Source organism: Leptolyngbya sp. NK1-12 (genome assembly GCF_032598965.1).
In the GTDB taxonomy this organism is placed as follows: domain Bacteria; phylum Cyanobacteriota; class Cyanobacteriia; order Elainellales; family Elainellaceae; genus Elainella.
Map to the genome: position 1 here is coordinate 2,465,001 of NZ_CP053586.1, position 227,947 is coordinate 2,692,947.

At 51.6% G+C, this 227,947-nt stretch carries 212 protein-coding genes, 3 tRNA genes, 2 rRNA genes, 1 riboswitch and 1 other annotated feature (1 of these 219 running past the window's edge); of the genes, 128 read left to right on the top strand and 89 right to left on the bottom strand.

The genetic code is table 11. The features are described 5' to 3' along the window. Positions 1-1,973, top strand: a 23S ribosomal RNA gene (locus tag HJG54_RS10245); it begins 909 nt to the left of the window's first position. Between the two features lie 101 nt (positions 1,974-2,074). Beyond that, positions 2,075-2,191 (top strand): 5S ribosomal RNA (rrf, locus tag HJG54_RS10250). 139 nt (positions 2,192-2,330) lie between these two features. Here rrf and HJG54_RS10255 read toward each other — a convergent pair. Next, positions 2,331-2,783 (bottom strand): hypothetical protein, encoded by a 453-nt coding sequence (locus HJG54_RS10255; RefSeq protein WP_316434795.1) that lies wholly within the window; start codon positions 2,781-2,783, stop codon positions 2,331-2,333. Between the two features lie 241 nt (positions 2,784-3,024). Between HJG54_RS10255 and HJG54_RS10260 the strand changes: the two genes are divergently transcribed. The 3 genes from HJG54_RS10260 to HJG54_RS10270 all read left to right on the top strand — a co-directional run bounded on the left by HJG54_RS10260 (position 3,025) and on the right by HJG54_RS10270 (position 8,222). Next, on the top strand, positions 3,025-6,639 hold the full coding sequence (locus HJG54_RS10260; RefSeq protein ID WP_316435629.1) for a DUF4912 domain-containing protein: 3,615 nt from the start codon (positions 3,025-3,027) through the stop codon (positions 6,637-6,639). A 158-nt stretch (positions 6,640-6,797) separates the two neighbouring features. Next, positions 6,798-7,571 (top strand): hypothetical protein, encoded by a 774-nt coding sequence (locus tag HJG54_RS10265; protein ID WP_316434796.1) that lies wholly within the window; start codon positions 6,798-6,800, stop codon positions 7,569-7,571. 90 nt (positions 7,572-7,661) lie between these two features. After that, a complete protein-coding gene (locus tag HJG54_RS10270; RefSeq protein WP_225931184.1) occupies positions 7,662-8,222 on the top strand; it encodes a hypothetical protein in 561 nt (186 codons plus the stop codon). Positions 8,223-8,226: 4 nt separating this feature from the next. Here HJG54_RS10270 and HJG54_RS10275 read toward each other — a convergent pair whose 3' ends face one another. Then, positions 8,227-8,370: a hypothetical protein gene (locus tag HJG54_RS10275; RefSeq protein WP_316434797.1), complete on the bottom strand. Its 144-nt coding sequence runs from the start codon at positions 8,368-8,370 to the stop codon at positions 8,227-8,229. Between HJG54_RS10275 and HJG54_RS10280 the strand changes: the two genes are divergently transcribed. Both HJG54_RS10280 and HJG54_RS10285 read left to right on the top strand, forming a co-directional pair. Beyond that, positions 8,369-8,860 carry a CU044_2847 family protein gene (locus HJG54_RS10280; RefSeq protein WP_316434798.1) on the top strand — a complete coding sequence of 164 codons (492 nt, stop codon included), beginning with the start codon at positions 8,369-8,371 and terminating at the stop codon, positions 8,858-8,860. The genes HJG54_RS10275 and HJG54_RS10280 overlap by 2 nt on opposite strands. 90 nt (positions 8,861-8,950) lie before the next feature. Then, positions 8,951-10,360 carry an amidase gene (locus HJG54_RS10285; RefSeq protein WP_316434800.1) on the top strand — a complete coding sequence of 470 codons (1,410 nt, stop codon included), beginning with the start codon at positions 8,951-8,953 and terminating at the stop codon, positions 10,358-10,360. A gap of 14 nt (positions 10,361-10,374) precedes the next feature. Here HJG54_RS10285 and HJG54_RS10290 read toward each other — a convergent pair whose 3' ends face one another. Then, positions 10,375-11,376 carry an aspartate carbamoyltransferase catalytic subunit gene (locus HJG54_RS10290; RefSeq protein WP_316434802.1) on the bottom strand — a complete coding sequence of 334 codons (1,002 nt, stop codon included), beginning with the start codon at positions 11,374-11,376 and terminating at the stop codon, positions 10,375-10,377. Positions 11,377-11,382: 6 nt separating this feature from the next. After that, positions 11,383-12,282: a J domain-containing protein gene (locus HJG54_RS10295; RefSeq protein WP_316434803.1), complete on the bottom strand. Its 900-nt coding sequence runs from the start codon at positions 12,280-12,282 to the stop codon at positions 11,383-11,385. 383 nt (positions 12,283-12,665) lie between these two features. Here HJG54_RS10295 and HJG54_RS10300 point away from each other — a divergent pair, with 383 nt between their 5' ends. Further along, positions 12,666-13,088, top strand: a complete 423-nt coding sequence (locus tag HJG54_RS10300; RefSeq protein ID WP_316434804.1) for an NINE protein — start codon at positions 12,666-12,668, stop codon at positions 13,086-13,088. Between the two features lie 222 nt (positions 13,089-13,310). Then, positions 13,311-13,811 carry a ComEA family DNA-binding protein gene (locus tag HJG54_RS10305; protein WP_316434805.1) on the top strand — a complete coding sequence of 167 codons (501 nt, stop codon included), beginning with the start codon at positions 13,311-13,313 and terminating at the stop codon, positions 13,809-13,811. Here the strand turns inward: HJG54_RS10305 and lepB are convergent. Beyond that, positions 13,777-14,493, bottom strand: coding sequence for a signal peptidase I (gene lepB / locus HJG54_RS10310; RefSeq protein ID WP_316434806.1), 717 nt, complete (start codon positions 14,491-14,493; stop codon positions 13,777-13,779). The genes HJG54_RS10305 and lepB overlap by 35 nt on opposite strands. 98 nt (positions 14,494-14,591) lie before the next feature. Between lepB and HJG54_RS10315 the strand changes: the two genes are divergently transcribed. After that, complete coding sequence (locus HJG54_RS10315) at positions 14,592-14,804, top strand: hypothetical protein (protein WP_036004377.1); 213 nt, start codon at positions 14,592-14,594, stop codon at positions 14,802-14,804. 167 nt (positions 14,805-14,971) lie between these two features. Here HJG54_RS10315 and ctpC read toward each other — a convergent pair whose 3' ends face one another. From ctpC to HJG54_RS10335, 4 genes are all read right to left on the bottom strand, one after another. After that, positions 14,972-16,267: a carboxyl-terminal processing protease CtpC gene (gene ctpC / locus HJG54_RS10320; protein ID WP_316434808.1), complete on the bottom strand. Its 1,296-nt coding sequence runs from the start codon at positions 16,265-16,267 to the stop codon at positions 14,972-14,974. A 218-nt stretch (positions 16,268-16,485) separates the two neighbouring features. Then, entirely contained in the window at positions 16,486-17,727 is a 1,242-nt protein-coding gene (gene ispG, locus HJG54_RS10325) for a (E)-4-hydroxy-3-methylbut-2-enyl-diphosphate synthase (protein WP_316434809.1), read from the bottom strand. Between the two features lie 158 nt (positions 17,728-17,885). After that, positions 17,886-18,623: a Uma2 family endonuclease gene (locus HJG54_RS10330; protein ID WP_316434810.1), complete on the bottom strand. Its 738-nt coding sequence runs from the start codon at positions 18,621-18,623 to the stop codon at positions 17,886-17,888. Positions 18,624-18,949: 326 nt separating this feature from the next. Then, positions 18,950-19,144 (bottom strand): hypothetical protein, encoded by a 195-nt coding sequence (locus HJG54_RS10335; RefSeq protein WP_316434811.1) that lies wholly within the window; start codon positions 19,142-19,144, stop codon positions 18,950-18,952. 413 nt (positions 19,145-19,557) lie between these two features. Here HJG54_RS10335 and HJG54_RS10340 point away from each other — a divergent pair, with 413 nt between their 5' ends. Together HJG54_RS10340 and HJG54_RS10345 are read left to right on the top strand one after the other, a co-directional pair. Next, a complete protein-coding gene (locus HJG54_RS10340) occupies positions 19,558-19,884 on the top strand; it encodes an NACHT C-terminal helical domain 2-containing protein (protein WP_420717360.1) in 327 nt (108 codons plus the stop codon). A gap of 101 nt (positions 19,885-19,985) precedes the next feature. Then, the gene (locus HJG54_RS10345) at positions 19,986-22,016 is read left to right on the top strand and encodes an FAD-dependent oxidoreductase (RefSeq protein ID WP_316434814.1); all 2,031 of its coding nucleotides are present in this window, start codon (positions 19,986-19,988) and stop codon (positions 22,014-22,016) included. 2 nt (positions 22,017-22,018) lie between these two features. Here the strand turns inward: HJG54_RS10345 and HJG54_RS10350 are convergent, their stop codons facing one another. Then, a complete protein-coding gene (locus HJG54_RS10350) occupies positions 22,019-23,803 on the bottom strand; it encodes a hypothetical protein (protein ID WP_316434815.1) in 1,785 nt (594 codons plus the stop codon). Positions 23,804-25,087: 1,284 nt separating this feature from the next. On the opposite strand from HJG54_RS10350, the gene psaA reads away from it, so the two are divergent. Together psaA and psaB are read left to right on the top strand one after the other, a co-directional pair. Continuing rightward, on the top strand, positions 25,088-27,355 hold the full coding sequence (psaA, locus tag HJG54_RS10355) for a photosystem I core protein PsaA (protein WP_036004398.1): 2,268 nt from the start codon (positions 25,088-25,090) through the stop codon (positions 27,353-27,355). 185 nt (positions 27,356-27,540) lie between these two features. Then, positions 27,541-29,769: a photosystem I core protein PsaB gene (gene psaB / locus HJG54_RS10360; protein ID WP_316434816.1), complete on the top strand. Its 2,229-nt coding sequence runs from the start codon at positions 27,541-27,543 to the stop codon at positions 29,767-29,769. Between the two features lie 89 nt (positions 29,770-29,858). Here the strand turns inward: psaB and HJG54_RS10365 are convergent, their stop codons facing one another. Beyond that, on the bottom strand, positions 29,859-31,841 hold the full coding sequence (locus HJG54_RS10365) for a serine/threonine-protein kinase (protein WP_316434817.1): 1,983 nt from the start codon (positions 31,839-31,841) through the stop codon (positions 29,859-29,861). 266 nt (positions 31,842-32,107) lie between these two features. Then, positions 32,108-32,356 carry a Ycf34 family protein gene (locus HJG54_RS10370; RefSeq protein WP_036004406.1) on the bottom strand — a complete coding sequence of 83 codons (249 nt, stop codon included), beginning with the start codon at positions 32,354-32,356 and terminating at the stop codon, positions 32,108-32,110. Positions 32,357-32,952: 596 nt separating this feature from the next. Here HJG54_RS10370 and HJG54_RS10375 point away from each other — a divergent pair. Both HJG54_RS10375 and HJG54_RS10380 read left to right on the top strand, forming a co-directional pair. Continuing rightward, positions 32,953-34,287, top strand: coding sequence for a CCA tRNA nucleotidyltransferase (locus HJG54_RS10375; RefSeq protein ID WP_316434818.1), 1,335 nt, complete (start codon positions 32,953-32,955; stop codon positions 34,285-34,287). Positions 34,288-34,456: 169 nt separating this feature from the next. Continuing rightward, positions 34,457-34,645: a hypothetical protein gene (locus HJG54_RS10380; RefSeq protein ID WP_036004409.1), complete on the top strand. Its 189-nt coding sequence runs from the start codon at positions 34,457-34,459 to the stop codon at positions 34,643-34,645. A gap of 94 nt (positions 34,646-34,739) precedes the next feature. Here HJG54_RS10380 and HJG54_RS10385 read toward each other — a convergent pair whose 3' ends face one another. Beyond that, complete coding sequence (locus HJG54_RS10385; protein ID WP_316434820.1) at positions 34,740-35,924, bottom strand: FAD-dependent oxidoreductase; 1,185 nt, start codon at positions 35,922-35,924, stop codon at positions 34,740-34,742. Between the two features lie 141 nt (positions 35,925-36,065). Between HJG54_RS10385 and HJG54_RS10390 the strand changes: the two genes are divergently transcribed. Then, a complete protein-coding gene (locus HJG54_RS10390; RefSeq protein WP_316434821.1) occupies positions 36,066-36,905 on the top strand; it encodes a YaaW family protein in 840 nt (279 codons plus the stop codon). 19 nt (positions 36,906-36,924) lie between these two features. Then, the gene (locus tag HJG54_RS10395; RefSeq protein ID WP_316434822.1) at positions 36,925-37,398 is read left to right on the top strand and encodes a J domain-containing protein; all 474 of its coding nucleotides are present in this window, start codon (positions 36,925-36,927) and stop codon (positions 37,396-37,398) included. Positions 37,399-37,436: 38 nt separating this feature from the next. On the opposite strand, the gene HJG54_RS10400 is transcribed toward HJG54_RS10395, so the two are convergent. Continuing rightward, complete coding sequence (locus HJG54_RS10400; RefSeq protein WP_316434824.1) at positions 37,437-38,540, bottom strand: N-acetylmuramoyl-L-alanine amidase; 1,104 nt, start codon at positions 38,538-38,540, stop codon at positions 37,437-37,439. A 252-nt stretch (positions 38,541-38,792) separates the two neighbouring features. Here HJG54_RS10400 and HJG54_RS10405 point away from each other — a divergent pair, with 252 nt between their 5' ends. The 3 genes from HJG54_RS10405 (at position 38,793) to HJG54_RS10415 (ending at position 42,113) form a co-directional block, all read left to right on the top strand. Continuing rightward, complete coding sequence (locus tag HJG54_RS10405) at positions 38,793-39,776, top strand: alpha-ketoacid dehydrogenase subunit beta (RefSeq protein ID WP_316434826.1); 984 nt, start codon at positions 38,793-38,795, stop codon at positions 39,774-39,776. Positions 39,777-39,784: 8 nt separating this feature from the next. Beyond that, positions 39,785-40,645: a Tab2/Atab2 family RNA-binding protein gene (locus HJG54_RS10410; RefSeq protein ID WP_316434827.1), complete on the top strand. Its 861-nt coding sequence runs from the start codon at positions 39,785-39,787 to the stop codon at positions 40,643-40,645. Positions 40,646-40,802: 157 nt separating this feature from the next. Continuing rightward, complete coding sequence (locus tag HJG54_RS10415; RefSeq protein WP_316434828.1) at positions 40,803-42,113, top strand: TldD/PmbA family protein; 1,311 nt, start codon at positions 40,803-40,805, stop codon at positions 42,111-42,113. Between the two features lie 406 nt (positions 42,114-42,519). Here the strand turns inward: HJG54_RS10415 and HJG54_RS10420 are convergent, their stop codons facing one another. Continuing rightward, positions 42,520-42,705 carry a hypothetical protein gene (locus tag HJG54_RS10420; protein WP_316434829.1) on the bottom strand — a complete coding sequence of 62 codons (186 nt, stop codon included), beginning with the start codon at positions 42,703-42,705 and terminating at the stop codon, positions 42,520-42,522. Between the two features lie 592 nt (positions 42,706-43,297). Between HJG54_RS10420 and groES the strand changes: the two genes are divergently transcribed. From groES to HJG54_RS10440, 4 genes are all read left to right on the top strand, one after another. Next, a complete protein-coding gene (gene groES / locus HJG54_RS10425; protein ID WP_211627027.1) occupies positions 43,298-43,609 on the top strand; it encodes a co-chaperone GroES in 312 nt (103 codons plus the stop codon). A 146-nt stretch (positions 43,610-43,755) separates the two neighbouring features. Continuing rightward, entirely contained in the window at positions 43,756-45,393 is a 1,638-nt protein-coding gene (gene groL, locus HJG54_RS10430; protein WP_316434830.1) for a chaperonin GroEL, read from the top strand. A gap of 252 nt (positions 45,394-45,645) precedes the next feature. After that, positions 45,646-46,164 carry a helix-turn-helix domain-containing protein gene (locus tag HJG54_RS10435; protein ID WP_316431598.1) on the top strand — a complete coding sequence of 173 codons (519 nt, stop codon included), beginning with the start codon at positions 45,646-45,648 and terminating at the stop codon, positions 46,162-46,164. After that, positions 46,161-46,706 carry an IS630 family transposase gene (locus HJG54_RS10440; RefSeq protein ID WP_316431599.1) on the top strand — a complete coding sequence of 182 codons (546 nt, stop codon included), beginning with the start codon at positions 46,161-46,163 and terminating at the stop codon, positions 46,704-46,706. The genes HJG54_RS10435 and HJG54_RS10440 overlap by 4 nt, the downstream gene beginning before the upstream one ends. Positions 46,707-46,892: 186 nt before the next feature. On the opposite strand, the gene HJG54_RS10445 is transcribed toward HJG54_RS10440, so the two are convergent. The 4 genes from HJG54_RS10445 to HJG54_RS10460 all read right to left on the bottom strand — a co-directional run bounded on the left by HJG54_RS10445 (position 46,893) and on the right by HJG54_RS10460 (position 49,991). Continuing rightward, complete coding sequence (locus tag HJG54_RS10445; protein WP_316434831.1) at positions 46,893-47,048, bottom strand: hypothetical protein; 156 nt, start codon at positions 47,046-47,048, stop codon at positions 46,893-46,895. 122 nt (positions 47,049-47,170) lie between these two features. Then, on the bottom strand, positions 47,171-47,362 hold the full coding sequence (locus tag HJG54_RS10450; protein WP_316434832.1) for a chlorophyll a/b-binding protein: 192 nt from the start codon (positions 47,360-47,362) through the stop codon (positions 47,171-47,173). Positions 47,363-47,417: 55 nt separating this feature from the next. Beyond that, positions 47,418-49,049 (bottom strand): ArnT family glycosyltransferase, encoded by a 1,632-nt coding sequence (locus tag HJG54_RS10455; RefSeq protein WP_316434834.1) that lies wholly within the window; start codon positions 49,047-49,049, stop codon positions 47,418-47,420. 60 nt (positions 49,050-49,109) lie between these two features. Continuing rightward, positions 49,110-49,991 (bottom strand): carbohydrate ABC transporter permease, encoded by an 882-nt coding sequence (locus HJG54_RS10460; protein ID WP_316434836.1) that lies wholly within the window; start codon positions 49,989-49,991, stop codon positions 49,110-49,112. 188 nt (positions 49,992-50,179) lie between these two features. Between HJG54_RS10460 and purN the strand changes: the two genes are divergently transcribed. Next, positions 50,180-50,854: a phosphoribosylglycinamide formyltransferase gene (purN, locus tag HJG54_RS10465; RefSeq protein WP_316434837.1), complete on the top strand. Its 675-nt coding sequence runs from the start codon at positions 50,180-50,182 to the stop codon at positions 50,852-50,854. Here the strand turns inward: purN and map (HJG54_RS10470) are convergent. From map (HJG54_RS10470) to HJG54_RS10490, 5 genes are all read right to left on the bottom strand, one after another. Next, positions 50,851-51,675, bottom strand: a complete 825-nt coding sequence (map, locus tag HJG54_RS10470) for a type I methionyl aminopeptidase (RefSeq protein ID WP_316434838.1) — start codon at positions 51,673-51,675, stop codon at positions 50,851-50,853. The two genes, purN and map (HJG54_RS10470), sit on opposite strands and share 4 nt — an antisense overlap. Positions 51,676-51,754: 79 nt before the next feature. Further along, the gene (locus tag HJG54_RS10475) at positions 51,755-52,555 is read right to left on the bottom strand and encodes an energy-coupling factor ABC transporter ATP-binding protein (RefSeq protein ID WP_316434839.1); all 801 of its coding nucleotides are present in this window, start codon (positions 52,553-52,555) and stop codon (positions 51,755-51,757) included. Between the two features lie 31 nt (positions 52,556-52,586). After that, the gene (gene cbiQ / locus HJG54_RS10480; protein WP_316434840.1) at positions 52,587-53,363 is read right to left on the bottom strand and encodes a cobalt ECF transporter T component CbiQ; all 777 of its coding nucleotides are present in this window, start codon (positions 53,361-53,363) and stop codon (positions 52,587-52,589) included. Positions 53,364-53,585: 222 nt separating this feature from the next. Next, positions 53,586-53,957, bottom strand: a complete 372-nt coding sequence (locus tag HJG54_RS10485; protein ID WP_316434841.1) for a PDGLE domain-containing protein — start codon at positions 53,955-53,957, stop codon at positions 53,586-53,588. 54 nt (positions 53,958-54,011) lie between these two features. Then, positions 54,012-54,770, bottom strand: a complete 759-nt coding sequence (locus tag HJG54_RS10490) for an energy-coupling factor ABC transporter permease (protein WP_316434842.1) — start codon at positions 54,768-54,770, stop codon at positions 54,012-54,014. Positions 54,771-55,049: 279 nt separating this feature from the next. On the opposite strand from HJG54_RS10490, the gene rplS reads away from it, so the two are divergent. From rplS to rplL, 8 genes are all read left to right on the top strand, one after another. Next, the gene (gene rplS, locus HJG54_RS10495; RefSeq protein ID WP_316434843.1) at positions 55,050-55,412 is read left to right on the top strand and encodes a 50S ribosomal protein L19; all 363 of its coding nucleotides are present in this window, start codon (positions 55,050-55,052) and stop codon (positions 55,410-55,412) included. Positions 55,413-55,542: 130 nt separating this feature from the next. Further along, positions 55,543-55,615: transfer RNA gene (locus HJG54_RS10500), tRNA-Trp, on the top strand. A gap of 81 nt (positions 55,616-55,696) precedes the next feature. Further along, positions 55,697-55,972 carry a preprotein translocase subunit SecE gene (gene secE / locus HJG54_RS10505; protein ID WP_051925561.1) on the top strand — a complete coding sequence of 92 codons (276 nt, stop codon included), beginning with the start codon at positions 55,697-55,699 and terminating at the stop codon, positions 55,970-55,972. Beyond that, a complete protein-coding gene (nusG, locus tag HJG54_RS10510; RefSeq protein ID WP_316434844.1) occupies positions 55,972-56,598 on the top strand; it encodes a transcription termination/antitermination protein NusG in 627 nt (208 codons plus the stop codon). The genes secE and nusG overlap by 1 nt, the downstream gene beginning before the upstream one ends. Positions 56,599-56,605: 7 nt before the next feature. Then, positions 56,606-57,031: a 50S ribosomal protein L11 gene (gene rplK / locus HJG54_RS10515; protein ID WP_036004471.1), complete on the top strand. Its 426-nt coding sequence runs from the start codon at positions 56,606-56,608 to the stop codon at positions 57,029-57,031. Positions 57,032-57,180: 149 nt separating this feature from the next. Continuing rightward, positions 57,181-57,897 carry a 50S ribosomal protein L1 gene (gene rplA / locus HJG54_RS10520; protein WP_316434845.1) on the top strand — a complete coding sequence of 239 codons (717 nt, stop codon included), beginning with the start codon at positions 57,181-57,183 and terminating at the stop codon, positions 57,895-57,897. Between the two features lie 50 nt (positions 57,898-57,947). Further along, positions 57,948-58,106, top strand: a sequence feature (ribosomal protein L10 leader region). Between the two features lie 65 nt (positions 58,107-58,171). Continuing rightward, positions 58,172-58,711, top strand: coding sequence for a 50S ribosomal protein L10 (gene rplJ, locus HJG54_RS10525; protein WP_211620078.1), 540 nt, complete (start codon positions 58,172-58,174; stop codon positions 58,709-58,711). 52 nt (positions 58,712-58,763) lie between these two features. Then, complete coding sequence (rplL, locus tag HJG54_RS10530; protein ID WP_316434847.1) at positions 58,764-59,162, top strand: 50S ribosomal protein L7/L12; 399 nt, start codon at positions 58,764-58,766, stop codon at positions 59,160-59,162. 202 nt (positions 59,163-59,364) lie between these two features. Here the strand turns inward: rplL and HJG54_RS10535 are convergent, their stop codons facing one another. After that, positions 59,365-59,901 (bottom strand): GIY-YIG nuclease family protein, encoded by a 537-nt coding sequence (locus HJG54_RS10535; protein ID WP_316434848.1) that lies wholly within the window; start codon positions 59,899-59,901, stop codon positions 59,365-59,367. Positions 59,902-59,957: 56 nt separating this feature from the next. Between HJG54_RS10535 and HJG54_RS10540 the strand changes: the two genes are divergently transcribed. Next, complete coding sequence (locus tag HJG54_RS10540; RefSeq protein ID WP_316434849.1) at positions 59,958-61,457, top strand: methyltransferase domain-containing protein; 1,500 nt, start codon at positions 59,958-59,960, stop codon at positions 61,455-61,457. A gap of 6 nt (positions 61,458-61,463) precedes the next feature. On the opposite strand, the gene menA is transcribed toward HJG54_RS10540, so the two are convergent. Next, positions 61,464-62,429 carry a 2-carboxy-1,4-naphthoquinone phytyltransferase gene (gene menA, locus HJG54_RS10545; protein WP_316434850.1) on the bottom strand — a complete coding sequence of 322 codons (966 nt, stop codon included), beginning with the start codon at positions 62,427-62,429 and terminating at the stop codon, positions 61,464-61,466. 312 nt (positions 62,430-62,741) lie between these two features. Between menA and HJG54_RS10550 the strand changes: the two genes are divergently transcribed. Together HJG54_RS10550 and HJG54_RS10555 are read left to right on the top strand one after the other, a co-directional pair. Then, positions 62,742-64,178, top strand: a complete 1,437-nt coding sequence (locus HJG54_RS10550; protein ID WP_316434851.1) for a cytochrome P450 — start codon at positions 62,742-62,744, stop codon at positions 64,176-64,178. A 350-nt stretch (positions 64,179-64,528) separates the two neighbouring features. Further along, the gene (locus tag HJG54_RS10555) at positions 64,529-65,830 is read left to right on the top strand and encodes an isochorismate synthase (RefSeq protein WP_316434853.1); all 1,302 of its coding nucleotides are present in this window, start codon (positions 64,529-64,531) and stop codon (positions 65,828-65,830) included. Positions 65,831-65,849: 19 nt separating this feature from the next. On the opposite strand, the gene HJG54_RS10560 is transcribed toward HJG54_RS10555, so the two are convergent. Next, positions 65,850-66,782, bottom strand: a complete 933-nt coding sequence (locus tag HJG54_RS10560; protein WP_316434854.1) for a 2OG-Fe(II) oxygenase — start codon at positions 66,780-66,782, stop codon at positions 65,850-65,852. A gap of 54 nt (positions 66,783-66,836) precedes the next feature. Continuing rightward, positions 66,837-68,390 carry a bifunctional phosphoribosylaminoimidazolecarboxamide formyltransferase/IMP cyclohydrolase gene (gene purH, locus HJG54_RS10565; protein WP_316434856.1) on the bottom strand — a complete coding sequence of 518 codons (1,554 nt, stop codon included), beginning with the start codon at positions 68,388-68,390 and terminating at the stop codon, positions 66,837-66,839. A 148-nt stretch (positions 68,391-68,538) separates the two neighbouring features. Between purH and HJG54_RS10570 the strand changes: the two genes are divergently transcribed. The 3 genes from HJG54_RS10570 (at position 68,539) to coaBC (ending at position 71,043) form a co-directional block, all read left to right on the top strand. Beyond that, complete coding sequence (locus HJG54_RS10570) at positions 68,539-69,216, top strand: alpha/beta hydrolase (protein WP_316434857.1); 678 nt, start codon at positions 68,539-68,541, stop codon at positions 69,214-69,216. A gap of 134 nt (positions 69,217-69,350) precedes the next feature. After that, positions 69,351-69,563 (top strand): DUF2555 domain-containing protein, encoded by a 213-nt coding sequence (locus tag HJG54_RS10575; RefSeq protein WP_036004498.1) that lies wholly within the window; start codon positions 69,351-69,353, stop codon positions 69,561-69,563. 220 nt (positions 69,564-69,783) lie between these two features. Beyond that, positions 69,784-71,043, top strand: a complete 1,260-nt coding sequence (gene coaBC, locus HJG54_RS10580; protein WP_316434858.1) for a bifunctional phosphopantothenoylcysteine decarboxylase/phosphopantothenate--cysteine ligase CoaBC — start codon at positions 69,784-69,786, stop codon at positions 71,041-71,043. A gap of 55 nt (positions 71,044-71,098) precedes the next feature. Here the strand turns inward: coaBC and HJG54_RS10585 are convergent, their stop codons facing one another. From HJG54_RS10585 to HJG54_RS10600, 4 genes are all read right to left on the bottom strand, one after another. Beyond that, entirely contained in the window at positions 71,099-71,569 is a 471-nt protein-coding gene (locus HJG54_RS10585; RefSeq protein ID WP_316434859.1) for a tetratricopeptide repeat protein, read from the bottom strand. An 85-nt stretch (positions 71,570-71,654) separates the two neighbouring features. Continuing rightward, positions 71,655-72,077, bottom strand: coding sequence for a DUF1499 domain-containing protein (locus HJG54_RS10590; RefSeq protein WP_316434860.1), 423 nt, complete (start codon positions 72,075-72,077; stop codon positions 71,655-71,657). A gap of 7 nt (positions 72,078-72,084) precedes the next feature. Next, positions 72,085-72,219 (bottom strand): hypothetical protein, encoded by a 135-nt coding sequence (locus HJG54_RS10595; RefSeq protein WP_316434861.1) that lies wholly within the window; start codon positions 72,217-72,219, stop codon positions 72,085-72,087. 197 nt (positions 72,220-72,416) lie between these two features. After that, the gene (locus HJG54_RS10600) at positions 72,417-72,782 is read right to left on the bottom strand and encodes a glyoxalase (protein WP_316434862.1); all 366 of its coding nucleotides are present in this window, start codon (positions 72,780-72,782) and stop codon (positions 72,417-72,419) included. A 111-nt stretch (positions 72,783-72,893) separates the two neighbouring features. On the opposite strand from HJG54_RS10600, the gene HJG54_RS10605 reads away from it, so the two are divergent. After that, a complete protein-coding gene (locus tag HJG54_RS10605; RefSeq protein WP_316434863.1) occupies positions 72,894-74,060 on the top strand; it encodes a pyridoxal phosphate-dependent aminotransferase in 1,167 nt (388 codons plus the stop codon). 275 nt (positions 74,061-74,335) lie between these two features. Here the strand turns inward: HJG54_RS10605 and HJG54_RS10610 are convergent, their stop codons facing one another. Further along, positions 74,336-75,355 carry a tetratricopeptide repeat protein gene (locus tag HJG54_RS10610; protein ID WP_316434864.1) on the bottom strand — a complete coding sequence of 340 codons (1,020 nt, stop codon included), beginning with the start codon at positions 75,353-75,355 and terminating at the stop codon, positions 74,336-74,338. 653 nt (positions 75,356-76,008) lie between these two features. On the opposite strand from HJG54_RS10610, the gene HJG54_RS10615 reads away from it, so the two are divergent. After that, positions 76,009-77,640: a B12-binding domain-containing radical SAM protein gene (locus HJG54_RS10615; RefSeq protein ID WP_316434866.1), complete on the top strand. Its 1,632-nt coding sequence runs from the start codon at positions 76,009-76,011 to the stop codon at positions 77,638-77,640. A gap of 247 nt (positions 77,641-77,887) precedes the next feature. On the opposite strand, the gene HJG54_RS10620 is transcribed toward HJG54_RS10615, so the two are convergent. After that, positions 77,888-78,622 (bottom strand): hypothetical protein, encoded by a 735-nt coding sequence (locus HJG54_RS10620; protein ID WP_316434867.1) that lies wholly within the window; start codon positions 78,620-78,622, stop codon positions 77,888-77,890. A gap of 299 nt (positions 78,623-78,921) precedes the next feature. Between HJG54_RS10620 and HJG54_RS10625 the strand changes: the two genes are divergently transcribed. From HJG54_RS10625 to yidD, 3 genes are read left to right on the top strand one after another with little or no spacing between them, the layout of a single operon-like run. Continuing rightward, positions 78,922-79,047: a hypothetical protein gene (locus tag HJG54_RS10625; protein ID WP_316434868.1), complete on the top strand. Its 126-nt coding sequence runs from the start codon at positions 78,922-78,924 to the stop codon at positions 79,045-79,047. After that, entirely contained in the window at positions 79,028-79,972 is a 945-nt protein-coding gene (locus HJG54_RS10630; protein ID WP_316434869.1) for a carbohydrate ABC transporter permease, read from the top strand. The genes HJG54_RS10625 and HJG54_RS10630 overlap by 20 nt, the downstream gene beginning before the upstream one ends. A gap of 36 nt (positions 79,973-80,008) precedes the next feature. Continuing rightward, complete coding sequence (yidD, locus tag HJG54_RS10635) at positions 80,009-80,281, top strand: membrane protein insertion efficiency factor YidD (protein WP_316434870.1); 273 nt, start codon at positions 80,009-80,011, stop codon at positions 80,279-80,281. A 14-nt stretch (positions 80,282-80,295) separates the two neighbouring features. Here the strand turns inward: yidD and HJG54_RS10640 are convergent, their stop codons facing one another. The 3 genes from HJG54_RS10640 to HJG54_RS10650 form a co-directional block, all read right to left on the bottom strand. Beyond that, the gene (locus HJG54_RS10640) at positions 80,296-80,736 is read right to left on the bottom strand and encodes an FHA domain-containing protein (RefSeq protein ID WP_036004522.1); all 441 of its coding nucleotides are present in this window, start codon (positions 80,734-80,736) and stop codon (positions 80,296-80,298) included. A 328-nt stretch (positions 80,737-81,064) separates the two neighbouring features. Further along, on the bottom strand, positions 81,065-81,526 hold the full coding sequence (locus HJG54_RS10645; protein WP_036004525.1) for an FHA domain-containing protein: 462 nt from the start codon (positions 81,524-81,526) through the stop codon (positions 81,065-81,067). Positions 81,527-81,991: 465 nt separating this feature from the next. Next, positions 81,992-82,064 (bottom strand) — tRNA-Ile (locus HJG54_RS10650). 64 nt (positions 82,065-82,128) lie between these two features. On the opposite strand from HJG54_RS10650, the gene HJG54_RS10655 reads away from it, so the two are divergent. From HJG54_RS10655 to argB, 4 genes are all read left to right on the top strand, one after another. Then, on the top strand, positions 82,129-82,422 hold the full coding sequence (locus HJG54_RS10655; protein WP_316434872.1) for a hypothetical protein: 294 nt from the start codon (positions 82,129-82,131) through the stop codon (positions 82,420-82,422). Positions 82,423-82,436: 14 nt separating this feature from the next. Then, positions 82,437-83,996 (top strand): hemolysin family protein, encoded by a 1,560-nt coding sequence (locus tag HJG54_RS10660; protein ID WP_316434873.1) that lies wholly within the window; start codon positions 82,437-82,439, stop codon positions 83,994-83,996. A gap of 67 nt (positions 83,997-84,063) precedes the next feature. Continuing rightward, complete coding sequence (locus tag HJG54_RS10665; RefSeq protein WP_036004528.1) at positions 84,064-84,615, top strand: shikimate kinase; 552 nt, start codon at positions 84,064-84,066, stop codon at positions 84,613-84,615. 154 nt (positions 84,616-84,769) lie between these two features. Further along, positions 84,770-85,663 (top strand): acetylglutamate kinase, encoded by an 894-nt coding sequence (gene argB / locus HJG54_RS10670; RefSeq protein WP_036004531.1) that lies wholly within the window; start codon positions 84,770-84,772, stop codon positions 85,661-85,663. A 23-nt stretch (positions 85,664-85,686) separates the two neighbouring features. On the opposite strand, the gene HJG54_RS10675 is transcribed toward argB, so the two are convergent. Next, complete coding sequence (locus tag HJG54_RS10675) at positions 85,687-86,073, bottom strand: hypothetical protein (protein ID WP_316434874.1); 387 nt, start codon at positions 86,071-86,073, stop codon at positions 85,687-85,689. A 316-nt stretch (positions 86,074-86,389) separates the two neighbouring features. On the opposite strand from HJG54_RS10675, the gene HJG54_RS10680 reads away from it, so the two are divergent. The 5 genes from HJG54_RS10680 (at position 86,390) to HJG54_RS10700 (ending at position 90,382) form a co-directional block, all read left to right on the top strand. Beyond that, positions 86,390-86,914 (top strand): hypothetical protein, encoded by a 525-nt coding sequence (locus HJG54_RS10680; protein WP_316434876.1) that lies wholly within the window; start codon positions 86,390-86,392, stop codon positions 86,912-86,914. A gap of 97 nt (positions 86,915-87,011) precedes the next feature. Further along, a complete protein-coding gene (locus HJG54_RS10685) occupies positions 87,012-88,343 on the top strand; it encodes a TldD/PmbA family protein (RefSeq protein ID WP_316434878.1) in 1,332 nt (443 codons plus the stop codon). A 73-nt stretch (positions 88,344-88,416) separates the two neighbouring features. Beyond that, the gene (locus tag HJG54_RS10690) at positions 88,417-89,271 is read left to right on the top strand and encodes a DUF3153 domain-containing protein (protein WP_316434880.1); all 855 of its coding nucleotides are present in this window, start codon (positions 88,417-88,419) and stop codon (positions 89,269-89,271) included. Further along, entirely contained in the window at positions 89,255-89,611 is a 357-nt protein-coding gene (locus tag HJG54_RS10695) for a nuclear transport factor 2 family protein (protein WP_316434881.1), read from the top strand. The genes HJG54_RS10690 and HJG54_RS10695 overlap by 17 nt, the downstream gene beginning before the upstream one ends. Positions 89,612-89,860: 249 nt before the next feature. Further along, the gene (locus tag HJG54_RS10700; RefSeq protein ID WP_316434882.1) at positions 89,861-90,382 is read left to right on the top strand and encodes an OsmC family protein; all 522 of its coding nucleotides are present in this window, start codon (positions 89,861-89,863) and stop codon (positions 90,380-90,382) included. Here the strand turns inward: HJG54_RS10700 and HJG54_RS10705 are convergent. Continuing rightward, entirely contained in the window at positions 90,324-91,775 is a 1,452-nt protein-coding gene (locus HJG54_RS10705) for a 2-succinylbenzoate--CoA ligase (protein WP_316434884.1), read from the bottom strand. The two genes, HJG54_RS10700 and HJG54_RS10705, sit on opposite strands and share 59 nt — an antisense overlap. A 7-nt stretch (positions 91,776-91,782) precedes the next feature. Beyond that, entirely contained in the window at positions 91,783-92,871 is a 1,089-nt protein-coding gene (locus HJG54_RS10710) for an acyltransferase (protein ID WP_316434886.1), read from the bottom strand. 752 nt (positions 92,872-93,623) lie between these two features. Between HJG54_RS10710 and gvpA the strand changes: the two genes are divergently transcribed. From gvpA to HJG54_RS10750, 8 genes are all read left to right on the top strand, one after another. Continuing rightward, positions 93,624-93,842 (top strand): gas vesicle structural protein GvpA, encoded by a 219-nt coding sequence (gene gvpA, locus HJG54_RS10715; RefSeq protein ID WP_036004549.1) that lies wholly within the window; start codon positions 93,624-93,626, stop codon positions 93,840-93,842. A gap of 98 nt (positions 93,843-93,940) precedes the next feature. After that, positions 93,941-95,104, top strand: coding sequence for a hypothetical protein (locus HJG54_RS10720; RefSeq protein ID WP_316434888.1), 1,164 nt, complete (start codon positions 93,941-93,943; stop codon positions 95,102-95,104). Then, positions 95,101-96,366, top strand: coding sequence for a gas vesicle protein GvpN (gvpN, locus tag HJG54_RS10725; protein ID WP_316434889.1), 1,266 nt, complete (start codon positions 95,101-95,103; stop codon positions 96,364-96,366). The genes HJG54_RS10720 and gvpN overlap by 4 nt, the downstream gene beginning before the upstream one ends. Next, positions 96,363-96,722, top strand: a complete 360-nt coding sequence (locus HJG54_RS10730; protein ID WP_316434890.1) for a gas vesicle protein — start codon at positions 96,363-96,365, stop codon at positions 96,720-96,722. The genes gvpN and HJG54_RS10730 overlap by 4 nt, the downstream gene beginning before the upstream one ends. 17 nt (positions 96,723-96,739) lie before the next feature. Further along, a complete protein-coding gene (gvpJ, locus tag HJG54_RS10735) occupies positions 96,740-97,225 on the top strand; it encodes a gas vesicle protein GvpJ (protein ID WP_316434891.1) in 486 nt (161 codons plus the stop codon). Between the two features lie 83 nt (positions 97,226-97,308). Next, positions 97,309-98,037, top strand: coding sequence for a GvpL/GvpF family gas vesicle protein (locus tag HJG54_RS10740; RefSeq protein ID WP_316434893.1), 729 nt, complete (start codon positions 97,309-97,311; stop codon positions 98,035-98,037). Positions 98,038-98,050: 13 nt separating this feature from the next. Next, positions 98,051-98,308: a gas vesicle protein GvpG gene (locus HJG54_RS10745; RefSeq protein ID WP_316434894.1), complete on the top strand. Its 258-nt coding sequence runs from the start codon at positions 98,051-98,053 to the stop codon at positions 98,306-98,308. A gap of 64 nt (positions 98,309-98,372) precedes the next feature. Further along, positions 98,373-98,470, top strand: a riboswitch (Glutamine riboswitch). A gap of 35 nt (positions 98,471-98,505) precedes the next feature. Continuing rightward, entirely contained in the window at positions 98,506-98,952 is a 447-nt protein-coding gene (locus HJG54_RS10750) for a DUF4278 domain-containing protein (protein WP_316434895.1), read from the top strand. A 145-nt stretch (positions 98,953-99,097) separates the two neighbouring features. On the opposite strand, the gene HJG54_RS10755 is transcribed toward HJG54_RS10750, so the two are convergent. Beyond that, positions 99,098-99,949 (bottom strand): M56 family metallopeptidase, encoded by an 852-nt coding sequence (locus HJG54_RS10755; protein ID WP_316434896.1) that lies wholly within the window; start codon positions 99,947-99,949, stop codon positions 99,098-99,100. Further along, complete coding sequence (locus HJG54_RS10760) at positions 99,950-100,366, bottom strand: BlaI/MecI/CopY family transcriptional regulator (RefSeq protein WP_316434897.1); 417 nt, start codon at positions 100,364-100,366, stop codon at positions 99,950-99,952. 214 nt (positions 100,367-100,580) lie between these two features. Between HJG54_RS10760 and petJ the strand changes: the two genes are divergently transcribed. From petJ to HJG54_RS10780, 4 genes are all read left to right on the top strand, one after another. Further along, the gene (petJ, locus tag HJG54_RS10765; protein ID WP_316434898.1) at positions 100,581-100,922 is read left to right on the top strand and encodes a cytochrome c6 PetJ; all 342 of its coding nucleotides are present in this window, start codon (positions 100,581-100,583) and stop codon (positions 100,920-100,922) included. Between the two features lie 311 nt (positions 100,923-101,233). Next, positions 101,234-102,169 carry a tetratricopeptide repeat protein gene (locus HJG54_RS10770; RefSeq protein WP_316435630.1) on the top strand — a complete coding sequence of 312 codons (936 nt, stop codon included), beginning with the start codon at positions 101,234-101,236 and terminating at the stop codon, positions 102,167-102,169. Positions 102,170-102,182: 13 nt separating this feature from the next. Then, on the top strand, positions 102,183-102,716 hold the full coding sequence (locus HJG54_RS10775) for a hypothetical protein (protein WP_316434899.1): 534 nt from the start codon (positions 102,183-102,185) through the stop codon (positions 102,714-102,716). A 47-nt stretch (positions 102,717-102,763) separates the two neighbouring features. Continuing rightward, positions 102,764-103,999 (top strand): sulfite exporter TauE/SafE family protein, encoded by a 1,236-nt coding sequence (locus tag HJG54_RS10780; RefSeq protein ID WP_316435631.1) that lies wholly within the window; start codon positions 102,764-102,766, stop codon positions 103,997-103,999. A gap of 122 nt (positions 104,000-104,121) precedes the next feature. Here HJG54_RS10780 and HJG54_RS10785 read toward each other — a convergent pair whose 3' ends face one another. Both HJG54_RS10785 and HJG54_RS10790 read right to left on the bottom strand, forming a co-directional pair. Further along, a complete protein-coding gene (locus HJG54_RS10785) occupies positions 104,122-104,598 on the bottom strand; it encodes a cell division protein SepF (protein ID WP_316434900.1) in 477 nt (158 codons plus the stop codon). A gap of 195 nt (positions 104,599-104,793) precedes the next feature. Further along, positions 104,794-105,912: a metal ABC transporter solute-binding protein, Zn/Mn family gene (locus HJG54_RS10790; RefSeq protein WP_316434901.1), complete on the bottom strand. Its 1,119-nt coding sequence runs from the start codon at positions 105,910-105,912 to the stop codon at positions 104,794-104,796. A 134-nt stretch (positions 105,913-106,046) separates the two neighbouring features. On the opposite strand from HJG54_RS10790, the gene HJG54_RS10795 reads away from it, so the two are divergent. The 3 genes from HJG54_RS10795 (at position 106,047) to HJG54_RS10805 (ending at position 109,121) form a co-directional block, all read left to right on the top strand. Then, positions 106,047-106,787 (top strand): metal ABC transporter ATP-binding protein, encoded by a 741-nt coding sequence (locus HJG54_RS10795; protein WP_316434903.1) that lies wholly within the window; start codon positions 106,047-106,049, stop codon positions 106,785-106,787. 213 nt (positions 106,788-107,000) lie between these two features. Beyond that, a complete protein-coding gene (locus HJG54_RS10800) occupies positions 107,001-107,873 on the top strand; it encodes a metal ABC transporter permease (protein WP_316434904.1) in 873 nt (290 codons plus the stop codon). 342 nt (positions 107,874-108,215) lie between these two features. Next, positions 108,216-109,121, top strand: coding sequence for an alpha/beta fold hydrolase (locus tag HJG54_RS10805; RefSeq protein ID WP_316434905.1), 906 nt, complete (start codon positions 108,216-108,218; stop codon positions 109,119-109,121). 604 nt (positions 109,122-109,725) lie between these two features. Here the strand turns inward: HJG54_RS10805 and HJG54_RS10810 are convergent. Then, positions 109,726-110,793, bottom strand: a complete 1,068-nt coding sequence (locus tag HJG54_RS10810; protein ID WP_036004590.1) for a 3-deoxy-7-phosphoheptulonate synthase — start codon at positions 110,791-110,793, stop codon at positions 109,726-109,728. A gap of 355 nt (positions 110,794-111,148) precedes the next feature. On the opposite strand from HJG54_RS10810, the gene HJG54_RS10815 reads away from it, so the two are divergent. Together HJG54_RS10815 and HJG54_RS10820 are read left to right on the top strand one after the other, a co-directional pair. Continuing rightward, on the top strand, positions 111,149-112,132 hold the full coding sequence (locus tag HJG54_RS10815; RefSeq protein ID WP_316434906.1) for a S1C family serine protease: 984 nt from the start codon (positions 111,149-111,151) through the stop codon (positions 112,130-112,132). A gap of 24 nt (positions 112,133-112,156) precedes the next feature. Next, the gene (locus HJG54_RS10820; protein WP_316434907.1) at positions 112,157-112,774 is read left to right on the top strand and encodes a response regulator transcription factor; all 618 of its coding nucleotides are present in this window, start codon (positions 112,157-112,159) and stop codon (positions 112,772-112,774) included. Between the two features lie 103 nt (positions 112,775-112,877). On the opposite strand, the gene HJG54_RS10825 is transcribed toward HJG54_RS10820, so the two are convergent. Next, positions 112,878-114,182 (bottom strand): glycosyltransferase, encoded by a 1,305-nt coding sequence (locus HJG54_RS10825; protein ID WP_316434908.1) that lies wholly within the window; start codon positions 114,180-114,182, stop codon positions 112,878-112,880. 147 nt (positions 114,183-114,329) lie between these two features. On the opposite strand from HJG54_RS10825, the gene HJG54_RS10830 reads away from it, so the two are divergent. Beyond that, positions 114,330-115,580 (top strand): UvrD-helicase domain-containing protein, encoded by a 1,251-nt coding sequence (locus HJG54_RS10830; protein WP_316434910.1) that lies wholly within the window; start codon positions 114,330-114,332, stop codon positions 115,578-115,580. Positions 115,581-115,799: 219 nt separating this feature from the next. Continuing rightward, the gene (locus HJG54_RS10835) at positions 115,800-116,279 is read left to right on the top strand and encodes a hypothetical protein (protein ID WP_316434911.1); all 480 of its coding nucleotides are present in this window, start codon (positions 115,800-115,802) and stop codon (positions 116,277-116,279) included. 228 nt (positions 116,280-116,507) lie between these two features. Here HJG54_RS10835 and fumC read toward each other — a convergent pair whose 3' ends face one another. The 3 genes from fumC to HJG54_RS10850 all read right to left on the bottom strand — a co-directional run bounded on the left by fumC (position 116,508) and on the right by HJG54_RS10850 (position 119,232). Next, positions 116,508-117,908 (bottom strand): class II fumarate hydratase, encoded by a 1,401-nt coding sequence (gene fumC, locus HJG54_RS10840; RefSeq protein ID WP_316434914.1) that lies wholly within the window; start codon positions 117,906-117,908, stop codon positions 116,508-116,510. A 98-nt stretch (positions 117,909-118,006) separates the two neighbouring features. After that, positions 118,007-118,510: a methyltransferase family protein gene (locus HJG54_RS10845; RefSeq protein ID WP_316434915.1), complete on the bottom strand. Its 504-nt coding sequence runs from the start codon at positions 118,508-118,510 to the stop codon at positions 118,007-118,009. A gap of 122 nt (positions 118,511-118,632) precedes the next feature. Next, positions 118,633-119,232, bottom strand: coding sequence for a Uma2 family endonuclease (locus tag HJG54_RS10850; protein ID WP_316434916.1), 600 nt, complete (start codon positions 119,230-119,232; stop codon positions 118,633-118,635). A 189-nt stretch (positions 119,233-119,421) separates the two neighbouring features. Here HJG54_RS10850 and HJG54_RS10855 point away from each other — a divergent pair, with 189 nt between their 5' ends. The 5 genes from HJG54_RS10855 (at position 119,422) to HJG54_RS10875 (ending at position 125,128) form a co-directional block, all read left to right on the top strand. Further along, complete coding sequence (locus HJG54_RS10855) at positions 119,422-120,633, top strand: AI-2E family transporter (protein ID WP_316434919.1); 1,212 nt, start codon at positions 119,422-119,424, stop codon at positions 120,631-120,633. Positions 120,634-120,772: 139 nt separating this feature from the next. Beyond that, positions 120,773-121,939 carry an HlyD family efflux transporter periplasmic adaptor subunit gene (locus HJG54_RS10860; protein ID WP_316434920.1) on the top strand — a complete coding sequence of 389 codons (1,167 nt, stop codon included), beginning with the start codon at positions 120,773-120,775 and terminating at the stop codon, positions 121,937-121,939. Positions 121,940-122,010: 71 nt separating this feature from the next. Continuing rightward, a complete protein-coding gene (devC, locus tag HJG54_RS10865; protein WP_316434921.1) occupies positions 122,011-123,153 on the top strand; it encodes an ABC transporter permease DevC in 1,143 nt (380 codons plus the stop codon). After that, positions 123,153-124,319: an ABC transporter permease DevC gene (gene devC, locus HJG54_RS10870; protein ID WP_316434922.1), complete on the top strand. Its 1,167-nt coding sequence runs from the start codon at positions 123,153-123,155 to the stop codon at positions 124,317-124,319. Before devC (HJG54_RS10865) ends, devC (HJG54_RS10870) begins: the two co-directional genes overlap by 1 nt. Before the next feature lie 23 nt (positions 124,320-124,342). Continuing rightward, positions 124,343-125,128 carry an ATP-binding cassette domain-containing protein gene (locus HJG54_RS10875; protein ID WP_316435632.1) on the top strand — a complete coding sequence of 262 codons (786 nt, stop codon included), beginning with the start codon at positions 124,343-124,345 and terminating at the stop codon, positions 125,126-125,128. Here HJG54_RS10875 and HJG54_RS10880 read toward each other — a convergent pair. Together HJG54_RS10880 and HJG54_RS10885 are read right to left on the bottom strand one after the other, a co-directional pair. Next, complete coding sequence (locus tag HJG54_RS10880) at positions 125,118-126,089, bottom strand: WD40 repeat domain-containing protein (RefSeq protein WP_316435633.1); 972 nt, start codon at positions 126,087-126,089, stop codon at positions 125,118-125,120. The two genes, HJG54_RS10875 and HJG54_RS10880, sit on opposite strands and share 11 nt — an antisense overlap. Then, complete coding sequence (locus HJG54_RS10885) at positions 126,053-126,913, bottom strand: NB-ARC domain-containing protein (protein WP_316434923.1); 861 nt, start codon at positions 126,911-126,913, stop codon at positions 126,053-126,055. The genes HJG54_RS10880 and HJG54_RS10885 overlap by 37 nt, the downstream gene beginning before the upstream one ends. Positions 126,914-127,258: 345 nt before the next feature. On the opposite strand from HJG54_RS10885, the gene HJG54_RS10890 reads away from it, so the two are divergent. The 11 genes from HJG54_RS10890 (at position 127,259) to HJG54_RS10935 (ending at position 135,451) form a co-directional block, all read left to right on the top strand. After that, positions 127,259-127,984 carry a hypothetical protein gene (locus HJG54_RS10890; RefSeq protein WP_316434924.1) on the top strand — a complete coding sequence of 242 codons (726 nt, stop codon included), beginning with the start codon at positions 127,259-127,261 and terminating at the stop codon, positions 127,982-127,984. Positions 127,985-128,185: 201 nt separating this feature from the next. Continuing rightward, positions 128,186-128,887, top strand: coding sequence for a PTPA-CTERM sorting domain-containing protein (locus HJG54_RS10895; protein WP_316434925.1), 702 nt, complete (start codon positions 128,186-128,188; stop codon positions 128,885-128,887). A gap of 227 nt (positions 128,888-129,114) precedes the next feature. Further along, positions 129,115-129,630 (top strand): DUF4257 domain-containing protein, encoded by a 516-nt coding sequence (locus HJG54_RS10900; protein ID WP_316434926.1) that lies wholly within the window; start codon positions 129,115-129,117, stop codon positions 129,628-129,630. 52 nt (positions 129,631-129,682) lie between these two features. Further along, the gene (locus tag HJG54_RS35450) at positions 129,683-130,075 is read left to right on the top strand and encodes a DUF1304 domain-containing protein (RefSeq protein WP_420717362.1); all 393 of its coding nucleotides are present in this window, start codon (positions 129,683-129,685) and stop codon (positions 130,073-130,075) included. Between the two features lie 28 nt (positions 130,076-130,103). Further along, complete coding sequence (locus tag HJG54_RS10905; RefSeq protein ID WP_316434928.1) at positions 130,104-131,180, top strand: catalase family protein; 1,077 nt, start codon at positions 130,104-130,106, stop codon at positions 131,178-131,180. Next, positions 131,131-131,898 carry a PTPA-CTERM sorting domain-containing protein gene (locus HJG54_RS10910; protein ID WP_316434929.1) on the top strand — a complete coding sequence of 256 codons (768 nt, stop codon included), beginning with the start codon at positions 131,131-131,133 and terminating at the stop codon, positions 131,896-131,898. The genes HJG54_RS10905 and HJG54_RS10910 overlap by 50 nt, the downstream gene beginning before the upstream one ends. A gap of 141 nt (positions 131,899-132,039) precedes the next feature. Further along, on the top strand, positions 132,040-132,462 hold the full coding sequence (locus HJG54_RS10915; protein ID WP_316434930.1) for a putative toxin-antitoxin system toxin component, PIN family: 423 nt from the start codon (positions 132,040-132,042) through the stop codon (positions 132,460-132,462). A 3-nt stretch (positions 132,463-132,465) separates the two neighbouring features. After that, complete coding sequence (locus HJG54_RS10920; RefSeq protein ID WP_316434931.1) at positions 132,466-132,705, top strand: toxin-antitoxin system HicB family antitoxin; 240 nt, start codon at positions 132,466-132,468, stop codon at positions 132,703-132,705. Then, complete coding sequence (locus HJG54_RS10925) at positions 132,692-132,901, top strand: type II toxin-antitoxin system HicB family antitoxin (RefSeq protein ID WP_316434933.1); 210 nt, start codon at positions 132,692-132,694, stop codon at positions 132,899-132,901. Before HJG54_RS10920 ends, HJG54_RS10925 begins: the two co-directional genes overlap by 14 nt. Beyond that, positions 132,894-133,121, top strand: coding sequence for a type II toxin-antitoxin system HicA family toxin (locus HJG54_RS10930; protein ID WP_316434934.1), 228 nt, complete (start codon positions 132,894-132,896; stop codon positions 133,119-133,121). Before HJG54_RS10925 ends, HJG54_RS10930 begins: the two co-directional genes overlap by 8 nt. A 401-nt stretch (positions 133,122-133,522) precedes the next feature. Continuing rightward, positions 133,523-135,451, top strand: a complete 1,929-nt coding sequence (locus HJG54_RS10935) for an FG-GAP-like repeat-containing protein (protein ID WP_316434935.1) — start codon at positions 133,523-133,525, stop codon at positions 135,449-135,451. Between the two features lie 4 nt (positions 135,452-135,455). Here HJG54_RS10935 and treY read toward each other — a convergent pair whose 3' ends face one another. Both treY and treZ read right to left on the bottom strand, forming a co-directional pair. Then, complete coding sequence (gene treY, locus HJG54_RS10940) at positions 135,456-138,290, bottom strand: malto-oligosyltrehalose synthase (protein WP_316434936.1); 2,835 nt, start codon at positions 138,288-138,290, stop codon at positions 135,456-135,458. Between the two features lie 332 nt (positions 138,291-138,622). Then, the gene (gene treZ, locus HJG54_RS10945; protein WP_316434938.1) at positions 138,623-140,464 is read right to left on the bottom strand and encodes a malto-oligosyltrehalose trehalohydrolase; all 1,842 of its coding nucleotides are present in this window, start codon (positions 140,462-140,464) and stop codon (positions 138,623-138,625) included. 304 nt (positions 140,465-140,768) lie between these two features. Between treZ and HJG54_RS10950 the strand changes: the two genes are divergently transcribed. Then, positions 140,769-141,284 carry an ATP-binding protein gene (locus HJG54_RS10950; RefSeq protein ID WP_316434939.1) on the top strand — a complete coding sequence of 172 codons (516 nt, stop codon included), beginning with the start codon at positions 140,769-140,771 and terminating at the stop codon, positions 141,282-141,284. Next, on the top strand, positions 141,281-142,315 hold the full coding sequence (locus tag HJG54_RS10955; protein ID WP_316434940.1) for a ParA family protein: 1,035 nt from the start codon (positions 141,281-141,283) through the stop codon (positions 142,313-142,315). Before HJG54_RS10950 ends, HJG54_RS10955 begins: the two co-directional genes overlap by 4 nt. A gap of 56 nt (positions 142,316-142,371) precedes the next feature. Here the strand turns inward: HJG54_RS10955 and HJG54_RS10960 are convergent, their stop codons facing one another. Both HJG54_RS10960 and glgX read right to left on the bottom strand, forming a co-directional pair. Further along, positions 142,372-142,998, bottom strand: a complete 627-nt coding sequence (locus tag HJG54_RS10960) for a DUF4058 family protein (protein WP_316434941.1) — start codon at positions 142,996-142,998, stop codon at positions 142,372-142,374. A gap of 83 nt (positions 142,999-143,081) precedes the next feature. Then, on the bottom strand, positions 143,082-145,208 hold the full coding sequence (gene glgX, locus HJG54_RS10965) for a glycogen debranching protein GlgX (protein ID WP_316434942.1): 2,127 nt from the start codon (positions 145,206-145,208) through the stop codon (positions 143,082-143,084). Between the two features lie 222 nt (positions 145,209-145,430). Here glgX and HJG54_RS10970 point away from each other — a divergent pair, with 222 nt between their 5' ends. From HJG54_RS10970 to HJG54_RS10985, 4 genes are all read left to right on the top strand, one after another. Next, on the top strand, positions 145,431-147,803 hold the full coding sequence (locus HJG54_RS10970) for a M48 family metalloprotease (protein ID WP_316434943.1): 2,373 nt from the start codon (positions 145,431-145,433) through the stop codon (positions 147,801-147,803). Between the two features lie 18 nt (positions 147,804-147,821). Further along, positions 147,822-149,027, top strand: a complete 1,206-nt coding sequence (locus tag HJG54_RS10975; protein WP_316434944.1) for an anion transporter — start codon at positions 147,822-147,824, stop codon at positions 149,025-149,027. Positions 149,028-149,115: 88 nt separating this feature from the next. Further along, entirely contained in the window at positions 149,116-150,180 is a 1,065-nt protein-coding gene (locus tag HJG54_RS10980) for a ParA family protein (RefSeq protein ID WP_316434946.1), read from the top strand. After that, positions 150,164-150,913: a HEPN domain-containing protein gene (locus HJG54_RS10985; protein WP_316434947.1), complete on the top strand. Its 750-nt coding sequence runs from the start codon at positions 150,164-150,166 to the stop codon at positions 150,911-150,913. The genes HJG54_RS10980 and HJG54_RS10985 overlap by 17 nt, the downstream gene beginning before the upstream one ends. Before the next feature lie 76 nt (positions 150,914-150,989). Here HJG54_RS10985 and HJG54_RS10990 read toward each other — a convergent pair whose 3' ends face one another. After that, entirely contained in the window at positions 150,990-152,048 is a 1,059-nt protein-coding gene (locus HJG54_RS10990) for an adenosine deaminase (protein WP_316434948.1), read from the bottom strand. A 625-nt stretch (positions 152,049-152,673) separates the two neighbouring features. Between HJG54_RS10990 and HJG54_RS10995 the strand changes: the two genes are divergently transcribed. Continuing rightward, positions 152,674-153,828, top strand: a complete 1,155-nt coding sequence (locus tag HJG54_RS10995) for an AI-2E family transporter (RefSeq protein WP_316434950.1) — start codon at positions 152,674-152,676, stop codon at positions 153,826-153,828. Here HJG54_RS10995 and HJG54_RS11000 read toward each other — a convergent pair. Next, positions 153,825-155,726: a caspase family protein gene (locus HJG54_RS11000; RefSeq protein ID WP_316434952.1), complete on the bottom strand. Its 1,902-nt coding sequence runs from the start codon at positions 155,724-155,726 to the stop codon at positions 153,825-153,827. The genes HJG54_RS10995 and HJG54_RS11000 overlap by 4 nt on opposite strands. Positions 155,727-156,300: 574 nt before the next feature. Between HJG54_RS11000 and HJG54_RS11005 the strand changes: the two genes are divergently transcribed. The 6 genes from HJG54_RS11005 (at position 156,301) to HJG54_RS11030 (ending at position 160,719) form a co-directional block, all read left to right on the top strand. Continuing rightward, on the top strand, positions 156,301-157,074 hold the full coding sequence (locus tag HJG54_RS11005) for a hypothetical protein (protein ID WP_316434954.1): 774 nt from the start codon (positions 156,301-156,303) through the stop codon (positions 157,072-157,074). Positions 157,075-157,173: 99 nt separating this feature from the next. Beyond that, a complete protein-coding gene (gene rpmF / locus HJG54_RS11010; protein WP_316434955.1) occupies positions 157,174-157,347 on the top strand; it encodes a 50S ribosomal protein L32 in 174 nt (57 codons plus the stop codon). Positions 157,348-157,585: 238 nt separating this feature from the next. Then, positions 157,586-158,188 carry a sulfite oxidase-like oxidoreductase gene (locus HJG54_RS11015; protein WP_316434957.1) on the top strand — a complete coding sequence of 201 codons (603 nt, stop codon included), beginning with the start codon at positions 157,586-157,588 and terminating at the stop codon, positions 158,186-158,188. A 147-nt stretch (positions 158,189-158,335) separates the two neighbouring features. Continuing rightward, positions 158,336-159,253: an N-acetylmuramic acid 6-phosphate etherase gene (gene murQ / locus HJG54_RS11020; protein WP_316434958.1), complete on the top strand. Its 918-nt coding sequence runs from the start codon at positions 158,336-158,338 to the stop codon at positions 159,251-159,253. A 444-nt stretch (positions 159,254-159,697) separates the two neighbouring features. Beyond that, complete coding sequence (locus tag HJG54_RS11025; protein ID WP_316434959.1) at positions 159,698-159,955, top strand: Asr1405/Asl0597 family protein; 258 nt, start codon at positions 159,698-159,700, stop codon at positions 159,953-159,955. A 95-nt stretch (positions 159,956-160,050) separates the two neighbouring features. Further along, complete coding sequence (locus HJG54_RS11030; protein WP_316434960.1) at positions 160,051-160,719, top strand: (2Fe-2S) ferredoxin domain-containing protein; 669 nt, start codon at positions 160,051-160,053, stop codon at positions 160,717-160,719. A 233-nt stretch (positions 160,720-160,952) separates the two neighbouring features. Here HJG54_RS11030 and HJG54_RS11035 read toward each other — a convergent pair whose 3' ends face one another. From HJG54_RS11035 to purC, 7 genes are all read right to left on the bottom strand, one after another. Further along, on the bottom strand, positions 160,953-161,375 hold the full coding sequence (locus tag HJG54_RS11035; protein ID WP_036004664.1) for a CAAD domain-containing protein: 423 nt from the start codon (positions 161,373-161,375) through the stop codon (positions 160,953-160,955). A gap of 181 nt (positions 161,376-161,556) precedes the next feature. Further along, positions 161,557-162,795 carry a lipid-A-disaccharide synthase gene (lpxB, locus tag HJG54_RS11040; protein WP_316434961.1) on the bottom strand — a complete coding sequence of 413 codons (1,239 nt, stop codon included), beginning with the start codon at positions 162,793-162,795 and terminating at the stop codon, positions 161,557-161,559. Beyond that, entirely contained in the window at positions 162,788-163,615 is an 828-nt protein-coding gene (gene lpxA, locus HJG54_RS11045) for an acyl-ACP--UDP-N-acetylglucosamine O-acyltransferase (RefSeq protein ID WP_036004667.1), read from the bottom strand. Before lpxA ends, lpxB begins: the two co-directional genes overlap by 8 nt. 126 nt (positions 163,616-163,741) lie before the next feature. Beyond that, positions 163,742-164,266 (bottom strand): 3-hydroxyacyl-ACP dehydratase FabZ, encoded by a 525-nt coding sequence (gene fabZ / locus HJG54_RS11050; RefSeq protein ID WP_036004670.1) that lies wholly within the window; start codon positions 164,264-164,266, stop codon positions 163,742-163,744. Between the two features lie 55 nt (positions 164,267-164,321). Then, entirely contained in the window at positions 164,322-165,269 is a 948-nt protein-coding gene (gene lpxC, locus HJG54_RS11055) for a UDP-3-O-acyl-N-acetylglucosamine deacetylase (protein ID WP_316434964.1), read from the bottom strand. A 59-nt stretch (positions 165,270-165,328) separates the two neighbouring features. Continuing rightward, positions 165,329-167,743, bottom strand: coding sequence for a BamA/TamA family outer membrane protein (locus tag HJG54_RS11060; RefSeq protein WP_316434966.1), 2,415 nt, complete (start codon positions 167,741-167,743; stop codon positions 165,329-165,331). 135 nt (positions 167,744-167,878) lie between these two features. After that, entirely contained in the window at positions 167,879-168,613 is a 735-nt protein-coding gene (purC, locus tag HJG54_RS11065) for a phosphoribosylaminoimidazolesuccinocarboxamide synthase (protein ID WP_316434967.1), read from the bottom strand. A gap of 391 nt (positions 168,614-169,004) precedes the next feature. On the opposite strand from purC, the gene HJG54_RS11070 reads away from it, so the two are divergent. Beyond that, positions 169,005-169,247 carry a DUF7219 family protein gene (locus HJG54_RS11070; protein WP_036004682.1) on the top strand — a complete coding sequence of 81 codons (243 nt, stop codon included), beginning with the start codon at positions 169,005-169,007 and terminating at the stop codon, positions 169,245-169,247. Positions 169,248-169,301: 54 nt separating this feature from the next. On the opposite strand, the gene HJG54_RS11075 is transcribed toward HJG54_RS11070, so the two are convergent. The 4 genes from HJG54_RS11075 to HJG54_RS11090 all read right to left on the bottom strand — a co-directional run bounded on the left by HJG54_RS11075 (position 169,302) and on the right by HJG54_RS11090 (position 175,340). Continuing rightward, positions 169,302-172,121 carry a GAF domain-containing protein gene (locus HJG54_RS11075; protein ID WP_316434968.1) on the bottom strand — a complete coding sequence of 940 codons (2,820 nt, stop codon included), beginning with the start codon at positions 172,119-172,121 and terminating at the stop codon, positions 169,302-169,304. A 605-nt stretch (positions 172,122-172,726) separates the two neighbouring features. Beyond that, positions 172,727-173,857 (bottom strand): glycosyltransferase, encoded by a 1,131-nt coding sequence (locus HJG54_RS11080; RefSeq protein ID WP_316434970.1) that lies wholly within the window; start codon positions 173,855-173,857, stop codon positions 172,727-172,729. Between the two features lie 9 nt (positions 173,858-173,866). Beyond that, positions 173,867-174,184 carry a hypothetical protein gene (locus HJG54_RS11085; protein ID WP_316434971.1) on the bottom strand — a complete coding sequence of 106 codons (318 nt, stop codon included), beginning with the start codon at positions 174,182-174,184 and terminating at the stop codon, positions 173,867-173,869. Positions 174,185-174,188: 4 nt separating this feature from the next. Then, positions 174,189-175,340: an NAD-dependent epimerase/dehydratase family protein gene (locus tag HJG54_RS11090; RefSeq protein ID WP_316434972.1), complete on the bottom strand. Its 1,152-nt coding sequence runs from the start codon at positions 175,338-175,340 to the stop codon at positions 174,189-174,191. A gap of 161 nt (positions 175,341-175,501) precedes the next feature. Between HJG54_RS11090 and map (HJG54_RS11095) the strand changes: the two genes are divergently transcribed. Further along, the gene (gene map / locus HJG54_RS11095; protein ID WP_316434974.1) at positions 175,502-176,308 is read left to right on the top strand and encodes a type I methionyl aminopeptidase; all 807 of its coding nucleotides are present in this window, start codon (positions 175,502-175,504) and stop codon (positions 176,306-176,308) included. Positions 176,309-176,445: 137 nt separating this feature from the next. Here map (HJG54_RS11095) and pheS read toward each other — a convergent pair whose 3' ends face one another. Continuing rightward, a complete protein-coding gene (gene pheS / locus HJG54_RS11100) occupies positions 176,446-177,435 on the bottom strand; it encodes a phenylalanine--tRNA ligase subunit alpha (protein ID WP_316434976.1) in 990 nt (329 codons plus the stop codon). Between the two features lie 301 nt (positions 177,436-177,736). On the opposite strand from pheS, the gene surE reads away from it, so the two are divergent. The 4 genes from surE to HJG54_RS11120 all read left to right on the top strand — a co-directional run bounded on the left by surE (position 177,737) and on the right by HJG54_RS11120 (position 182,527). Further along, entirely contained in the window at positions 177,737-178,585 is an 849-nt protein-coding gene (surE, locus tag HJG54_RS11105) for a 5'/3'-nucleotidase SurE (RefSeq protein WP_316434977.1), read from the top strand. Positions 178,586-179,311: 726 nt separating this feature from the next. Continuing rightward, positions 179,312-180,247: an MBL fold metallo-hydrolase gene (locus HJG54_RS11110; protein ID WP_316434978.1), complete on the top strand. Its 936-nt coding sequence runs from the start codon at positions 179,312-179,314 to the stop codon at positions 180,245-180,247. A gap of 180 nt (positions 180,248-180,427) precedes the next feature. Beyond that, a complete protein-coding gene (locus HJG54_RS11115; protein WP_316434980.1) occupies positions 180,428-181,420 on the top strand; it encodes a bifunctional riboflavin kinase/FAD synthetase in 993 nt (330 codons plus the stop codon). 198 nt (positions 181,421-181,618) lie between these two features. Beyond that, a complete protein-coding gene (locus HJG54_RS11120) occupies positions 181,619-182,527 on the top strand; it encodes an AAA family ATPase (RefSeq protein WP_316434981.1) in 909 nt (302 codons plus the stop codon). Between the two features lie 244 nt (positions 182,528-182,771). Here HJG54_RS11120 and HJG54_RS11125 read toward each other — a convergent pair whose 3' ends face one another. Next, positions 182,772-183,992 carry a WG repeat-containing protein gene (locus HJG54_RS11125; RefSeq protein WP_316434983.1) on the bottom strand — a complete coding sequence of 407 codons (1,221 nt, stop codon included), beginning with the start codon at positions 183,990-183,992 and terminating at the stop codon, positions 182,772-182,774. Between the two features lie 74 nt (positions 183,993-184,066). Here HJG54_RS11125 and tsaB point away from each other — a divergent pair, with 74 nt between their 5' ends. Beyond that, a complete protein-coding gene (tsaB, locus tag HJG54_RS11130; protein ID WP_316434985.1) occupies positions 184,067-184,711 on the top strand; it encodes a tRNA (adenosine(37)-N6)-threonylcarbamoyltransferase complex dimerization subunit type 1 TsaB in 645 nt (214 codons plus the stop codon). Positions 184,712-184,715: 4 nt separating this feature from the next. Here the strand turns inward: tsaB and HJG54_RS11135 are convergent, their stop codons facing one another. Both HJG54_RS11135 and psaK read right to left on the bottom strand, forming a co-directional pair. Beyond that, the gene (locus HJG54_RS11135; RefSeq protein WP_316434987.1) at positions 184,716-185,852 is read right to left on the bottom strand and encodes an ABC transporter permease; all 1,137 of its coding nucleotides are present in this window, start codon (positions 185,850-185,852) and stop codon (positions 184,716-184,718) included. A gap of 234 nt (positions 185,853-186,086) precedes the next feature. Then, positions 186,087-186,347 (bottom strand): photosystem I reaction center subunit PsaK, encoded by a 261-nt coding sequence (gene psaK, locus HJG54_RS11140; protein WP_036008992.1) that lies wholly within the window; start codon positions 186,345-186,347, stop codon positions 186,087-186,089. Positions 186,348-186,608: 261 nt separating this feature from the next. On the opposite strand from psaK, the gene HJG54_RS11145 reads away from it, so the two are divergent. From HJG54_RS11145 to purE, 3 genes are all read left to right on the top strand, one after another. Continuing rightward, the gene (locus HJG54_RS11145; protein ID WP_316434990.1) at positions 186,609-187,826 is read left to right on the top strand and encodes an acetate/propionate family kinase; all 1,218 of its coding nucleotides are present in this window, start codon (positions 186,609-186,611) and stop codon (positions 187,824-187,826) included. 170 nt (positions 187,827-187,996) lie between these two features. Next, on the top strand, positions 187,997-188,251 hold the full coding sequence (locus HJG54_RS11150; RefSeq protein ID WP_211620882.1) for a hypothetical protein: 255 nt from the start codon (positions 187,997-187,999) through the stop codon (positions 188,249-188,251). A 198-nt stretch (positions 188,252-188,449) separates the two neighbouring features. Continuing rightward, a complete protein-coding gene (gene purE, locus HJG54_RS11155; protein ID WP_316434992.1) occupies positions 188,450-188,971 on the top strand; it encodes a 5-(carboxyamino)imidazole ribonucleotide mutase in 522 nt (173 codons plus the stop codon). A gap of 5 nt (positions 188,972-188,976) precedes the next feature. Here purE and HJG54_RS11160 read toward each other — a convergent pair whose 3' ends face one another. The 4 genes from HJG54_RS11160 to HJG54_RS11175 form a co-directional block, all read right to left on the bottom strand. Next, positions 188,977-189,315, bottom strand: coding sequence for a hypothetical protein (locus HJG54_RS11160; protein WP_316434994.1), 339 nt, complete (start codon positions 189,313-189,315; stop codon positions 188,977-188,979). A gap of 28 nt (positions 189,316-189,343) precedes the next feature. Next, complete coding sequence (locus HJG54_RS11165; protein WP_316434995.1) at positions 189,344-190,942, bottom strand: AAA family ATPase; 1,599 nt, start codon at positions 190,940-190,942, stop codon at positions 189,344-189,346. Between the two features lie 108 nt (positions 190,943-191,050). Continuing rightward, positions 191,051-191,641, bottom strand: coding sequence for a 50S ribosomal protein L25/general stress protein Ctc (locus tag HJG54_RS11170; RefSeq protein ID WP_316434996.1), 591 nt, complete (start codon positions 191,639-191,641; stop codon positions 191,051-191,053). Positions 191,642-191,733: 92 nt separating this feature from the next. After that, complete coding sequence (locus HJG54_RS11175; protein ID WP_316434997.1) at positions 191,734-193,098, bottom strand: adenylosuccinate synthase; 1,365 nt, start codon at positions 193,096-193,098, stop codon at positions 191,734-191,736. 278 nt (positions 193,099-193,376) lie between these two features. On the opposite strand from HJG54_RS11175, the gene HJG54_RS11180 reads away from it, so the two are divergent. Beyond that, positions 193,377-193,565 carry a hypothetical protein gene (locus HJG54_RS11180; RefSeq protein WP_211620112.1) on the top strand — a complete coding sequence of 63 codons (189 nt, stop codon included), beginning with the start codon at positions 193,377-193,379 and terminating at the stop codon, positions 193,563-193,565. A 35-nt stretch (positions 193,566-193,600) separates the two neighbouring features. Here the strand turns inward: HJG54_RS11180 and HJG54_RS11185 are convergent, their stop codons facing one another. Continuing rightward, complete coding sequence (locus HJG54_RS11185) at positions 193,601-194,008, bottom strand: response regulator (protein WP_316434998.1); 408 nt, start codon at positions 194,006-194,008, stop codon at positions 193,601-193,603. Between the two features lie 613 nt (positions 194,009-194,621). On the opposite strand from HJG54_RS11185, the gene cobW reads away from it, so the two are divergent. Continuing rightward, on the top strand, positions 194,622-195,683 hold the full coding sequence (gene cobW, locus HJG54_RS11190; RefSeq protein ID WP_316435000.1) for a cobalamin biosynthesis protein CobW: 1,062 nt from the start codon (positions 194,622-194,624) through the stop codon (positions 195,681-195,683). Positions 195,684-195,725: 42 nt separating this feature from the next. On the opposite strand, the gene HJG54_RS11195 is transcribed toward cobW, so the two are convergent. Together HJG54_RS11195 and psb34 are read right to left on the bottom strand one after the other, a co-directional pair. Next, positions 195,726-198,191, bottom strand: coding sequence for a tetratricopeptide repeat protein (locus tag HJG54_RS11195; RefSeq protein WP_316435002.1), 2,466 nt, complete (start codon positions 198,189-198,191; stop codon positions 195,726-195,728). 640 nt (positions 198,192-198,831) lie between these two features. Further along, on the bottom strand, positions 198,832-199,002 hold the full coding sequence (gene psb34 / locus HJG54_RS11200; protein WP_106406771.1) for a photosystem II assembly protein Psb34: 171 nt from the start codon (positions 199,000-199,002) through the stop codon (positions 198,832-198,834). Between the two features lie 659 nt (positions 199,003-199,661). On the opposite strand from psb34, the gene HJG54_RS11205 reads away from it, so the two are divergent. Then, positions 199,662-202,160: a CHAT domain-containing protein gene (locus tag HJG54_RS11205; protein ID WP_316435004.1), complete on the top strand. Its 2,499-nt coding sequence runs from the start codon at positions 199,662-199,664 to the stop codon at positions 202,158-202,160. A gap of 43 nt (positions 202,161-202,203) precedes the next feature. Here the strand turns inward: HJG54_RS11205 and HJG54_RS11210 are convergent, their stop codons facing one another. After that, a complete protein-coding gene (locus HJG54_RS11210; RefSeq protein WP_316435005.1) occupies positions 202,204-203,583 on the bottom strand; it encodes a (Fe-S)-binding protein in 1,380 nt (459 codons plus the stop codon). Between the two features lie 13 nt (positions 203,584-203,596). Continuing rightward, positions 203,597-204,898, bottom strand: coding sequence for an FAD-binding oxidoreductase (locus HJG54_RS11215; protein ID WP_316435008.1), 1,302 nt, complete (start codon positions 204,896-204,898; stop codon positions 203,597-203,599). A 244-nt stretch (positions 204,899-205,142) separates the two neighbouring features. Between HJG54_RS11215 and HJG54_RS11220 the strand changes: the two genes are divergently transcribed. Further along, positions 205,143-206,024 carry an LPS biosynthesis glycosyltransferase gene (locus tag HJG54_RS11220; protein WP_316435009.1) on the top strand — a complete coding sequence of 294 codons (882 nt, stop codon included), beginning with the start codon at positions 205,143-205,145 and terminating at the stop codon, positions 206,022-206,024. Here HJG54_RS11220 and HJG54_RS11225 read toward each other — a convergent pair. Beyond that, a complete protein-coding gene (locus tag HJG54_RS11225; protein WP_036004748.1) occupies positions 206,009-206,647 on the bottom strand; it encodes a chorismate lyase in 639 nt (212 codons plus the stop codon). The two genes, HJG54_RS11220 and HJG54_RS11225, sit on opposite strands and share 16 nt — an antisense overlap. Before the next feature lie 198 nt (positions 206,648-206,845). Next, a tRNA-Leu gene (locus HJG54_RS11230) sits at positions 206,846-206,926 on the bottom strand. 215 nt (positions 206,927-207,141) lie between these two features. Between HJG54_RS11230 and HJG54_RS11235 the strand changes: the two genes are divergently transcribed. Beyond that, a complete protein-coding gene (locus HJG54_RS11235; RefSeq protein WP_316435010.1) occupies positions 207,142-207,798 on the top strand; it encodes a prepilin-type N-terminal cleavage/methylation domain-containing protein in 657 nt (218 codons plus the stop codon). Positions 207,799-207,818: 20 nt separating this feature from the next. On the opposite strand, the gene HJG54_RS11240 is transcribed toward HJG54_RS11235, so the two are convergent. Both HJG54_RS11240 and HJG54_RS11245 read right to left on the bottom strand, forming a co-directional pair. Continuing rightward, positions 207,819-208,898, bottom strand: a complete 1,080-nt coding sequence (locus HJG54_RS11240) for an ATP-dependent 6-phosphofructokinase (protein WP_316435012.1) — start codon at positions 208,896-208,898, stop codon at positions 207,819-207,821. 147 nt (positions 208,899-209,045) lie between these two features. Next, positions 209,046-209,315: a hypothetical protein gene (locus tag HJG54_RS11245; RefSeq protein WP_316435014.1), complete on the bottom strand. Its 270-nt coding sequence runs from the start codon at positions 209,313-209,315 to the stop codon at positions 209,046-209,048. 315 nt (positions 209,316-209,630) lie between these two features. Between HJG54_RS11245 and fbp the strand changes: the two genes are divergently transcribed. The 4 genes from fbp (at position 209,631) to opcA (ending at position 215,279) form a co-directional block, all read left to right on the top strand. After that, complete coding sequence (gene fbp / locus HJG54_RS11250) at positions 209,631-210,704, top strand: class 1 fructose-bisphosphatase (protein ID WP_316435015.1); 1,074 nt, start codon at positions 209,631-209,633, stop codon at positions 210,702-210,704. Positions 210,705-210,785: 81 nt separating this feature from the next. Then, positions 210,786-211,931 (top strand): transaldolase, encoded by a 1,146-nt coding sequence (gene tal, locus HJG54_RS11255; protein WP_316435016.1) that lies wholly within the window; start codon positions 210,786-210,788, stop codon positions 211,929-211,931. A gap of 196 nt (positions 211,932-212,127) precedes the next feature. Further along, entirely contained in the window at positions 212,128-213,657 is a 1,530-nt protein-coding gene (zwf, locus tag HJG54_RS11260) for a glucose-6-phosphate dehydrogenase (protein ID WP_316435017.1), read from the top strand. Positions 213,658-213,947: 290 nt separating this feature from the next. Beyond that, positions 213,948-215,279: a glucose-6-phosphate dehydrogenase assembly protein OpcA gene (gene opcA, locus HJG54_RS11265; protein ID WP_316435018.1), complete on the top strand. Its 1,332-nt coding sequence runs from the start codon at positions 213,948-213,950 to the stop codon at positions 215,277-215,279. Between the two features lie 10 nt (positions 215,280-215,289). Here the strand turns inward: opcA and lpxD (HJG54_RS11270) are convergent, their stop codons facing one another. Together lpxD (HJG54_RS11270) and lpxD (HJG54_RS11275) are read right to left on the bottom strand one after the other, a co-directional pair. Continuing rightward, positions 215,290-216,327: a UDP-3-O-(3-hydroxymyristoyl)glucosamine N-acyltransferase gene (lpxD, locus tag HJG54_RS11270; protein ID WP_316435020.1), complete on the bottom strand. Its 1,038-nt coding sequence runs from the start codon at positions 216,325-216,327 to the stop codon at positions 215,290-215,292. Then, positions 216,317-217,411, bottom strand: a complete 1,095-nt coding sequence (gene lpxD / locus HJG54_RS11275) for a UDP-3-O-(3-hydroxymyristoyl)glucosamine N-acyltransferase (protein WP_316435021.1) — start codon at positions 217,409-217,411, stop codon at positions 216,317-216,319. Before lpxD (HJG54_RS11275) ends, lpxD (HJG54_RS11270) begins: the two co-directional genes overlap by 11 nt. 168 nt (positions 217,412-217,579) lie before the next feature. Between lpxD (HJG54_RS11275) and HJG54_RS11280 the strand changes: the two genes are divergently transcribed. From HJG54_RS11280 to HJG54_RS11305, 6 genes are all read left to right on the top strand, one after another. Then, entirely contained in the window at positions 217,580-217,879 is a 300-nt protein-coding gene (locus HJG54_RS11280) for a hypothetical protein (protein ID WP_316435023.1), read from the top strand. A gap of 167 nt (positions 217,880-218,046) precedes the next feature. Beyond that, on the top strand, positions 218,047-218,433 hold the full coding sequence (locus tag HJG54_RS11285; RefSeq protein WP_316435025.1) for a hypothetical protein: 387 nt from the start codon (positions 218,047-218,049) through the stop codon (positions 218,431-218,433). A 180-nt stretch (positions 218,434-218,613) separates the two neighbouring features. Next, a complete protein-coding gene (gene glmM / locus HJG54_RS11290; RefSeq protein ID WP_316435026.1) occupies positions 218,614-220,059 on the top strand; it encodes a phosphoglucosamine mutase in 1,446 nt (481 codons plus the stop codon). A 182-nt stretch (positions 220,060-220,241) separates the two neighbouring features. Further along, positions 220,242-221,291: a permease gene (locus HJG54_RS11295; protein WP_316435027.1), complete on the top strand. Its 1,050-nt coding sequence runs from the start codon at positions 220,242-220,244 to the stop codon at positions 221,289-221,291. 32 nt (positions 221,292-221,323) lie between these two features. Continuing rightward, the gene (locus HJG54_RS11300; RefSeq protein ID WP_316435028.1) at positions 221,324-222,142 is read left to right on the top strand and encodes a TIGR03943 family putative permease subunit; all 819 of its coding nucleotides are present in this window, start codon (positions 221,324-221,326) and stop codon (positions 222,140-222,142) included. 52 nt (positions 222,143-222,194) lie between these two features. Further along, positions 222,195-223,775, top strand: a complete 1,581-nt coding sequence (locus HJG54_RS11305) for an ATP-binding protein (RefSeq protein ID WP_316435030.1) — start codon at positions 222,195-222,197, stop codon at positions 223,773-223,775. Positions 223,776-223,848: 73 nt separating this feature from the next. Here the strand turns inward: HJG54_RS11305 and rpoD are convergent, their stop codons facing one another. Next, on the bottom strand, positions 223,849-224,994 hold the full coding sequence (gene rpoD / locus HJG54_RS11310; protein ID WP_036004785.1) for an RNA polymerase sigma factor RpoD: 1,146 nt from the start codon (positions 224,992-224,994) through the stop codon (positions 223,849-223,851). Positions 224,995-225,578: 584 nt separating this feature from the next. On the opposite strand from rpoD, the gene HJG54_RS11315 reads away from it, so the two are divergent. After that, on the top strand, positions 225,579-225,845 hold the full coding sequence (locus HJG54_RS11315; protein WP_316435031.1) for a TIGR02450 family Trp-rich protein: 267 nt from the start codon (positions 225,579-225,581) through the stop codon (positions 225,843-225,845). 150 nt (positions 225,846-225,995) lie between these two features. Here the strand turns inward: HJG54_RS11315 and HJG54_RS11320 are convergent, their stop codons facing one another. Continuing rightward, complete coding sequence (locus HJG54_RS11320; RefSeq protein ID WP_316435032.1) at positions 225,996-227,468, bottom strand: aminobutyraldehyde dehydrogenase; 1,473 nt, start codon at positions 227,466-227,468, stop codon at positions 225,996-225,998. Positions 227,469-227,947: the final 479 nt, after the last annotated feature.

A 227,947-nucleotide genomic window follows, 5' to 3' on the forward strand; every position in this document is an offset into this window, starting at 1 on the left:
AGCGGTACCAAATCGAGTCAAACTCTGAATACCAGATGAACACATGGCTAGTGAGACGGTGGGGGATAAGCTTCATCGTCAAGAGGGAAACAGCCCAGACCACCAGCTAAGGTCCCCAAATCACAGTTCAGTGATAAAGGAGGTGGGAGTGCATAGACAACCAGGAGGTTTGCCTAGAAGCAGCCATCCTTAAAAGAGTGCGTAATAGCTCACTGGTCAAGCGCTCCTGCGCCGAAAATGAACGGGGCTAAACTGTGTACCGAAGCTGTGGGATATATCTATCGATGTATCGGTAGGGGAGCGTTCCGTGGTAGTTAGAAGCATTAGCGAGAGCAGGTGTGGACGAAACGGAAGTGAGAATGTCGGCTTGAGTAGCGCAAACATTGGTGAGAATCCAATGCCCCGAAATCCTAAGGGTTCCTCCGGAAGGCTCGTCCGCGGAGGGTTAGTCGGGACCTAAGGCGAGGCCGAATGGCGTAGTCGATGGACAACCGGTCAACATTCCGGTACCGATTTTGGATTGTGCAGAGGGACGGAGAAGGCTAGCACAGCCGCATGTTGGTTAGCGGTTTAAGCATCCGAGGCGATGAGAGACGGCGAAAACGTCTTGAGCGAAGGTGTGAGTACGAGAGTCTACGGACTCGAAGTGTGTGATGTCAAGCTTCCAAGAAAAGCTCTAACCACGTTAATCCAAAATTGCCCGTACTCGAAACCGACACAGGTGGGATGGTTGAGAATACTCAGGGGCGCGAGATAACTCTCTCTAAGGAACTCGGCAAAATGGCCCCGTAACTTCGGAAGAAGGGGTGCCAGCGAGAGCTGGTCGCAGTGAAGAGGCCCAGGCGACTGTTTACCAAAAACACAGGTCTCCGCGAAGTCGAAAGACGATGTATGGGGGCTGACGCCTGCCCAGTGCCGGAAGGTTAAGGAAGTCGGTTAGGGAAACCAAAGCTGGCGACCGAAGCCCCGGTGAACGGCGGCCGTAACTATAACGGTCCTAAGGTAGCGAAATTCCTTGTCGGGTAAGTTCCGACCCGCACGAAAGGCGTAACGATCTGGGCGCTGTCTCGGAGAGAGGCTCGGCGAAATAGGATTGTCTGTGAAGATACGGACTACCTGCACCTGGACAGAAAGACCCTATGAAGCTTTACTGTAGCCTGGAATTGGGTTCGGGCTTTGACTGCGCAGGATAGGTGGGAGACTATGAGACATCCCTTGTGGGGGATGGGGAGTCATCAGTGAGATACCACTCTGTCAAGGCTAGAATTCTAACTCATTGCCGTGATCCGGCATGGGAACAGTTTCAGGTGGGCAGTTTGACTGGGGCGGTCGCCTCCTAAACGATAACGGAGGCGCACAAAGGTTCCCTCAGGCTGGTTGGAAATCAGCCGAAGAGTGTAAAGGCACAAGGGAGCTTGACTGTGAGACTGACAAGTCGAGCAGGGTGGAAACACGGTCTTAGTGATCCGACGGCACTGAGTGGAAGGGCCGTCGCTCAACGGATAAAAGTTACTCTAGGGATAACAGGCTGATCTCCCCCAAGAGTTCACATCGACGGGGAGGTTTGGCACCTCGATGTCGGCTCATCGCAACCTGGGGCGGTAGTACGTCCCAAGGGTTGGGCTGTTCGCCCATTAAAGCGGTACGTGAGCTGGGTTCAGAACGTCGTGAGACAGTTCGGTCCATATCCGGTGCAGGCGTAGGAGCATTGAGAGGAGCCTTCCTTAGTACGAGAGGACCGGGAAGGACGCACCGCTGGTGTACCTGTTATCGTGCCAACGGTAAACGCAGGGTAGCCAAGTGCGGAGCGGATAACCGCTGAAAGCATCTAAGTGGGAAGCCCACCTCAAGATGAGTGCTCCCATGGCAACAAGCCAGTAAGGTCACGGGAAGACGACCCGTTGATAGGCACTAAGTGGAAGTGCAGTAATGTACGAAGCTGAGGTGTACTAACAGACCGAGGGCTTGACCTCCTTACATTGGTAAATTACGTTCACTATGCAGCCTTCTGGGTTCAATCCAACTGATGCAATCAATTGATGCAATCAATCACTAGTTGAACTCAATCGCTTTTCCTGGTGCCTATGGCGGTGTGGACCCACGCTCATCCATCCCGAACTGAGTGGTGAAACGCACCCGCGGCGAAGATAGTTGGAGGGCTGCCTCCCGCAAAAATAGCTCGGTGCCAGGTGATCTATAACAAGGAGCCTCGTGTTGAAATAGACACGAGGCTCCTTGTTATAGATGGTGTGCTTACAGCGCTTAATCCAAGATGGGTTATGAGGATGGAACTCTGAACGGTAGAATTCCAAACATCTGAGTTAATTGGTTCAGTCAATCGGATAGTTGATTGAGCAATGCTCTGCCTCGCTGATGTTGCCGCAAACTCTTTTCCAAAGTGGATGGGATTTTCCTTGCTGACGAATCTTTAGAACCTGTCTTTCTAAACGGCGTAGGTAGTGGGGCGAAATTCCGAATAGGATGTTGTGGCTTTGCCAAAGTAGGGTGGTTAAGGTCAGAGCAACACACAGGGTTAGGCCAATGGTTGCAAGTGGATTGTAGATAAGGCTATAGCGAACTGCAGTCCAAGTGAAGTAGTCTAACCAGAGCGAAACTTCGTGTCTTAAGCTCCATAAACATAGGGGAGCTATGGTGAGCCACAGACAGGCAATCAAAACCCACCGACTGTGGAGTATGTGTCGATAGAGTTGCCATACTTGCTGCTGAAGGGTCGGATCGAATGAGTTGTCGGTTGTGCTCGATTCAAAATTAAAGTTTGTCATAGCTCGCCTGCGGAAGCTCTGTAGACCAGTTTACAAAGTCACTCGGCTTATTTATGGCGACTTAATTGATTAAACCAGTTTAACTGAGTAGAACTAAACGATAAGGCATGGAAATTATCTCTTGAGAAGTAGTGGAAAAGTCTATCAAGTGGCAAAGTCTATTTAGGAGAGGGGTATATAATTAGCTCGTCTTTTGCAAAAATTAACCTTACTTGGAGTTGATTTACCCATTCTTTAGATGATGTTGCAAAGAAAAAGCTTTTCTGTACTCTCCCTGGCGCTAACCTTAGCTCTTGCTGCGGCCCCCAAACCTCTAGCAGGCTTCTTGCTGGCTGATTCAGCCCATGCTCAAAACGCAACTCCAAGCTCCTTTCCATTACCATCATCAGTTCCTGATGGAACCACAATCCGGGTTGATGGTTCTGAAAGCATGGCAGCTATCAATCAAGCTCTTAAACAGCGCTTTGAAGCTCAATATGCGGGTACAACCGTTGATCTAGCTACTCAAGGAACCGATGCGGCATTGCAGGCAGTTCTGGATAGAACAATTGATTTGGCCGCGATTGGTCGTCCTTTGACTGATGCAGAGCGCAGTCAAGGGTTGGTTGAAGTTCCGATTAGCCGGGAAAAGATTGCAATCATCACTAGCGCCAACAATCCATTTCAAGGCGAACTGACATTCGAACAGTTTGCTCAGATGTTTCGCGGAGAAATTAGAGACTGGGCAGAAGTAGGAGGCCCTCCAGGGCCAATTCAGTTTGTTGACCATCCGGAATCTAGCGATACTCGCAAAGCACTCAGCAACTACAGTGTTTTCAGGGCAGCTCCTTTTACTCCAGGTCCGGATACAGTTCAAGCCACAGAAGATAGCACCGCCACGGTTGTTTCCCAACTTGGGGAGAACGGTATTAGTTATGCCATTGCTAGTCAGGTCTTAGAACGGAATGATGTCCGAATTGTGCCAATGCATGGCACGTTGCCAGACGATCCTCGCTATCCCTACTCTCAACCGCGTAGTTACGTCTACCGGGAAGCAGCTAGCCCGGCAGTGCAGGCTTTTTTAGGGTACGCTACATCACCAGCAGGACAACAGGCTGTTACAGAAGCTCAGGCCGCAGCAGTAGCGGCAGCTCCCCTTCCTGCAGCTTCTCCTAGTCCGGCTGCATCACCTAATTCAGCTGCATCCCCGGAAGCAACTTCGCCTGCGGTACCGCCAGCCTCACCTCAACCAACGCTAGCTCAAGACCCAAATGCAACTGCTACAGGCACGGGCGAGACGCGAGCAAACTGGTTGCCCTGGTTACTGTTGCCGCTGTTGGGCGTAATAGGGCTGCTGCTATGGGGACTGCGAGGACGAAGCTCAGGCTCAGCACTAGACGAACCAGATCTTGATTCCCCATCGGTAGAACCACCGGCAGACTCGCCTACTCTAGCAGCACGGACGGGTTCAGTGGTAGCGGCAGATCGGTCCACCTTACCTGGGCGCGCAACTCCAGCAGCCAATCCAGCAGTTGAAGCGGTAGCTACACCGGAACCAGAAGTTTCATCAGCAGAGATTACGTCGCCAGAAATTGTCTCATCAGGAACTGCATCGCCTAATCTGACTGGTCAGGTTGTGGCGGCTGGAGCCGGAGCCGCAGCGTTAGCTGGATTGGCTGGATTGGCGGCAGGAGGTCGGAATCGCCGCAGCCGGATTGTGCTAACGCCTCGCACATCTGATCAAGGCTATGTCTATTGGGAGACCCCAGAGGAAGAGAAAGCGGTACTGCGTCAACAGGGAGGCGAACAGCTCAAGCTGCGAATTGCTGATGTTACCGGGCTGGATTTGGAGCGGCCATTGCCCCAGTTTCAAGAATATACCTGCACTGAAACAGAGCAGGATCGGTTTGTTGCCCTGCCCCAAGTTGATCGAGACTATTTGGCGGAGCTTGGCTATGTTACGGCTGATGGGCGTTGGCTGATGTTGGCCCGTTCTGCCCCTGTGCGGCTGTCAGCTGCTTTCGCGGCAGCGACTCCGCCTACACCAATTCCTTCAAATGCCTTGGCAGAAGCGACTCCGGCTATACCAGCTCCAGAGGCACCTCCAGCTGCATGGAATGTGGAATCTGACCTATCGTTGACTGCTGAGGAACGAACGACTGAAGAACCAGCAGAAGATGAAGAACTAACTGCGAGTCAGCCCCCATTCATTGATGCTGATACAACTGCAACAGGTGCTGTGACTGGAGCAATTGCAGCTGGAACTGCCTCGCTGCTGCAAAACGTTGGGAATGTTGAGGGTGAAACGAGTCAAGTCTATGAGCCAGAAGACTCTGCGCAAGTTGATATCGAGGCCACCAAATTTGATGTGGGGCAAGCTGATCTCTCAAGTGAAGTGTTGGCAGCGGTGGATGAGTCCTTACCCGATTTGCCAGATGGTTATGGGGAGAGCTGGATTACATTGCTGCCTCGCGATCCGCAATGGGCTTATGCATATTGGGATGTGCCTGATCATCATCGGCAGACTTTACGACAGCAGGGCGGTCAGCGGCTAGCCCTCCGCTTCTACGATGTGACGGATGTGGATTTGAGTTATCAAAATCCGCACAGCTTGCAGCAGTATGAGTGTGACGAACTGGCGCGGGATTGGTATATTCCGGTTCCAATTAGCGATCGGGATTACATCGTTGAGATTGGCTATGTGGCAGAAGATGGCCGTTGGCTGATGCTGGCGCGCTCTAATGCAGTCCGGATCCCCCCAATTTATCCGGTGGATTGGTATGAAGAGCAGTTCATCACGGTTGATTGGAACGATGAGTTGCAGGGGCAAACGTTCTTAGAGCTGGCTCCACCGGGTCAAAAGGGCGGGTTTGATCGATCCATTTACGACCGCATGTTTGACTTGGCTGAATCGGCTGAAGCTCAACGCATGGCTGGCTCGCTGTACGGCTCGATGCAGCAAGTTCCCCAAGAGACGGTCAGTTCGTTTGCGCTGGCTGCTGGTTCGGGAGCAGGAGTTCCGACAGCGTCGGGTGTGGGCATGTTGGGCATGGGTATGTCGGGTGTGGGCATGTCAGTTCCCACAACATCTGGGATTGGCATGTCGGGAATTGGGCTGTATGGCCTTTCAGGTGTGGGCATGGCGGTTCCTACGATGTCCGGTATGGGCATGTATAGCTTATCCGGCGTGGGCATGGCGGCTCGCACTGAATCGGGAATTGGCATGATGTCTGGCGTAGGGATGTACACGACCTCTGGTATGGGTATGTACACGACTTCCGGTGTGGGCCTGTACAGCATGTCCGGTGTAGGGATGTACACGGCTTCTGGTATGGGCATGGCGGTTCCTACGATGTCGGGCGTAGGGATGTATAGCCTATCAGGTGCAGGCATGATGTCGGGTGTGGGCATGATGTCGGGAATTGGCATGATGAGCGTGGCGGTACCAACTGAATCGGGGATCGGCATGATGTCTGGTATTGGCATGTACAGTATGTCCGGTGTGGGCCTGTACAGTATGTCCGGCGCAGGTTTATACAGTATGTCGGGGATCGGCATGATGTCGGGGGTTGGGTTTTCTGCCTCGATGCCGCCTCTACGTTCGCGCCGGTTCTGGTTAATTGCCGATGCAGAACTGATTGTCTACGGTGCTACTGAACCCGATGCTACGGTGACGATCGCAGGTCGGCCTGTTCAGCTCAATCCAGATGGTACGTTCCGCTTCCAGATGTCGTTCCAGGATGGGCTAATTGATTTTCCAATCATGGCGGTGGCGGCAGATGGCGAACAAACCCGCTCAGTGCATCTCAGATTCGTGCGCGAAACGCCTTCACGCCACACTAATACAAGAGAAGAAGCCGAAGATCAGCCGTTCTAGGTCTGCCAGATGCTCAACTAGCAAAATTGACTCCCCGGAGATGGAACAATTACCAGCGCGTATCAAAGAAACTGCTGAAATTGATGCTCCATTTTCGGCCCTAATTATTATTATCTGATTAGGGATTATTTTTCTATAGTTGTTCCGGGAGCATAACAATGCCTAGAAGCTGGTGGTTGATTAGTATCGCAGGGATTCTCTTAGCTTCGGGTTGCGCTAGCAAAACTGCCTCCAAACCGCCTGCAAACTCTCAGCCAAGCGCTAGTGCGACTGCTCCAGCTATCCCCTCAACAGATGCTGCTCAATCTAACGAGGCTCCAGGTCAAGCGTTGACGGCTAAAGATTTCTTCCCCGATCCGCTCGTGGCTGGTTCAACCTCAGTTCAGCCGCTGCCTATACCCAATTTAATTCCTCCCACCGCTTCTCTAGAACGGATTCCTCAGGTGGATAGTGGACGGCCCGATCCGTTTGCTTCTCTGGATTATGCCCCGGCTGTTACTGTAGTGCGGTCAAAATCCAGTCCTGCTCCGGTTCCAACCGCTTCTGTAATTCCAACTGCTCCTGTGGTAACGACTGCCCCTGTGCCCCAAGCTCCGCCGATTGTGCCGCTACCGCCGTTAGTTCCGACTCCTACTAGTTTGTCGCCACTACCATCGGTGAATGTGCCTAGCCCAGTTGCACCCCGAGAAAGCACAGCAGAAACGATTGAGATTAGCGGTGTGATCGAAGTGGGTGGCAAAACCAACGTGATTGTAAAAGTGCCAGAGGAACACACGAGCCGCTATGTGACGGTGGGGGATCGGCTAGTCAATGGTAAGGTTTTAGTTAAGCGAGTGGAGATGGGATTGGAACCTGTTGTTATCCTAGAGCAAGGAGGTCGGGAAATTGTGCGGTCGGTTGGTTCAAGCAGTGCTTTGATTGGAGCGCTGTAGACTAACATTTAGGCTGACATTTGCAGATGAGCTGCTAGCCGATCTCTCCTACACGCTACCTCTGTCCACTTTGTTTAATGATCGGCCTGTATGACACAGCCATCTCCAGATTGGAATTCATCTCCACCCTCAAATAAACTCTCTTCTGCAAGAGTCAGTGCAACTGCTAAACGCGGTTCTGAGTCGCGCAGTCTAAGTTTGCAGGATAGCTATATTTGTCCGGTTTGTCGTCATGGGCAGATCTCGGCCTTAACGCTGATGGATGCCTTTGCCTGCAACTTTTGCCGCCATATTTTTACGGCTAATCTACAGAACCAAACCGTGCAGGTTGTAGACAGTTCCCAACCTCTGACCTGGCGCTGGACTGGGCGCAATTGGCAATCTACCTATCGCGATGATCCGAGCTTAACCGCCGTGGTTTGGTTTGCGAGTATTGTGCTTGTGTTGCTGCCAGCTTCGATCGTGTGGTTGATGGCGTTTTTATTTCCGCCTTTGCCGGGTAGTGTGTTGTCTTGGTTTCCTAGCGTTTGGTTGGGCTGCACCTTTGGCATTCACCTGCTGATGGTGGGTTGGTTACTGGCAGAACATTATCAGCTCCCGATCTATATTGCCAGTCGGGTAAGGCTGCGGGAATGGCTAGGGCGTCGGTGAAGCTCTAAATGGCTGCAAATGCTCTGCTCCAGGAGTGGGATAGGGGGTAAGACTCCGTTTCAGCTTCGGCTTTGGCTCGCCTATCTTCGAGAAATGTGACAAAGTTTTGCCCACATTTGAACAGATTATCGAGGGGTGTTTTTGGCATGAGTAAGCTGCAAGCGATTCAAATCGACGAAGATACGATCATTTATGTGGAAGCTACCGATGATGTAGTTGCGCCTGAGGTGGTTGAACCAGACGCGGAAGTGCAGCGAGGTGGGGCCAAGGGCAGTTTTGGCCGATCGCCAGAGGCCCAAATTGCTCAAAGTTTCAAAGCCATTGAGAGCACGATTAGAACCTACACAAAGTACACGCTGAATGCCTTTAAGGACGCGGCCTTGGCAGAGGTGGAGAAGGTGACGCTAGAGTTTGGCATGAATGTCAGTGGCTCTGGCGGGGTGCCCTATATCGCGGCTGGAACGATGGGATGCAACATCAAAATTACGGTGGAATGCGCTTTTCCTAAGCGTCAACCTATAGCCAATCCAGCTCAGCAGATGGCCCAATCGCGTGTTCAACCTTCTGTGCCTCCGCTACCTCAACGGTCTCAGCCAGCTATGCCTGTCAACCCTCAGGCCAATGGGGCCAATTCTTAAGCCAATTCTTAATCTGACCAGAAGTTTGGCAAAGATGGAGAGCCTCTCTGTTACAGTCAGCATCAGTAACTTGCAAGGCAATGGACCGGCATGAACACGACTGATTTAGCGTTCGCCTCTGCTTTAACCCAGGCGCAGCTGATTCGCAGCCGAGAGATTTCTCCACTCGATTTGGTGTCTCTCTATCTGGATCGGATTCAGCAGTTGGATTCGCAGTTGGGTAGTTACGTTACAGTGATTGCTGACCAAGCCCTAGCAGATGCCAAGGCCAAAACCGAGCAGCTGGCCGGAGCGCCGTCAGATCTGCCTGCTTTTTTTGGAGTACCGATTGCCATCAAAGATCTGACTGCTGTGCAGGGGGTTCGCTGTACTTATGGCAGTCCGGCTCTGCTCGATAATGTCAGTGCCTATGACGATGCGGTAGTGGCTCGGATCAAGCAAGCTGGTTTCGTGATCTTAGGCAAAACCTCGGTATCGGAGCTAGGGTCGCTGCCCTATACGGAACCCGTCGGTTTGCCTGTGGTCCGTAATCCCTGGAATCTAGATCACACGGCGGGCGGATCGAGCGGTGGAGCAGCAGCGGCAGTGGCGGCAGGACTATGTCCGATTGCGCAAGGTTCGGATGGGGGTGGTTCGGTACGGGGACCAGCTTTTTGCTGTGGACTAGTGGGTTTGAAGCCAGCGCGGGGTCGGGTTTCGTTTGCCCCAGTTGGCGATCACCAGAGCGGAATTGGCGTGAATGGGGTGCTGGCGCGGACCGTGGCGGATGCAGCGGCGTTGTTGGATGTGATGGCGGGCTATGTGGTTGGCGATCCCTATTGGCTACCGGACCCAGAGCGTCCCTTTTTGCAAAACGCCCAACCAAACGCAACCAGCGGCAGAACCTATCGAATTGCCTACACCACGGAAGTCCCGCCGATTGGTAAGGCCGATCCGGACTGTCAGCAGGCGGTGTTAGATACGGCGCGTCATTTAGAGCAATTGGGGCATCAGCTAGAAGCCAACTGTCCGGATTTCTCAGGTTTAGAGGAACCGTTTGTGGTGATCTGGCGGGCGGGGGTGGCAACGGCAGGCTTACCGGCAGAGGTGCTGAGTCCCTTTAATCGCTGGTTGTTGTCGCAGCAGGATTCGAGTGGTACCTATCTGAAAGCAGTTTGGGCCATGCAAATGGTAGCTCGGCGACTGGTAAGCTTTTTTGAGCAGTATGATGCGCTGCTGTTGCCGGTGTATCTCCATCCAGCGATTCAGGTGAATGAGTGGGGAGAATTGCCGCCGGAGGAAACCCTACAGCGGATCATCCACTGGATTGCGCCTTGTCCACCGGCAAATGCAACTGGCCAGCCGGCGATTGCGATTCCGACCGGACTTTCATCCACCGGATTGCCCGTTGGTGTGCAGTTGATTGGGCGTCCGGCAGATGAGGCGACAATTCTGGCTTTGGCAGCTCAGATTGAAGCAACCTATGGATGGCGACAGCGGCCTGATTTTGCTGAGGTTTAGTAAAGGTTGGGCATTTAAGTTTTGCCGCTACCAATGCCCATCAGGTAGAGCAAGGCCATTCGCACCGCTACACCGCTCGTCACCTGCTGTGAGATCAAACTAAACGCTGGGTCGTCCATCAACTCGGAGCTGATTTCCACACCGCGATTCACCGGGCCGGGATGCAGCACTTTCACACCGGGTTGACAGAGCTGGAGCCGCTCGTGGGTAAGGCCAAACTGCTGATGATATTCCCGCAGGCTGGGTAACAAATGCTGGGTCATGCGCTCGCGCTGAAGTCGCAGGGTCATAACGAAATCGGCCTGTTCTAAGGCGGGTTCTAGCGACCAGTGCAGAAACAATTTGCGAGGCAGCGGCGAATCTTCTACAAAATCAGCAAACAGCTTGGGCAGCAGGGTGGGCGGTCCGGCCAGATGCACTTCGGCTCCACTCGCGGTCAAACTCCAGATATTGGAGCGGGCTACCCGCGAGTGCAAAATGTCTCCGACAATGGCGATTTTTTTGCCCTCCAACAATGAGAGCCGGGGTTTTTCGGCTTCTAGCAATGTGCAGATGGTAAACAGATCCAGCAAGGCTTGGGAGGGATGTTCATGCTGACCGTCACCGGCATTGAATACCCCCACTCGCGACTGGAGCCGATCCATCTCATTGGCGATTGCTAGCGGCACGCCAGCTTCTTTATGGCGAATCACCATAATGTCAGTGCCCATGGCCAGATAGGTTTTTGCCGTATCCAGAATGGTTTCGCCTTTGGTCAGAGACGAGGTGCCGGGTGCAAAGTTTAAAGTATCGGCAGACAATCGCTTGGCGGCTAGCTCAAAACTGCTGCGGGTGCGGGTCGAGGGTTCAAAGAACAGATTGGCGATGACTTGTCCTTGCAGCGTGGGTACCTTCTTGGTGCGGCGAGAAAGCACCTCCTGAAAGCTGGCTGCCGTTTGCAGCACGGTGTCATATTCGGCTGGTTGAAAATCCGCTAAGGAAATAATGTGGCGACGGGACCAGGATGGATTCGCCATGAGGCTCTACCGCTTTCTAGTAAACAAGCTAAATAACCCACTGCTGGCTCTGGCGGTGGCTTTGGGACCTGGGTCAGTCAAGTCCAGCCGTTTGGCATACTGCAACGCGAGTGGATCATTTGGGTTAAATTTTAGCGCCTGCCGGAAGTGGACTTTAGCCATGCCGACTAAATTCTGCATCAAATACGCCTTGGCTAAGAGAGAGTGGTACTCACTGCGGTTCGACTCTAAGCGGATGGCATCTCGCAATTCAGCCACCACTTGTGTCCAGTTGGATTTTTTGGCGTATTCTTGCGCTCGGTAATAGTGGCGCTGGGCATAGTTAATCGCGACTTGTGGAGTCTCAGTCTGACTGGGGGCAAACTGCGTTGGTTTAGTCTGAGGTGCAGCGACAATTCCAGTCCGCTTTTCCCGAATCACCGGATCGCCGATTTTCAACGATAGGTACGTCAAATTCAACTCTGCAAGCTGGCGGGTGGTGGCTTCAAACTTGGCGAGCTGGCGATATTGCACCTCTCCCAGTTGCACGACCGATTGCTCGTAAAATACATCGGCTTCTTGTAGAGGTAGCCTTAAGAGCTGACGCGCCATTGCTCCTTGTGGCAGTAGCGATTCATCCTGGTTCATCTGCCGGACTCGCAAACGCAACAGCGCAATCGTTTCGGCTCGTTCTTTTTCTTGTTTGAGTCGCTGATAGGCTGGGTTCACCAGCTTTGCCAAAATGTGACCCGCGAGGGTTTGAATCGCAGGGTCGGCTGCAATCAATGTATCAGGGTGAAGTAGCTTAGCAATTGTGTGATAACGCTTCAAGACTCGTCGTTCATCTGCTGCCACAGACAGGCCCAACACCGCGTAGGGATCAGAGAGTTGACTCAGCCATTCTGAAGAGAAAGAGATCTGTGACATTTCAGGGAGGCAGTTGTGCTGTAGATATCAGTATACAGAAGTCTCAATAGCAGGGAATTGACAGCGCTTTCTTCCCGGTAGAAGTCGATGAATTCAGTTAAGCAGTTTCCTTTGGAGAAAATCAACTAAGGCTGCGATTTTGCTCTCTACTGCCATGGATTTTCATCTGAGATGGTAAAGCCCCCTATGTTGGTAGCTTACTTTACCCTAGTACAATCCCGCTGGAATTGAGACGAAAGTTATGACGGAAAGTTCACTGGTTCTATTTGGTCTGCCCTCGATACAATGAAGCGATTGCAAGCGATTGGGGTAGTACTATCTGTGCCGAGTTGCGTCTAATAGGCGGCTGGTAACTGTTTTTTCCCTGGTGGCTATTTAAGCAAATGGTCTCGATTGGCGACATGCTGAGTAAAGCGAAGGATCGAAAAATTGCAGCCCTATTGGCGTGTGCCGGTATTTTCCTACCGGGGCTGCATAAGTTCTACCTGGGTCAGCCCAAATGGGGGGTGATCTACCTTTTGTTGAGTTGGACCCCAATCCCTAAAATCGCCAGCATTGTCGAAGCCATTTGGTACTTATTTCAGGACCGTGATGAGTTTGATAGCAGATTTAATCCCCTTTTGTTTAATCCCCCTTCCGGTCAAGCCTTGTCCAAGCAAGGGCCGTTTGCTCCTGCTCAAGTAGAGCTGCAGGTAGAACGAGTAGCAGAAGCGCTGCGGCAAATTGAACAGCTCCGACAAGAAGGGTTGATCTCAGAGTACGAATTTGAACAAAAGCGCCGTCAGTTGCTTGATCGCATTAGCTAAGTCTTTATCTAGGTTTTCTGATGGAATTTTGCCTTCTGGTCAAATGACCAATAACTCCTGGCTCCGGTTCGGCTGAGCGTTCGACTGATTTTTCTGGCCCCATAGGGGCAGTGCTTACGCCGAAGTCTCACCGTCGCTCGCGGAGCGCGTTCCACGAACGAAGTCTGCCGCCTGCCGCCTGCCCTCTCACCCACTGCTACACCTCCTGAGATCTGCTTACCAATGTCACTCCGCCATCGTCTCTTTCAAGATCCCTACTACCGCTTTCAGTCTGTGGCCGAACTGCGAGCCGCTGCTGCCTTGGGAATTAAACTCGATGTGAATCGGGCCTGTGTGGATGACTGGCTGCGGTTGCCGGGTTTGTCGATCCATCAGGCGCGAACTTTAGTCGCCCTGAGCCAATCTGGCGTGCAGTTTCATTGCCTAGAGGATGTGGCGGCAGCCTTAGGGCAACCTGTGCAGCGATTGCAGCCGCTAGCGCCGATTTTGCAGTTCTGCTACTACGATGACGATAGTTTGGATGTGATTCAGCCAATCAATCCTAATCGAGCTTCCCAACAGCAATTGATGCAGATTCCCGGAATGAATGCTGGGCTGGTCCAAAACCTGCTTTGGGAGCGACAGCAGCGCGGTGCCTATCGCAATTTGGTGGATTTGCAGCAGCGGCTTCGACTGCCGGGGGCACTCATTACTGAGTTGATGCACTATCTACGATTTGATTGATGGCTTGATTGATGCTATCGGATTGGCTAGCAACAACTGGTGTTATGGATTCTAGGCCACCAATGCGCTCCCACGGAAAAAAGCGAAACACAGCGCGACCGATAATATTTTGCTCTGGTAAAAAGCCCCAGACATGGGAATCATTGCTGTTGTTGCGGTTATCGCCCATCACAAATACATGGTCGGGGGGCACCTGTACGGGGCGCATTTGATAAGCCGGTGGTTCGGCGATGTAGGGTTCTACTAAAGGCTGATCGTTGCGGTACACTCGACCATGTTTCACCTCAATCACGTCACCAGCTGTCGCAATCACCCGCTTGATAAAGGCTTTGTCGGGCAAGAAGCCAAACTGCTGTTCAAACTGCTGTGGTGGCTCGAATACTACGATGTCTCCAGGCTGGGGTTCGTGCAGCCGATAGCTGACCTTCTCAACTACAAGCCGATCGCCAACCAGCAACGTGGGTTCCATGGAGTCAGACGGGATATAGCGCGGCTCAGCCACAAACAGACGAATCACAATCGCCAGCACCAGGGCAATCGCTAAGATTTGCACGTTTTCTCGCTGGGATTGGCGCAGGCGTGACCACCAGTTGCCTGTTGAACGTTCGGTTGTATTTGCAGAAGCCGTAGTAGAAGTGGCTCCAGTTTCTGGCGTGGGCTGAGTGTCGGGTTGGGTTGGCATAGGTTTTTTGAGATCAGGATTAAGCCTGGAGGTAGGCCAATTTTTATCCTAAAGTTTTTATACTCCTACTCAGCACCGATTTGGATGGAGAAATTGTGATGGCAGAGACTGAACACAAAACTTGGTACATTTTGAAGCACGCGGATGGTCAGTGCGAAATCACCCAAATTGGCGCTGGGGAGGGCAGTGCTCCGGGTGAAGAAGAGGAAGACAAAGCTCCTCTAGAGCAGTGGGGGCCATTTGCCACCGAGGATGAGGCAATTGCGCGACGAGTGGGCCTGATTCGGTCTGGAAAGTGCTTGCCGGCCTAGATTTTAGCTGAAGCAGATTCGAAATGCTGGCTGTGCTATTAAATCATCTAGAGTCCCCAGTTGCTCAGCCAGTTTTGCGGCATCACAAACAGTAAGTAGGGACTAGGGGAATGTCCTAATCCCTACAGGTAAATAGTTTGCCAAAATTTGCATAAATAGTTCACCGACTATGGAGTGGCCTCTGCCTTGGGACTCTGCCGTGCGGCGGCAATTTGCTGATTCAAGATTTCCAGGGCCTTGACATATTGCAGGTCACCATCGGTGCCGATCTTGTTGCTGACTCCAAACAGCTCTTGGCGCTGCTCATCGGTGAGTTCGATCTTGATGTCGGGTTCAATGCCGGCTTGGTTAATGTCTCGTCCACTGGGAGTGAGGTACTTAGCTACCGTTACAGCTAGACCAGACCCATCGCCCAATCCGCGTACTGACTGCACCAGTCCTTTACCAAAGGTCTTGCTGCCGATCAGCACGGCTCGTTTGTCGTCCTGCAATGCACCAGACAGAATTTCGCTGGCACTCGCTGAACCCCCATCCACCAGGACCACTAGGGGCTTATCGGTCAGGGCGGTACCGTTGGCGCTTTCCTGTTCCGAAATTCCCTGTCGATCAACAGTTGAAACAATCAACCCCTCATCGATCCACATGCGGGCAATATCGATGCTGGCGTAGAGTAAGCCACCTGGATTGATCCGCAGATCGAGCACGTAGCCATCAACTTGCTTAGATTCTAGATCCTCAATCGCGTTACGCATCTCGTCGGCAGCGTTAGCACTGAACTGGGTGAGACGGATATAGCCTACCTTTTCACCTCTAGAACCCTGCTGAATGCTATAGCGAACTGGGTGCAGTTCAATCCGAGCGCGACGTAGATCAAACTCCATCTCCTGCTCGCCTCGACGGATGGTTAGCTTCACCGTAGAGCCTTCCGGACCACGAATCAGGTTGACTGCGGCGTTGGTATCCATGCCTTGAGTGCTTTGCCCATCAATTTCGACGATCACGTCCCGTGCCATAATCCCGGCTTCAAAGGCAGGTGTATCTTCAATCGGCGAGACCACAATCAGCTCTTTGGTTTCTTCGTCCTGCGCTAGCTGAATGCCAACCCCAGTCAGTTCACCTGAGGTGTCGATCTGCATGTTTTTAAATTCTTGCGGATCCATAAAGCGCGTGTAGGGATCGTCTAGCTTGCCTAGCATTTCCCGAATCGCTTCGTAAGCCTCTTCTTTGTTGCTGTAGGCTCGGCCTAAATATTCTTGACGCACAGCTCGCCAGTCTACCTGGTTGAAGGTGGCGTCTACGTAATTGCGGTCAATTAGTTGCCACACTTCGTCAATCAACTCTTTCGGGCTTTCCTGAAAGAAGGCTTGACCCTGGGAGAGGTGCAGCCCTGCTCCCGTAACGGTGACAGCCGTAACAGCCGCCGCTGTGGCACTAAGAACGAGTCCGCGTTTTGTGATCGCCATAACTGTATATCTAGAGGAATAGACTGCAAGGCAAGTACGCCCAATCTAACACAGGCTGACCGAGACAGTGGTAACGAAAATGTCTCAATCTTTTGCAATGGTTTTTGCCATTAGGATAGACCCATTAGTCCTGTTTTGACCGTGTAGGAGTCAGGAGTTAGGAGCCAGGGTTAACTATCATTAGGGAACACTCGTGGGTTATGGGTCAGCTCCTACTTCTAGGCTGGATCCACCCATTTGCCGTCGGATTTAATCAGGTTGATGAGTTCCGCGACTCCCTGATCTTCGGGGACTTTCTTGATTTCTTCCCTCCCCCGATAGAGGGAAATATAGCCCGCCTGTTTGCCAACATAGCCGTAGTCTGCGTCCGCCATTTCGCCCGGACCATTGACAATACAGCCCATTACCGCGATGTTTAGCCCGGTCAAATGACTGGTGGCCTCTCGCACCTTTTGCAGCACTTCTTGCAAATTAAACAACGTGCGGCCACAGGAAGGGCAGGCCACATACTCCACCATCGTCCGTCGCAGCCCCAACGCTTGTAGAATGCCGTAGCAGACCGGAATTTCCTTTTCTGGATCTTCGGTCAGCGAAACGCGGATTGTATCTCCAATCCCTTCGGCCAATAGAGTGCCAATGCCTGCGGTGGACTTGATCCGTCCATATTCGCCGTCTCCAGCTTCAGTCACGCCCAAATGCAGTGGGTAATCCATGCCCAGTTCATCCATCCGCTGCACCATCAGGCGATTGGCGGCAATCATCACTGGCACTTTCGAAGCTTTGAGAGAAATTTCCAGATTATAAAAGTCCAGCTCTTCGCACATCCGGATGAACTCCAACGCCGATTCCACCATGCCTTCAGGAGTATCGCCGTAGGTAAACAGCATGCGTTCGGCCAGCGAGCCGTGATTTACCCCGATGCGCATTGATTTGTTCTGGTCGCGCAAAGAAACTACCAGCGGTTTCAAGGTTTCGCGAATTTTTTCGCCAATTTCGTCAAATTCGGCTTGAGTGTACTCGGTCCGACCGGCGTTGGGCTTCTCGAATACGTACAACCCCGGATTGATCCGCACGTTGTCAACATAATTGGCAACCTCTAGGGCGATTTTCATGCCGTTATGATGCACATCGGCCACGAGCGGAACCGGCTGATAGGTGGTGTAAAGCTGACGACGAATTTCTTCCATTGCTTTGGCGTGGGCCATGCTGGGCACTGTGACGCGGACAATCTCACAGCCGATCTCATGCAGCCGCCGAATCGCCGCCACCGACCCCTCGATATCGAGCGTATCTTCGTTAATCATCGACTGGACGGCGACTGGATGCCCACCGCCAATGGTGATGCTACCCACCGGAACGGGACGGGTTTTGCGGCGATGGATCGTGCCGTCGGTGGCGAGACAAATCGAGGAATTTGTGGAGGCAGATGGAGCTACGACTGGATTGGGAAGAGTTTGCATACCCCGTTCCTTTCAGGTTTGGTTACTAATGGGTTACTAAATTGGCTAAAGCAAGGCTCGATACTAAATATCTTTATTGAGTCCCATATTCCAGAGTGCCATAAGTGGGATCGGTTGGGGAGTGTGCAGGATACAAGGGGATGGGGAGGTGGAGTGATTCACAGGTTTAGGTCTTCGAGGTTGATGCCGCGCTCTTGCAGTCGTTGTAGAAGGGCTTCGCGCTGTTGGCGTTCTTGAGCTAACTGTTGTTCAGCAGATTCGGCTCGCTGTTCAGCAGATTCGGCTCGCTGTTCGGCAGCCTGACGGGCTGTGCTTTCTTGCCGTAGGGCTTGGGCGAGTTCGTCGGGAAGTAGCAGTTTCTCGCCGGTATCGAGACGGTAAAACCCAAGCAGCTTGCCCTCGACCTGGAGCCGCAGGTTTAGAGCTTGACTGCACTGATCTGCAATTCGCAGGTAGCGTCCTTCTTGTAGGCGATACCCCAGCAACTGTCCGTCAATCCAGTCGCCTTTGGGATCGAACAGCCAATATTCTTCGACTTCGAGCTGCTCATAGAGAACCTGTTTGTGGCCGGTGTCTTCCTGCCGAGTGCTGGCCGAGGTAATTTCAAAAATGACTTTAGGAACCTGCCCTTCTTCCCAGATTTTGTAGTTGTCGCGTCCGCCCGGCTCTACATCAAAAATCACCATCACATCGGGCGCAACCCGCAGCTTGGGGAAGCCCTGAGCATAATAAAGAAATTGATTCGCTAATACAGTGGCACGCTGGTCTTGCAAATACTGCCGCAGCACTTCCAGAATCGTCAGAATGGCATAGAGGTGATCGAAGGTTTCAGCCACGGGTTCTCTATCGGAGCTGGGATAAACTAGCGTATCCGCAGAAGAGGTGATTGCAGTCATGGCGTTGGTCCCGGTGTAGGGATTCCGGTGATGAAGCCGACAATTTTGAGAATAGCACAGGTGTTCTAGCTGGATTGAACGCCCTACAGCAATTTTGGGCACCTCTAAAATTTGCGTATCCATTCCAGTGAAGGTTTGCGCTGTGCTCTAACGCAGTCTTGTAGATAAAGGTTGATCAGGCTTTGCTAAGAAATGCCCGTTGCGGTTGCCAGGTTCTTGAAGTATTCGATCACTCCTGCTTCTAATCGAATCGTTACTTGCTGCTTTAGTTTTTTGACATAGGGATTTTTGACAGATTGGGAGAAATCGTAGGGGTCGTGTCTTTACTATTCCTTAGTCTTAAATAGTTCGAGCAGTTTGCTGTCGAGCAGGCGAAAGATCGCTTCGGTGCCTTTGTTCCAAGTGGCGTTGCAGGTGTCAAAGATGCGGGTTTGCTCTGGAGTAAGCGTTGCTTTGTTGGCCAGCCAGAGGCAGGTGCTACCGGAAAGCAGGATGTAGCCGTTGGTCGTGAGGAAGATCATCAGGAAGCTGTGAAAGAGAGTGCGAAAGGAGAGCCAGATCTACTAACGTATTGCGATTGGTTGGTGGGGGCAAAGCATTCGGGCGACAATCCTTTGATCAATTTTAGATATCTCTGATCCGAATGCTTTGCCCTTACGGGGGGCGTGCAAGCACGAGGTTGCCGATTTTGATGATGAGCAGATTCGGACGTTTGCTCAAAAGTGGTTTGGTGGGAAAGGGGATGCAGACCGAGCCAAGCTGTTTGTTGAGAAGCTATAAGAAAACGAACGCATTAAGGAGCTGGCAACCAGCCCGCTGCTGACACTGCTATGTTTGATGTTTGAGGATACGACTAATTTTCCGGCGAATCGCCCTGAACTCTACAAGGAAGGCTTGGATGTACTACTGAAGAAATGGGACGGTAAACGCAAAATTGAACCGCCAGCCACAGGATTTGAGAAATCAATCCCCTGATATGTCTTGGGAGAAGCGAGATGAATTTAAGCAATGGTGGACAACGAACGGCTCGGTTTGGAGAGAACAACTGCGAGCTGTAACGATTGAACATCGCAACATTGGTCACGACTGGCCGTTCAATCAGGAGCAAAAAGAATTGCTGAACCAGTATTATGATGCGAACCTGCTGTTGGTTGATTGCCTGAACAGTGACTGCTATGTTAGTCGAGAAGTTAGAGAGAAAATTGAAGCGACGTTGTTGTTGCCGTTGCCCCCTAAATCTCCCAGTCCTGGGGGACTTTGAAGAGATAAGCTGGTGATTAAAATTGAGAAATGATTTCGATAAAAGCAGCCTGACAACTGCCATCAACGCTATGATATTCTGGGCGTGTTTTAGCTGAGAAGATGACGTTCAAACTTGCGTTCAAATTCAAGCTGGTGTTGGCGGTGCTGCTGGCTTCGGGACTGGCTTCGGTGGCTGCTCCAGTTCAGGCGAATCCAACCATTGATGAAGCCGTGGAATGCGATTTGCTGGTTGCTGGAGGCGGTCTGGCTGGAGCTGCGACGGCCTATGAGAGCCTGCTGGCGGGCCGCACCGTTTGCCTGACCGAAATTACCGATTGGGTGGGGGGGCAGATTTCCTCCCAGGGCACTTCTGCCCTAGACGAGCGCACTACCCAACGCGAGCAAGACTTCTTTCCCAGAGGGTACAAAGAATTTACCCAGCGCCTGCGGCAAGCCTACCAGCAAGAGGATCCGGGCGACTGCTGGGTGAGCGTGTTTTGCTTTTTGCCTAGCGATGGGCATGCGATTTTGTTTGACATGCTGCAAGATGCGGAAAAGCGAGGCAACGGTAAGCTGCACTGGTTCCCGAACACCGTGGTGAAGGACCTGGATCTAGATGAATCTGGGACGCAAATTCAGAGCGCAATCGCGATTCAGCATCAGCCTGCACCCGGTACACCGCCGCTCAACACCGAACCCTTGTCCGCCACGATCGAAGATGCCTATCGGTTTGAGGATAGCGCTCGCTTCAGCAAGACCGTGATTCAGTTCATGCCAAACGGACGGGAAAAAACCGCAGCCTCAGCAACGCTGACCTTGCCTTGGTATGTGATTGACGCCACCGAAACCGGCGAATTGGTGGCTTTGGCGGATGTGCCCTATCGAGTCGGGATTGATCCGCTGACGCATTATGATCCGTCTTCTGCAAGTGAGTCAGGCGACCCCTACTGTACCCAGGGCTACACCTACACGTTTGCGATGGAAGCTACAGCGGATCCCCAACCGCAGGTTAAGCCAGAATTCTATGAGCAGTACGCGCCCTACTACAGCTACGAGCGGCAAAACCTGGCCAGTTTCAATATTTTGTTCACCTATCGCCGCATTTTCAGCCCAGAACCGCGCCCAGCTCAGCAGGTGTTTGGTGTCTCGCTGCCCCATCCCGGCGATATTTCGATGCAGAACTGGACTTGGGGCAACGATTATCGACCCGGTACGGCAGCAGATAACCTGATTCTGACCCATGACCAACTGGAAGCTGCTGGGCAACTGGCAGCGGGCGGTTGGCTAGGCGGACTGCGGGTGGAAAGTTTGCGGCGGGCAGAGGAAGCGGCGCTAGGCTTTTATTACTGGCTAGTGGCGGGCACTACCGATTCGCAGCTCGGCGATGGCGTCAAGCAACCCCAGCCCAACAATCGGCTATTGACCGGCTTAGATTCGCCGATGGGAACGGTGCATGGCCTGTCGAAGTATCCCTACATGCGGGAAGTCCGGCGGATTATTGGTCGTCCCAGTCCGGGCTATGCAAGTGGCTTCACGATTGGCGAAACCGATGTCAGCCGCAATGACTACACCGATCCGCATTATCAAACTCTGGCACCTGAGATGTATCGCAATTTGGGAATTTCGCTGAGTGGGCTAGAGGCGATTGCTCGGATCCGCAGTCGCGAAACCCCGGATCCAGTCAGGCTGCGAGCGCGCTCGCGGATTTACCCCGATTCGGTGGGGGTTGGGCATTACAACATCGATTTCCATCCCTGCATGGCGCTGAGTCCGCCGGAACGACCCGGCAATTACGAATATCCAGGCGTGCGGCAAGGGCAAGGCGAAACCTATCCGTTCCAAATTCCGCTCAGGGCGATGATTCCCCAACGCATCGATAATTTTCTGATTGCGGGTAAGAGCATTGCTACGAGCTATATCGCTGCTGCTGCCTACCGAGTCCATTCGTTTGAGTGGTCGGCTGGAGCGGCGGCTGGAGTCTTGGTAGACTTTGCTCTTGATCAGGGAATTGCCCCCTACGAGCTAGTGGATGAGTTGCCTCGCCGGGAGCCAGATTTGGAAGCGCTACAGCAACGCCTGCTCGTCACCCGCAATCCCTTTGCCTTTCCCGGTACGTCGATTTTTAATCTGGACTGGGAAGAGTGGCAGTAATCTTACTGTGGATCACTCAACCCATCTTCGGTTGGCACGAGAGGACGGGCTTCACTATCGCTATTCGGCAGCTCTAGATCCTCAGACAGGGGCGATAGAAGGGGGAGTTTGGTGCTGCTAGGCTGTTTGCGCAGCCCTTCAAAAAAGCCTTTGACGCGATCCAATGCGCTGAATAGATCGGGGACAACCGGAGCTTGAGTTTGTCCAGGGTCGATCTCTGCCGCTGGAACAACCGGAGCCATAATTGGCTCTGACAGAATTAGAGGATCCAAACTAGTTTCAAGTTGAGGTTCCGCCAGTGGTGCGGGTACAGATTGGACTGGACTTGGCTTGACTTTAATAGCCGGTGTGGGCATTTCGAGCTGGGTTGGCAAGGGCTGCACACTTGAGTTCGTCAACTCCTCGACTTTTTCTTCCACAGCTTCTAACCGTTCTTGCAGGCTATCTGGAGTAGCTGACTCGTGCTCCAATGCAGGAGACGGTTCTGGCTCGGCTGGTGTTTGAATTGGTATCTTAGCGGGTCTTCTAGCCGGTGTTCTGAAGGAAGGGCGTTCGAGGGCTTCTGTGCCATCTGCTCCACTTGAAGGAACAGGTTGCGGCACAAGCTTCAGCGATGGCGGCATAAAGTTGGGATTGGCCGCAGGCTCCGGCACCACCTTCAACGGTGGAAGAGCTGGGCTAGAAGATTCAGGAGCCTCAGTTGGTTGGGGTATTAGTTCCAGGGAAGGCACCGTCACAGATTCGGGCAGAGATTCGGGCAGAGATTCGGACGCTGCTGGTGCTTCTATGTCTGATTCAGGTTCTGGCTGGATGGGAGATTCCTTCGCGGTTTCAGCTTCCGGCTCGGTTGGTTCAATCGGTGCAGTTGGTTCAGTCGCGGATTCTGGTGCGAGCAACTCAGGTGGCATCGATTCTGGTTCCGGCTCGGTTAGATCGGTCTCTACGTCTGGTTCCAGGATAATTTCTGGTTCGGGTGGCGGTGGCACATAGTTGGGGTTGACAATCTTGCGAGCGGCATCAGCAGTCAATTCGCCGCGAGTCAATTGGGCTAGGGTGTCAGAGCCACCGGGTTCGTAGGTGACCACCTGCACCGTGTTGTTGAACACATTGGAAATCGGATTGCCATTTTCGTCGAGGAGTTCCAGCTGCACCCAGTTTTTGCCTGGTTTCAAGCCTTTCAGGTAGATTGGCTCCCAGCGATCAAACGTGAAACTTTCGCCGTTAATAGTGCAGCGGATTTCCCAATCGGGAATGGCATCCTGGGTATCTTCACGCGCGACCAGATGCAGCGGTGCATTGGTTAAGTAAAAGTCGAGCAGCACTGGCTCGGCACCGTAGGTGTCCTGCGGGTAGTTATAGGTCAGGAGCGGTTTTTTCGGATCCGGGTTATTTTCGGGCGTCTGGGTAAAGACGTGAAATGTAGTTAGGGCAAAGGCTCCCTCGTTTTTGAAGCTTTCGTGCCAGGGACGCACGGCAAAGACGCGCAGCGTGTGAGTACCTGGAGTCAGATTTTCAAGCTTTAGCGGTTCGCTGGTATCAAACACCTGGGTGTAGGGCTGATTGTCGAGCAGCACCTGCAAATACGGACCCAGCTCCAGCGCTTCGTCTTTGAACAGAGTCAAATCGTTGACCTGCAATCGCACTTCAACCTCGGTGTCTTCCAGCACCTGGTTAGGGCGCGGACTCAAAATTTTCACCTGCGGCTGGTAGATCTCCAGATCCTGCTTCAGATTTTGAATGGCGAAGGGCGGCGATACTTCAGTTAACCGAGTCCGTGTAGGTTTCAAGCCAGCCTTTGCGCCGCTTCTCTCCGAGGGTGGGCTACAGCTTGTTACACCCCACGCCAAGACAGCTATTAACAAAACAGCCAGTATCCTTTGTAATGGCCTTTCTTGTAACCACTTTTGCCAGTTCATCCCCAACACGTCGCACACTCCTGAGCCTGCTGGCTGCTCAAACGTCGAAAGATCTGTTCCTAGGGAACTATATCAGGATCAGAAACCGGATCGTAGATGCTTTGAACGCCATCAACGCCATGATTCATCTAACTTAATTCTGCAATCTCAGAAACGCTTTGTACCTTGCATCACCTGACTAATCCGGTAAACTCACAAGTGAGCATTGCTGGAGTTGAACTTAGTCCTCTGAAATCTAAGTGCTAAACGAAGGGGATAACATGCTGAATGATTCCTCTCCTAATTCATCTTTAGAAATGGTCATTCACCCGAACTGAACAGATGGGTTACCGCATCAGTGCCGTACTGATGGGGGCACTGACCTGCTGGTTGATTGCGGCCGTTTCTGGAGGACTGTTTAGATGGTCTGCGGATGTGTTACGTGCATGATTGATTTTGGGAGTACCGTTAGGACTATTTGTCGGAATCTTTATTCACCGTTTGCTGCTGGAACGTTTGCTGCTGGAACATTTTGCTCACGGTATTCACGAGTCGTGTATTTGCGAAAGTTAATAATAATTCTAATGTGAACTCTAGTGAAGAAGATCTTGAGAAACGTACTCTTCTATGCTTGTTGAAAATCGATTTATCTCTATCAAAGACCTGGAGTATCTCTAGGTCAATTGCTAATTTTGCTCTAAAGACTAAAATTCGCTTAAATTTCAAAACCAATCTGGACAATGCATCGAACAGGTGCATTGTCCAGATATTTTCTATGATTGCAATCAATAATTTCGATTTGTAAATTATCGTCAATCGTTAGGATATTTTTTGCTGATGATCTGCTTGAAAGGCCGATGAATCAAGCGTTTCTCACTTTAATTATTGTTAACCTGCGCAAAGAGGGCCGAAATACAGTTCTATAATGCTCGCAGTACCTCACCAAGCCATTCTGATTGCTCGGTTTAAGCAAATCTCAGACTAGGCAATCGTTTTGGTGAGTTCCCTCCAGCGAGATTGGGCAAAGTCTAGATTGTTCAGACGCTCCCATCTGGTCTGATTCCGCCTCGTTCTATTAAGTCATCTGCATATCTTGCTGATGCGCCGGTAGGGAACGATTCAAGTGAGCTTGGGTGGGACTACTCGTTTCCTTGTCTAGAGAGAGGAGAGTCTCTAATGACAACTACTTCGCGGGAGCGAGAGGCAGCAACACCAAAGGCCAGAGTCGTCGTTGATAAGGATCCCGTGCCAACTTCTTTTGAGAAGTGGGCGCAACCGGGTCACTTTGACCGTACCTTAGCTAAAGGTCCGAAAACGACAACCTGGATTTGGAACCTGCATGCTGACGCTCACGATTTCGATAGTCATACCAGTGACCTAGAAGATATATCCCGTAAGATCTTCAGCGCTCACTTCGGTCACTTAGCCGTTGTTTTTGTCTGGCTAAGCGGCATGTACTTCCACGGCGCTAAGTTTTCAAACTATGAAGCTTGGCTGGCTGACCCCCTGCACATCAAACCGAGTGCCCAGGTGGTTTGGCCCATTGTTGGTCAAGAAATTTTGAATGGAGATGTTGGCGGTGGCTTCCACGGCATCCAGGTAACCTCTGGATTCTTCCAATTGTGGCGGGCTGCCGGTATCACAAACGAATTTCAGCTCTACTGCACAGCAATCGGCGGTCTCGTTATGGCTGGTTTGATGCTGTTCGCAGGCTGGTTCCATTACCATAAGCGTGCTCCAAAGCTGGAATGGTTCCAAAATGTGGAGTCCATGTTGAACCATCACTTGGCAGGGCTGCTGGGTCTGGGTTCCCTGTCTTGGGCAGGCCACCAGATTCATGTCTCGCTGCCAATCAACAAAATGTTGGATGCAGGCGTGGCTGTTAAGGATATTCCCTTACCCCACGAATTCATCCTCAACAAGTCGTTGATGGTTGATCTCTACCCCAGCTTTGCTCAGGGTTTGACCCCATTCTTTACCCTCAACTGGGGCGCATACGCTGATTTCCTTACCTTTAAGGGTGGCCTCAACCCGGTGACGGGCGGCCTCTGGCTATCGGATACAGCCCATCACCATTTGGCGATTGCGGTGCTGTTCTTGATTGCTGGTCACATGTATCGCACCAACTGGGGCATTGGCCACAGCATCAAGGAAATTCTGGAGAACCACAAGGGTCCCTTCACTGGTGAGGGTCACAAAGGTCTCTACGAGATCCTCACGACTTCTTGGCACGCGCAGTTGGCCATCAACTTGGCTCTGCTGGGTTCCTTGACCATCATCGTGGCCCAGCACATGTACTCGATGCCTCCCTACCCCTATCTGGCAACGGATTATCCGACTCAGTTGTCCATCTTCACGCACCACATGTGGATTGGTGGCTTCCTGATCGTTGGGGCAGGTGCGCATGGTGCCATCTTCATGGTGCGGGATTACGATCCGGCCAAGAACGTGAATAACCTGTTGGATCGGGTGATTCGTCATCGCGATGCCATCATCTCTCACCTCAACTGGGTGTGCATTTTCCTAGGCTTCCACAGCTTTGGTCTGTACATCCACAATGACACGATGCGGGCGTTGGGCCGTCCTCAAGACATGTTCTCGGATACGGCGATCCAGCTCCAGCCGGTGTTTGCTCAGTGGATTCAAAACATCCATACCCTAGCCCCTGGCAACACTGCTCCGAATGCTTTGGCTCCTGCTAGCTTTGCCTTCGGTGGTGATGTAGTTGCAGTCGGTGGCAAGGTCGCCATGATGCCGATCGCGCTAGGTACGGCAGACTTCATGGTGCACCACATCCATGCCTTCACGATCCATGTGACGGTGTTGATTCTGCTCAAGGGCGTGCTGTTTGCCCGTAGCTCGCGTCTGATTCCAGACAAGGCAAATCTGGGCTTCCGCTTCCCCTGCGATGGTCCGGGACGGGGTGGCACCTGCCAGGTTTCTGGTTGGGACCATGTCTTCCTGGGACTGTTCTGGATGTACAACTCCCTTTCGGTGGCAATTTTCCACTTCAGTTGGAAGATGCAATCGGATGTGTGGGGTACGGTGAACGCAGACGGTACGATCTCTCACATCACGGGCGGTAACTTCGCTCAAAGCGCTATTACCATCAACGGCTGGTTGCGCGACTTCTTGTGGGCACAAGCAGCTCAAGTGATTGGCTCCTATGGTTCAGCTCTGTCTGCCTATGGCATTCTGTTCCTGGGTGCGCACTTCGTCTGGGCCTTTAGCTTGATGTTCCTGTTCAGCGGTCGCGGCTACTGGCAAGAGCTGATCGAATCGATCGTTTGGGCACACAATAAACTGAGAGTGGCTCCTGCGATTCAACCTCGCGCTCTGAGCATTGTTCAGGGCCGTGCGGTGGGTGTCGCTCACTACCTCCTGGGAGGAATTGTTACGACCTGGTCGTTCTTCCTAGCCCGGATCATTGCAGTAGGCGGCTAGTTGCTTTGCTTCTTCTCTCTAGATGCTGGACGGTGGATTCTAGGCCATAGCCGACGATAAGATTTTCCACTGAAAATCAAAAGCAAATCGATAGGATGTGGTCTAGGTCCATCCTTTCCAGTCCGGTAGACTAGAGGCTGAACTCTGAAACGCTACTAGCTAATTGAGAACTTCAATTAGGACTTATGGCAACTAAATTCCCCAAATTTAGCCAAGGTCTGGCACAGGATCCAACCACAAGGCGGATCTGGTACGGGATTGCCACAGCCCACGACTTTGAAAGCCATGATGGCATGACCGAAGAGAATCTTTACCAAAAGATTTTTGCTTCGCACTTCGGTCATCTGGCAATCATCTTCCTCTGGACATCCGGCAACCTGTTCCATGTCGCTTGGCAAGGCAACTTCGAGCAGTGGATCAAAGATCCGCTCAACACTCGCCCGATCGCCCATGCGATTTGGGATCCTCACTTTGGTCAAGCCGCGGTAGATGCCTTCACTCGTGCAGGCGCGTCCTACCCGGTGAACATCACCTACTCTGGGATCTATCACTGGTGGTATACCCAGGGCATGCGGACGAATGGCGACCTCTACATGGGTTCCATCTTCTTGCTGATCCTGGCTGCCGTGATGCTGTTTGCAGGCTGGTTACACCTCCAGCCCAAGTTTCGTCCCAGCTTGTCCTGGTTCAAGAACGCTGAATCTCGCCTCAACCACCACCTGGCTGGTCTGTTTGGCGTCAGCTCCTTGGCTTGGGCTGGTCACCTGATTCACGTGGCCATTCCTGAGTCGCGCGGTCAGCATGTGGGCTGGGATAACTTCCTGTCTACGCCGCCTCACCCCGCTGGTTTAGCTCCTTTCTTTACCGGCAACTGGGGCGTCTATGCAGAGAACCCGGATACGGCTAACCATGTGTTTGGCACGGCTCAAGGGGCAGGAACTGCAATCCTCACCTTCTTGGGTGGCTTCCATCCCCAAACTGAGTCCCTCTGGCTGACGGACATGGCGCATCACCATCTGGCGATCGCAGTTCTGTTCATTATTGCAGGACACATGTACCGCACCAACTTCGGAATCGGTCACAACATTAAAGAAATGTTGGATTCCAAGAAGGGGCTGTTTGGTGGCACGAGTGAAGGTCAGTTCAACCTGCCTCACCAAGGCATGTATGACACCTACAACAACTCGTTGCACTTCCAATTGGGTTGGCACCTAGCTTGTTTAGGGGTGATTACCTCCCTGGTTGCTCAACACATGTACTCTTTGCCGCCCTATGCTTTCATGGCAAGGGATTACACAACCCAAGCGGCACTCTATACCCATCACCAGTACATTGCTGGCTTCATTATGGTGGGTGCGTTTGCTCACGGTGCGATCTTCCTGGTGCGGGATTACGATCCTGTGCTGAATAAGGGCAATGTGTTAGCTCGCTGCTTGGATCACAAAGAGGCCATTATCTCTCACCTGAGCTGGGTGTCTCTGTTCTTGGGCTTCCACACCCTTGGTCTGTACGTCCACAACGACGTCGTCAATGCCTTTGGCACGCCTGAAAAGCAAATCCTGATTGAGCCGGTGTTCGCCCAGTTCATTCAAGCTTCTCACGGTAAGCTGCTGTATGGCTTTGATACGCTGCTCTCTAACCCAGACAGCATTGCTTCTACCGCTTGGCCGAATCACGGTAACGTGTGGTTGCCCGGTTGGTTGGATGCAATTAATAGCGGCACCAACTCGCTGTTCTTGACCATTGGTCCTGGCGACTTCCTGGTCCACCACGCGATTGCGCTGGGTCTGCATACTACGACGCTGATCCTGGTGAAGGGCGCGTTGGATGCTCGCGGCTCGAAGCTGATGCCCGACAAGAAAGACTTCGGCTATGCCTTCCCTTGTGATGGCCCTGGCCGGGGCGGCACCTGCGATATCTCTGCTTGGGATTCCTTCTACCTCGCCATGTTCTGGATGCTCAACACCATCGGTTGGGTCACCTTCTACTGGCACTGGAAGCACCTGGGTGTTTGGCAGGGCAACGTGGCTCAGTTCAACGAGTCTTCGACCTACTTGATGGGTTGGTTGCGTGACTACCTGTGGTTGAACTCTGCTCAGCTGATCAATGGTTACAACCCCTATGGCATGAATGCTCTGGCGGTTTGGTCTTGGATGTTCCTGTTTGGCCACCTGGTTTGGGCAACGGGCTTCATGTTCCTGATCTCCTGGCGGGGTTACTGGCAAGAGCTGATCGAGACGCTGGTATGGGCGCATGAGCGCACGCCTCTGGCGAACCTGGTTCGTTGGAAGGACAAGCCGGTTGCTCTTTCGATCGTGCAAGCTCGTTTGGTTGGTTTGGCTCACTTCACGGTGGGTTACATCCTCACCTATGCCGCCTTCCTGATTGCCTCAACCGCAAGTCGGTACGGTTGATCGGATCGAGCTGTAGATCTAGTTAACTAATTAAGTCCCCTACCTACGGGTGGGGGATTTTTGTTGAGGGTGTTGAGGTGGGAAACCAGCTAGTCCTGCTGCCAGATGCGAATTGCCTCATCAGCACTGCCGCTTACCAGCAGTTCACCATCAGGACTGAAGGCAATGACTCTGACGCTCCAACCGTGACGTAGTGTGGCTAGGCGCTGCCCGGTCCAAATATCCCACAGCTTAACCGTGCCATCTTCACTGCTGCTGGCGAATTGATTGGTTTTGGGACGCACGGCCAAACGATGGATGCGCTGACGATGAGCCGCAATCAACTTCTGCTGTTGGCCGGTATTGAGATTCCAAAGCTTGATCAGTTTGTCTGTACCGCCGCTAATTAGTGTGCTGCTGCTCAAGGCAATGGCGCTCACTGGTTCTGTATGGGCTTTGAGGGTAGTCAGCAACCGATCGTCGCTGAGATCCCATTGGCTAATTGTTTTGCCATTGGTGCTCCAAACGGTCTGCCCCCAGGCATCGATGGCTAAGTCCAGAATGGGCTGTTGAAGCTGGGCAATCGTGGCAATCAGGGCTTCGGTTTCTAAATCCCAGAGCTGTATCAAACCATCGTCGCTGCCGCTAACTAGGAGCGGCTCAGTTGGGCTAAGAGCAAGCGCCGATACGCCCCAGCCATGACTCGGCAAACTGCTGAATAACTCGCCTGTTTCGAGGTCCCATTGCTTGATTGTGCCGTCCGCACTGCTGCTGATTAAAACCCTGCTGTTGGGGCTAAAGATCAAAGCCGTAATGGTATCCTGATGACCTTGAGAATGCCGAAACGAACGCCCCGTCCAGGTGTAGAGCAACTCCCCTGTCTCTAAACTCCAGAGCTGAATGGTTTTGTCGGCACTGCCGCTGGCAATTAATTCACTGTCCGGACTCACGGCGAGCGCTGTGATTTCTCCCTGATGCCCCGTCAAGGTTTGCACGCAGCGCCATGTTTCAATCGATGGGCGAGGCAATGAAGTTGTAGAACCACCTGCCGCTACCGACGTTGACGACGCCTGCACGGTTGCTTCTAGACGCAAATCTTGGAGAACGGCTGTCGCGTTATCGTAGCGTTGGCTGGTGGCCCGTTGCAGTAGCTTATCCAATACTCGACGCAGTTCCAGACTGATTGGCTGGGTCAAATATTGTCGCCAAACCCAGCCATCCTCACTAATCGAATACAAGTCGAATGGATGCACTCCTGTCAGCAAATGAACGCAGGTGACGCCCAAACTATAGAGATCGCTAGCAAACGTCGCCTTGCCCATCGCCTGCTCAGGTGCGGCATAGCCGGCGCTGCCGATCGTTGTTCCGGTCTGGGTAAGGACCGTTTCGCTGAGAGACTTAGCGGCTCCAAAGTCAACCAAAACAAACTGCTCGCCTCGGCTCGGCCAGATGATATTAGCGGGTTTGATATCTCGATGCACCACCTGCTGGCTGTGAATGAAGCGCAGCACCGGCAGCAGATCGGCGAGCAGCTTGCGAATTTGAGCCTCGCTGAACACGCTCTGAGTTGCCAGCACCTGCTCCAGATTCTGGCCAGGAATAAATTCCTGCACTAGATAAAGCGCCGTTTCCTGCTCGAAGTGGGCTAACAGCTTTGGGATCTGCGGATGCTGCCCCAATTTAGCAAGTTGGGCAACCTCCTGTTGAAATAGGCGAGTGCTCTCACGCAGGTTGTTTTGCAGCGGCAAAAGCTGCTTGATGATACAGAATGCTGGCTTTACCGCATCTCTAGTCTGTAGGTTTCGTGTTGCTGCAATATCTTCGCTCCAGCCATTAATCTCACCTTGGTTGAGCTGATCCTGATTTATCTCCTGATTTATCTCCTGATTTATCAACGTGTCATCAGCTTGCTGAGTAGTCTGATTATTCGCCCGATCAATTGCTAGGAAAGTGCGACCAAATCCTCCCTGCCCGATCAGCTTCACCGCCTGAAATCGATCGCCCAACTGTAGTAGATGACCACAGGTTTGACAAAAGACGGCATCATCTGGATTAACAGGCTTGGTACAGGTTGGATTGAGGCAAACAATCATCAGCTAGGAGACCGGGGTTGAGGCCAGAGGTAGCCAGGATGCTAGCAGGAGATGCCAAATCATGGCCAAATACTACTCCTGTCCTGCTTTACCTATCTTAAACAACAGGTCAAACCAACCTGCTGGTAAAAAATTTGCCAAAAACCTGCTGGTAAAAAGTTTGCCCAAAAAGGTCTAAATGCTGAAAGCAAATTTACCTCAAGTTGAGATAAACCCAGTTGAGATAACCAATGAGTGATTTCAAATCGTCTAGAGCCACGGGAGCATCATGTCGGCACTAATTCACCCGGACGCAACCGAGACCACTTGCCCATTTCTGCTTTAAAGCTGAGACAGCCCACTACATCCCACTCCATTTCAATAATGTCGTCTTTGTGGCGAATATTGACGTTGATGGTCGGCTCCGTTGCCTCAAAATCAGGAGAATCTGTCAAATGAGGCTGCTGGTGCTGGTGTTCGACTGCGTGATAGGTAGTGCAGCGATCGACATAATGACAATTCACACAAATACACATGGTGAATTCCTCCACAGATTCAGCAGCGATTGGGATTTGTGGGTGCTTTTCTGATACTCTAGCTCAAGTTTGCTGGATCTGGAGTCGATATGGAAGGGATGTTGCAAAATGAAAGGATGTAGGTAGGGTGGTTCTAGATGGTTTGTGAAAGTAGCCGAGGCGTCAGGCGTCAGGCTTCGTTCGTGGAACGCGCTCCGCGAGCGACGGTGAGCTTAGCCGAACTGGAGTCAGAAGGCAGAAGACAGGAGTCAAAAGATAAAGATAAGGTTCAGTCATTCTTGAGGATTTAACACCAATTTCAACCAGAGCTTTTATGCCCACAATTTAAAGAGATTGCTGATCATTCGGAGCTGACAAACTTGAGCCTAAGCTGAGAAACTGCAACGAGTCACTCAAAACTGCTCAAAACTTGAAATTACATACTCTGTACAGGTTACGCCACCAAAACTTGAAGCCAAAGCCTATGGGCTGCCAGCAGATTTGAACATGACTGAGATTCCCTACTGACTTCTAGAAAACTGACTTCTAGAAATCAGCTATATTCCTAGCTCCAGCGGGGCAGAACGATATTGTTAACGGATTGAATTAAATTGTTTTTGAAGCGTACAGAACTTTCTACTGACCTCCGGTCAGACCAAGCAGAATTCAAACTGACCGTTGGCCAGAACAATCAGCCGCGGCAGCTGGAAGCCTCGGCCCTGTCTCCTCAAACTTGGCCCTTTGGTTTGGAGTGGTTGCCTCCTGCGGCTTATTTGGTGGGTGGAAATGTGCGGGATGCCTTGCTGGGACGGCAGGCAGAGTATCTGGACCTGGATTTTGTCTTACCCGAAGCAGCGGTGCGTACCGCTAAGATGATTGCCAATCACTATCGGGCTGGCTTTGTATTGCTAGACGCAGAGCGGCAGATTGCCCGGGTGGTGTTTGAGCGCGCTACGGTTGATTTTGCTCAACAGGTGGGATTATCGCTAGAGGAAGATCTAGAGCATCGCGATTTTACCGTCAACGCAATTGCCTATGATCCCCATACAGCTCAGGTGATTGACCCACTGCATGGGTATAGCGACCTGCAACTGCGCCTGATTCGCATGGTATGTCTGGAAAACCTTAAGGAAGACCCGTTGCGATTATTGCGAGCGTACCGACAAGCTGCCCAACTTGGGTTCACGATCGAATACAAGACGCGAAAAACAATTCAACAGCTTGCGGGGTTGCTTCAGTTTGTGGCGGCAGAACGGGTGCAGTCTGAGTTGAGCTATTTGCTGGGTTCAGCGAGCAGCACTCCGTTTTTGAAGTTGGCCTGGCAAGATCGCTTACTAGCCGCTTGGTTGCCCCATGCCACGGCTGAAGGATTAGAACGGGTGGCGGCGGTGGATCAGGCCGCGGAGCTGCTGGTCTCGACGCAGTCGGGTTTGGAGTTGTCGGGGTGGCTGCGGGATCAGCAGCGGGTTTCGGGAAGTACTCGCAGTTGGCTGAAGGTGGCGAAGCTAACCGGTCTACTAGCCCCTGATCCCGAAATGGCTGAACGGGAACTCTGGCGGTTGAAGTACAGTCGAGCAGAGATTCAGGCTGTGTTGGCGGTGATGTCTCTCTTGCCCCAGGTTGAAGCAATGGCCAATTGTCCCCCCTCGGCTCGCGAGCAGTACTACCTGTTTCGGGCAATTGGCGCGGCTTTTCCGGCTCTAGCAGTAGTGGGAATTGCGAGTGGAGTACCTTTGACGACCATGACTCCCTTGATTGAGCGCTATCTGACGTTGGATGATCCGATTGCCCATCCGCAGCCGCTGCTCACTGGACGAGATTTGATGGCCCAGCTCAAGCTGCCGCCTAGCCCTACAATTGGGCATTTGCTCGAAGCGATTCAACTGGCTCATGCAGAAGGCAAAATTACTACTCAAGCCGAAGCGCTGGAATTTGCCAAGACATTGCTCTAATTCCTCTGAGTGCTTTAATGAGTGCTCTAATCCAGCTCAGCCCATTTCTGCCTGAGGAAATTGCAGAGTTGTGCTAAAGTGATAGTTTTGCGGAGACATTTTGCCAAGGACTTGCCCCACGGCTTGCTCTAGCAGACTCCGTTTGCCCACTTTCCTCAAGAGGTTCAGAATGGCTAAACGCCGCAACCAAAAGAAAGAAAAAGCACTACGTAACCAGGCTTACGCTCGCAAATTTCGGAAGCGGACTAATACCGGACGCTTCACTAAGAGACGCTATGGCAGCGATGGCAGCGCTCAGGGAGATGTTGACGATATGGATCAAGATACGAGCCAAGATAACGCTGGTGCGGCTGACTAGAGATTGCCCAACTCAAATCTTCTGTTCAATCTAAAACTAGTTTGAATTCCTACTGCTGAATCACCTTAGGGATACTCAAGAACTAGCGCCATTTTTAGACTAGCGTTGCGGTTAATTGAGACATGAGTTCTGCCGCGTGGGCTTCCCAATTTGTGATTAGCAAAGGGCGATCAGCCAAAAACGCAGAGATCTGGCAGGCTGCGGCTAAGCCAGACTCTACCGCATTTTCTACTTGTTTGCCGCTGCACCAGTCTCCGCTACACACCAGAGGCAACGGCAGTTCTGTAGCGAGGTATCGCTGTTGCAAAGGGCGGCGAGTAAACGCATAACGCCAGCGATGCACTTGCACCTCAGTAGGGGTTGCTAACCAGGGCACTAGAGTTGCGGCTTGTGCAAGTAAGTGTTGCCCGATGGGGCGCAAATCGTTTGCTTCTAAATCGCTCTGAGCAAATGTCGCCGTACTGTGAGCAACCAGAACGGGTGGCACGGTGCCAGGGCGCTTTGTGATCTCTAGACTGAGCCAAGCCAAATCGGGTATCTGGGTTGCCCCTTCCAGGGAAATTGCCTGCCAAGGTAATTGATCAATGTCTGATTGTCGCTCCAGAGGATAGGTGGCTATGACGCTGTAGCAGGGATCGAACTCGACGGTCTGAATGGCCTGCACTAACTCCGACGGAAAGCCATATTCCAGTAAGGGTTGCACTAAGGTCAGGGCTTGTGGCGCAGGGACAGCAACGACAACCGAACCTGCTGTTAGATACGATGTGGGCTGGGCGGCAGTTGCTTCCAAACTGATCTGCCAACGATCGTCAATAGGCGTGAGAGCCTGCACCCGTTGACCATGTCGGATAGCCAGCCCGGATCCCAGAAATTTTGCGGCTGCGGTTAATCCAGTCGTTGCGGTGTAATAGGGTTTGCTCTCGGTAACTGCTAGTGTTTCGGCTTGCAGGCAGTAGAGTTGATCGGTCCAACGATGGAGGATATCCTGCTGCCATAGAGCTTGAATCAAATTACGAGTGAGCGGACCCTGTTCATCGAGATAGCGCACGCCGTGATCAGCACAGGTTCCTTGCAAACGTCTGGTAGCTAGGCGTCCGCCCACTCCCCGCGATTTTTCAACCACCACAACTCGATGGCCTGATTGCTGGAGCTGTTGGGCACAGACTAAACCAGCCAAACCCGCTCCGATCACAACTGTATCCACGTTTGTATCCACGCTGGGCTGCTCCTGCAAATCAACTCCCCGAAAACCGGTGTGATTCAGTAGAATATGGGACAACGGTTTATAAATTGACTGCTCGCTGTAAGCAATTGCTTTAATCTGAGCTTAAGGCTGCCAAATGCTTTGAAAGGCAGAGCAGTTTGTTTTTAGTTTGGCTCAAATACAACCAGTTTAATATCAGCAGGGGAGGATGCGGCTTTGGACGAGTTGAGAGTAGCGTTGGAATTGGCCACGGATGAGGAGTTACAGGCACTGACCGAAATTTTATTTCGCCGTAAGTTTAATCCCCTTGATTATGTCTGTACGCCGGAACCGATCGATGTTCAAAGCCAGGACCGCGATGGTTGGATTGATGCGATTGAAGACCGATTCCGCTTCCTCGCCGCTGATGGTATGACCGTGCTCCGCCGCAAAACTGGAGAAGTCAGCTACCGGCAAGTCTTGATTCAGGTCTGCCGCTACCTAAAAATTCCCTACTCCCAAGACCTTTCGACCGAACATTTAGAAGCCGAAATTTTTCTATATTTGCTGAACCGAGCCTGGAAGCAGCTACCTGCCCACGAGCAGGATGTCTTGGCTGACGAACTACAGCACGCCGTTTCTGAATTTGAACTGGCTCAGCAGTTACCGTCTTCCCATAGCGAGCAAGCCAAGCTGTTGGCTAAAGGCGGTGGAGCACTAGCGATCAGCTCGGTTTTGCGTCCGGTGATTTTACAAGCAATTGCGCGGCAGTATGCCGTTCATGCGGCTACCTATCAGGTTGCTAGTCAGGCAGCAGCTCAAGCAGGGACGGCAGCAGCAGTGCAGATTCAAAGCCAGGTGGCAATGCAAACCGCCTATCGCGGCATGACTCTGAGTGCAGCTCGCTATGGCGCGGCTCGCAGTATTTTTGCTTTGCTGGGTCCGGCAATGTGGGCCTGGTTCTTTGCTGACCTGGGCTGGCGGTTGATTTCTACCAACTACAGCCGCGTGATTCCCGTAATTTTTACGCTGGCGCAGATCCGCTTAACTCGTACCATGTGCTACGAAATGGCCTAAAACGGTGAGGGTGATTCTGATGACTGATTTTTCTGATCCACAGTCAGCACAGACGGCTGAGCAGAAGCCAGCACCTACCTATTACGATCTGCTGCAATTGCATCCTTCTGCCTCGGTGCAGCAAATTCGTCGCGCTTATCGAGAATTGAGTAAGCTCTATCACCCCGATACGACGCAGCTACCAGCCTCGGTAGCGGTGGCGAAGTTTCAACAGCTCAACGAAGCCTATGCGACTCTCAGCAGTCCAGAACGGCGGTTTGCCTACGATTTGAAAATTGGCTATTCTCGCGTGTCGGTGATTCAACCCTCGCTGGACCTAAACCGACCTGTTTCTGAATCACGCCGATATCGTTCCACAGCCTATCTGGATCCTACCGACCGGCCCCTATCGGCAGGGGAATTATTTGCCCTGTTTACGTTGGGGCTGACGTTTGTGGCCTGCATTGGTTTGGTCGTCGTGGCTAGCTTGACGCGAGGGGATATGCTCCTTTAGTTTTCTGACTGATTCCCTACTGGTTTACTGATACTGATTTACTGATTTAGGTAGGGGCGCGGCATACTGCGCAGATAGGAGTAAAACTTTTGAGCGTCAAAGCTTCTTGGGTCCATGCGAGAGCCGGACTGGTCAATCGCTCGATGGGTCGTAACTCGATCATCTGAAACGCTGGTATGGGCCACAAGCCACGCCAATGACCGGTACTGAGCCTCTGTGTAGCCACTGTGGCTAGGCGCATCGTTGTAGCCGTCCGATGGCGTTTCTAGGGAAATGTGGTAAGCAAAGTTGTTGACTGAAGGCGGGAACTGGCGGTGAGTCCGGACGGCTTCTGCTCCCTTGGAGCTTTTAAACACCGAATTGCCCGCTCCAAAGGCGCGCTTCTCGGGTGGAACAATGTAAACAATCGTGCCATCTAGCCGAATGATGCTGTGATAGCTCGACTGTAGGTTCTCATCGGTATGGGGTGTTTGAAACGTATTAATTGCGCTATCGGCAGAACCGACCGTTTCGTGCAGCACAATCAGCGGCGCATTGCTGACAGGTTTACCGAAAATATCTTTGGCGTAGCGCTCCCCGTAGTTGCTGGGATGAGCAGGAGCCGACTCTAGCCGTGGGGCATAGGTACTCAAGCTGGAGTGGGTTAACACCGCTGTAGGGACAGGAGAAGTGGCTTCAGGTGCTGCTGGCTGCGATGGGACTGCTGTTGAGGTTTGAGGCTTGGCACCTTTAACGGTTGCAGCAGGAGCTTTAGCGGCAGGTTTTGAGGTGGCGTTTGACTGCGCTGGAGCCGACGGGGAAGAAGGAACAGTGGGCAGCCCAGCCCAACCTTGCTGCGATTGCGTAGGCGATTGCGCTGGCTGTGGGCTTTTTGAATTTTCTGAAACTGGATCTGACCAATTGACCTGGGCGATCGTTTGCAGACCGCCAATGGCCAAAACCGCCATCAAGGCTGCTGCCAACAGTGCTAGCAGCCGCAGCAGAGTAGATTGAGGACTCAGCTTAGTGACTGCACTTAGCTGCAGCTTGATGAACCGAAAACAGGATTGGACCGACTTGCCTAGGGAAGTTTGAATCGACTGAAGTTGGGCCTTTCCGATTGTAATCAGCCGGGTCACCTGCAATCGAAGGTTAAATTTCATACGCTCACACCAACAGTACCACTATCGTCCTCTACTCCCCGGATTGATTTCAAGTCGGGTTAGCTACAGATTAAACCTCTGCTTGAGAATATTGGCTCACTCTCTCTTCCAGAATGGCATACCCAACCCCGGCTGGCGATTGCCAAAGGTTGAAGAATTCAAGAACAAATACCTAGCACCTGCGCGGATCAGCACCGGAACCAGTTAAGATGCATTAAGGTTAACTACTATGCACTTTTTACCTGTTTAGTAATGGCAGAAACCCTCCTTTTCAATGCCCTGCGGGAAGCAATTGACGAAGAAATGGCACGAGATCCTGCCGTTTTCGTGCTCGGTGAAGATGTGGGACACTACGGCGGCTCCTATAAGGTAACGAAAGATCTTTATAAAAAGTATGGTGAGCTGCGGGTGTTAGATACACCGATTGCGGAAAACAGCTTTACCGGCATGGCGGTTGGGGCAGCAATGACTGGATTGCGCCCGATCATCGAAGGCATGAATATGGGCTTCTTGCTGTTGGCCTTTAACCAGATTGCCAATAATGCCGGGATGCTACGCTACACCTCTGGTGGCAACTACAAGATCCCAATGGTGATTCGCGGTCCGGGCGGGGTTGGTCGCCAGCTTGGGGCAGAACATTCCCAACGCTTGGAAGCCTACTTTCAAGGCGTGCCCGGTTTGAAGATGGTGGCCTGCTCAACTCCCTACAACGCCAAGGGCTTACTAAAAGCAGCGATTCGGGACGATAATCCCGTGCTGTTCTTTGAGCATGTGCTGCTCTACAACCTGAAAGAGAATTTGCCCGAAGCAGAATATGTGCTGCCGCTCGACAAAGCAGAAGTCGTCAGAAAGGGTAGTGATGTTACCATCCTCACCTATTCCCGCATGCGGCATCATGTGATGGCAGCGGTTAAAACGCTGGAGAAGGAAGGCTTTAACCCGGAAGTCATCGACCTAATTTCGTTGAAACCGCTCGATTTCGACACGATTGGCGAATCGATTCGCAAAACCCATCGAGTTATTATCGTAGAAGAATGTATGAAATCGGGTGGGATTGGGGCCGAGCTAACCGCCTCGATTAACGACCGTCTATTTGATGAGCTAGATGCTCCGGTGCTGCGGCTAGCATCCCAAGATATTCCTACACCTTACAACGGTACGCTGGAAAACCTGACAATTGTGCAGCCACCGCAAATTGTGGAAGCCGTACAGAAAATGGTTGCCCTGCGAGTGTAAACCAACCCATGACAACGATTTGGGAACTCGATTTGTACTCTCGTCCGGTGGTTGACGAGAACCAAAAGAAATTCTGGGAAGTCCTGATCTGTGAAAGCCCATCCGAGGCCCAAGCGCAGTGGGATTCGCTATTTCGCTACTCAGAGTTTTTGCCCAGCACCGAGGTAAATTCTGTGCGGCTTCGCGCTGCTCTGGAAAAAGCCCTTGACCAAGCCGCAGTTCGGCCAGACAAAATTCGCTTTTTTCGCCGGCAGATGAACAACATGATCACCAAGGCATGCGAAGAGGTAGGGATTCCAGCTTACCCCAGTCGGCGTACCTTAGTCCTAAACCAGTGGATTGACCAGCGGATGCAGGATTACTATCCGTCGCTACCCAACTATCAGGCTGGCAGCAATCCCTCGGTGGCCTTACCTCCCCCCAAGCCCCAGCCCCTTCCCGATGCGCTCGTGGGCGAACGATGGGCGTTTGTGTCTCTGGAAGCCGCAGCCTTTCAGGAGATGTCGGAGTGGGAAATTGGCTTTAGCGAAGCCTTTCCGGTCGAAATGTTCGGTTTGCAGCCGGATACATCAGTTCCAGGGTTAATTATCTATTCCTCGCGGGCGTTACCACTGGCGGCTTGGATGTCGGGACTGGAGTTAGCGTTTCTGCGGTTCAACCCGACGCCTCCCCAGCTTGTTTTAGAAACCGGAGCCAGCGACGCTTGGATTCTGGCTAACCTGCCCACTGCCGATCTGCAAACCGAAGCTAAAGCCTTTGAAACCGCCAAGCAGCAAGCACAGCAGATCCACTTTGTTGCGGTCCAGTCGAATCCAGAGGCCGAGTCCTTTGCTGGTTTCTGGTTGATGCAAGAACTTAATCTGGCGTAACGTCCCCCTTTTCTTAGAAGATAGTTATGAGTTTTACAAACCGTGAGAAAAATTAGTTTTGAGTGTTGAGTTAAACCCCAAATTCAAGCCTAACTCAACACCTAAAATTAATTTTCTTCAAGGTCTGGCAGCTCATGACGCAGTAGGTTGGATACTTATGGGGTTTGAAAACTCGCAGCAGGAGGAAATTGCCGAACAACTGCTAGATTTGGCCATTCGTTCAGGCGCAGAGGCCGCAGAAGTTTTTCAATCCTATTCGCTGTCTCGCCCGGTATTTTTTGAGGCCAATCGGCTGAAGCAGTTGGAAAGCTCCCAGTCAGAGGGCATTGCTTTGCGGCTATGGCGAGCTGGATGTCCGGGGCTGGCAGTGGCCTATGGTCCAGTAGAGCCACAGGCTCTGGTAGATCGGGCGCTTGCCCTTAGCCAATTGAACCAGCCGGAGACAATCGAGCTAGCAGATGCATCCAGAAGCCATTACCCCGATCTGGGCGAGGCTGTGGGCGTAGAGCAGTTAGTGGAATGGGGTAAGGAAGCGATTGGGTTAATTCGTGATGCCTATCCAGAAATTCTCTGCAATGCTGAATGGGAATGTGATGCCGAAACCACGCGCCTGATTAACTCCCAAGGGTTGGACTGCGGCTACACCGACACGACCTTGAGCTGCTATGTTTCTGCCGAGTGGGTGCGGGGCGATGATTTTCTCAGCGTTTCCGATGGTCAAACCCAACGGGGTGATCTGAATCCGGTGGAGCTGGCTCAGCAAATTATTCAGCGCCTAGACTGGGCGAAAGACAACATTGCTGTTCCTAGTCGTCGGGTTCCGATCCTATTCACAGCCAAAGCCGCAGACATGCTGTGGAGCACCGTTCAGGCTGCCTTAAACGGCAAACAGGTGGTAGAGCGGGCCTCACCTTGGAGTGATCGCTTAACGCAGTCCGTTACCTCTAATGCCATCACCATTTCGCAACAGCCGAATGCTGGTCCCTTTAGCTGCCCGTTTGATGATGAAGGGACTCCAACTCGCCCAATCACTTTTATTCAAGATGGCGTTTTGCAACTGTTTTATACCGATCGCTCGATTGGACGCGCTTTGAGCAGTGGCACCACTGGCAATGGGTTTCGTCCAGGCTTGGGTAGCTACCCCACACCAGGATTATTCAATTTCATGGTTCAACCAGGTGTGAAAACCTTGCCGGAACTGATTGCTGGCCTCAAAACTGGCTTGGTTGTGGATCAAATTCTGGGAGGCGGCCCAGGTATTTCGGGGGATTTTTCCGTTAATGTTGATCTGGGTTTCTGGATAGAACATGGCGAAGTTATAGGTCGCGTCAAAGATACGATGGTGGCAGGGAATGTATATACAGCTCTGAAGAATTTAGTGGAACTAGGCGGTGATGCAGAGTGGAATGGCTCCTGTTATACACCATCGGTGATCGTAGAAGGATTGTCAGTGACGGGACGTAGCTAGATTTGACAAAAATAATTTTTAAAAAATGTCAAATCAAAAGATATCGGTAAGAATGCCAACCAAATAAACAACCAAATAAATCAGAGTCAATGTTTCCACGCCATTGACTTCGATTTGTGATTTCATGCGCTCTATTGGCTGCATCAATTGGTTATTTCCCAGTGCGCGATACTAAAACTCAGCCACTCACTAGACCAGTTAACCCAAGCTCCTCGGCGGCGCGCTACGACCTTACGCAGTTGTTCAGCAAAATGTGACGAGTGACGGATGCCCCGTCAGAACCAGCGTTAGACAGCATCTATGTTTTTCTAGCCAACGGTATGCTGCTGCAAACGTCATGTGTAGAAACTTGCCCGAACCTACTCAGGTAATTGAAAATCTCCAGCAAGCTTCTCTTCTGACTGCCTCACTTCTCAGTCAGCCAGGATGTCAAATTGAGGGCAGTGGGCTGAGATGCAGTGGATTGAGATGGGGAGGATTGAGACAAAGTAGTATTCAGACCGGCAGGAGTGCTAATCACAACAGTAAGCGCTGTGAGCAGAGCGGTGACTAAAGCGCCAAAATCGTAGAACGACAATTTCTGGGGATGCATGGTTTGCTAGTGAATGTATGCAGATGATACGTCGGCTTTATGTAGACTCTGTGCAGATCGTAATGGGCAAATCTAGGTTGGTGAGGAGTATGACAAAACCGAATGGCTGTGGGGCTAACATCCTAGGCTGTTGAAGCGCTGATTGGCTCAGCCTCTATGAACGCTATCCTGGCACAGGATTTTTCTGACTCACCAGCATTTCTGCGCAATCTTTAACGAAAGTATGAGGTTTGTAAAGCCCAGGCATCAAACCGATTTGGCATCGTCTGACTTCGCTTTTTGGAGTCACCGTTCGGTAAACCGTACTCCCAAAGATAGAAGAACGGGTTGCAGTTGGGCCACTTGTCCGTTAAATTAGCACTCAGGAGTGGAGAGTGCTAATCTCGAAACTCAGGTTTGAGTATTGTGGGTTTTCAAAGCGACGAGATTGACACCCCAAATCCACCAGGAGTTGGGCTTATGTTGATGCTCGCCCTTTGGAGTGTTGAACTTGAGGATTGAGATTTTGAGTCCGTTGCGTTTATTCACTCAAAGTTGAGACCCAAGGTTCAAAGCTTCTAATCCTAGATTTGTATAGTTGGAGAATTCTTGTATGGCGGCTGTATCTCTGAGTGTTTCAACCGTTAAGCCTCTAGGAGATCGTGTTTTCGTTAAAGTCAGTGCTTCTGAAGAGAAGACCGCAGGCGGTATCTTCCTACCCGACACGGCTAAGGAAAAACCCCAGGTTGGGGAAGTGGCAGCTGTTGGCCCTGGTCGTCGTAACGATGATGGTTCTCGCCAAGAAATGGAAGTGAAAATTGGCGACAAAGTGCTGTACTCCAAGTATGCCGGTACTGACATCAAACTCGGCACTGAAGAGTATGTTTTGCTGTCGGAAAAAGACATTTTGGCAATCGTTGCTTAAAAAGTTTTGAGTTTTAAGTTTTGAGTTTTGAGTTGGATAAAGCTCAGAACTCAGGATTCAAAACTCGAAGCGACTTGAAGCTTGCAGACTGTTTGCAACTCGAAACTAAGAACTTAACACTCAACACTCAACACTGATTGAACGTTATGGCTAAGCGCATCATTTACAACGAAAATGCTCGTCGTGCCCTGGAAAAGGGAATCGATATTCTGGCGGAAGCGGTTGCGGTCACTCTGGGTCCTAAGGGTCGCAACGTGGTGCTGGAGAAGAAGTTTGGTGCTCCTCAGATTGTGAACGACGGTGTCACCATTGCGAAGGAAATTGAGCTGGAAGATCACATCGAAAATACGGGCGTCTCTTTGATTCGTCAGGCTGCTTCCAAGACCAACGATGCGGCCGGTGACGGAACCACGACTGCAACCGTACTGGCTCATGCGATGGTGAAGGAAGGTCTGCGCAACGTGGCTGCTGGCGCTAATGCTATTTCGCTGAAGCGCGGTATCGACAAGGCAACTGGCTTCTTGGTGGATGAAATCGCCAAGCATGCTCGTCAAGTTGAAGATTCCAAAGCGATCGCTCAAGTCGGCTCCATCTCGGCTGGTAACGACGAAGAAGTGGGTGCCATGATCGCTGAGGCGATGGAGAAAGTAGGCCGCGAAGGTGTGATCTCTCTGGAAGAAGGCAAGTCGATGACGACTGAGCTGGAAGTGACCGAAGGGATGCGTTTCGACAAAGGCTACATCTCGCCTTACTTCGCCACCGACACCGAGCGGATGGAAGCAGTACTAGATGAGCCTTTCTTGTTGCTAACCGATAAGAAAATCACGTTGGTGCAGGACCTGGTGCCGGTGCTGGAGCAAGTCGCTCGTTCCGGTCGTCCACTGCTGATCATTGCCGAAGATATCGAGAAAGAAGCCCTGGCAACGCTGGTGGTGAACCGCCTGCGGGGTGTGCTGAACGTAGCGGCTGTGAAGGCTCCTGGCTTTGGTGATCGTCGGAAAGCCATGCTGGAAGACATCGCCGTGCTGACGGGTGGGCAGGTGATCACCGAAGATGCTGGTCTGAAGCTGGACAACGTCAAGCTCGACATGCTGGGCAAGGCGCGCCGCATCACCATTACCAAAGACAACACCACGATTGTGGCTGAAGGCAACGAAGCTGCCGTGAAGGCTCGCTGTGAGCAAATCCGCCGTCAGATGGAAGAAACCGAGTCTTCCTACGACAAAGAGAAGCTGCAAGAGCGGTTGGCGAAGCTGTCGGGTGGTGTTGCTGTAGTGAAAGTTGGTGCAGCCACCGAAACCGAAATGAAAGACCGCAAGCTGCGCTTGGAAGACGCGATCAACGCGACCAAAGCGGCTGTAGAAGAAGGTATCGTTCCTGGTGGTGGTACCACATTGGCCCACATGGCTCCTGGTCTGGAAGAATGGGCTAAGGCGAACCTGGTGAACGAAGAGCTGATCGGTGCGCTGATTGTAGCTCGTGCCCTGTCGGCTCCGCTGAAGCGGATTGCTGAGAATGCTGGTCAGAACGGCGCGGTGATTGCTGAGCGTGTGAAAGAGAAAGACTTCAACGTCGGTTACGATGCTGCGAAGGATCAGTTCGTCGATATGTTCGAGGCTGGTATTGTTGACCCAGCGAAGGTAACTCGCTCGGCTCTGCAAAACGCTGCGTCTATTGCCGGCATGGTGCTGACCACCGAGTGCATCGTGGTTGACAAGCCTGAACCGAAGGATGCTGCTGCGGCTGGTGCTGGTGCCGGCATGGGCGGTGACTTCGATTACTAAGGCTACTAGAATCAAACCGGTGTAATTTCACCGCAATTTGATTGAATTGATTTGATTGAAATGAGCGATCGTCTTCTGTAATGGAGGCGATCGTTTTTTTTAATTTCAGTTGCTTACAGCCTTTTTCAGGCTAATGAAGTACGGAAAACGAGGTGCAGGGGCACTGCCCCACACCCCCTATGCCTCACATGAGTGAAAAACGCTGTATGTCATACGGAATCCGACTATAGAGTAACACTATAGAATGAAGGGATGGGACGCACAATTACGCTAAAAAATCACCTCAGTGACGAGGAACTCAAAGCTCGCTACCAAAGTAGCACCGACCCCGTTGAGTCGCGACGCTGGCACTTACTATGGTTAGTTTCACAACGATGGTATCTCCTCGATGCTGCTGAAAGTGTGGGTGTGAGCTATTCTTACGCTCGTAAAGTTGTTTACGCATACAACCAAGACGGGGTTGAAACGATTGCGAATCGACGACGAGGACGACAAATGACCCGTCGTGCCCTCTTGAGTGCGACGCAACAAGCAGAACTCGACCAAGCGTTGCAATCTCCTCCTGCTGATGGTGGGCTATGGAGTGGACCGAAAGTGGCACAGTGGATTGCCCAGAAAACAGGACGAGCGCAAGTTCACCCGCAGCGAGGATGGGATTACTTGCAACGACTTCACTACAGCGGGCAGCGCCCACGTCCTCGTCATGCCAACGCGGATGAGGCGGCTCAAACTGCCTTTAAAAAAACTTGCCGCACCGAGTCGAGCAGTTGAGACAAGCGTATCCAACGGCTCAAGTTGAAGTATGGGCATTTGATGAACATCGCTTGGGACTCAAACCGATTCTTCGTAAAGTCTGGTCGAAACGAGGACAACGCCCAATCGCAACAGTGCATCATCGCTATCAATGGCTCTACCTGTATGCGTTCGTTTGTCCTCACAGTGGATTGACCCAGTGGTTTATCCTCCCCAGAGTGAGTGTGGCTTGGTTCAACCGAGCCTTGCAGGAGTTTGCCGAAGCAGTCGGGGCAGGAGACAACAAACAGATCTTATTGGTGATTGATGGAGCTGGGTGGCATCGAGCTAAACAGGTTGTGGTGCCACAAGGCATTCATCTGGAATTCCTGCCTCCCTACTCTCCAGAGTTACAACCGGCCGAGCATTTGTGGCAATTGAGTGATGAACCGTTAGTCAATCGCAAGTTTGAGAACTTGGATGCACTCGAAGAAGCTTTAGCATCTCGTTGTAACATCCTTTCAGCCATGCCGGAAGTCATTCGTCGGCACACGCTATTTCACTGGTGGAAGGAGGCATAAAATAGTGTCACTTTACTACCCGGATTCCGTATCAGTTATTTCACTTGGATTAGCGTTAAAAAAATAAAGCGAAGGAGTTAATCCCTCGCTTGTGATTATTTGTTAGTAGATTAGACCGTTCTGCAAACGGATTACTGGTTAACAATCTGCCTGAACTAACCTTGCATCGCTTGCGGTGGCTTAACTCTAACCCAAATAGTTGGCTTCCGCTTCCAGCATCCGCACCAAATGCTCATCGCCTCTTGCCTTGGCCGCCTCTAAACGACGCTCCAAGTTTCTACGCAAGTTCGTGCGATGCAACTGTGCGGTTTCGGTCAAAATGCGCTGACGGTTTTTGTTCATCTTGAACATCCTTATAAGCTACTCTGTGCTGTCTAATAATTCTACAAACCAAACTAGCATAAATCCTGAAATGGTAGTTTATGTTACAGAATGGTTATTAAGTTTTGTTTCGCTATGGTGATCTAGCGCAGTCCCAGCCAGGTAAAGAAATCCTGGTGGGTGAACAATTCCAGAATCAACAGCGCCACAAACCCAATCATGGCAAAACGACCGTTGATGATTTCGGCGTAACTTGTCCAGCCAAAGGCAGGTTGCGGCTGAATGACAGGTTGTTCTTCAGAGGTTGGTACAGAAGAGGTTTGATCAGAATTCATAGGATTTAGCTGCGCAATTGGAACGGTGAACGGCAAAACTCGCAATCGCTCTACTTCAGATCTTATCTTTTGTTATGAGGAGCCATTCTTCGGCGGTGTCAATGATGCGATTTGGCGAAATTTCCAGGGCGATCAGAGTGGGACGATCAATCAGTAGGTAAGCTGTTTCGTCTCTGCGCCATGCCCGCTTCAACTCCTGCTCTGAAGCTGGAATCACCTGCCGCTGGCTATAGAAATTCAGCGACGGACGGTTATAGGGATAGGAGGTGTAGATTGGTTTACCGGCAGGAACATGAGTTTGAATCATCGCCGCCACTGGCTTAACCGGATAAGACTCTGCCAACTCCCAAGCCCAATGGGGAGAAGCCATCAGCAGCAGCAGGGCCAAATAGGTACCCCAAACCAAAATATTGATAAACTGCGGATTTTGCCGAGCCACCAGAAACGCAGCTATGCTGAACGTAGCGCCTGCGATCGCCAGAATTAAACCCAAATCGCTTTCTGCCGGAGCGGCCCAACCGATAAAATAGGCTGCTCCCAGCCAACCCACAGCAGCTAAGATGCTGAAGCTAGCTAACCAGGCTGGAGAATAGGCATCTGGCAGAAACTGCTGAACCCCAAGCTGCTTGCCCTGCTGCCACATCTCGGCCAGTTGGGCACCCACGATCAAAGCCAAGGCCGGAAACAGCGGCAAAATGTACCACGGCAATTTGGTCGCCATCAGGGAAATGGCAATCAAGTAAACGCTGCCCCAAAGAATAGCCAGCTTGGCCCAACTCCAGTTGCGGTTGCTCCAGACTAAGCGACAGCCTGCTGGGAGAAACAGAATCCACGGCGCAGCCTTCAGCAGCTCCAACAGGTAGTACCAGACGGGTGCACCATTTCCTTCCACATCGGTCCAGATGCGTTGCAGCGACTGGTCTACCAAGTTGTTACCCAAGAAAGCCTGGCCATAATGCAGCCATTGGGCACCATACCAAGCGATGGCCGGAACGCTGCCCAGTAAGATCCCTAACCACAGATAGGGCTGCTGAAGCAAGCGCGGCGTATCCCAGACCAAAAATAGCAGTGCAATGCCACCCAACAGCACCGCCACTAGAATGCCTTTAGTGAGGCAGAGCAGGCCAAAGGCCAGTCCCGCTCCCAGCAAGTAGCCATAATGGCCCCGCGCCCGCAGCAAACACCAAATCATCAGGAGGAAGAAACACAGAATCGCGCCATCCAGCATGGCAAACCGACCATTGCGCACCACCGTTAGCGAAGTTAGGTAAACCACTGTGGCAAACAGAACCGGCAACCGTCCGTGAAACACCGCTCGACCAATTCCGTAAAATAGCGGCACGGACAGAATCGTGAAAACAGCGCTGGGCAAGCGGGCTGTCCATTCATTCACGCCTGCAATGCTGTAAAGCCCAGCAATCAGCCAGTGCATCAGGGGCGGTTTGTTGAAGTAGGGTTCACCCCAGAGGGTTGGATGCAGCCAAGTCAAGGAACCTGCCGGAGCCTGCCAAATTTCACGGGCTACCTGGGCCACCAGTCCTTCGTCCCAGTCCTTGAGGGGGACATTCCCTAAATTCAGCGTTAACAAAAGGGTCGCAGCCAGAGTCAACCCCAGCATCCACAAGCGGTCAACCGCGGCTTTATTTCGCCGCCACACAAAAGCAGGTTGCTTTACGTCACCGTTCATTGCTATTTATCTCGTCGTCTCCACGTTCATTCGCTCAATCGGATTGATTTGGACTAGGATTTAGGACTCCTCTTGGGTAAGCCGCAACTGGACATAGACCAGCATCAGCGTGATGCCTAACAGCAGGGTTGTCGCTGCCGCGGCATAGCCCAGATCAAACTGAGCGAAAGCTTGATTGTAGATGTAAAACACGAGCAGGTTCGTCGAATTTAGCGGTCCACCGCCCGTCATGACATAGGGCTGCTCGAAACTGCGGAGAGTAAAAATCACGGTGGTGATAGTAGCAAACACAAGCGTGGGACGCAATCCAGGTAGGGTAATGTAGCGGAACTGCTGCCAAGCATTGGCACCATCAAGGGCTGCCGCTTCGTAACGGCTGGTAGGAATGGTCTGCAAGCCAGCTAGAAATACCACTAAGTTAAAGCCAAGCTGCTTCCAAATACTGAACAAAATCAGCACCGGCATGGCCCAAGTGGGATCGCCCAGCCAAGCAAGCGGAGTAATCCCAAGCCGAGCCAGCAGCGCATTGACTACGCCATCGGTTTGAAACAGCCAGCGGAAACCCAAACCCACCGCTACTAGTGAAGTAATCGATGGAATGAAGTAAGCGGTCCGCAAAAACGCCCGCAGTGCCACGGTGCGATCCAGCAGGGCCGCCAGTGCGAGTGGAATTACGAGACTAGGGATGACGGTAGCCACCGTGAAGTAAATTGTATTACCCACCACTTGCCAAAACTCTGGATCGGTGAACAAACGGCTGTAGTTTTTCAGCCCCACCCAATGCACGCCAGCGCGAGTAAAGCTGCCGCTCGTAAAGCTGAGGTAGCCCAAGTAGGCAATTGGGTAAAGCACAAAAACGCTGAGCAGAATCAGAGCGGGTGCCAGAAACAGCCAAGCCAGCAATGTGTCACGAGAGAGAGGGGCAGGAGTGGCCAATTTCATTCAACTTGAGACAGAGCCTTAATCAATAGCAGTGTAACGGCATCGGTGCGTAGGCAGTAGCTGATCTGAGGATAATTCTTAGTGCCTATTGAAGCGGCGACTTATCCACATCGCCCAACTGGATTCAATGGCATCATAGGTAAGCATTGCTCACGTACCTAACACACCTATACAAAACAAATCCGACGATGTCAGAGCCAGTTGCCGCCCAAGACTATTTCAGCACTCCTGCCAGTTTGGTTTATCCCGATGTTGTGCCTTCCGGTGATATCTTCTCAGCACCGTTGAAGCTGGGGCTAATGGCCTCTGGTAGTGGCAGTAACGTCGAAGCGATTGCGAGCGCGATTGCCGCTGGTAAACTGAATGCCCAAATTCAGGTCGTGGTTTACAACAATCCTGATGCCACCGTGGCCGCCCGCGCCGATCGGTTAGGGTTGAGCAAAGTGTTGTTGAATCATCGTCACTTTGCTAGCCGCGAAGCGCTTGATCAGGCGATTGCCGAAACCATGCGGCAGCATCAGGTCGAGTGGGTCATCATGGCGGGCTGGATGCGGATCGTAACTGAAGTCTTGATCGAAGCGTATCCCAACCGAATTCTCAATATTCATCCCAGTTTGCTGCCGAGCTTTCCCGGTGCCCATGCAATCGAGCAGGCCCTGCAAGCAGGCGTCAAAATTACCGGCTGCACGGTTCATTATGTCGAGCTGAAAGTAGACAGCGGCCCGATTATCGTTCAAGCTGCTGTTCCTGTATTGCCTGATGATACTCCCGAAACCCTGCATCAGCGGATTCAGGTGCAAGAGCACCGCATTTACCCGATGGCAATTGCTTTGGCGGCAGGACAGGTAGAAGCAGGCGGCTAAACCTTTGAGCGGTCGGTCAAGATTTCGTAGCCGTCTTCGGTGACGAGTACGGTGTGTTCAAACTGAGCCGAGAGCGAGCGATCTACCGTTACCACGGTCCAGCGGTCAGATAGGGTACGGGTATGTTTGGAGCCAGCGTTGAGAATTGGCTCAATTGCTAGGGTCATGCCTGCTTTGAGGCGGACATTGGGCAATTCATGCGTGCGGAAGTTAAACACCGACGGTTCTTCGTGCAAATTCCGACCGACGCCATGTCCGGTAAACTCTTCCACGATTTTGAAACCGTTGGCTTCGGCATGATCTTGGATCGCGCCCGCAATGTCCAACAGGTACTTACCGGCTTTGACCTGCTCAATTCCTTTGAATAGCGTTTCTTCGGCCACCCGAATCAGCTTGGCGGCGGCTGGGTTCACCTCACCGACGGCAATCGTGATGCAGGAATCACCGTGAAAGCCTTCGTAGTAGGCACCTGTATCCACCTTGAGCACATCGCCTCGGCGGATCACTTTCTTGCGGCTGGGAATGCCGTGGACCACTTCCTCGTTGATGCAGGCGCAAATCGAGGCCGGAAAGCCGTGATAGCCCTTGAAGCTGGGGGTGGCTCCCATCTCCCGAATTCGTTTTTCGGCATAGGCATCGAGGTCGGCGGTAGTCATGCCGGGTTCTACTAGCGCCTCAATTTCCTTTAGCACAGTGGCGACAATCGCGGTAGAGCGCCGCATAATTTCAATTTCTTGAGGCGATTTAATTTCAACACCGCGTCGCTGCCGTTTGACACGAGGAGTCGGAGATTTCGGTAACAGGTTTGTGAGGATATTCATGCAAGAACCCAGAGTGTGAAGCGCTAGTTTTGAGGCACCTTGTCTATCCTATCAACTTCTTTACCCTGCAAGGCTGCACTTACCAATGGGGTAGGGTGGCCGGGTGGGGTTGTTCCAGTGGACGATGCTCTAGCTGACAATAGGGACGGGTATAACAGAGGGGCCGTTCCAAGGCGTGTCGTTCCAGAAAGTCCTGATCGTTCATCACCGCTTCGGTAGGGCCATCGTAGACAATTTCTCCTTGACTCAGCACAATCGTGCGGCTGCATAAATCCAAAGCTAAATCCAGATCGTGAGTAGCAACGAGTTGGGTCAGCGGTAAATTTTGCAGCAAATAAATGAGTTGACGCCGCGAGCGTGGATCTAACTGGGCCGTGGGTTCATCCAAAACCAAAATCTGCGGCTGCATGGCGAGCACACCGGCGATGGCGACCCGCTTTTTTTCGCCACCGGATAGGTTACTGGCGTTCCGACTGGCATAGTGTTCTGGGTTTAGCCCGACCGCATACATGGCATGTTCAGCCCGATGGGCCAATGCTGCACCGCTCAAACCCTGGTTGCGAGGACCGAAGGTGATATCTTCCCAAACCGTCGGCATGAAGATTTGGTCGTCTGGGTTCTGAAACACTAGCCCGACAAAATTGCGCACAGCTTTTAGATGACGCGATTCGACCGGCAGTTCACCCACAATAATTTCGCCGGTTTGGGGCAACAAAATCCCGTTAAAGTGCAGCAGCAGCGTGGATTTCCCAGAGCCATTGGCTCCAACAATGGCAATTTTCTCACTGGCGTGAATCGATAGATTAATGTTTCTAAGCGCCTCGGTCCCATCGGGATAGGCGTAACTCAGGTGGGTGATGGTAATGGGGTTGTGATGCATCGAATATCGAGACCGTAAAACGAACCAAACTCTAGAACCACAAATAAACCGCTTGTCCTAACAGCAATAGCAGCGTCATCAGGGTGAGGGCAATCCTGTCTTGGCGGCCGGCGGTAGTCACTTCAGCCACGGGGGGAAGCCCGGTATAGCCACGAGCCAGCATTGCTTGGTGAATCCGTTCGCCGCGTTCGTAGGTGCGGATGAATAATCCCCCAATCATGTTGCCAACCACGAGCCGCTGTTGCCGAGAGCCGCTGGTGAGATTGCGAGACGCTGCTGCCCGCCGCATCGTGTTAAACTCTTCGACCAAAACGCCAATATAGCGATACATCGCCGCGAAAATTGCCACGAGTAGCGGGGGAGTTCTAAGAGCAGCTAGGGCATGCAGCAGCGCTGGAACCGAGGTCGTCAGCACTAATAAATTCAGCATCAGCAAACACAGCAACGCTTTGGTTGCCACACTGCCCAATACCATCAGCCCCACCGTGGTAATCTGTAGCCCTTGCCAACGCCAGAGAACGGTACCTCCCTGCCGAAACAACGTCCCTAGCAGGACTACGGCAATAAAGGTAAATTCTGCCGCCACCCGACGTAATAGGATCGGTAACGTGATGCGGCTCAATCCCATCAGGATTACCAGCCCTAAAGCGTAAATCGCCCAAGTCCACCAGCGGCCCTGGGGGGTTAAAGCGGTTGCAAACACGAACAGTAGCGCACAAAGCAGGCGAGTACGCGGAGCTAGCTGATGCCAGGGTGAGGAGCGCTGACTATCTGCATCTAGCTGGAAGGCACCGATGTGCAAAAGCATGGGCAACGCTCCAAGGTTGTCTCAGAGAGGATCGAAGAAACAAACGGAAATCAAATTGAGATCAATGAACTGCCACATTTGGCGGCATGGCTGCCGGTTACCCGCTGAGAAGCATCCACCTCCAAGAGATTGAGTTCCTATTGAATATACGGTTGAATGCGGAAGTTGGTCTGGATAATCGCAATCACCTGCTTTTGACTTCTGCCTTCTGGTTCCCAACCCTCAGCGTGGAAGCTGGTCTGGATAATCGCGATCAGACAGGGTCGTATCCGAACTTCTGCCTTTGACGAAAAGTTTGCCTGCTCCCCACGCCAATCCAAAGGTCACCAGTGTACCGATCAAGCCAGCGATAGGAGTGGCAATGCCGTCGGGTGCGCCCCGCAAAGCGTACTCCTCAAAAATGTTGTAAAAGGGTAGCCGTTGTGCCGGGGCATCTTCTGTTGCTTTGGTGTCGAACCCATGATCTTGAGCCACCCGATCGAGGCCATCGGGATCCGAACTGGCAAAAGGAGAAAGTAAGACAGCAACCAAAAGCGCGATTCCTAATCCAGTGATCACAAAGGCGCGGTTTCGAGTCTGGGCAGATCTATTCATAACGATAATTCCTTTGATTCCTTGCGATGCTTGCTATAGTCCAGGTTAGTGATTTCAGCGTGGCATCAGGGGACGCGGCAAGGCCGTGCGGGTTTGCGGCGGGTCGAACAGCAGATCGGGTCGAGTCCGCCAAATGTAGCTAACCGCGATCAGGGTGATGATGGCTTCGCCAATCGCGATCAGCACATGCCATCCCAACATCGCAGATAGGGCAATGCCCAGCGGCACGGTTCCAGAGAGGCCAAGCTGAATCGCACAGGCCAACGCCGCCACCACAACGCTGGTCCAAGCTGCGACTACGGTTGCAATCGCCATGCCGCGCCAGCTATTAAACCCAACCGCAGCGCGAACCGCTCGATAAAGGTAATAGCCGCCGAAGGTGCCGATCAGTCCCATATTAAAAATGTTGGCTCCCAGCACCGTCAAACCACCGTCCTGGAACAGGACTGCCTGGACGATAAAAACTACCACCATCACGAGTGAACCGGCCCAGGGTCCAAGCAAGATGCCGGCCAGCGTACCGCCCAGCAAATGTCCAGACGTGCCGCCCGGAATCGGAAAATTGATCATCTGTGCCGCAAAAATAAAGGCGGCACAGACTCCCATCAGCGGCACAGCCCGTTCCTGATAGTCTCGTTGCACCTGCTTGAGGCAGACGGCAATCAAAACAAGCGTTGCTACCCAGGTGAATAGACTAACGGGGAGATTCAGAAAACCGTCAGGGATATGCAGGGCCAGATAGGGCGGTGCCATCCTGAGAAATTGGCTGGGTAGAGCCAAAGTTGAAAGACCAAACGATAAAACGTCAATCATGTATCCTACGCTTAGCTGGATGAATTGAATCGGTGAATTGAATCAGCAGGGCTGTCTGTCAGTTAAGCTCTCAACCCCACTGAGAAAATTCAATCCCCTGGGAGGGTATTTGTCCCCATCTTTTAAGGAGAAATACAGAAACTCCCCGGCAGCCAGAGATTCTGAGGCCAATTGCGCCTGTGCATTTGCCCAATTTCCTCCTAATTTCCTGACTGGGGAAGTAGACTATTTGCTAACCCCTACGCTATGATTAGCGATTGTGAGTTTTTGAGAAATCTGATGAACGCTCAAGAGATTATCAACTCCATTGAAGCGGAGCAGCTTAAAACAGACCTGCCCGTGATTCATGTGGGCGACACTGTTAAAGTCGGTGTTGTGATCCAGGAAGGAGGAAAAGAGCGGGTCCAGCCCTACGAAGGCACCGTGATAGCAATGCGGAACGGCGGTATCAATGAAACCATCACCGTGCGGCGGATCTTTCAAGGCGTCGGCGTAGAGCGAGTCTTTCTCATTCATTCTCCTCGCATTGCTAGCATCAAAGTATTGCGGCGCGGTAAGGCACGGCGAGCCAAGCTCTACTATCTGCGTGAGCGGGTCGGTAAAGCAACTCGCTTGAAGCAGCGTTTCGATCGCCCGATCTAGTTTAGTTTAGATTGTCTACTCGGTTGGAAAAGCAGTCGGAAACTACCCAAACGGCAGCGGCTCAACAACGAATCACGCAATCGATTAACTGCTAGACTAGAGAAGCATCCGAAGGATTGCTGCAAAGCGTGCGTCCTTAGTTCAGTTGGTAGAACGCAGGTCTCCAAAACCTGATGTCGGGGGTTCGAGTCCTCCAGGGCGCGCTGTTAATACATTGATCTGGTTAGTGCAAGTTCAGCTTGACTAGAGCATCCTGTTCACTCGTGGCGAGGCGCTAGTAGATTGTGGCAAAGAAAGGCGAAGCAGACGTAAAGGGACAAAAAGAAGTCAAAGACACTAAGGACGCCAAAGAGTCGAAAAAAGTTGAGGAAGCCAAATCTGGCTTTAATCCCTCCACTTTTGTTCAAGGTCTGAAGGAAGAATTAGACAAAGTCGTTTGGCCGAGTCGCCAGCAGTTGATTAGCGAGTCCATTGCCGTCATTTTGATGGTCACTCTCTCTGCAACAATCATTTATTTGGTCGATAACTTCTTTGGTTGGGCCGCAAAGCAGGTGTTCTAATGATTGCCTCATCAGATGAATTCGATAATTTCCATGAGGACGACGAACAGTCGCCTTCAGCCACCGGTGCCCGTTGGTACGCGGTTCAGGTTGCTTCTGGATGCGAAAATCGCGTCAAGATCAATCTAGAGCAGCGCATCGAGACACTGGATGTTGGTGATCGAATTTTTCAGATCGAGATTCCTCAAACGCCGGTGCTAAAGCCCCAGAAGGGAGGTAAGCCCAAAGAAGGCGCTGAAAAGGTTTTTCCAGGCTATGTGCTGATTCGCATGATCATGGACGATGAATCTTGGCAGGTCGTCAAGAACACGCCCAATGTGATCAACTTTGTTGGGGCTGAGCAGAAGCGCCGTTATGGACGGGGCAGAGGCCATGTGAAGCCGGTGCCGTTAGGTGCGGCTGAGGTAGAGCGAATCTTTAAGCAGGCCCAAGAGCAGAAGCCGGTCGTCAAGGTGGATATGGCTGCCGGAGACAAGATTTTGGTGCTGTCTGGTCCCTTCAAGGACTTTGAAGGAGAAGTGATCGAAGTCAGCCCAGAACGCAGCAAACTCAAGGCACTCCTCTCGATTTTTGGTCGAGATACGCCGGTTGAGCTGGAATTTAATCAAGTACAAAAGCAGAGCTAGAAAGCCAATGGCAAAAAAGGTTGTAGCAATCATCAAGCTAGCAATTCAGGCTGGCAAGGCAAACCCTGCGCCTCCGATTGGCCCTGCCTTGGGTCAGCACGGGGTAAACATCATGATGTTCTGCAAGGAATACAACGCCAAAACCTCCGATCAGGTGGGTACGGTGATTCCGGTAGAAATCTCGGTGTTTGAAGACCGCAGCTTTACGTTTGTTTTGAAAACGCCTCCCGCATCGGTTTTGATTGCCAAGGCGGCTGGCATCGAACGCGGTTCGGGTGAACCCAATAAAAAGAAAGTTGGCTCCATCTCCAGAGCGCAGCTTCAGGAAATCGCCCAAACTAAACTGCCTGACCTGAATGCAAACGACATTGAGGCGGCCATGAAAATTGTAGAAGGTACAGCCCGCAACATGGGCGTTACGGTTAAAGATTAGTTTTGAGTTCTTAGGGTTGAGTTTTGAATTACAGAGCAAACAGTAGTTCAATCACCCATAATTTAGAACTCAAAGCTAGAACCCAAAGCTCAAAGCTTAAACATTAGGGGGGAGAGCTTGGCTCGTGATTACCCCAGGAGAGATCAACGATGGCTAAGAAAGTATCGAAACGATTGCGAGAATTGCAGCAAAAGGTAGAGGATCGTCCCTACGAGCCGCTGGAAGCGTTGAGTTTGTTAAAAGAAACGGCGACGGCTAAATTCCCAGAGTCGGCAGAAGCCCATATCCGCTTAGGGATCGATCCCAAGTACACCGACCAGCAATTGAGAACAACAGTAGCCCTACCCAAAGGCACTGGGCAAACGGTGCGGGTTGCGGTGATTGCTCGCGGTGAAAAGGTGACGGAAGCATCTAACTCGGGTGCCGATATTTCTGGATCGGAAGAACTAATTGACGAGATCCAGAAGGGAATGATGGATTTTGATGTGCTGATTGCCACACCTGACATGATGCCGCAGGTTGCTAAGCTAGGTCGTCTGCTCGGTCCTAGAGGCTTGATGCCCTCTCCCAAAGGTGGTACGGTAACCTTTGATGTGGCGCAAGCAATTTCGGAATTCAAGGCTGGTAAACTGGAGTTCCGGGCTGACCGCAGCGGCATTGTTCACGTTATGTTTGGTAAGGCAGATTTCCCGGCTACCGATTTGCTGGCGAACCTAAAGGCGCTGCAGGAAACCATTGACCGGAACCGTCCGTCGGGTGCGAAAGGCCGCTACTGGCGTTCGATCTATGTGGCATCGACGATGGGACCTTCGATTCAGGTAGACATCAATGCCCTGCGAGACATGAAGGCTTCGGATGTGGCTTAGTTGTTTTAGTTGTTCAAGTAGCTGCCTAGGAAAGTTTATTATTGCCCATTTGCCCAATTGAATAGAAACCGGAGACAGCAGGTGCGACTCGCTTAATATCCTGCCGAGGTTGATTTCTAACTCCTGACCAGTTGTGAGATCAAACTGGTGCAGTGAGTCTGAAGCCTGCCAAGCCCCGGTTAATCTGACTGGGGTTTTTACATGTCAAAGGAGTTATAGGGCATGGGATCGTTCAGGCTTGGTCATTTCCCACAACCAAGGAGGTGAGATACGTATGGGAAGAACACTCGAAGACAAACAGGCGATTGTCAGCGAACTAAAGGAATCGTTGAGCCAGTCACAGCTTGCCGTTGTGATTGACTACAAAGGCCTGACGGTTGCTGAGATCACCGATCTGCGGAAGCGGTTGCGTCCGGCTGGGGCAGAGTGCAAGGTCACCAAAAATACGCTGATGCGGATTGCGGTCCAGGATGATCCCAACTGGAAGCCAATGGCCGAGATCTGCAAAGAATCGTCTGCGTTTCTGCTGCTGAAGGATGATCTGGGTAAGGCACTGAAAGCCTATCAAGATTTTCAGAAAGCGTCCAAGAAGACGGTGATTCGCGGCGGCGCGATGGAAGGACGGCTGCTGAGTGAGGCAGATGTCAAGGCAATTGCGGATCTGCCGTCGAAGGAGCAGCTGATGGCCCAAATCGCCGGTGCGATCAATGGAGTTGCCACCAAACTGGCGGTTGGTATCAACGAAGTACCATCCTCGTTGGCGCGGGCGCTGCAAGCCTATGCGGACAAAGACAAGGCCGACGAATCGGCTTAAGTTGCCTTCATTCAACCCTGTTTATACTTAACCATCTACAAGGAGTTCACTCATGTCTGCAAAAACAGATGCAATTTTGGAAGAATTGAAAACCCTCAGCTTGCTAGAAGCGGCTGAACTGGTGAAGCAAATCGAGGAAGCCTTCGGCGTTAGTGCCGCTGCTCCAGCGGGTGGCATGATGATGATGGCGGCTCCAGGTGCTGCTGCCGCTGCCCCGGCTGAGGAAGTCGAAGAGAAGACCGAATTTGACGTGGTTCTTGATGAAGTTCCTGCCGATAAGAAGATCGCGGTCCTCAAGGCAGTGCGTGAACTGACCGGCCTGGGCCTGAAGGAAGCCAAAGAATTGGTCGAATCCACGCCCAAGCCCGTGAAGGAAGGTATTCCCAAAGAGGCGGCTGAAGAAGCTAAGAAAGCAATCGAAGCAGCGGGCGGCAAAGTCAGCGTCAAATAGAGCTGCGGGAATTGCTCCCAACAAGCTAAACGTGAATCGAACCGGAGGGCGGGTATTTCTCGCCCTTTTTTGTTTGGAAATAGCTGCTTGAAGAGAAAGGTCAACCACTCCTGTCAATAGAATTTAATTCAGTCTTTGCAGTAGAGGGATCAATTGGTTCAGTTCAACCACATAGACCCCTTGGCAGGCTTGTGGCATGGCGCTACTTCAAATTCAGCAATCCTGCTTCCTTCGCTTTTGGATCGAACCGGACGGCCATCTTGACGCCTCTTGCCTCTAGTGCGGCCAACACCTCTGCCTCTACTCGTCGAGCCACCTGCTTCAGAATTTTGATTCTTCCGGCTTCGTCGCTGGCAGCATAGGCACTTTGTTCTTCCGGCGTCATTTGAGTTTTGGCGTCGATGGGCTGATTCCATTGATCGGCTGCCGCTCCATTTCCGATGGGAACTGCTCCATTTTCGGTGATCCAGGCATCTCGGATCGCTTCCAGAACAGTGCGGCTGGGCCGCTCGATCGTCTTCACCTTGACCCAATAGCAAGCCTGCGGCTGGCGGACCAAATGCTGTCTTAAACTAAGGCCAACATCACGAGAATAGCCGACATACTGCAAAACATGAGCCTGATCAAAAACGGCATAGACACCGACTTGCTGATCAAACTGAGCGCTGACCTCTCCGTCTTGATCCAGAATCGGGATGGCAGCGAGCGTGGCTAGGGCAGGTGGATTAGAATCAGTCATTATCGTTGAAGTAACTTTGGTAAACTACTAAGCGGCAGCAAGCTGAGTCACAGGCCATGAAATTTTGTAAGGTTGCTGACATTGCCGACTGGCAAGATGAGGCGTTTCAGGCGACAGCATCTCTTTTGCAATTGGAGTCGGTGAGGAATCGTCAAGTCTGGCCCTTGATTCAGATCTACACCGGACTGCATCAGTTGGGATTGCTGGGAGGGCAGGCCACAGCCCTAGGGCTGGCAGTGGGTGACGAACCGCTGATCTATGCCTTTGCCAACGGTTGTAATCGAGTGGTTGCAACCGACCTGTACGATCTCTACAACGGGCGAGAGGCGCTCACGACCCAAGAGGTTTACCGCCGCAATCCCTTCCCCTATGCCACAGATCGGCTCGAAGTTCGCCCGATGGACCTGACGCGGATTGACTATCCAGATCACAGTTTTGATTTTATCTGGAGTTGCCGCGCCATCGAACAAATGACTAACTTTGAGGCACTCTATCAGCTTTATCGCGAGATCCATCGCGTCTTGAAGCCAGGTGGGATTGCGGCCTTAGCTGCCGGGTTTAATCCGACGAATCGGCCTAGCTACGAACCGGCGATGCTGTTGGTGGATCATCCCTGGGTGCAGGCTTGGCTGACGGGCGATACCCCGTTACTGCAAGGATTTGAGCTGATTGATGCAGTAGACTACTCCGTCAGTCCTCAACCGGAAAATCCGCCCGTGCTGCCGAACGCAGAGACTGGCATTCAGGTTTACTACCAAGATATTTTGCTCAGCTCGATGGCGTTGTTTCTGCGGAAAACCGGCGAGTTTTCTACCTCATATTCCGAGGACTGGCTCGATCCATTTTGGCGGATTTATTTACTAGCCTGCGATGCCTATCGTGCCCAGCAATATCAACAGGCAGAAAATTTGCTGCGTCAGCTTGTGGAAACCGACTTGCCTGATCGACTGCGGCTGCGGGCGCTGCAACGATTGGCTGATACGCTGATGGCCCAGGGCAATAGCGAAGCTCTGAAGGCGGTTTGTGAAACGGCGGTGCCCTATGCGGAGCAGTCTGAAGATGGAGATTTGCTGATGCGTCTGGCCCGCTACTGTCGTAAAACGGGTTTGTTAAACGAAGCCCTGTTGCTCTATCGGCGGGTGGTGGAGCTGCCTAGCGTACCGCCCGAAACCGTGGGTCTCAGCTACCGCGCTCAGGCCAAATGTTTGATGCAGCAAGGCCACTACCAGCAGGCACTCACCCTGATCCAAATGGCAGAAACCTATAACGTGAACGAACGCCATCAGTTGGAATGGCTACGGGGAAGCTGCTATCAGGATTTGGGCCAATTGGAAGAAGCAATTCGCTGCTACGACATTGCAGCAAAAATTGCCCCAGAACAAGACTATGCCTTTCGGGAGCGCTGTGTCCGCGATGCCAATAAGTGCTTGCGGCTCCAGCTTTCGCAAACCAACAAGCAACTCACCCAACTGCAAGACAATCGCCTGCTGCAAGTCTATACCTCGCTTCGGTCAGCTGGGCGTTCGGTGAAGCGCTGGCTGCGGTTCGGCAAGTAGATTTTCCTAGCTCAGGCCCGCTATTCCAAAAGCCACACAAAGCAACAAACTGCTCCAAAAATGTAGGCCCACAGCAAAAAACTTGCAGTTGCGCACTCGTTCGGGCTGGTCGTGATACTGCAAGGCATGGCGAGAGAGACTGACAGCGGTGGGAGCACTGACCAGAATCAACAATATCCAGACGGGAAACAGCTTTAGCCCTACAAGTAATCCGGCCAAGGCAAAGATGCCGCCACTGAGCCAGGGAATGAGCTGAGCCGACCGCTGGGTCCCCAAACGCACCACAGGTGACCGTTTGCCCGCCGCTAGGTCATCCTCGACCTGGTGAAAATGAGAGCAAAACAGAATCAAACTGGTGCTGATACCCAGAATCACAGAAACGGCCAAGCTCGTCGCTGACCAAGTCTGGGTCTGGCTGTAGTAGGCGGCAGAAACGGCCAGCGGTCCGAAGCTAAAAAAGCAGAGAATTTCGCCCAATCCCTGATAGCCCAAGCGGAACGGCGGTCCGTGGTAGACATAGCCCAAACCACAGCAGAGCAGAATCAGCCCCAGCACGGTGAAATCCTGCTGCCACCAGCTAATTGCCAAAATGCCCGCAATTCCCAATCCCAAACAGAGGTTGCCAATCCAAAAAATTAGCGATTTGTTGCCGGTTAGGTTGACCAGCGAGGTGGGTTCATTGGCATCGATGCCGGTTTCGGCGTCAAAGACATCGTTACTGAGGTTTTCCCAGGCTAGAATCAGAATTGCTGACCCCAGAAACGTCAGGAAACTGCCCCAGTGCAGCGTATGGGTTTCGGCAAAGGCCACGGCGGTACCCAGGGCAATCGGAAAAATCGCCACGCTATACATCGGCGGCATCAGAGCAGCCAGCCATAATTTTTTGCGCTCCTCAGCCGTGGGAGAGCCAGAAGACTCGTTTGGGCTGGGAGAATCTGGGTTAGGGGAATAGGAAGCAACCTTGGTTGTCATAGGGAATTGGTCATAGGGGATTGGTCATAGGGGATTTGTTAAAAGAGCAGTAAAGCTGGAATTAGACCCAGAACCTTCTCACCGTGAGCGTTTCAACCGTTGCAATTGTACGATGAATCAGCACGGTTTTTGGCCGTTTCAGCCGGACTGAGGCCTGAAATCACGTAACGAATCATTGCGACTGCTACGCTAGTTTGTGAGTCAGTAGGCGACGGTGAAAGAACGGTGTGCCTGCAATGGTGGGCTTACATGTGTGCCTACAATAGGGCTGTGCCTCCATCGACGTTCACCATCGAGCTTGGAAACCGAGTGATGAAACTGCCAGAAGATCCTACTACGCCAGCCTTGCTGCAAACGCTTCATATGATTGCAGACCCAACGGGTTTTCTAGATACTTGTGCTCAGCGTTATGGCGATGCATTTACCTTGCGCGTGCTCGGGTCTAGTTCGCCGCCGGTTGTGTTTTTCAGCGATCCAGAGGCGATTCAGGCGATCTATACCCAGTTGGCAGATCAATTTGAGTTAGGCAAAGTGACTCATGTATTTCGGCCCCTGACGGGCGATCGGTCCCTGATTATGCAAGACGGGACCAGCCACCAGAACCAGCGCCAGCTCCTGATGCCTGCGCTGTATGGAGAAGGACTGTTTCGTTGCGGTGAGCTGATTTGCACCATCACACGACAAAAGGCGGCCACTTGGTCGGTGGGATCGGTGATCTCGGTGCAGGAGCAGATGCTAGAGATTTCATTAGAAATCATTCTGCGGGTGGTATTTGGCATGCAGCTCGGTCAACGCTACACGCGGTTGAAGGCATTGCTGCATACCTTGCTGGAGTGGGTGAATTCGCCGCTCTATTCGGTGCAGTTCTTTTTGCCGCCCTTACAGCAGGATTTGGGTCGTTGGAGTCCCTGGGGTCGATTTGTGCATTTGCGTCAGCAGATCGATGAATTGCTCTATGCCGAAATTGCCGAACGACGACAATGGATTGCAGACCAACCGACGGAACGATCTGAGCCGCCACAGCCGTCAGAGCCAACGGATATCCTCTCGCTGCTGATTGCCGCCCGCGACAGCGAAGGTCAGCCTCTCAGCGATCAGGAACTGCGAGATCAGCTGATGACCCTGCTGCTATTGGGCCATGAAACGACGGCATCAGGCTTAACTTGGGCCTTTTACTGGATCTACCAAAATCCAGCGATACTGTTGTGCTTGCGCAGCGAATTGGAACACCTGCCGACGGATATCGATCCGGTTCAGCTCTCCCAACAACCCTATCTCACGGCAGTTTGTAAAGAAGCATTGCGGGTTTATCCAATTGCGCTGATCTCCCAGCCGCGGAAAGTAAAGCAAACGATTAAGCTGAAGGGCTATGAGTTTGAGCCGGGTACCGTTCTGGTTCCCTGTATCTACTTAGCGCACCGCCGTGCCCAGACCTATCCAGAGGCCGACCAATTCCGTCCAGAGCGCTTCTTGAACTGCAAACTGTCGCCGTATGAATATTTCCCCTTTGGGGGCGGCAATCGTAGCTGTATTGGTATGGCTCTAGCCCTGTTTGAAATGAAGCTAATTTTGGCCACCCTGATGCGGTATTACCAATTCACTCCAACACGGCCCATCCAGCCTATACACCGTCCAGCCCGCCGCGGCATCACTTTTGTGCCTCCAGGCAATTTGCAACTGCGGGTAACGGCCAAGCAAACTCTCCCAGCCGCCGAGCAAGACTCGCATGTCCTGACTTCTGACTTCTGACTTCTGACTCCTAGCTTCTGACTTTTCTGACTCCGGTTCGGCTGATCTCACCGTCGCTCGCGGAGCGCGTTCCACGAACGAAACCTGACTCCTGACTCCTCACGAATTTCACAACTCATTTCGCACAGCTATATGTTACTTGTAGTTATATTCCCAGCATCAACAAATTAAATTTTCATAGTCCAATCAATCTCAAGGATTTTTTGCGTTCAATGCTATGCCAATCGCCCTTTAGCCGCTTAGATTCCTCACAGGATTGTAAAAAGTTATATCAATTTCTTGACTTTTGTCAGCAGCAGTCTATCGCTGATTCTCAACCTAAAATTGCCAGTATTTCTCTAGAGATTCCATTGATTGATCCCCTGCTGGTTTTATCGAAACTTGCTAAACAAAATCAACCGCATTTTTATTTTGAAAATCGCGATAAACATCAAGCAATTGCTGCTTTTGATACGGCAATTTTGCAACAAATGAGCGGTGCTAATCGGTTCTCGGAGGCACAGCAGTTTATTCAGGGTTGCTTCCAGCGATTGTTGTCCAATTATCCCGATATCTATGCGGTTCAGCCGCCGTGGAATGCACCTTGTTTTTTTTGCAGCTTCACTTTTTTTGATCACAATCGCACGGTTGATTCGCCCTTTCCGCCTGCCACGGTTTTTTTGCCGCATTGGCAAATTGTGAGATGGCAGGAAGCGAGCTTTGTCATTGTCAATTGGGAAATTGATACAGCTTCTCGAATTGGTGAATTAACCCAAACGATTTGGAATCAATTGCAGAAATTACAGTTGATTCAATACGATGGATTCTATTTGGCTGAAGACCAAAAAGCGCGGCTAAATCGATGGGAAATTATCGAGACTCACGATTTTCAATCAACGGTCAGTTCAGCACTGCAATCAATTCATCAGCAAGCTTATAAAAAACTTGTTTTAGCTCATGCAATTGATGTTTGTTCTAATTTGCCGTTTCAGTGGAGCCGCTCGCTGCATCATCTGCGGCAGCTCCATCCCGATTGCTGTGTGTTCTCCACCGGCAACGGCAACGGACAGCGGTTTATTGGGGCTAGTCCAGAGCGGTTGTTGAGTATTCGCAATCGCAAGCTGATCACCGACGCATTGGCTGGATCCGCCTCACGGGGCCGTACTGCCGTTGAAGATGTCGATTTCGCTAATCGATTATTCAACAGCGAAAAGGAGCGGCGGGAGCACCAGCTCGTGGTAGAGTTCATTGCTCAGCAACTCACGGCTCTGGGCCTGCATCCGCGTTATGCAGAAGTGCCTGCCCTGCTGAGGTTGTCGAATATCCAGCACCTGCATACTCCGATTCAAGCGGTGTTGCCGGCCCATTTACATCCGCTGCAACTGCTGACCGCTTTACATCCTACACCTGCCGTAGCCGGAATGCCGCGCCAAACTGCCTGCGAGCAAATTCTGCACTATGAACAGTTTGACCGTTCCCTCTACGCCGCACCGCTGGGATGGGTCGATGCCCACGGCAACGCTGAATTTATTGTTGGCATCCGTTCAGCCCTCCTTGATGGCAATCGTGCCCGCCTGTATGCGGGGGCTGGAATTGTGGCCGGTTCTGACCCGGAGCGAGAATTGGCGGAGGTGAAGCTGAAGTTGCAGGCGCTGTTGCGGGGATTGATTTAATAATAATCAGCAAGACTAATCAGCGGCGAATCCACCCATTGATCGTGAAGCGGCTGTCGGCAAAGTCCTGTGAGGGGCAGTGAATTGGCAGCACCTCATGCATGTAGCGGCTCAAGAAAAACACAATGCTATTGTTGCGTGGTTCAACGGTTTTGAACGTGTGGGCCTGAACGTAGTAGTTATTCTGGATTTTACTGTCATAGATCACGAGTTCGCCGCCGCTAAAGGCTTTTGGTTCGCGATGAAAGTAATAGACATAGGTCAATTCGCGAGTGGCTGTGTCCTGACTGCCGTTATCGTTGTGAACCTTGTAAAACTGACCGTCATTATGGGCAGTGAGCTGCGCTTCGATCTGGGTAACTGGAAACGGAGCAAGGCTAAATTGCTCACATACTTGCGGTAATACTTGCTGAATTTGCCGGGTGATTAGCTCAGAAAATTCAGGAAATGAATACAGGACAACTGATTCTCGATAATTGGCTTCACCTGTGAAGGTGGACGAAGGAACGAACTCAGCTTCATGTTCGATGACGTAATCTAACAATCGCTGATGATCCGCAGGTGCAAGAAACTGATCGAGCTGAAGATACTTAGAGATACAGGGATCGGAATCAGATTGCAATGGTGTGGTACTTGGATTAGATGAGGCGACTTGGTTTTGCTCGATAATCAGCGGCGGTTCGGTAATCAAACCCACTAACCGATCGCTGGGAAAGGCAAGAACTGCTTTGCCATGCTGAATTGGAATTTGGAACAACCGCTTGACCGAATTGCCGTTTCCGGCCACCAAGGTTTCATATAGATCGTGCAGCAGCGGGTCTTCAGGCATGACAGTAACTGTGTACTCCTGGCCGCCAGTAAGCAAAAGCGTAATAGCCACCTGATCGGAGGTTGCTTCCGGCTGTGTTTTGGCTACTTTTTTGCGCTGTTCTACGAATCCTTTCCGCTTCATGGTTGTGCTCCAACCCATTCCGTTCTTGACCTCAGTATCAAATCTAGTGCAAATCTAGTGCAGAAAATGGCGCATACCTGTAAAAACCATCACCAGTTCCAGTTCATCCGCCGCATCGATCGACTCCTGATCTCGGAGGCTGCCTCCCGGCTGCACAATTGCCTCAATTCCGGCAGCGGCGGCAGTTCGAACCGAATCGTCGAATGGGAAAAAGCCATCGCTCGCTAAAACGGCTGACTTGGCTTTATCTGCGGCCTGCTCTAGGGCTAGTTTGACCGACCCAACTCGATTCATCTGCCCTGCACCCACACCAGCAGTTGTCCGGTTGCTGGTCACGACAATCGCGTTGGATTTGACATGTTTGCAAACTTTCCAGGCAAAGGCCAATTCCTCGAGCTGGGCCGCGGTGGGCTGTCGCTTTGTAACTAGTTTCCACTGGCTGGGATCGACTGGCTGATCGTCAGCAGCTTGGACTAAAAAGCCGCCGGCAATTTGCTTCACGAGCTGCTTGGCACCGCTGATCAGGTCTGGTAGAACCAGTACCCGCACCTTCGACTTTCTACTGAGAATTTCTGCCGCATCCGGATCGCATCCCGGTGCAACAACGCATTCTAGAAAGGTTTTGGTTAACTCGTTGGCGGTGGCCGCATCAATCGCTCGATTGAGGGCAACGATACCGCCGAACGCTGAAACCGAATCGGCCTCAAAGGCTTTGGTGTAAGCCTCGACCAAACGATCTCCCAAAGCTACGCCACAGGGATTGGTATGCTTGATGATCACTGCCGCGGCTTCGGTGGTAAATTCCGCCACAATCCGGCGGGCGGCTTCCAAATCGACCAAATTGTTGTAGCTCAGCTCTTTGCCCTGTAGTTTGGTGGCAGCGGCCCATCCCGTCGCGCTAGTCCCGGTTTGATACCAAGCGGCTGGCTGATGCGGGTTTTCGCCATAGCGGAGAGCCTGGATCTGCTGACCCGATAGGCTAAACTTAGCGGGCATTCCATCAAGTTCACGAGAGCTTTGATCGGCTTGAGCGGCTAAATAGACCGAAATCGCACCATCATAGACCGCAGTATGTTCAAATGCCTGCAGGGCACAGGATTGCCGAAACTGAAGCGAGGCATCTCCCTGGCGATGCAGTTCATCAAGGTAGGCTTCATACTGACTGGGACTGCACAGAACGGTCAGGTGGGCAAAGTTCTTGGCCGCCGCTCGCAGCATGGCCGGACCGCCAATGTCGATTTGTTCGATGGCTTTGGCTAGACTGACATCTGGCTTGGCGATCGTTTGCTCAAACGGATAGAGGTTTACCACCACCAGCGAAATTGGCCGAATCTGATTGGCCTCGAGATCGGCGACATCCTGAGGTTGGTCTAAGCGGGCTAAAATGCCGCCGTGGATACGCGGATGCAGCGTTTTCACTCGTCCGCCCAAAATCTCGGGCGATCCGGTATAGTCAGAAACTTTTGTAACTGGAATGCCTGCGTTTTTGAGAGTCTGAGCGGTGCCGCCGCTGCTAATTAGGTCAAACCCAAATTCTTCGACCAAACTACGAGCCAGTTCCAGCAATCCTGTTTTGTCCGATACGCTAAGCAATGCTAAACGAGCCATGAGCTTCCCCCAATCCTGATTGCGACGGTTATGAATGAACTTATCGCCTTACCCACAATAGTAGAATTCTGTGTGAACGAACTCTATGATCTAGACAATTCAAAGAATCTAAAACTGCAAAATTTGGTCTTCTTCGGTCTTCGCAAACATGTCTCTCCAAGTCCTTTCCCTGCCGCCGCGCCCACTTTTCTCCGACCCGACCAATCAACCTCCGCAAGCGCTCCTGGTGATGCTGCACGGTTGGGGAGCCAATGCCCAAGATGTGGCTACTTTGGCCAGCTATATAGATTTGCCTCAGGTGCAGTTCTTTTTTCCCAATGCGCCGTTTCCCTTTCCCTACATGCCAACAGGCCGAATGTGGTACGACCTGCCGCAAGACTATTCCTTCTCCAGCCAACCTGATTTTCGACAGCAGCCCCAGGTGCAGGAAAGTAGCCAACAGTTGCTGAGTTGGTTGAAGTCCCTAGAGGCCACGACGGGCTTGCCCCTGTCGCGCACGATTTTGGCGGGCTTTTCCCAGGGTGGAGCCATGACTCTAGAAGTGGGGTTACAGTTGCCGTTGGCGGCTCTGATGGTGCTGAGTGGCTATGCCCATGCGCCGCTGGAAACGGTTGTTCAGCCAGCTCCTAAAGTGCTAATGGTGCATGGTCAGTTGGATCAAGTGGTGCCGCTGCGGGCCGCTCAGCAAACGCGAGCACAACTCGACCACTTGGGTGTATCGGTTCAGTATCACGAACTCAGTATGGGCCACGAGATTCAGCCGATTGTTCTGAAGTTGATGCAAAGTTTTATAGAAGAAATCGTATTTCCACCCGATTCACTATAGAACCGCTATACGATAAGAATAGAAATACCTCTGTAGCTTTGCGGAAGTTGGCTGCTGCGAAGCGTAGCTGTTGAGGGAGCGGTCTTACTGTCCTTCTAGAGAATTGGACAGGTGCATTGGGAGAGGGCTTGGCAATGAAAACACTCAATTTCTCAGAACAGGATGTGGCTCGGATGACAGCCAATGAAGTGGCTGCTCTGGCCCAGCGGTTAGAACAGGATGCCTACACCAACCCTTTTGAAGGGCTAGATGATTGGCATCTGTTGCGGGCATTGGCATTCCAACGTCCAGAACTGGTGGAGCCTTATCTCTACCTGCTGGATATGGAAGCCTATGACGAAGCCTGAATTATCTTAACTGACGTTCCATAAGTGAACGGAAATCGCATAGTTTTGGCACGATCAGGCAGGTAACTGGCCTGGTTTTTTATTCCAGTTGGTCTGCCCTGCTTCCACCTCAGCAGCAAAAGTGGCAGAATTGGCACAAAACGCTTGAGACAATTACATTCTTCCTGCAAAGTAAAGACATGTATGAACGACTACTCAATATTTCTTTAATTAACAACCTATGCTTCAGGGGAGACGGGTACTGATCGGAGTGGGGGGAGGAATTGCGGCATACAAAGTCTGTCAAGTCATTTCCACCCTGGCAAAACTGGGTGTAGAAGTGCGGGCCATTCTCACAGACAACGCTCAGCAGTTTATTACGCCTTTAACGGTTGCCACGCTATGCCGCCATTCTGCCTACACTGATGAACTATTTTGGCAGCCTTCCCAGCCTCGCCCGCTGCATATCGAGCTAGGGGAATGGGCCGAAGTCATGTTGATTGCACCGCTGACGGCAAATCTGATGGCAAAACTGGTGCATGGGCTGGCCGATAATCTGCTCACGAGCACGATCCTGGCCTCCACCTGCCCGGTGCTGTTGGCTCCTGCTATGAATACTGATATGTGGCACCAGCCCTCGGTGCAGCGCAACTGGCAGCTGTTGCAAACCGACCTGCGTTATCATGCTGTCAATCCGGGCAGCGGCATTTTGGCCTGTGACCGCGTGGGGATGGGGCGCATGGCCGAACCGTCGGAAATTTTGGTCTATTTACATTCGCTGCTTTACACCCAAGGCAAACGAGATCTAATCGGCAAGCATATTCTGATCAGCGCAGGCGGCACCCGCGAACACCTCGATCCGGTTCGGTTTATTGGCAACCCCTCGACCGGCAAAATGGGCGTAGCGCTGGCTCAAGCTGCTTTGCATCGAGGCGCTAAGGTGACGCTGGTGCATGCGCCGATGGAAACCCGCTTACTCAATTCGCTATCGGGCGTGCGGTTACTGCCGGTGATTAGCGCCGTAGAAATGCGGCAGGCCATGCTCAATTGCTTTCCCGAAGCCGATTGGACAATTATGGCGGCGGCAGTTGCCGATGTGCGCCCTACCGAATATAGCGCCGAGAAATTACCCAAACGGTTGCTGCCAAACCAACTCCCTCTTTCAGCTGCGCCTGATATTGTTGCCGAACTGAGCCATATCAAACGCTCTCATCAGCGCCTGATCGGCTTTGCTGCCCAAACTGGAGACATCTTCACGCCTGCCCTAGAAAAGCTACAGCGCAAACGGCTCGATGCCATTGTCGCCAACGCAATTGACCAGATTGACAGCGGCTTCGGCAGCGATCACAACCAGGCCATTTTCATCGACCACGAAGGCCGCAAAGTCGCCATCGGCCAATGCAGTAAGCTGCAAATGGCGCACCATCTGTATGATTTTATTCACACCATGTCTGGTAAGCCAGTGATGGCGATGAGAGACGAAGATGAGTGGCACGGCTGAAGTGCAGTAGATGAGTAGATGAGTAGATGGCTAATACTCCAACCTACACCTCTCTCTAGCTCAATCTCGCTGTGCATTCTAAAATCATGCGCTGGTTGGCCAGGGCATGGGGCTGAATTTCCAGGGCGCGTCGAAAGGCCTGAATCGCGGTGGCGTATTCTCCCAGGGCAGCGTAACATAACCCCATGCCGTGTAGAGCGCCAAAGTGGATCGAGTTAAGCGCAACGACTTGCTGACAGTCGGCTAGCGAACTGCGATACCGTCCCTGGAGGTAATACAACACGGCTCGACGGTTCCAGGCTTCGGCAAAGTCGGGTTGGGCCTGAATCAAGTCGTTCAATATTGCTTCGGCCTCATCAATGCGACCAGCTTGCAATAGTGCTTGGCTTTGTTCGAGCTGCTCCAGCCCATAAACCCCCTTCTGATGAAACCAGATCCGCCAGAGTTCACGAGTGGCTTCTTCTCGAACGGTTTCATCATCGCTTTTCAGATCGGCCAGCAGTAGGTTAATGACCGTATTGTCCATAGGTGCGTCAAGTCCTGAAAGCTAAGGTGGGCAGCTATACTGAACTGAATCGATAGTAGGAGTGGGAACGGTTAAAATTAGCGCTTTAGCTTGCTGCTAGTTTGGCTCGAATCTCCTCGATGCGCTTGCGGTTCACGCCCAAGTCTGACTGGCCGAGGCGCGATGCCGAACGAACCTGGATCTGACCGGGAGTGCTGGGATCAAAGTAGAACTCCACATCATCGACAAACCCCATCAAGGCGGTAGTGAACTCAACATAGAGATAATCGCCGGTTTCCGTGATAATTTGAGTCCGCTCTATGCCCGCAATCACCGACTTCAGCTTGGCCATTGCGTCGCTGGGGGAAGATTGGTAGGTGAGGGGAGAAATTTGGTGCTCGGTGTCTCCAGCCGGTGCCTGGCTGCTGACGCAGTTCGGTGTGTTAGGACAAGCGGCCAGTTTGCCAGCTTTGACGCCTAAATTATCCGGTCGCTTACCTGAAAACGAGAACAGAGGTTTGCTTGCCATAAGGATTTCAGCTGTAGGTGCGGTAGATGACGGTGCGGTTAAGCCCGTTGCAGGGATTGCAGTAACCAAAGGTCGTGCTGAGGCCGGTGCTGCTCCGAACCAACACAATCCGCTCAGGACGAATGCAACAAAAAACAGCCATTTGGATTTAACACTTGGTTTGAAGCTTGATCTAACGGTTGACTGGCCCGACTTCAGCATGAATTGACTCTGTGTTTACATTACTTTACCTAGTATCCCTCAGATGGTCGCTGAACTCTATCAATGTTTTTCGACGTTTTTCACCAAATTTGACAAATTGATTTAGCGGAATGGAGCTGACTGAATTCCATGAAATTACTACTGAACTACTTTCGCTTGATGCAGAATTAACCGATTGCCGGCGGGATCGTAGGCATAAATTTCACGACCGTGGCTGGCATTGACGATTGCTCCCGCTGGAGCCTGGTCCAATGCAGTCAGCCGCTCGATTGCCGCTTCTAGCTGCTGCACTTCTAGGCACAAGCTCATACTGCTGGCTGGCCCGCAGAACTCGTCCCGGTGCTCAGCTTTCGGTTGAAAAATACCCAGCCGTAGCCCTGGCAACTCAAACTCAGCGTACTGCGGCAGCCAAACTGTCGGCTCTTGCTCAAACAATTGCCGGTAGAACTCGACTAAACCACCTCCTTCTAGATCTGCCAGGGTAACGAAAACGGTAGCAATCATGCAGCAAACCAACCACAATGTGAGGATTATCTAACATTCCACCACACCCCTGACAGCAATGCGGTAACTTAGTTGAACAAACCTGGATACCTACTGAACTTGGTGAGCAGCATGAAACTGGCAGCCCGCGTGACACAAGTGACTCCCTCTATGACGTTAGCTATCGATACAAAAGCGAAAGCGATGAAGCGGGAGGGCATCGATGTGATTAGTTTTAGCGTCGGAGAGCCAGATTTTGATACGCCAGCTCATATTCGGGCAGCGGCTGAAGCAGCCCTAGAGCAAGGTAAAACCCGTTATGGAGCCGCTGCTGGAGAACCGCGTCTACGAGAAGTGATCGCCCAAAAGCTACAGCGGGATAACCAACTCTGCTACGGTGCAGAGAATATTCTGGTAACCAACGGCGGCAAGCATTCGTTGTTTAATTTGATGCTGGCCTTAATTGAACCAGGTGATGAGGTAATCATTCCTGCACCCTACTGGGTCAGCTATCCGGAAATGGTAAAGCTGGCTGGCGGCACCCCCGTGATTGTTTCCACCACTCTAGAAAACGGCTACAAAATTACGCCTGACCAACTGCGGCAAGCTGTCACACCCCGGACCAAACTGTTTGTATTTAACTCCCCTTCAAACCCGACTGGCATGGTCTATACGCCAGATGAAGTGCGAGCGATTGCCGATGTAGTAGTAGAGCAAGATTTGCTGGTAGTCTCTGACGAAATTTACGAAAAGCTACTCTATGATGGGGCCGAACACCTCAGTATTGGAGCCGTTAGCCCGGAAGCGTTTGAGCGCACGATTGTCAGCAGCGGCTTTGCCAAAACCTATGCCATGACCGGTTGGCGTGTTGGTTTCTTAGCTGGTCCCCTACCGCTGATCAAAGCTACGATTACCATCCAAGGCCACAGTACATCGAATGTGTGTACCTTTGCTCAATACGGTGCCATCGCCGCTTACGAAGCACCGCAGGACTGTGTGCAGCAAATGCTAGACGCCTTTACCGAACGCCGACAGGTGATCTTGAACTCTATCAATGCCATGCCGGGTTTGAGCTGCCCCAAGCCTGACGGAGCCTTTTACGTTTTTCCCAACATTGGGCAGCTCGGCATCAGTTCGTTGGAGTTTTGCGATAAGCTGCTCGATGATTACCAGGTTGCGGCTGTTCCGGGTATTGCCTTTGGTGCAGATGACTGTATTCGCCTTTCCTATGCCACAGATGTTGACAGCATTCGTCGTGGTATGGACCGGCTGACTACCTATGTCAAATCGATCATTTGATTTAATTACAGCCTTTGATAGTGCTCAACAAGTGAGGATGTGCCGCGCGGAGCGCGGCACATCCTCATCCCAAAACCATTACTTCTTGAGCACTACCCAGCCTTTTTCAGGCTAGTGAAGTACGAAAAACGGGGTGCCAGCGCTCCGGTGTGGGGACGAAGTCTCCACACCCCCATACCTCACATGAGTGAAAAACGCTGTAGATTCAATTAGATTCAATTAGATTCAAGCCAAGTGCCAAGGAGCGGATTCAGGTAAGTGATGCTTCTTTCAGCTCAATACTGGTGAGCTTTAGCAAAATCCCCAATCGCATAACAAGTTGATTTAAGGTTAGCCAGGGCCTGCTGTTCGAGCTGCTGATCTTGAATGGCGCGGGCGAGCGCAAGCCGCTGTTCGTGATACTTGATGGCCTGATGCGGTTTGCCCATGCCCTCGTAGGTAACAGCCAGGTTTTCCAGAATTTGTTCTTCACTGCGGTAGTCTTTTAACCCTCTCGCTAGAATGAGGCGTTGCTCTTGATAGCCGATTGCTTTCATCAGATCGCCCATTGCATAGCAAGCGCTAGCGAGATTTTTCAGCACCTGTGATTCGGTTTCACGGTTGGGTAACTGCCGCACGATGGCCAAAAGCTGCTCGTAGCAAAAAATTGTTTGTGGGTAGTTCGCCATCGCGTGATAGGCGTTACCCAGGTTGCGGAGGATTTGGCCTTCGGTTGTCAAGTCTCGTTGGCTGCGGGCGATCAGTAAGGCGCGTTGATAGCAGTGAATCGCATGCAGATAATCTCCCATGACTTTGTACGTCATGCCCAAATTATTTAAAGCTGCCATCTCGCCGCGCTGATCGTTGATTTGCCGCGCTACTGCCAGACTTTGTTGGTTATATTCCACCGAACGATTGTAGTCTTCTAGATGCCGATAGGCATTGCCTAAATTCGCTAAAGTTTGCCGCTCAGTGACAGGGTCGAAAACTTGACGAGCAATGGCTAAACCCTGATGTGAGCAAGCGATGGCTTCAGAATAGTTACCTAAAGCGTAGTAAGCGACGCCCAATCCTCCCAGCGCTCGCCCTTCGCTCTGTAAATCCTGGCTATTGCGATATAGTTCGAGGGCTTTTTGAATGGTTTTGACTGCCGCCTGAAAATCGCGAATCTGATAGAGTTCGGCTCCTTTTTCGAGTAGGTAGTCCGCATCACAACGGCGGGGATCGGCCGCCGTGGCACTGCCTCTCTCCGCATCCCATCCTCGCTCTGCTGGCGGGACAAATGTTCCAAATTTATCGTCAAATGGCTTCACCATAATTCAACCTTGATGGCCCCGAACTGAACGATAGCCGTGCTTAAGAGTTCTAATTAAACTAATGCACTGATACACATCGAGTGTCTATTTGGGATATTTAGAAGAAGCGAAAACGTGACCTAATAGAGAAATCTGAAAAAGATGCTGTAAGAAATGCTATGAGGAAATATGCAGAGACTCTTTATTAGTTGTGCAACCAAATCTCCAATTGCCCCAATTGCTATTAGGAAAGGTAGATGCATTGAACCCAGCGTATTCAGGGTGCTTAGACCCAAATCTCAAGCAACTGCGTAGCCTAGCGTTTAACCATCCGAGGAATAAACTTCAACTGATGTTGAAATAGGATTGAGAGTGGTAATTATGCAGATCTACTCCGCACTCCTTAAACATGAGAAAGGACCTGACAGTCTCTTACTCTTCCATTAAATTTTGACGAAGCAATCTGCTAGTACCCACAGTAAATGCCCTGAACTTGTTTAAGAAAATTGATAATCACCTGCAGCGGTAGTTTGCGCAAAATTTCGGAATCCTTCCTGACACACCTCTGTAGAGATCGGTTCAGCAAATCTCTAATCTGCTTGCTGCTAAAGCCAAATGCTAGGCTGAAGAAGTGATCCAGTGATCCGCCGGTTCCTTCTACCTTTATCTCTCCTGTGACTGTCTTCTCTACTGAAACCCTGCTATTTACGCCCGTCACCCCCAGTGCTGATGCCGCTCCAGTGATCTTTGCCTTTCCCAACGAATACAGCGTTGGCATCACGAGTTTGGGCTATCAAGTGATTTGGGCCACATTGGCGATGCGCCCCGATTTGCAGGTCAGCCGTCTGTTTACGGATATTCACGAACCCTTGCCTGGCCACCCGGAGCTAGTTGGGTTTTCGTTCTCTTGGGAACTGGATTATGTCAATATCCTCAGCTTGTTAGAGTCGCTCAACCTGCCCCTGCGCAGCGCCGACCGTTCCGATGCCCACCCGCTGGTTTTTGGCGGAGGACCGGTGCTAACGGCCAATCCTGAACCTTTTGCCGATTTCTTTGATCTGGTGCTGCTGGGGGATGGTGAGGAGTTGCTGGATGCCTTTATCGATGCCTATCAGCAAGTGCGTTTGGCCGATCGCCTTACTCAGTTGCGCCATTTAGCCCAAGTCCCTGGTGTGTATGTACCCAGTTTGTATCAGGTGATTTACAAAGCCACAGATGGTGAGATCGAGCGAATTGACCCAGTTGATGAAGCCATTCCGGCCCAAGTGCAGAAGCAGACCTATCGGGGCAATACCTTACTGGCCTCTACGGTTGTGACTGAAAAAGCAGCCTGGGAAAGCATTTACATGGTGGAGGTGGTGCGGAGCTGCCCAGAGATGTGTCGCTTTTGCTTAGCAAGCTACCTAACGTTGCCCTTCCGAACAGCCAGCTTAGAAGCCTCGTTGCTGCCTGCGATTGAGCGGGGACTCCAAGTGACGAATCGCTTGGGGTTGTTGGGCGCGTCGGTGACGCAACATCCAGAATTTGAATCCTTGCTGGACCATCTGGATCAGCCCCAGTATGACGCTATTCGTCTCAGTATTGCTTCGGTCCGTACTAACACCGTAACCGAGAAACTGGCTCGTCTATTGGTGAAGCACGACACTCGCTCGATTACAATTGCGGTCGAAACGGGTAGCGATCGCTTGCGGCGCATGATCAATAAGAAGCTGGACAACGACGAGATTGTTACGGCAGCAATCAATGCTAAAGCAGGCGGGCTGAGTGCGATCAAACTCTATGGCATGGTAGGCATTCCGACCGAAACCCCTGCTGATCTAGACCAGACCCTAGTGATGCTGAAGGCAATCAAAAAAGCCGCGCCAGGTCTGCGTTTAACTTTGGGGTGCAGTACCTTTGTGCCGAAGGCTCATACGCCGTTTCAATGGTTGGGGGTTGATCCACAGGCCGAGAAACGGCTGAAGTTTTTGCAGAAGCAGCTAGGGGCACAGGGTATTGAGTTTCGGCCCGAAAGCTATAGTTGGTCAGTGATCCAAGCCCTGATCTCGCGTGGGGATCGGCGCTTATCGTATTTGCTGGAGCTGGTGCGTCACTATGGCGATTCGCTGGGTAGCTATCGTCGAGCCTTTAAGGAACTGAAGGGGCAGCTACCTGACTTGGAGTTTTATGTCCATGCCAATTGGCCGACCTCACAAGTATTGCCCTGGCAGCATTTACAGGGTGCTCTGCCCCAAGCCACGCTCCTCAAGCATCTAGAAAGCGCGATTAGTGTGGCGGATGATGTACCAACAAGCTGGAGCGCTTGAGTAAGAAATCAAGCGCCAGGTCATACTTGCGGTCATACTTAGCCGGTCGTGGTTTTAGGCGTGCTAGAGTGCAGGCATCAGCTCGTTGGTAACCCGCAGGAAGGTGACGGAGTTAGAGAGAAGTAACCTGGCACGATATTCTCAACGGTTTCTGTGGCTTGAGTGAATCAAATCAAACTGAAGTAATGGCTACCATGAATCCAGGAACACTATCGGAGTGTATCTAACCTGGGTTGGGATGACTTCTCTAACTTTCAACAGCTTTTTCTTCTGCGGTTACGGTTGCTTCTGCAGGAGTTGGTGCTGCGGCTTCAATGGCTTTTTCAGCTGCTTCGGCTTCATCCGGTTTTCCTTCTTCGTTGCTGCCTTCCTCTGGAGCGGCTGCAACCGGTTCTATAATTGGTGCTGCTGAAGCAGTCTCTGCCGGAGCGGGTTCTGCGGCTTGCGGCTCGATGTCAGAGGTCGGTTCGGTCACAGTTTCTGTTGATGCAGCATCTGCCACCATGTCTTCAATAACCGCATCCGCAGGAGTAGTAGTTTCCTGTACAGGAGTGTCTGCTTCGGTGCTAATGGCTGCTTCCATATCCACGGCTTGATTGTCTCTGTCTCCAGCCTCTACAGCGGTATCCGCAGTCTCGCCAGACTCAATTGACTCGGTAGGTGGTGCTTCTACAGGAGGCTCTTCGACCGGCGGTTTAGCCTGAGACGGCCTAGGGCCACGCATTAGCGCTAAATTAACAGGTGGCTTTTCGGCTTCAAACCGTTCTCCTTTGCCCTTACCTTTGCCCTTACCTCGTTTGCCGTCCCGATCGCGATTGCGACCTCCTTCTCGATTGTCTCGACCACCGTCTCTGCTACCGTCCCTGTCGCGATTCCGAGGTGCGCGTTGGCTATCAGACGATTGAGATTCAGGCTTGCCCTCTGCCGCGTTGGTTTCAGCTTTCTGCTGTCGTTCGGATTTCTTGATTGGACGCTCTACCATGACTTTCCCCTCCTTACTTGGTTCAATCGTAACAATCCAGCGATAATCAGACGCTTGCTTCAGTGCGATTTTGAGAGAACGCGGCGCTCTCCTGATTGATGATCTCACAAAACTGTAAAGATTTTTGAATGAGAAGATTTGGACTGAGGTTCTCTAGAAGAACCGCTCAATTAAGATCAGCTAAGATCAGCGATTTGAGTTTCTCAAGTACCATAGATTATTGATTATTTGATTAAAAAAAGGCCGAAAATCGCACCACTCGTTCATAGCAGCTTTCGATTCGCGATTCCGTGAAGCAGATGCAGCGAATTAATCAACGCCCTAAGTCTGCTGGTCCTTACCTGACGGAGGAAGCGCTACAGGATGCCTACGATTTGGCTCTAGAACGAGCAGGATTAGAAGCCTTTGAGCCGCTACGAGTCTGAAGAATTAGCGGCAATGGTCGATCAAGCAAGTATCATCGAGCTGTGGCTCCTGACTCCCCCTTCACCTATGCCAGATTTTTCCCTCAAACCTGGAACCTTCCTGAAACCCTTCCTGAATCGGTTAGGTACCTACTTGCTCCTAAGCGCAATTGCCTTTGTGATGCTGCTGCCGCTGCTGTGGTTGGTGAGCACTGCTTTTAAGGCTCCAACGGAGGATATTTTTCAGTTCCCGCCCCAGTTCATTCCGGCTCAGCCGACCCTGGAAAATTTTGTCAAAGTTTGGCAGACCAACCCGTTTGGGCGCTATCTGTTCAACAGCACGCTAGTCGCCCTTCTGACAGTGGGGTTGAATTTGCTGTTTTGTTCACTGGCGGCCTACCCGTTAGCACGACTCGACTTTCGGGGCAAAAGCGCCATTTTTACCCTAATTGTGGCTACGATTCTGATTCCGTTTCAGATTGTGATGATTCCGCTCTACATTCTGGCGGTGCAGTTGGGGTTACGCAATACCTACCTGGGGTTGATTTTTCCAGCGATTGCCTCGGCGTTTGGGATTTTTCTACTGCGGCAAGCGTTTCAGGGAGTGCCTAAAGAACTGGAAGAAGCGGCTCGCATGGATGGTTGCTCGGATCTGGAAATCTGGTGGCATGTGATGTTGCCTTCGATTCGTCCGGCTCTGGTAACGCTAGCGATTTTTGTTTTTATAGGCTCGTGGAGTGATTTTCTCTGGCCTTTGATTATTCTGGATCGCCCGGAGTACTATACGCTGCCGCTGGGAGTAGCTAAGCTGGCTGGAGCCTTCTCGCTCGACTGGCGTCTGATTGCCGCCGGTTCGGTGATTTCAATTGCACCAATTTTGCTGTTCTTTATTTTGATGCAGCGCTACATTGTGCCAACTGAGGCGGGCAGTGGGGTGAAGGGGTAGTGTCGTGGTGCTGAATTAAGACGCTACAGTAGAGCTATGAAACTGATTTTCATTGGCCTGATTCGCTGCTATCGCCTGTTTATTTCGCCTCTATTTTTGCCGACCTGCCGCTTTCAGCCAACCTGTTCCCAATACGCCATTGAAGCGATTGAGCGGTTTGGAGTAGTGAAGGGGAGTTGGCTGGCTCTGCGGCGAATTTTGCGCTGTCATCCCCTGCATCCGGGAGGGTACGATCCGGTGCCGCCCTTGACATCACCCTTAAAGCCTTTGGAAACTGCTGAGCCGCACTGCTGCCATCAGGAAAAATAGGGGCTTGAGCCAATTTAGCCCATCGAATCGGCGGTATCTTCTTCGGTGAGCGAGTTGGGGCTAATCAGCGTCACTTCGTCAAATTCGTCAGGAGGTACGGTGGTCATTTTCTCTCGTTCCATCCGATAGTAGATCGCCTGAACCTGTGGCCCAAAAATAATCTTGTCCTGGTTTTTGAGGTCGTGTGACTGAGCTCTGCGCCCATTGATTAGTAAGCCGTTGGCGCTGACTTTGCCCTTCAGATTACCATCCACAATCCGATAGCAATAGCCGCCTGCCTCATCGGTGGATCGAACCAAAGTAGCATGGTGGCGCGAAACAAAAAAGGAAGACAGGCGAATATCACAGCTTGGGTCACGTCCGATTGAATAAATCGGCTCTTCCAGGGTGTACTCTTCCTGCCCTTTTGAGTCCTCAATAATCAATTTGTGGGTTTGGTGATTTTCTGCATTCATCGGTAGAAGGAGTGTGAGGGACTGGAACCATATCCTATTGGTATGTCTACACGGGTCTGTGTTGGCATAGCCTGTACCAGAGTGCCCGATAGCTGGAGTGGCTCATACTGAGGTGCCCATTCTTGGAGTGCCTATTCTTGGAGTGCCCATTCTTGGAGTGTAAGTATAGCAGCAGCCTTAGGCATCCTACCGATCTTGAAATCCAAGCTGTAAGTGCAAGCTGTAAGTCCAACCTGAATTGCTCTAAAGTTGCCCCAAGTGCGCTGATTAAAGGTCAGCTCAGAGCCGATAAGAGAGGCCGATAGCTGCTTGAGCTAACCAGGCGAACTCAAGCTTGCCGCTGGCTGGAGTTGGGTTGGGTAGCCGTATCGTCTTCTGGGTCGCCAGTCATATTTGGGCTAATCAGCGTAATGTCATACTCATCTGGAGGCACAGTAGTAATGGCATCGCGTCGCAGCAGATAGTAAACCGCATGGACCTGAGGACCAAAGACAATCTTGTCCTGATCATGCAGATCGTGAGCCTGTAATTTGCGTCCGTTGATCAACAGACCGTTAGCGCTGGGTTTGCCCTTTAGGTTGCCATCTACAATTCGGTAATAGTAGCTGCCATCTTCGTTAGGAAGCTGCACCAAAGTTGCATGACGACGAGAGACAAACTGAGAGACCAAGCGGATGTCGCATTTGGGATCTCGGCCAATTGAATACACGGGACTGTCTAGGGTATACTCTCGTCGCCCCTTGTCATCTTCAATTATCAGGAGGTGGCTCTGGTGTGCTGCGGAAGTCATCGGGCAAGAATCATTACGACTACTGGAAACCTATCCGGACCCCTGGAAGAACTGGATTAAAGGCTCCGACGAGTGCTCGGATAGATGGGCGGGGAAATAGCTGAGCAGGATTAGCTGCAAGAAAGCCGATTGCGTTTCTATAAAAGTACTAGCACTCCATCTTATCGTTCCCGCAGACTCTAGCAAAGTCCGAAGCTTGAGTGAACTGTCTGAGCAAAATCTAAGCCGAAAAGCCAGGTCAGTGCTTGCTCCTCTAGTCTAAACATTCTTCTCTGGTGCAGGTTTAAGATTCTTGAAGACCTGATTGGAAGACCTAGACGACTGGAGGTAAATCCAAATCGGCTGAAAGTTGATCGTAATCTCGCTGACTGGTGGCGTACACTGGAAGTCAATATTAGTTGATATTGGTTGATACTAATTGATATTGACTGATATCAATATTAAGCCCGTTAAGCCCAAGATAAGTCCAGGGTGCAGGGGTCGAACCTGCCTGAGGCGAATTATGAGTTCGCTGCCTAAACCGCTCGGCCAACCCTGGTAGAGAGGATCTATACTTAGGCACTCATTGTATCCTGTGGCAGTACAGATATGCAGCTATGAGAATGAATCCAACTGTTGTTTTAACCTTAATTTTGTTATCGCTGATGTTTGGGGCAGGACTAACCAGCGCCGTGTTTGGCTATCGGCTGGGTCGAGGTGCGCTCAAGGGCATCACCCAACCCGATGCTCGTCCAGTGAATAACCTTTCTGATGCGCAAGGACGACCAATACGGCGAGAAGGGCTAACGTTTTTGAAAGAGAACGACATTTTAGCGAATGTCAAAGCTCGAATTGAAGGGGGCGCTTCCGAGGCTCCAGCTCCAGCAAACGAGGCACGCTCCACTAGCACCCAGTGAAAACCCCCACGCTAATGGTTTCTTCGGTTCTTGGTGAAGTGGTTTCGCCTCTGCCGCCGCTTGCTGCCTCGGACGTTTTGATGCGCATTCTGGCTGTATTGCTGCTAATTGCGATCAATGCGTTTTTTGTCACGGCTGAGTTTTCGATTGTTTCTGTGCGGCGCTCCCGCATCAATCAGCTGGCCTCGGCTGGTGACATTCAGGCCAAAACAGTGCAGGATTTGCAGCGGGGGTTGGATCGGTTGCTGTCTACCACCCAGTTTGGCATCACGCTGTCGAGTTTAGCGTTGGGCTGGATTGGGGAAAGCACAATGGCGGTGCTACTGTCGGCCCTATTCATTCGGCTGCCGCTGCCTGAGCAGGCTCGGCAAGTTATGGCTCATTCGCTAGCAATTCCAGCGGCGTTTGTTCTGATTGCCTATCTGCAAATTGTCCTGGGAGAACTCTGTCCCAAGTCGGTGGCGCTGCTTTATCCGGAGCAGCTCGCTCGGTTTCTCGGTCCGCCTAGTGTGGCGATTGCTCGCCTGTTTCATCCGTTTATTTGGATCTTGAACCAATCGACGCGCTGGTTGTTGCAGCTCGTGGGAGTGGAATATGCTGGCCAGGGCTGGTATCACCGGGTCACGCCAGAAGAATTACAGTTGATTATCACCACATCGACTGAATCACCCGGTTTAGAAGCTGAAGAACGGGAACTCCTGAGCAACGTATTTGCCTTTGCGGATGTTACCGCCGGCGAGGCCATGGTGCCCCGGACGAGTGTGGTCGCTATTGGCAGAGACGCTACATTGCAAGATCTGTTACAAGAAGTAGCTGATTCTGGCCATTCCCGCTATCCGGTCATGGGAGAATCGCTGGATGAAATTGTCGGACTGATTGAGTTCAAAGATTTAGCTGAGCCGCTGTCTGCCGGAGTCCTGAAGCTGGATCAGTCGATTCAACCCTGGATTCGTCGGGCTGAGGCGGTCTCGGAAGAAATGCCGCTGAATGAATTGCTAGAGCTAATGCGGCAAAGCGGACAGACGATGGTGATCGTGGTCGATAATTTTGGCGGCACCGCCGGACTGGTAACAATTCAGGATGTGGTGGCTGAGATTATTGGCGAAACCCGCGAGCCAGAAAGCCCCGAAGAACCCGCTATTCAACAGATAGACGAGCAGACCTATCTGGTGCAGGCCCAAACAGACTTAGAAGAAGTCAACGAAATTATTGGGATGCAACTGCCGCTGTCAGAGGAATACCAAACCTTGGGTGGCTTTGTGATCTACCAGATGCAAAAAATCCCCAAAATCGATGAGTTTTTCCACTACGAAAACTGGGAAATCCGCGTGAAGTTGGCGGAAGGTCCGAGATTAGAGCGGATTCAGATCCGCCGAGATCTGCCTTCGGAAGAACCAACCGAGCTGGCAGCAGATGACGAACCGACTCCCGATGCTTGGGACAACCGTCCCTCAACGGATAATCTGCCCCCTCGGACTCATCGCAATAACGGAAATACTAGTCCTCCCCCGCCGGACGACACCCACTCGCCCCGCCGTATTTGGCCACCGGATGCTGATTCTCCTGACTCCTGACGCCTCTTTTCCAACCCCCTCAAGACTGCTATACAATAGCTCTGCACGCTTTGGGTCTTTTCAGGAATTGAGTACACTCAGCACTCGCTTACGGGGAACGAATCTTTATTTGATTGGCATGATGGGGGCTGGTAAATCAACAGTCGGGCAATTACTGGCCAGGTCCCTCGGCTACCGCTTTTTTGATACCGATACGCTGATTGAACGGGTGGCGGGCCAGTCAATTAGCCAAATCTTTGCCAGCATGGGTGAAGCAGAATTTCGCCAGTTAGAAACCCAAGTACTGGCCCAGCTCTCTGCCTATACGCGCTCGGTGATCGCTACTGGCGGTGGGATTGTCTCGCAGCCGCAAAATTGGAGCTATTTGCAGCATGGGGTGGTGGTGTGGCTGAATGTGCCAATCGAGGTGCTCTACCAACGCATCAAACACGATACAACCCGCCCGCTGCTGCAAACGGACGATCCACTCGCTAAGCTGCAGCTTTTACTACAAGAACGCCGTCCCTTCTATGCCCAAGCCGATGTGGAAGTCACGGTTGGTGCGGGCGATTCTGCTGAGCAGGTGGCAGCCCGTATGATCGAGGCGATTCCGCTGGTATTAAGGCCGGAAACGAAGTAAGGAGCAAGCGGCAGAACAAGATGCAGAAATAGAAACATATTGTTTGTTTTGTAGCGCTTGCATCCTTTGCCGCGATCAACTCCTGTTAAACTAATCGACTGCCTGTTGTGTTGATCTGCATCGGATTGGCGTCAATATCTGGTTGAAAGAGAATATGGTGACTGATAGCGAATACATCCAAAAAGCCGAAGCGACCCGAGTTCGAGTTCTGAGTGAAGCGCTGCCCTATATTCAGCAGTTTGCCGGACGCACGATTGTCGTCAAGTACGGCGGCGCAGCGATGAAAGACGGTCGCCTCAAAGAAACGGTGATTCGCGATGTTGTGTTTTTGTCTTGTGTCGGGCTGCGTCCGGTGGTGGTGCATGGGGGTGGACCTGAGATCAACTCCTGGCTGGATAAGCTCGGCATTGAACCCCAGTTCAAAAACGGATTGCGCGTCACTGATGCTGCCACAATGGATGTGGTGGAAATGGTGCTGGTGGGGCGAGTGAATAAGGAACTTGTGTCACTGATCAACCAGGCGGGTGGTATGGCCGTAGGACTATGCGGCAAAGACGGCAACTTGATTAAGGCTCGGCCCCAAGGAGATGAGGGGATTGGTTTTGTTGGGGAAGTCACCACCACCGATGTCAAGCTGCTGGAGTCGCTGGTTAAAAGTGGCTATATTCCTGTGGTTTCCAGCGTCGCAGCCGATGAAACCGGCCAAGCTTACAATATCAATGCAGACACGGTGGCTGGAGAACTGGCGGCAGCCCTGGGAGCAGAAAAGCTGATCCTGATGACCGATACGCCCGGTATTTTGCAAGACTACAAGGACCCCAGCACCCTGATCGCCAAAGTTGATATCCAGGAGGCGCGGCAACTAATTGAGACAGGTGTGGTCGGGGGCGGTATGATTCCCAAGGTGAATTGCTGCGTGCGCTCCCTGGCCCAGGGGGTGAGGGCAGCTCACATCATTGACGGTCGAATTCCCCATGCACTGCTGCTGGAAATCTTCACTGATGCCGGTATTGGTTCGATGATCGTGGCGTCTGGCTACATGAAGTGAACTAACCTCTCGTGAACTCCTGCCTATTGGCAGGCTATGCGCAGTTCCCGGAAGGCCATACAGGCCGGATTGCTCTGAGCGGGTAGAGGCCGCTGAGTCCGGTAGCTGGGCTGTGGCGAGACGATAACTGGATTTATCAGGGTTGAATCTTCGATTGTGGAGTTGATGATCGTGGGTCGAATCAGGGTAGAGTCATCCACATTGCCCCGAATCACCGTTCTGGGAGAACGGTAAACACGGCGGTAGATAGGGTAGTGCGGCTGGTAGATACCATAGCTGGGGCTGTAATCCTCACTGTAAACCGTGCGGCTGCGATAGATCACCGTTTGGGCTTGAATGGGTTGAGCGCCCAAAACCAGAATTGAAGCCAGTGGCAGGATCAACCAATGCCAGGAATTGAAACGAACCATAAATCTTTCTCCATGCTTCTCTAAAGGTATTTTTTTAGACCGTTCTCTTCGCTTCTTAGCAATACGGGCAGCCTGCGGCCAAGAGCAGATCGGACTCAGCTTGCAGCGACCGACCCAGGCTAGACGACTCCGCTACAATCTGGAAAAGGGGGGCTGGAAAAGGGTGAATCACCTGTAGAGCTGCCTTTCTTGATCATAGCGATTGGATCCTGGCGACTTAATCACAGCGACTTAATCACAGCGACTAAGCGAAGGAACCCAGTTTCACCCACTCCTCCAATGTTTTGTCCTCATTTCATTCCTACCATTGTCTATTGTGAGTACCGAAAGTCTAGAGCTAGCCAAAACCCAGTACCAAGCAGGAAAGCAAGCCTTTGAACGAGGCAATTACCGGCAGTCGGTTGAGCTGTTGGAGAAAGCAATCGGTTTGGCCAATCCCAACAGCCAGTTGGGCGGCGAAATGCAAACCTGGTTAGTAACGGCCTATCAGGCAGCTGGACGAGGATCCGAAGCAATTGCCTTGTGTGAACAGCTCGGTAAGCATCCCGATTTGAAAACTCGCCAGCAGGGCAACCGTCTGCTCTATATCCTCAAAGCACCCCAGCTCAAGACCCGTCCCGAATGGTTGACCCAAATCCCCGACCTAACCAGCCTGAACGACGCCCAGGGCAACCCGCTTAGTCGCAAATACCAATCCGCTGCTCCTCGCCCACCCAAGCCCAAGCCGCAACCAGAACCAATCGATTGGAGCCAGGTCAATACCAAAGATAATCGGTTCGTTTGGGTAGCGCTGGCCGCAATTGCCCTGATGGCCGGTTTATTGGTTTGGCTCAGTCAATAGCCGACTTAACTGGAACCGATCGAACTCTGGAATTGGATAGAGTACGTTACCATCAATTCGTATACTTCATCGGCCCTGTCTTAATGGCCTGCTAACCGTGAGTGACGCCATCCTGGAAAAAATTTTACAGCTTGCTGCCCCCAGCACCGACGCGGCTGAGGTCTATTTTGTCTCTAGCCAAGACACCCCGATTGAATTTGAAAACAATCGGCTCAAGTCATTGCAAACCAAAGCTGTTCAAGGGATAGCGCTGCGGGTGATTCGCAATGGCAGATTAGGGTTTGCCAGCTCTACCGATCTGACCCGCCTCAATGATTTGATCGACGCCGCGGTGCAAACGGCAGAAATTGGTAGCTCTGCCGATTTTGATTTTGCCTCCAACTTTCATAGCTGGGATGGCTCGGTGCACTTCTCGGAACCGCAGCAACCCCACGTTGCACCTTCCGACCCACAGGAACTCGTCGAAATTGGTGAACACTTGATTCGCCGCATCCATGACTACAACTCTGAGATTCTTGTAGATGTCGGATTTCATGTGGTCTCAAGAACGGTCAGAATTGCCACCAGCCAGGATGTCTATGCTGAGCGCACGAGCCATACGACCAGTACAAGCCTGTCGGGTAACTGGGTGCGGGGTGAAGACTTCTTGCAGGCTGGCAGCTCGGATGTGGCACGAGACCGTCAGCCCGATTATGACCAGATTCTCAATCGAGTGTTGCAAAAGTTTCGCTGGGCCGAGCAAAGTGCCACAATCAGCAGTGGTTCCTTTCCAGTGTTGTTTACGCCTAGAGCTGCTGCCATCACTCTGGGCTGGCTGTTTTCGTCGGTGCTATCCGGGCAATCGGTTGTGCAAAAAGCCTCGCCGCTGGCTGAAAAAGTCGGAGAAACCTTGTTTGATACTCGCCTGACGCTGTTTGAAGACCCCAATCTGGGTGTGAACGCCTGTAGTTTTGATGACGAGGGTACGCCGACTAGCCGCAAGGCATTTATCGAGCATGGCACGGTAATGGGCTTCTACTGGGACCGGCGCTGGGCCGCACGAGCAGGGCTAGCTTCAACTGGCAACGGCTTTCGCGGTGGGTTATCCCGCCCCAGTCCGGGAACGGTGAATCTGTGTATGGCTCCTGGCAGTACTGCGACCGCAGCAATGATTTCTGGCATCAAAGAAGGACTGATTGTGGATCAGGTGCTGGGAGCCGGACAGTCGAACCAGCTGGCGGGCGAGTTTTCCGTCAATCTAGATCTGGGCTATAAGGTGGAAAACGGCGAAATTGTTGGGCGCGTCAAAAACACAATGGTGGCAGGCAGCATTTTTGAAGCCTTTCAGCATCTAGTCGATCTGGGTGATACGCCCGAATGGGTCGGTGGCCGTGCCTATCTACCGAGTTTGTTGTTTGAACAGCTTGGGGTGGCATCGCGGCAGGGGTAGAGCGTAAAGTTTTGAGTTTTGAGTTTTGAGTTTTGAGTGATGTATTACGAACTACAAACTACGAATTGATCTTATGGGTACCGCGCGTTTACATCGGTCAGCTGCGAAACGAACAGCGACTCGCCCTAGTTTACCGCGCATCGTGATTTACTGGCTGGTAAAACTGCGATTGCTCTGGCTTATTCTGGTGGCGTTTCTGTTTCTTTCGGGCTGTGTGCGCTATGACGTCGGCCTTAGCTTTGCTGATGCCAATCACGGTAGCTTGGTGCAACAGGTGCATCTTAGCCAGCAGCTCACGGGGGTGAGTCGGGCAACGGCCAACCTCTGGCTCGACCGGCTCACTGAACAGGCGCGGCAGCTAGGCGGGACGGCAAAACGCTCGACTGAACAGGATCTGGTGATTACGATTCCGTTCCACAACGCTAAAGATCTAATCGCAAAGTTTGATCGGTTTTTTCAAGCTGTCACCTCAACTGAAGCCAATCCGCGTTCTTCCCTGACGGATTCTCCATCATCGCCTACATCGCATTTGCAAATCCGCACCAACAATTTGATCCTGTGGCAGCGCCATCGCTTGGAGTATGACCTGGATTTACGCTCGCTGGTGGTGCTTCCCGACGCTGATAATGCTGCAGCTTTGTTGGTTAACCCTGAAAATCTGCTGGCGCTCAATTTTAGCCTGAACACTCCCTGGGGTGCGCAGACTCTGCCGGACTCTCTGGCGGCGCGTCAGCAGGGCAAACAGTTGATGTGGTCGCTGCAACCGGGCACGGTCAATCACATAGCGGTGGTGTTTTGGTTGCCTAGCCCCTTGGGCATTGGTGCAGTGGTCATTGTCACCTTAGTGGTTGGGGGCATGTTTGTCAAAGCTTGGCGCGATCCATCGAGCTTAATTGATTCGCTGACTTACGATGCAAACCCTGATTGACCTGGAAACACAGGGCTGGCACGCCCTATCCACTGGTGGCGAAGCGAGCAAGCAATTCTACAGTTCTGTCTTGCGGGATGATGCGGTGATGCTCTTTCCTGGCGGGATTCGTTTAGACGGAAAAGAGAATATCCTGCAATCTCTTGCAGCTCAACCCTGGAAATCATTTCAAATCGAAGCACCACAAGTCATTTCATTGTCGGAAACTGTTGGAGTGCTCGTATACCAAGTGACCGCCCAGCGCGAAGGGAGCAACCCCTATGGGGCACTGATTACCAGCACCTATGTCTTGAGTGATGGAACGTGGAAATTGGCGCTTCACCAACAGACATTGGTGTGATGTGGAGGGCAGGCTATTAGTCGGAATTTTAATTTTGGATGGACTTGAGGAGAGCACGTCATCAAATTTCTTGGTGAGCGTATAAATTTTTAGAGCAGTATCTCGGGCGATAATACTGGGCGATAATACTGGGCAATAACGCTGGACGATAACTATTTATAAACTTTGCAGAAAATTGTTTTTCTTTTCTCCAGAAATCATATACTTAAACGTCAATTTGCTGTTTTGGATGATTAGAGGCAATCCAGAATGACCGGAGAACATATCTATCGAGCAACAACGATTTGGACTGGTGCTAGCAAAGGAGCTACGACGTCCTATGAGTCCTACTCGCGTGAGTACATTGTCGCAATTGATGGCAAGCTTTGTATTGTTGGCTCTGCTGATGCAGCCTTTCGCGGTAACTCAGCTCTGCACAATCCAGAAGATTTGCTGGTTTCTTCCCTATCGGCTTGCCATATGCTGAGCTATCTGGCACTATGTGCCCGGGCTGGCATTCGGGTGGTTTCCTATGTGGACGAAGTGATGGGACAGATGGCGTCGGAGCAAGGAAAAGTCCGCTTTACCGAAGTGATGCTGCATCCTCGTGTCACGATTGAACCCGGAGATGATCTAGAAAAAGCGCGAACCCTTCATCAAGAAGCCCATGAGATTTGCTTTATTGCCAACTCGGTCGCGTTTCCGGTACGACATGAACCGCTAGTTACCCATGCTATTGATTCGGAGATTGATGAGGATATGGAGTTTGATATGATTCGAGAATTTGCTTGAGATATTCAGGATTAATTTTTCCTTGAGCATTGCGCGACAATGTATCAACTGCAATCCACTGTTTCGGATGTTTGAATGAACTGAGTCGGGGGGCTAGAGCAGCTTTCAGCTCAAACTGCGATATGGCTGCTGAACTAGGAACATACACTGCTGTTACAACCTCTCCCCACGTCTGATCGGGCATGCCAACTACGCACACATCGTTCACCAGACCCGTCGCTCGAATGGCGGCTTCTACCTCAGTTGCAAAAACATTCTCTCCGCCTGTAATAATTTTTTGGCTGTTTCGCCCTACAACATGCAAAATTCCCTGCGTGTCTAAGTAGCCCAAGTCGTCGGTCCAGAATTGTTCGGGCCGAGTGGCGTCCGGGAAGTAACCCAGCATTAAGGACTTGGCTTGAATTGTAATCAGTCCTACGTCAGCAACTGATGCGGCGTCTTTAATCTCAACCCGCGCATGGGGCAGAATTTGACCACAGCCAGTTGCTCCTTGCAGGAATTGATGTGGTTTCAGAGTGGCGATCTGAGCTGCTGTTTCCGTCATGCCATAGGTTGGAGCAAGAGGAAGCTGCTGCTGCCGTGCGATAGTCAGTAACTCTGGCCATGCCGGTGCCCCTCCTACAAAGATAGTGGGAAACTGCTGCAACCAGTCTACGGCCACCGGATTCTGAAGCAAGCGCTGCAACTGGGTCGGGACTAGCGATAGGAAAAACGGTTCGGAATCAAACGGTTGAGTCAGGCCGGAAATCGATTGAAGTAGGATGGATGAATCAATAGCAGACTGAGTCAATGAATGTTCTAATTGCTTGAACGGCAAAATTGCCAACCGTCCACCCGTTAGCAAGGAACGTAAAATCTGCATTAACCCACTGACATGATAGAGCGGCAAAACGCAAAACGCATGAATTTGCTCCACCTCAAAAAAAACCTGAAATCCCTGTGTTGCTGCAGCCAGTGTTTCTAGGGTGTGAATGACAAAGCGAATGTTGCCTGAGGAACCGCCGGTGGGGATCATAATCCAGCCAGGGGTAGGAGGAGGGAAGATGCGGCTCGTGAGCCTCGCCGAACGAGGAAAGTTGGGGAAGGTGGGGGAGAGGGAAATTCCGTTTCCAAAAATCAGATCGGGGTGCACTAAGCCGAATACCTGCTGCCATTCGGCTTCAGCCCAGTTGGGATTGCCGAGAAACACAGGACAGTCGGTGGAGCAGGCAGCGATAAATCCGGCTAAGAATTGGATGGGGTCAGCCTCAGCTAAAAGAATGGTCGGGTATTGGGCTGTGGGGTGCTGGTTGATTTGCTCTAAACGTTGGGTTATCAGCGCTAGCAATGTGGCTGGCTCGATGTTAATTAGCCAGTCTTGAGCACGCTGGTTTAGATAAGACAACAGGGGCATAAATTTCTCAATTGCTTGCTTCGCCAATTGTATACAGGTACAGCCTAGATCGAGGACGCAGTAAAGCATCAACTGCGAGTGGACCAAGTGTTGCTATCAAAATGCCGAACGCAAGCTGTATGGATGGTTCTGTTATGTTCCATCCCATTAACACCGCTCTGGCAGCAGTACTGAAGAACCTATGCATAACATAAATAGTCATGCTCAGTTTGCCCAAATGTAGAATAAAGCGTCTGATGCTCACCAGAAGATAATACAAGCGATTTTGTGAACGATGAGCTGTAATCAGATAACTGGCAATGGCAATACAATACATGCCCAGAAATCCAATTGCGCCGTTAATGGCTCTGGTGATATTAGGATAGGCAACGGGAGTATAAAAATAAATAGCCACCATGCCAACAAAGATCAACCCGGCTGCCGCTAAGAGCCAGAGAGGAGAGAATCGCACGAGTGGCAGCGTTGTTCGATGGTTGATTCGCCAGCCAATCAAAATCCCACTAACGTAAAACCAGTTGAAATAGAAAAAGTCTGCTAGGCTATCCTTGAGCCAAAATGAAAGTCCAAACAGCAGAATAGATAAGGCAAAGTAGATGGAAGTTGGCAGTATTCTCAGAGCTAGGTAGGAAACAATTGAGACAAGAAACAACTGCCAGAGCCAAAAAATCAAGTTAGGAGAAAAAATTGCAGTGAAGCTTTCTCGCCAAGACAACGGGCGGCCCGCCTCAAAGTACCAGAGCAGAGAGTGCAGAGGTGCCCAGCACAACAAAGGGATGAGCAAACGATTAGCGCGATTCTTGGCAAAGCTGAAAAAACTGCTGGTGCTGCTACTAAACAAGATAAAAGCAGCACCAGAGAGGATGAAGAAGATGGGGATGTGAAATGAGTAAATGAAGTCATGCAGATCTCGAAGCTGCCAAAGATCGGGTAAGTAGAGTTGGCGAATTCCTGCCGTTCTATCTCCAATCACATGACCAACGACAACAGAAAATATTGCCAAACCTCTAATAAAAAATAGAATTTCTGATAAGCTCTTGCGGGTATTGATAGCTCCAGTTCCAGACACAATTGGCTGGCTGCTAGTTGGCTTGGTCATAATCATGTGCCTCAGGGTTAGCAAAATTTGAGCAGGATGAAATATGAACCAAGACAAACATTGGATTAGCTATGCTAAATTCAGGAACTTTAAGCAGTAGCAAATAGATTGAACGACTGATCATTACTGATTGCAAGGGTTATGGCTATAAAATTACCAGTTATTGCCATAAAAACCAATCATCTGTTGCAATTTTGCTGTTTTTTCAATAGCAATTTCTTCAATTTCAATTTGATTTTTTGCATTTTAATAGCTTGTTGCCAAAATCTAAGAAATTGCTTGAAAGGTGCTGAAGGCTACTTAAATCACACGCTAGTTCATCGTTTTCTAGCCCTACAGGTATTCCTAAAAGAGGATAAATGCGGCACGTGCCAGTAGCCTTTAGAAGCGCCGATCTGCCTGCTTCACAAATAGCGATCGCTCAATTTGGTTGGAATTGTTAGGAAAGTGTAAAAGCCGGGAAAAATTGATACGGCTCTACTGAGTGAAACGTTGCCAAGACCTGATGGATTTACGGCTTGTCGTATTCCTGTTAAAGGGATACCCATGCATCGACCGTTAAGTTTTTTTAGAGTATTACGTAGTTTCCCGTAGGTGCTTCCTCTGATGCAATCAGATTTCAGCATTTACGCTGTCTTAGACAGATCTGAAAGTATCTACGCTACTAGCAATGCTTAACCTAATGATGCCGATGTAATTCACTAGATTTGGCAACTTTTGTCCCCTCTCAACGTAACTTAAGGTGATTTAGCATGGCTGTTGAAAAAGTTAACTCGTCCTCTAGCTTGGCTGAAGTGGTTGATCGCATCCTTGATAAGGGCATCGTGGTTGATGCTTGGGTGCGGGTTTCGCTGGTTGGGATTGAGCTGCTGTCTGTAGAAGCGCGGGTCGTAATTGCTTCGGTAGAAACCTACCTGAAGTACGCCGAAGCGGTGGGCTTAACGGCTCAGGCGGCTGTTCCTGCTGCCTAGTGTTCTTGAGCGCTGGGTTCCTGAGCAGACTGCCATCAGGTCTCAGCGCTTTTCCCAGCATTCTATTTCTCAGCATCCTATTCCTAAGGAGAATTCCTGTGGTTTCTTTTAAAGAGACTTGGCAACAGCAGCGACAGCAACGGCAGCAGGAAGTAGTGCAGCGTCAGCAGCAGGTACAACAAACCCTCATTGAACTGCGACACTCACGTCAGCAGCAGGCAGGCCAGATGCGGCAAGACCTACAAGCAGGCCAGCAACAGTTGCATGCGCAAACTCAGAATTTTCTCTCGGTTTGTGCTGCCGATCGGGTTTTGATGGCTCAGCAGTTGCGACAGGATCTGGGCAATTTTAGGTTACAGCTCAGCGAGTCTGTAACGACTCTACGCCATACCCTGCAAACCCAAATTCATCAGCTGCAAACAGAAGTACAGGTTCAGTTGCAGCAGCATCAGCAGCGACGATTACAGTCTCAGCTAGAGTTGATGCAACAGTTAGCAGACTATGTGGAGCACTTGCGAACAGAAGTTCAGACTCAGTTAGCCGACTTTGGTACAGTGCGACAAGCGCAAGCTTGTCAGTTGCGGCAAATGCTGCGAGTAGACGGAGAGCGTCGTCGGGCCGAGGTGGCCGACCTGTTTCAAGAACTCTCAGAGTTTCGGGCTGAACTGCGGACTTATTGTGCTGAGTTACGTCGCTTAGTCTGGGGAGATGCAGCGGCGGTTGCTGCCGTGCCTTCGGTGTCTGCCTCGACTCCAACGGTTTTAGCACAGGATTTAGCACAGGGTTTAGCACAGACGGTCACTTCAGCCGTTGATACAGCCGTTAGCACAGTAGCTGCTGTTGATGCGGTGGCCATCTTAAATGCTCTAACTAATCTGGAAACGGATGCTCCTCCAACTCAAGATATTGAATTCGATCAAGGAGCCTCTCCCACGGTTCGGGTGATGCAACCTGCTGAGACAATCCAAGCTGCAACATCGCCATCCATCCCTGCGCCAGATTCTGCATCAGGCTCTGCATCAGGCTCTGCATTAGGCTCTGCATCAGGCTCTGCATCAGAACTGCTTCAGCAATCCGTCTCGGTCGAAGAGCTGATTTACATCTACTTGAGTGAATCGGGTGGAGCTAGCCTGACTGGGATTGAAACGGCGCTTGGCATCAACCGATTTCAAACGGTGGAAGCGTTGCGTAGCTTGATTCGCAAAGGATTGGTGACTCAGCGCGATCGGATGTATATGATTCAAGAGGACGTGAAGCTGTGACTACTGTTCTACGAGCTAGCCCCCGGCGATTTGTCAGTACACCGGCTATTGAACGCTTGGTAGCCAGGGCGTTTCGCTACTTACAATCAGGATTTTCGGTGCATTTACGCGGACCGGCAGGCACAGGAAAGACAACTCTGGCGCTCCATCTGGCCGATTTGCTGGCCCGTCCCATGATGTTGCTGTACGGCGATGATGACTTTAAAACATCTGATCTGATTGGCAATCAAAAGGGATATACTCGCAAACGCATGGTGGATAACTTTATCCATAGTGTGGTCAAGGTCGAAGATGAATTACGACACAACTGGGTTGATTCTCGTTTGACGTTGGCGTGCCGGGAAGGATTTACATTGATTTACGACGAGTTCAACCGGTCTCGGCCGGAAGTCAATAATGTATTGCTATCCGCCCTAGAAGAGAAGTTACTGGTTTTACCTCCTAATGGTGGTCGTAACGAGTATGTCCGGGTGAATCCTGATTTTCGCGCCATTCTCACGTCCAATCCAGAGGAATACTGCGGGGTCCATGCCACCCAGGATGCGCTGCTGGATCGGCTAATTACCATCAATATTCCGGAGCCGGACGAGCTAACGCAGCAGGAAATTGTCATGCAAAAAACCGGCATCGATCGCGAAAGTGCGGCCACGGTGGTGCAGGTAGTGAAAGGCTTTCGTACTCGCACTCAGGCTGAAAAATCATCTGGTTTGCGGTCTTGCCTGATTTTAGCTAAGGTTTGTCACGAGCATGAAATCTTAGCGATGCCGGAGAATCCAGAGTTCCGAGATATGTGTCAGGATGTGCTGCTGTCTCGTTCTAATCTGTCCCTAGCAGAGGCCACCCAGTCGCTGTGGGATCTGTTCAACGATCTGATCACGGCTCACGCGATGCAGCAAGAAGCCCAGAATTTTGCTCCTCTGTCTCGCGTGATTCCAGCTGCTGAACCAACCCCAAGCTCCACAGCGAGTCTGAATCTAACTGAAGGAGCAGACATCCTCAGTCGATGGCTGATCGAAGAACAAGCTGAGCCAGAAACCCAAGCGACAGACCAATCCAACCCGGATCCGCAATCCTCAACCAATTCACCTTCTATCCTTGCCGATGCTGTCGATGCTGTGCCTGCTGGCTCAACCAACGGTTCAGATGTATCAGAGACAGAGCCGTTTTGGGCTGAATTGGCCGTTCAAACCACCGTTCAAACCGCAGTAGCTGAACCCATTGATACCCCCATTACCGTTTTGCAAGCAGAACTAGACCAATGACCATTACAATGCCAACTTCCCCCAATCAACGCATTGCCACCGCTACCTCCGGTTCTTCTCTTGCCGATGTTTTAGAACGGGTTCTCGACAAAGGCATTGTGATTGCTGGCGACATTTCGATTTCGGTCGGCTCCACTGAACTGCTGAGTATCCGGATCCGATTGCTCGTTTCCTCGGTGGATAAAGCCAAGGAGATGGGCATCAACTGGTGGGAAAACGACCCCTACCTGAGCAGCAAAGCCAGCCAACTCCTAGAAGCCAACCGACAGCTCCTAGAAGCCAACCAGCAAATGCAAGCCCAGATTAGCCACCTGGAGACCGAACTAAAAGCACTGCAAGCGTCCGCTAGAGTCTGAACCTAGAGGCTAAACCCATGTCCCCCGCCCTGCAAATTACCCCGGCTGATCCGCTGCAATTTACGACAGAAGCCCCTAACCCGTCGAACCACTCAACGGCTGGCTTGGCTCCACTCCTGCTGACTGTGATGCAGCTAATCCGTCAATTAATGGAAGCTCAGGTAATTCGTCGCATGGAGGCCGGTCAACTGAGTGAGGTCGATCTCGACCGGGCAGCAGACAGCCTCCGCAAACTAGAAGAACAAATTCGCCAGCTCTGCCAACTGTTCGAGATTGACCCCGCCGATCTAAATCTGGATTTGGGCGAAATCGGCACCTTACTACCAAAGCCCGGCAGCTACTATCCGGGTGAAACCTCCACTAGTCCTTCCTTACTGGAACTGCTCGACCGCTTACTGCATACCGGTGTTGTACTCCAGGGCGATGTGGATCTGGGCCTAGCTCAGCTCAATCTGATCCACGCCAAATTACAGCTTGTGCTCACCTCCCAGCCCGTGCTTTGAGCTGATTTTTCTAACCCCATAGGGGCAGTGCACTCACGGCGAAGCCCACCCACCCACCCACATACCCACACACCCACACACCCATGTCCAGTCTCTATCTCTACGGCATTCTCCCTGCATCGTCGGTGCAGTTGGCTGCGGAAGGTTTGGATCACCAGCCTGTACAGACCCACGAAATGCACGGATTTACCTTTCTCTACTCCCATGCCCAACAGGACCGCTACTTGGCGAGTCGGCGCAATTTGTTGGGACATGAGCGAGTGCTGGAGCAGGCAATGGAACAAGGCTATCGAGCGCTGCTGCCGTTACAGTTTGGTATGACGATCAACGATTGGGCCACGGTGGAACAGCAGTTGATTTTACCGCAAGGTGAGAAATTGAAGCACCTGTTTGTCAAGCTCGAAGGCCGCCGCGAGGTAGGAGTCAAGGTGTTTTGGGACGCGGAACAGGAGTTGGCTGCTTTAATGGCCTCGGATGCTGACCTGCGAGCAAAACGCGATCAGCTTGTCGGAAAACCTCTGGGTATGGATCAGGTTGTGCAAATTGGACAGGCGATTGAACAAGCGATGCAGGAGCGGAAGCAGCAGGTCATTGCCACCTTTCAATCAGAATTGAACTCCTTGGCCGTTGAAGTAGTCGAAAACGAAGCTTTGACCGAATCCATGATTTACAACGCGGCCTATTTAATTGAGTGGGAAGCTGAAGCCCAATTTGGTCAACAGGTGGAAGCGCTGGATCAGCAATTTGAGGGCCGTCTCCGCATCCGCTACAACAATTTCACGGCTCCCTTTAATTTTGCGCAGTTGAATTAGGAAAGGAATAACCATGTTTCTCGATTTGCTGATGGCACCGTTGACGGCACCCGTAACTGGCCTGACTTGGATCGCTGAAAAGGTGCTGGATCAGGCTGGCGCGGAGCTGAATGTGAAAGAAAACCTGGGCAAACAGCTTCTGACCCTCCAGTTGGCGGTTGATATGGGCGAGATTTCGGAAGCTGAGTTTGAACGGCAAGAGGAAGAACTACTGCTGGCAATTCAGGCGCTAGAGGAGCAGGAGGCAGCTATGTCAGGATTTGATGACTAAAATGCTCGCCAGACTTGACAAGAATCCGAAAAACGGTAACAATAGATACAGAAAAGAAAAGTAAATCGTTCATCTTCTAGGCACGTTTTACTGATTGAGTTAACTCGATCAAAAACAGCAGCTAGAAGACGGAAGTAGGGAGTCATCCCGAAGGAACGCGCCTCAAATTCACTGCATTTCAAGAAGAGGCGAAGACCATGAAACTGACATATCGCGGAGTAACTTACGACTACAATCCTCCTCAAGTTGAGTACGGCGATCCAACTCAAGTGGGCAAATACCGGGGCGTTGATATCCGGTTCCGGACGATCAAGAAAGAGCCAGTACAACAGCCCACGCTAGATTTGCTGTATCGCGGTGCTGCTTACACCACCAACTCCACTGATTCCACAACTAATGCAGATGCTTCGACTGAAGCAGCTCCAGCAACTCCGGCTGTGCCGTCTGTGAAAGAACAGGCTCGCTGGTTGATGCTGAATCATCACAAGAACGTCAAGCGGCGTCAGCAGTCAATGTTGAGCCGTTTGGATGCCAAGGTTGGCCTGCCCGCTACCGAAGCAACTCGCTTCTGGAACCACATTCGCGGCGAAGCCCATCCCAGCTTTGAAGCATCCTATGACCGCAGCCATGCTGCTATGAGCTAGTAATAAACATGCGCCAGACAGCTCGGCAGATGGATTCAGAGTTGAATTGAAGTTTGTCTCAAGTTAGCTGGTTGGAGGCACCCCCGGTCCTAAGTGACAAAGGGGGTGTTTTCTTGTGAGAACTCTCAGCCCTCGGTTGAACGATCTACCGATGCAGGACCATAGTAAGCAGCGGGATCAGAGACAGCAGTAGCCACAGCCACGGCAGCGAAGCGGATTCCGGCAAGGTTTCTTCAGATAGGAGCGCCTCGATCCGTTCTTCTAAACGGGAGAGGGAAGTGCCAGCGCTAATGGCAGCACAGGAATGCTCCAAGGCAGGCTCCAGCCCAATCAACGGTGCTTGGGCCATTTGTAAGAGGGCTTCAGCGACCAGCAGCGGATCAACCTGCTGAGCAGCCCAGCGATCGGCCCGGACTTCCCTTAGCAGCAGTAACTCTTGCCACAGGGCTTCTGTGTTAGGGAGCCAAGCAGTTAAGTGACGCAGCCAGCCCAGCCAGAAAAACCAAAACGTATCGCGGTAGTGGGTATGGGCCTGCTCGTGGGCAATCACGGCCTGAATTTGGTCTGCGGTGAGTTGAGTAAACAAGCCTTGGCTGACCACGAGCCTTGGTTGCCAAACGCCAATCTGGGCTGCAAAGGGAACGGCGGAATCAAGCAGATAGGCCGGAGTTTGCTCAATCTCAATCGCCGGATAGTGCCGGAGTTGCCGAAATGAGTGCCACGCCTGCCCAGCGCGCCAGACCAAACAGCCCAACGCCAGAGCTAGAAATCCCAAGGCGCAGATATAGCCGATTTCACCAGCAGGTAAACCGAGCATTTGCCCCTGCCGACCCATTCCTAGAACCGCCCCTGCCGTAATCAGCAGTAGCAGCGGTGGACCGAGAAACAGCCCCAGCGTATGCCGCCAGCGGGTAGACCAGCCCAAGCGAGGCCGGAATGCCACTAACCGCATACCGCAAGCAACGCCAATCGCCAGTAGGATCAGGCTGAAATGCATCTAGTCCTCCCTGGCTTGACGAGCCGCCTTCAAGCGTTGGGCAATTGCGTCTAACTTTTCTACGCTGGCCCCATCTAAGGCATCGGCAAATGCCGCTACCACATCGGGATTGCTGACGGCCAGAAAATGCTGCAACTGCTCGTGTGCTCGCAAAATCGAGGCTTCTTCTGGAGAGACAATCGGACGCCAGCGAAAGGCCCGGTCCTGTTTGTCGCAGGCTAGCCAGCCCTTTTGGGTCAGCCGTCGCAACACGGTAGTCACAGACGCGTAGGCCAACTCCCGGTCTGGGTCGGTCAAGATGCGGTCATGCACGTCTTTAACGGTGGCGGAACCGAGTTCCCAAAGAATCTGCAAAATCTCGGTTTCGAGGGGACCTAGAGATAAATGCCTAGGACGGGGATTGGGTAAAGGTGGCATAGCTATAAGGATGGCGGAAGTCAAAAAGAGCGTAATCACGGCTCGCGCATGACAACACTGAGGTTTAGTGTAGCGGATTGGTGGCTTCACGATTCGCAATCTTTGACATCTCGTCTTTTGACATAGCTGTAACCGTTCTTCAGGATAGTGAGCAGGCAGGTGAATGGCTCGCTAGGAGTCCTTCGTCTGCTGGTGTTGAGAGGAGAACAGATTGATGAAATTGACTAAAAAGCTAATCGCTGTTTTGATTTTTGGACTGACGTTGACTATTGTCTGGTTTGGTCAACCTGCGTTTGCCTCGGACTTGGCGAATGGAGCCAAGGTGTTTAGCGCCAATTGCGCAGCTTGTCACACGGGAGGAGGCAACCTGGTGAATGCGGCCAAAACGCTGAAGAAAGAAGATCTGTCCAAGTACGATATGGCCTCTCTTGATGCGATCAAGACCCAAGTGACAAACGGCAAAAACGCCATGCCTGCCTTTGGTGGCCGCCTCACCGCTGACCAGATCGACGATGTGGCTGCCTATGTTCTCGATCAATCCGAGAAGGGTTGGTAACGGCTGTCGGAATCAGGGTGTAGAGAACTAGGGATTGGGGGTTAGAGATTAATGGGGTTCATCGGTTTGTCAAGCTAGCTCCACGCCAGTGTCCGAGATTTCAGTTAATTCATTCTCATCTGCTGCAACTGAAATAGGAAGTTTCCTGAATGACCCGAATCTCTAACCCCTTACCTCTAGTTCTGGTGCAGCTTTCCTGCTGCTGGGTGGGGCGATAAACACGATTGATAAACACGATTGATAAAGACGTAGGCTGAAGCTGATGCAGTGCATTAGCCATTAATTTCGCTTGTGAGGTTCCATTGAAAACCATGCTCTTTGGCTGCATTAGCAAGGTCGTTCTGATATGGCTGCTTTTTGCAGTCCTCTCTTTCGGTTGGCTTGCGCCAGCCTGGGCAGCTTCAACGATAGATGGACCAGGAAATGCAGATGGACCAGGAAATGCCAGGGAAATCTTGCGGGCAGGTGTTGCAGCATTTCAGGAGGGTGATTACCTGCTGGCAGTTGAACAGTTCAGCCAGGCAATTCAGCTGTATCCCAACTATGAGGCAGCTTACGGCAATCGCTGTTTGGCTCAGATTTATTTAGCAGACTATGAGGCAGCAGTTGCCGATTGTACCCAGGCATTGCAAATCAGTTCAACCGACTCGGAAGCCTACCTGAATCGCGGTTTAGCCTACTACCGTGCTGGCAATCCGGTACAGGCGCTAGCCGATTACAACCAACTGCTTCAGCTCAAACCCCACGACTTTCGGGCCTACTACAATCGGGGATTGGCCCAGTCTCAGCTACAGGCGTATCGAGAAGCGATTGTAGACTTTGGGGAAGCGCTGCGTCAGGTTTCTCCCCTTGATCATGCCATCCTGGCTGAAATCTACAATGACCGGGGATTGGCCCAACTGGGGTTGGAACATTGGCCGCAGGCGGTCGCAGATTTTGCCCAGGCGATTCAGTTCAGCAAAAGTGACTTTCGGGCCTATTACAATCGCGGCTGTGCCCATCACCATCAAGGCAATCTGACGGCAGCACTGAACGATTTTTCGCAAGTGCTTCGGATGACGCCTACCCATGCCCATGCCTACTTGAGTCGGGGGTTGATTCAACAGCAGCTCGGTAATCCAGAAGCAGCCCTAGCCGATTTACAGCATGCAGCTCAGTTTTTCCGCAACCAAGGTGCAACCGTTGCCTACCAGCAAACCCTAACTCTAATTGAAAAGCTACGCGGTTTCAGTTCGGCTATTGGATAACAGGCAAGTTGATATGCAAAGAGGATGCATTCTCCTATCTACCGTTTGTCTAACCCTATTGGGTTCAGCTGCTCAGTTGGGTGCGCTTCCCAAGACCAATCTCCAAACTCAGATAGCAGACCGTTCTGCGACACCGGGGCATCATCACTCGCCTGGGGCGTCCCATCGTTCTGGTTCGCTGAGCGATGACCACGAGCACGGCAGTCTGGAAGTTCCGACTGATCAACCCATTCCAACGGTAAACCTGATTGTGCATCCCGATAGCCGTCGGGGCTGGAATCTGGAAGTGCAGGTGACAAACTTTCGGTTTGCGCCAGAGCGGGTCAATCAGGCCAGCAGCAGTACCAACGAAGGCCATGCCCATCTCTACGTGAATGGAGTCAAGCAAACACGGCTGTACGGGAATTGGTACTATCTAGAAAGCTTGCCGCCCGGTAAACACCAAATCACAGTTAGTTTGAATGCTAACGGCCACGAAGCGTTGATGCACAACGGCCAGCCGATTCAAGCGACGGTAGAAATTGCAGTTCCAGTGGCGGTTGATTAGCTCTTTGACTAAATGATGTGCACTGAATGACGTTCGTCGGTTATGTCATGCTCGAATTCCTGCTGATATGCAGCCTGGGTTTTTTCGGTAGCTTTGGCCATTGTGCCGGGATGTGTGGTCCAATTACGGCTGCCTTTGCCCTCTCGGTGGGTCAAGCAGACGCGGCATCCAAATCGCGGGCGGTACTGTTTCATCTGCTGCTGAACCTGGGACGGGTGTTGAGCTATGTGCTGACGGGAGCGGCAATCGGTGCGTTAGGCTCGGTGTTAATGGCCGGTGGGCAGCTTGCTGGGGTGGGGAGCGGCTTACGGCAGGCCATGACTCTGGTTACCGGTAGCTTACTGATCTGGTTTGGGCTGACCCAAATTCGCCCTGGTTGGTTGCCCAAAGTGCCGCTGCTGCATCTACTGACCCAGCCGGAATTGCATCAACGCTTGAGCAAAACGATGGTGCAGATCTCCCTGACTCGCCACTGGGGCACGCCATTTTTGCTAGGAATGCTATGGGGGCTGATTCCCTGTGGCTTTTTGTACACCGCTCAGATTAAAGCGGCTGAAACCGGGCATCCTTGGCGAGGAGCCGCGACCATGCTGGCGTTCGGTTTGGGCACAGTCCCGACGATGGTAGGCGTGGGATTTTCTACGGCTCTGGTCAGTGCGGATCGCCGCAGCCAGTTGTTTCGCATTGGCGGTTGGGTCACGTTAACGATTGGCATCGTCACCTTGTTGCGTACTGGCGACATGATGGTGGATTACACCGGATACGGAGCCTTGATTAGTCTAATGCTGGCCTTAATAGCGCGTCCGATCAGCCGCCTCTGGGTTGCCCCGTTGCGCTATCGTCGTGCCCTAGGTGTGGGAGCCTTTGTGCTGGCGCTGCTGCATACGCTCCATATGGTTGAGCACTCGTGGCAGTGGAATCTAGAGGCTCTCTGGTTTATGCTGCCTCAGCATCAGTGGGGCATGGCGGCTGGGATGGCGACTCTGCTATTGATGACGCCGGCGGCCCTCACCAGTTTTGACCGAGCGCAACGCTGGTTGGGAGCTTACTGGCGCTATCTCCATTTGCTGGCGGTGCCTGGGTTAATTTTGGCTGCGGCTCATTGCATTTTAGTAGGGTCCCACTTTTTGGGCGCTTGGCAGCTAAACCAATGGAATCAGATGGCTGTGGTGCTATTAAGTCTCACCGTGGCTGTGGTGCTGCTGATTCGCTGCCGCTGGGTCTGGTCACTGCTAGGTGTGGAAAAGCTGTATGGACCGCCCAATCCAAAGCATTCTAAGTAGAACAACATAAAACATGAAACCCAAAGGAGGTGTTGTCGCCGCCCGAAGGGCGGCGACAACACTCTGAATCTTGGTTTTAATTCAGTTGAATTACTTAATTTCAAAAGTTCTAATTGAAAGCCCTAGGGCGACATCGGGGGCGGCGACATGCGGGGATTCATGGGTGGCTGCCAGGGATTGGCCTGAGGTGGCGCGGGTTCAGCTGGCATATGGGCCGTGATCTGGACAAAATTGGGCGTAAATAGAAAAATATTTGGTCCGAGCTGCCGCTGGTGTCCGTCGATGGCAAACACCCCGCCTGCTACATAGTCTGCACAACGCTGAGCCTGGTCGGGTTCCATCATCGTCAAGTTCAGCACCACCGACTTCCGCTCCCGCAGGGCCGTCACCGCATAGGGCGCTTCCTCAAACGAGCGCGGCTGCATCAGCACAACCTCCATTGTCAAACCAGGCAGCCCAATCACATTGTTGGGCAAACGCCTGCCCGCGCTGAGTTGGGCCGGAGGTGATGGCTCTAGCTCCTCATCCTCGTACTCGTCGTACTCATCGTATTCTTCAATCAACCCGAGTGCGTCACGCAGGCGTTGGAAGAGATTCATGGCAGCCATTCTAGCTAGTTCACTTGTTCTATTTTATCTCATCATCGCTAAAATGGAGTTAAAAAAGTGTGTAGTGACTAGACTTGGCGTATAGACTGAGCTGCGCACGCTAGATATGGGAACACCTCGGAGGATTAGGCCCTCTCACTTGCCGGTTTAGACATGGGGATTTAGACATGGGGGTTCAGACATGATTCAGGAGTTATTCACTGGAGCGGAGGCCCGGTCGCATTGGCCACCCAAACCATCGACAATAGTGCAGGTGTTTTCAACCAACATAGCCTGATAGGTCGGAGCCTCTGTTCCTTCGCCGCCTGGTCCTTCGACATAGAGGGGTTTGTCAGCTACCGTAATGTTGGCCTCCTTAGCCACGGTTTCCAACTGTTTGGGATTCGTTGTGGTTTCCACGAATATGGCCGGGACTTCGGCGGCCTTGAGTTGCTCCACTAGGCTAGTAATCCGGGCTGCAGAGGGTTTTTCTTCAGTGCTGAAGCCCTCAATTGCGCCTTCCAGTTCAAAGCCGTAGGCATCGGCGTAGTAACCTAGTGCTTCGTGGGTGGTCACCAGCTTGCGGTTAGTTTCTGGAATGGTGGTGACCTGAGCTTTGATCCAGCTGTCAATCTCGCTTAGCTGTTGCGAAATGGTCGTGGCATTTTGCTGATACAGTTCGGCCTGCTCAGGAACTAGCTTGGCTAAATTTTCCTGAACCGTTTCGACAATCTGCACTCCATTCTGGGCGTTATGCCAAACATGGGGATCAGGAGCTAACTCGGCGGATGCTTCCTTACTGTGGTCGTGGTCGTGGCCAGCAGCAGCTTCCTCACCGTGGTCGTGGTCGTGATCTTCTTCTGCGGCAACCTCCCCAGTTGCTTCTGTCGCTTCAGCAGTGCCTTCCTCGTGGTGATGGTGTTCTCCCATCAGAGGCTTGGGAACGGCTACTTCGTAAACGGCTACTTTGGGGGCGTTGGTTGTGGTTGCTTTGATGATCCTGATTAAGGTTGGCTCGTAGTCATAGCCGCCATAAAGCACCAGATCGGCGTCTTCGATAGCTTTGCGGTCCGAAGGGGTGGGCGTGTAGACGTGGGGGTCCTGATTGGGTGACATCAAACAAGTGACGTTTGCCGTCTCTTGGGCAATTTGCTTGGTGAGGTCACACAGCACAGTAGAGGTTGCCACGACTTGTGGTAAATCGGCAGTAGGAACGGCTTCATTGGTTCCCTCACTCTGCTGGGTTGCGGTTTGGGTACAGCCCACAATGCCGAGGCTAATCGCTAAGGCGGCACCGTAGCAGGAAACTCGTTGAGAAAAAATCATCAGGAACCTCCTGGTTTGCTCAAAAAACCTTTTTAGTTGGAATGCCGTGGAGAAGATATGAAAACGATTATCATTTATAGCATGCCGAAGCGGTAAATTGAAAACGATTATCATTATAAAACTGCAACTCGTCGATGCTAGAAGTAGACCAGCTCTCGGTGGATTACCGAGGCATTTCAGCGCTGGACAATGTCAGTTTCACCGTCGCTCCTGGTGAGCTGGTGGGGCTAATTGGACCGAATGGCGCTGGCAAAAGTACCCTGATCAAGGCATTGTTGGGCCTGCTGCCAATGCACGGACAGGTCGCCCTGTATGGCATGCCCGTCCGGCGACAGCGGCATCGGATTGCCTATGTGCCGCAGCGTTCCCAGATTGATTGGGATTATCCAATTACGGCTTGGAATGTGGTGATGATGGCTCAAACGGCCAGAATCGGCTGGTTTCGTCGTCCTGATCGGCAGGCCAACCGCTATGTGGAGGAAGCACTGCAGCGCGTAGATTTGTTTGATCTGCGGCAGCGGCAAATTGGGCAACTGTCGGGAGGGCAGCAGCAGCGGGTGTTTCTGGCCCGTGCTTTGGCCCAGCAGGCCGATTTGTTTTTATTTGATGAACCTTTCACCGGCATTGATAAAAAAACTGAAGCGATTATGCTTGGCGTTTTTGCTGAACTGCGAGCTGCTGGCAAAACCCTGCTGATCTGCAGCCACGAGTGGGGAGAAGCCCTGGACCGCTATGACCGGCTGCTGTTGCTGAACCGCACTTTATTGGCTAACGATACGCCAAAAGCGGTGATGACTTTGGATAATATTCAGCGCGCCTATGGCGAAAATCTTCAGCTCAGCAATGGCCATCTCGAAACGCTGTTCTTTTGTTGACTTACAGCCTTTACCAGGCTAATGAAGTACAAAAAATGGGGTGTAGAGGCCGTACCCCTGCGTAGGCGAAGCCCCCACACCCCTTGTACCTTACCAGAGTGGAAAAAGCTATAGCTTTTGTTAACTTCAGGCTGGCTGCAATGAACCGAGTCTTGGTTGAGGCAAAACGTTTCTCCGATTTTTCTCTGATTTTTAATTGGCAACCCTAACTTTATGATCGATTGGCTTCTGCAACCGCTGGCCTATGAGTTCATGCGCAATGCCCTGATGGCGGGTGTGATCATCGGCATTCTTTGTCCGGTGGTGGGTACTTACTTGGTCGTGCAGCGAATGGCGCTGTTGGGTGATGTGATTGCTCATGCTGTCCTGCCCGGATTGGCGATCGCCAATTTTCTGGGTATCGAGATGCTGATTGGCGCGTTTCTGTTTGGCATGCTCAGCACTTTTGTGATTGCCTGGATTCGTGCCCAGTCGCGGGTCAAGATTGATGCGGCAATGGCCCTGACGTTTGCCAGTTTCTTTGCGCTAGGCATCACCCTGCTGACGTTGCTTGACAGTCGGCTAGATCTAGAAGAGCTTTTGTTTGGCGATATTCTCAGCGTTGCGGTGGGAGATGTGTGGCGAGCTGCAGGGGTGACAGTGCTTGCGCTTGGCTTAGTTAAACTGTTTTACAAAGAGCTGCTGTTTTACACTTTTGACCGTACCGGAGCCGAGGCGGTAGGGCTGCCCGCTGACTGGCTCAACTTGGGGCTGATGGCCGGGATCACCCTAACGCTGATCGTGGGGATGAAGATTGTTGGCGTGATTCTAGTGGTTTCCCTGATGGTGGGGCCAGCGATTACGGCCTATCTGCTGGTGCAGGAATTGCATCAAATGATGATTGTGGGAGCCGCCGTGGGAGTGACAGCCAGTATTGTCGGTATGTATCTCAGCTATTACTTAGATCTGCCGTCTGGACCGGCGATTGCCCTAACTGTATTTAGCCTATTTTTCCTGGCGCTTTTATTTAGCCCCACTCAAGGAATTCTGACTCAGGCATGGTCGCGGCGGTTGGCTAAACGGGGAGTTCCTCGCGGTAGGCAGTAGTGGGTGGGGAGTAGGGAGTGGGGAGTGGGGAGTGGGGAGTGGGGAGTAGGGAGTGGGGAGATGCGGCTCGTGAGCCTCGCCGAACGAGGGGAGTGGGGGGTGGGGAGTGGTTCCGTTGCGCTTCAGTCGAGACGCTCAGTCGAGTGATAGTAGCTGCCTTCTGTGGGATGTTTTGTAGATTGACGTTGCCTCAGTGCAGTGCTGCTGTTGCAGTGTTGCTGTAGACAGGAGCAATTGGTGGAAAGGTTGGGTAAATATGGTTCAGGATTGATTGGAGAGCCGTAAAAAGCGCCATAATAGACAGTTGCGTCTACCCTGTTCCTTCGTTTGCTAGCACGAGTCATGCCATTTAATCCCACTCCCATTCTTGGTGGAACTGTTCGTGAGTTCTACTGGAACTGGAAGAAAAAGCCAGTCACGGTTGTCTACGAAGTGTTGGGCGAGGGCCAGCCCATTTTGTTACTGCCAGCCTTTAGCAGTGTATCCACGCGGGGTGAGATGCGGGGCTTAGCAGAACGGCTGGCCCAGCGGTTTCAGGTTTATGTCGTGGATTGGGTTGGGTTTGGGCAATCGTCGCGTCCGGGATTTCGCTATGGTCCGGCTCTCTACCACGCTTTTTTGAAGGACTTTGTTCGCGGTGTGTTTCATCAGCCTGTGGTGGTGATTGCGGCAGGTCATGCGGCGGGATATGTGATGCAGTTGGCTCCATCTTCCGTCTGGTCGTGGATTGTCTTAGTGGCCCCAACTTGGCGGGGGCCGTTACCGACCGCAATGGGAGAACACCGCTGGTTCTACAACCTGTTGCGATTCCTGATTCGCCTGCCGCTGATCGGGCAATTGCTCTACTGGCTCAACACCACGCCTGCGTTTTTGGGCTGGATGTATCGGCGGCATGTATTTGCGGATCCGGCCCATCTCACGAAAGCTTTGCTCGACGAGAAATGGCGGACGACGCAACAGCGGGGAGCACGGTTTGCCTCAGCCGCGTTTGTAACCGGAGGACTCGACCCGGTGCGCAGCCGCAGCCAGTTTTTCGATTATTTTCAGCCGCCCCTACCGGCTCCGGTGATGATGGTGATTGGCGAACAGACGCCGGTAAAGTCTTTGGCAGAGATGGAAATTCTGGCCCATTTCTCTGGGGTTGGAATTCAAATTCTGCGGTTGCCGGGATCGCTGGGTTTACATGAAGAGTATGCTGACCAGCTTGCGGATGGGATTTTACCGTTTTTGAATAAATATTTGTCTTGAGTAACGAGTCATTTTAAAAATAAAACAACGCGAAGTTTAGCAGTCTCCGCGTCATCATGTAATAATTGTCACTAGGATATATCAGCGTATTAACAGTTTTAGTTCGGGAAGCGTTCTTCGGGACGGTACGTTCTAATCCAGCATCTTTCCAAGTGCTCAAGCTGATAGCGTCGCCAGAATCGTTTCGGATTAAGAATTAACGGATTTTGGGAGTTGAAGACGGGCTGGTTGAGGAATTTCCAGAGGGGAAACCGGATTTTCAGGTTGTTGTCGTTATCGGCCATGATCAGTGACAGTTAGAACTATAAGTGCGAGAAGCCAAATTGGAATAAGCTAGAGAGCACCCTAGCCGCTGTAACCTTGACGCTTCTAAGTACCAGTCTTCCCAGATAGTTGGGCAATCTCCGCACTGGTAAGCCGAAGTTTGTCAAGATTTGTTGGTTTTGATAAGTTTCGATAATGAAGCTAAACTTGCCTGGAACTGCTGAGGCTACACAACAAAAAACGGCGGTGACTGTCGCCAAAACGATTCCGCCGTTGAATTAATCGGTATACTGAGTTTTTAATAATACAGTTTGCTTGCTGTATAAAATTGCTAATTGGATCAGTACGGTTGCAGACAATTAGATTTGAGTGCTTTGGCGAGGGAATACAGCATATCGGTGGTGGTCGCAAAGTCTACGCAGCCATCGGTGATGCTTTGTCCATGGGTGAGCGGCTGGCTGCAATCTTTGGGAATGGGCTGCTTACCTGCAACCAGGTGACTTTCGATCATCACGCCCATAATATGGCGCGAGCCATTCGTAATCTGCTCAGCAATGTTTTGTAGAACTAGGGGCTGCTGCCGATAGTCTTTGTTGGAGTTGTCGTGGCTGCAATCGATCATCACTCGCGGATTCAGGTTGAGATTGGCTAACTGACCGGCGGCGTGCTGCACATGGCTAGCGTCGTAGTTGGGTCCTTGCTTACCGCCCCGCAGTACCAAATGGCCGTCCGGGTTGCCGGTGGTGGTGACAATGCTGGCTAAACCGTCTAGGTTAATCCCCAAAAAGCGATGGGGCTGACTGGCGGCGAGCATGGCGTTGGCAGCAGCGAGTAGGCTACCGTCGGTATTGTTTTTGAAGCCGATGGGCATCGATAGGCCAGACGCCATCTCCCGATGGGTTTGACTCTCAGTGGTGCGGGCACCAATGGCCGTCCAGGAGATCACATCCGCGATGTATTGAGGGATGATCGGGTCGAGCAGTTCGGTGGCGGCGGGGAGACCCAGGTGGGCCAAGTCAAGCAGCAGCTTGCGGGCTAACCGTAACCCCTTATTGATGTCGTAGCTACCGTTTAGGTTGGGATCGTTGATTAATCCCTTCCAGCCGATGGTGGTACGGGGTTTCTCGAAGTAAACGCGCATCACTACTTCCAACTCGTCCTCCAACTCGCGCCGCAGCACAGCCAACTTTTCGCCATACTCATAGGCGGCATTGACATCGTGGATCGAGCAAGGGCCGACAATCACCAGCAGGCGACGGTCTTCGTTTTGCAGGATATTGCGAATTCGGTCTCGGGTAGAGGCAACCAGCGTAGCGGCAGTCTCGGTGATGGGTAGCTCGCCGTGGATGGTGGCTGGACTGCTGAGGGGACGGGTTTCAACGACGTGGAGGTCAGAGGTTTTCGGCATGGTTCGTTCAGGATAGAAGCGGTGGAGCTACGAACGGTTCTGAATCGAGAAGATGCGACAAACGGTTAATCCAGAACACTTTGGTAAAATTGTTAGCCCAGAACATTCTACCCAACTTGGGGGCGCATCCTCAGGCTAACTTCTGAAGAGAAATAAAATTTTCCGGTTTCCCTAATAGTTCCATTCACTCGACCTAGCCGTTTTTCCAGGTGAGCTGCTGCCCGTTTCTCCGATGTGGAAAGCCCCAGCCGTTTTGCATCCTGAAGGTAATGCAGCGGTGCAGGTCTGATTTCAGTTTTCTTTGCAGTTTTTTCTTGCAGTTTTTTCTTGCAGTTCCCTTGGAGTGACTTTTACCATGACTTCTGCTTCTCCCCAACCGGAAAATTTAGTTTCTGTACTTTCAACCCAACTCGCGGATGCTGTTGAACAGACTGGGCCAGCCATTGTATCGGTGAATGCCAGCCATCGCTGTGGTGCGAGTGGCCTCTACTGGCAGCCCGGAATTGTGGTGACGGTGGATCATGCGATCCGCCAAGAGGACGAAATCCCGATTATCCTGGCGGACGGAACTAGTGTATCGGCTACCTTAGTAGGACGGGATAGCAGCACGGATCTGGCCGTATTGCGGCTCACCGAACTGGATTTGCCGACGCCTAGCTTGAGTGATTTGTCCCTGCGGGTGGGCCAGTTGGTGCTGGCGGTTGGACGAACCGGGGATGGCAGCCTCAGCGCTAGCATGGGTATGATCGAGCGGCTGGGCGGCAGTTGGCGCAGTTGGCAAGGCGGCCAGATTGACCAGTTGATTCGTCCGTCATTGTTGGCCTCATGGGGGCTGTCTGGCAGTGCGTTGTTAGATGCTCAGGGGCAGGTGATTGGCCTCAACACCAGCGGGCCGCGCCAGATGACGATCACGATTCCAGTCGCCACGATTCAGCGAGTGGTAGCCCAGCTTCTGCAAACCGGGCGGATTGCCCGTGGCTATTTGGGCGTAGGCATGCAGCCGGTTCCGATTCCCGACCGTTTGGTGGAAAGCCTCGGTCTCTCCTACTCCGAAGGCGTGATGCTCCTGAGCGTTGAACCCGATAGTCCTGCGGATCAGGCTGGTTTGCTAATTGGCGATGTGCTGATTGCCCTCGATGCCCAACCGATTACAGACGTAAGCGATGTGCGGATGATGCTGACCGCCGATCGAGTGGGTCAGAGCTTGACGGCAAGAGTGATTCGGGCTGGAGCCATTGTGGAACTAGCTGTCACCGTCGGTGAACGCCAATCCGAGGGGGGTGGCGAAGAACCAGGCCGGGAACGTCGCAGAGGGCGGGGGCGGGGCCGCAGACGCTAGGCCAACCATTGACCGGATGTAACTATGATTCGAGTATTTATCGTGGCGGACTCTGCCATTGTCCAGGCTGGGTTAGCAGCAATTGTTCGCACCGAACGGGTAGAGGTGGTGGGCTGTGCTGCTCAGGTGAACGAGTTGCAAATCGAGCAGCTCGCGGTGGAGGTGGTGCTAATTTCTACCGAACTGAGTGCAGAAACCCTGGATGCTACTCTACCCCTACTGGATGTAGAGCCACCGATTCCGGCCATTCTCTGGTTGGTCGATCCGTTGCAGGCTGCTTGGATTGCTGAGGCCGAACGGCTAGGAGTTGCCGGACTGTTACCCCAGGATGCCAGCGCTAGGGAAATTGTCGCGGCGATTGAAGCGGCAGCTGCAGGATTGGTGGTTTTGCATCCAGAGATTGCTTCCCAACTGCGTCATCCCACTCCGACGGTTGCCCTTACTCAATCCTTAACCCAACGCGAAATCGAAATTTTGCGGATGCTAGCGGAAGGCATGGCCAACAAAACCATTGCGCGTCAGCTCTATATTTCTGAACACACGGTTAAGTTTCACATCAGCTCTATTTTTGCTAAATTAGGCGTCTCCAGCCGCACTGAGGCTGTAACCATCGGCATTCGTCAGGGGTTGATTTTGCTGTAGGGATTGGTATGGGAGCGACTTAGAACAATGACTAGAACGATGTATACAACCGCATCGCATATTCAATTCGCGATTTGTCTTTTACTGTAACTATCGATAACCGTTACACCGTTCGCAAAATCGGTTGCTTGGTGTCTGCCAACTGTTCCAATAACTCAACTGCTCGGTTTGGGGCATCGGAACGCCGGATCTCGGCTTGTATGGCTGCGGCGTTGGCCTTGTAGTGTGGCTCGTTCAGCAGTTTTTGGACAGCGGCTTTGATTTGCTCAGGGGTAGGCGTTTTTGTTTTTAAATCCAGCCCCACTCCCGACCAGGCTACGCGAGCACTGACTTCTGCTTTGTCCTCAGTTTTGCCCGCCGTTACTAGGGGAATGCCGTGAGCGAGGGCCATCTGCACGCCGTTGTAGCCGCCGTTGGTGATCATCACATCTACATAGGGGAGCAGATGATAGTAGGGAATGAATGACTCAATACGGGCATTGGCTGGGATTGGGTCCAATTTCAGCGCATCCGCCGGTTTGCCGCCGGTCGTTGCCACAACTAGAACTGGTTCTGACGCCAGAGCCTGTAGGGTTGGCACAATCAAATCCTCTGCCTCGGTCGCGACGGTGCCTTGGGTGACATGAACAACCGGCTGCTCGGTTTGCAGATCGGCCCACCAAATCGGGGGTGTAAACTCAGATGGCGGGTCAGGCAAAAAGGGACCAATGAAGTGGATTTGAGCGGGTAAATCATGGCGGGGGTATTCGAACAATGGCACTGTTCCCACCAAATATAAAAATGGCGATACGACATCGAAAAAACTTTGATCGGTCGGAGGTAGACCCAAACTGGCGCGGATGCTATTGGTGTAGGTCAACACATCTCGAAGCAATACCTGTTGAAACAGCCAATGCAAACTGGTGTTCCGCAGTTGACCGAGCCACGAAGCACTGGGCGGTAATCCTAACCCAAACGGTGCCGTGTCGCGGCTACTGATTGCCAACGCCGAAATGCCAAATTGCGCCCAAGGGAGGCCGGTTTGCTCATGCACCCAAGCTGCGCCTAGAAAGAAGGAATCCGAGATAAGAACATCGGCAGGAAACGCTGGCAATAGCGCCCTGTAGTCCTGGACATGCCCAGCCGCAGCATCGATGAAGAAATGCTTCAGATCAAACTTGAGCTGTGCCACGCCACGCCGCGAATTTCGCTGTTCGATCCAGGCAGTGGGTACATTGGCGGCAATCGAGTAGTCGAGGGCGTTGACCATCGGCACAAATTTAGCTCCGGTAGCCTCCACCGTCGGCTGAAACAATTGGCCGGTATACCACCAAACTTCGTGACCCCGTTCTACTAATCTAAGAGCAATCGGCACGGCTGGACCGACATGCCCCACCACCGGGATGGTCCCAATCAGAAAGCGAGCCATAGGCGTGATCTAACGTTTTCACTAAACTATCACAGCCGTGAAATATCAGGCTTGATTTGTTTTGCTTGATGTGCAAGACAGACGTTAGCAGCGGCAAGTTTACGGGCATTCTGCACAGAAAATAGCATCGAGTATGGAGTACTGAATATGCAATGGATCGATTTTCAGCAAACGCGAGAGCGGCGGCTGGGTCAAGCACAGCTAGATGAGGAGCAGAATCGGGCCAAGAATTTTGGCATTGTTGGTCATGCGTTAGTGCGGGGTGTGGCAGGAGCAGGGAAATCGTTAGTGTTGAGGAATCGGGTTGAGCAAATTGTTGAGCAAAAGCTGTCCTCGGTGCTGGTGCTCTCCTACAATCGCTTTATGCGCGGCTGGCTGCAAGCGAAGCTCTATGAGAAACAAATCAACGTTGAGTGTGATACGTTTCATGCCTGGGCGTGGCGTCATCTAGGTTATAGCTATGAGTATGATAAAGATATCGAAAAACGACAAAATCTGATTGACTTGGCAGAACAAAGTAAGCTGAAGTATGAAGCAATTTTGGTCGATGAAGCGCAGGATTTTTACGATGAATGGTTTCAAGTCTTGCTAAAGGTGTTGGATCAAACCACCAATTCTCTGTTTTTTGTTTATGACAATACGCAGTCGGTTTACGGTCAGGCGCACCGCAGAAAATCAGGCTGGAGCTGGCGTAACCTCGGCATTGATGTGGTGGGTCGTTCCCAGATCTTTGACTTAAACTACCGCAATGCCCCAGAAATCTTAGAAGTGGCCTGGAAATTTATTTATCCTGCGCTAGAAAAAGCAGGCATGAAAGTAGATAGGAAAGAGAACAGTCCGTCGATCGATAAGCTGATTGAGCCGAAGAAAAAGCCATCCCGTAGTTCCGGTGTTCAGCCCTTGCTCCTGCACCTGCCCTATGCTGAGATGGCAACGGAAATCGCGAAGCAGGTGAAGCTAGCACTAGACAGCTATGCCGATTCCTCGATTGGAATTTTGCTGCATCCGACCGAGCCGAAGATGAAAGTGCTGAAGACTGCACTCAGTCAAGAGTTACGGCGTCTGAGTGTGCCTCACCATGCGCCAATGCAGTCAGGGGAACGGTTTGGCAATGTAGTGGATAGGTCATTGGTGGTTGTCGATTCCTGGAATGCGTTGAAGGGCGTTGAGTTTGACGCGGTAGTGATTGTTGGAATTGATGCGATTTCTGAAAAAACCGAGCAAACTGAGAAATCTGAATCTAGAGATGATCAGGATTTTGAAGCGAAAGCAGGTTTGTATACAGCGATGACCAGAGCTAGGGATCATCTCGTCATGCTGTATGAAACCAAAACTTCGGTGGTCGAGCAAGTGGAGATGGCAATTCGTGCTCCGAATCAACTGATGAGTGGGGAGTAGTAATAGAGTCAGGAGTCAGTTGGGTTTGTAGAGAGGGGAACGGTATTAGTCTGCTAAACCTGTCTAGACAGAATGCAGGAAGGGAACCAGATTGGCCGCAACTCAAATTGAAATGTAACGAAAGCTCAAAAAAGTTAACGAATTGGGTATAGAAGATTACGCTTGCTCATCGTATTCTCATTACCAAAGACAGCAGTGATTTAGACAAGAAGCGCGTTTATGATTAGTCCTCATCTTGAAGCAGAGCGGGAAAACTTGCTGACTCGAATTGATGCCATCCGCAACGCGGGTCCGATTGCGCCGCCTAAGGTTTGCATTGCTCCCGATTTTATTAATCCCAAGTGCTGGATTCTCAACTGTACCAATCTGCCCATGCGAGAGCGCCAGTTGGGGCGGGCAGGCAGTGCCAAATATATGGACTGGATGGCTCGCATCCAGCGCCGCGATCAGCTGCATGAACTCGAACAGCAGCTCGCCTTAGTGCAAACGCTAATTGAGCGGCAGGCAAAAGCCGATGATTTGTTTATCGACATTATGCCTGTGGTTGCTGTTGGTGATGCGGTTGAGTTTGCCGGAAAGCCCTATCGGGTGCATCAGATCGGCAGCAGCTATGTGCAGCTCAAAAGTAACGACGGCGATGGAGCAATTATTCGCTGTCAGCTCGACCAGATCCGGTTACTTGAAAAAGCGACGGTTTGACCTAGTGTCCAATCTCTGAAGCAGAATGGGCAAAAAACTATCAACAAAAGATAAAAGCGGCCAGTCTAATATCAAGTCGGATGGAACAACCACACTATCGTAAGGGCGAAGCATTTGCGACATGAATCCAAGGCATAGCTACAGAGTTTCTGACGCAAATGCTTTGCCCTTACTAGACTTAGGCGAGAAGCCCCGTGCTGTACCTGAAAGGTCAGCGTCGGGAGTATGTCACAATCCCAGCATATTTTCTGGACGCACGAACTGATCAAATTCTTCGCCGGTTAAAAATTCCAACTCGATGCAGGCTTCCCGCAGGGTTTTGTTTTCAGCATGGGCTTTTTTGGCAACCTTGGCGGCGCGGTCGTACCCAATATGGGGATTCAGAGCCGTCACTAGCATCAATGAATTAGAGAGGAAATGTTGAATTTGAGAGAGATTGGGCTGGATATCAATGACTAAGTACTGTGTGAACGCTGTACAAGCATCAGTCAGTAAACGAATGGAATGGAGTAAATTATGAATCATCACTGGCTTGAAGACATTTAGCTCAAAATTACCCTGACTGGCGGCTATGCCAATTGCGGCATCGTTGCCCATCACCTGCACACACACCATCGTCATCGCTTCGGATTGGGTGGGATTTACCTTTCCTGGCATGATCGACGAACCCGGCTCGTTTTCTGGCAGCAGCAGTTCGCCCAAGCCGCAGCGCGGTCCCGATCCCATCCAGCGGATGTCATTGGCGATTTTCATCAGCGAAGCTGCCAGGGTTTTGAGGGCACCGCTAGTCATGCAGATGGCGTCGTGGGCCGCCAAGGCCGCAAATTTGTTCTCTGCTGAAACAAAAGGTAATCCGGTTGCCGCCGCAATTTCGGCCGCCACGCGCACCGCGAATTCCGGATGGGTGTTGAGGCCGGTTCCGACCGCAGTGCCACCAATCGCCAGCTCGTACAGATCGGGCAGAGTTGCCTGAATCCGGACCAAGTCCTTGTCTAACTGCGAGACATAGCCGGAAAATTCCTGGCCCAGCGTCAAGGGAACGGCATCCATGAGATGGGTGCGGCCAATTTTGATGATTTCTCTAAAAGCGATAGCTTTATCATTCAGAGCATTACGCAGTGTAGTTAAAGCAGGCAACAACTGATATGTGACTTCCTCAACTGCCGCAATATGCATTGCGGTTGGGAACGTGTCATTAGAGGATTGGGACATATTGACGTGATCGTTGGGATGAATCGGCTCTTTGCTGCCCATTTCTCCACCCGCTAACTCAATGGCTCGGTTGGCGATCACCTCATTGGCGTTCATATTGGTCTGGGTACCGCTGCCGGTTTGCCAAATCCGCAGGGGAAAATGGTCATTGAGTTGGCCCGCAATCACCTCGTCAGCGGCCTGGATAATCAATTCAGCTTTGGCGGCTGGCAGTTTGCCCAAATCGCGGTTTACGAGAGCGGCGGCTTTTTTGAGAATCCCGATCGCCCGGATCAACTCCGGCGGCATCTGGTCATTGCCAATCGCGAAATATTTGAGCGAACGTTGGGTTTGGGCACCCCAATAGCGGTCAGCCGGTACTTCGATTGCGCCCATGCTGTCGGTTTCAGTGCGGGTGGCTTTGATCCCTGTCGCCATGCTCTTGTCTCCAGTTTGTCTGCTGATAAATTCTCATCGTAAATTAACTTGTAGTTTTACCTTTCGTAAAGTAGTTGCTGCAGGCAGAACCTTCAAGGCTAATAGACCCAGGGAATCAGCTTTTTCACCCGCTGCCGATACTCCGAGTAGTCTGGGTATTTCTGGCTCAGCCAGCTTTCTTCCTGATTAGCTTTGAAGTTGAAGAAAACAAACAGCAGCAGCATCGCCACAAAATGGGAGAGACTGAGTTGCCCAATCGCATAGGCTTTAGCTGCTAAGGTGACACCACTGTATAACGGATGGCGAACAACACTGTAGATGCCAGTTTGAACGAGTTCTCCCTCTGGTTTGGGATAGGGCAACGGCGTTAGATTTTTGCCTAAATCTACCAACCCCTTGCCGATCAAAACCAGCGCCAATAGGAATAGGACACCGGCTAAGGCCCACACGCCATAGAGCAACGGTGGTTCAATTCTTAGCCAAGCGGGGCGGTACACCGGCAGCAGCACATAGCCAAGCATGAGGATGGCCTGTACCAGTACCCAATATTCCCCTCGCTCGCCTTTCCAGCTTGCGGAATTAAAGCCTGTTATCTGTTTCATAGTGACCTGCCTTTCTAGTCGGACTATTTCCCGAGCCATATCCATTTTGCCGCGGGATTGCAGCGCTGTTGACTGCAACATTTTGGCGCTCAGCTTGATCAGCAGGCATTGTAGCCAAGCGACTAACAGTCTGGATTTAGCACCTGTTCGGCAGTCAAGGTTAGATCAGGAAATAACGGTGAGATGATGCGATTGCCACCTCGAAACACGCCCACTTCTCTATAAAGACCATTTTGAGATGCCAATACCGTAATTACCTGTAGGATTGGGTGTTGTTCAATCAGCCAGTATTCTAAAACTCCTAATTCCTGGTACTGTTCGCGCTTACGTTCGTAGTCGCGTTGTTCATTCGCGTTACCTGAGCTAACAACTTCGGCAATCAGCACAGGCGGCGGCATATCTCTGGTAATAGTAAGGCGGCGGCGCGTCAAGGCCAGATGCTCAGGGCGCAGAATCACCAGATCGGGAATGCGAGTTCTGGGGTCACTGTCCTGCAAAACGGGTACTTCTACCTCACAGCTATGGGTGACAATTAGCCGAGCTGAGACCAGATTTGCGTTCGCCAATTGCAAAAATAAACAGCGGCAAATCCAGTTATTTGGTTCCGATTCTGGTGGCAAGGCTCGCAATTCCCCATTCACATACTCAAATCGCCCCTCTGGTAGGCTGTCTGGTTCCAGGCTGAGGTAGTCCTCAAAGGTAATTTTTAGGGCATGAGTCATAGCGCTGCACAAAGACAAAGGAAGGCTTCACCGTCATGCATCCAGTCTAGTACCGAATTCTAGTCTGGAATCTGCGATTCGCAATCCCAACCGATCGGAGGATGCGACAGAATGACAAATTGTTCACAGTAAAGCCAATAGACTGGGTGCATTGTACTGACCGTTGGTCACAACAGCGGGAGTCGGCTTGTGAAACTGGGACGGTGGATTGGCTTGTTGGTGCTGCTCGTCGCCCTTTATTTAGTGTGGCGGATTCGGCAAGTGCTGCTGCTGATTTTTACCGCCATGATCCTGACAATTCCGTTGAACCGACTAGTCAAGCGCTGGCAACAACTGGGAATGCAGCGAGGAATTGCTAACCTGCTGGCTTTCCTGACTTTACTGACGTTCCTGCTATTGTTTGGCGGTTTGATTGTACCGCCGCTTGTAGAGCAGGGGCAGCACCTGATTCAACTCGTGGGTTTGGCGTTAGAGCGATTGCTGGTTTGGCTGCTTCAGCTCCAGTCCCAATTGCCAGAAGCGTGGCGTCCTGTATCGGCCAACAGTTTGACTCAGCAAGCCCAGCTTCTGCTTGGCTGGATCGTGAATCATTTCTTTGCCCTGTTTTCCGATCTGCTGACGCTGCTGCTGCATGGACTGTTGGTGCTGGTGCTGACCGTGATGCTACTAGCCAATCCAGCAGCCTATCGGCGTGGTGCAATTCGTCTGGTTCCGGCGTTTTATCGCAAGCGAGTGGATACCCTGCTGGCTGAATGCGAGAACCGGCTAGCTGTCTGGATGCAGATCACGCTCTGGGAAATGCTGGCGGTAGGATTAGCAACAGCGGTGGTCCTAGGCTTACTGCGGGTGCCTCTAGTGCTTCCCAATGCGGCCATCGCTGGTTTTTTGGAAATCATGCCCCATTTAGGAGTGTTTTTAAGTCTGATTCCTCCGGTCGCGGCAGCTTGGCTCAGTTCTCCGGAAAAGGCGATTGCCGTTGTGGTGCTCTATTTAGTGATTCAGGTCGGCAAATATCAGCTTCTGCATCCCTTCCTGCATCGCCAATTTCTATCTGACAACGTCACTTCTCATTCCAGGCATCGCAGCTTCTCTCCAGCTCCCCTGACAGCTACTCGAGAAGAAAGCCTAGGGCAAAAAAACATAGACCGACCTGCTCAGCGACCGGGGGCACTTCTCCCAGCCCTGCTGCTGCTGGCTCAACTCAGCCTTGCCTTTTTCTGCGGCTTGACGGGGCTGCTGCTGGCCGTACCGCTTGTGATTGTGACTCAGGTTTGGGTGCGGGCAGTGCTGACGGATCACTCAAAGGGACGGCAAATGGACCGAGATCTAGAAACCAGAGAGTGCACCACAAACGGGGACGAGTTCAACAGCCTAGCTGGCAGCAAATCTAAACAGATCTGAATCGGTCGAGTCTAGATTGTCTAGATTGTCGAATCTGGATAAGGCGAAATTGTCGAATTGGCAGCAGATAGTAGAGGATAGAAATTAGAAAATCATTAAAAAAGATTAAGCGTGGTTGTAGAAACAAGGCAACAGGAATATGGCACTGGGTAAAGGCACCAAGCTTCGACAAGGATGGCTAGTAGCGGCGATTGCTGGATTGATTGCGCTGGGTGTGACCGGTTTTGGGTTGGTCAGACTGCTAGGAGAGCGAACAGCTCAGGCTCCGGTCGAGGAAGCAGCCCCTGTACCGCAGCGGGTTGAGGTTGTGGCCTTAGGGCGATTGGAACCGCAGGGAGAGGTGATTCGCATTGGGGGGCCGTTGAACGAGCGCATCCAGCGCTTGCTGGTGAAACAGGGCGATCTGGTCAAGGCCGGCGACGTGCTGGCCTATCTGGAGAGTCACGACGAACGCAAAGCCGAACGAGACTACGCCGCCACCCAGGTTGCCGAAGCCGAGCAGCGACTGCGAGCCACTACCGCCTATGGGCAAACCCAGATCCAGGAAGCTCAAACCCGCGTCCAGCAGGCCCAACTGCCCGGTGCTGCCGAAATTGAGGCCCAGCAAGCCAGAATCCGCGAGCTAGAAGCCACTCTAGACCTAGCCAATCAAGACCTAGCGCGACTCCAATCCCTCTATGACCAAGGAGCCATCTCCCGGCAGGAACTCGACCAGCAGCTCACCGAAGTGCGGCAAGCCCAAGAACAGCTCAACAATGCCCAAGCCAGCCTCAGCCGCATCGAAGCCCGCTGGCGCACCGAAATCCAAAACGCCCAAGCCCAACTGCGCTCCCAGCAGGCAAACTTACCGCTGTCCCAAGCCCAAGTTGCCGTCGAATCGGCCCAGCGTAACCTCCAGCTCGCCCAGGCTAAACTCGACCGCACAATTATCCGCGCTCCCAGAGATGGCCGCGTCCTCAAAATCATCACGCAGGCCGGCGAAGCGATTGGCGAAACCGGCATCCTCGATTTAGGCGATACCCGTCAGATGTACGCCGTCGCCGAAGTTTACGAAACCGATGTCAACCTCGTCAAAGTCGGCCAACCCGCCACCATCACCAGCCGCAACGGTGCCTTCGACCAACCCCTGACTGGCACCGTCTCCGACATCGGCTGGCAAATCTTCAAAAACAACGTCCTAGACGACGACCCCGCCGCCAACGCCGATGCCCGCGTCGTCGAAGTCAAAATCCGCCTCGACAACAGCCAACCCGTCGAAGCCCTCACCAACCTACAAGTCGATGTCCGCATCAACGTCGAAAACTAACTCCTCCCCACCTCCCGCACCCCCTACCCCCCACCCCCTACCCTCCACCCCCCACCCCCACCCCCTCACCCATGAAAACTCCCCTCGCCTGGCTCAACCTCGTTCACGAAAAAACGCGCCTGCTAGTAGCAATCGCGGGTGTAGCCTTTGCGGTGATTTTAGTTTTCATGAATTTGGGCTTTTTGGGATCGCTGGCTAAGGCTGCTTCGATGATCTATAGCCAGTTGAATGCGGAGGTGTATTTGGTTTCGCCCCAAACGCTGGAAATCAGCACCACGAAGGCATTTCCGATTGAACGGCTCTATCAAGCGGCTGGCATTGCCGGAGTCGAGCGGGTAATGCCGCTGTATACGGGCTATCTGCAATGGCGCAACCCCGAAACGCGCACCAATCGGTCTATCTTTGTCTATGGCATCAACCCAAACGATCCGGTGTTTGTTGCTCCAGAAATCCAGTCGCCTGAGAATCAAGCAGCCCTGCGGCGTCCCGACACTGCCCTGATCGATCGATTGTCGCGTCCAGAGTTTGGCCCGCAAACGACCGGCACCGTCACCGAAGTCGATCGGCGTCAGCTCACGATTGGCGGCCAGTATACCTTGGGAGGCGGTTTCGCGGCAGACGGTACCCTGATCATGAGCGATCAAAACTTTCGTCGCTTTTTTGATCCATTTCCGCTGCGATTGATCAGCCTCGGCTTGGTAAAACTACAGCCCGATGCCGATGTCGAACAGGTGGCTGCCGAACTGCGCCGAACCCTGCCTGAAGATGTGCTGGTGCTGACCCGCCCCCAAATCATTCAACGCGAACGCGATTACTGGATTGGTACTACTTCTACCGGCTTTATCTTTGGTATGGGCGTAATCGTATCCTGTATCGTTGGCGTTGTGATTGTCTATCAAATTCTCTATACCGACATTTCCGATCACATGAAACAATACGCGACGCTGAAGGCAATGGGTTACCGCAGTCAGTTTCTGTTTTGGACGGTGGTTCAAGAAGCGGTGATTCTAGCGGTGTTAGGCTATATTCCGGGTTTTGCCATTTCCCTGGGACTTTACGAACTCACCCTGCGGGCTACCAACGGCGGCTTACCGATCAGCATGGAATTAGGGCGAGCCGTGCATGTGCTGCTGCTGACGATTGGCATGTGCAGCCTGTCGGCTCTGGTTTCGGTGCGAAAAGTAGTTTTGGCCGATCCAGCGGAGGTGTTTTGATGCGACGACGCACGCCTCTAGCCTGGGCGAATCTCACCTACGAGCGGCGACGGTTACTGACGGCAATTGCAGGCGTCTCGTTTGCGGTGCTGCTAATGTTCATGTTTCGTGGCTTTGAAAATGCTCTCTACGATAGTCAGGTGCAGTTACTGAAGCTGCTGAATGGCGATGTGGTCGTGATCAGCAAACTAAAGCTGAACATGTTTGTGCCCGAACAATTTGCCCGCCGCCGGCTGTACCAAGCTCAGGCCTATGACGGAGTGGAGCAAGCCTATCCGCTCTACACCACCACCGCCTACTGGAAAAATCCCGAAACCAAGCGCATTCGTCCGCTGCGGGTGATGGCCTTTAATCCGCAAGACCCGGTACTGCCGCTGCCTGGAGTCGTAGCCCATCAGGAGCAGTTGCATTTGCCCTGGACCGCCCTCATCGATGACCGCTCCCGTCCGGAAGTGGGTCCTACCGAGGCGGGCATTGTCACCGAACTGGCCGAACAGCAGGTGCGTTTGGTTGGCACCTTTAGTCTGGGTACCGATTTTGCCTCCGGTAACGGCAATATCGTGATGAGCGACCAAAACTTTTTGCGCTATTTCGGCGCACTGGGACCCGATGAAGACCGCCGCACGCTTAATACGGTCGATGTCGGTCTGCTCAAACTAGTGACAGGTGCAAATGTAGAGGCGGTGGCTCAAGCCTTGCGCAATCAGCTTCCCAAAGATGTGAAAGTCCTGACCAAGGCTGAATTTGTCCAGCAGGAGCGGGATTACTGGCGCAACAATACCAGCATTGGCTTTGTGTTTTCCCTCTTGGCGACGATGAGCTTTATTGTCGGGATTATTCTGGTGTACCAAATCCTCTACACTGACGTTGCCGAACATTGGGCAGAATACGCGACTCTGAAGGCGATGGGATACTCGAATTGGTACCTGTTAGGAATTGTGCTGCAAGAAGCGATTATTCTGGCTGTGATTGGATTTATTCCCGGCTTTCTGATTAGCTGGGCACTCTATGAGTTGACAATGAACGCTACTGGCTTGCTAATGCAGATGACGATTACGCGGATGATTAACCTGTTTATTGCTACGACAATCATGTGTTTAATCTCTGGCACAATTGCCGTGCGCAAAGTCCAAGCCACCGATCCGGCAGAAGTTTTTGGATCCTAAGGAGTGTCAGCATGAGCCAATCCATGAGTCAATCAGTTGGATCAACAACGCTGGAGACAAACTCTGATCCAAACGCCCATGCGGTGCAAATCCGTGGATTGAACTACTATTTCGGTCAGGGCGATTTACGTAAACAGGTCTTGTTTGATATTGATCTCGATCTGCTTAAGGGCCAGATTGTGATCATGACGGGTCCTTCCGGCTCTGGTAAAACCACCCTACTGACGCTAATCGGCGCGTTGCGCACCGTGCGGGAGGGCAGCCTCAAGGTATTGGGCCAGGAAATTGTCGGTCTCAGCAAAGCTGAACTCGTGAATGTGCGCCGCAATATTGGCTTTATTTTTCAGGCTCATAATTTGTTTGATTCGCTAACCGCAGCCCAAAATGTTGAAATGGCGGTAGAACTACTCGATGAATGGGGCGATAAACGCCAAAAAGCCATCGCAATACTGAGCCAGCTCGGTTTGGCAGACCGGGTAGACTACAAGCCCAGTGCCCTTTCTGGTGGCCAAAAGCAGCGAGTCGCAATTGCCCGTGCCCTCGTCAACCAGCCCGCCCTGATTCTGGCCGATGAACCCACCGCCGCCCTCGACAAAAAATCTGGCCGAGAAGTAGTGACGTTGATGCAACAACTTGCCAAACAAGAAGGCCGCACGATTCTAATGGTGACGCACGACAATCGAATTCTGGATGTAGCCGACCGCATCATCACCTTAGTCGATGGCCGCCTCGAAACCGACGATAACCTAGAAAACTTTGGCAACACCCATGATCCGAAGAGCCTGGATCGCCGCATGTTTATGATGTAATGCGGTACGAAGAGGTAGATGCAACGGCTCCCAATGCTTGCAGCGAAACTTTTTGGGCTTCGGTTAAACTTTTTGCTCCGGCAATAATCATGCCTTCGTAGGGGCGGGGGCAGCGCAGCGTGATTGGTTCAGCTTCAGGCTGCCAGACTTTAATGGTTTCATCCTGACTGCTGCTTAGAAGGATTTCATCATTCATGGGTTGAGCCAGTGACCAGACCCAGTGTTGATGCCCTTCTAGAACGGTTGTGCATTCGCCAGTGTGAACGTTCCAGATCCGAATGGTTTGATCGGCACTGCTGCTGATTAAACGATCGCCGCTGGCGCTAAACAAGAGGGATAGAACTTGGCTCTTGTGTCCCGTGAATGTATGAACGCATTCTCCAGCCGCAACATCCCACAATTTGACCATGTGATCATCTCCACCTGTGGCGAAATAGCGACTATCTGGACTGAAGACAACCGTCCAAACTCGATTCAGATGTGCTCTTAGCGTATTGAGACACTGACCGGTTTGGGGATGCCATAGTTTAATCGTTTGCTCATAGCCACCGCTGACTAACCACCTGCCGTCGGGGCTGAAGGCAACTGATAAAACCGAGCTAGTATGTTCTTTGAGCGTATAAATACAATCTCCTGTATGTACATCCCACAGTCTAACGGTATGGTCATAGGCTGCACTAGCGATTTGTTGACTGTTGGGGTGAAAGGCAATTGCCCAAACCCAGCTCGTATGCCCCTGCAACACCCTCAAGCATTGTCCGGTGTTGGGATTCCAGAGCCGGATCGTCCCATCTGGACTAGCGCTGGCCAGAAGTTGCTCGTTCGGGCTAAAGGCCACGGATAGGACTCGTCCGGTGTGTCCCCGTAGGGTGCGGAAGGGGTGGGGGGTGAGGGGTGAGGGGTAGAGGGCTTCGACGCGAGCGCTCAGCCGAGCGGTGAGGGGTGGGGGGTGAACTCCCAGAGTTTGATGGTTTGGTCTTCTTCCATCATTCCGACTTCCTGCGGCTTTTCGCGGCTAGTCAGAACCAGGCAACTCTGATGGGCAATTTCCCCCACCCGCTTTAGCAGTTCCCCATACATCTCGTAGCCGTCGCGGTAGATGCCAGCCCGTTTGCCGCTCTGCAAGACGGTTTCAAAGTTATCGAGCACAATCAAACAGCGGAATTGCTTCAGCAGTTCAATCAGGCGCGAGAGTTTGCCGCCGACGCTAGTGGGCAGTTCTGCGTCTTGCTGTTGGGAGAGCGCTTGGATCAGCGTGGGCAAAAGTTCGTCGATTGGAGGTGCATCTCGCAGCGAACGCCAGATCAGACTGGTAAACTCGCTCTGAACTTCTTCTGCCAGCTTGACCGAGAGTGAGGTTTTGCCCATGCCGCCCATACCCAGCAGCGTCACCAATCGGCAGCGGTCTTGGACAATCCAATCTTGCAGCATGGTCAGTTCCTGAGCGCGCCCGTAGAAGGTAGAAACATCGATGGCTTCGCCCCAATCGGCTCGCGGTTTAACCCACTGGTTGGCTGGAAGGTTGGCTGGTGTCTGGTAGGCAATTTGCTTGAGCACCCGTTGAAAGTTGAGCTTGGTGATTTTTACACCATATACTTCTGAAAGTCGCTGCCAAAGTTTGGAACCCGTATCTTTGATGTATCCTGGATCGTAACCAGCGGCAACAGCAATTTCTAGATACGATTTTCCTTGCCATGCCTCGCGTAGGACTAATGCTTGAACTTTGTTGAGCTGTCCTTGCTCGATCACATGCTCAACGAGCGCAATTGCTTCTTCAACGGTCATGAATGCTGTTCTCCAGGGAAGACACAAAACTAGTGCATTAGATTAAAGTCTTGTCGCAGCTCGATGGACGTGACGCGGCAGCCACCCTGGTATTCACCGTGAAACTACGGCTTTCTCTTCATTCCTTATTTGTAATGCGGAACTCCTCCTAACCTGCGGAAATTACAGAGAATTTTCAGATTCTCTATCAGACCTTTATCGGACCTTCATCTGACTTTTTGGTGACTTTTACCGGCTGCCAAGGTGGGTAGCAGTCCGTTAGTGTTGAACCATGTCAAACGGCGCTAATCAGAGTGAGTGCGGGATGAAGCTTACCTGAGAAAATAGTCTGGCAAAAGGGCTTGAATGGCAGAGTTGTGCCCATCTCAGAGTTGCAAAAAATTTTATCAATTTAAAGAACAAGGAGTAATAGATTTTATGGTATCGAGTAATCCAAATGATAACCGACAAAACGCACCGAGCATATTAGCTCAATTTTCGGCTCAAATTCTCAGTTCACCTGTAATTGCTAGTGTAGCAACAGGTCTAATTGCTCTCCTTGCCCCCAACGCTGAGGCAATTGCTGTTTCGATTGGTCAAGGCATTCCATTTGACAAAGCTCGTGCAGCTATCGAACAAGAAAAAATGTGGCAGGAGAACTTTGATTGTGCAAGAACTCAGCAGATCAAGGATGTTCAAACAGCGGACAACATCAAATTGAGCGTCACGATTTGCCCTTCCGGCGATATGCTAGTGCAAGTATCTGAAACCAGTAAGCAGGCGAATGCTAAGTGGATCAGCTTTGAGTCATTACATCAAAATAATGAGTTGAATACTTCAGAGCCTAACCTGTTGTTCAATCTTTTCTCTTCACCTGCTGTTGCTGCATCAGCAAATATTCCCTCAAAGATTTTCCGGGAGAAAGACAATTCACAAATTCTGGCCCAGGCAACTGTGATTTGTCAGGAAAGTTTGGGCGGCGGGTTAATTCGTCGGGTGGTTAAGTATGCAGATGGTAGTTGCGTGATTGAAGAGATCAACACCTTTACAGGTGAAGTGAGTCGCTCATCTGGATCATGTCAAAGTTGCTAAACATCCTCAAGATATCAAGCTGGCTGGCAATCGAGAATTCTGCAGCTTCAGATCAGCACTTGACCTCATGACCCTCAGCAAGATTTTTTATCAGCCTCACGCCTTGACTGAAGGCTGGCATTCTACACAGCTATGCCAATGGGCAGAACAGACGTTGCTCATCTACCAAAATACATTCACCATATTTTGGAGTTTTAATTCATGTTCAACCTCAAACAGATTTCTCTCTCTGCTGCAACAATCGCTGCTGTTTTCGCCATTAGCGCAGTTTGCACGACCACAGCCCAAGCCGCTATTGTAACTGGGCGAATCAGTGGAGTTTGGGAGGATGCTTCCGGAGGAGTCAACGGACTCGCAGTAGGCACAGAATTTACGGCTGACTATACCTATGATGACGGTAGTCTTGTAACTACAGACGTTGCTGGCGGCATTTATACTAAATACCTTGTCACGTCAGCTCCTCTACTGAGTCTGATGGTAAACTCTGGTGCTTTCAGTCATACATTTGACCTCAGCGGATTTGGCAATTCTTTTTCGTTGCTGGACATCCAGGGCGGGCCTGCTGGTAGTGAGTACGTTAGAACAGGGTTCAGCTTGTACGCTTCCGAAGGTTCAGGACAGGTTTACAACATCTTTTCTGCCAACAAATCTGTAGGACAGTGGGATAACAACACTCCCTTTGACGGCACCTCAGCTCGGTTTGCCATCGACAATAATGATAATCCCTTTGACGGCTCTCCTATTTTCGCTTCAACTAACGCATTCATGAATGGGCCTAATCCACCTGCAACAGCTGTCCCTACACCGGCCCTGCTACCAAGCTTAGTCGGTCTAGGTATGGCGGCGCTGCGGAGGCGGAAGGAGAAACAGGGACAGGAGGCTGCGGAAACAGCAGAAGTTTAGGACCATCAGTTACGTTCGATTGCTCAACCTTCAAGCGGTTTAACTTACAGCAGTTTTCAGATGAATAGGGCATAGTTGCAAATTCTTTCAGCTCTCTGAATCCCCCATTACTAAGAAACTTCAAGCAGATAGTGTAGCTCGGTTTTCCCAAAAATTGGGGAGATAGGGAGCAAAAACTGCTGTAAAACCGCAGACATTATATCAATCAGTATAATTCACAAATAACTATGACTTCATCGATTAATGATTCTTCAACCTCAAATGAAAGCTCTAGTTCATCTGAGATAGCTTCGACGAATACGGCTCTCACACCCAATGAAAAACGTTCTATTGCTTGGACAAGCGGCTTTACATGTGGTTCTCTGATCTTAGCTTTGGTCAGCGCAAATTTTGGGCTACTGCTGCTTCATACGATTGCAATTGGTGCATTAGGTGGTCTGGTGCATGAATTTGCTCAGAGCAGCGGTAGAATCTTTTTTATCAGAAAAGAGAGGGATGGTTTATACCTAGGATCGTTGTCTGGGATGGTTTTAGGAATTGTGGCAGGTTTATTGGTAATTGCGAAAAATGATGCACAACCACAGCCACAACTCGGATCTGATCAGACGAAGATTGAAACTATTCAATCAAGTCAGAGCATTGATTTGTCGTTGAGTCTGGAAATTTTCTTTGCCGCTTTGGGTTTAAAGGGTGTTACTGAAGCTGCAACTGGAAACATCCCCTCAGAAAAAGAGGGAGATTGATTCTTAAAAAACTCACTATTGTCAGCTCAATCAATCTACATACAGTGAACTTATGAATACAATTACCAATTTTCTAATTGGACTGGTTGCAGTCTTGCATATTGGGTTTCTGATATTAGAAATGTTTCTGTCCAAAAACAAGTCAGTTCGAGAATGGTTGCTCGGAGAGTCGATTAACTCTGTGAATCAGCCAGGAATTAAGCTGATAGTTCAGCTAGCAATGAATATGGGTTTGTATAACGGTTTTCTAGCAGCCGGACTGATCTGGAGTTTGTTCGCTACTCAATTCGCCTTTGAAATTCAGCTATTTTTTCTAAGCTGCATCATCATTGCTGGTATCTTCGGTAGCTTCACAGTAAAAAAATCGATCATTCTGACTCAAGCTGTTCCAGCAATCACAGCGTTGATCAGTGTTTGGTTCACGAACAATTCAACTCTGCTTTAATCTATTTCCACTATTGAGAGGCAACACAATGCGCTGGTTTTCACAAGGTTTGCGATGGTCAACTCTACTGATTATATGTCTGGTTGCTGTTCTATTGTTCGCGCAACCAGCCTTTGCCCAAGCAAGTTCTGTAGCTGAGCCAGACCAATCCGCCGCTATCAGTAAAATTGTCGAAATCAGCAAACAGTCGCAGCCACCCAAACTGCGGGGACAACATCCTAAAGGTCATGGTACTGTCTGGGCAGAGTTTACAGTTGCGCCAGACTTATCCCAAAATCTGAGGGTCGGAGTCTTCCAAGAACCTGGCAAAACCTATCCAGCCTGGATTCGCTTCTCGAATGCTAGAGATACGGACGATACTAAACCGGGCTTACAGGGCATGGCAATCAAGCTGATGGATGTGGCTGGTGATAAGGTTTTGGAGAGCGAGAAAACGGCTCAGACTCAAGATTTTGTGATGGTCAATCATCCAGTGTTTTTCATTCGCAATGCCTCAGATTTCGCTGAGTTCTTCACGGCTTTGGCGACTGGTAAACAGTCTGAGTTTTTCAAAACCCATCAGCAGGAAGCAAAGATCACGCAGTCGTTGCAGACCAAGCAGACTCAGAATCCGTTGGCAGCTCAATATTGGAGTACCACGCCCTATCAATTTGGTGAAACCGCGATTAAGTTTGCAGTCAGACCAACAAGTCAAATTGGTGATGAAATGGGCAATACGCCCGATTATTTGCGGGCAGCGATGGCGAATTCTCTGATGGCGCAGGATGCTACCTTTGATTTCTTGATTCAGCAACAGAACGACGCAGCCAAAACGCCGATCGAAGATCCAACTGTAGAATGGCATGAATCAGATGCGCCACTGCAAAAAGTTGCCACGATTCGGATTCCCCGTCAGATTTTCGATACGCCAGAACAGAATGCGTTTGGAGAAGCGCTGTCGTTTACGCCCTGGCATTCGCTGCCAGAACACCAGCCTTTGGGGAGCATCAACCGCGCTCGGAAAGCGATTTATCAAGCAACTTCTGAGCAGCGGCACCGGGAGATGGAGATTGCGGTTGCAGAACCTACGCCTGATACGTTTACGCCACGGTTACTCAATCCGTAGATTTAACGTTCACCTCAACGCAACGCAGGGTGTAAACAAAACTACCAGATTAACAGGGAATGCTTCTAACCAACTTACACATTCACCAATTTTAGGAGCTATTCAGTTCATGTTCACTCTGAATCAACTTTCGATTGCCACTTTAGGCGCAGCGCTGATCGCGGGTGCAATGGGCACGATTCCGGCTCAAGCGGCAGTTTTGGTTCGCCCCTATGGACCTACTGCTGCTGTTGTGGGAATTGAAAATTTGGAAATTGCGGGAGTAACCTATGATGTTGATTTTCGCCTTGCAACCTTTAATGAACTGTACAGTAGTAAAGGTTCTCCCAACCCTTTGCCTACTTTTTGGAATAATCAAACTAGCGCTCAGGAGGCAATCAGTAAGATCCAAGAACTCATGAGTAGTAATGACGTATTTATTACTGGAGATGATCAAAGAACTCTCTTCAGTAATGCTTTAACCATTCCCTATAGGGTTGGAGACTGGTTTGATCTTCGAGGATTCCGTACTTATCGAGGTAGTTTATCTTGGGAAACTACAGCTTATGAAGGACATGCAACCACTGAAGAATTCTATGCATACTTCACGATTGATAACCATTCAGTAGCAGTTCCCACGCCTGCCCTGCTCCCTGGTTTAGTCGGTCTAGGCATGGCTGCACTGCGGAAGCGGAGAGAGAATCAGGGACAGGAGGCTGCGGAAACGGCGCAAGTTTAGAGTCGTCGGTTGAGGGCGATCGCTCTGATTCTGGTTGAGGAGGGGTGGTCGCGTATAAAGTTGATCAGAAGCGATTGCCCCCTCATATCCCTACAAGCTGGATCTCTTGCCAGATGACAGCACATATGCTATCACAATCACATGAGATCCAGAATTGTTGTCGATACCAGTGTATTGATCAGCGCTCTGATTGGCCCTCAAGGCCCAAGCCGCGAATCAGTTCGCTGCTGTCTCTTGGAAGAGTGCCAACCTCTGATGGGCAATACCCTATTCTGCGAATACGAAGCTGTCGTCAGTCGTGAGGAAATTATCAGTCAATGTCCATTAACGTCCCTAGAAATTTCAGACTTACTAGCGGCTTTTATGAGTGTCTGTGAATGGGTGCAAATTTATTATCTGTGGAGACCAAACCTGAGAGATGAACAGGACAATCATCTGATCGAGCTAGCAATTGCCGGAAATGCCAGAGCGATCGTGACAAACAACATCCGAGATTTTCAAGATGCGGAGCTAATTTTCCCAAATTTATCAATCCTGCAACCAGAGCAATTAATCAGGAGTTAAACAATGGCAACCTTAACGATTCGACTCCCTGACGACAAGCACAATCGGCTCAAACAACTAGCCGAAGTCAGAGGGATAAGTGTGAATAAACTGATCGAAGAACTTTCGACGATTGCATTAGCTGAGTTCGATACCTACAATCGCTTTCGACTGATGTCCGCACAAGGCAATCGCCAGTTGGGATTGCAACTGCTCGATAAACTAGACGCATCCATAAGGTTCAATCACGATGAAAAGCCGTAGCTTTACAGTCATTCTTTACAAAGAAGATGACCTTTACATCGCTGAATGTCCAGAGGTTGGCACAGTTGATCAAGGAGAAACGATTGAGCAAGCACTTGCAGGCTTGAAAGAGGCAACTCGACTGTACCTAGAGGAATTTCCTCTACCAGAAACCTCTCCCAGATTTGTGACCAGCATTGAGGTTGAATATGCCTAAATTGCCCCGGATTTCTAGCAGAGAAGCAATTCGGGTATTAGAACGTCTGGGATTCGAGCAGGTTCGTCAAACTGGTAGCCATGTTGTGATGAAGAAGAGAACGCCAGATGGCGAGGTTGGGTGCGTCGTTCCCGTGCATCAAGAGTTGAAGGTTGGCACATTAAGCGGCATCCTCAAGCAAGCTCAAGTCACAGCAGAAGAGTTTATCGAAAATTTGTAGTTTTGTGACTGGAAAGGTGATTCGACTCAAGCAATGCAAAACCGATACTGAAGAAACATTTCTTGAGTGTTGCAATCTAACTTATACGATGCGTAAGGTGAACGGCAGTTGGAAGATTATTGTCGGTGTGCTGACAGAGACTACTTGCTCTTCAGTTAAGTCAATCAGATTTGCGACGAGTACGGCTCCCAATCATCACTAGTATCAACGGCTGGTTGATGATTCTGAAATATCTATTGTAACTATTTATAACCTACGATCCGGTTCATCTTGAGTGTTACTGAATCTATTGCTTGGAAGCTAGTGTTGTCAACTCTCACGAAGTATAACCGAGCAATTAGATAACATGCTCAAGAACTACCTTCCTATACTGCTTCACTATTAATGCTATCAAGGATTATATGTCTGTTGAATTCAGCCCTCCCACTAATATTCCAACTGGAATTAACCCAACTGTTGTCATCACTGCTGATCTAAATAGAGATGGCAATCTAGACTTGGTGACAAACTTTGCTGACACCAATATCCAAGTCAATACCAGTGGCAAAACAGGTGTTTCGGTGCTGTTGGGGAATGGCGCAGGACAATTTACCGCAGCCCAAAATTATGCGATTGAACGCAGTTCACCCAATCTGCTTTATCAACAGTTCCAGCAAGCTATAGAGGAACAGTTTCAGCAATATCAGAAGTTTATTCAATCTCTACCACCTGGCGCTGTCGTACCGCCTTTCAATCCTCCGACTAATCCCTATTCTCCAACCCTGATTAATCCGGTCACAATTCAAACCATCGCTACCGCAGATGTGAATCGAGATGGCAAGGTGGACATCATCACCGCAGGTACCCTCAACGTTACTGAACCGCAAGGATCTTTTTCTATCTCCAAACAGCGCAGCGTCATTTCAGTTCTGCAAGGAGACGGGGTAGGGGGGGTTGGGCCAGCGACCAATTTTCTAATTGATGGAGTGGAATCTGCCGGATCAATTGCGATTGCAGATTTCAACAGCGACGGCAATGTAGATTTGGCATCTGTTCACAGTGGCGCTTACATCCTGGGGGGTAATCCGGCCCTGAGGCAACAGGTTTCGATTCTGTCTGGTGACGGTAAGGGTAATTTTGGCAATGAACGAGTTCTATCAGTAGGACAAAACACCGCAGGCATTGTCGCTGCTGACTTCAATGGTGATGGTCGATCAGACTTAGCCATCAGCACATTTAACCTCTATTCCTATAGCTCTAGTGCTAACATCACGGTGCTTTTGGCCGATGGAACAAATGAATTCACTTCAGCAGGAACCTTTCCCGCCAATCTTGGTGGCGCCGATTTGCTGGTTGCTGATCTCAATGGTGATGGACGATTGGATTTGGCAAGCGCGGGTGGGTTTCTTCTCGGCGATGGCACCGGAAAATTTGGCGCTCCTGTCTATTCCTCTACAAGCGCTCCGCTGGTAGCTGGCGATTTCAATGGCGATGGTCGTCTCGATTTTGCCACTGGGGTTTCAGGCGGCTACGGACCCGGTGGAGTTTCAGTGCTGTTAGGCAACGGCGCAGGTAACTACAGCTATCCAGCACCAGTGACTTCCGGTGCAACCCCGCTTGATATTGCCACTGGTGATTTTAACAAAGACGGCAAACTGGATCTGGTAACAGTGGGCTATGTTTCTGGCACCTTGCTTTCGGTGGCGCTGAACGCAACGACGAGTTCCGATGCGTTGGTGATTACGGCAGATGTAATTGATGCCTCTAGCGAAACTAGCGGCGGCCTCAAGCTTGATTTGGCTAAGAAAACGCTACAGCTTGGGGCGATTAGCCAAACACTGAACGGCAGCTATGGCTCGATCCGAGGCACCGTTCAGGCTGACCAGATCAGCGGTAGCAAGGGCAAGGAGACGATTGACGGGATTGCGGGCAATGATGTGATTGTGGGGCTAGATGGAAATGATAGATTGAACGGTGGCTTCGGTAACGATACTCTGACTGGTGGCAAAGGCAAAGATACGTTCGCGTTTATGAGCGATGGATTGAATTATCAAACGATACCCTTTAATCGCTCCTTTGGTGTAGACAAAATCACCGACTTCACGCCCGGTCAAGACAAGATCGAACTCTACCGAGACACCTTTGCAGCGCTGGGTAAGCGTCTCCAGTTTGCGGTCGTAGATACGAAGCGAGCCGCCCAAAAGAACCGAGCGCTAATCACCTATATCCCCAAAACAGGCCGCCTCTACTATAATGCAAACGGCGCGAAATCAGGGTTCGGCTCTGGTGGATTGTTTGCTGACCTCAGCGATGGTTTGGTGCTGACAGCTAAAAGCTTCTCAGTGGTCTAGCGTACTACTGGGCCTGCTCCTTGCGGATCGATCCGCTGTGTTCAATCGTGCCGATTAGTAAAGCTACCGGGAATTGATTCAAGATGTCTTTGATCCAAAGCGTTTCGCCGCCTTCCAGCTGTTGACCCGAGATCATGTCTTGCCAGAGGGCAGAGGAACCGGGGGCTTGTAGGATGCGCGTTTCGTGCCAGACCTGTTCGCCTAGGGGGTATTCGCCTTCTTTGATTAAACTCGTCAAAAAGCGCGGCACAATCACAATCGCCTGGACGTCGCCCAGATCGCGCGTGAAGGCAACGATATGCGGCTTGAGGCTGCCCACGACCGCCAGTTTTTGATAGCTGCCTCGCTGGAACAGATCGGGGTAGGCGCGGCGTGCTCTCAGAGCTTGATAGATCAAGAACAGCTTGATGCGGCCATCCTCTGGTGACTTCAGCAGTTCTTGCAACAGGTGCGGCAAGTCTTTTTGGCTGCGGGTTTTGATCTCGTCCAAATAGGCCATCCGCTTTTCGTAATCCACCGGACGGCGGTTGTCTGGATCTACCAAGCTGAGATCCCACAGTTCTGCACCTTGGTAAAAGTCGGGTACGCCGGGGGAGGTGATTTTTAGCAATGTTTGCGCTAAAGAGTTGATGATGCCGTAATGCTGGAGCTTGCGCTGGAAGGGCCGGAATTCCTGCAGAAACAGGTTGTCTGGTGAGTCTTTGAGAGCGCGTTCTATAAAGCGAATAAAGGCTTGTTCATATTCGATATCTGAACGCTGCCAGGATGTGTATACTTTGGCCTCCCGACTGGCTTTGATGATGTATTCCTTAACTCGTTCAACAAACTGGGGATAGTCTACTTCATCAAATGGGAATGCCCCTAAGAGGGTTTGGTACAGTAGATATTCGGCATTGCGATCGGGCACGTCCAAACCATCTACATTCTCCTTCAGCGGTTTATTCACGGCATGCCAGTTGCGTAGATGATTGTCCCATTCTTCGGACAATTCCGATAAAACATTTAAGCGAGCACGCACATCTTCGCCACGTTTGGTGTCGTGGGTAGCGGTGGCGTTCATGGCGTGGGGCCATTGGGTGCAGCGATTTTGGTTAAACGTATGAAAATCCTCAGCCGAAATGCCAAATTCACCTGGATTGGAACCCACCTCGTTGAGTGACAGCAAACGGTTGTAGACATACATGACTGTATCTTCTACGCCTTTGGCCATCAGGGGGCCGGTAAACTGCTGCAAGCGCATAATGAAATGCAGCCACTGATCCTTGTCCTCCTCTGTGAGGCGGTCGTCAAATTCTAGCGACAGAAACTTCTCGATAAAACATAGCTCGTTAATGAAGTTGGGAATATTTTCTTTTGCTTCTTCAATCACCTGTCGAATTAGCTCCTGATCGGCTTTGCGGGCACCTTCCCGGCTGATGTAAGTGCGGTACACCGGAAACAGCGTCAAGATTTCTACCAGCGCTCGCTTCAAGCCATACATGGTAAAGTCACTAGCGTAGCGGTAACGGTCAGAGATTTGTTTTAGTAAGTGGGCTAGGTTGTCAATATCACCCGCCATGTGTTTACCAATAATCAACCGTTTGTTCTCATCGATTAGAGCTTCGCAGGGGGTAGAGTTGCCGATGAACTGATAGTAAACAGCGCTGAAGTCAAGCTGATTGGCTTGCTGACAGAATAGGCCGTTCACTTTGCTCATAAAATCATAGCCAGTCGTGCCTTGAATCGACCAGTTAAGGGGCAGCTCTTCGTGAGGTTCAAGAATTTTTTCTACGACCAGGTAAACATCCGGCGAATGTTCCCGGATACGGCTAATGTATTGCACTGGATTATATAAGCCATCAATGTGATCAACCCGCAGGCCCGTAAATTTGCCTTGGCTCACCTGCTCTAAAATGAAGCGATGGGTCGCATCAAATACTTTTTCATCTTCTACTCGCAGTGAGATCAGTTCATTGACGGTAAAAAAGCGGCGATAGTTGAGTTCTTCATTTCCCACTTTCCAGTAGGAGAGGCGAAAAAACTGTTCGGAGAGCAGACTATCTAACAGGTTAAAGCTCTCTGAGTTGCCTGGTTCACCGTTGAATACTTGAATGTTTTCTTCAATAAACTGTTTAACTTCAGGGCTGTCATTCCACAGTTCCCATAGCATTCGCTTGATAAATAAAATTTGATCATAGCGCTCTCTGCCTTCTTCTCCAGAAGGGATATACTTCAGCATATATAAAGCACCGAGCAGCTTAACAAAATTGGGATGATTTCTGCCTAACTTCTCCCGCAAACGCGCCAGGTCATACATCAAAACATGGCTGTAGGACTCGATGCGGAGCGGAAAGCACAGATTGTAGTAGTTGATCGATAGCCCACTCTGAGTATATTTGAGCTGCAACTCCCCGCTTTCTAAGCAATCTCCGTAGAACTTACCTAGGAATGGGGCTAGTACTCGTCCTTTAATGCCACCGTAGTAATGATTCCAATCGATGTCAAAAAAATCACGATAATGGGAATCTGGGCCGTTTTCCAGAACATCCACTAGCATGTAATTCTGACTATCGAATGCCATGTGGTTAGGGACAATATCCTGGAGCCAGCCAATGCGATGGTGCTTCAAATCTATTGACAGTGCCTCAAATCCTGCTGCTCCTCCCAACTCTGGATTAATTTCACTCGGATTGACCGAATCATAGCCGTGGGTACTGCCTGTTCTGGCCGTGAAAATGGGGGACGCATACAGGTCTGAAATTCCCAGTTCGGCTAGATAGGGCACGATGGCTTGAGCGGCTTGAAAATTGAATCCGGCGTGAAATTGGATTCGGTAGGTAGCTAGGGGAATTTGCATCATGGGTTTTGGGGCTGCAACAGCTAGGGTTCAACAATTAGGGGATAAGTGACTTAACTTTTCAGGGATGAATTTCTTTCGGCTTACAAAGCTTACACTGAGCGGCAGCGCAAGCCATTTGATCGCCACCAGTGTGCGATGCTATTAACCGCTGTTGATATTGATCAATATTGATGTCCACTATTGATAAAAGTGAAATCTCTCAGCGACAACAGATTAGGAGCTAGCGTATAAGGAAGCATAGCGGGAAATCAACCCGTTGTCGTGGGGGAGGCTTCAGTGGCAAAGGTGAGTTTAATTACCATCTCCAAAGCAGCCTCCCAGCTTACCAGGTGCTACACACTACCATAGATGACAACGCTTTCTGGACCAAGGATGAGCTGCTGTTCGGCAATCGTTTGATCGCGTTCAGTGGGAATCAGATCAGGCAAATCAGCCCCTGCACCACCCCATTGTGGATCAGCAGAACTCAGCAGTTTTTTCCAGGTTCCAGGCGGTAGGGCCATCTTAATCGAACTGGGTTGGGTATTAAAGTTCAGCAAGCACAAAACCTGGCTGTCGTGATGGCAGCGCCGCAGCTTCAGCACTTTCTCATCGGCCAGCACGGATACATCCAAGCTTTGCCGATCGGCATGATTCAGGGCTGGTACTTCCCGCCGCAACCGCAGCAGCGTTTGATAAAACAGCCACAGCTTTTGATGCTGACCTTCATGCCGCAGGTCCCAGTGCAGTTTAGAGCGCTGAAACGTTTCTTCTGATTGAGGATCGGGCGCTTCTCCTTCGGCATGGAATGCCGCAAACTCTTCTTTTCGACCTTTGCGCACGGCTGCTACTAAATCGGGATCGCCGTGGCTGACAAAATATTGAAATGGAGCAGTTTCACCGTATTCCTCTCCCATAAAAATTAGCGGAATTGACGGAGAGATTAGGTAAACTGCTGCAGCTAGCTTCTGGGCCTCAAAGGAGACCAGGTGACACAACCGATCACCCAGCATGCGATTACCAACTTGGTCATGATTCTGGCTAAACACGACAAACTGATTGGGTGAACAGTCGCAGGGATCAGAGCCGTGATATTTCTGGCGATTTTTAGAGAAATTCCACGTGTATACAAAGTTATGCGTGTAGGCTTTAGCCATGTGATCTAAATCGCCAAAGTCTAGGTAATATCCGTTACGCTCTCCGGTTAACAAAGCATGCAGGGCATGGTGAAATTCATCGTTCCATTGAGCATCGAGACCAAAGCCACCCTTTTCTCGTGAACGCACCCAGCGTACATCATTCAGATCGCACTCGGCAGTCAGGTAGAATTTGCGTCCCTGCTGCTGCGAAAACTCCTCGGTCGCTTCCGCCAACTCCTGCAAAAAGTGTTTGGCACCATGATCCAAAATGTGATCGGTGGCGTCTAGGCGAAGGGCGTCAATGTGATATTCACGGAACCAATAGAGTGCATTTTGAATAAAGAAATTCCGCACGGCATGACTGTAGGAATCATCAAAATTGATCGCGCAGCCCCAAGGCGTTTTGTATTTGTTCGTGAAGTAGGGGCCGTAGCAGCCGATGTAGTTGCCTTCTGGGCCAAAATGGTTGTAAACCGCATCGAGAAAAACAGCCATTCCCTGCTGGTGACAGGCATTGACGAGCTGTTTCAAACCATTGACGCCGCCGTAGGAATACTGCACGCCATACAGGTAGGTACCGTCGTAGCCCCAGTTGCGCTCGCCCGGAAACTGGGCAATCGGCATTAGCTCAATTGCGTTGACGCCTAATTCTAATAACTCTGGAATTCGGGGAATAATCGCCTCAAACGTTCCTTCTGGCGTGAATGTACCGACATGCAGCTCGTATATCACCATTTTCTCTAATGGAATATTTTTCCATTGCTGGTCCATCCAGGTGAAGCTGCTGTGGTCTACAATCTGCGAAGGGCCATGGACCCCCTGCGGTTGGCAGTGGGAGGCGGGATCGGGGCGATCGGTTTCGCCATCGAGCTGATAGAAATACAGCGCACCGGGTTCAGCTTCTGCCTGTCCGTGCCAATAGCCCTGCTCGTCCTGCTGGAGCGGAATCAGCTTGTCTTCGGGAGCCACAAGATGAACTGCAACCTGCTTGAGCTGGGGTGCCCAAACTGTAAACGCGCACTGACGATTGCCGAGGTAGCGAGAACCGATTTGCATAGGTTTACCTACAATAAGCTGCTATTAGAATTAATTTAACTTTTATTACACTATTGCGGGTGTTATTACATCTCTCTACAGAACTATACCGGCTCAAAATAGCTGTTTCAGCCGTATTCGCTGGGTTTTAGTAGATCGTCGAAGTTAGTCAGTGATGCGACGGACTTGAATTCAGCCAGCACCTTCTGAAATAAGTACTGTAAATTGTTATTTTTCCTGCTTCCAGGAGCAGTTTGTTGAATCGTTTATCGCAATTCCATCCTTATGATTATGATCAGTTAAGGGAAACCTTAGGGATTGATACATGGACGATCAAGAGTTGGCAGCACTTCTAGGTGATCTTGAATCTGATAGAGTTGAGCGTAAATCGTCAATTTCAGACGGGAAAAAAATACGTTATATAGACGAAGTTTTGCAAGCAAATATCTCAACAGCCTCTGATATTACAGCCCAGCCCATTGAGATCAAGCAGCCTGATTACCCTATTGTCGCGTTACAACAATTTGTGCGGAATGCTGTCATGCACCGTTCCTATGAAGAAACTAATGCTCCAGTCCGAGTCTATTGGTTTGATAATCGAATTGAGATTCAGAGTCCAGGTGGCTTATTTGGACAAGTAAATCGCCAAAATTTTGGTCAAGGTGTTACCGATTACCGAAATCCTCATTTGGCGGAAGCCATGAAGAACTTAGGTTATGTCCAGCGCTTTGGTATTGGCATTCCAATTGCCCAAAAAGAGCTCAGGAAAAATGGAAATCCACCAGCAGAATTCATTGTTGAAGATTCTTACATCTCAGTGATTCTTAGGAAGAAACTATGACTCCACCAATCATTGCCTTTTTCAATAACAAGGGAGGAGTTGGAAAAACCTCACTTGTTTATCATTTGGCTTGGATGTACTTTGATTTGGGATTACAAGTTGTTGCCGCGGATTTAGATCCTCAAGCTAATTTGACAGCGGCTTTCTTAGATGAAGATCGATTGGAAGAAATTTGGGTAGATAGCAACATCGATAGCTACAATACTGTCTTTCGCTGTGTTAAACCCTTATTAAGCGGTATAGGTGATATTGCAACGCCGAACCTAGAAAAAATAGAAGATGGATTAAGCCTTTTAATTGGAGATTTGCAACTCTCTGGATTTGAGGATGAATTGTCTTCCCAATGGCCTGATTGTCTTGATCGCAAAGAACGAGCATTTAGGGTAATTTCAGCTTTTTGGCGAGTTTTAAGTCAAGCTGCAGCAAATAGTAATGCTGATGTTGTTCTAGTTGACTTAGGCCCTAACTTAGGAGCAATTAATCGAGCGGCGCTTATTGCTTCAGACTACATTGTAGTACCCCTTTCGCCAGATCTCTTCTCGTTACAAGGCTTAAAGAATCTTGGTCCAACCATAAGGCGTTGGAGGGAAGAGTGGCAAGAGCGCATCCCCAAAAATCCAGCTTTAAACCTTGCCTTACCAAGGGGGAAAATGCAGCCTATTGGTTATGTTATTCTTCAACATGGTGTTCGATTTGATCGCCCTGTAAAAGCATTTCAAAAATGGATTGAACGAATACCTCATATTTATAATACTGAAGTTCTTCAAAAGCCAGATGAAACCGTATTAGGTCTATCAATTGATCCAAATCGTTTAGCGTTACTTAAGCACTATCAAAGCTTGATGCTAATGGCTCAGGAGTCTCACAAGCCAATTTTTCACCTTAAACCCGCTGATGGAGCAATTGGCTCTCATATGTACGCGGTACGAGATGTGTACATAGATTTTAAGAATCTAGCACAGAAGATTGCTGCGCGAACTGAATTACCGTTGCCTAGTTTGCAATCATCTTTACAATTAGAACTGAACTAAAACAGTTCAACTGTATTTCAATAAATTCTCATAAATAAATCACCGCAAAACGGTTTCTACATCTGCTCTAGTCCAAGGTAGAGGCGGATCGCTGCGATAATCAATGAAAGATTAAACGGGTAGAGATCGGCGATGGGGCGTGCTTCGGCTCGACTAACCAGAATCCGGTAGTGGCTTGGGTAAGGATTGTCTAGCGGTAACGCTTCGCCTTGACGCAATAGATCAATCTCGACTAAATGGGTGGAACTGTCCAGGATTTGCTGCCGCTTAGCCTCATATTTTCTGCGGCCATCCCCGCGTTTATTTGCCGGAGACAGCACTTCAATGACCGTAATTACAGCCTGCGTTGCTGCATCTTTCACCTCGATGTAAGCCTGCTCAACCTCCTGCAATAACGGCACCCGCACTTTTATCGGCTGTACAGTGGACGAAACAGAAGCTACGGCAGTTGGAGCCATAGAAATTGAGCTGCGACTCTGCTGAACGCTGACATCAGGCTTACCGATTGCAATGGGGGCGGAATCAGTAATTTTATCAATCCATTTATCAGTGACAACACGATATTTCGGCACGAGTTGGGGAACCAGTGCTCTCGCTAATCCGGTCACAAGTTGATTATGAAAATCAGACCAATAATCTGGTTGTTCCAGATAAGGATTCATTGCCGGAAGCGGGTTTGGCATGATTCCAAAGCATCAGTTCCATGCGTCGATCTAGTTTTATCCTACCGCTCGGCTAGCTGAACTGGCGTAGGCAGAATTGTTGCCTATTCGAGCTGCTGCAAAACGACCACAGAGCGAGCCTCGACTGTAATTGGTTTGTCTTGAGTGTAGTGCTCGCCTTGTCCAATGAAGTAGGATTCGCAGGTGTCGATTACCACTATCCAATCCCAAGCTTGTAGCCCTTTGGGAATGAAGAAATCGATGGCTTCGTAATGGGCATTGAAGAACAGCAAAAAGCTATCGTCCACAATCCGCTCGCCGCGTGCGCCAGGAGTGGCAATTTCCTTACCATTCAAAAAAATGCCAACCGCTTTAGCAAAGTCAATGTCCCATTGGCGGTCGGTCATTTCCCCACCATCTGGGTTAAACCAAACAATGTCATTGACACCCGAACCGTGGATCGCTCGGCCCTGAAACCACTTGCGCCGACGGAATACCGGATGCTTGCGCCGAAAGTCAATCAACTGGCGCGTGAAATCGAGCAAGGCGGTATTTTCGGCCTGAAGCTGCCAGTTGAGCCAGGAGATTTCGTTGTCTTGGCAGTAGGCATTGTTGTTGCCCTGTTGGGAACGCCCCACTTCATCGCCGCTGAGCAGCATTGGCACACCCTGAGACAGCATCAACGTAACCAGAAAATTGCGCTGTTGCCGCTGGCGTAGCTGCAAAATCTCTGGATCGTCTGTTTCACCTTCTACGCCACAATTCCAGGAGCGGTTATGGCTTTCTCCATCTTGATTGTCTTCGCCGTTCGCTTCATTGTGTTTTTCGTTGTAGCTAACCAGATCGGCTAATGTAAATCCGTCATGGGCAGTAATGAAATTAATGCTGGCGCTGGGATTGCGGCCATTGCTTTGGTAGAGATCGGAACTACCGGTAAACCGATAGGCAAAATCAGCCAAACTGCGATCTTCTCCTCGCCAGAAGTCGCGTACCGTATCGCGGTATTTGCCGTTCCACTCGGACCACAGCAGCGGAAATTCGCCCACCTGATAGCCGCCTTCGCCCACATCCCAGGGTTCGGCAATCAGTTTCACATCAGCCAGCACCGGATCTTGATGAATGATGTCAAAAAAGGCCGCCAAGCGATCTACCGCATACAGCTCGCGAGCCAGCGCCGAGGCCAGATCAAACCGGAAGCCGTCTACATGCATTTCGAGCACCCAGTAGCGCAGGCTGTCCATGATTAACTTCAGCACTTGCGGATGGCGCACATTCAGCGAGTTGCCGCAGCCGGTGAAGTCCATGTAGTAGCGCGGTTGGTCTTCGACCAGGCGATAATAGGCGGCGTTGTCGATGCCGCGCAGCGATAGGGTCGGCCCTAGGTGATTGCCCTCGCCCGTATGGTTGTAAACCACGTCTAGAATCACCTCAATCCCGGCTTTGTGCAGATCTTTCACCATTTGCTTGAATTCAATCACCTGCTCGCCTAGGGTGCCGCTGGCGCTGTAGCCGGAATAGGGCGCTAGATAGCAAAGCGAATCGTAGCCCCAGTAGTTGCGCAGTCCCCGATCAACCAAATGGCCTGGGTAGGCGAGAAAATGGTGCACGGGCATGAGTTCCACCGCTGTGACGCCCAAGGACTGGAGGTGAGCAATCGCGGCTGGATGGGCCAGTCCGGCGTAGGTGCCGCGCAGATGGGGTGGAATATCGGGATGAAGTTGGGTAAAACCCTTCACATGCGTTTCGTAAATAATCGTTTCGTGGCGCGGGGTTTGCAGCAGGGTGTCGTCTTCCCAGTCAAACCAATCATCAATCACAATCGCTTTGGGCACCAGTTCGGCATCATCCTGATCCGAGAACGACAGATCCTGATCGGGGTGGTCCCACCAGTAGCCAAAGATTTCTGCCCCAAATTTGATATCGCCTTCTACCGCTTTGGCATAGGGGTCGAGCAGCAGCTTGTGGGGATTAAACCGATGGCCAGCATGCGGCTCAAACGGGCCGTGCACTCGAAATCCGTAGCGTTGCCCTGGGCCAATCGAGGGCACATAGCCGTGCCAGACAAAGTTACTCACCTCGGTTAAAGGGAGCCGCGTTTCCTGCCCTGCTTGATCGAACAAGCAAAGTTCTACGGCAGTAGCATGTTCTGAGAACAAGGCGAAATTTGTACCCTTGCCATCCCAGGCGGCTCCTAGGGGATAGGGTTTGCCGGGCCAGATTGATAGGTACATAGCTGGGTTAGTACGAGTTTACTCACAACATTCCCGTGTTCCCATTGAGCCAAGGAGTTTGGCAATTAGGCAATCCCCCTGGACTATAGATCGCAAAACTGCTTTTCTATATAGCCTCTGTGGGTTGAGGGGGAGGGGGGGATAGTTCGCTAGAGAGGTGAGGTATGCTCATAGCCAATAATCAAGCCAAAATTTAGCCCATAACGACTGATGGCAGGCGATATGACCCATTTTCCTGATTCTTCCGGTGAGTTTGCCGACCCCAATCCCTCCCAGCATCCATCTGAGCCACAGCTTCAAACGGCTCTATCCACCGGCCTAGCTGCTTTGAAACAACAGGACTATGCTATAGCCATTGCCTGTTTAGAATCCTGCCAAACCAGCCTCGATGCCACTACCCGCCTCAAGGCTCAAATGGGGCTAATCAAAGCCTATGTCCAGTGCCATCGCATCGATGCTGCCATTGCTCTCTGTCAACCGCTCTGTCAGCATCCGCATCCGCAAGTCCAGGCATGGGCCAACCAAACCCGCAGCGAATTAACCAACCGTTCTAGACCAGCTTCAAGAACCGACTTAAAGCCAGATTCATCCATCCACTCATCCCCACTTCCATCTCCTCCATCTTCTGAAGCCCCAATCTCTGACCCCACCGGCTTCACGCCCCTGGCTCCTGACTCCTCTGCTCCGGCTCCCCCATCTCCCTCGTTCGGCGAGGCTCACGAGCCGCCATCTCCCCTCGTTCGGCGAGGCTCACGAGCCGCATCCCCCCCATCCCCAGCCCCACTCACGCCCCGCTCATCTTCCTCGCCCTGGACCAATGCCGGTCGCGCTCAGAAATGGAATTCCTTGGGTAAAGTCGATGCTTCCGGTCTGTGGGCACTGGAGGCTGGTTCGCTGGTGCTGCTGTTTTGGCTGGTTAGAACGCTGTTGGAATGGGTGGTTAGCCTTTGGAATGGGGCTTGGATCCGCTTAAACTGGTTCACCGGCTTACCGCGTTTGACCTTGCCCACTGACCTGACCCTGCTGGTCCTGATTGGGTTGGGGCTTGTGATTGTAAGTTCTCCCTGGTTGTACGAGCGCCTGTTGCGCCACCATCACGGGTTGCAATCCTTCAGCCTGACCGACCTGGAACGTCATAGCCCTGAAGCCAGCCGGTTGATCAAACGCTGGGGTAACCAATATCGGCGGCCTGTTCCTAACTTGGCTCTGCTGCCAGTTACGGTCCCGCTTCTATTCACCTATGGCTACCTGCCCCGCAATGCAAGCATTGTTGTCAGTCAGGGATTGCTGAATCTGCCAGAGGATGAAGTGGCGACCCTATTGGCCGCAGAGCTGGCTCACCTGTGCTACTGGGATTTCGGCGTGTTGTCGGTGCTGGTGCTGGTGGCTCAGGCCCCTTATCAGGTGTATTGGCGAGTTGCCGCTTGGGGGGATCGCCAGCGGGATCGGGTTTTAAAGACGGTGGCCGTGATCCTTTCGGCACTCGGCTATGGCCTATTTCGGCTGTTGCGTGGAACTGGGCTGTGGCTGTCGCGGGTGCGGCTCTACTACAGCGATCGACTCGCCACTGACCTAACGGGGAACCCCAATGGCCTGACTCGTGCCTTGCTCAAATCGGCGATTGGGATTGCGGACGACATCCAGCAGCAACGGCAGACCAGCGCTCTGTTAGAAAGCTTCGACCTGTTGATGCCAGTGGGCTATCGCACCGCCTTGGCTCCTGGCAGCCTGTACAACACCGATCAGGCCCCCGAGGCTAATCATTTCAATTGGGACCGGTTCAACCCCTATCGCCGCTGGTTGATTTTGAATAACTCCCATCCCACCCTGGGCGAGCGGATCCAGTTGCTGATGCAGTATGCCAACCGCTGGCGGATTCAGCCAGAGATTGTGGGATGGCAAGGCAGCCGAAGCGCCCAGTCTAATGTTCGGTTCAGTTTGCAACGATTGCTGCTGCAAGGCGCTCCGTGGTTTGGCATTTTGTTCGGTCTAACAGTGGGGCTGCTGCTTTGGGCTGTAGGTTGGCTGACGCGGCAGTGGCGCTGGGTAGACTTGACCTGGTTAGCCGATGACGGGTCGATTTTGCTCGCCTGTGGTCTACTCGGTTTCAGTATTGGATTGTTTCTGCGCATCAACGCCTTTTTCCCAGATATCAAGCCAGCGAACCTGCGAATGGAACCATCTTTAGCCAGCCTTCTGTCGGAACCCAACTCCTTGCCGCTAGATAGTGTGCCGGTGCAGTTGACAGGTCAGTTGCTCGGACGACGCGGTTTTCCTAACTGGCTGTACCAAGATTTGATGCTGCAAACGCCCACGGGAACGATTCGTCTGCACTACACCTCTAGCTTGGGCTGGATTGGCAATCTCTTGCCCAAGGCGCTGCGTCCACCAACCTGGATTGAACGAACAGTGACGGTCAAAGGTTGGTTTCGGCGGGGAGCCACACCCTGGATCGATGTGGAAATGATGCAAGCCGATGGTTCTGGCCGTGGAGCAGTATATGGCAGAACCTTGCGTAGCTATCACCCGATTTGGTCTACAGTGCTAGCTGGGGGTGGGGTGTTGCTGGCGGTGTATCTCATTCTCGGAGGCTAGGGTCATTTACCCGACTGTATGACTTTTTTGTTGTCTCTGCTGCAATACTTGGTGCTGGCAGTCAGCTATCTTGGGCTGGCGTTGGGTTACCTGCCGGGACTGCGGATGAATCGGGCTACGATTGCGCTGGTAGGTTCGGCTTTGTTGGTGGGGTTGGGGTTGCTGACGCTAGAAGAAGCATGGCAAGCGATTGACGCGACGACGATCGTGTTTTTGCTCAGCATGATGGTGGTAAATGCTAACCTGGCCTATTCTGGCTTTTTTGAGTTGGCACTAGTGTTGTTACTACGATTATCGCGTAGTCCCTTTGGCATTCTGGTAGTGTTGACCTTTGGCAGTGGTTTGCTTTCTACCTTTTTTCTGAATGACACAATTGCAATTGTATTCACACCCTTGACTCTAACGTTAGCTCAAACGTTGGGTGTAAATCCGATTCCCTATTTGCTAGCCCTAGCCGCTGCGACTAACATAGGTTCTACAGCCACTGTTAACGGTAATCCTCAAAATATTTTGATTGGTTCGTTCTCGAATATCTCCTATCTCAGCTTTACTCAAGCGTTGGCTCCTGTGGCTCTGCTTGGTTTGGTTATACAGATTGTATTGTTGTGGTTGCTGTATCCAGAGGTTCGTTCCCTTAAACCCCGCGATAGCTGTCCTCTAATTCGTCCTCGAATCTATAAACCTTTATTTATTAAATCGATTCTAATTACTGTTGTGCTGTTAATTGCTTTTGTGATTGGTGTACCGTTGGCAGAAGCCGCATTTGTGGCGGCAGCATTGTTGCTGATAACTCGCAGAATTAAACCGCAGCGCATTTTGCGCCGAGTTGAATGGGATTTGTTAGTGATGTTTTCGGGTTTATTTATCTTGACTCGCTGCACTCAGGAGTTGAATCTATTGCAATGGTTTAGCGGTTGGACTAACTCTTCCTTTGGTCTAGTTACGGTGACGACCGTTTTGTCTAATCTGATCTCGAATGTGCCGGCAGTGTTGTTACTAAAGCCGTTGATCCAACCCGATGACACCCAATCCTGGTTGCTGCTGGCAATGAGTTCAACCTTGGCAGGCAATCTCACTCTGTTTGGTGCGGTGGCAAATCTGATCATGGCAGAAGCCGCAGCAGCACTAGGATACCGCCTTTCGTTTGCTGATCATCTCCGCTTCGGTTTACCTTTGACGCTGCTTACAATTGCAATTGGCTATGGTTGGATTGTTAACTTTTAGATCTACAGTGGGGTATTTCTTTGATAGAGCGTGTGAGACTTCAAGTTATACTAGGATCTAAAATTGGGTACTAAAAAACAGCAATACAATGGTTCAAAAAATAGCCCTTTTCAATCACAAAGGTGGAGTCAGTAAAACTACTACTACATTTAACCTTGGTTGGATGCTTGCATCGAAAGGGAAAAGAGTGATTCTAGTGGATACTGATCCCCAGTGTAACCTAACTGGTATGGCTTTGGGAGAAGAAACAGAGAATGACGAAGCCAGAATAGCAGCGATCTACAATACTCATTCAAATATTAAATCAGGTCTAGCCCCAGCTTTTGAATCCCAACCGAGGGCTATTGAGGCAGTGGACTGTATTCCTCTGGAAGGCCAAGACAGACTATTTTTACTGCCTGGTCATGTTGGGTTTGCAGAATATGAAGTCACTCTGGGCATTGCCCAAGAGCTAAGTGGTTCAATTCAGGCTCTCAAAAACTTACCAGGCTCTATTACAGATTTATTAAATAAAACTGCCAAAAAGTTTGATGCGGACTACATTTTAATTGATATGAGTCCTAGTTTAGGAGCAATTAACCAGAATATATTGATGACTAGTGATTTTTTTATCGTTCCTACCACTGCTGATTTCTTTTCGGTGATGGCAATTGATTCCTTGGCTAAAGTTCTTCCTAAATGGCATGCGTGGGCAAAGACAGCTAGTTCACTTCAGATTCTGAAAGACGCTGCCTATCCATTCCCTGACATCACTGTCCGTTTTTTGGGAATCATCGTTCAAAATTATCGAATTATTCGCGGTAAAGAGACGGCTGCTTTTGAGAACTGGATTCAGAAAATTCAGGAAGATGTCTCTAATAAGCTTGTTCCAGTCCTAGCCCAAAACAATATGATGCTACCTGAGCAAATCTATGCTGAACACGGTATTGGTAGCAGTTATTGTCTAACGAAAATTTCAAATTTCAATAGCCTGATTGCCCTCTCGCAAAAGCATCAAACTCCCATTTATGCGCTTACCGCTCAGCAATTAGGGCAAACAGGAGTAGTACTTCAAACTAACCAGAAAAAGCAAGCTGAGTTTCAACAAACCTTTTCAAACTTAGCAGATAAGATTATCGGGTTAACGTCTGCCACTTATGCTGTCAGCGCTTGATCAATTCCGAATCAGCATTGCTCGTGTTCGAGATCTAGTTTCTATTCACAACTCTGTCAAAGCCCAGTCTACTTCTGCCTTAGATCTGTCAGACATTTTGCGAGCTGCTCTAGTTTTGGCTGTGAGTGCGTTGGATTACTATATCCATGAAGTCGTAACGCTAGGAATGCTAGAGATCTATAGAGGACAACGCTCTGAGCCTAATCCTCCGCCAAATAATTCTCAATCCGCATTCTCTCGTTTTCAAGTTTCATTGGGAGGTGCAAGACAAGACAGATTGATAGCAATGAATATTGCTACTTGGCTAGAAAATGAAATTCAACAAAGTCAAGGCTTCTCGTTCTTGCAGCAATCTTACACGGTCTCGGCTTTGCTCCCGGTTATAGAAAGCGGTGTTTTGAGCAGACTTAACAATACATTGTGGTTGGAAGATGAGATTCGAGAACGCCTTGGGTATCAAAGCTTTCAACAACCCGATAAAATAGCTGATGCCATTAGGTTGATTTCAGACAAAAAACTGTGGGATGTAGTCGCTACGAAATTAGGTAGACCTGCGAAAGATGTGAAGCAACAACTCAGTGCCATAGTTGACCGTAGAAACAAAATTGCCCATGAAGCTGATATAGATCCTACGTTTAGTATCGGCAGTCGTTGGTACATTGATGAAGTTTTAGTCAGCGATGCAGTTAACTTTATCGAGCAGGTTGTTGAAAGCATTCACGAGATTCTCTAATTAGCCGCTCAATTCGGGAAGAAGAGAGTAAAAAGAGTCGGAGCATAATCCACCCTTTTACTCCCCGTCCCCTCAATTAGCGAACTACATTCAGCTCCAAACGCTCTGGCTGTTCTGGTTGCCCTGCTCGCAAAATGTTGCTCAGAATCGACTCTGGCCGCTGCTGGTGCTTCCAGGCAAAGGCATGACGGAAGGCAGCCTCCTGACAAGCCTGTAGCTCTCGGAACCCAATAATATCGTGAGTTAGCAGCGTCTCATACTCAAACGGTAAGCGGACATTGTGCAAGCCGGCGTTGTCGGTACAGATGGCGATGTCTACTCCAGCTTCAAAACAGCGATCGAACACCACTTTAAGCTGATGCAAATTTTGCAGCGTGCCGGTTTTGAGATAGGTCGTCGGGCAAACTTCCAAACATTGGCCCTGCTTTGCCACCTGCGCCAACAGTTCGGGGTGCTTTAGCGGAATTTGAATGCCGTGACCGATGCGCATCAAATAGGGCAGCAGTTCGGGATGGCAGCCATCCGGTGTTTCATACAAATGGCCGGTAGTGTTGATACCGAGCGAGCGAGCATAGCTGTACAGTTCGATGTATTCATCCATCCGCACACCATAGTGATTGTCGCCTCCAGCCAGATCAATGCCGCAGACATACTGGGGCATTTGGGCCGCCAAATCGACAATGGCCCGATTTACCTCGTAAGGTAAGCGCGTATGCATACAGAGAATTTGGCTGGTCACAATTGGGTATTCTCCCACCTGACTGGCCTTACCCACCACTTCCACAATGCTCTGCATCAGCTCAATCCGCTCGGACTGGCTCAGATGTTCTGGGGTGCGCAGATAAGGCGTATAGCGCAATTCCAAATAGGCCAAATTCTCGAATACATACGCGCCCCGCATCAGCCGGAAAATAAAATAGGGCAGCGTTTCGGTCGTCTGCACTTTTTCGACGAGCGTATGCAGTTCCAGATACTCATCCAGCGTGTTGCGCGGACGGGTATAGAATTCTTCAAATGCCTCGTAGTCGGCAAAGCGTTGAACTAGATCAGATTCACTGCGTTGAAAATAGCGCCAAAGAACCCTGGGTACGACAGAACCCCCCAGGTGGCGGTGCAATTCAGCGTATAATGCCACGGGAACCTCTTTTGTTTCAGATATGGGTAACAGTTACAAGTAAGTGCCCATCCGATTTCTCATCCGATTTTTCTGGCTGCAAGCCAGTAAACTGATTAGAGTTTTTGAACTTCAAACCCCCTACGGAAGGTTCAGACGGGCTGTAAGTACAGGCAGTACAAGTAGAGCAGGAGTTACTCTCGATCGGCCAAGAATCAGCTCAAACCTCAACTCAGCTCTGATTTGATTGAGAGACTTCTCCTTTTGCAGGGTTACAAGAGTTACAACAGGTAGCTCATCCTGAAGTGACGACAGGACAAGCACTAGAGACAGGGCACCATCCGTAAGAAGGATGGCAGAATGAATAAAAGGGATTAAATTTATTTAATGTAACAATAGATAATGAAAATTGCCAGTGTTGCAAAAGACAAAGCTCAGCCATTGACCTCAACAATTGGTATCTCACTGTTAGCTGAGCGGCTAACTGAACGGCTAACTGAGCAGTAAATAAGTGAGGCTGAAAATAGCCTCTAACTTTTTCCATTGTAGTGAAGTGGAGTTTTTTGTGCTTTGTCATTAGTCATTTCTGGACCTCCAGTGACGAATGACCCTTGACGAATGACCAGATGACCAAAGCAGACTACCTATGACTGAGACAACTGAACCAAAGTCTTCTAGCTGGCTGAGTCGCCTTCCGCGTTGGCTGGTAGTAGCCCTGGCGATTCCCCTGATTGGGCTAGATGGTTGGGTGATTTTGCAAGGGTTAAACTACTTCGATTCAATTATTTCAGCCCTGATCCTGGCGACAGTTTTAGCTTTTTTGTTGGATTTTCCGGTCCGGTTTTTGCAGCAGCGCGGTATTCAGCGTCCCTCTGCAGTTTTAATTATCTTTTTGCTGGCGTTGACTTTAATTGCCGCCTTAGCGATTACGCTGGTACCACTGATTCTGCTTCAGCTTGAAGAGTTAATCAATCATTTACCCGACTGGCTCGATGCCGGTAGCCGCCAACTTCAAGCGTTTCAACGCTGGGCTGTGGTGCGGCGGTTACCAGTCAACCTGAGTGGCGTGATCCAGCGATTAGAGGAATCTGCTCCTGAAGGGATCGAATCATTTTCGCTGCAGCTTCCCAATGTAGTAATTGGTGCAGCTGGTGGCTTAGTAGAAACCGTTTTGGTGGTGGCGCTGACGCTCTATTTATTGCTGCATGGTAGCGCCTTTTGGCAAAGCATCTTTAGATGGTTTCCTCAGCCCTGGGGCAATCAGATCCAGCAATCGCTGCGGCAAAATTTTCAGAGTTACTTTGTAGGACAAGCAACGGTAGCGCTGATTCAAGGCACTACTCTCTCGCTGGCGTTTTTCCTGATTCACTTGCCGCTGTTTCTTCTGTTTGGCATCACAATTGGGCTGCTGAGTCTGGTTCCCTTTTTCGATATTGTCGGGGTTTTGTCGGTTAGTCTGTTAACGGCTTTGAATAATGTCTGGCTGGGGTTGGGGGTATTTTTCCTCTGTCTCGTGATTGATCAAATCATCGATAACGCTGTTAGTCCCCGGATTATGGGCAAGCTAGTCGGACTAAACCCGGTTTGGATTATCCTGTCGCTGTTGCTAGGTGCGCAAATTCTAGGCGTGATCGGCGTGATTTTGGCGATTCCTCTAGCTAGCACAATTCAAGACATTATCGAGCACGTTTACCCAATGGCTACCGGACCAGCAGCACCATCTGACCTAGCAGCACCACCTGAACTTGCAGAAAAAGATGCTCCGCAAGCAGTAAATCTGGGAGTCGGCTCTGGGAGTTAGTATTCACCCTCCTCTGCCACGGGTTCTTCGGATGCTATGGGTTCTTCGGAAACTGCATTGTCTGACTCAGGCGCTTCAACGACTGGAGCTGGCTGATTGCGCCAATTGGCGATCGCTTCTTGGGCAGGGGCATAGGTGGGTGTATTGGGCGGAACCAGTTCCCCGATCTGAATCGCTAGATCTAATTCCCCATTGGCGGCTCTGGTGTTGGCTAGGTCTAGAATCATTTGGCTCCAGAGCGTAATCGCCTGCTGGGACTGTTCGTAGACTTTCGCCTGATCCGATGGCACCAAGCGAGCTGCCGAAATCGCCATACTGTAGTTATTGGCCGCATCAATCACCGAAGCTTCGTTAGAGCGGGTTGCTCGGCCTTGTGCCATGTCTAAAATCACCCGGCTCCAGCGGTCAATCGCCTGCTGTGCTTCCTGATATAGGGGCTGGTCGGGCTTGATCAAACGCGCCATTTTGATTGCCTCAACGAGATCAGACACTTGATTTTCCTGGACAGGGTTGCGAGTGCGAATCAGCATAGTTTTGCCTTTGTTCAGCAGTTCTCGGTTGGTTTGCTCCAGCAGCTGATGATGTTCGGGCGTGCGCTGGTCTGCTGGAAGTTGGGCGAGCTGGCGATTGGCATCCTCATATTGCTTGGCCTCGAATGCTGCCTGAGCCGATTGCAGCAGCAGAACTGGATCCACCGTAACGATCGGCGCATTAGTAGGCATGGGGTTGGCGGCGGGCGGATTGGCAGCAGGGCTAGGGGGCTGCGGCCCCACCGACGCAGCCCGATTCGAAGGTTGATTTCCGGCGTTGATCAATGCGCTACTGTTGCGCAAAATCACGCCAAACAGCAGAATTCCGGCAATCAGGCCACCCTGAATCAGCAGCCGTCGCCAGAAAAACTCATCGCTGAGGGCAAGTGCATCGGGTTCCGCTAGTTCCAGGGCCGGATTGGTGGCTACTAAACTCGGATTCGCTGTAGGGCCGGCAGTGTTCGGCTGCTGGTTGGGACTGAGCCAGCCATTCACTGTTTGGATGAATTGATTGCCGCGACGCGACAAAGCCAATAGAGGTTTTGCCAATGGGGCTAGGGGTCGGCTTCCTGCTCCAAACCCAGGCTCAAGGTTGGCATCCCTAAATCGATGGGCTGTCTGCGGGTGGCGGGTTGCTAGGTCGGGCACGATCAACTGATAGCGTAGGTGGGCAGGCACAACGGCTAACACATCCTGTCGGGGTCGCCACAATTCTTCGCTCAGTCTGGGCATCTGCTGCTGTAGCGCTTCCACCAATGGCTCCACGGTGACACAGCCATTTTGCCAAGCCGAGATTAAGGCGGCGGTGAAAATGCCCTGCCGTAAGGTCAGCGGTTCATGGGAAAATTGGTCGGACTGACAGGACAACAGTGTGGCAATGCCATAGGTCTGAGCCAGTTGAGCTGTCTGGTGACCAAACCCACCGCGCTCTAGCCCCAACTGACTGCGGTTGGCGTCTATCAGCAGCAGAATGTTATCGGTGGGCAAGGCTTTGAGTGCCTGGAACCAAGTTTCGACAGCGATGCCGGTGGTGGCTACCTGCTTCGGGTCCGCTTCAATGGGCAAAAGAAAGTCCTGTCCCTGAACCTGGAGGCCATAGCCGCTAAAGAAGCAGAGCAACACGTCTTTGGGTTTCAGGTTGTTCTGCAATTGGGCCAGCCGAGTCTGGATATGCTCAGCCGTTGGAAAGCGAGAATCTGAACTCACCACCGTAATGTGATCGGTGAGTAAGTGACAGTGTCGCGGCGAAAATCCACCCGCTTGAATCAAAAACTCGTGCAGTAGCTCAGCGTCTCGTTGGGCGTAGCTGAGGGGCGGTAGAAACCGATACTGATTGATGCCAATTCCCAAATACCAATAGTTCACCATGCGTTCACCATCCAACCAACTCTAAGTGACTAAGTAACCAATTCTGCAATGAGGCTCTAACCCTTTAGGTTCGGCCCCGAAATTGCCCCTCACAATAACACAGCCCCCTGATCCGGAGAACAAAAACTTTTTCGAGAGAATTTTCGTTACTGAGGTCATGTAATCCGCCGCGCTTCGTGGTATCACTGTGGTAGCGCTGAAAACTAGTCCCCAGCCCTTAGCCCCTAACTAGAGCTAATCCCAAAGCTTAGCCCCATACAATCTGATTTCGTAAGACCTACTTCTTAGAGACTGTTTGTAAATGAATTTTAAGAGGCTAGAATCGACTTCCCATCTGATCCTCCCTAACCCTCCTTAAATAAGGAGGGAACCGAGTTAAATCTCTGAAGTCCCCCTTTTTAAGGGGGATTTAGGGGGATCTCAATCTTTGTTTACAAACAAGCTCTAATAAGACCTCGTTTCAGACCTCACAGTAAGACTTGCCAGTGGGCGAGGTCGGCATCAGGATCATGCTCCTGTCCTTTGGTCCTAGCTACCGGCTCTCTAAAGTCAACCGCAATCCGGATGAGTAGTGATGAAAAGCTCGCATCGATTAAGCCATGCCAACGTTAACGATAGAAATTTAGATCCCGGAGCACGGGTGAGATCAAACCATAGGGTGCTGGATGTTAACCACGGGTTGTGTTGGTCGCAACTCGGTCGTTTTAGCAGTTGGCTGCTAGGGAGTTCGCTGGCGCTGCTGGTTGTTTTATCTGCGGCGGCTCAGGCTTATACGGTGGAAGAGGTACTCACCGTTTCGCGGGTGAACGGAGAAGACTATACGGCTCTGGCCCAACGGGCCGAAATAGCAGCCCGGTCCGCAGCCCAACAGCGGTTCGATAGCGATATTTTGCTGACCCGCGTAGTGATTACGGTTCTGGGCCAAAACGGCGGGCAGACCGCTCCCATTCTGGTTTTGGATGTCAACCGCAACGATTGGCGCAATCGCCCCGATCCGCAACGCTGGGCCAAATACTATCGCACTACTCCGATGCTTCTAGAACTCGATGGCACAGTTCCTGCCCGTACTCCCCCCGAAACGACTCCCCCCATCCCCGCTCCTGCACCTGCTGTGCCTACTCCATCTCCATCTCCTACCCCTGCTCCATCTCCTAGCCCGCCGCAGCCAACTTTGCCGAATCTGCCAAATCTATCCCCACCGTCTCAACAAAACCAAACTCAGCCGAACCAAACTCAACCGAACCGAACCGAGCAGCTCCTACCCTCTGGTGCCGCTAGCCCGCCCTCGATTAACCTGCCGGCGACGCCTCCTGGCGAGGTGGGTTTGCCCCGTTCGATCTTGCGCTGATGATTACAGCCTCTAAACTCAGGCTTCTTGGCCGAGAATAGTGCCAAATTTGGAGGCAAAAGCTTAGTATAGAAAGGTTGTCAAATTTTTGAACGAGTCATGGCAGTTCCTAAGAAGAAAACCTCGAACTCTAAGCGCAATATGCGCAAGGCCACCTGGAAGCGTAAGGCCAGCTTAGCAGCCCAAAAGGCTCTCTCTCTCGGCAGGTCTGTACTCACGAACCGCTCCAGCAGCTTTGTCTATCCTCAGGCTGAAGAAGAAGAGGAAGAGTAGATTTAAGTTCTCAGTTTTAAGTGTTAAGTTTTGAGTAGGCAGTCCTTTTGAGTTCTCAGCTTTGGTGGCGTAGCTTGTGCGTTCGCGATGGTCTGCCGTTAGGCATAGCACCTAGTTTTTAGGTTCTGAATGAACAAAACGTTGGATGAATAGTCAACTCAAAATTCAAAACTGAATCGGCAGAGTAGCTAACTCGAGACTCAAAACTTAAAATTCAAAACTAGTGAGCGGCAATTTTATGTTGGGCAAATTCTTCCAGAAGCCAGATCCAGAGCTGAGTGACCGTGTTCCACCGGGGCAGCACCTGACGAAGGGCTTTCCGGTTTTGACCTATGGGCAAACGCCGCAGGTCAGCACAGAGACCTGGGAATTTAAAGTGTGGGGCTTAGCGACGCCTAAAACCTTCACTTGGGATGACTTTATGGCGATGCCCCAGAGCAATTTCACGGCTGATTTTCACTGCGTCACCACCTGGTCCAAGCTGGATGTGCAGTGGACTGGGGTTAAGGTCACAGATTTTATGCAGCATGTGGACGTGGATCCCAAAGCAGTGCATGTGATGCAGCATTGCTACGGCGGCTATACCACCAATATTGCGATGGAAGATTTCTATCGTGAAGAAAATTTCTTTGCCCACACCCTGTTTGGCGAACCGCTACCGGCTGAGCATGGTGGTCCGATGCGTCTGGTGGTACCCCACCTCTATGCCTGGAAGAGTGCCAAGTGGATCAACGGCCTGGAATTTCTCGACCACACGGAACTGGGGTTCTGGGAGCGGAATGGCTATCATCATCGTGGCGAACCCTTTGCTGAAGAGCGCTACAGCAGTCGCTTTTTCTAGACACATTGGATGGGTAGAATTTTAAGGGCTTGGTGCCGGTTGGCATCAAGCTTTCTGCGTTTCAGTAGTGATAAGTAGAACAACATAGTTAAACATGAAACCCAAAGGAGGTATTGGTTTTAATTAAGTTGAATTACTTATTTGGTGATGATTGGGTTGAATATGGGCATTGACTTAGGCAAACTTTCCACCGAGCAGCGCAATCCCAATACGGCTGAAATTGACCGGGTTTCCACTCTGGACATGGTGCGGCTGATCAACGAAGAAGACAAAAAAGTGGCGCTTGCCGTTGAGCAGGTTTTGCCTGAAATTGCCCAAGCGGTTGATCTAATTGCGGATCAGATTAAGCGAGGCGGCAGGTTGTTTTATATCGGCGCTGGCACCAGCGGTCGCCTGGGGATTTTGGATGCCTCGGAATGTCCGCCCACCTATGGCGTCGATTTTGGTCTGGTGGTGGGATTAATTGCGGGTGGGGATGGCGCGATTCGCAAAGCGGTTGAAGGGGCAGAAGATCGTCCTGAGTTAGGTGCATCTGACCTCAAAACCCATAATTTCAATGCCCAGGATGTGCTGGTGGGCCTAGCAGCCAGCGGGCGTACCCCCTATGTGATCGGCGGCTTGGCCTACGCTAACAGCCTCGGTGCCCATACCATCGCCATCGCCTGCACCCCCAATTCCGAGATTGGTCGCCTTGCCGAGATTGCGATTGAACCCCTGCCCGGTCCGGAAGTAGTGACTGGCTCGACTCGCATGAAGGCCGGAACCGCCCAAAAGCTGGTGCTGAATATGCTTTCAACCGGCGCAATGATCAAAATCGGTAAGGTCTATGGCAACCTGATGGTGGACGTACAGGCGTCAAATCAGAAACTAGTAGAACGCTGCAAACGCATTGTCTGTGAGGCCACAGGCGTTGAGCGCTGCCGCGCCGAAGAACTGCTGACCCTAACAAACTACGATGTCAAGCTAGCCATCCTGATCCAACAAACCGGTCTCACCATCGAAGCCGCAACCCAACTGCTGCAACAAGCCGAAGGCTATCTGCAACGAGCCATCGATCAAACTTAACCCCCGCATCTGCATCCATGCCCTCCAACACCTGACCAGTTCAGCCAATCCCTTCGACCAAAATTCACTCATCTCCCTATCCGCCCCTATCCTCTTTATCGATTCTTCTTGCAAACTATTTGCAATTACTTCCACGATCGCCTATCTTGAAATTAACTACAAAACAATTGAATAAAGTTCTCAATAAGCTTTATGATGGCCAAGGGACCACAAACTGATTACGAAATAATAAGCTTTTTTAATCGTTTGCTGAAAAGGATTTTTACGCTCTGATGCTAGGTTTAGCTCCTGGCATTTTGGGTGTTGGCCTGGTAGCAGCAGGATCTTTAATAAAGCGTTTGATTATCAGTTTGAACAGCATTGCTAATCATTTGCACCAGGTTTTTGATTCTTCAGGTTTAACGAAACATTAACCGGGAATTTCTTTCATTTATCCTATAGTCGATGCAGCAGCACAATTTTCAGGTTTCAAATCCTCAGGTTTCGAACGGGCAACAGATCGCCATTTCCCGCAGCGATCGATGGCAGGTGCACCAACGGTTGGAAGAATTAGAAATTGCTTCGACCTGTCTCCGTGACGGTAGCCTCAAGGTTGAGATTCATAGCCCCCTAACGGTAATTCAACTTCGAAGCGTTCTGCAGCAATTCACGGCATCCCGTCAGCAGTTGGTGGATTGGTTAGAGCAATGCTGGCAGTCCTAAATTTGCAGTCCTAAATTTATAGTTTTTTTAGGCTTGTAGATTTTTGGGTTTGTAGTTGGTTTGAAGAGTTGTTTTGAAGGGGTAGAAGCTGAACAATGGGCAAGTATAGTCATTCGCAATTTGAGCTAGAAGGACGATTTCTTGGGTTTGCGGCTGAAGAGGGCTATAAGCTGAAGCTGCTGCGGCTATCCACTCTCTCAGGCGAATACCGAGTCAAGATCCCGAAAGAATTGCGCCCACTGCTCTACCGTACATTGGTTCCAGGTGAGTGGATCGAGGTTTCTGGCTATCAAAAGCTTGATTCCTTCAAGGGAACTGTTAAGCTCAAGGCCATTCGGGTGGTGCCGAGTACGCCCCATCGTTCGCTGCCCCAGCCCGCGTCTCAACCCGCTTCAGTGACGCCGGTGATGCCCTTCGGCAGGTCCGCCCTTCAGCCCATTGGTTCTGAGCCAACCGCCTGTGCAGCTACTTCGCCAACGGCTACTCTATCGAAAGGGCGGGCGAAGACGGATACGATTCTGGTTTGCCAAAAATCGGACTGCTGTAAGCGTGGCGCTGGAGCTGTGATCAAAGCTTTGCAATCTGAATTAGAAGAGCGGGGGCTAACTGATGTAAAAATTCGCGGCACTGGCTGCATGAAGCAGTGTAAGGCTGGCCCAAATTTAGTAATGCCCGATAAGTCGCGCTATTGCCGGATTCGCCCTGAGGAGGTCGCGGCTGTGGTTGATAAGCACTTTCCAGTTCCCAGTGAAGTTGCTAGCTAAGTAGTTGCTCTTACTCCGATGCATCAGAGCGAAGCAAGATCTGCTTCGCTTTTTTGATCTGTAAAAAACAAAACAAGGCGATGCAACAGCTAGCACCGCCCTAAATCTTGGATTGTGTTCAATCGCGAATAGCAATTACGCCTGACTAACAGCCTGCCCCATTGCCAATTGAACCGTCATAGAATCGGCTAGGCAGATAAAGACAGGCTGATCGAAACGAGTCACATCTTGACTTATTTGCCCAAAACTTGCTCTCTAAGAGACGTGAATTCGTTGGCCAACTGCTCGCGAGTAGACGCTTTGAGCAGATAGCGCCAGATGAACCAAGCTGAGTATCCCATGCCGATTAGCTCAAACAGCGAAGAGAACAAGGGCAAATCATTGATGGCACCCAGAACAGCCAGAAGCAGTTTCACGGCAATCAGGGCACCGATGATCAAGCTAATCGTCAGGATAGGCCGCTTGTACTCCCCAAAAAAGTCAGACAGGTAAGCAGGCAGATCCGCCAGAAAGTCTGAAATTTTGGCTCCAATTTCCCGCCACTGCTCGTTACCAGCAGAATCAGAGGAGTCAATGGTCGTTATGCTTCCGGGAGTGTCAATTTTAACGGTGACATTCTCCGAGTTTAAGGTCTCGTTTTTCACTTCAGGCTCCATAGTCACACCTTGGAATAACCTAAACAACTGTTAGAGGACGTGAGAAGATACCCCAGTCTAGGATAGAACCAGCAAAATAATACTAAGATACTTATCAGTTTTAAAACCATCTTCCAGACTTGGCAAACATACTAGACACTAAAGCAGACTGACCGGAATTGCAAGGGATTTTTTGCAGATTTCAGCCTGGAGTTAGGCGCTGTCTAGATTCTGCTGGCTGCCACTGGGGCAGAAGCTGCAAGATGGCCGCCGCTGCCCGCTCACAGACGCCTGGTTCGCCCAGTTGTTGCCGCATTTGCTGGTAGCCCAATCGCATCTGATCGCGTTTTGCTGGAGATTGAAGTAGCTCTAGCGCCGCCTGGGCAATTGCGTCTGGGGTGGCCTGATATTGCAGAAATTCGGGCACCAGCGGCTGCATTAGTACCAAATTCGGCGGTGAAACGAAGGGAGCGGAGAACTTCAACAGATGCTCGGCGAGCCAAGCGGTGAGGGGATTGAGCCGATACATCACGACTTGTGGCACGTCCAGGAGTGCGGTTTCCAGGTTAACCGTACCCGACTTGGCGATCACCAGATCGGCAGCAGCAATCACGAGCTGGGATTGACCAGCTACTCCAGATACTAAGGTAGCCTGTAGCCCAAAGCGGCGAATCGCCTGCTCCAACGGCTGCCGATAGCGCTCCAGCGACAGGGGAATCCAAAAGTGAATCTGGGGCAACTGGGTTTGTAACTGCTGCGCCGCGGCCAACATTACCGGCAGGATATATTTGATTTCCTGCTGCCGCGAGGCCGGAATCAAGGCGACAGCGAGCTGATCAGGTGCAATGCCGAGTGTTGTTCGCGCCATTGTGCGGTCGGGAGCGGTTTGGAGCCGATCTAGCAACGGATGCCCTACCCAGGTGACGTTGCCGCCCCGTTCCCGATAGTAGGCAGCCTCTGCCGGAAAAATGGCTAACAGCCGGTCGGTAATTTCCAGAATCCGGCGGGTATTGCGTTGGCTCACAGACCAGACCCACTCCTGCGGTGCAATATAGTAAACCGTTGGCACTTGGGGCAGATACTGCCGCACAAACCGTCCGACGCCCAAATTCGGCCCAAAGTAGTCGATCATCACCACCAGATCGGGTGGATGCTGGCGGAAATAGTGCTTGACTCGTTGCTGGATAGTTAGAGTCGAAACTATATAGGGCAACGATTCAAACAAGCCAATCGAGCCAATGGCGCTGGTGTCGGCCAGCAAGGTGGCTCCTGCCTCGGTCATCTGCGTTCCGCCCAGGGCCAGGATCTCTAGCTCCCAATGGAGTTGCTTTGCCTGCTGCCATAGAGCTTTTACCAGTAGTGCTCCCTGGAGATCGCCGGAAACCTCGCCGGTGCTGATAAAAATTCGATACTTGCGCGGCTCCTGACTCGAATTACTCATCCTGTTTGGTTTTAGCTCGCTTGCCCGGAATCGACCCCCGGCGGCCCGGTGCATGGCTGAGGGTGAGGAACTGCCGCAAATGCTGGATCGGTTCTTGATCCGTAAGTAAATCTAGCTGCTCTAGCGCTTCATTTAGGGTCAACCCAGACCGATACAGGATCCGAAAGGCTTTTTTCAGTGCCTGCATGGTTCTACCCTCATCGGCGCTGGCGAGGCCGGCTCGTTGCAGCCCTACCTTGTTCAACGACCGCACCCTGGCTGGATTTCCCTCCACCAGCATATAAGGGGGGACATCGCGGCTAATCCGACTCATGCCGCCCACCATCGCCAGACGCCCCACATGTACAAACTGGTGAATGCCCAAGACGCCGCTGATCGTTGCCCGCGATTCGATGCGGATGTGACCTGCCAATGCTGTGCCGTTGGAGATAATCACCCGGTCTTCAATCAGGCAATTGTGTCCTACATGCACGTAGGCCATCAGCAGGTTGTTGTTGCCGATGATGGTGGCTTCGCCTGCTCCCGTAGCCCGGTTGATCGTGACATATTCCCGAATCAAATTGTCATCCCCAATTTGCACCAAGCTAACGGCTCCGTCGTACTTCAAATCCTGGGGTTCAAGACCGATCGCCGCACCTGGAAAAATCTGATTGCGAGCACCAATTTCCGTCCAGCCGTCGATCACCGCATGGTGACCAATTACTGTACCGGGACCCACCTTGACCCGTTCTCCAATCACCGCATAAGCGCCAACCTGCACGGTGGGATGCAGTTCTGCACGGGGATGAATCACAGCGGTGGGATGAATCAGAGTAGTCAAGGGAACGCTTAGGAGAAACTAAGGGGTAGGAGTCAGAAGTCAGGAGCAGAACTAGGGGGTAGGGTAAAGGCGGGTTGGCATGGGGTTAATGCCAATACAGGATATACGGTGCGGCGGATCAATCGGCTAGCGATCGACCACCGAAAACATCAGTTCACCTTCAGCAGCGAGTTGACCGTCCACTTCAGCCCGACCCTGCATTTTGCCAAAGCGACGCCGTTTGATCGAAAGTAACTCGACGGTCATAATCAACTGGTCGCCAGGAATTACCGGACGCCGAAACCGCACCTTATCGATGCCTGCAAACATGAACAGGCCATTCTCAGGAAACTCCGGCATTTGGGTCAGCACAATTCCGCCCACTTGCGCCATTGCCTCAACAATCAGCACGCCCGGCATAATTGGACGACCGGGGAAATGACCTTGAAAATGCGGCTCGTTGACTGTCACATTTTTGATACCCACCGCCAGCTTTTCTGGAATATATTTGATGATTCGATCCACCAGCGAAAACGGATAGCGGTGGGGCAACAGACGCTGAATATCTTCGATCAGCAATACCGATTCTGAGTCATGAGATTGGGACTCGGGTGCATCGGGTGCTTCTAAATCAGGTACGGCAGTGTGGGCATCAGTAGTCAAAATAGCCATGAGTAAACGATTGTTAGAGGTGCAACAACAAAGTAGAAAACATAAGTAGAAGCATTCAGCCAGTCAAAAACTGTGTCAACTGGTGAGCCAGCCGAGTGTGCAGGTGATGACTCGCCTTGTAAGCCAGAAAATGAGCCTGGGGAAAATACCCCAACAAACTTAAGTCTCCTACTAAATCTAAAAGTTTATGACGCGCTGGTTCATTTGAAAATCGCAACGGCGGATTTATCCAGCCCGATTCGCTGCAAACCAAGGCATTGTCCAGGCTGCCTCCTTTGATTAAGCCGCGCTGTTGGAGTTGCTCGATTTGATGAGCCAATCCAAAGGTGCGGGCTGGAGCTACCGCTGTCGCAAAACTTTCCTGGCTGATCTCCTGGCTAATTTCCTGACTTGGCGACCAACTATACCACTGATTGCCGATCGCCGGTAGGCTAAAGTCAATCCCGTAGGTGAAGCGCAGTTCCGCTGCTGGTAACGCTGCCACAAATGCATCACCCTCTTGAATCCAAACGGGTTGGGTTAACTGCCACCGAGGACGCATGGCCGACTGGGATACGATGCCAACCTGCCCAATTGCCTCAACCCAGCCTAGCGCCGAACCATCCAATAGCGGTACTTCTAAACCATCAATTTCGATGCGGGCGTTGTCAATGCCCATGCCGCTGAGGGCTGCCAGGAGGTGTTCTACCGTGCGTACCGTGGCTGCACCATTGATTAATTCGGTAGACAAGATCGTTTGATGCACTTGGCCGATTTGAGCGGCTACTTGGGGCTGGTCGGGCAAATCTATCCGGACAAAATAGCGGCCTGAGTTGGCTGGAGCTGGTAAAACCTTGACCTGAGTAGTGATCCCAGAATGCAGACCTACGCCGGATCGGGTGAACTCGCTGGCGAGGGTATGCTGTTGCGGAGCCAATAGGCAGGACAAAGCTGAACAGTCAGAGGCCAAGTCCACTGCTACCGCTTGGTTAGTTTCCGGTTCCCGCGCACCCACGCCCTTCATTCGTTGTCCTCTGCTCACACCTACTGCCCACTAGGATTTTTCTAGACCAAATCTGCCTCCTAGAATCGCTCACCAATGCCGAAGTGAATTCGGTTTTCGCCATCATCGTTAATGGCATAGTCTACGCGGATTTGGCCCAGCGGGGACTGCACCCGGATACCCACGCCATAACCAAATCCAGATCCCGGTTTGTCTCGAATTCCAGCTGGATCCCCCTGCACCTGATCGCCCGATCCTAAGTCGGTACCAGCATCTAGGAATAGCGCACCGCTAACAATATTGAAAATTGGGAAGCGATATTCGATTGTGGCCTGGAGGTAGCTCTTGCCGCTGGCCAGATCACCCGCATCATAGCCACGCACCGAGTCTGTACCGCCGAGGGAGAATGCCTCATAGGGGGGAAAGTCTCCCAGGATGGTGCCACCCTGCACATTCAAGGCGAGCGTTTGTGGACAATCGCTGGGGCTAGGATCTTCCTGCTGGCAGCCTTCGGTAAATTCAATCAGCCGCACGGGGATGTAGTAGCTGTAGCTGGCTCGCAGTCGGTTGTAGAAAATACTGTCAAGGCCAAGAGCCTGCTCTGTACTCAAGCGCAACACCGAGCCGCTGGTTGTCTGCACTGGGTCATTGCGGAGGTCTTGCGAGGCGGAAAACTGTACAGTTGCCAGGTTATCGGTGCCGTCGCGGTTGTAGCTGAGCAGATTGCCAAACTCGTCGCGAGGCGTCACTCGACCATCAGAATCGCGAATTGAAATGTTTTGGTACTGCAAGCCTAACGAAGCCCGCCAGCCATTATCCAGCGGACGGGCAAAGCTAATGCCGCCGCCAAATCGCCGCACCCTGGGCCGATCGCCATTAGGCAAATCAACATCGCGCTCACCGCCATCAAACACGAGCGAAATCGATTCCCGCCCGAAGGCATTGACGGTGTAAGAGGTTCGATTGGGGTCGGTAGCGATCCACGGATCGGTGAAGCTGATATCAAACAGCAAGTCTCGCTGCCCCACCTGCACCTCGGCGCTCAGCCGCTGGTTGTTGCCGCCCAGGTTTTGCTCCTGCAAGCTAACAGCACCAAACAAACCACTCGTCGAACTCACACCTACGCTGGCGGCCAGTGAACCAGTACGGCGCTCGGTCACATTCACAATCACATCGACTTGACGTGGATCTTGTCCCGGATTAAGCGAAATATTCAGATCTTCGAAGATGCCCAATCCAAAGGCGCGTTGCAAATCCTGCTGAATCTGGTTCTGGTTAAACACCTCTCCAGGTTGGGATTCAAACTCGCGGGTGATGATAAACGGACGGGTACGCCCACGAATTGGATTGCCCTCCTCATCTACAGCCGATCCTTCTCGGTCGAGGAACCGGATCTCGATGTCTTCGATTAGGCCTTCTGCTACTTCTAGGGTGGCGACCCCATCTGGAGAAATTTCGGGTGCTGAAATGACCTGGGCTAGCACATAGCCATTGTCTTGATAGAGTTGGTTTAGTCGTTCAATACCGACTTGTAAGCCACGCAGATTGGCTGTTTGCCCATATTGCTCTCCGAAGATGCGATCGACGGCCTCCTGCACTGGCACTTCTTCACCTTCGTACTCGATCGTTTCCAGAACGCTACCTTCGAGCTGGACCGAGCGCAGGGGTGGGTTAGGCTGCACGGCAAAGGTGACTCTCACCCCCAGGGGCGTGTCTTCCGGAATTGCCTGCACGTTCGAGAAAAAGCCGGTGGCGAAAATGGCGTTGATATCTTCCTGGAGTTGGGAGCGCGTAGTGGTGCGTCCTGGTTGGGTCCGAATCACGCGATAAACTTCATCTAGCAGCTCGCCTTCAGCACCAGAAACCACCACTTCGGAAACCAGTACTCTTGGTTCTGGCTGGGCCGTTTCTGTGGGAGCCGGCGCTTGGGTCGGACTTGGCTCGGCCGTAGGCGGAACCTCCGGACTGGCCGGTAAACTATCTGGTGCGGGTTCGCCAATCGACTCAGACGGTTGGGGTGCCTGGTCCACCTCCGTGGTTGGATCCGTGGCTGGAGCTGTTGCCGGATCGGTTACTGGGCTGGTACTTGGCTCAGATGGTGCTGGCTCTCCAAAGTCGAATTCCAACGTTTCAGGGGCCGCCTCAGCCGGACCACTGGGTTCAGTCGGAGTGGGTTCTGGTGCGTCTTGGGCTAGTTCTAGTGCCTGCAAGTCCGATGGTTGTTCAACCGGCTGTTCAATCGATTGAGCAGCCGCAGTTTCCGGCGTCCCGATTTCTGATACTGAAGCCAGAGTAGCGTCATCGCCTTCAAAAGAGTCTGGCTTAAAATCAAGATTGAGGCTATCTGTAGATTCTGCAGATTCTGCGTACTCCACGCTGTTGACAGCCCCAGGATTGGGTTCCACAGAGTCAGGCGACTGTGCTTTGACTGGGTTGGCAACGCCAAGCGCCGCAGAGGCAGTTAAGGCTGCCAGCACAAAAGGAGATACTTGCATACAGTTCAAATAATTTGGCACTTCCACACACCGAACGACCAAGTAAGAACAGGTCAGAATCGAACAATCTAAAGAAAACTGGAAATTGGGAAGATGTACAAATGTAACGGAGCAATTTTACAGCATTGCTTCACCTTACGGTTGAACCGGTTGTGCCAGAACTCGGTCTAGCACCTGTCGGTAGGCGGCCTCTACATTGCCTAAATCATGACGGAATCGATCTTTGTCGAGCACCCGCTGGCTTGGATCAGAGTCTGCCTGATTCCAGAGCCGACAGGTATCTGGACTAATTTCATCAGCCAACAGCAGCCTTTGATTCGCATCGAGGCCAAATTCCAGCTTGAAATCTACCAGCGTGATGCCACACTTCTGAAAAAAGTCAGTCAGCACCTGATTGATTTGCAAGGCGGTGGAGCGCAGTTGCTCGACCTGGTCTGGAGTTGCCAACTCTAGCAACCGTAGGCGATCGGGCGTTAGCAGTGGATCGCCCAACGAGTCATTCTTGTAGTAAAACTCTACCAACGGCTCCTTTAGTACCGTTCCCAGAGGTATCCCTGTTTGTTGACAGAGGCTACCGGCAGCAATGTTCCTGACCACGACTTCTAAAGGCAAAATTTTTACGGCCCGGACCTGCATTTCGTTGGGAGTTGGTCGCCCTAACCAGTGGGTGGCAATGCCCTGCGCTTCCAAAAGCTGAAACAGATGGCTTGAAATTGCGCAATTCATCTCACCCTTGCCAGCAATACTGCCGCGCTTCTGGGCATTAAATGCGGTCGCGTCGTCCTTGAAATAGGTCAACAGAACGTTTGGATCATCCGTTGTGTAGAGGATTTTAGCTTTGCCTTCGTAAACGATGGAGTGGGCCGTCATTGCAGCAGGAGAAAGGAAAGTTTTAAGCGAACTTAATCATTCTACCGGGCAAGGACTCCCAAATAGTGGCCCAGTTTGTCAATAGGTTTAAATTCTCTCTGTTTTCTGGCCCAACATGTTTTATGCTTCCTAGCCACAGGACTAATCTAGGACGAAATTGACGGGGCATTTTTCGCTGCAACCTGTTTTTGGGTGAGAGGAAGAGTTTAACCTGGCCCAGGAGCATCTCCCAAATATCCCGAAGCTCCAAGGTTTGTGAAGTTATTTCACCCCTTGAGGGGTAGGCGATTTCACTCTATTGAGGTTAAGATCAGATTAAGAGCTGGTTAACCAAGTGATTAATTAAGAATGGTTAAGATTTCTACTTAAATTCTGATTAAGGAGGCGGCTGATGGTCGATCGCTACGATTTTCTCTATCCCCACAGTCACTACCGGGGTTCGGTACAGCCGGAAAATCTGGTTTTTAACGCCAACTTGCAGGAGTTTGCGCATCGGGTCAGTCTCATCTGCGGCCTGCAAACTAACGGTAAGCTTTCCCCGGAAGAGTCCTATCAGCAAATTCATGCCTTGTGGAAACAGCTCAAACGCAGCAAAAAAGAGCTGGGTATCGGCGAAAATCCGTTTCAGCCCTAGCTTGCACAGCCGTCTGCACAATCGAGGCTAGGGCAAAGCGGCAGACGGCGCAGGCTATTTCTCTTCCATTGTCCAAACGCCCTCATCCCAGAGTGCATCGGTAGGTGGGTTGCTCAGCCAGTGCTCGCAGCGCTTTAGATGCATGTAGGCTGCCTTATCTTGATGATCAATATCTTCTAGGATCGTTGCGAAGGCACTCATAGCGCTGGCAAATTTGCGGTTGAGATAGTGCTGTCGGCCCTGATGGTAGAGATCAATGGCGCGCGCTTTTGTGTCGGGCAGCGGCTCGGAACGGAGGCCCACGAGTTCGTAGATATTGACTGGCTTACTCTTTCCCTTGACGCGAATGCAGTCCAGCTCTCTGGCCCAGATTCGATCCGCGCAGGGCTGGTAGGTGTTCTCGCTGATCACAATGTCACAGCCGTAGTGCTTGCTGGCTCCTTCCAATCGCGAGCCGAGATTGACCCCATCTCCGATTGCGGTAAACTCCATGCGTTTGCTAGAGCCAATGTTGCCGCTGATCACACAGTCGGAGTTGATGCCAATGCCAATCCGAATTTTGCGATGCGCCGGACGGTTTGCGTTAAAGTGCGCCAGACGAGTTCGCATTTCCAAGGCCGTTTGGGTCGCCATCCAGGCGTGATCGTCCAAGGGCAGCGGTGAACCGTAAACCGCCATAATCGCATCGCCGATATACTTATCCAGCGTGCCTTTGTAGGCAAAGACAGCATCTACCATCGTCTCGAAGTATTCGTTCAGCATGGCGACCACCTCTTCGGCTTCCATGTTTTCGGTCAGGGTGGTGTAGCTGCGAATATCAGAGAACAGGACTGACACTTCTTTGCGATCGCCGCCTAGTTTGGCATCGCCACTGCTGAGGAGCTGTTCGGCCAGTTCTTGGGTCATGTAGCGGTACATGGTGCTCTTCAGCCGCTTTTCGTCGCTGATGTCATCCATGACTACCAGCGCCCCAGAGATTTGGCGGTAGTCGTTGGCATCGGCAATTGTGTTGATCGACAGGTGGACGCTGTGCTGCTCTTGGCCGGTAACCGACAATAGGGTTTGGTCTGGGTAATACTGCTGCCGACTTTTTTCATCTTCGGGAGCGAGCGCCGCCCGGAACCACTTGGGGAAATCGCCTTTTTCTAGCTGAATCAGATCGGCCACAAATTGGCCTTCTAGCAGGGCGGTTTCTGTGAGGCCGAGGAGCTGGCGCGCACTTTCGTTGGCGGCAATAATTCGCCCTTCTCGGTCAGTAGAAATTACCCCGTTGGAGAGCGACCGCAGGATATCGCGCTGCAGCTGTTCCTGTTGCTTGACGGTAGCGAACAGCTTGGCATTTTGGAGGGCGACGCCTGCCTGAATATTGAAGGCTTTCATGAATTCCTGGTCGTTGCCGTTGAAGCTGGCCTTCCAGCATTCTGGCGCTTCCGGATAATTCACCGGATCATAGGGCGGAAAGTCTCCCTGCCGCTTTTTGTTGATCAGTTGCGTTACGGCAATCAGTTCGCCATCAGCATTGAACACCGGCATACAGAGCATGCTGCAGGTGCGGTAGCCGGTTTTCTTGTCGGTTTCTTTGGCCGTATCGGCGTTGGGGTGGTCATAGAGGTCAAACGGAATCAGTACCGGCTCTCCGGTTGTGGCTACGTGACCCGCAAATCCAGCCCCCATTGGAATACGAATTTCTTGCAGCTTGCCGTCGATGGGCAGTTTGGTCCAGAGTTGTTCCCGTTCCCGATCCAACAGCCACAGGGTACTGCGATCTGCCTGCATCAGCTCCTTGGCTTCTTCCATCACCTTGCTGAGGGTTTCCTCTAGGTCAAGGCTGCTCTGGCTCAGGGCTTTGGTGGCCTTCATCAGGGCCGAGGCGGCTCGCTGCTGCTGCGTGGCTCGATAAAACGAGCGGGAGGATTCCAAAATCAAGCGAATCGACGGGGCAAAATCCCGAAACACTGCTTCGTCTTGGGCCGTAAAGCCAGCTAGGTCGATCTTTTCTTCGAGCGGCGCCAGCGGGTCATGAACCGGCTTCAACTTGTTGATCAATTGCACCACGGCCACCAAATCGCCTTGATCATCCAGCAGCGGCAGGGCCAACATCGAATAGGTGCGATAGCTGTTCTTTTTGTCAAACTCTTGCGCCGCAACCGAGCGGACATCTTGATAGAAATCGTAGGGAATATTCACCACTTGTTTGCGGGTGGCGACTTCTCCAGCAATGCCGACGGTCTTGGGAATTCTCAGTTCTAGATTATTGCCCGCTTCATCCTTGGCGACAATCGACCAGAGTTCGTCTCGTTCTTCATCGAGTAGAAAAATCGTGGTGCGGTCGGCGTTGAGCAACTCCCCAGTCTTGAGGGTAATCGAGCGCAGCATCTCGTTGAGGATGGCGTCAAACCCCTGCGAATCCAGCACGTTGTCCAGAATTGAGAGGGTCTGGTTGACCACGCGCAGTTTTTGCTCGACATCTGCAACCACCTGCTTGAAGGTGTCTTGGGTCAATGGAGCCAAGAAGGCGGAGAAGGAACCTTTTGACGTTGCCAAAGCGCTTTCCGAGCTAGCATGCGGTAGGCTGGACTCCTCAACCCTAACAGGTTGGGCCTGAGAAAACTGCTCCCGGTTAACGACTGCTGTGGTTGCTTGGGGCGTATCCGTGGAGCTGTGGGGCATGATATCAATTACCCCACCGACTTCTCGGGCTGCAGAACAGGGGTTGGAAGCTGGCCGCCTAGGAGATTGTTGAGGTGTCTGAAGTGCCAGAAGGGTGGACGCTGCGCTTTCTGCTTCGATACTGAAACTTTCTCGTCGCTGACTGACGGGTGCATTGTTGTCAGCCAACTCCTGATGGGGCAAATGAGAGAATGAAGCTGTCATAGATGCTTAAGTGGCTGAGCTCCCAGGTCAAAAGTAACCCAAACCCTAGAATTCCTCTACAGCGAGATCAACTACTGGTTGCAGCGTAGAAATCACTGCTTGTGCTGGCGCAAATGAGTTGCTGATTTCTGCGTGCGTTTGACCGCTAATGGTCTGCTGTCGGGGCGCTTTCGGGTTTCAAATTCAGGGTTCCCACCGGCTTGACTAAACTAGCAGCTTGGTATCAATTCATTAAGCGTAGAAATTATGGCAACCACCAGAAAACCCGAAAGGGGCAAGCTGGTGCTGACAAATATGGCTCTGTAAATGGCTCTGTAAATGGCTCTGTAAATGGCTCTGTATTGCTTCGTTGGCTGACCCGCCGGCAGATGAATCGCAGGCTAATGAAGCAAGTCCACTCATACGCTTGCGTTCCCGCAGGGTAGTAGACTAAAACCCTTGTCTAGTCTGCTACTCTGCGAGAGGGCTGCGCCTACAGCAGACGTTCCCAATTAGGCCGCAATTGATTCGCGGCTGGTAACCTCCTAGGCCGCCAGTGAGACGCTGACCACGTACTTGGACGATGTATTTCGTTGCATCACTAACCCTTGGGCTAAACTGTTCCACTAGGCTGCTGAGAGTAGTGACCGCTCCAGCACCGCATGGTAAAACCCTTGCAGTTGACGGGTTGCCGCTGCCCAGCCCCAGCGTTCGGCTTCCTGACGGGCATTTTGTCGCAAGGTATCGCGTTCTTGCGGATTGGCGAGCAATCGTTGGGTTGCAGTAGTGGCTCCCTGCTCATCTGTCGGATCGAAGAGATAGCCGTTGACTCCGTCGGTGACGATATCGGGGATGCCACCGGCGTTGGCTGCAATGACTGGGCATCCTGCCGCCATGGCTTCGAGCAGCACGAGGCCCAGAGTTTCGGTCCGCGATGGAAAAATAAACGCATCGGCTGAGGCAAAGGCGGCTGCCAGATCGCGGCCAGTGAGGTAGCCAACAAAATGGGTGGCCGTGCCAGCAAAGTGTTTTTCTAGATCCGCCCGGTAGGGACCATCGCCAACCAGCGCTAAGCGAGCGTCTGGGATGGCCTCTAGCACCGGCTTGATTCGGTCGATTTCTTTCTCGGCTGACAGCCGCCCCACATATAGCAAAATCGGACTGTCAGGATGGCCCTGCGACAGGTGACTTCGCACCTCGCGGCTAGCAAGGCTGGGATGGAACAGTTCGGTATCAACGCCCTTTTGCCACACTTCAACTCGTTCAATCCCGTGGGAGGTTAGGGCCTCCTGCATTGCGGTTGAGGTACAGAGGTTGAGCTGAGCCTGGTTATGCACGGCTTTGAGCAATTCCCACATCACGCCTTCCAGCATCCCTAGGCCATAGTGCTCCAGGTATTTGGGCAAATGAGTGTGATAGGAGGCAACCAGGGGCACGTCTAAGGATTTGGCATAGTACAAGCCACCCAGTCCCAGTACCGCCGGGTTGACGATATGGATCAAATCGGGCTGAAAGGCGGCTAGCTCTTGCCGAATCGCAGGGCGGGGCAGGGCCAGTTTCAGTTCGGGATACAGCGGCAGCGGAAAACCGGGAATGCCGTAGATTTTGGCTCCCCGATATTCATTCAACCCGCCATCGGGGGAAATCACCAGTACCTGATCGCCCATCCGCTGCAAATGATCAACCGTGTGGCTCAGACGAGTCACAATACCATCGACTTTGGGCAAGAAAGTTTCGGTGAAGAGGGCAATCCGCATAGGGGCATTTCAAGTTAAAGACACAGAGTTGAGGAGAGGGGTAGGATCGGCAAGCCGTGGTGCAGAGGCCGTGAATCCCAATTGCCCAAACCACGCTTCCCAGCAAAACCCCCCACTCCTTCCGGCAAAACAGTTGATCCGGTGGCGGGTTTCAGCCGCAGCAGCGATCATCAAATCAGTTTGGGTTGGGTTTGCCGTTGCTACCTGCATATACCGTTGATGACTAGCCGTAAGGGCTGCCCAATCGCGCCACAGCCAATAGGTGCTTACTGCTGTGAAACCGAAACCAGGAAACACAACCAGCACCAACAGCGCTACAGCTCGCATTGGCTCAGCCTTTCCATTTCACCTTGGGCAGAATCTGCTTCTCGTCTACTCGGTTCTTGTATTTGATGCTGAAGTTGAGCAGCGAGTCGAGCAGCGAGTCGGACAGGTAATGGGGCTGCAAACCGAGATCAATCAGCTTCGTATTTCTGGCGTTAAAGTAATGCTCTTCTTTTTCAATTCTGGGATTTTCCAAATGGTTGATCTCAACATTCAGACCCATCGAGTTGCCTGCTTGCTTCACCATTAGGGCTAAATCACCGACGCTAAACATTTCGGTGAACTGGTTGAAGACGCGGAACTCTCCGGCCTCGGCTGGATTGTTGACGGCAATCTCGATGCAGCGCACCGTATCGCGGATGTCGAGGAAGCCACGAGTTTGGCCGCCTTTGCCATAGACAGTAAGCGGATGACCGATGGCGGCCTGAATACAGAAACGGTTGAGCGCTGTGCCGAAGATGCCGTCGTAATCGAGGCGGTTGATCAGCAGTTCGTCCATGCCAGTTTCTTCGGTGAGGACGCCGTAGACCACGCCTTGGTTCAGGTCAGTGGCGCGCAAGCCCCAGATACGACAGGCGAAATGAATGTTGTGCGAGTCATGCACCTTGCTGAGGTGGTAGAAGGAACCGGGCTGTTTGGGGTAAGGGAGGGTATCTTTGCGCCCGTTGTGTTCAATTGTGATGTAGCCTTCTTCAATGTCGATGTTGGGCGTGCCATATTCACCCATCGTGCCCAGCTTCACCAAGTGGCAGTTGGGGAAATGGTCATGCATGACATAGAGCAGGTTGAGTGTGCCGACCACATTGTTCACCTGAGTCAGAACCGCATGTTCCCGATCGATCATCGAAAAGGGAGCCGACCGCTGCTCACCGAAATGCACCACCGCATCCGGCTCAAATTTCAGCATGGCCTGCTTGAGGAACTCGTAGTTGTTAATATCGCCAATGAACAGTTCAATGGTTTTCCCAGTCAAATCTTTCCACCGCTGCAACCGGGTTTGAATGGGAGTAATCGGCGTCAAGGTCTCGATGCACAGCTCTGCATCCCAATGCCGACGAATCAAATTATCTAAAATGGCAACTTCGTGCCCTTTGTTGGACAGGTAGAGTGCAGTTGCCCAACCGCAATAGCCATCACCACCAATAACTAGAACTTTCATGCGCTGCTGAGTTGATCTTCTTACGGATACTCCGCTAAATCTACCAGAGATCGTCGCTCTCTAACCCACCATTCTGGAGGAATCAGCAAAAGGATTTTCGGCGCAATTGGGCGTAGCGGGGCTAAATTAAAGAATGGAGAGGTAACAAACAAAACGCCGTCATGGATCAAGAACCGATTGTCTTGCTGTCAAGCCGAGAAATTGAAAAAATGCGTCAAGCGGGGCGCATGGCTGCTGAGCTGTTGGACTATCTGGAACCGATGGTGCAGTCAGGAGTCAGCACGCTGGAACTCAACGATGCGGCAGAGGAATGGACCCAGGCGCGTGGAGCCAAAAGTGCCCCCTTGGGCTACCCCAGCGGCAGCGACAATCCGTTCCCTAAGTCGATTTGTACTAGCGTCAATGAGGTGGTGTGCCACGGCATTCCCAGCGCCAAGCAAATTCTGAGAGACGGCGACATTATCAATATCGATGTCACGCCTTTACTGGACGGCTATCACGGTGACACCTCTCGCACGTTTTTTGTGGGTGAGCCATCGCCGCTGGCCCGCAAGCTGGTGGAAGTAACCGAAGAGTGTATGTGGCGTGGTATTCGAGCGGTAAAGCCGGGGGCCAGAATTGGGGATATTGGCGCGGCGATTCAAGAATATGCAGAAGCCAATGGCTTCTCGGTGGTGCGCGATTTTGTTGGTCATGGGGTGGGGCGCATCTTTCACTCTGGTCCCCAAATTCCCCACTATGGCACTCGCGGTAAAGGCAAAAAACTCAGACCCGGCATGGTTTTCACAATTGAGCCGATGATCAACGAAGGTACCTATGAAGTCGAAATTTTGGCCGATAAATGGACCGCCGTCACCAAAGACCGCAAGCTCTCAGCCCAATTCGAGCACACGATTGCTGTCACGCAAGATGGAGTTGAGGTGTTGACGCTGCTGCCAGAACGGGTTCCGGCAGTGGGAACGGTTTAGAATTCCGGCGGTTAAGCCGCGCCTATTGCGCCTATATAGACAAAGCCTGCCTTGGCAAGCTATTTAGTCAAACTAGGTGATAAGGCATACTCTTGATCGCCAACTCAAAACTCAAAATTCAACACTCAAAACTTTTCTTAAAACTGCTTCAGGAATCTCAGATCGCTGGCATAGAGGCGGCGGATATCGTCGATTTGGTGCAGCACCATCGCAATTCGCTCCACGCCCAATCCAGCGGCAAAGCCAGTGTACACTTCCGGATCATAGCCAACCGCTTTGAGCACATTCGGGTCTACCATGCCGCAGCCCATCACCTCAAGCCAACGACCGCGCCACTGTACATCCACTTCTGCTGAGGGTTCGGTAAAAGGGAAAAAGCTAGGCCGGAAGCGAATCGGGATCTCGCCAAACATGGCTTCTAGAAAAACTTTGATTGTGCCGCGCAGATCGGTGAAGGTCAATCCTTCGTCTACGGCCAGAATTTCGAGTTGGTGAAACACGGCAGAGTGGGTGGCATCTACGGTATCGCGGCGGTAGCAGCGCCCCGGCATTACAATCCGCACCGGCGGGTCGTTTTCTTCCATGTAGCGAATCTGCACCGACGAGGTGTGGGTTCTGAGGATATTGCCATCGGGTAGGTAGAGCGTATCCTGCATGTCGCGGGCGGGATGGTCGGGCAGGAAGTTGAGCGCTTCGAAGTTGTAGTAATCGGTTTCCATTTCGGGTCCGGTTGCCACCGTGTAGCCCAGCCCCACAAAAATATCGATCATGCGGTCGATCGTGCTAGTGAGCGGGTGGGTATGGCCTTGCAGCCGGTATACTCCCGGCATGGTCACATCCAGCGCTTCGGCTTCTAGCTGCGCTTCAATTTGAGCGGCTTGCAGGGCGGCTCGCTTTTGATCGAGGTCAGTTTGCAGGGCATCTTTGACTTCGTTGGCCAATGCACCGATTCGAGGCCGTTCCTCAGCGCTAAGCTTACCCATACCGCCCAACACTTGAGACAGGCTGCCTTTTTTGCCCAGGTACTTAATCCGGAGCTGTTCCAAGTCTTCGAGAGTGGAGCTGTTGGCGATGGCCTGCTGAGCTTCTTGGCGCAGTGCCGCTAATTGAGTTTCCAGATTGCTCATACCTGAACGTATTGAAGAGACGCTAAAGAACGAAAACGTGGACCCGAGTTTTCTGACCGCCGGTTAGGGCGGCCTGTACCGCCGTTGATTCAGTCTACCTTACCAGTGTAAAAGGTCCGCTCGTGGATTTAGCGATGGGTCACCAGAGAAACCGCAAAAAATAAGTAGAAGGCAGAACCCAGCCCGCCAGTTCGGTAGCCAATTCCAAATCCGCACCATTCGCCCTCTAAACTGGATTTGGATCGTCCACCCATCCAAACCCATTCAAAGTTAACCCTCCTATTTCTTCTTTGGCATTTCCATGAAGCTTTTGATTAGCAACGATGACGGCATTTTTGCGTTGGGTATCCGCACCCTGGCAAATACATTGGCGGCGGCTGGGCATGAAATTACAGTCGTTTGTCCAGATCGGGAACGGTCTGCCACCGGGCATGGTCTGACTTTGCATAAACCCATCCGGGCTGATCAGGTCGAGTCGGTGTTCCATCCGGCGATTCAGGCTTGGGCTTGTTCGGGAACGCCGTCGGATTGTGTCAAGCTGGCTTTGGGAGCACTGCTGGCGGAACCGCCTGATATGGTGCTGTCTGGGATTAATCATGGCTCTAACCTAGGCACTGATGTGCTTTATTCCGGCACGGTGTCGGCGGCGATGGAAGGCGTGATCGAGGGCATTCCCAGCATTGCCTTCAGTCTGACTAGCTTCTCCGCCCAGGATTTTCAACCGGCGGCCAATTTCGCCGAAATGCTGCTCGAACAGCTCAGCCACGGTCCGCTGCCTCAAGCGACGCTGCTGAATGTCAATGTTCCCGCAGTGAGTGAGGCGGAAATCGCCGGTGTAGTGATTACTCGTCAAGGCGTGCGGCGCTATTTTGATCAGTTTGAAAAGCGAGTTGATCCGAGGGGCAAAACCTACTACTGGCTAGCTGGTGAAGTGATCGAAGACAGCGCCGACCCCGAGCTGGAATCGGTAGAAGCCTTTAAGCTCAAGGGAGTTAATCTGGATTTGGCCTGGTTTCAACAAATTCCCACCGATGTTCAAGCGATTCGGCAAAACTACATTACCGTGACCCCACTGCAATATGACCTCACCTGTGCCGTTGGTATTACCCAGTTACAAAATCGCCAGTTCTACCACGTTCATCCGTCCTGAAGCTCGGCCTACCGGCGGTTCTAGAATTCTGTAAAGATTTTGTAGTCAAGCTTCAACTCTTGTATGGAGTGGCCGTAGAAGTGCTAGTTTTCCTAATATGTATGGAGAGAGCAAATTTAGACTGTGGATACCCGTGCCAATGGCATGCCCTACAGCGAAATTTGACAATCGCATACTCGTTGTCCCCAGCTAATTTTTCCGACCACCGGTCAGTACGATAGCAAGGAACGATAGCAACAAGCAGTTATTACGTTACTCAACCTGATCGGATAGAGTGCGAACATCGGCTCGTTGCTGGCGTCTCGTTAGCACTCCCGAATCTGATTGATAAGTCTGATTGATAGAGCTGACCTATTGGCAACGCTAGCAAGAACGAGTAATTCAAGCCATTTACAGGTCACTTGCAGTTTTTAGCCCTAGTTAGGATGACTGGGTTGGATTAGGCTTAATTTGGGCAAACTTAGTCTGGGCAAATCAATCTGAACAGACCGATTGAGGCAATTTAGGATCATGTCTGAGCAATCTTCAGACGCACTTGCGAATCAGGCGCACCTTCCGGACCGAGAATTAATGATTCTGAATTGACTTTAAATAATTCCAGACCGAGCGACTACTGCAAGCATTCACCTAAAGTATTTGAGACTGGAACCAGGCTAAAGTAGAGGCCAAGCACAATCTAAACACAATCATTCACTCAGGCGTGGTGAAATCTGGCGAGAAACGCTCATGTCGAATAAGCAAGACCAATTCACGGTTCGTTTTTGGGGAGTGAGAGGCAGTATTGCTTGTCCGGGGCAGAGTACGGTGCGGTACGGTGGCAACACGTCCTGTATCGAAGTCCAGGTTGGCGGCCATCGCTTGATTTTTGATGGTGGCACCGGCTTGCGGGTCTTGGGTCAATCGCTGCTGTCGCAGATGCCAGTGGAAGCCCACCTGTTTTTTACCCATTCCCACTGGGACCATATTCAAGGGTTTCCGTTTTTTGTGCCGGCGTTTGTCAAGGGCAACCAGTTTCACATCTATGGAGCCGTGGCTCCTAACGGCTCAACGATTGAGCAGCGGCTCAACGACCAGATGCTGCATCCCAACTTTCCGGTCCCGCTGCAAATTATGGGAGCAGACCTGAAGTTCTATGACCTGGAAATGGGCGAAACGGTGCGCGTGGGTGAGGTGCTGGTCGAAAATGCCCTGCTGAATCACCCCGGCGAAGCGGTTGGCTATCGAGTCAACTGGCGAGGGCACGCGCTGGCCTACATTACCGATACCGAGCACTATCCCGATCGCCTAGATGAAAATGTCCTCTGGCTGGCTCGCCATGCCGATGTGCTGATCTATGACGCCACCTACACCGACGAAGAGTACCACTGCGAACAATCGAGTAAAGTGGGCTGGGGCCATTCGACCTGGCAAGAAGCCGTCAAAGTAGCTCGGGCCGCGAATGTCAAAAAGCTAGTGATTTTCCACCACGATCCGCTGCACGATGATAATTTCATGGATCAGGTCAAAGCAGATACGGCACGGCAATTTCCCAATAGCTTAGTGGCGTGGGAAGGCTTAGAGATTGATCTGCTGTCTGCTGTGAACGTCGATTCCAACGCTGACCATGCTAAAGAAAATTCCAATGCTGAGAGTATCAGAGCCGACTCGAAAGCGGCGGTTTGACCCAGGCTTCTGTTTAGTCGATGCTGTGACCAGATTAAACAGTCAGCCGCCAGTTGCGGAATTTAGTTGCGGAATTTAGTTGCGGAATTTAGTTGCGGAATTTAGTTGCGGAATTTAGTTGCGGACCTAGTTGCGGAACATGGCTTACGAAGTCAGCCGTTATGTGTCAAAATGTAAAGCGTGTGGATAACTTCTTCTCTAGAAACGATTAAAACACCGACGGTGATTGCCCTAGGAAATTTTGACGGGGTACACCGGGGGCATCAGCGCGTAATTGAACCAGTGGCTGTGGCAGCGCGAGTTGGTTTGCCTGTTCTGGCTGGGGCAGTTCATGGTGTCAGTTCGGAGACAGGCAGTTTTGGTACAGATGCAGCACCCATACCAACGGTTGTTACCTTTTACCCACACCCGCAAGAATTTTTTACAGGTCAGCGGCGTTTGCTGCTAACGCCAATCTCTGAGAAGGCGCAATATCTCCAGACCCTTGGCATTGAGCAACTGGTTTTGCTGCCGTTTGATTGGGCACTGGCGAATCTGACGCCTCAGGAGTTTGTGGAACAGATTTTAGTAGAGCGCCTCCAAGCTAGGTGGATTAGCGTTGGGCAGGATTTTCGGTTTGGCCGCAAGCGAGCCGGAACAATAGCGGATTTGCAGCGAATTGCGGCGCAGTACGGCATTCCGGTCGAGGTGGCAAGCTTGCATTTGCATCAGGGAGAACGAATTAGCAGTTCAGCGATTCGTCAAGCCCTCAGTCAAGGCGATTTGAATCGCGCCAACCAACTCCTGGGTCGGCCCTACACCCTAGTTGGTGAAGTGATAACCGGCAAACAGTTGGGCCGCACAATCGGCTTTCCAACGGCGAATTTGCAGCTACCCGATGACAAATTTTTGCCCTGCTGTGGCGTTTACAGCGTTTGGGTGAAGTCGGCAGAACTGGGTCAACAACCTGGCGTGATGAATATTGGCTATCGACCTACGGTAGACGGTCAGCAGATCAGCGTCGAGGTGCATTTGTTGGACTGGAGCGGCGATTTATACGGCCAAACCTTGACCGTGAGTTTGGAACAGTTTTTGCGGCCTGAGCAGAAGTTCACCTCTCTGGATGACTTGAAGGCACAAATTCAGCGGGATGCCGAGCAAGCGCGATTAGGGTTGGCAGCTCAGCAGGTTTAGCTGGAATCCTAAATTGCTAAGGAGCCAGGAGCCAGGCTTCCCAGAGCGTCAGCCGACGGGAGCCAGGAGTCAGAAGATTGAGGGCAGTTGGCGACGAATGACGAATAACAGCCATCACCGGATTTCTGTCCCTTGGCTGGTCACAATTTGACAATCCGTGGGTATGACTAATGCTGAGAACCCAAAAGCGAGGATGGCATGAGAGCAACGGTCGAGCGGCTGATTGAACATCTAGGTCAAACCATTGTCGGTAAAAGTGAGGCGATTCGGCTGGTCTTGGTGGCCCTGTTTTCTGGCGGCCATGCGCTGCTCGAAGATGTGCCTGGTGTGGGCAAGACTCTGTTGGCGAAGTCGTTAGCTCGGTCGATTGACGGACAGTTCCAGCGGATTCAGTGTACGCCTGATTTGCTACCGGCGGATGTGACGGGCACCAATATTTGGAATCCCAGCAAGGGAGAATTCGAGTTTTTGCCGGGTCCGGTGTTTGCCAATGTGCTGCTAGCTGACGAAATTAACCGGGCAACGCCCCGCACTCAGTCTGCCTTGCTGGAAGTAATGGAAGAACAGCAGGTGACAACTGATGGGGTTTCCCGCCATGTGCCGCGGCCATTTTTTGTAATTGCTACCCAGAACCCGGTGGAATATCAGGGCACGTTCCCCCTCCCCGAAGCCCAGATGGATCGGTTTGCCCTCTCGTTTAGTTTGGGCTACCCCAGCGCTGAAGAGGAATTGCAGATGTTGCAGCGGTTGCAGCAAGGAATCACCGTAGAGGAACTGACGCCCTGTATTTCGTTAGCCGATGTGCAAACCCTACGGCAGCTCTGTGCCCAGGTGCGGGTAGAAACTCACTTGCAGCAATATATGCTGGAACTGGTGCGCGCCACCCGTCAGGATGAAGAGGTGATTTTAGGCGTCAGCCCGCGCGGTACGGTTGCCCTACAGCGAGCGGTACAGGCCCAAGCCTTTCTAGACGGACGCGACTATGCCATTCCCGATGATGTGAAGTTTCTAGCGCCCTATGTGTTGGCCCATCGCCTAATTACCACCGGCAACCAAAAAAGCAAACTGGTGATCGAGCGCCTGCTGCATACAGTCCCGATTCCGTAACAAAGCTTAGGTTAGTGGCAGCAGTTGGGGTGGGATTGTCATTGGTTAGGTCCGAATAACCAATACTATCCAATCCGGCTGAATGCCCTAATTGCAACGCTGGATTGTACAGGCGTTTTGGCAAAACACAATATTGTACAGGCGTTTCGCCGAAATTCTGGATTGTACAGGCGTTTCGCCGAAACGCCTCTACGCAAATGCTGGCTAATCAACCGGATTTGATACAATCCCTGCCTGCTGCCTGCTATCTCACTTCTCCCAATGTCAGAAATTGCCCAGATGCATTGATGTACCGCCACTGACTGCCTGTCTGCACCCAGGCCCAGCCCTCCGAAAAGGAACCTACTTTGTCGAATTGGGGCGCAATTTGCAGCTTGCCGGTTTTGTCGATGAAGCCAACCTGGTTGTTCACGGTCACAGCAGCCAGCCCTTCCGAGAAATCGGCAGCAAAGTCAAATTGGGGTGGTATGGCTACCTGGCCGGTTTTGTCGATGTAGCCCCATTGGTTGCCCACTAAGACAGCAGCCAGTCCTTCGGAAAAATCAGAGGCGAAGTCATAGCGGGGAGAAATCACCATTTTGCCCTGTTGATCAATAAAGCCCCATTGGTTGCCCTGCCGCACGCGGGCTAGGGATTCCGAAAAGGCAAAGGCTCCGTCGAACTGAGGAGGAATGGTGACTTTGCCCGCTCGATCAATATAGCCCCATTGTTCGCCTTGTTTGATTACAGCCAGCGATTCGGTAAAACTCCAGGCATCCTCGAATTGGGGCTGAATCACCCAATCGCCCATCAGGTTAATGTAGCCGTACTGGTCGTTTAGCTTGACGGCGGCCATCCCTTCGGCAAAATCGCTAGCCAGCGTGAATTCGGGTTCAATTGCGAGTGTGCCAGTGCGATCGATATAGCCGTAGCCGCGTCCGGTCCTGACCACCGCTAGTCCTTGCGAATATAAATTGGCTGCCGCAAATTGGGGATCGACCACAATTCGACCTGCCCGATCCATATAGCCATAGAAATCTGCTACCCGCACAACCGCCCGCTGTTCGGCAAAGGCTGATACGCCATCTAAGCTCGGATCAACTTTAATCACCGGGGTGCCGGTCTGGTCGATGTAGGCATACCGCTCTTTGATGCGGACGGCGGCTAATCCTTCTGAAAAATCAGCGGCAAAGTCAAACTGCACGATGAGTGGCTCCGTCTTGGCAGAGGTTTGGGCAGAGGTTACTTTCCTGCGGTTAGAGGGTTCAGCAGAAGCTAGTTGCGGCTGGGTTGGCAGAGACTGGTCTTGGTTGTTCACCTCGTCTTTTACCGAAGCTTGCACCAACGGGTTTGGATTGAGACTCAGTGGCTGACAGCCGCACTGCCCTACGGCCAGAGAAATTAGCAACAGCAATCCTATCCTAGAATGCCAACAGGTGGTGCGGAGCCACGGAACCAGCGAAAGCTGCCCTGTCAAAATCATCATGCTTGCCGATCAAAAGGTCTACCTTAGAGGATAATGGCTGAGACCTTGAATTGCAGTGTTCACTTCAGCGGACCTTGACTACTTTCCTCCGTTCCCCTCACTATGGCTTGGCAATCCACACGGCTAGTTCTGATCTGGGATTGGCAATTAGCAACTTTGCTGGCGACTGCCGCTGTCAAACCTGGGCACTGGGCCGTGAGGTTTCCAATTATCTGCATCTGTATCTGCAAAGATTCATTCAGCCGCAGGCTTGGACAGATTTAGCCTTGATTGCGGTGGCTAGAGGTCCAGGCGGCTTCACAGGTACCCGACTCGGCGTTGTTACCGCTCGGACGCTGGCGCAGCAGCTCAATCTACCCTTATTCGCCATTTCAACCCTGGCTGCTGTTGCTTGGAGCGAATCAGGCGAGGATTCTGCGGCTACCATTGCCGTTCAGATGGCTGCCCAGCGAGGCGAGGTGCATGGAGCAATTTATCAAATCAATCGTGAGTCGGCTCAAACTGGCATTACCGCCCTGTTGCCGGATGCCGTCATGAGTCTGGAGCAATGGCGGCAGCTTCTAGCTACTTGGGATCGCCCTTATCAATTAGTGCAAGCCGAAGGCGAACTCGGAAAAACAGCGGCGGCAATTCTCGAACTCGCATATTTGGACTGGCAGGCGGGGAAACATCCGCATTGGTCAGAGGCGTTGCCATTCTATGGACAGAGTCCGGTTTAGTAACTTACCGCTGCGTATTGCGTGGATCAAGGGCATCTCGTAGCCCATCGCCCAATAGGTTAAAGGCCAGAATCGTTAGCACAATCAGAATCGCCGGGGACCAGACCAGCCAGGGTTGCAGCACCAGAATCGAGGCGTTGGTAGCGAGGGACAGCATGTTGCCCCAAGATGGGTCGGGCGGCTTAATCCCCAAGCCAATCAAGCTGAGGACGGCCTCGGCCACAATAAAGCTAGGAATCGCCAGCGTTGCTGAAATCACGATGTAGGAAGCCGTTTGGGGCAGCACATGTCGCAGGATGATATAGAGCGGTTGACCGCCCATTACCTTGGCCGCCTGGACAAATTCGCGCTCTTTAATCGACAGCACTTGGCCTCGAATTACCCGCGCTAGTCCAGCCCAGCCCACAAACGAGGTAATCAGGGTAATCAGCAAAAACTCTTCAAAGCTGGACAGTGTGGGCGGGAAAACAGCTTTCAGCGCTACCAGCAGGTAAATGCCGGGAATGGTCATCAGCACTTCCACCACCCGCATCAGCACCGCATCAATTAGGCCGCCAAAATAGCCGGAAATGCCGCCTATCAACATTCCTAGGGGAAAAGAAATCGCCACACCCACGATGCCAATAAACAAACTGATGCGTCCGCCATAGACTAGACGGCTAAACTGATCGCGGGCCTGCTCATCGGTTCCCAGCAGATTCAGCTTGCCTGGACCGGTTGTGCCAAACAAATGCAGATCGCCCTTAAAGCCAGGAAAAAGCACCACCTCTTGAATGCCGGGATTGGTCAAAGACAAGCGCGTGGGCAGTGGTAAACGAATGGTGAGAAAGCGGTATTCTTCACCGCGCACAAACAAGCGCACCGGAGACGGTTGAGAGCGATCGACACGCAATTCTCGCTCACCCGTTTCTAAGCTGACCGGCCCCTGCGTGGTGGGGTAGACATGGGGACCAATCAACTCGCCTTCCTGATTGCGCCAGTAGATGGTGGTTGGCGGCAGCAGTGAGCCATCCGGCTGAGAGGTAAACGGACTATAGGGGGCGACAAACTCAGCGAAAATCACCGTCAAATAGAAAATCAGCAGCACGATTGCGCCGAATCGAGCCAGATTATTCTGCTTCAGCTTTTGCCACCAGTTCATAGGCCAGATCTGCCTCGGAAGGGACCATAGGAGTAATGACCATCATATCTGCTTTGTAGGGGGGTAGGGGGTAGGGGGTAGGGGGTGGAGGGTAGGGGGTGGGAGTAAGCTGCAGGAGTAACGACTGGCAACTTTGCTAAAAAAAACAGGGCAACAAGGCCCTGGTCGTGAAATTGATCTGAGCTTGAGTCAAGCCAAGAACTTAACACTCAAAACTTAGCACTCAAAACTAACTTAAAGCGTGCCGGTGTTGGTGAGGCCTAAAATTACACCAGCCCCCAGGATATGACCTAGGCTAGTAGCTCCTAGCAGAGCTGGTAAGCTGAGACCCGCAACATCTGACAAAACAGGAATCCCTGGTCCGACGTTGGGATATTTGACGGTCGCTCTGGCAATCAGGATCGCCACAACGTTGCAAGCCAGCATGATCAACCCGATGGAGGGGGTCCAATCCGGGGTTCTAGCGACTACCGCGAGTAAGGTTGACGTGAACAATGCTCCTCTCCTTAAAACGTGATCAGGAATGAAGTCCTTAAGCAGCATTTCTACCAAAAAATGGTGACCAAGCGGTGATTCTGGCAATAAAGTTAATCTTTCCTAAGATTTTGAACGGGTTGCAATCTGGCCAACTACACCCAACCAGCGGTTTCCGGCAAACTGAAAACAAGCAACTGAATACTTGCAGGTGTTTTTGGAACATCCACTGCTAGCACAGCGGCAACTCAATACACTAACCACGCTAGAGTCGAGCAGGTTATGAAGATTTTGGTGATGAATGCGGGATCGAGCAGCCAGAAGAGCTGCCTGTATCAGATCGATGGTGAGCAACTGCCGGATTTGCCGCCCGTTCCGCTCTGGGAGGCCCAAATTGACTGGACGCATCAACCGGGAATTGCTGAACTTAAGGTAAATACAGCGAATGGCGCAATCCACAAGGCAGAAATTCCGTTGCAGTCTCGTGGACCGGTGATGGCTCAGATGTTGGATACGCTGTGGAGCGGTGCCACGCAGGTGCTGGCCTCGGCCTCAGAAATTGACATGGTTGGGCATCGAGTCGTGCATGGCGGCCAGTATTACCAAGACAGCGTTCGGATTACGCCAGACGTGAAGACCAGGATTGCTGAGTTGGCCGACCTTGCCCCAGTTCATAACCCGGTCAATCTGGAAGGTATCGAAGCCATCGAAGCCATTCTGGGCGATCTGCCCCAGGTGGCCGTTTTCGATACTGCCTTTCATGCCCGCATGCCAGAACGCACGGCCCTCTATCCAGTTCCTTACGCCTGGGCTGAACAGGGCATTCGACGCTATGGCTTCCACGGCACTAGTCATCGCTACTGCGCTCAGCGGGCGGCTCAGTTGCTGAATCGGGATTTGAAGGAGCTGCGCATCGTTACCTGTCATTTGGGCAATGGCTGCTCGTTGGCGGCGATTCGAGACGGCTACAGTATCAACACCACAATGGGTTTCACGCCGCTGGATGGCCTGATGATGGGAAGTCGTTCTGGGGCTGTGGACCCCAGCATTTTGCTCTATCTGATCCGGGAGCAGGGTTATAGCGCCGAGCAGCTGGAAACGATCCTGAATCAAGAATCGGGATTGTTCGGGGTCTCGGGCGTTTCTAACGATCTGCGGCTAGTGATGCAGGCAATTGCCGATAGCGATGTTCGTGCCCAGCTTGCGCTTGATATGTACATTGAACGGCTGAAGCAATTCATTGGCGCGATGATTGCCAGCCTGGGTGGGCTGGATGTGCTGATATTTACGGCTGGTGTCGGTGAAAATGCGCCCAATGTTCGAGCTGAAGCTTGTGCCGCGTTTGCCTATATGGGATTGCAGCTAGATCTCGACAGGAATAGTGGCCGTCCTCGCGATCAGGTCATCTCTAGCGCCGATTCCAGCGTAGTTGTGATGGTAATTCATACGCAAGAAGACTGGGCGATTGCTCGCGAATGCTGGCAGATCGCAATGGCTTAATCAAAAAGACTCGAATTGGGTCGGCTAGGGCATGAAATCAGCAAATAAAATCAGCCAAACTCCTCAGAACTCCCAGAAACTCAGCCGAACTTCCAGAAAACAACCGTGGTCAATATCCTTACAGTGGTTGCATCCAAGTCAAGGATTCATCCAACTAACCAGTAACAACCGTGAAATCTAACTTCAATCTCAACCTAGCGTTTCTATTGGTTTTCTTCACCACCACTAGCTTTACGCTACTCTCCGGTGGGTGTTCGATTTGGCTTGCCACCAATGGCAATCTCTCTCAGCCTCAAACGCGCGTGTTTGAAACCTGTAATGCCACCTGGAACATGGGTATTGGCGCTATCTTTGGGCTGCTGGGCAGCAAAGCCACCGATCTCCTGCAATCAGATCAAGACTCCCAAGACTCCGAAGAGGAGTAATGATTAAGTTTTGAGTTTTGAGTTTTGAGTTTTGAGTTTTGTAGCTTGCCTCTGCGGAGCCAGTGTTTTGAGTTAATGAAAGGAAGGCACTTGAGGTGACGTTGCTCTTTGCCAATCTGTTTCAAGCTCAAATTCAAGCTCAAAATCCCCCATCTCCTCTCAACTCAACACTCAAAACTAAGAACTGAAAACTAACCTATGGCCTCTCCCTCTATCGGCATTATTATGGGCAGCGACTCGGACTTGCCCACTATGCAAAAAGCTATCGCTGTTTGCGAAGAATTCGGTGTGTCCTATGAAGTAGCAATTGTCTCTGCTCACCGCACTCCCGAACGGATGGTGGACTATGCCCAAACCGCTCATCGGCGTGGCCTCAAAGTCATCATTGCTGGAGCAGGCGGTGCGGCCCATCTCCCTGGCATGGTGGCTTCTCTGACGCCTCTACCTGTGATCGGTGTGCCCGTTCCTAGCCGTCATCTTCAGGGTGTAGACTCCCTCTATTCGATTGTGCAGATGCCAGCGGGCATTCCAGTGGCCACTGTCGCGATTGGCAATGCCCAAAATGCTGGTCTGTTAGCGGTGCAGATGCTTGCTAGCCACCAACCGGAACTGCTAGAGAAGGTGCAGCAATATCGCCGGAGTTTGCAGCAAATGGTAATGGACAAACAGGCCAAGCTTGATCAGGTTGGCTATCAGCAATATTTGCAAGGGATGGGTTGAGTCCCTCACAAGCGCTTTGTTGGTCGGCGTTTAGGCAGCTTGGGTAGTCTTCGCCCAGAGCCTAATCGACGAAAGCGCTCCCCCAGTCTAAGGCGTTCGGCAGGTCGGCGCAGCACTTCAAAGGGAGCCAGCGGTGCTTCAGGTGCTTTATCTGGAGCGCTGGGCTTCGCCTCTACCTTGTCGGCTTTCCAGTTGGCAACTAGCCAGCCGGATGCCAGCCCACCAATTGCTCCCAAGGCAATACAAAGCTCAGCCCGGATGCCCACTAGCCAAAAGGCAATCATAAAGACAATCCAGAGGCGTAAACCGGCATTAATTCCTTCGTTGGAGTTGGGTTGGTACAAGGCTGGCTATCTTGGTGTTGCCTTTCCCTTATAGCGCGTTTGCTAGCTGTTGCTCAACCGATGTGCTGGTATCAATAGTTTTGACATAAACCTGTTCGCTGTCGTCGAATGGCTCTAGATACTGCTTGGCTAACAGATCGACTGTAGCGTCGGCAATGTCTCCAGTTCGGTGTTGCAGCCGCTGTTGTAGTAGTTCTCTAGGGGCATCGCAGTGAATAATTTGCAGCGGCAGTTGAGCGGTGGTTGCTTGCTGGATTACCGCTTGCCGCAGAGCTTGCCGGTCGTACTTGGCGTCTAGAATTACGGTGTAGCCTTGTTGTGCTAGCGCAGTACCCAACTCCAGCAGTTTCTCATAGGTTTTTTGGGTCATTTCCGGGGTATACAGCTCGTTTCCACCCCGCTCATAGAGGGGAACGCCGCCCAGATGTTTGCGCACGGCATCGGAACGGACGTGAATCGCGCCCAGCTTGTCAGCAACCTGTCGAGCAGTTGTGCTCTTACCAGAACCGGACAAGCCGCACATCAGGATCAGGCGACCTTGCCGGGATTGGGAATACTGCCAAGCTAGCCGATAGTAAAGAGCTGCGGTGTCATGCGCCACTTGTTTTTCGTGGTGGGGTACACCTGGATCATTGAGCAAAAAGGAGGTGACTTTGGCTCGCACGTAGGTTTGGCGACTGATGTAGATCGGTAATACCTGAAGTCCTTCCCAATCGCCAGTTTCTTCTGCATAGGTGTTGAGGAACAGCGTGCTGAGATCAGGCCGATTGCGGGCCTCTAAGTCCATCACAATGTAGGCAATGTCATACATCGTGTCCACAAAGCGAAATGGCTCGTTGAACTCGATGCAGTCAAATAGAAGCAGTTTGCCGTTCCAATAGCAGATGTTACGAAGATGCAAGTCGCCGTGGCACTCACGAATCCGGTCAGCGGCAATTCGTTGCTTAAATAGGGGTTCCTGTTCGGCAAAGAAGCGATCGCAGTAGGCTTTGGTTTCGTCAAACTGCTGCTGGGTTTGGGGGCCGCCAATATACTGTGCGGTCTGCTCAAAGTTTTCGTCGAACGCCTGCCGCACCTGGGATACTTCACCAAAGCTGCGGATGTAATCGTTAGTAGTGGTTTTGCGGTGAAACTCGGCAATCACCCGCGCCAGTTGCTGAATTAAATCGGGCGTTAGCTCTCCCCGCTCGAACAAGTTAGTTAGCAGCGTATCTTGGGGAAACTGCCGCATCTTAACGGCATACTCGACTATGTCTCCCTCTCCGCCGAGCTGATAGCGGTCTCCGGTTTGGGTAATTGGCACAACTTCCAGGTAAATCTCCGCAGCCCCGCGCTGGTTCAATCGCAACTCCTCTTCAGAAAAATGCTTACGAGCCTCCAGGGTTGAATAATCTAGAAAGCCGAAGTTCAGGGGTTTCTTCACCTTGTAGGCAAATTCCCCGGTCAGCAGCACATAGGAGATGTGGGTTTGAATCAACTGAACGGCGGCAGCGGGTGATGGATAAAATTCTTCGGGATATTCGACATTGGCGCTGGCGATTGGGGCCGGCTGGCTCGTCACCGGATGGGGATAAAAGTCCGGTTGCAGCATTTGTTGGATCAGCGGGGGCAGAGTTGCATCAGTCATAGCGGCTGTTGAAGTGCGTTACTTTGTTATCAATACGGCAAATTGCTATCAAAAAGCCAGGGTAGTGACCCCGGCTTCAGCGAACTTTCAATCTGAACGGCAAATTAATTAAGATTCAGCTGCATCACTTGAGGTAGCTGCTGACTTAGAACCCAGCACGCTTACCACAACCCGATCGGCTTCTCCCACTACCGTAACTCCATCAGGCAGGGGCAGCTCGTTTACATGCAGGGCATCGCCCACATCCATTTTGGCTACATCGATTTCAATCGTTTCGGGCACGTTGTTGGGAGAACAAATGACTTCCAGCTCGGTCAACACCGTGTCCAAGGTGCCACCATTTTGCTTGACGCCAATGGCATCGCCCACAAAATGCAGCGGTACCGTTACCTGCACTGTTGCCTGGGAACCGACCGAGAAAAAGCTGAGATGGTAGAGGTCGCCCCGCCAAGGATGGACTTGCACTTCTCGCAGCAGCGCCTTCCCATTCCAAGGCATGTCTGAAACGTTGAGCTGAATCATCGTATTGTTCAATGACGCTTTCTTCACTAGAGCTTGAGCTGTACGGGTGTTGAGCGTCAGTTCGACCGACTCAGTGCCGTTGTGACCATAGAGCACAGCCGGAGTAAGCCCTTGACGACGCAGGGCATTGGGTTTGCTTCCAGCAGGACGCTTTTGACATTCGATCGTGAGTTCCATAGCGACTTTAACGTAAGTAATTTGAACTAGGTTGAACTAAACGAAGGCCGGGAATTGATCCAGTTTGGGGTTTCGCCAGATGGCTACCTTGGCTACCCAACTGCACCGATCTCCTCCCCTTTGATGCCCAATTCTGGACGCTCGGTGTCGTACAGTAAGGCACGTTTGGGGCCGTGAATTGGGTCTTCCACGATAATGGTTTGATCTCGACTTGCCCCCAAGGAGACGATGGCGATGGGTACTTCCATCAGCTCAGCCAAAAATTTGAGATAATCCAGCGCCCGTGGCGGCAAATCATCGAGAGTCCGGCAATCGGCAGTGGACTGTTGCCATCCTGGCAGGGTCTTGTAAACCGGACGGCAGCGGGCAAACTGGCGGGCGCTAGTTGGCAGATCCAGACATTGTTCACCATCTAGCTCGTAGGCTACGCAGACTTTGATCTCATCGAGTTCATCGAGCACATCCAGTTTGGTAATCGCCAGACAATCCAAACCGTTAATCCGCACCGCATAGCGGCCAATCACGCCATCAAACCAACCGCAGCGACGCTTCCGACCTGTCGTGGTGCCAAACTCAGCGCCTCGATCACACAGTAACTCGCCGGTACAGTCCATTAGCTCAGTTGGAAATGGGCCTTCCCCAACTCGCGTGGTATAGGCCTTGGCCACTCCAATCACCCGATCGATCATAGTTGGCCCAACACCGGCTCCCACACAAGCGCCTCCAGCTACTGGGTTGGAAGAGGTGACATAGGGATAGGTACCGTGATCCAGATCCAGCAGTGTTCCCTGTGCCCCTTCAAACAAAATATTGCGCCGCTGCCGTACCGCTTCCGAGATGCGTAGCGAGCTATCCACTACATGGGGACGCAGCCGTTCTGCGTAAGTGAGGTACTCCTCAATCACCGCATCTGGGTCGAGGGGAGGCAACTCATAGAGTTTCTCCAGAATGACGTTCTTGTATTCAACCGTCCAGCGCAACTGCTTCCGCACCCCGTCTGGATCCATCAAATCGTTAATCCGAATGCCAATCCGCTCAGATTTATCTGCATAGGTAGGGCCAATGCCACGCTTGGTGGTGCCGATCTTGTGGGTGCCGCGTCGCTCTTCAGAGGCTTGGTCAATCAGCCGGTGATAGGGCATGGTGACATGGGCCGTACCCGAAATCAGCAAATTTTCGGCAGAAATGTCTAGCGCCTTGAGCTGATCCAGCTCTTCAATCAAAACCTTGGGATCAATCACCGTACCGGAGCCGATGATGCACTCGGTACTGGGATACAAAATCCCAGAGGGAATCAAGTGCAGCTTAAAAGTCTGACCTTGGACAACAACCGTATGGCCTGCGTTCACCCCACCTTGGTAGCGAACCACGACATCGGCTGACTTGCTCAGCAGATCAGTAATTTTCCCTTTTCCTTCATCGCCCCACTGGGCACCGATGACAACGACGTTAGCCAAGGTTTTCTCAGGTGCTAAAGTTCACACAAACTCCAATTATCAATAATGGATGATATAAGTGTCAACCTTGAACCGGAGATTCTAGTGAGTTAAGGCTCATTTTAGGTTGCGAAAAGTACAACTCTACCGGTTGTATACCGTATTATTTCGGATATACTAAAATGAGATATGAATGAATAGATGTTCTCTTCTAAACTGCAGGGCTTATGGTTCGTGCCTGCTGAAGTTGGTGATATCGTGCCAGAGGTTGTATAGAAACGTACGCAAAACTCAACAATATGGATCTCGAAGAGTTTGAGGCTCAAACTCGATCAACTATCGAGCAAACGCTCAACCAACTGCACACGGCCTCCTTGCTTGTCGGGCAGTTAGAAACTCAAATTGCTGAAACTGGGAAAACTGTACAAACCCTTAGCCAGCTAATTGAGAATTTCATTGCTCAACAAAAGCGACAATCCTCTCGCTGAGTCTCTAGCTTCTAAACCAGCTTCTAAACCAGCTCCTAAACCAGTTGATAATTCAGCTCCTGCAAAATTGACTGTTTGAGTTGGGTTAGACTGACTGGCTTGACTAGATACTGGGAAGCACCCAACTTCAGCGCCCGCTGCTGATCAGCCTGAAAAGCAAACGCAGAAATTACAATCACTGGTATCTCTAACCAGTCTGCGTGCCACTGTCGCTGCTGTAACAGCGAATAGCCATCCACATCAGGTAGTTTGAGGTCAAGCAGCACGAGATGAGGACGAAATTGAGCCATTGCAGCGCCAAACTGAGCGCCCTTCGCCAGCCCCATCACCTTATATCCGTAATACTCCAGATAGTCACTCATCAATTGGCGGCTTGCCTCGTTATCTTCAACAAGCAGAATACGAGCGCCCGTCATTGGAGTTGATCCGAGGGTTTTAGACATGAATGATTCCATCTCGCAATATCTGACAGTTGACTCAACTCTCAAATTGCAAGTATTGACCACTTAGCCCAGGCAGGCTGATGGACACAGCTAGCATGTGAGCTAAGAGCCTATCCGAACCGAGCAGAAGCAAGGCTTCAGCAGATCTACCTTGCTAATCTCAAGAAACACAAATTTAGAGAACACACAGGAACACGAACAGAAATACAAATGCAGAGAGTATTGAAGCGATCACGCCAACCCCATCAAGAGTTGACTTGGTTGAAAACTAAAGCTTAGTGACGAACTGAATGCAGGAACTTGTCTCGATCTTAATCTTTAAACCAATTACACTCGTTCAATCATTGTAACGTTTCTGTAAAGATCATCGGTGAAACTTCGGACGAAGCACGAATATCCGCTGAGCTTGTTAGCATTCAGGCCGTGAAGCAGCTCCAGGCAGCTCAATAATTTCCCGCTAGCCTGAGGGCGGCATCGGTCTCATGGTACGGTATTGAGGAGAATAAGCGGGTTCACGCTAGCTGATCGAACCGTGAAGTTGATTTCAAACTCAGGGTAGGCGGCGCCTGAAGTCTAGCTTGATCGCGATCTACAGCAATGGATGTGAAGTTTCATGCATAAAATCCCTGTTACAGTAGTCACGGGCTTCTTGGGTGTTGGCAAAACCACCTTAGTCCGCCATTTACTGCAACAAAACGGTGGCAGGCGCATTGCGGTTTTAGTAAACGAGTTTGGGGAAGTTGGGATTGACGGAGAACTGCTGCGAGCTTGCCAGATTTGTACCGAAGAATCCGCAGAAACCAACCAATCTGCTAGTGCGAGCGTTCCTCAGATTCTTGAGTTGGCAAACGGCTGCCTCTGCTGCACCGTACAGGAAGAATTTTTGCCAACCATGCAGGAATTACTGAAGCGGCGCGATCAAATTGATTGTATTTTGATTGAAACTTCAGGGCTGGCGCTGCCAAAACCCCTAGTGCAAGCCTTTCGTTGGCCTGAAATCCGTACCCAAGCGACTGTTGATGGGGTAATTACAGTCGTAGACTGCGAGGCATTGGCCAAAGGTCAGTTAGTTGGTGACTTGGTGGCTTTGGAATCTCAGCGGCAGGCCGATCCCAATCTGGAGCATGAGACTCCAATCGAAGAGCTGTTTGAGGATCAGTTAGCCTGTGCCGATTTGGTGTTGTTGACTAAGGTGGATCGAGTGAATCCACAAGAGCGCCATCAGGTTGAACAGTGGCTGAAGCAAGAACTTCCTGCTGGTGTCAAGGTTGTAGCCTGTCATCGCGGTGAGGTTAATCCTGAACTGCTGTTAGGGTTTAATGCTGCCGTTGAAGACCACCTAGACCAGCGTCCCAGCCATCACGATCACGAGGCTGAGCACGACCACGATGACGAGATCCAGTCAGTTTGGCTAGGCATTGAGCGCGACTATGACCCAGCTCAATTGGTTCGCCAACTCCAAGCCCTAGTACAAGAGCAAGAAATCTACCGTATCAAGGGATTTGTAGCCGTGCCTAACAAGGCTATGCGCTTAGTTCTACAAGGTGTTGGTGAACGATTTGATTACTTCTACGACCGACCTTGGCGGCCTGATGAACCTCGTCAAACTAAACTCGTACTGATTGGTCGCGCTCTGCAACCTGACCAAATCGAGGCGGTGATGCAGCAAGGCTAATATTTGGCAAAGCAATTGGCAGACTCAGCGGTAGCCGCGAAATTACAACCGAGGCAAAATCTCTGACAGCAGGTAGCTAGGAATTTGCGACAGAGCTTGGTTCTGTCCAGCCAGACCGAGCTGGTTATAGCATGCCCGCACGGTTTGCAACAGGCAAGATAGGGCTGTTTGGCGTAGATTCTCGTTCTGCTCCCAACCTTGTAGGGCTAATAAATGCTGCTGCAAAGCGGCAGTTAAATGATGAGTTTGCTCAGCAGCATCAGCAGCAAGAGTAGGGTTAGCATGACAATCCACGGCGATCTGATAGTGCGCCAAACCCAAGTTGTTTTGCGTAGAGGACAGATCGAAATTGAGTGCGGTAGTAGCTTCGTGGTTCTGGATCTGGTCAGCGGCCTTGAGTGCTGCTTCGTAGGCGGTAATCGCTTGCTGTAGGTAGGTGATCCGCTGACTGCCTAGGGAAGTCTGGTTCGCTAGATGCCAATAGGCCGTGCCGAGATTATTTTGGGTAGCGGCAAAACCGGCGGGGGTGCTATCGAGACTGCGGTACTGCAAAGCCGAGCGGTAGGCCGCAATGGCCTGGTGCAAATAGTCCTGTGCCTGTTCGTACTGGGCCAGATTCCAGTAGGCGGTGCCGAGGTTGTTCTGGATCATGGCGTAGGTGAGTGGCTCTTGGTCTGGGTTGTAATGACAGAGCGCTTGTCCATAGGACTGAATTGCCTGCTTCAGGTTGAATTCAGGCTGCTGGTGCTGGGCTAAATTCCAGTAGGTGGTGCCCAAATTATTTTGAGTGGATGCATAGCGCCAGGGATCCACTTCGGCTGGGCGATAGAGTAAAGCCTGTTGGTAAGCTTCCACTGATAATTGAAGGTTTATTACCGCTTCCTGGTAGCGAGCCAGATCGGCATAGGCGGCTCCCAAATTATTCTGCACCATGGCATAGGTCTGGGAATGCGCCTGAGGTTGAAGCGGATTGAGCGCTAGCTGATAAATTTGGACCGTTTGTTCTAAATAAAGCCTAGTGGCCTCAGGGTTGGCCTGATTCTGGGCCATGATCCAATAGAGGCTACCCAAATCATTCAGCAACTCAGCCCGTTCAATGCCTGTTTCCGGCAACAACTGCAATGCTTGCTCGTAGGCTTGAATTGCCACCGCTAGATTTTCAGCCGAAGCATCTCCCTGCTCGATACAGTCGCGGTAAAAGTTGCCCAGCGTTTGATAGGCCGTTGCCAGCACAAGGGGAGTTCCTTCTCCCTGTTGCAGCAGGTCCAGTTGCTGCTGCAGGAGGCTAATGTGCTGGAGGAGCGGCGCGTGTTTCGCTGGGTCTTGAGTGAGCAAATCCGACAGGGCAGCTTCCAGCAGGCTAGGATCAGCGCCAATTTCTCCGATCTTTTCTAGCGCCAGGGCCGAGGAGGATTGCTCTAGGTTGGACTGAGCGGGTTGGGTTGCAACCAGTAGGGATTGGGCGTAGCGCGTCTCATGGGTTGGCTCAGTTGCTGCATCACACTGACTTGCAGTCAGAGAATTCGGATCGGCTTCAGATAGATGCTGCCCGAGGTTGTGACTCCAGGCGGCGATCCACTGCTGAAAATCGGGTGGTAATTCATCCGGTAATTTCCACAAACTGGTGGAATCGCCTGGCTCTTCTGATTCATAAAGGGTGAGATCTTCGGCGAGGGGAATCCAGGGATTCTCGGCGGGTTGGATTGATGTGGATTCAGAATTGGGTTGATTATCTGAATCATCGCCTGAATTGACGTCTGGCTGCTCGTCGGGGCGATGATCAGTGCGGTCAGTTCGGTCAATAGGGGGCGGTGAAGGCAATTCCCTGAAGCTAGCGGAGCCAGGATTAAACTGGATGCGTTCTGGCAAGGAGGCAGGTAGAGGCGTTGGGTCGCCAATGAATTCAAATACACCGGTGCGGCAATCCCAAAACTCTGGTGCAGCTTCTGGCAACATGCGAAACCAGGGCTGGGTCATCCACAGCAGCAAGCAAGAGTTTAGCGATGGAAGTTGCTGTTCAATATTTTGTAGATAGGACAGAAATACGTTTTGCAGAGCTGCTGATTGGCGAATTAACCGCTCGATGCCCAGTATTTGAAAGGCTGGAATAAACGCTTGGTGATTGGTGCGGATGGCTGGAAAATAGCTGAGCCACTCATTGACTTGCCCGATTGGATCAGGATTATGCAGATCGAGATCGAGGGTGACTAGTCGGGGAAAGGCACGAGGTTCAACGGCAGGAAGCGATGAGGTGGGTAATCCGGCGGACGGAGGACTGGTGGAGATATGGGCCAGTTCGGACTGGAGCTGAATAGCGAATCGATCGCGCAAAGGCAGATCATCACAGACCGCAATAAAGATTTGGCGGCGCAGGTTGAGGCTCAAAGCAACCTTCAGGCGTTCATACGTCTGTTGGTTTAATCCTAGAATGTTGCGAAATGGATTCTCGGTCACGGAACTACCGCTAGAAGCAGAAGAGGAATCAACCTGGAGGGAACAAAGCACCATAAACTGACCAACGGTTTAGAAACTGTCTAACTTAACGAGTGAGCTGTTACGGAACTGACAAAACTCTCAGATTTGCCATGAAATGCCAAGTTCTAGGGCTAAATTCAGAAATAGCGTCAATACAAGAACCGCTACTTCTACTGAGATAAGCTGTATTAAATGCAACCTAAAAATACCGCAGTTTTCTCATAGGGCTGCTGCACTCTAAGTAAACATCGAGAGGGTTGTGCCAGACGGTAGGTTTACTCCGTTCAGGTATACCTGCTTATTTCAATGCTTCTGATCCAGAGTCAGGATAAGACGAACTGCAATCTTGATTTTCGAAGACAAATTTCCCTGCAAATTTACCCGTGCTATCAAGCAAAACTACTCCTATAGCAAGACATCAATTGGATTTGTCTCTGTTACTGAAGAATTGCCCTGAGCTGGGTTCAGCAAAACATGCATGTAGGTATTTATCGTCACAGGTACTTTGAATAACCTGATAAAGCACTAAAAAGACCAGGTGCGCTGAGGCAATCCTGGTCTTTCCAAAATATTTATTTGTGAAAGTATTTATGCAGTCACCTGCTTTGATTAGAGCAACTCGCTCATTTCTGATCAAGCAAGTCTGGTAGAGTAATTGCTTAGCAATCGGGTTTTATGAAACTGCAACCGCCACAAAAATTAATCCAACGACTAAAATAAGTCCAGCAGTACCCAAAATTACATACTGGATCTGTTGCCTTTTGGTTGGAGGTTCAGCCTGGTAAACCTTCGGCTCTACGGCAAAATTATTGAGGCGACCGCCCTCTTCAGTCGTGTATGGCATAACTCTGACAATCCTTGCAAAAATATTTTATTGACTGTAACAGACAATTACAATCTTGTCACTGATTGTGACTTTAGGGAAAATCCTCACGTAAAAATGCTGGTTGAAGGTTGATTGAAGGTTGCAGATTTTTGCGGATTCTAGAGTGCTCAGGCGTGTTCTACTGTGACTTGACCATATTTTCCAATTGTTTTGTTTATCTTCAATCGGCTAAGCATCTACGCATCTTATCTATCGCCTCTATCGCCAATCTGACCTATCACTGACCTATCACTGATCTGACATCAAGTTTGCATTGCTGTTACCTTAGGGATTTAGGCCACACTGCAAGAGCACCTTTAAACAAGGAACCCCCAACCTCGGCAAAGGAGATGGGGGAAGTTGAATCAGGGTGCATCTACCAATTCACTGTTCTGGTTGCTGGCGGTTCTGTCCGGATAAATCTGAGGAAAGTAAAAAAATGTTGCGGTGCTGAGCAGGCACGATAGACCAGGCAAGAGTAGACCAGGCAAGAGTAGACCAAGCAAGAGTAGACCAAGCAAGAGTAGACAGGCAACAATAAAGCAGGTGAGTCTAAACGCCCTGTAGCAACGATTGAATCGAAAAACGATTGAAACCGTTCGGCATAGTTAGGCAAGTATGAGGGGAGCGCTAGCGCAGTGACTCAGGAGTTTGATCTCTCTGTAACTCCGGTTGGGAACAACCAATATTTGGTGCGCACCGAGCGGGTTCCATATGGTGCGCCCTTGGCGCAGGAACAGGTAACTTGGCCAGTTGATAAATGGTTGGCTCAAGCGCGCCAACTCATGAGTGATCCGCTGCAAGGTGTGCTGCAAGCTGACCCGGCTCGCTCGTCTCTGAGTTTGATTGAACTGGGGCAAGAACTGTATGCTTCGCTGTTTCAGGCGACTTTACGCGATAGCTGGGTGATTGCTCAAGGGGTTGCCCAAAATCGACGTGAGCCGTTGCGACTGCGGTTGGGACTGAAGGGGGCGGATCTGTTGCGTCTGCCCTGGGAAGTGATGTATGGAACCGATGTACCTGTGGAACGGTTGCGACAGCCCGGAAGTATCACCTCTGCCCCTCGACCCCTGGCGACCGGTACCCGAATCATTTTCTCGCGCTATCTGTTGGGAACACGCCTGGTGGAGGAAAGTTTAGCCATTCCTCCTCAACTCAACCAGCCCCTGCGAATTTTAATGGTGGTGTCAGCACCAACCGATCAAGAGCAGCTCAAGCTCTACCGAGAAGTGAAGCAGATGCAGCAAGAGCTGCAAACCCAGTCGCCCTCGCGTGCAGAAATTGGCCACCAGCCCGGACCAGAAATTCAGCTCAAAATCTTGAATCAGCCGGGACGGGAGCAACTGACTCAGGAATTGGAGCAGAATCACTATCAGGTATTGCACTATGCCGGACACAGCGATTTGAGTGCTGCTGGTGGCAGCCTCTACCTGGTCAATAATCGCACTGGCTTAACTGAAGTTTTGGCAGGGGATGATCTGTCGGGGCTGCTAGTTAATAACGGTATTCGACTGGCGGTTTTTAACTCCTGTCGAGGTGCTCACACTGCTGTAGCCGATCCCAGTCTTGGACAAGACCGCAACTTGGCCGAAGCATTGGTGAGTCGAGGCATTCCTGCCGTGTTGGCCATGGCAGAGCAAATTCCTGACAATGTGGCGCTAAACCTAACTGGTTTGTTCTACCGCAGCTTAAAGTTGGGAATTCCAATTGATTCGAGTCTGAATCGGGCGCGGCAAGGGTTGATTTCTGCCTACGGCTCCCATCAGTTTTATTGGGCGTTGCCGGTGCTTTACCTGCATCCCGAGTTTGATGGCTACTTAATGACACGGGACCGCAACCGCGATTCCTTACGTGACCCCTCAATCGATCGCTCTAGCCGCTTGCCCGCTAACTATAGCGTACCGCCTTTGCTGCAGCGAGACCTGGCCGAGCTACCCGAACGACAGCCGCTTCGGAGTATGGAGGACCGCAATGTTACGCCGGCTCGCACCGGGCCTTCAACTGAAGACTTGGAGATAGTGGAGGCCGAAGCCCGCTCTGAAGAAGCAGACAAGTTGGTAATTGCAGAAATTTTCCAACAACTGTCACCGCCAGCCCAAGCCCACACCAACGGTGCTGCTCCAGCTGCGCCATCTCATCCACCCGATTCAAATTCCTCCATACCCCCCGATTCAGCATCAGATGTCCAGCCCCAGGAGCTGCCCTCAACGCCGCCCCAGCGATCTAAAAGCAGACGAGGAATGCATCGGTTCTGGGTTCTGCCGGTGTTGGGTGCAGCAGGAGTGGCGCTTGGCTATTTTGGCTTGAGGGCTTTGCCGCAACAAAGCTGGATGCCAGACTGGTTGGGCCACAGCGCTAGTCTTGAAACGCCGCAACCTTCTCCATCACTGCAAATTGATCTGTCTCAGGCGCTTGAAGACCTGGACCCGTCCCAGACCATTGAGGAACTAGGTGCTCTAGCCAAAGACTCCTTCCAAAATGGGCAAGTTGATGTAGGGATGGCAGCGGTGACAGTCTTGCTAGATCGAAATGCGCTTAATCAAGCCTCTAATGCGCTGAAGGCGGTTCCATCTGCCCTCAAGGAACATCCGCAGATCAATTTTTTGCGGGGCCGGCTAGCTTGGCAGGGGGTGAAGGCGGCAGATGGAGAACACACGGTGGCTCAAGCTCGAGACTTTTGGCAAAAATCGGCAAAAGATGACCCGGAAAATTTGGACTATCAAGAAGCGCTAGGCTTTACCTACTACGTCGAGAACGATTTAGAGACGGCACTCAAGATCTGGGCTGGACCGAATGCTGATTTGATGAGTCGAGATCCTCGCGTCTTAAACTTCAGGGCTGCCATTGCCCTCGCCATGAAAAAAGATGCCGCCAACCGTCCGCCTAATCAGCAGCGGGAGTATATCTTGACAGCCATTCAAAACTACAAGGGAGTGGTCAGCCGGGATCCAAAAAACTACAGCCCTGAAGCCTTGCAGAACAACTGGTTGTGGACCGAGGCCGCTGTTAGAGACTGGAAAGCCCTAGCGGAGATTGCCAATCAGCAGCCGAATCAGCCCGCCACTAGCCCGTCACCTGCACCCGTGTCTCCCACTCCCAGCCCTACCCCAACCGCACCTGCTGCACCAGCACCTTAAGGGCTATTGAGGCTCTTGCTTGCACTGAGTAAATCGATTAGATTCACTCAGCCACCACTTTGTTTAAGGAAACACCGCGAATCGAGTAGTCCAAGAGCTGGATTGGGTGCATCACCGAGACAGACTTGCCCTGAAGCTGGAGATGCTTGAGGATTTGCAACGAGCAGCCTGGATTAGCAGACGCGATCAGGGTAGCGCCCGTATTCAGCAAGTTATTCACCTTCTGCTGCCCCAATTCTTCAGCAACTTCGGGTTGCAGCATGTTGTAAACCCCAGCACTGCCACAACACAAGGCCGCATCGATCGGCTCGCGCAGCGTAACGCCCGGAATTTGCCGCAGCAGTTGACGAGGCTGCAAGCTGATTTTTTGCCCATGCAGCAGATGGCAGGCGTCTTGGTAAACCAGTGTTAGCGGTTCCGATTGCAGCGGCGACAGTCCAGCCGTTAGACCTACCGTCATCAAGAATTCCTGCACGTCTTTGACTTTGCTAGAGAATTCTTCGCCCCGCTCGCGGTAGATCGGATCATCCTGCAACAGGTGGCCATATTCCTTTAAAGTATGGCCGCAGCCTGCCGCATTAATAATAATGGCATCAACATCGGTTCCGGCAAAACTGTCGATCATCTGTCGAGCCAGTGCTTGAGCTTGAGCTTCTTGTCCCTGATGGTGAGGCAGAGCGGCGCAGCACCCCTGGGTTTTCGGAATCACTACCTCACAGCCATTGGCACTCAGCACTCGCGCAGTTGCTTCATTCACGTCGCTAAAGAACAGGCGTTGCACACAGCCCAAGATCATGCCGACTCGGTAGCGTCTTTCGCCTTGAGCGGGCACAACCGTCGGCAAGTTGTCCTGAAACGACTTGCGGGTGACAGTCGGCAGCAGGGTTTCCATTGCCGCCAGTCGGGGCGAAAAACGCTTCAGCAAACCGGTGGCGCGCACCAGTTGAGGCAATCCTGACTTTTGGTAGAGCATCAGTGGCGCTAGCAGCACCCGCAGCCGTTCTGGGTAAGGAAAGAAAGAGAAAATCAGCTGTCGAAACAGGCGGTCGCCTAAGGAGCGGGGATAGTTGCGTTCGATTTGGGGACGGGTGGCGGCAATCAGCTTGTCGTACTGCACGCCAGACGGACAGGTGGTGACACAGGCCAAACAACCCAAACACGAGTCAAAATGCTGCACGGTTGCGGTTGAGAGGGGTGCTTCGCCTTCGTTGATCGCGTCCATCAAGTAAATCCGGCCCCTGGGCGAATCGGTTTCTTTGCCAATTACTCGATAGCTGGGACAGGTGGACAAACAAAAGCCACAGTGGACGCAGGCATCGATCAGTTTGGGGTCAGGAGGATGGTGAGCGTCAAAGGAAGAGGCGGCGAGGTTGAGGTCCTCAAAGGTTGTATGGGTTGGATGACTCGAATCCTGCGTCTGCATGATAGTGCTCTGATTAAATGCCACCGACAAATCGGTGCGGATTGAGGAGGTTTTTAGGATCAAATTGGGCTTTGAGGCGCTGCATTACCGCTAGGGCATTGCCAGGGTAGCCCCAAACATCAAGGGCTTGTTTGAGCAACAGCGGAGCCGCCTGGATACTGAGAAAGCCGCCCTGTGACTGACAGATCTGCCGCAGATTCAGTACCATTGCGCTCGTAGCCTCAGTGAGTTTGATTGTGCCCAACCCACTGCCCGCGTGGATGACACCCAGCCCATCTGTCATTTGCTGAATCTGATCCAGGGTTGCTACCGCTCGATTTGGCTCTACTCCTATTTTGCAAGTAATTGCAGCCTCGCTGGGAGCCGAATCGATTTGTTCTCGCAATCGCTGCCATAGATCAGCTTCCTCAGCCGAGTGGATCGAGATGGCCTGGAGTCCTAACCGTTCGGCGAGTTGGGTAAGTTGCTCACTTTGCTGCGCCACACTCACCTCGATGCTTTGAAACCGCACCAATAGCCCCATTGCCCTACCCAACTGCAAGGCTGCGACGGTGGCCGGAGTCAGGATAGCGATGGCAGTCGGCGTCAGGGCAGAAGCCAGTAACGCGGCGGTAGCCTGACTCAGGGCGCTAGCCTCTCCGATCAAGAGCATCGTTTGCGAGGCTGGCGGGAGGGGATAGATGCGAAAGGTTGCCTGCGTCAGGATACCTAGCGTGCCATAGGAGCCGGTAAACAATTTCATCAAATCGTATCCCGCCACATTCTTGACCACCTTGCCGCCCGCCTTAGCGAGTTTGCCATCACTGCGAACAAAGGAGATTCCGATCAGCATGTCTCGGACGCCGCCATAGCGCTGCCGCAAGGCACCTGTATCAGCTGTGGCAACAACGCCGCCCAAGCTAGCCTGATGGGGATAGGCTGGGTCCACCGCTAAAAACTGTCCGGTTGTGTTCAGGGTGGTTTGTAAATCTGCCAATCGTAGTCCTGCCTCTGCAGTCACGGTCATGTCGCTGCTGGCATGATCGAGCAACCGATTTAGTTTGGCAGTGCTGACTACGAGCTGCACGTCCTCTGCCACTCCGCCCCAATGCAGCTTACTGCCACTGCCGCAGGGCAACATTTGCCAGCCATTTCGATCCGCACAGGTGAGGACTTCTGCCAGTTCTTCTGGAGAGGAGGGATACACGGCACACTTGATAGTAGCCTTGGGTGCGGCCAAACTAATCTGGGCCTTGAGGTCAGGAGCGAACGCTTCCCAAGGGACTACCGCACTGGGACCAAGAATGCTCTCTAGCTTTTGGGCAATTAAACTCATGCAGTTAGTTAGATCCGGTAGAGCGAAACTTTGTCAGGAGCTGCCCTTCACTCTAGCAGGAGTCTTGCCTGATTTCGTTATGCCGGGTTGATTTCTGGGTACCTTACAACTGACTTTTGGGCAAACCGGTCTGAGTCTTGTTCTATGAGTCTTGTTCTAAAGGATTGGTAACTTCATCCTGGTTTGTCAAATGCCCTTTTGGATTTAACCAGCTAATGCAACCTGCTAAAAACAGACCAGTCAGATGCATACCCAATTAGATGCACCTCCGATGCACAAACTATTCAATCAGCCGCAGCCCAAACTAGCTACAGCCATTGGTCAAACCTTTATCCTTGCCTATCGGGAATCAACCCATGTTTTGGAACAAACGCTGACAGAAGCGGGGCTGTCCTGTGGGGTACTCCGACAAGCTGACCGACCGGAATACCAGGACTACGCCTCGATTTACCGCTGTTTGCTGAATCATCAGCAAGCCTGGATGCAAGCCGCCCATGCCCAGCAGCCCACCTTGATTGTGGAAGCTGATTTTGTTCCGGTAATTGGGTTTGGAGAGTTGCCTTTACCGTTCAACCTGAGCCAACCCGATGTGGGAATCTGCTGGCTCTACACCTGCGCACCCCAGCTCTACAGCGTCACTCAGGAAGGCTTTGGTGAAGGTTACTCGACTGGCCTCGTGGCCTATATTGTTACTCCCAAGGCGGCCCAACTGCTCTGCCAATTCGTCACCGAAATCACCCAAGCCCATGGAACCGGCTACTACAATTTCGACTCCTATATTGATTGCTATTTACGGCAGCACCAATTGAAAAACTACATTGCCTTCCGTAACTATGGTGAGCATGGAGGCAAGCCGAATCCAGAGCATCGCCGTAATGGCATGAGCGGGATTCACCGCGCCGATGTGTTGTACGGAGAACTGGCCTTTCTGCCGCCCTATGCTCAAGCCAGCAAGCACCCACTGCTTTGTTTACTGCTAGCGAGGCTACGAGCGCGGTTAAAGGGGATCGGGCGGCTGCTGCTGGGCAAGTTTCTGCGCCTTCAGGTGTTGCGACGTTCCACCGTACCGTGGCGACTCTTGGGGTTTGCGCTCCGCCGTCAGCTCTATGTTTATAGAGAATTTTGATGTTCCACCTGAGTTGGACCTAAATATTTTGTCAGGTAAGGCGAAAACACTTCGTAGATCAGGGTCAGTGGGCGTCCGTGGTGCCAAAACAGGTAGTGCCGACCCCAGAATGGGCCGCGCTGCCCAAAAGCTAACTCCAGCGGTGCCGAATGGCCGTAGTGAATCCCTTGCACATCGCGATACAGTTCGGTTCGCAGACGCGCCAAGCTAGCCCAGATCGGCAGCGAACGGTTTTGCAGATATTCATCGACATGACTTGCTTCCCACCAGGAGGTGGCGTAGGCCAAACGTTGTCCAGATGCGGTTCGTAGCCAAACTTGCCGCCGAATCCAGGGGCTGGGCACCATATGAATCGGAGTGGGTGCTCCTTCGGAATCGTCTCCAATCGGCGACATATCAATCACATCCACTTCGGTGGGTTCGCCGGTTAGGAGCTGCAAATGCCGGGTTGGAGAACCATCTCCCAGAAGCAGAAGCTGCCAGGCGGGGGCCAATTGAGCATGAGGCAGACCGCACTGCACGACTGTTTCATCACCTTCCCAAATCGGGTCGAGGACATACCAGGAGGTTGGTAAGGCTAAGCTTTTGGCTGGTTGATTAGGTGCGCGAAATGCTGGAGTCAAAATCAGTTACAAAAGTTAAACTTCTGTCAATCATGGTAACAGGATTCCGGCTTGACCGGGTGTTGCCGAGGGCTGGAGGTCAGCAGTGAGCTAGTTACAGGAGCTGATTGACTTAAATGATTGACTTAATAAAAGAAATGCCTACACAAATAGCCGCTAGCTATTTGCTGGCGGCTAGTAAAGCAAGCTATTAACTAATGCGGATGGCGAGACTCGAACTCGCAAGGCAAAGCCACACGCCCCTCAAACGTGCGCGTATACCAATTCCGCCACATCCGCAGGTTGATCCGGAAGCATTTAGCCAAGTTTTAACTTAATTTGCTCCAGTATTTAAGCATACCGTTCAAAGAATCGATCTGACAACTCAAATTTGAGGTTTTGCTAATTGTCGGAAACGGTGGTTGCCAGATAGTGGTTGCCAGATAGTGGTTGCCAGATAACTGAGGGAAACCTAGAGGGCGGAGTTGTTTGAACTGAGTCACTAGGGTGCAGTCATGAATCGCAAGCTTGGGCCAGGGTGCCAACTTCTGGGCTATTTCTGCTGGCTAGACAAGAGATCTGCAAATCTGGCAAAAATCCAGCCCTCTGCTCCATCTACTTATCGAACAATTTGTCGAACAATTTGTCGAACAATTTGTCGAACTCGTCATCGAGCAATTCCAGCCGCAACAGCAGGACTAACGCTGCTAGAGATGCTGGTCGCAATTGTGATTGGGGGAATTTTAATGGCGATTTTGGCTCCTGCCTGGTTGGGATGGCATGCTGATAATCGGCTCGCCACAGCCCAAGACGAGGTATTTCAGGCGATGCGGCAGACGCAAAATCAGGCGTTGAACACGCGGCAAACCTGGCGGGTTGGGTTTCGTCAGGCTGCGGAGTACGTTGAATGGAGCATGTTTCCGGCGGTGTCTCCTGCGGATGCCCAATGGCAAACCCTTGTTGCTGGCGTGCAGATTGCCCCAGCAGAAACCACCTTGAGGCAAGAGACCGAGATGTATTTCGTTGAATTTAACCACAAGGGACATGTGACGCCGCCCTTTGGACGCATTAGTTTGTCCAGCCACTGGTCTGACCGCAAGCGGCGCTGTGTGTTTGTTTCAACCTTGCTGGGGGTGTTGCGCAAAGCGGCGGATAGAGCCTGTTACCGATAATCCATGCGCTACGATTGGCGCTACGAGCCTAAACAGATGTCCAGTCCCCTGGCGGTTTTAACCAAGGTGCCGTTTGGATCCACGGTGCTGTATTGGGCAATTGCCTCAGCGATAGGGACGCTCACCACCTGTCGATTCTGCCAGGTCACCATGTGGTCATACTTTTCTTCGGCAATTAAATCGACTGCTGCCACACCAAAGGCCGCCGCTGTGAGCCGATCCAAAGGAGAAGGAATGCCACCCCGCTGCACATGGCCTAGCACCGTGACACGAGTTTCTGCTCCGCTACAGGCGGAGATGCGCTCGGCCAGATAGTGCCCGATGCCTTCAAACCGGCGGGTGCCATCCGCATCTTGGCGAGTCACAGGTTCTCCCGATTCGGTGCGGACTGCTTCTGCCACAACTATTAAACAGAAGTTTTGGCCCCGTTCCTGGCGAGAACGTAGCTTTTGGCAAATGCTTTCCATTGTGTAGGGAATTTCGGGAATCAGGATCACATCGGCTCCGCCGGCAATTCCGGCTGAGATGGCAATATGGCCTGCGTCCCGTCCCATGACTTCTAGAATCATGACGCGGCTATGGCTGGCGGCTGTGAAGTGGAGCCGATCCAGCGCCTCAGTGGCAATATTCACGGCGGTGTCAAAGCCAATTGCTCGCTCGGTGATGCCGATGTCATTGTCAATCGTTTTGGGAATGCCGACCAGATTGATGCCACCCTGTTGGGCCAATCGCCGCAAAATCGCCAGACTGCCATCCCCACCAATGCCAATCATGGCATCTAATCCCAGCAGGTGATAGCCTTCGATAATTTCATTGGAACGGTCGCTCAAGGAGCCATCACTCATCGGATAGGCAAAGGGATTTCCCTTGTTAGTGGTGCCCAAGATGGTGCCGCCCATTGTGAGCAATGTATCAACTTCAGTTGGCTCTAGGCAGACAACCTGGGGTGGACGGGCCATCAGTCCTTTCGTTGCTTGCTGGATGCCCCAAACATCCCAGTTGTAGGTGGAAGCGCGATGTACCACTGCTCGAATCACAGCATTGAGGCCGGCACAATCCCCACCGCTGGTTAAAATTCCGATCCGCTTGTATGCTCCCATCGCGTTCTCCTGCAGCGTAAAAGATGAGCAAGGAAGAGTTTTGCGTTAAACCCACATCGGAATTAATTATGCTGCTCCTCAATGAACGTCTTCTCATCTTTGTACGGAAACTTAAAGGAGAGGAAGCAATTTTTCTGGAGATCGCACTTAATCGCCACCGTTGCGTCCCTGCGCAATCGCCCGAATTAGCTGCAGCATCAGTGCTCGATCCTGATTGGCCTGCTCTACAAACCGCTCAAAACGCTGCCTAGATTCTTCATGTAGACGCATGGATTCTTCATGCTGAGCTTCATGAGTTGCCACAATATCAGCCAGAGTTGCGACAGTTGAGCGCAGATCCGAAACCAGTTGCTTGAGTTCAGTCATGTCAATTTCCAGGCGTTCGACGCGGGGTTCTAGGTTTTGGGGATTGGTCATGCCGATTTCTCCAATTTATTGAATTATTTCTATAAAACCCAGCACTGCGGTCTACAGATGAAGTGAAGAGATTCTGTCTAGAGTACAAGCATACTTATTTGGTCAGCGCAATTCTGATCAACTTGTCATACTCAGCCCTTGCCAAGCTGACATTCATCTCTGTCTCAAGAGCCATTTCTATAGTTGATCTAAAGTTCAGCCCCGTTCCGAGAATGGATCTCTAAGATAGAAGGTGCAGGGCAGCCCGCTACGGCGTGAGGGGTTAAAACCCGCACCGCAGTAATGCCAATTCAACTAACGGCAAGGAAGAGTTATATGACTGAAATCGATCAACCGTTAGATCTAAACCACCAATATGCCCTCGACCGCGACTGTACCACTCTGTCCCGGCATGTGTTGCAGCAGCTTCAGAGCTTTTCGCCTGAAGCCCAGGATTTGAGTGCGCTGATGAATCGAATTGCCCTGGCCGCCAAGCTGGTTGCCCGTCGCCTCACCCGTGCCGGATTAGTGGAAGACGCGCTAGGGTTTACTGGTCGCACCAATGTGCAGGGCGAATCTGTCAAGAAAATGGACGTGTTTGCCAATCAGGTGTTCATCTCGGCCTTTGAACAAAGCGGCTTGGTTTGTCGCTTGGCCTCCGAGGAGATGGACAATCCCTACTACATTCCTGACAACTGTTCGATCGGTCGCTACACGCTGCTCTATGACCCGATTGATGGTTCGTCTAATGTAGACATTAACCTGAATGTGGGATCGATTTTTGCGATTCGGCGGCAGGAAGGCGAGGAGCCGTATAGTTCAGAAGACCTGCTTCAGGATGGACACAAACAAATCGCCGTTGGCTACATTCTCTACGGTCCGAGCACCATGCTGGTATATTCGATTGGGCATGGTGTTCATGCTTTTACGCTGGACCCCAGCCTAGGCGAGTTTATTCTGTCGTCTGAAAATATTCGTATTCCCGACCACGGCCCGGTCTACAGCGTCAATGAAGGCAACTTTTGGCAATGGGAAGAGTCGATTCGCAACTATATTCGCTACGTCCATCGCCATGAAGGCTATACGGCCCGATACAGCGGCGCGCTCGTAGGAGACATTCACCGGATTTTGTTCCAGGGTGGCGTATTCCTCTATCCCGGCACAGTGAAGAAGCCAGAGGGCAAACTGCGGTTGCTTTATGAGTCGGCTCCCTTGGCCTTCTTGATCGAGCAAGCGGGTGGCAAAGCCAGTACAGGAACGCAGTCGATTTTGGACGTGGTGCCAGAAAAACTGCATGCCCGCACGCCCTTGATCATTGGCAGCAAGGAAGATGTGGCTCTGGTCGAGTCGTTTATTCAAGAGCACAACCGCGAACAGCAAGAGCGAGAGATATTAACGTCCAAAGGCTGATCCAGAGCCGCTGAGTCGAGCTTTATGGTTGAAGCAAATCGGTTAAAGCAAATCTGGCGCAATGCATGAGGAATTGATGAGATGACAACGAACCACCTACTAGAAATTAAGCAATACGGTCAAAGTATCTGGATGGATAACCTCAGCCGCGATTTGATTGAATCGGGCGAACTGAAGCAGCTCGTTGAAACTCGCGGCATTGCCGGAATCACCTCTAATCCAGCCATTTTTCAGAAAGCGATTGCTGGAAACGCGATTTATGACAAATCGATTGAAGCGGGCATCCGCGCCAATCTGTCGGTACAGGAAATCTACGAATCGCTCGTATTTGACGACATCCGCAACGCCTGCGATATCCTGATGCCCGTGTATCAGCAAACCGACGGTCTGGACGGCTATGTCAGTATCGAAGTGCCGCCTTCGATTGCCCATGACACCGAAAAGACGATCGAGGAAGCCAAACGCTACTACGCTCAGATTGGTCGTCCCAATGTCATGATCAAGATTCCGGGCACCTCAGCGGGGCTGCCAGCAGTTGAAGCCGTGATCGCGGCGGGGATCAACGTCAACGTAACGCTGCTGTTTTCGGTAGACAGCTACGTCAATTGCACCGAGTCCTACATTCGCGGTCTCGAAGCACGGGTTGCCAAGGGTGAAGACATCAGCAAAATTACCTCGGTGGCCAGCTTTTTCCTCAGCCGCATCGACAGCAACATCGACGAGCGCATCGATCAGAAACTCAAGGGCATGGATCAAATCACCGCTCGCGAAAAGCTGCTGGCCATTAAAGGTAAGATTGCGATTGCCAACGCCAAACTGGCCTATCAGGAATACAAGAAAATCATCGCTACCGATCGCTGGAAAGCTCTAGCTGCAAAAGGGGCAAACGTGCAGCGGCTCCTCTGGGCCAGCACCAGCACCAAGAACCCCGACTACAGCGATGTGATGTATGTGGATGAGCTGATCGGTCCCGATACGGTCAACACCCTACCGCCGAACACAATCGATGCCTGTAGCGATCACTGCAATGTGGACAGCCGGATTGAGTCCAACGTCGATGAAGCCTATCACCTGGTTGAAAGCCTCAAAGATCCCGATGTTGACATTGATCTTGACCAAGTCATGGATGAACTCCTAACCGACGGCATCGAGAAATTTGTTCAACCCTTTGAGGCGCTAATGCAGTCTCTGCAAGAAAAAGTGAATCGACTCTCGCCCGTTGCTTAAGGAAATTTTAAGTTTTGAGGGTTGAGTTTGGAGTGAATGACAACCGACAGCTTTGAGCGTTTTGGTTACAGTGCTGATGCAAAGTCATGCATGACCTAAGCCTCAGATCCCACAACTCAAAACTCAACACTCAAAACTTAAAACTCAACACTCAAAACTTCCATCCTCCAACCATAACCCCTTACTTCTACCGCCTATGGTGACCTTACTCGAAAACCCCCTGCGGGTTGGCCTGCAGCAAGATCGGATTCCGGAACCGCAAATTTTGGTGATTTTTGGAGCTTCCGGTGATTTAACTCAGCGAAAACTCGTCCCGGCGCTTTATCAAATGAAGCTGGAGCGTCGATTGCCGCCAGAGATTACCATTGTGGGCGTGGCCCGACGAGACTGGAGTCACGATTACTTTCGTGAACAAATGCGGGAAGGTGTGGAAGAATTCGGCGGTGGACTACGGAAAGAATCGACCTGGGAAGAGTTTGCCAAAGGATTGTTCTACTTCTCTGCTGATATCGATAATCCGGAAGGTTACCAAAAGCTGAAAGTGTTTCTGGAGGAAATAGATGCCCAGCGTGGCACCAGAGGCAATCGGGTTTTCTATCTGTCCGTTGCTCCCCGATTCTTCGCTGAAGCGATTCAGCAACTGGGGGCTGCCAATATGCTGTCGGATCCGCGCAAGCAGCGGTTGGTGATTGAAAAGCCGTTTGGCAAGGACCTGAGTTCGGCCCAGATGTTGAACCGGGTCGTTTATAGCACCTGTGCTGAAGAGCAAATCTACCGCATCGACCACTACCTGGGTAAGGAGACGGTGCAGAATTTGCTGGTGTTCCGGTTCGCGAACGCCATTTTTGAGCCGCTCTGGAATCGGCAGTTTGTCGATCATGTCCAGATCACGGTGGCAGAGACTGTGGGTCTGGAAGGACGAGCCGGCTACTACGAAACGGCTGGGGCACTGCGAGACATGGTGCAAAACCACCTGATGCAGCTGTTTTCCCTAACGGCAATGGAGCCTCCCAACTCCCTTGATGCCGATAGCATTCGCAACGAAAAGGTGAAGGTGTTGCAGGCAACTCACATTGCTGACCCAGAGAACCTGGAACTCTCAGCAGTACGCGGTCAATATACCAGCGGCTGGATGAACGGCCAACCAGTGCCAGCCTATCGGGAAGAAGAGGGCGCGAGTCCTGAATCCACCACAGCCACCTATGCCGCCTTGAAGCTAGTGATCGATAACTGGCGCTGGAAGGGGGTGCCCTTTTATCTGCGCACCGGCAAGCGTATGAGCAAAAAGGTCAGCGAAATTGCGATTCGTTTCCGGGAAGTACCGTTCTTGATGTTCCAATCTGCTGCCAAACAGGTGAATAGCAATGTGTTAGCTCTCCGGATTCAGCCAAATGAGGGGATTGCCCTGCGAATGGAGGTGAAAACGCCGGGTAGCTCGTTGCGGACTCGTTCGGTTGAGATGGATTTCAGCTACGAGAATGCTTTTGGTCAACCCAATACAGAAGCCTACAGTCGGCTACTTGTAGACTGCATGTTAGGCGATCAAACCCTATTCACTCGCGGTGACGAAGTGGAAGCCTCTTGGCGAATTCTAGCTCCGGTGTTGGAAGTCTGGGATGCCCCTGCTCCGCCGGACGTGATTCCCCTCTACGAAGCTGGCACTTGGGGACCGATCGAAGCCGAACTTTTGCTCAACCGCGAAGGCCGCCGCTGGCGCAGACTGTAATCAAGGTTTGAGTTTTAAGTGTTGAGGGTTGAATTAAAAGTAAATCAGCTTCAGCAAGTTTTGAGTTGAGAGTGGATGAGTTGCAAACTTGACTAACATTCTTGACTAACATCGGGTTCAATTTTTGAGGAATTTGGTTGATTTTGAAAATTGTTCGCTCTCAAAATTGAGCAAGATTTTAGACCCAACTCGCTTGACTTCTACTGGCCTAAAACTCAAAACTTAAAACTCAAAACTCAAAACTCAAAGCTCAAAACTTCCCATTTTCAAATTCATACCTTAACTGAATCATGAGCACTTCCTTTGTTACTTTGCAAAAACCAAAAGATATCTCGATTGACGAGATCGAAGCTGAGTTGGGGCGAATCTGGCAAAGTCAGGTGGGTGATAATGTTACCCCTGTTGCAACTCGTGCTGCCACCTTCAGTATGGTGATCTATGAACCCGAAGAGTTTCAGCAGCTCCTGGCGATCTTAGGCTTTTACAAGGGCGATATTGAAGGCGTTAATGGCCCAATGATGAAAGACGCTGTAAAAGAGGCCCAAAAAGCATATGGCCTGACGATTACAGGACGAGTCGATCCGGCTACTTTAGCCAAACTGCGAGAAGAATATGCCAAACTGCCGCCCGAACAAGCCAGACTAACGAATACCGATCTGCGCGGATCTAGCGTTCCTGATGCGATTGCGGCTCAAAACCCCTGTCGGATTATTACCCTCTGTCCTACGTTTGGGGAAGACCGAGGGGTGACAGCCCAAGTGTCGGTTTATTGCCCGATTCTGAAGAAGACCAATAGCAACCTGATGTGCTGCGAGTACATTACGCTGCGTGGTACCAAGGCGGCGCTCAACCGAGTTGGCGATATGGCAGCTTCCTTAATGATCCCGGAACTGCCCAAATTTGTCTGGTGGAAGGCTACGCCCAATCCGGAGCAAGAGCTATTCAAGAAAATGGTGGAGTGCTGCCGCTGCATTATTCTCGATTCGTCTTACTACAGCGATCCAGAGTCGGAATTCCTCAAGATGGTAGACCTGATCGAGGCAGAAACCTATGTGGCGGATCTGAACTGGCATCGCTTCTCGGCCTGGCAAGAGCTGACGGCAGCCGCCTTCGATCCGCCTGAGCGGCGTGATTCGCTCAAGGATATCGATCGCGTCACAATTGACTACGAGAAGGGCAACCCGGCGCAGGCGCTGATGTTTTTGGGCTGGCTGGCGAGCCGTTTGGAATGGCAGCCGGTTTCCTATACCGAAACCAAAGAACTCTACGACTTGATTTACATTGATCTGGTTGGTCCAAACCAGCAAACAATCAAAGCCGAGTTGGCAGGAGTGCCAGTTGGCGATCCCGGTGAGATTGTTGGCGACCTAATTGGCATCAGCCTTACTTCCAGCAACCCAAAGGCTGATTGCAACACGATTATCTGCTCGGAAACCACCGGCTGTATGCGGATGGAGGCCAAAGGCGGTGCTCAAATCGCCCGTACCGAACAGGTGACTGCCACCAGCGACCAAAAAGCCGAATTTCTGATGAGCCAACAGCTCCAGCGCTGGGGCCGCGATGTGCTCTATGAAGAAAGCATGGCGGTGGTCGCCCAAATGCTGCGGCTGCGGAAAGCTTGATTCGGTCAGCCTAAGACTTGCGCTCGATGCCAAGCTGTTTTTGCACCTGCCGCAGCGTTTGGTACATCTCTGGCAGGCGGTTAAATACGGCTGTGGCCTTGACAAACAACCGATGAGGAATCGCCGGAATCCCTGTCACAATTGCCCCTGCTTCCACATCGTTGTGAATCCCGGCCTTGGCTGAAGCAATCACGCTGTCACCAATTTTGACGTGATCCACGATTCCCACTTGGCCGGCCATAATCACGCGATTCCCGACTTCCACCGCGCCCGCCAATCCGACTTGACCGGCTAGGATGCAGTTCTCGCCCAACTGGCAGCCATGCGCCACATGCACCAGATTGTCGATTTTGGTGTTGCGTCCAATCCGAGTTGTGCCCAAAGCCGGTCGGTCAATCGTGGAATTGCAGCCCACCTCTACGCCCTCTTCTAGCACCGTGTAGCCCGACTGCTCCATCTTCAGCCAACCTTCTGGCACTGGGACAAAGCCAAATCCCTCGGCCCCAATCACCGCACCGCTGTGAATTACGCAATTCGCGCCAATCTGAGCGCGTTCATGAATTGTGCAGTTGGCATGGAGGACCGTCCGGTCGCCGATCTGGACATCGGGATAGATCACAACATTGGGATGAATGCAGACCCCATTGCCGATTTTCACACCAGCCTGAATCACCACATGCGCCCCAATCGCTACCCCTTCTCCCAATTCCGCTGTTGGATCGATGACGCTAGTAGGATGAATTCCGGGCGGTAGGCGAAACGGCTGATAGAACAGAGCAATTGCTTGGGCAAACACCTTACGCGGCTGAGCGTCCGCGATCCAGGCCAAGCCACGCTGGCTGGCTTCAGCCTGAAGTTTGGCATCCAGGGGCAGCACCAGCGCACTAGCGACAGTAGTGGACACATAGGCCGCGAACTTACTGCCTTCGATGTAGCTCAAGGTCTGAGGCTGAGCAGTCTCGATTTCCGTCACTCCACTGATGTCTGGATCGCAGCCTAGATCAAACGTTGCTACGCCCAGCTTTTGCACCAAATCGCTAAGTTTCATCGTGTTTATTATCCTCATTCGTCAGTTGGGCAATTTGCTGCTGCAACTCCTCGACCTGCTGCTGAAGTTGCCGCAAGGACTGGTGCATGTCTGGCAAGCGGTTGTAGATCGCAGATGCCTTCAGAAAGGTGCGGTACGGACTGGCCGGACTGCCCATCATAATACTGCCTGGAGCAATCGCGCCATGCAACCCGGCCTTAGCTCCCGCCTGTACCCGATCCCCAATTGTGGCTTGGTTGGCTACACCAACTTGACCGCCCAAAATCACCCAGTTCCCGGTCTTACCACCGCCGGCCATTCCCACCTGAGCCGCCAAGATGCAGTTCTGCCCGATGCGACAGTTGTGCCCCACATGCACCAGATTATCGAGCTTTGAGTTATAGCCGATGCGGGTTTCGCCAACTGCCGGACGATCCACCGTTGAGTTACAGCCCACCTCCACCCGGTCCTCCAGCACCGTGATGCCCGATTGTTCCAGCTTCACCCAACCCTCTGCTGCTGGTACAAACCCAAATCCTTCGGCCCCAATCACGGCACCACTGTGAATTACACAGTCCGCGCCAATTTGGGTGCGTTCGTGAATCACGCAGCCGGCATGAAGTACGGTCCGGTCGCCAATTTGCACATCGGGATAGACCACGACACTGGGATGAATGCAAACCCCGTTGCCAATTTTGACGTTGGCTTGGATCACGCTGTAGGCCCCGACCGACACCTCCTGCCCGAGTTGAGCCGTTGGATGAATTATTGCCGTCGGATGAATGCCTGGTTCGGGCTGAAAAGGCTGGTAAAACAGCGGAACGGCTTTGGCAAACAGCAGCTTGGGTTCTGCGGTGCTGATCCAGGCGATCTGGCGTTGGCTGGCTTGCTGTTGCAATTTGGCATCCTGGGGCAGAATCACGGCACTCGCCCCAGTGTGGTGGATCTGATTGGCAAACTTACCACCTTCAATGTAGCTGAGGCTTCCTGGCTGGGCTTCGTCAATCGCGGCCAACCCAGTTAAAACCGGATCGTGAGCCGGATCCACCAAGAGGCTGTGCTGGTCTGTAATTTGTAATTGCTGGAGCAACTGGCTAAATTTCATCCCGGCCTTGGCTGAAGTTGTTCGTAGTTAATTATCAACAAAATTAGGAATGCAGGGCGAACTACTGATCCAGGTATTTGTCTGGCTGAGCGAAACGAGCCGCTTAAAACCGAGCGCTGGTTCTAGCACAATTAGAGGTATCCACTCATAACCATCGCAGCATCAATCGTGAAGCAAACTATCGGCTATCGGTTAGAGCAGTACACCCTGAAGCGTCCGCAGGAAGTGCTGATCGTGACAGCAGAAATTGACGGAGAACCGGATCAAATCACTATCTTCAAAGGGTTTTCCAGCTCGTTGATGCGGCCCACCGATTTTGATCCAGATGTACCCATGCTGCCAGCAGGAACGCAGATTATTGCCATCGATCGGTTGCAAAGCCCCTACAATCCGCTTGCACCTCGCTACATCCAGCAGGGACTATCCCTATCTGAAATGGAAGTGTTGCTGCAAGAGGTCGGGGTTTGACTGAGGTGCGCAACTGAACTAGCTGACGCTGTCCTGAAACTAATCAATTCACATTGCATATAGGTTCTATCTAGTTGAACAGCAATTGTTCAACTAGATAGCTGTTGACATCTGATTTGATATCATGTGAATAAATCGTTATTAATACTATTAATGATCTGTTAATTATGAGCCAGGCTGAATCGAAACCGGCTGCCTTTTGGCCTTATGTGATTGAAGGGGTAGGGTGCTTGTTGGTTGCAGGTGCAGCGGCTTATGGGGTGTATACATTCCAGCAACAGAAAATTAGCCGTCTAGAAGTAGAAAATCGCCGGTTACAGCAGGAAATTGCCAGTTTGCAATCTGCTAGCACGCAACAGAAAGGCACAATTGCCAGATTGACTCAAGAGAACAGTGATTTGAAAACCAGTTTGCAAACCGTTTGCCGGGAAAGCCAGGCTGGCTTTTTCAATCGGTTGGAATATCAGATCGATCGGCTACTGGAAAAGGATGTTTTAGCCCAGTGGCGTCAGATTTGCCAGAATGTTCAGGCTAGGGCAAATTTACAGTCCTAATTTTAAGCTTTGCCATCTCATCCTAATTTTCTAAGGCTTTAATCTAGCTTTCCGGAATCGGAGTGGCCCAAATTGTAGTGTGAACAATTGCAAAAAAGAGTATCCATTAGTTAAATGTACCTAAAGTGGAGAGACGTGTTATCCTCCGCTGTGAGTGTGGTGTTAGGAGTAAAAATAAATATGGTTCTATCTGCTTCTGGCAATTCTTGGCGAGATTCTCATCCGGTTTCCTCGCTTGGTACGGGCTGGGGAAGCCTCAATCTACCGGCCTCGCGGCTATTTGGCACCGACGGTATTCGCGGTAAGGCAGGCGAGCTGCTAACGGCTCCACTGGCGCTTCAGGTGGGCTATTGGGCTGGGCAGGTTTTGCAGGGTCAAAGTCAAGCGAGCTGCACGATCATCTTGGGACAGGATTCGCGTAACTCTAGCCACATGCTGGCAATGGCCCTGTCAGCCGGATTGACGGCGGCAGGATTGGAAGTTTGGAACCTGGGTCTGTGCCCGACGCCGACGGTGGCCTATCTTACCCACACAACCGAGGCGATTGGGGGCGTAATGATCTCTGCTAGCCACAATCCGCCAGAAGACAATGGCATCAAGTTTTTTGGAGCCGATGGCGCAAAATTATCTGCCGATCTACAAGCCGCGATCGAATCGGCTCTACGGGGAGAGAGCATTCCCACCATCGAGGCCAACAGCCGCTGGGGTCAGCATTACCACCGCCCAGAGCTGATCGAAACCTATGTGCAATCGCTGCATCGTCCGCTGCTGCCCGCGGTGAATTTGCAAGGCATGAAGATTGTGTTGGATCTAGCTTGGGGAGCGGCGACTCAGGTAGCGCCGATTGTATTCCAGCAGATGGGAGCTAAGGTGATCTGTCTGCACGATTATGCCGACGGCGATCGGATCAATGTCAATTGCGGCTCGACCCATCTGGAACCGCTCAAAGCTGGAGTGCGCAACCACGCAGCTGATTTGGGCTTTGCCTTTGACGGTGATGCGGACCGAGTCATGGCCGTAGATTCCCAAGGTCGAGTCGTGGATGGTGACTATATTCTTTATCTCTGGGGTCAGGCGCTGCGTCAGTCCAACCAACTGCCGGATAATTTGATCATTTCTACAGTGATGGCCAACCTGGGTTTCGAGCGGGCCTGGCAGCAGTTGGGTGGTTCCCTGATCCGGACGGCGGTGGGCGATCAGTATGTGCATGCAGAAATGCAAAAGCGGGGCGCGAAGCTGGGCGGCGAGCAGTCGGGCCATATTCTCTGTCCCCACTATGGCGTTTCCGGGGATGGCCTGCTGACGGCCCTGCATCTGGCGTCTCTGGTGCGGCAATCGGGTACCTCCTTGGCGGACCTGATCAACCAAAGTTTCCAAACCTATCCTCAAGTTCTGCGCAATGTCCGGGTGGAAGATCGGGAGCGTCGCCTCAACTGGCAGCAAGATGCGCGATTGCAGCAGATGATTATCCAGGCCGAGACCGCCATGGGCGATCAGGGCCGGATCTTGGTGCGAGCTTCTGGGACTGAACCCGTGATTCGCGTCATGGTGGAGGCTGCCACTGCTGAGCTGACCCACTATTGGACCGAAAATCTGGTGCTGGCGGTTCAGGAATATGCGGCTTGATCGGTCCTGAACTTAATCAGCCCTGGACGGTGAGTCAGTGAGTATTGGAACTGAAATGGGGGTTAAAGAATTAGCGAGCTTAAACCACGATGGCGTAAAAACTCGAATGGATCGAGTACAATGACCCATCAGACTCATTCGCCTGATCCCTGTTTTTGATCCCGCACTCCTACACACCAGGCATGAATCAATTCAATAACGCTCTAACTCTGTTTTTTAGCCTGCTGGTGGAAGCCATTCCCTTTCTGCTGATTGGGGTATTCTTCTCCAGCGCGCTTTTGCTGTTTGTGGATGAGCGCAAGTTAATTGCCGCCGTTCCCAAACAGCCGCTGTTGGCCGCCTTTGCCGGTAGCCTGATCGGGTTTCTGTTTCCCGTCTGTGAATGCGGCAATGTGCCCGTAGCTCGACGGCTAATCGTCCAAGGGGCACCGGCAGCGATGGCAATTGGATTTTTGTTGGCAGCTCCGGTCGTGAATCCGGTCGTGTTTTGGGCCACTTGGATTGCCTTCCGCGATCAGCCAGAAATGGTGTTTTTACGGGTCGGCTTTTCGCTGCTGATCGCCACGATGATTGGTTGGGTGTTCAGTACCCAGGCCGACTTGCGCCCCTTGATGCAGCCGGCTGTCGCCCGTGCCATGCCGATTCCGAAGCGCGCTGCTAAGAAGACAAAGGCACCAAAAGCAAAGGCACCTCAGGCTGAAGAGGCCGCTTCACCCCTACTGCAATCAGGCACATTTTTTCTAGGTCAATCCGATCAACCGCTGCAAGTGGATGGTTTGGGGCAAGCAGCACTGGCAGCTAATCCCGCCCTGTCTCGACCAATTCCCGAACGGCTGCGGCTGATGCTCGACAATGTGATTCAGGAACTGCGCGAGCTAGGCGGGATTTTGATCATCGGGTCAGCCATTGCTGCCTTGGTTCAGGTTTCGGTGCCGCGCGACCTGATTTTGAGTTTGGGACAGGGGCCGGTTTCGTCGATCCTGGCGATGATGCTGTTGGCGGCGGTGGTGTCGATTTGCTCCACGGTGGATTCGTTTTTTGCCCTGTCATTTGCCTCGACCTTTACGACCGGATCGCTGCTGGCATTCTTGGTGTTTGGTCCCATGATCGACCTGAAGAATTTTGCCCTGCTATTGACGGTGTTTCGGGGTCGCGCCATCCTCTACTTGTTCGTGCTGGCAGGGCAGCTAACGTTTCTGTTGACCCTGTTGATCAATTTATATGTCAGCTAATCGTACGTGAGCTAGTGCATCGTTGAGGCCGCATGACTGTTCAAACGAATTACAAAACCACCCGCCGCTTTCACCCCCTCAAGAGCCTGTACCGCCTGCAAGGACTGCTGGATATTGCCGCCATTTCTGCCTGGGGCGTTTTGCTATTGCAGTATTGGTTAACTGGCAAAATCAACCTGTTGCTGCATCCAAATTATGTTTGGCTGGCCTATTCGGCAGGGTTTGTGCTGCTAGGCGTGGCAACTGTCAAAATCGCCCAGTTTATCTGGCGAGTTGTGCAGCTCAAAAAGCGAAAAGACCGAAATCAGGGAGACCTGCTTCAGCATTTGTCCCTGTTCCCCCCGGGATGGAGCAGTGCTCTGCTGCTGACGGTGGCGTTATTTGGACTTCAGTTTACGCCCCAGCCCTTTGCCAGCCAGATGGCGCTAGACCGGGGTGTGACCGAAACCCTGACCATGACGCGCTCCCAGCCGCAAGCCTTCCGCACCTCCACCAAACCAGAAAATCGTACCCTGATCGATTGGATTCGCACCCTAAACGTGTATCCCGAACCCGACGCCTACACTGGCCAAAAAGTAAACGTAGAAGGATTTGTGCTTCACCTGCCGCAAGTGCCGGACAATTATATTGGGATTGCTCGTTTTGTGATTACCTGTTGTGCTGCAGATGCCTACCCAGTGGGAATGCCGGTCAAGTTGCCTAGCGGGAACCGGTCTGCCTATCAACCAGACAAGTGGTATAGGGTGGAAGGGCAAATGATTACCGAAACGCTGGCCGATAAACGTCAACTCGTGATTCAAGCCAGCAAACTCACTGAAATTCCCACCCCTGCTAACCCCTATGCATCCTGATGTCTGGAAGGTATAGCTGAATCTGAAGGTGTTTCGTGAGCGAGCTTTTTCTGTGAAAAACCCAGACCATCGCGTCACTGCCTTATCTTCAAGCGCTGGATTTCGCTGGCCCGAAGTTTGGGGTGAAGCTCGGACACGGGTTTTAGTTTGGTATACGGTAATTCTGGCGCTGGCGTTTGGTCTGGCGATTCCGGCCTTTCGTCAACGGTTGTTTGATCGGGTCGAGGCACGGGTCCAGCAAGATATTTGGGGCGAGGTCAGAGATTTTCGAGAGCTGATGTCAGGCAGAATCGATCTCGAAAGCTTGGAGAATAACCGCATGGAGCATTTCCACCCCAGCGATCCGGAGCCGGTTCGCCCTGTGCCACCGCCGCCGGCTGATGCTAGGGAAGCAGCGCTAATGCGGGATCTCCAGCTTCCAACCACTGCGGCTGAAGCAAGGCGATTTTTCTCAGCCTACCTGCAAGTCGAAATCCCAGAAGACAATATTTACTTGATCACCTTTGTGGATGGGCAGTTCTATCAATCGAGTCCGGTAGCCCTGCCACGAGATTTTAGACCGGATACACCTTTGATGCGCCGTTGGGCCACCCAGGCTGAACCCGAACAGGGTGAGCAGACGAGCCTGTACAACGAGAATGACCGCATCCTCTACGTTGTGGAGCCGGTGAAAGCGAACGGTAAACTATTAGGAACCTGGGTGGTCGCCCATAGCGTGATCGGAGAACGGGCAGAAGTCCTAGAAGCCGTAGGTGTAGTGATTCAGGTTTCGCTGGTAGTGCTAGCCATTTCCCTCCTGCTGGCTTGGTTTGCGGCGGGCCGAGTGCTGCAACCCCTGCGGGCATTGACGGCCACGATCCAATCCATTAGTGAAACCGATTTGACTCGGCGGATTCCGGTTCAAGGTCAGGGAGAACTGGCGAAACTGGCAACTACGTTCAATGACATGATGGATCGGCTAGAGAGTTCGTTCATCAGCCAGCGCAACTTTGTTAACGATGCAGGCCATGAACTGCGTACCCCAATTACAATCATGCGCGGCCATCTGGAACTGATGAGTAGCCATCCCGACGAACAGCAGGACACTCTGGAAGTCGTCATGGATGAGCTAGACCGGATGAGCCGCTTTGTTGAGGATTTGGTTTTACTTGCCAAAGCAGAACGACCCAATTTTCTCCAACTCGAAACGGTAGATGCTGAGGCGCTCACCCACGAACTATTTGTGAAAGCTCAGGTACTAGCACCTCGCAACTGGCAGTTGGAATCAGTGGCCAAGGGACGAATTGTTGTGGATCGCCAGCGGATTATTCAGGCTGTGATGAATTTGGCGCAGAACGCCACCCAGCACACCGAACCAGATGACACGATTACAATTGGATCCGCGATTAGAAAAGACAAGGTTCACTTTTGGGTACGAGATACTGGAGCAGGCATTCGGCTTGAAGATCAGCAGCGCATTTTTGAACGCTTTGCCAGAGCCTCTCACGGTCGCCGCCGTTCTGAAGGAGCGGGATTGGGGCTATCCATTGTCAAGGCGATTGCCGAAGCTCATGGCGGGCAGGTCTCCCTACGGAGTCAACTCGGCAGTGGCTCAACCTTTGCTGTGATTCTGCCGCTAGAGCCTAATGCCTAACGAACAAAAAGCCTACCAAATCCGGCAGGCTTCATCGAACATCTGATTTGATAATGGGTGACTAACCCAAGAATTAGCGAATGTATTCCTTCAAAACGCTGTTGCGGTTGGGGTGGCGCAACTTCCGCAGTGCCTTGGCTTCGATTTGCCGAATCCGCTCGCGAGTGACGTTGAAAATCTGGCCGATCTCTTCTAAGGTTTTCATCCGACCATCATCCAAGCCATAGCGCAGGCGTAATACATCGCGTTCGCGGGGGCTGAGCGTACCCAAAACGCTTTCTAGGTCTTCCCGGAGTAGATTTTTGGAAACCTGGTCTTCGGGTGTTTCACCATCAGATTCAATGAAGTCTCCCAAGCGCGAGTCTTCTTCTTTGCCAATTGGCGTTTCTAAAGAGATGGGCAACTGAGCCGACTTAGCAATAAACCGCAGTTTCTCAATCGTCATCTCCATCCGAGTTGCGATCTCTTCTTCGGTGGGTTTGCGGCCCATTTCCTGAGACAGCAGCTTGGTGGTTTTCTTGATCCGAGAAATGGTCTCGTAGAGGTGAACTGGCAGCCGAATCGTGCGAGATTGATCAGCAATGGCGCGGGTAATTGCCTGACGAATCCACCAGGTGGCATAGGTCGAGAATTTGTAGCCCTTTTCGTGGTCAAACTTCTCAGCCGCCCGAATCAGACCCAAGCTGCCTTCCTGAATCAAATCCTGGAACGACAAGCCACGGTTCATATACTTCTTGGCGATCGAAACCACCAATCGTAGGTTGGACTGCACCATTTTTTCTTTGGCTCGCCGGCCTTCGTGTAGACGTCGGCGGAATTTGGGCAGGGGTTGGTTCACCTCATTGGCCCAAACTTCGAGATTGCGCTCAAACTCCTGAGGCGTTTGGTCGAGGCGTTCGCATAATTTGTCCCGAATCCGCTCCAGTTCCAGCAAATCAGCGATCTTGCGGGCCAGTTCAATCTCTTCATCGGCCCTCAGCAGGCGAATCCGACCAATCTCTTGCAGGTAAAGCCGAATCGAATCTTCGGTGTAATGTTTTTTCTTCGCTTGTGCCCGACGACGAGCGCCTCCCTTCGCCGCCTTGCCATCCTCTTCATCCTCAGAATCAGGTTGGCTGTCGAACAAATCGTCTCGATCATCTCCTTCCTCAATCAAGAGTTCATCCAAATTACTCTCGGGCTGGTCAATGGTTTCGAGTACGTCATTAGCCTGGGTCATGCCGCGCTCCTCATGCTCCTTATATCAAAACGTTAAAGGTCAATCAAACCAAGGAATATCACGACCGAGTTATTAGCTGGTCTACGCTTAAGTGATTCTAGATAAATTAAGACCAGTTCGTCGTTGCCGGTAGCTATCCCAGAGGCACAATGCTTCTCCTCAGTAATGATGAATACTGGGAATCAGCACCAAAACGGGAATCATTGCCTGCGGGTTTTGCTGAAACCTCTCCGATTGTAACTTTTCTCACAAAAGTTGCACGCTTTTTCATAATTTTCGCTGTAAAAAACTGGTATGCCAGAGTTTTAGTTTGCGCTTGCTGAAAGTTACAGAATGAGATCTTGCTGAAGGCAAAATTTCTCAAACCAATTAGCTCGGACCAATGAGGCAACGAACCTAACAATCAACACAGCAAGATTCTCTTTGCGGGAAAACAGAAACGGCGTGTTGAGAAATTGTTATGAATTCAGCATAACCGAACATTCCAGAACTGGAAGAGAAAACCTCTGGCAATTTGACGCGATTTCAGGTTTTTTGTCCTCAATTCTAGTTATTTTTTGTTACATAACTCGATAGAAGTCCCAATGGCACGCAAGCAAAAATTTCCTTACTTAGTTGGTTCCAAATGGACAGCTCAACAGACCACCTGGGGATGGCGACATTTCCAGGTGGTCAATCGCAAAAACGAAGGGCGTTGGGTATTCGCTGAGATGGTGGCTGCCTGTGATCCAACCGTGCGGTTTTGGTTGAACGCTCAGCAGCTCAAAGACCATTCGCTTTGGCAAGCCGGATGGCAATCCCTACAGGAACAGAATCAGGAAAATAGTTTGGAAGATAGTTTTGAGTTTTGAGTTCTCAGTTTTGAGTGGGCTGACAGGCTGGGCAATAACATTCTGCCGATGACAGGTGAGACGCCCACACCACCAGCTCACCAAATTTAAATTTATTTTTCAACTCCCCTGCCCTAACTCAAAACTCAAAACTTAACACTCAAAACTCAATTAAGCGTCAAATACAACCGAGTGCCAGGCTTTCTTCTGTTCGCCCGTGATGTCTAGCATGACATGCTTGACGATGGTGTATTCTTCCAGCGCGTAGTAGGACATGTCTTTGCCGATGCCGCTTTGCTTGAAACCGCCGTGGGGCATTTCGCTGGCAATTGGTAAGTGATCGTTCACCCAAACGGTGCCACACTCCATTGCTGTCGCCATTCGCATCGCTCGCTGCACATTCAAAGTCCAGACGCTGCCAGCTAATCCGTAGGGAATGTCGTTTGCCAACTTGATGGCTTCGGCTTCATCCGAGAAGCGATTCACTACCACTACCGGGCCAAAAATTTCCTCCTGCACGCAGCTTGCCGATTGGGCCGCCTCTACCAAGATCGTGGGCGGATAGTAAAACCCATCTCCCTCCGGCATAACGCCGCCAGTGGCTACCTTGACGCCCTGCTGCCGTGCTTCTTCGACAAAGCCGTGCACCTTGAGGCGTTGGGTTTCGCTGGCTAACGGACCGATATCGGTATCTTCAGCAAAGGGATCGCCAACGCGAATCGTTTGGGTGAGTTCGGTAAAGCGGCTAAGGAATTGATCAAACACCTCGTTTTGCACGTAGATTCGGGTGGCAGCCGTGCAATCCTGGCCACTGTTCATATAGGCGGCTGGAATTGCGCCGCGGGCGGCGGCTTCAACATCGGCATCGGCGAACACGACAAACGGAGCTTTGCCACCAAGTTCGAGCGTCACCCGTTTCACCATGGGGCTGGCTAACTCAGCGATACGTTTGCCGGTGCGGGTGCTGCCCGTAAAGCTGATCATCCGCACATCCGGATGGGTACAAATCGCTTCCCCTACTTCAGCTCCCCCAGTGACGACGTTGATTAAACCAGCCGGTAAGCCAGCTTCGAGGGCTGTTTTTGCCAGTTCGATGGTCGTAATCGGCGTATTGGGAGCGGGTTTGATCACGACTGCATTGCCAGCAGCCAGCGCCGGACCCAATTTCCAAATCGCCATCATAAACGGATAGTTCCAGGGGGTAATGGCACCGATGACGCCAATTGGTTCGCGGCGAATCATGCTGGTGTAGCCGCCCACATATTCCCCCGCTGCCGAGCCTTCTTGCCGCCGCACAACGCTCGCAAAGTAGCGCAGGTTATCAATAGCAAAAGGAACATCGCCACCCACGGTAAGTTTCAAGGGTTTTCCGGCGTTTTGGCTTTCTAAGCGGGCCAGGGTTTCGCTTTTTGCTTCCAGCGCGTCGGCCAGCTTCATCAGGGCGGTACTGCGTTCTCCGTAGGAACGGGCAGCCCAGTCTACTTGAGCGGCTTTTGCGGCAGCAACTGCCCGTTCTACATCGGCTTTGGTTCCGAGCGCCACTGTAGCAAATGGCTTACCCGATGCAGGCTCAATCAAATCTTCGCTGCCTGTTTCCACCAGTTCGCCGCCAATTACCATCGGATAATGCATTAGCTTGTTCATAAATACCTCTTGAAGAGATGAATAGAGTATTAGCAATCACAGTAAGCATTAACAACAGCGTCCAGGAGCTGACCGGCGCTAGATTGTTGCAGGCGTAGCGACCAAACTACCCTTTCATGATGAAGACTGCCCCAGAGGGCTTCTGCCAAGCTTTACTTTATTTTCAGATTCTTCAGCCAAACTGTAGTCAAAGCAGCGCTGAGCAGCAGGAACAAATTGGGCTAAATTGCCATCCTGAACTCCTATTAGCTACCGCAACCTCAGAACTTGTTGAAATTTTTGCCAAATCTTTGTCAAACTGAATGGTTGAATTGGGGTGTTAGCATCCATAATCAGAGACTATTATCAAAAGACTGTCAGTAGTCTACGTGGCTGACTGAGAGGTAGTGCCTGAAATTCTAGCGCCTGTGCTTGCCTGAATTGGCTATGCTTGAACCTTGTCACTCTAAAAAACTTTCTGTGAGGAGACTAATTCAAAC

What these genes read in the sequence shown, in the direction of transcription:
- HJG54_RS11030 (WP_316434960.1), top strand. Translation starts at nt 160,051, where the DNA reads ATGGGCAAGTATAGTCATTCGCAATTTGAGCTAGAAGGACGATTTCTT.
- rplJ (WP_211620078.1), top strand. Translation starts at nt 58,172, where the DNA reads ATGGGAAGAACACTCGAAGACAAACAGGCGATTGTCAGCGAACTAAAG.
- lepB (WP_316434806.1), bottom strand. Translation starts at nt 14,493, where the DNA reads ATGCCAACCCAACCCGACACTCAGCCCACGCCAGAAACTGGAGCCACT.
- HJG54_RS10475 (WP_316434839.1), bottom strand. Translation starts at nt 52,555, where the DNA reads ATGCATCACAACCCCATTACCATCACCCACCTGAGTTACGCCTATCCC.
- HJG54_RS10625 (WP_316434868.1), top strand. Translation starts at nt 78,922, where the DNA reads ATGCAGCGAATTAATCAACGCCCTAAGTCTGCTGGTCCTTACCTGACG.
- HJG54_RS11025 (WP_316434959.1), top strand. Translation starts at nt 159,698, where the DNA reads ATGCAGCAGCACAATTTTCAGGTTTCAAATCCTCAGGTTTCGAACGGG.
- murQ (WP_316434958.1), top strand. Translation starts at nt 158,336, where the DNA reads ATGATTGGGTTGAATATGGGCATTGACTTAGGCAAACTTTCCACCGAG.
- HJG54_RS11000 (WP_316434952.1), bottom strand. Translation starts at nt 155,726, where the DNA reads ATGGTGAACTATTGGTATTTGGGAATTGGCATCAATCAGTATCGGTTT.
- HJG54_RS10810 (WP_036004590.1), bottom strand. Translation starts at nt 110,793, where the DNA reads ATGCCGAAAACCTCTGACCTCCACGTCGTTGAAACCCGTCCCCTCAGC.
- treY (WP_316434936.1), bottom strand. Translation starts at nt 138,290, where the DNA reads ATGATGCAAATTCCCCTAGCTACCTACCGAATCCAATTTCACGCCGGA.
- rpoD (WP_036004785.1), bottom strand. Translation starts at nt 224,994, where the DNA reads ATGACCCAGGCTAATGACGTACTCGAAACCATTGACCAGCCCGAGAGT.
- ctpC (WP_316434808.1), bottom strand. Translation starts at nt 16,267, where the DNA reads ATGGCGATCACAAAACGCGGACTCGTTCTTAGTGCCACAGCGGCGGCT.
- HJG54_RS11215 (WP_316435008.1), bottom strand. Translation starts at nt 204,898, where the DNA reads ATGAGTTTAATTGCCCAAAAGCTAGAGAGCATTCTTGGTCCCAGTGCG.
- HJG54_RS10405 (WP_316434826.1), top strand. Translation starts at nt 38,793, where the DNA reads ATGGCAGAAACCCTCCTTTTCAATGCCCTGCGGGAAGCAATTGACGAA.
- HJG54_RS11185 (WP_316434998.1), bottom strand. Translation starts at nt 194,008, where the DNA reads ATGTCTAAAACCCTCGGATCAACTCCAATGACGGGCGCTCGTATTCTG.
- lpxD (WP_316435020.1), bottom strand. Translation starts at nt 216,327, where the DNA reads ATGAAACTTAGCGATTTGGTGCAAAAGCTGGGCGTAGCAACGTTTGAT.
- surE (WP_316434977.1), top strand. Translation starts at nt 177,737, where the DNA reads ATGAAGCTTTTGATTAGCAACGATGACGGCATTTTTGCGTTGGGTATC.
- HJG54_RS10780 (WP_316435631.1), top strand. Translation starts at nt 102,764, where the DNA reads ATGCTCGAATTCCTGCTGATATGCAGCCTGGGTTTTTTCGGTAGCTTT.
- HJG54_RS10895 (WP_316434925.1), top strand. Translation starts at nt 128,186, where the DNA reads ATGTTCAACCTCAAACAGATTTCTCTCTCTGCTGCAACAATCGCTGCT.
- HJG54_RS10900 (WP_316434926.1), top strand. Translation starts at nt 129,115, where the DNA reads ATGACTTCATCGATTAATGATTCTTCAACCTCAAATGAAAGCTCTAGT.
- HJG54_RS10700 (WP_316434882.1), top strand. Translation starts at nt 89,861, where the DNA reads ATGACCGGAGAACATATCTATCGAGCAACAACGATTTGGACTGGTGCT.
- HJG54_RS11120 (WP_316434981.1), top strand. Translation starts at nt 181,619, where the DNA reads ATGAGAGCAACGGTCGAGCGGCTGATTGAACATCTAGGTCAAACCATT.
- HJG54_RS10835 (WP_316434911.1), top strand. Translation starts at nt 115,800, where the DNA reads ATGATTAGTCCTCATCTTGAAGCAGAGCGGGAAAACTTGCTGACTCGA.
- HJG54_RS11015 (WP_316434957.1), top strand. Translation starts at nt 157,586, where the DNA reads ATGTTGGGCAAATTCTTCCAGAAGCCAGATCCAGAGCTGAGTGACCGT.
- HJG54_RS10740 (WP_316434893.1), top strand. Translation starts at nt 97,309, where the DNA reads ATGTCCAGTCTCTATCTCTACGGCATTCTCCCTGCATCGTCGGTGCAG.
- devC (WP_316434922.1), top strand. Translation starts at nt 123,153, where the DNA reads ATGCGACGACGCACGCCTCTAGCCTGGGCGAATCTCACCTACGAGCGG.
- HJG54_RS10885 (WP_316434923.1), bottom strand. Translation starts at nt 126,913, where the DNA reads ATGACCGTTGAAGAAGCAATTGCGCTCGTTGAGCATGTGATCGAGCAA.
- gvpJ (WP_316434891.1), top strand. Translation starts at nt 96,740, where the DNA reads ATGTCCCCCGCCCTGCAAATTACCCCGGCTGATCCGCTGCAATTTACG.
- fbp (WP_316435015.1), top strand. Translation starts at nt 209,631, where the DNA reads ATGACTGAAATCGATCAACCGTTAGATCTAAACCACCAATATGCCCTC.
- purH (WP_316434856.1), bottom strand. Translation starts at nt 68,390, where the DNA reads ATGGCTCGTTTAGCATTGCTTAGCGTATCGGACAAAACAGGATTGCTG.
- HJG54_RS10400 (WP_316434824.1), bottom strand. Translation starts at nt 38,540, where the DNA reads ATGAAATTTAACCTTCGATTGCAGGTGACCCGGCTGATTACAATCGGA.
- HJG54_RS10570 (WP_316434857.1), top strand. Translation starts at nt 68,539, where the DNA reads ATGTCTCTCCAAGTCCTTTCCCTGCCGCCGCGCCCACTTTTCTCCGAC.
- HJG54_RS10695 (WP_316434881.1), top strand. Translation starts at nt 89,255, where the DNA reads ATGCAAACCCTGATTGACCTGGAAACACAGGGCTGGCACGCCCTATCC.
- HJG54_RS10975 (WP_316434944.1), top strand. Translation starts at nt 147,822, where the DNA reads ATGACTTTTTTGTTGTCTCTGCTGCAATACTTGGTGCTGGCAGTCAGC.
- HJG54_RS10455 (WP_316434834.1), bottom strand. Translation starts at nt 49,049, where the DNA reads ATGAACGGTGACGTAAAGCAACCTGCTTTTGTGTGGCGGCGAAATAAA.
- menA (WP_316434850.1), bottom strand. Translation starts at nt 62,429, where the DNA reads ATGACAACCAAGGTTGCTTCCTATTCCCCTAACCCAGATTCTCCCAGC.
- purE (WP_316434992.1), top strand. Translation starts at nt 188,450, where the DNA reads ATGGCCTCTCCCTCTATCGGCATTATTATGGGCAGCGACTCGGACTTG.
- HJG54_RS10660 (WP_316434873.1), top strand. Translation starts at nt 82,437, where the DNA reads ATGGTTTCTTCGGTTCTTGGTGAAGTGGTTTCGCCTCTGCCGCCGCTT.
- HJG54_RS11125 (WP_316434983.1), bottom strand. Translation starts at nt 183,992, where the DNA reads ATGATGATTTTGACAGGGCAGCTTTCGCTGGTTCCGTGGCTCCGCACC.
- HJG54_RS10950 (WP_316434939.1), top strand. Translation starts at nt 140,769, where the DNA reads ATGGACGATCAAGAGTTGGCAGCACTTCTAGGTGATCTTGAATCTGAT.
- HJG54_RS10460 (WP_316434836.1), bottom strand. Translation starts at nt 49,991, where the DNA reads ATGAAATTGGCCACTCCTGCCCCTCTCTCTCGTGACACATTGCTGGCT.
- HJG54_RS10905 (WP_316434928.1), top strand. Translation starts at nt 130,104, where the DNA reads ATGCGCTGGTTTTCACAAGGTTTGCGATGGTCAACTCTACTGATTATA.
- HJG54_RS10710 (WP_316434886.1), bottom strand. Translation starts at nt 92,871, where the DNA reads ATGACCAAGCCAACTAGCAGCCAGCCAATTGTGTCTGGAACTGGAGCT.
- HJG54_RS11320 (WP_316435032.1), bottom strand. Translation starts at nt 227,468, where the DNA reads ATGAACAAGCTAATGCATTATCCGATGGTAATTGGCGGCGAACTGGTG.
- HJG54_RS10380 (WP_036004409.1), top strand. Translation starts at nt 34,457, where the DNA reads ATGGCTAAACGCCGCAACCAAAAGAAAGAAAAAGCACTACGTAACCAG.
- HJG54_RS11210 (WP_316435005.1), bottom strand. Translation starts at nt 203,583, where the DNA reads ATGCAGACGCAGGATTCGAGTCATCCAACCCATACAACCTTTGAGGAC.
- HJG54_RS11085 (WP_316434971.1), bottom strand. Translation starts at nt 174,184, where the DNA reads ATGCGAGCTGTAGCGCTGTTGGTGCTGGTTGTGTTTCCTGGTTTCGGT.
- opcA (WP_316435018.1), top strand. Translation starts at nt 213,948, where the DNA reads ATGAGCACTTCCTTTGTTACTTTGCAAAAACCAAAAGATATCTCGATT.
- HJG54_RS10330 (WP_316434810.1), bottom strand. Translation starts at nt 18,623, where the DNA reads ATGACTGCAATCACCTCTTCTGCGGATACGCTAGTTTATCCCAGCTCC.
- HJG54_RS10825 (WP_316434908.1), bottom strand. Translation starts at nt 114,182, where the DNA reads ATGGCTCGCTTTCTGATTGGGACCATCCCGGTGGTGGGGCATGTCGGT.
- HJG54_RS10435 (WP_316431598.1), top strand. Translation starts at nt 45,646, where the DNA reads ATGGGACGCACAATTACGCTAAAAAATCACCTCAGTGACGAGGAACTC.
- HJG54_RS10420 (WP_316434829.1), bottom strand. Translation starts at nt 42,705, where the DNA reads ATGCATCCCCAGAAATTGTCGTTCTACGATTTTGGCGCTTTAGTCACC.
- HJG54_RS10445 (WP_316434831.1), bottom strand. Translation starts at nt 47,048, where the DNA reads ATGAACAAAAACCGTCAGCGCATTTTGACCGAAACCGCACAGTTGCAT.
- HJG54_RS10255 (WP_316434795.1), bottom strand. Translation starts at nt 2,783, where the DNA reads ATGACAAACTTTAATTTTGAATCGAGCACAACCGACAACTCATTCGAT.
- HJG54_RS10275 (WP_316434797.1), bottom strand. Translation starts at nt 8,370, where the DNA reads ATGCCAAAAACACCCCTCGATAATCTGTTCAAATGTGGGCAAAACTTT.
- rplK (WP_036004471.1), top strand. Translation starts at nt 56,606, where the DNA reads ATGGCAAAAAAGGTTGTAGCAATCATCAAGCTAGCAATTCAGGCTGGC.
- HJG54_RS11165 (WP_316434995.1), bottom strand. Translation starts at nt 190,942, where the DNA reads ATGACTGATGCAACTCTGCCCCCGCTGATCCAACAAATGCTGCAACCG.
- HJG54_RS11075 (WP_316434968.1), bottom strand. Translation starts at nt 172,121, where the DNA reads ATGACAGCTTCATTCTCTCATTTGCCCCATCAGGAGTTGGCTGACAAC.
- rplL (WP_316434847.1), top strand. Translation starts at nt 58,764, where the DNA reads ATGTCTGCAAAAACAGATGCAATTTTGGAAGAATTGAAAACCCTCAGC.
- HJG54_RS11180 (WP_211620112.1), top strand. Translation starts at nt 193,377, where the DNA reads ATGGATCTCGAAGAGTTTGAGGCTCAAACTCGATCAACTATCGAGCAA.
- HJG54_RS11240 (WP_316435012.1), bottom strand. Translation starts at nt 208,898, where the DNA reads ATGGGAGCATACAAGCGGATCGGAATTTTAACCAGCGGTGGGGATTGT.
- HJG54_RS10410 (WP_316434827.1), top strand. Translation starts at nt 39,785, where the DNA reads ATGACAACGATTTGGGAACTCGATTTGTACTCTCGTCCGGTGGTTGAC.
- HJG54_RS10365 (WP_316434817.1), bottom strand. Translation starts at nt 31,841, where the DNA reads ATGATTGTTTGCCTCAATCCAACCTGTACCAAGCCTGTTAATCCAGAT.
- HJG54_RS10730 (WP_316434890.1), top strand. Translation starts at nt 96,363, where the DNA reads ATGACCATTACAATGCCAACTTCCCCCAATCAACGCATTGCCACCGCT.
- fumC (WP_316434914.1), bottom strand. Translation starts at nt 117,908, where the DNA reads ATGGCGACAGGGATCAAAGCCACCCGCACTGAAACCGACAGCATGGGC.
- HJG54_RS10860 (WP_316434920.1), top strand. Translation starts at nt 120,773, where the DNA reads ATGGCACTGGGTAAAGGCACCAAGCTTCGACAAGGATGGCTAGTAGCG.
- HJG54_RS10620 (WP_316434867.1), bottom strand. Translation starts at nt 78,622, where the DNA reads ATGGTAGAGCGTCCAATCAAGAAATCCGAACGACAGCAGAAAGCTGAA.
- HJG54_RS10805 (WP_316434905.1), top strand. Translation starts at nt 108,216, where the DNA reads ATGCCATTTAATCCCACTCCCATTCTTGGTGGAACTGTTCGTGAGTTC.
- HJG54_RS11090 (WP_316434972.1), bottom strand. Translation starts at nt 175,340, where the DNA reads ATGAAAGTTCTAGTTATTGGTGGTGATGGCTATTGCGGTTGGGCAACT.
- HJG54_RS10770 (WP_316435630.1), top strand. Translation starts at nt 101,234, where the DNA reads ATGCTCTTTGGCTGCATTAGCAAGGTCGTTCTGATATGGCTGCTTTTT.
- HJG54_RS10305 (WP_316434805.1), top strand. Translation starts at nt 13,311, where the DNA reads ATGTCACTCCGCCATCGTCTCTTTCAAGATCCCTACTACCGCTTTCAG.
- HJG54_RS10790 (WP_316434901.1), bottom strand. Translation starts at nt 105,912, where the DNA reads ATGATTTTTTCTCAACGAGTTTCCTGCTACGGTGCCGCCTTAGCGATT.
- HJG54_RS10795 (WP_316434903.1), top strand. Translation starts at nt 106,047, where the DNA reads ATGCTAGAAGTAGACCAGCTCTCGGTGGATTACCGAGGCATTTCAGCG.
- HJG54_RS10955 (WP_316434940.1), top strand. Translation starts at nt 141,281, where the DNA reads ATGACTCCACCAATCATTGCCTTTTTCAATAACAAGGGAGGAGTTGGA.
- HJG54_RS10755 (WP_316434896.1), bottom strand. Translation starts at nt 99,949, where the DNA reads ATGCATTTCAGCCTGATCCTACTGGCGATTGGCGTTGCTTGCGGTATG.
- HJG54_RS10925 (WP_316434933.1), top strand. Translation starts at nt 132,692, where the DNA reads ATGAAAAGCCGTAGCTTTACAGTCATTCTTTACAAAGAAGATGACCTT.
- lpxD (WP_316435021.1), bottom strand. Translation starts at nt 217,411, where the DNA reads ATGAAATTTAGCCAGTTGCTCCAGCAATTACAAATTACAGACCAGCAC.
- HJG54_RS10830 (WP_316434910.1), top strand. Translation starts at nt 114,330, where the DNA reads ATGCAATGGATCGATTTTCAGCAAACGCGAGAGCGGCGGCTGGGTCAA.
- HJG54_RS11220 (WP_316435009.1), top strand. Translation starts at nt 205,143, where the DNA reads ATGCATACCCAATTAGATGCACCTCCGATGCACAAACTATTCAATCAG.
- HJG54_RS10370 (WP_036004406.1), bottom strand. Translation starts at nt 32,356, where the DNA reads ATGTGTATTTGTGTGAATTGTCATTATGTCGATCGCTGCACTACCTAT.
- HJG54_RS10600 (WP_316434862.1), bottom strand. Translation starts at nt 72,782, where the DNA reads ATGATTGCTACCGTTTTCGTTACCCTGGCAGATCTAGAAGGAGGTGGT.
- HJG54_RS10980 (WP_316434946.1), top strand. Translation starts at nt 149,116, where the DNA reads ATGGTTCAAAAAATAGCCCTTTTCAATCACAAAGGTGGAGTCAGTAAA.
- HJG54_RS10395 (WP_316434822.1), top strand. Translation starts at nt 36,925, where the DNA reads ATGACTGATTTTTCTGATCCACAGTCAGCACAGACGGCTGAGCAGAAG.
- HJG54_RS11245 (WP_316435014.1), bottom strand. Translation starts at nt 209,315, where the DNA reads ATGACCAATCCCCAAAACCTAGAACCCCGCGTCGAACGCCTGGAAATT.
- HJG54_RS10930 (WP_316434934.1), top strand. Translation starts at nt 132,894, where the DNA reads ATGCCTAAATTGCCCCGGATTTCTAGCAGAGAAGCAATTCGGGTATTA.
- HJG54_RS10560 (WP_316434854.1), bottom strand. Translation starts at nt 66,782, where the DNA reads ATGAAGCGGAAAGGATTCGTAGAACAGCGCAAAAAAGTAGCCAAAACA.
- groES (WP_211627027.1), top strand. Translation starts at nt 43,298, where the DNA reads ATGGCGGCTGTATCTCTGAGTGTTTCAACCGTTAAGCCTCTAGGAGAT.
- HJG54_RS11195 (WP_316435002.1), bottom strand. Translation starts at nt 198,191, where the DNA reads ATGGTGCTTTGTTCCCTCCAGGTTGATTCCTCTTCTGCTTCTAGCGGT.
- devC (WP_316434921.1), top strand. Translation starts at nt 122,011, where the DNA reads ATGAAAACTCCCCTCGCCTGGCTCAACCTCGTTCACGAAAAAACGCGC.
- tal (WP_316435016.1), top strand. Translation starts at nt 210,786, where the DNA reads ATGACAACGAACCACCTACTAGAAATTAAGCAATACGGTCAAAGTATC.
- HJG54_RS10605 (WP_316434863.1), top strand. Translation starts at nt 72,894, where the DNA reads ATGAAACTGGCAGCCCGCGTGACACAAGTGACTCCCTCTATGACGTTA.
- purC (WP_316434967.1), bottom strand. Translation starts at nt 168,613, where the DNA reads ATGACGGCCCACTCCATCGTTTACGAAGGCAAAGCTAAAATCCTCTAC.
- map (WP_316434838.1), bottom strand. Translation starts at nt 51,675, where the DNA reads ATGAATATCCTCACAAACCTGTTACCGAAATCTCCGACTCCTCGTGTC.
- HJG54_RS11060 (WP_316434966.1), bottom strand. Translation starts at nt 167,743, where the DNA reads ATGCAAGTATCTCCTTTTGTGCTGGCAGCCTTAACTGCCTCTGCGGCG.
- HJG54_RS10590 (WP_316434860.1), bottom strand. Translation starts at nt 72,077, where the DNA reads ATGGCAAGCAAACCTCTGTTCTCGTTTTCAGGTAAGCGACCGGATAAT.
- HJG54_RS11315 (WP_316435031.1), top strand. Translation starts at nt 225,579, where the DNA reads ATGGCACGCAAGCAAAAATTTCCTTACTTAGTTGGTTCCAAATGGACA.
- HJG54_RS10535 (WP_316434848.1), bottom strand. Translation starts at nt 59,901, where the DNA reads ATGACTGATTCTAATCCACCTGCCCTAGCCACGCTCGCTGCCATCCCG.
- HJG54_RS10415 (WP_316434828.1), top strand. Translation starts at nt 40,803, where the DNA reads ATGGGGTTTGAAAACTCGCAGCAGGAGGAAATTGCCGAACAACTGCTA.
- pheS (WP_316434976.1), bottom strand. Translation starts at nt 177,435, where the DNA reads ATGAGCAATCTGGAAACTCAATTAGCGGCACTGCGCCAAGAAGCTCAG.
- HJG54_RS11285 (WP_316435025.1), top strand. Translation starts at nt 218,047, where the DNA reads ATGAGCCAGGCTGAATCGAAACCGGCTGCCTTTTGGCCTTATGTGATT.
- HJG54_RS11005 (WP_316434954.1), top strand. Translation starts at nt 156,301, where the DNA reads ATGAAAAGCTCGCATCGATTAAGCCATGCCAACGTTAACGATAGAAAT.
- HJG54_RS11110 (WP_316434978.1), top strand. Translation starts at nt 179,312, where the DNA reads ATGTCGAATAAGCAAGACCAATTCACGGTTCGTTTTTGGGGAGTGAGA.
- HJG54_RS10290 (WP_316434802.1), bottom strand. Translation starts at nt 11,376, where the DNA reads ATGGCGAATCCATCCTGGTCCCGTCGCCACATTATTTCCTTAGCGGAT.
- HJG54_RS10935 (WP_316434935.1), top strand. Translation starts at nt 133,523, where the DNA reads ATGTCTGTTGAATTCAGCCCTCCCACTAATATTCCAACTGGAATTAAC.
- cbiQ (WP_316434840.1), bottom strand. Translation starts at nt 53,363, where the DNA reads ATGCTTTTGCACATCGGTGCCTTCCAGCTAGATGCAGATAGTCAGCGC.
- HJG54_RS10640 (WP_036004522.1), bottom strand. Translation starts at nt 80,736, where the DNA reads ATGAATGCAGAAAATCACCAAACCCACAAATTGATTATTGAGGACTCA.
- HJG54_RS11135 (WP_316434987.1), bottom strand. Translation starts at nt 185,852, where the DNA reads ATGAACTGGTGGCAAAAGCTGAAGCAGAATAATCTGGCTCGATTCGGC.
- HJG54_RS11145 (WP_316434990.1), top strand. Translation starts at nt 186,609, where the DNA reads ATGAAGATTTTGGTGATGAATGCGGGATCGAGCAGCCAGAAGAGCTGC.
- HJG54_RS10260 (WP_316435629.1), top strand. Translation starts at nt 3,025, where the DNA reads ATGTTGCAAAGAAAAAGCTTTTCTGTACTCTCCCTGGCGCTAACCTTA.
- HJG54_RS10750 (WP_316434895.1), top strand. Translation starts at nt 98,506, where the DNA reads ATGAAACTGACATATCGCGGAGTAACTTACGACTACAATCCTCCTCAA.
- HJG54_RS10675 (WP_316434874.1), bottom strand. Translation starts at nt 86,073, where the DNA reads ATGGTTCGTTTCAATTCCTGGCATTGGTTGATCCTGCCACTGGCTTCA.
- HJG54_RS10960 (WP_316434941.1), bottom strand. Translation starts at nt 142,998, where the DNA reads ATGCCAAACCCGCTTCCGGCAATGAATCCTTATCTGGAACAACCAGAT.
- HJG54_RS10970 (WP_316434943.1), top strand. Translation starts at nt 145,431, where the DNA reads ATGACCCATTTTCCTGATTCTTCCGGTGAGTTTGCCGACCCCAATCCC.
- coaBC (WP_316434858.1), top strand. Translation starts at nt 69,784, where the DNA reads ATGCTTCAGGGGAGACGGGTACTGATCGGAGTGGGGGGAGGAATTGCG.
- HJG54_RS10575 (WP_036004498.1), top strand. Translation starts at nt 69,351, where the DNA reads ATGAAAACACTCAATTTCTCAGAACAGGATGTGGCTCGGATGACAGCC.
- HJG54_RS10550 (WP_316434851.1), top strand. Translation starts at nt 62,742, where the DNA reads ATGAAACTGCCAGAAGATCCTACTACGCCAGCCTTGCTGCAAACGCTT.
- HJG54_RS11080 (WP_316434970.1), bottom strand. Translation starts at nt 173,857, where the DNA reads ATGCGGATTGCCCTCTTCACCGAAACTTTCTTGCCCAAAGTCGATGGT.
- psaA (WP_036004398.1), top strand. Translation starts at nt 25,088, where the DNA reads ATGACAACTACTTCGCGGGAGCGAGAGGCAGCAACACCAAAGGCCAGA.
- groL (WP_316434830.1), top strand. Translation starts at nt 43,756, where the DNA reads ATGGCTAAGCGCATCATTTACAACGAAAATGCTCGTCGTGCCCTGGAA.
- HJG54_RS10450 (WP_316434832.1), bottom strand. Translation starts at nt 47,362, where the DNA reads ATGAATTCTGATCAAACCTCTTCTGTACCAACCTCTGAAGAACAACCT.
- HJG54_RS10595 (WP_316434861.1), bottom strand. Translation starts at nt 72,219, where the DNA reads ATGGCTGTTTTTTGTTGCATTCGTCCTGAGCGGATTGTGTTGGTTCGG.
- HJG54_RS10760 (WP_316434897.1), bottom strand. Translation starts at nt 100,366, where the DNA reads ATGCCACCTTTACCCAATCCCCGTCCTAGGCATTTATCTCTAGGTCCC.
- purN (WP_316434837.1), top strand. Translation starts at nt 50,180, where the DNA reads ATGTCAGAGCCAGTTGCCGCCCAAGACTATTTCAGCACTCCTGCCAGT.
- HJG54_RS10985 (WP_316434947.1), top strand. Translation starts at nt 150,164, where the DNA reads ATGCTGTCAGCGCTTGATCAATTCCGAATCAGCATTGCTCGTGTTCGA.
- HJG54_RS10850 (WP_316434916.1), bottom strand. Translation starts at nt 119,232, where the DNA reads ATGACTCATGCCCTAAAAATTACCTTTGAGGACTACCTCAGCCTGGAA.
- HJG54_RS11070 (WP_036004682.1), top strand. Translation starts at nt 169,005, where the DNA reads ATGGTCGATCGCTACGATTTTCTCTATCCCCACAGTCACTACCGGGGT.
- HJG54_RS10875 (WP_316435632.1), top strand. Translation starts at nt 124,343, where the DNA reads ATGAGTCAATCAGTTGGATCAACAACGCTGGAGACAAACTCTGATCCA.
- HJG54_RS10585 (WP_316434859.1), bottom strand. Translation starts at nt 71,569, where the DNA reads ATGGACAATACGGTCATTAACCTACTGCTGGCCGATCTGAAAAGCGAT.
- HJG54_RS10655 (WP_316434872.1), top strand. Translation starts at nt 82,129, where the DNA reads ATGAATCCAACTGTTGTTTTAACCTTAATTTTGTTATCGCTGATGTTT.
- HJG54_RS10280 (WP_316434798.1), top strand. Translation starts at nt 8,369, where the DNA reads ATGAGTAAGCTGCAAGCGATTCAAATCGACGAAGATACGATCATTTAT.
- HJG54_RS11235 (WP_316435010.1), top strand. Translation starts at nt 207,142, where the DNA reads ATGAATCGCAAGCTTGGGCCAGGGTGCCAACTTCTGGGCTATTTCTGC.
- HJG54_RS10335 (WP_316434811.1), bottom strand. Translation starts at nt 19,144, where the DNA reads ATGATCTTCCTCACGACCAACGGCTACATCCTGCTTTCCGGTAGCACC.
- argB (WP_036004531.1), top strand. Translation starts at nt 84,770, where the DNA reads ATGGTGACTGATAGCGAATACATCCAAAAAGCCGAAGCGACCCGAGTT.
- HJG54_RS10490 (WP_316434842.1), bottom strand. Translation starts at nt 54,770, where the DNA reads ATGATTGACGTTTTATCGTTTGGTCTTTCAACTTTGGCTCTACCCAGC.
- lpxB (WP_316434961.1), bottom strand. Translation starts at nt 162,795, where the DNA reads ATGAGTAATTCGAGTCAGGAGCCGCGCAAGTATCGAATTTTTATCAGC.
- petJ (WP_316434898.1), top strand. Translation starts at nt 100,581, where the DNA reads ATGAAATTGACTAAAAAGCTAATCGCTGTTTTGATTTTTGGACTGACG.
- HJG54_RS10540 (WP_316434849.1), top strand. Translation starts at nt 59,958, where the DNA reads ATGAAATTTTGTAAGGTTGCTGACATTGCCGACTGGCAAGATGAGGCG.
- HJG54_RS10920 (WP_316434931.1), top strand. Translation starts at nt 132,466, where the DNA reads ATGGCAACCTTAACGATTCGACTCCCTGACGACAAGCACAATCGGCTC.
- HJG54_RS10610 (WP_316434864.1), bottom strand. Translation starts at nt 75,355, where the DNA reads ATGGTGAAGCCATTTGACGATAAATTTGGAACATTTGTCCCGCCAGCA.
- HJG54_RS10690 (WP_316434880.1), top strand. Translation starts at nt 88,417, where the DNA reads ATGGGTACCGCGCGTTTACATCGGTCAGCTGCGAAACGAACAGCGACT.
- HJG54_RS10915 (WP_316434930.1), top strand. Translation starts at nt 132,040, where the DNA reads ATGAGATCCAGAATTGTTGTCGATACCAGTGTATTGATCAGCGCTCTG.
- HJG54_RS10295 (WP_316434803.1), bottom strand. Translation starts at nt 12,282, where the DNA reads ATGTCACAGATCTCTTTCTCTTCAGAATGGCTGAGTCAACTCTCTGAT.
- gvpA (WP_036004549.1), top strand. Translation starts at nt 93,624, where the DNA reads ATGGCTGTTGAAAAAGTTAACTCGTCCTCTAGCTTGGCTGAAGTGGTT.
- HJG54_RS10285 (WP_316434800.1), top strand. Translation starts at nt 8,951, where the DNA reads ATGAACACGACTGATTTAGCGTTCGCCTCTGCTTTAACCCAGGCGCAG.
- glmM (WP_316435026.1), top strand. Translation starts at nt 218,614, where the DNA reads ATGGTTCTATCTGCTTCTGGCAATTCTTGGCGAGATTCTCATCCGGTT.
- rpmF (WP_316434955.1), top strand. Translation starts at nt 157,174, where the DNA reads ATGGCAGTTCCTAAGAAGAAAACCTCGAACTCTAAGCGCAATATGCGC.
- HJG54_RS10645 (WP_036004525.1), bottom strand. Translation starts at nt 81,526, where the DNA reads ATGACTTCCGCAGCACACCAGAGCCACCTCCTGATAATTGAAGATGAC.
- HJG54_RS11170 (WP_316434996.1), bottom strand. Translation starts at nt 191,641, where the DNA reads ATGGAACTCACGATCGAATGTCAAAAGCGTCCTGCTGGAAGCAAACCC.
- fabZ (WP_036004670.1), bottom strand. Translation starts at nt 164,266, where the DNA reads ATGGCTATTTTGACTACTGATGCCCACACTGCCGTACCTGATTTAGAA.
- yidD (WP_316434870.1), top strand. Translation starts at nt 80,009, where the DNA reads ATGAAACTGATTTTCATTGGCCTGATTCGCTGCTATCGCCTGTTTATT.
- ispG (WP_316434809.1), bottom strand. Translation starts at nt 17,727, where the DNA reads ATGCAAACTCTTCCCAATCCAGTCGTAGCTCCATCTGCCTCCACAAAT.
- psaB (WP_316434816.1), top strand. Translation starts at nt 27,541, where the DNA reads ATGGCAACTAAATTCCCCAAATTTAGCCAAGGTCTGGCACAGGATCCA.
- map (WP_316434974.1), top strand. Translation starts at nt 175,502, where the DNA reads ATGGATCAAGAACCGATTGTCTTGCTGTCAAGCCGAGAAATTGAAAAA.
- HJG54_RS10315 (WP_036004377.1), top strand. Translation starts at nt 14,592, where the DNA reads ATGGCAGAGACTGAACACAAAACTTGGTACATTTTGAAGCACGCGGAT.
- HJG54_RS10820 (WP_316434907.1), top strand. Translation starts at nt 112,157, where the DNA reads ATGATTCGAGTATTTATCGTGGCGGACTCTGCCATTGTCCAGGCTGGG.
- HJG54_RS10300 (WP_316434804.1), top strand. Translation starts at nt 12,666, where the DNA reads ATGGTCTCGATTGGCGACATGCTGAGTAAAGCGAAGGATCGAAAAATT.
- psb34 (WP_106406771.1), bottom strand. Translation starts at nt 199,002, where the DNA reads ATGCCATACACGACTGAAGAGGGCGGTCGCCTCAATAATTTTGCCGTA.
- HJG54_RS10995 (WP_316434950.1), top strand. Translation starts at nt 152,674, where the DNA reads ATGACTGAGACAACTGAACCAAAGTCTTCTAGCTGGCTGAGTCGCCTT.
- HJG54_RS10800 (WP_316434904.1), top strand. Translation starts at nt 107,001, where the DNA reads ATGATCGATTGGCTTCTGCAACCGCTGGCCTATGAGTTCATGCGCAAT.
- cobW (WP_316435000.1), top strand. Translation starts at nt 194,622, where the DNA reads ATGCATAAAATCCCTGTTACAGTAGTCACGGGCTTCTTGGGTGTTGGC.
- nusG (WP_316434844.1), top strand. Translation starts at nt 55,972, where the DNA reads ATGATTGCCTCATCAGATGAATTCGATAATTTCCATGAGGACGACGAA.
- glgX (WP_316434942.1), bottom strand. Translation starts at nt 145,208, where the DNA reads ATGTACCTATCAATCTGGCCCGGCAAACCCTATCCCCTAGGAGCCGCC.
- HJG54_RS10345 (WP_316434814.1), top strand. Translation starts at nt 19,986, where the DNA reads ATGACGTTCAAACTTGCGTTCAAATTCAAGCTGGTGTTGGCGGTGCTG.
- HJG54_RS10775 (WP_316434899.1), top strand. Translation starts at nt 102,183, where the DNA reads ATGCAAAGAGGATGCATTCTCCTATCTACCGTTTGTCTAACCCTATTG.
- HJG54_RS11300 (WP_316435028.1), top strand. Translation starts at nt 221,324, where the DNA reads ATGACTGTTCAAACGAATTACAAAACCACCCGCCGCTTTCACCCCCTC.
- HJG54_RS10745 (WP_316434894.1), top strand. Translation starts at nt 98,051, where the DNA reads ATGTTTCTCGATTTGCTGATGGCACCGTTGACGGCACCCGTAACTGGC.
- lpxC (WP_316434964.1), bottom strand. Translation starts at nt 165,269, where the DNA reads ATGAAGGGCGTGGGTGCGCGGGAACCGGAAACTAACCAAGCGGTAGCA.
- HJG54_RS11035 (WP_036004664.1), bottom strand. Translation starts at nt 161,375, where the DNA reads ATGGAGCCTGAAGTGAAAAACGAGACCTTAAACTCGGAGAATGTCACC.
- HJG54_RS35450 (WP_420717362.1), top strand. Translation starts at nt 129,683, where the DNA reads ATGAATACAATTACCAATTTTCTAATTGGACTGGTTGCAGTCTTGCAT.
- HJG54_RS10845 (WP_316434915.1), bottom strand. Translation starts at nt 118,510, where the DNA reads ATGAAACAGATAACAGGCTTTAATTCCGCAAGCTGGAAAGGCGAGCGA.
- HJG54_RS11295 (WP_316435027.1), top strand. Translation starts at nt 220,242, where the DNA reads ATGAATCAATTCAATAACGCTCTAACTCTGTTTTTTAGCCTGCTGGTG.
- HJG54_RS10485 (WP_316434841.1), bottom strand. Translation starts at nt 53,957, where the DNA reads ATGAATAGATCTGCCCAGACTCGAAACCGCGCCTTTGTGATCACTGGA.
- treZ (WP_316434938.1), bottom strand. Translation starts at nt 140,464, where the DNA reads ATGCAAATCGGTTCTCGCTACCTCGGCAATCGTCAGTGCGCGTTTACA.
- HJG54_RS10265 (WP_316434796.1), top strand. Translation starts at nt 6,798, where the DNA reads ATGCCTAGAAGCTGGTGGTTGATTAGTATCGCAGGGATTCTCTTAGCT.
- HJG54_RS10270 (WP_225931184.1), top strand. Translation starts at nt 7,662, where the DNA reads ATGACACAGCCATCTCCAGATTGGAATTCATCTCCACCCTCAAATAAA.
- zwf (WP_316435017.1), top strand. Translation starts at nt 212,128, where the DNA reads ATGGTGACCTTACTCGAAAACCCCCTGCGGGTTGGCCTGCAGCAAGAT.
- HJG54_RS10890 (WP_316434924.1), top strand. Translation starts at nt 127,259, where the DNA reads ATGGCAGAGTTGTGCCCATCTCAGAGTTGCAAAAAATTTTATCAATTT.
- rplS (WP_316434843.1), top strand. Translation starts at nt 55,050, where the DNA reads ATGAACGCTCAAGAGATTATCAACTCCATTGAAGCGGAGCAGCTTAAA.
- HJG54_RS10815 (WP_316434906.1), top strand. Translation starts at nt 111,149, where the DNA reads ATGACTTCTGCTTCTCCCCAACCGGAAAATTTAGTTTCTGTACTTTCA.
- rplA (WP_316434845.1), top strand. Translation starts at nt 57,181, where the DNA reads ATGGCTAAGAAAGTATCGAAACGATTGCGAGAATTGCAGCAAAAGGTA.
- HJG54_RS10785 (WP_316434900.1), bottom strand. Translation starts at nt 104,598, where the DNA reads ATGAATCTCTTCCAACGCCTGCGTGACGCACTCGGGTTGATTGAAGAA.
- HJG54_RS10705 (WP_316434884.1), bottom strand. Translation starts at nt 91,775, where the DNA reads ATGCCCCTGTTGTCTTATCTAAACCAGCGTGCTCAAGACTGGCTAATT.